This is a genomic window from Thalassotalea montiporae (assembly GCF_053485855.1).
This window is the reverse complement of record NZ_JBQRUO010000001.1, coordinates 1-230,686: the sequence shown is the minus strand read 5'-3', so window position 1 is coordinate 230,686 and position 230,686 is coordinate 1. Positions and strand designations below refer to the sequence as shown.

Annotated in this window: 197 protein-coding genes, 5 tRNA genes, 2 rRNA genes and 2 riboswitches (1 of these 206 cut by a window edge); of the genes, 67 read left to right on the top strand and 137 right to left on the bottom strand. The window is 43.5% G+C overall.

Going from position 1 to position 230,686, the window contains the following annotated elements; all coding sequences use genetic code 11:
* The 3 genes from ACSLUR_RS01020 to ACSLUR_RS01010 all read right to left on the bottom strand — a co-directional run.
* A protein-coding gene (locus ACSLUR_RS01020) for an OmpP1/FadL family transporter (RefSeq protein ID WP_448550996.1) crosses the window boundary here: on the bottom strand, nucleotides 1–547 show its 5' end (the start). It extends 746 nt beyond the left edge of the window; 547 of the gene's 1,293 nt are visible here — the first part of the coding sequence; its start codon is at nucleotides 545–547; its stop codon lies beyond the left edge, outside the window.
* Between the two features lie 506 nt (nucleotides 548–1,053).
* The gene (locus ACSLUR_RS01015; RefSeq protein WP_181901521.1) at nucleotides 1,054–1,959 is read right to left on the bottom strand and encodes a LysR family transcriptional regulator; all 906 of its coding nucleotides are present in this window, start codon (nucleotides 1,957–1,959) and stop codon (nucleotides 1,054–1,056) included.
* A gap of 275 nt (nucleotides 1,960–2,234) precedes the next feature.
* Nucleotides 2,235–3,461 carry an NADH:flavin oxidoreductase/NADH oxidase family protein gene (locus ACSLUR_RS01010; RefSeq protein WP_448550993.1) on the bottom strand — a complete coding sequence of 409 codons (1,227 nt, stop codon included), beginning with the start codon at nucleotides 3,459–3,461 and terminating at the stop codon, nucleotides 2,235–2,237.
* Between the two features lie 295 nt (nucleotides 3,462–3,756).
* Here ACSLUR_RS01010 and ACSLUR_RS01005 point away from each other — a divergent pair, with 295 nt between their 5' ends.
* The 3 genes from ACSLUR_RS01005 (at nucleotide 3,757) to ACSLUR_RS00995 (ending at nucleotide 5,784) form a co-directional block, all read left to right on the top strand.
* Nucleotides 3,757–4,218 (top strand): hypothetical protein, encoded by a 462-nt coding sequence (locus ACSLUR_RS01005; RefSeq protein ID WP_115998947.1) that lies wholly within the window; start codon nucleotides 3,757–3,759, stop codon nucleotides 4,216–4,218.
* A 48-nt stretch (nucleotides 4,219–4,266) separates the two neighbouring features.
* A complete protein-coding gene (locus ACSLUR_RS01000) occupies nucleotides 4,267–4,653 on the top strand; it encodes a tautomerase family protein (protein WP_115998946.1) in 387 nt (128 codons plus the stop codon).
* Nucleotides 4,654–5,013: 360 nt separating this feature from the next.
* Nucleotides 5,014–5,784, top strand: coding sequence for a transporter substrate-binding domain-containing protein (locus ACSLUR_RS00995; protein WP_448550990.1), 771 nt, complete (start codon nucleotides 5,014–5,016; stop codon nucleotides 5,782–5,784).
* Between the two features lie 131 nt (nucleotides 5,785–5,915).
* Here ACSLUR_RS00995 and ACSLUR_RS00990 read toward each other — a convergent pair whose 3' ends face one another.
* The 3 genes from ACSLUR_RS00990 to ACSLUR_RS00980 are packed head-to-tail and all read right to left on the bottom strand — an operon-like array spanning nucleotide 5,916 to nucleotide 9,941.
* Complete coding sequence (locus ACSLUR_RS00990; protein ID WP_448550988.1) at nucleotides 5,916–6,818, bottom strand: bile acid:sodium symporter family protein; 903 nt, start codon at nucleotides 6,816–6,818, stop codon at nucleotides 5,916–5,918.
* A gap of 50 nt (nucleotides 6,819–6,868) precedes the next feature.
* Entirely contained in the window at nucleotides 6,869–8,488 is a 1,620-nt protein-coding gene (locus tag ACSLUR_RS00985) for a GMC oxidoreductase (RefSeq protein ID WP_448550986.1), read from the bottom strand.
* Between the two features lie 13 nt (nucleotides 8,489–8,501).
* Nucleotides 8,502–9,941, bottom strand: coding sequence for a coniferyl aldehyde dehydrogenase (locus ACSLUR_RS00980; protein ID WP_448552951.1), 1,440 nt, complete (start codon nucleotides 9,939–9,941; stop codon nucleotides 8,502–8,504).
* Between the two features lie 303 nt (nucleotides 9,942–10,244).
* On the opposite strand from ACSLUR_RS00980, the gene ACSLUR_RS00975 reads away from it, so the two are divergent.
* Nucleotides 10,245–10,571: a DUF1330 domain-containing protein gene (locus ACSLUR_RS00975; protein WP_448550984.1), complete on the top strand. Its 327-nt coding sequence runs from the start codon at nucleotides 10,245–10,247 to the stop codon at nucleotides 10,569–10,571.
* 200 nt (nucleotides 10,572–10,771) lie between these two features.
* On the opposite strand, the gene ACSLUR_RS00970 is transcribed toward ACSLUR_RS00975, so the two are convergent.
* Nucleotides 10,772–12,709 carry an acyl-CoA synthetase gene (locus ACSLUR_RS00970; protein WP_448550982.1) on the bottom strand — a complete coding sequence of 646 codons (1,938 nt, stop codon included), beginning with the start codon at nucleotides 12,707–12,709 and terminating at the stop codon, nucleotides 10,772–10,774.
* A 538-nt stretch (nucleotides 12,710–13,247) separates the two neighbouring features.
* On the opposite strand from ACSLUR_RS00970, the gene ACSLUR_RS00965 reads away from it, so the two are divergent.
* Nucleotides 13,248–14,051 carry a substrate-binding periplasmic protein gene (locus ACSLUR_RS00965; RefSeq protein WP_448550980.1) on the top strand — a complete coding sequence of 268 codons (804 nt, stop codon included), beginning with the start codon at nucleotides 13,248–13,250 and terminating at the stop codon, nucleotides 14,049–14,051.
* Nucleotides 14,052–14,183: 132 nt separating this feature from the next.
* Here the strand turns inward: ACSLUR_RS00965 and ACSLUR_RS00960 are convergent, their stop codons facing one another.
* The 3 genes from ACSLUR_RS00960 to ACSLUR_RS00950 are packed head-to-tail and all read right to left on the bottom strand — an operon-like array spanning nucleotide 14,184 to nucleotide 16,441.
* Nucleotides 14,184–14,966, bottom strand: coding sequence for a TIGR04219 family outer membrane beta-barrel protein (locus ACSLUR_RS00960; protein WP_448550978.1), 783 nt, complete (start codon nucleotides 14,964–14,966; stop codon nucleotides 14,184–14,186).
* Between the two features lie 3 nt (nucleotides 14,967–14,969).
* Nucleotides 14,970–15,962, bottom strand: coding sequence for a DUF2333 family protein (locus ACSLUR_RS00955; RefSeq protein ID WP_448550976.1), 993 nt, complete (start codon nucleotides 15,960–15,962; stop codon nucleotides 14,970–14,972).
* A gap of 8 nt (nucleotides 15,963–15,970) precedes the next feature.
* The gene (locus tag ACSLUR_RS00950; protein WP_448550974.1) at nucleotides 15,971–16,441 is read right to left on the bottom strand and encodes a copper chaperone PCu(A)C; all 471 of its coding nucleotides are present in this window, start codon (nucleotides 16,439–16,441) and stop codon (nucleotides 15,971–15,973) included.
* A gap of 68 nt (nucleotides 16,442–16,509) precedes the next feature.
* Between ACSLUR_RS00950 and ACSLUR_RS00945 the strand changes: the two genes are divergently transcribed.
* On the top strand, nucleotides 16,510–17,250 hold the full coding sequence (locus ACSLUR_RS00945; protein WP_448550972.1) for an enoyl-CoA hydratase: 741 nt from the start codon (nucleotides 16,510–16,512) through the stop codon (nucleotides 17,248–17,250).
* 117 nt (nucleotides 17,251–17,367) lie between these two features.
* Here ACSLUR_RS00945 and ACSLUR_RS00940 read toward each other — a convergent pair whose 3' ends face one another.
* From ACSLUR_RS00940 to ACSLUR_RS00900, 9 genes are all read right to left on the bottom strand, one after another.
* The gene (locus ACSLUR_RS00940) at nucleotides 17,368–17,709 is read right to left on the bottom strand and encodes a hypothetical protein (protein WP_115998934.1); all 342 of its coding nucleotides are present in this window, start codon (nucleotides 17,707–17,709) and stop codon (nucleotides 17,368–17,370) included.
* Nucleotides 17,710–17,874: 165 nt separating this feature from the next.
* Nucleotides 17,875–18,087: a PspC domain-containing protein gene (locus tag ACSLUR_RS00935; protein ID WP_115998933.1), complete on the bottom strand. Its 213-nt coding sequence runs from the start codon at nucleotides 18,085–18,087 to the stop codon at nucleotides 17,875–17,877.
* A 157-nt stretch (nucleotides 18,088–18,244) separates the two neighbouring features.
* On the bottom strand, nucleotides 18,245–18,910 hold the full coding sequence (gene pspA, locus ACSLUR_RS00930; RefSeq protein ID WP_448550969.1) for a phage shock protein PspA: 666 nt from the start codon (nucleotides 18,908–18,910) through the stop codon (nucleotides 18,245–18,247).
* 11 nt (nucleotides 18,911–18,921) lie between these two features.
* Nucleotides 18,922–19,236, bottom strand: coding sequence for a hypothetical protein (locus tag ACSLUR_RS00925; RefSeq protein WP_448550967.1), 315 nt, complete (start codon nucleotides 19,234–19,236; stop codon nucleotides 18,922–18,924).
* Nucleotides 19,237–19,795: 559 nt separating this feature from the next.
* The gene (locus ACSLUR_RS00920) at nucleotides 19,796–20,641 is read right to left on the bottom strand and encodes a sulfurtransferase (protein ID WP_448550965.1); all 846 of its coding nucleotides are present in this window, start codon (nucleotides 20,639–20,641) and stop codon (nucleotides 19,796–19,798) included.
* 245 nt (nucleotides 20,642–20,886) lie between these two features.
* Nucleotides 20,887–21,051 carry a hypothetical protein gene (locus tag ACSLUR_RS00915; protein ID WP_181901522.1) on the bottom strand — a complete coding sequence of 55 codons (165 nt, stop codon included), beginning with the start codon at nucleotides 21,049–21,051 and terminating at the stop codon, nucleotides 20,887–20,889.
* Nucleotides 21,052–21,069: 18 nt separating this feature from the next.
* Complete coding sequence (locus ACSLUR_RS00910) at nucleotides 21,070–21,351, bottom strand: hypothetical protein (RefSeq protein WP_448550963.1); 282 nt, start codon at nucleotides 21,349–21,351, stop codon at nucleotides 21,070–21,072.
* 312 nt (nucleotides 21,352–21,663) lie between these two features.
* Entirely contained in the window at nucleotides 21,664–22,653 is a 990-nt protein-coding gene (gene dusA, locus ACSLUR_RS00905; protein ID WP_448552949.1) for a tRNA dihydrouridine(20/20a) synthase DusA, read from the bottom strand.
* A 139-nt stretch (nucleotides 22,654–22,792) separates the two neighbouring features.
* On the bottom strand, nucleotides 22,793–23,665 hold the full coding sequence (locus ACSLUR_RS00900) for a LysR family transcriptional regulator (protein ID WP_448550961.1): 873 nt from the start codon (nucleotides 23,663–23,665) through the stop codon (nucleotides 22,793–22,795).
* Between the two features lie 177 nt (nucleotides 23,666–23,842).
* Here ACSLUR_RS00900 and ACSLUR_RS00895 point away from each other — a divergent pair, with 177 nt between their 5' ends.
* Entirely contained in the window at nucleotides 23,843–24,217 is a 375-nt protein-coding gene (locus ACSLUR_RS00895) for a nuclear transport factor 2 family protein (protein ID WP_448550959.1), read from the top strand.
* Between the two features lie 110 nt (nucleotides 24,218–24,327).
* On the opposite strand, the gene ACSLUR_RS00890 is transcribed toward ACSLUR_RS00895, so the two are convergent.
* The 6 genes from ACSLUR_RS00890 to ACSLUR_RS00865 all read right to left on the bottom strand — a co-directional run bounded on the left by ACSLUR_RS00890 (nucleotide 24,328) and on the right by ACSLUR_RS00865 (nucleotide 38,631).
* Complete coding sequence (locus ACSLUR_RS00890) at nucleotides 24,328–26,061, bottom strand: alkaline phosphatase D family protein (RefSeq protein ID WP_448550957.1); 1,734 nt, start codon at nucleotides 26,059–26,061, stop codon at nucleotides 24,328–24,330.
* A gap of 242 nt (nucleotides 26,062–26,303) precedes the next feature.
* A complete protein-coding gene (locus ACSLUR_RS00885; protein WP_448550955.1) occupies nucleotides 26,304–34,262 on the bottom strand; it encodes a PEP-CTERM sorting domain-containing protein in 7,959 nt (2,652 codons plus the stop codon).
* A 375-nt stretch (nucleotides 34,263–34,637) separates the two neighbouring features.
* Nucleotides 34,638–35,432, bottom strand: coding sequence for a tetratricopeptide repeat protein (locus ACSLUR_RS00880; RefSeq protein ID WP_448550953.1), 795 nt, complete (start codon nucleotides 35,430–35,432; stop codon nucleotides 34,638–34,640).
* 261 nt (nucleotides 35,433–35,693) lie between these two features.
* Nucleotides 35,694–36,800: an NADH:flavin oxidoreductase gene (locus tag ACSLUR_RS00875; RefSeq protein WP_448550951.1), complete on the bottom strand. Its 1,107-nt coding sequence runs from the start codon at nucleotides 36,798–36,800 to the stop codon at nucleotides 35,694–35,696.
* 179 nt (nucleotides 36,801–36,979) lie between these two features.
* A complete protein-coding gene (locus ACSLUR_RS00870) occupies nucleotides 36,980–37,591 on the bottom strand; it encodes a TetR/AcrR family transcriptional regulator (RefSeq protein WP_448550949.1) in 612 nt (203 codons plus the stop codon).
* A gap of 89 nt (nucleotides 37,592–37,680) precedes the next feature.
* Entirely contained in the window at nucleotides 37,681–38,631 is a 951-nt protein-coding gene (locus ACSLUR_RS00865) for a LysR family transcriptional regulator (protein ID WP_448550947.1), read from the bottom strand.
* Nucleotides 38,632–38,791: 160 nt separating this feature from the next.
* Between ACSLUR_RS00865 and ACSLUR_RS00860 the strand changes: the two genes are divergently transcribed.
* Both ACSLUR_RS00860 and ACSLUR_RS00855 read left to right on the top strand, forming a co-directional pair.
* Nucleotides 38,792–39,319, top strand: coding sequence for an NADPH-dependent FMN reductase (locus tag ACSLUR_RS00860; protein ID WP_448550945.1), 528 nt, complete (start codon nucleotides 38,792–38,794; stop codon nucleotides 39,317–39,319).
* A gap of 291 nt (nucleotides 39,320–39,610) precedes the next feature.
* The gene (locus ACSLUR_RS00855) at nucleotides 39,611–40,363 is read left to right on the top strand and encodes a helix-turn-helix domain-containing protein (protein ID WP_448550943.1); all 753 of its coding nucleotides are present in this window, start codon (nucleotides 39,611–39,613) and stop codon (nucleotides 40,361–40,363) included.
* Here the strand turns inward: ACSLUR_RS00855 and ACSLUR_RS00850 are convergent.
* The gene (locus ACSLUR_RS00850) at nucleotides 40,350–40,490 is read right to left on the bottom strand and encodes a hypothetical protein (protein ID WP_448550941.1); all 141 of its coding nucleotides are present in this window, start codon (nucleotides 40,488–40,490) and stop codon (nucleotides 40,350–40,352) included. The two genes, ACSLUR_RS00855 and ACSLUR_RS00850, sit on opposite strands and share 14 nt — an antisense overlap.
* A 147-nt stretch (nucleotides 40,491–40,637) precedes the next feature.
* On the opposite strand from ACSLUR_RS00850, the gene ACSLUR_RS00845 reads away from it, so the two are divergent.
* Nucleotides 40,638–41,525 carry an EamA family transporter gene (locus tag ACSLUR_RS00845; protein WP_448550939.1) on the top strand — a complete coding sequence of 296 codons (888 nt, stop codon included), beginning with the start codon at nucleotides 40,638–40,640 and terminating at the stop codon, nucleotides 41,523–41,525.
* A gap of 37 nt (nucleotides 41,526–41,562) precedes the next feature.
* On the opposite strand, the gene ACSLUR_RS00840 is transcribed toward ACSLUR_RS00845, so the two are convergent.
* Nucleotides 41,563–42,768 carry a helix-turn-helix domain-containing protein gene (locus ACSLUR_RS00840; RefSeq protein WP_448550937.1) on the bottom strand — a complete coding sequence of 402 codons (1,206 nt, stop codon included), beginning with the start codon at nucleotides 42,766–42,768 and terminating at the stop codon, nucleotides 41,563–41,565.
* 265 nt (nucleotides 42,769–43,033) lie between these two features.
* Between ACSLUR_RS00840 and ACSLUR_RS00835 the strand changes: the two genes are divergently transcribed.
* Nucleotides 43,034–43,783 (top strand): DUF2306 domain-containing protein, encoded by a 750-nt coding sequence (locus tag ACSLUR_RS00835; protein ID WP_448550935.1) that lies wholly within the window; start codon nucleotides 43,034–43,036, stop codon nucleotides 43,781–43,783.
* Between the two features lie 9 nt (nucleotides 43,784–43,792).
* Here ACSLUR_RS00835 and ACSLUR_RS00830 read toward each other — a convergent pair whose 3' ends face one another.
* Nucleotides 43,793–44,683, bottom strand: a complete 891-nt coding sequence (locus tag ACSLUR_RS00830; protein ID WP_448550932.1) for an SDR family NAD(P)-dependent oxidoreductase — start codon at nucleotides 44,681–44,683, stop codon at nucleotides 43,793–43,795.
* Nucleotides 44,684–44,998: 315 nt separating this feature from the next.
* Between ACSLUR_RS00830 and ACSLUR_RS00825 the strand changes: the two genes are divergently transcribed.
* Nucleotides 44,999–46,783: an RluA family pseudouridine synthase gene (locus ACSLUR_RS00825; RefSeq protein ID WP_448550930.1), complete on the top strand. Its 1,785-nt coding sequence runs from the start codon at nucleotides 44,999–45,001 to the stop codon at nucleotides 46,781–46,783.
* Between the two features lie 100 nt (nucleotides 46,784–46,883).
* The gene (locus tag ACSLUR_RS00820) at nucleotides 46,884–47,426 is read left to right on the top strand and encodes a hypothetical protein (RefSeq protein ID WP_448550928.1); all 543 of its coding nucleotides are present in this window, start codon (nucleotides 46,884–46,886) and stop codon (nucleotides 47,424–47,426) included.
* Nucleotides 47,427–47,443: 17 nt separating this feature from the next.
* Here ACSLUR_RS00820 and ACSLUR_RS00815 read toward each other — a convergent pair whose 3' ends face one another.
* Nucleotides 47,444–48,742 carry an acyltransferase family protein gene (locus ACSLUR_RS00815; RefSeq protein ID WP_448550926.1) on the bottom strand — a complete coding sequence of 433 codons (1,299 nt, stop codon included), beginning with the start codon at nucleotides 48,740–48,742 and terminating at the stop codon, nucleotides 47,444–47,446.
* A gap of 168 nt (nucleotides 48,743–48,910) precedes the next feature.
* On the opposite strand from ACSLUR_RS00815, the gene ACSLUR_RS00810 reads away from it, so the two are divergent.
* The gene (locus ACSLUR_RS00810; RefSeq protein WP_448550924.1) at nucleotides 48,911–49,777 is read left to right on the top strand and encodes a LytR/AlgR family response regulator transcription factor; all 867 of its coding nucleotides are present in this window, start codon (nucleotides 48,911–48,913) and stop codon (nucleotides 49,775–49,777) included.
* 91 nt (nucleotides 49,778–49,868) lie between these two features.
* Here ACSLUR_RS00810 and ACSLUR_RS00805 read toward each other — a convergent pair whose 3' ends face one another.
* Both ACSLUR_RS00805 and ftrA read right to left on the bottom strand, forming a co-directional pair.
* Nucleotides 49,869–50,879, bottom strand: coding sequence for a S41 family peptidase (locus ACSLUR_RS00805; protein WP_448550922.1), 1,011 nt, complete (start codon nucleotides 50,877–50,879; stop codon nucleotides 49,869–49,871).
* Nucleotides 50,880–50,960: 81 nt separating this feature from the next.
* The gene (gene ftrA, locus ACSLUR_RS00800) at nucleotides 50,961–52,013 is read right to left on the bottom strand and encodes a transcriptional regulator FtrA (RefSeq protein ID WP_448550920.1); all 1,053 of its coding nucleotides are present in this window, start codon (nucleotides 52,011–52,013) and stop codon (nucleotides 50,961–50,963) included.
* 165 nt (nucleotides 52,014–52,178) lie between these two features.
* On the opposite strand from ftrA, the gene ACSLUR_RS00795 reads away from it, so the two are divergent.
* Nucleotides 52,179–52,574, top strand: a complete 396-nt coding sequence (locus tag ACSLUR_RS00795; RefSeq protein WP_448550918.1) for a rhodanese-like domain-containing protein — start codon at nucleotides 52,179–52,181, stop codon at nucleotides 52,572–52,574.
* A 99-nt stretch (nucleotides 52,575–52,673) separates the two neighbouring features.
* Here the strand turns inward: ACSLUR_RS00795 and ACSLUR_RS00790 are convergent, their stop codons facing one another.
* Nucleotides 52,674–53,174, bottom strand: a complete 501-nt coding sequence (locus tag ACSLUR_RS00790) for a lactoylglutathione lyase family protein (RefSeq protein ID WP_448550917.1) — start codon at nucleotides 53,172–53,174, stop codon at nucleotides 52,674–52,676.
* A 159-nt stretch (nucleotides 53,175–53,333) separates the two neighbouring features.
* Between ACSLUR_RS00790 and ACSLUR_RS00785 the strand changes: the two genes are divergently transcribed.
* Nucleotides 53,334–54,215, top strand: a complete 882-nt coding sequence (locus tag ACSLUR_RS00785; RefSeq protein WP_448550916.1) for a LysR family transcriptional regulator — start codon at nucleotides 53,334–53,336, stop codon at nucleotides 54,213–54,215.
* A gap of 30 nt (nucleotides 54,216–54,245) precedes the next feature.
* On the opposite strand, the gene ACSLUR_RS00780 is transcribed toward ACSLUR_RS00785, so the two are convergent.
* Nucleotides 54,246–55,061: a metalloregulator ArsR/SmtB family transcription factor gene (locus ACSLUR_RS00780; RefSeq protein WP_448550914.1), complete on the bottom strand. Its 816-nt coding sequence runs from the start codon at nucleotides 55,059–55,061 to the stop codon at nucleotides 54,246–54,248.
* 380 nt (nucleotides 55,062–55,441) lie between these two features.
* Between ACSLUR_RS00780 and ACSLUR_RS00775 the strand changes: the two genes are divergently transcribed.
* Complete coding sequence (locus ACSLUR_RS00775; RefSeq protein WP_448550912.1) at nucleotides 55,442–57,247, top strand: bifunctional lysophospholipid acyltransferase family protein/GNAT family N-acetyltransferase; 1,806 nt, start codon at nucleotides 55,442–55,444, stop codon at nucleotides 57,245–57,247.
* Between the two features lie 92 nt (nucleotides 57,248–57,339).
* On the opposite strand, the gene ACSLUR_RS00770 is transcribed toward ACSLUR_RS00775, so the two are convergent.
* Nucleotides 57,340–58,110: an NRDE family protein gene (locus ACSLUR_RS00770; protein WP_448550910.1), complete on the bottom strand. Its 771-nt coding sequence runs from the start codon at nucleotides 58,108–58,110 to the stop codon at nucleotides 57,340–57,342.
* A 12-nt stretch (nucleotides 58,111–58,122) separates the two neighbouring features.
* Entirely contained in the window at nucleotides 58,123–58,635 is a 513-nt protein-coding gene (locus ACSLUR_RS00765; RefSeq protein ID WP_181901524.1) for a DinB family protein, read from the bottom strand.
* Between the two features lie 327 nt (nucleotides 58,636–58,962).
* Here ACSLUR_RS00765 and ACSLUR_RS00760 point away from each other — a divergent pair, with 327 nt between their 5' ends.
* Nucleotides 58,963–59,829, top strand: a complete 867-nt coding sequence (locus tag ACSLUR_RS00760; RefSeq protein ID WP_448550908.1) for an alpha/beta hydrolase family protein — start codon at nucleotides 58,963–58,965, stop codon at nucleotides 59,827–59,829.
* A 70-nt stretch (nucleotides 59,830–59,899) separates the two neighbouring features.
* Here ACSLUR_RS00760 and ACSLUR_RS00755 read toward each other — a convergent pair whose 3' ends face one another.
* Nucleotides 59,900–60,205 carry a hypothetical protein gene (locus tag ACSLUR_RS00755; RefSeq protein WP_448550906.1) on the bottom strand — a complete coding sequence of 102 codons (306 nt, stop codon included), beginning with the start codon at nucleotides 60,203–60,205 and terminating at the stop codon, nucleotides 59,900–59,902.
* A 558-nt stretch (nucleotides 60,206–60,763) separates the two neighbouring features.
* Between ACSLUR_RS00755 and ACSLUR_RS00750 the strand changes: the two genes are divergently transcribed.
* The 6 genes from ACSLUR_RS00750 (at nucleotide 60,764) to ACSLUR_RS00725 (ending at nucleotide 68,872) form a co-directional block, all read left to right on the top strand.
* Nucleotides 60,764–63,076 (top strand): S8 family serine peptidase, encoded by a 2,313-nt coding sequence (locus ACSLUR_RS00750; protein ID WP_448550903.1) that lies wholly within the window; start codon nucleotides 60,764–60,766, stop codon nucleotides 63,074–63,076.
* A gap of 13 nt (nucleotides 63,077–63,089) precedes the next feature.
* Complete coding sequence (locus tag ACSLUR_RS00745) at nucleotides 63,090–63,623, top strand: serine protease external chaperone (protein WP_448550901.1); 534 nt, start codon at nucleotides 63,090–63,092, stop codon at nucleotides 63,621–63,623.
* 422 nt (nucleotides 63,624–64,045) lie between these two features.
* Nucleotides 64,046–64,921 (top strand): YncE family protein, encoded by an 876-nt coding sequence (locus tag ACSLUR_RS00740; protein WP_448550899.1) that lies wholly within the window; start codon nucleotides 64,046–64,048, stop codon nucleotides 64,919–64,921.
* 447 nt (nucleotides 64,922–65,368) lie between these two features.
* Complete coding sequence (locus ACSLUR_RS00735) at nucleotides 65,369–65,920, top strand: GbsR/MarR family transcriptional regulator (protein ID WP_115998896.1); 552 nt, start codon at nucleotides 65,369–65,371, stop codon at nucleotides 65,918–65,920.
* Between the two features lie 502 nt (nucleotides 65,921–66,422).
* The gene (locus ACSLUR_RS00730; protein ID WP_448552947.1) at nucleotides 66,423–67,802 is read left to right on the top strand and encodes a cytochrome ubiquinol oxidase subunit I; all 1,380 of its coding nucleotides are present in this window, start codon (nucleotides 66,423–66,425) and stop codon (nucleotides 67,800–67,802) included.
* A gap of 44 nt (nucleotides 67,803–67,846) precedes the next feature.
* A complete protein-coding gene (locus ACSLUR_RS00725) occupies nucleotides 67,847–68,872 on the top strand; it encodes a cytochrome d ubiquinol oxidase subunit II (protein WP_448550896.1) in 1,026 nt (341 codons plus the stop codon).
* A gap of 93 nt (nucleotides 68,873–68,965) precedes the next feature.
* On the opposite strand, the gene ACSLUR_RS00720 is transcribed toward ACSLUR_RS00725, so the two are convergent.
* The 6 genes from ACSLUR_RS00720 to ACSLUR_RS00695 form a co-directional block, all read right to left on the bottom strand.
* On the bottom strand, nucleotides 68,966–70,822 hold the full coding sequence (locus ACSLUR_RS00720) for a TonB-dependent receptor domain-containing protein (RefSeq protein WP_448550894.1): 1,857 nt from the start codon (nucleotides 70,820–70,822) through the stop codon (nucleotides 68,966–68,968).
* A gap of 63 nt (nucleotides 70,823–70,885) precedes the next feature.
* Nucleotides 70,886–71,039, bottom strand: a riboswitch (cobalamin riboswitch).
* Between the two features lie 66 nt (nucleotides 71,040–71,105).
* Nucleotides 71,106–72,020, bottom strand: a complete 915-nt coding sequence (locus tag ACSLUR_RS00715; RefSeq protein WP_448550892.1) for a cobalamin-binding protein — start codon at nucleotides 72,018–72,020, stop codon at nucleotides 71,106–71,108.
* A 21-nt stretch (nucleotides 72,021–72,041) separates the two neighbouring features.
* Nucleotides 72,042–72,647, bottom strand: a complete 606-nt coding sequence (gene cobO, locus ACSLUR_RS00710) for a cob(I)yrinic acid a,c-diamide adenosyltransferase (RefSeq protein WP_448552945.1) — start codon at nucleotides 72,645–72,647, stop codon at nucleotides 72,042–72,044.
* 1 nt (nucleotide 72,648) lies between these two features.
* On the bottom strand, nucleotides 72,649–74,187 hold the full coding sequence (locus ACSLUR_RS00705) for a cobyric acid synthase (RefSeq protein WP_448552943.1): 1,539 nt from the start codon (nucleotides 74,185–74,187) through the stop codon (nucleotides 72,649–72,651).
* A gap of 52 nt (nucleotides 74,188–74,239) precedes the next feature.
* On the bottom strand, nucleotides 74,240–75,352 hold the full coding sequence (locus ACSLUR_RS00700) for a FecCD family ABC transporter permease (RefSeq protein WP_448550890.1): 1,113 nt from the start codon (nucleotides 75,350–75,352) through the stop codon (nucleotides 74,240–74,242).
* Complete coding sequence (locus tag ACSLUR_RS00695) at nucleotides 75,345–76,214, bottom strand: ABC transporter ATP-binding protein (protein ID WP_448550888.1); 870 nt, start codon at nucleotides 76,212–76,214, stop codon at nucleotides 75,345–75,347. The genes ACSLUR_RS00700 and ACSLUR_RS00695 overlap by 8 nt, the downstream gene beginning before the upstream one ends.
* Nucleotides 76,215–76,334: 120 nt before the next feature.
* Nucleotides 76,335–76,575, bottom strand: a riboswitch (cobalamin riboswitch).
* Between the two features lie 166 nt (nucleotides 76,576–76,741).
* Here ACSLUR_RS00695 and ACSLUR_RS00690 point away from each other — a divergent pair.
* Nucleotides 76,742–78,145: a sensor domain-containing diguanylate cyclase gene (locus tag ACSLUR_RS00690; protein WP_448550886.1), complete on the top strand. Its 1,404-nt coding sequence runs from the start codon at nucleotides 76,742–76,744 to the stop codon at nucleotides 78,143–78,145.
* Between the two features lie 92 nt (nucleotides 78,146–78,237).
* Here ACSLUR_RS00690 and ACSLUR_RS00685 read toward each other — a convergent pair whose 3' ends face one another.
* Nucleotides 78,238–79,332 (bottom strand): hypothetical protein, encoded by a 1,095-nt coding sequence (locus tag ACSLUR_RS00685; RefSeq protein WP_448550883.1) that lies wholly within the window; start codon nucleotides 79,330–79,332, stop codon nucleotides 78,238–78,240.
* Nucleotides 79,333–79,560: 228 nt separating this feature from the next.
* Between ACSLUR_RS00685 and ACSLUR_RS00680 the strand changes: the two genes are divergently transcribed.
* Nucleotides 79,561–81,591, top strand: a complete 2,031-nt coding sequence (locus ACSLUR_RS00680; RefSeq protein ID WP_448550881.1) for a DNA topoisomerase III — start codon at nucleotides 79,561–79,563, stop codon at nucleotides 81,589–81,591.
* Between the two features lie 43 nt (nucleotides 81,592–81,634).
* Here the strand turns inward: ACSLUR_RS00680 and ACSLUR_RS00675 are convergent, their stop codons facing one another.
* The 4 genes from ACSLUR_RS00675 to ACSLUR_RS00660 form a co-directional block, all read right to left on the bottom strand.
* The gene (locus ACSLUR_RS00675; RefSeq protein WP_448550879.1) at nucleotides 81,635–82,426 is read right to left on the bottom strand and encodes a hypothetical protein; all 792 of its coding nucleotides are present in this window, start codon (nucleotides 82,424–82,426) and stop codon (nucleotides 81,635–81,637) included.
* Between the two features lie 351 nt (nucleotides 82,427–82,777).
* Nucleotides 82,778–83,428, bottom strand: a complete 651-nt coding sequence (locus ACSLUR_RS00670; RefSeq protein WP_448550877.1) for a PEP-CTERM sorting domain-containing protein — start codon at nucleotides 83,426–83,428, stop codon at nucleotides 82,778–82,780.
* 15 nt (nucleotides 83,429–83,443) lie between these two features.
* Nucleotides 83,444–84,193 carry a PEP-CTERM sorting domain-containing protein gene (locus ACSLUR_RS00665; RefSeq protein WP_448550875.1) on the bottom strand — a complete coding sequence of 250 codons (750 nt, stop codon included), beginning with the start codon at nucleotides 84,191–84,193 and terminating at the stop codon, nucleotides 83,444–83,446.
* Nucleotides 84,194–84,457: 264 nt separating this feature from the next.
* Entirely contained in the window at nucleotides 84,458–86,140 is a 1,683-nt protein-coding gene (locus ACSLUR_RS00660) for a sulfatase-like hydrolase/transferase (RefSeq protein WP_448550873.1), read from the bottom strand.
* Nucleotides 86,141–86,365: 225 nt separating this feature from the next.
* On the opposite strand from ACSLUR_RS00660, the gene ACSLUR_RS00655 reads away from it, so the two are divergent.
* Together ACSLUR_RS00655 and ACSLUR_RS00650 are read left to right on the top strand one after the other, a co-directional pair.
* The gene (locus ACSLUR_RS00655; RefSeq protein ID WP_448550871.1) at nucleotides 86,366–86,767 is read left to right on the top strand and encodes a hypothetical protein; all 402 of its coding nucleotides are present in this window, start codon (nucleotides 86,366–86,368) and stop codon (nucleotides 86,765–86,767) included.
* 72 nt (nucleotides 86,768–86,839) lie between these two features.
* Nucleotides 86,840–87,397, top strand: a complete 558-nt coding sequence (locus ACSLUR_RS00650) for a hypothetical protein (protein ID WP_448550868.1) — start codon at nucleotides 86,840–86,842, stop codon at nucleotides 87,395–87,397.
* Between the two features lie 58 nt (nucleotides 87,398–87,455).
* On the opposite strand, the gene ACSLUR_RS00645 is transcribed toward ACSLUR_RS00650, so the two are convergent.
* A complete protein-coding gene (locus tag ACSLUR_RS00645) occupies nucleotides 87,456–89,600 on the bottom strand; it encodes a tetratricopeptide repeat protein (protein ID WP_448550866.1) in 2,145 nt (714 codons plus the stop codon).
* Nucleotides 89,600–90,271 (bottom strand): response regulator transcription factor, encoded by a 672-nt coding sequence (locus ACSLUR_RS00640; protein ID WP_448550864.1) that lies wholly within the window; start codon nucleotides 90,269–90,271, stop codon nucleotides 89,600–89,602. Before ACSLUR_RS00640 ends, ACSLUR_RS00645 begins: the two co-directional genes overlap by 1 nt.
* Before the next feature lie 747 nt (nucleotides 90,272–91,018).
* On the opposite strand from ACSLUR_RS00640, the gene ACSLUR_RS00635 reads away from it, so the two are divergent.
* A complete protein-coding gene (locus ACSLUR_RS00635; RefSeq protein ID WP_448550862.1) occupies nucleotides 91,019–92,035 on the top strand; it encodes an aldo/keto reductase in 1,017 nt (338 codons plus the stop codon).
* Nucleotides 92,036–92,047: 12 nt separating this feature from the next.
* The gene (locus ACSLUR_RS00630) at nucleotides 92,048–92,656 is read left to right on the top strand and encodes a DUF6064 family protein (protein ID WP_448550860.1); all 609 of its coding nucleotides are present in this window, start codon (nucleotides 92,048–92,050) and stop codon (nucleotides 92,654–92,656) included.
* A gap of 92 nt (nucleotides 92,657–92,748) precedes the next feature.
* Here the strand turns inward: ACSLUR_RS00630 and ACSLUR_RS00625 are convergent, their stop codons facing one another.
* From ACSLUR_RS00625 to ACSLUR_RS00615, 3 genes are all read right to left on the bottom strand, one after another.
* A complete protein-coding gene (locus ACSLUR_RS00625; RefSeq protein ID WP_448550858.1) occupies nucleotides 92,749–95,139 on the bottom strand; it encodes a TonB-dependent receptor in 2,391 nt (796 codons plus the stop codon).
* Between the two features lie 532 nt (nucleotides 95,140–95,671).
* The gene (locus ACSLUR_RS00620) at nucleotides 95,672–97,360 is read right to left on the bottom strand and encodes a solute:sodium symporter family transporter (RefSeq protein ID WP_448552941.1); all 1,689 of its coding nucleotides are present in this window, start codon (nucleotides 97,358–97,360) and stop codon (nucleotides 95,672–95,674) included.
* A 51-nt stretch (nucleotides 97,361–97,411) separates the two neighbouring features.
* Nucleotides 97,412–99,643: a glycoside hydrolase family 31 protein gene (locus ACSLUR_RS00615; protein WP_448550856.1), complete on the bottom strand. Its 2,232-nt coding sequence runs from the start codon at nucleotides 99,641–99,643 to the stop codon at nucleotides 97,412–97,414.
* A 424-nt stretch (nucleotides 99,644–100,067) separates the two neighbouring features.
* Here ACSLUR_RS00615 and ACSLUR_RS00610 point away from each other — a divergent pair, with 424 nt between their 5' ends.
* The 4 genes from ACSLUR_RS00610 (at nucleotide 100,068) to ACSLUR_RS00595 (ending at nucleotide 104,391) form a co-directional block, all read left to right on the top strand.
* The gene (locus tag ACSLUR_RS00610) at nucleotides 100,068–100,817 is read left to right on the top strand and encodes a GntR family transcriptional regulator (RefSeq protein ID WP_448550854.1); all 750 of its coding nucleotides are present in this window, start codon (nucleotides 100,068–100,070) and stop codon (nucleotides 100,815–100,817) included.
* Between the two features lie 549 nt (nucleotides 100,818–101,366).
* Nucleotides 101,367–102,326: an aldo/keto reductase gene (locus ACSLUR_RS00605; RefSeq protein ID WP_448550851.1), complete on the top strand. Its 960-nt coding sequence runs from the start codon at nucleotides 101,367–101,369 to the stop codon at nucleotides 102,324–102,326.
* 54 nt (nucleotides 102,327–102,380) lie between these two features.
* Complete coding sequence (locus ACSLUR_RS00600; RefSeq protein WP_448552939.1) at nucleotides 102,381–103,376, top strand: TauD/TfdA family dioxygenase; 996 nt, start codon at nucleotides 102,381–102,383, stop codon at nucleotides 103,374–103,376.
* A 22-nt stretch (nucleotides 103,377–103,398) separates the two neighbouring features.
* Nucleotides 103,399–104,391 carry a YeiH family protein gene (locus ACSLUR_RS00595; RefSeq protein WP_448550849.1) on the top strand — a complete coding sequence of 331 codons (993 nt, stop codon included), beginning with the start codon at nucleotides 103,399–103,401 and terminating at the stop codon, nucleotides 104,389–104,391.
* 14 nt (nucleotides 104,392–104,405) lie between these two features.
* Here ACSLUR_RS00595 and ACSLUR_RS00590 read toward each other — a convergent pair whose 3' ends face one another.
* From ACSLUR_RS00590 to ACSLUR_RS00575, 4 genes are all read right to left on the bottom strand, one after another.
* Nucleotides 104,406–104,696: a DUF2845 domain-containing protein gene (locus ACSLUR_RS00590; protein ID WP_448550847.1), complete on the bottom strand. Its 291-nt coding sequence runs from the start codon at nucleotides 104,694–104,696 to the stop codon at nucleotides 104,406–104,408.
* Between the two features lie 295 nt (nucleotides 104,697–104,991).
* Nucleotides 104,992–106,155, bottom strand: coding sequence for an acetyl-CoA C-acyltransferase FadA (gene fadA / locus ACSLUR_RS00585; protein WP_115998871.1), 1,164 nt, complete (start codon nucleotides 106,153–106,155; stop codon nucleotides 104,992–104,994).
* Between the two features lie 15 nt (nucleotides 106,156–106,170).
* Nucleotides 106,171–108,336 carry a fatty acid oxidation complex subunit alpha FadB gene (gene fadB / locus ACSLUR_RS00580; protein WP_448550845.1) on the bottom strand — a complete coding sequence of 722 codons (2,166 nt, stop codon included), beginning with the start codon at nucleotides 108,334–108,336 and terminating at the stop codon, nucleotides 106,171–106,173.
* Between the two features lie 421 nt (nucleotides 108,337–108,757).
* Entirely contained in the window at nucleotides 108,758–110,716 is a 1,959-nt protein-coding gene (locus ACSLUR_RS00575; protein WP_448550842.1) for a methyl-accepting chemotaxis protein, read from the bottom strand.
* Nucleotides 110,717–111,241: 525 nt separating this feature from the next.
* Between ACSLUR_RS00575 and ACSLUR_RS00570 the strand changes: the two genes are divergently transcribed.
* The 5 genes from ACSLUR_RS00570 to ACSLUR_RS00550 all read left to right on the top strand — a co-directional run bounded on the left by ACSLUR_RS00570 (nucleotide 111,242) and on the right by ACSLUR_RS00550 (nucleotide 116,084).
* A complete protein-coding gene (locus ACSLUR_RS00570; protein ID WP_448550840.1) occupies nucleotides 111,242–112,435 on the top strand; it encodes an MFS transporter in 1,194 nt (397 codons plus the stop codon).
* Between the two features lie 153 nt (nucleotides 112,436–112,588).
* Complete coding sequence (locus ACSLUR_RS00565) at nucleotides 112,589–113,725, top strand: porin (RefSeq protein ID WP_116015393.1); 1,137 nt, start codon at nucleotides 112,589–112,591, stop codon at nucleotides 113,723–113,725.
* A 9-nt stretch (nucleotides 113,726–113,734) separates the two neighbouring features.
* Complete coding sequence (locus ACSLUR_RS00560; RefSeq protein ID WP_116015395.1) at nucleotides 113,735–114,151, top strand: substrate-binding domain-containing protein; 417 nt, start codon at nucleotides 113,735–113,737, stop codon at nucleotides 114,149–114,151.
* A gap of 370 nt (nucleotides 114,152–114,521) precedes the next feature.
* Complete coding sequence (locus ACSLUR_RS00555) at nucleotides 114,522–115,658, top strand: porin (protein ID WP_448550837.1); 1,137 nt, start codon at nucleotides 114,522–114,524, stop codon at nucleotides 115,656–115,658.
* 9 nt (nucleotides 115,659–115,667) lie between these two features.
* The gene (locus tag ACSLUR_RS00550) at nucleotides 115,668–116,084 is read left to right on the top strand and encodes a substrate-binding domain-containing protein (RefSeq protein WP_448550835.1); all 417 of its coding nucleotides are present in this window, start codon (nucleotides 115,668–115,670) and stop codon (nucleotides 116,082–116,084) included.
* Nucleotides 116,085–116,251: 167 nt separating this feature from the next.
* Here ACSLUR_RS00550 and ACSLUR_RS00545 read toward each other — a convergent pair whose 3' ends face one another.
* The gene (locus tag ACSLUR_RS00545; RefSeq protein ID WP_448550833.1) at nucleotides 116,252–118,477 is read right to left on the bottom strand and encodes a bifunctional diguanylate cyclase/phosphodiesterase; all 2,226 of its coding nucleotides are present in this window, start codon (nucleotides 118,475–118,477) and stop codon (nucleotides 116,252–116,254) included.
* A gap of 289 nt (nucleotides 118,478–118,766) precedes the next feature.
* Here ACSLUR_RS00545 and ACSLUR_RS00540 point away from each other — a divergent pair, with 289 nt between their 5' ends.
* Nucleotides 118,767–119,678: a TIGR03899 family protein gene (locus tag ACSLUR_RS00540; protein WP_448550831.1), complete on the top strand. Its 912-nt coding sequence runs from the start codon at nucleotides 118,767–118,769 to the stop codon at nucleotides 119,676–119,678.
* A gap of 13 nt (nucleotides 119,679–119,691) precedes the next feature.
* Here ACSLUR_RS00540 and ACSLUR_RS00535 read toward each other — a convergent pair whose 3' ends face one another.
* Both ACSLUR_RS00535 and ACSLUR_RS00530 read right to left on the bottom strand, forming a co-directional pair.
* A complete protein-coding gene (locus tag ACSLUR_RS00535) occupies nucleotides 119,692–120,501 on the bottom strand; it encodes a sterol desaturase family protein (RefSeq protein ID WP_448550829.1) in 810 nt (269 codons plus the stop codon).
* 18 nt (nucleotides 120,502–120,519) lie between these two features.
* Nucleotides 120,520–120,957 carry an SRPBCC family protein gene (locus ACSLUR_RS00530; protein WP_448550827.1) on the bottom strand — a complete coding sequence of 146 codons (438 nt, stop codon included), beginning with the start codon at nucleotides 120,955–120,957 and terminating at the stop codon, nucleotides 120,520–120,522.
* Nucleotides 120,958–121,162: 205 nt separating this feature from the next.
* Here ACSLUR_RS00530 and ACSLUR_RS00525 point away from each other — a divergent pair, with 205 nt between their 5' ends.
* Nucleotides 121,163–122,317 carry an AraC family transcriptional regulator gene (locus ACSLUR_RS00525; RefSeq protein ID WP_448550825.1) on the top strand — a complete coding sequence of 385 codons (1,155 nt, stop codon included), beginning with the start codon at nucleotides 121,163–121,165 and terminating at the stop codon, nucleotides 122,315–122,317.
* Nucleotides 122,318–122,398: 81 nt separating this feature from the next.
* Here ACSLUR_RS00525 and ACSLUR_RS00520 read toward each other — a convergent pair whose 3' ends face one another.
* The 6 genes from ACSLUR_RS00520 to ACSLUR_RS00495 all read right to left on the bottom strand — a co-directional run bounded on the left by ACSLUR_RS00520 (nucleotide 122,399) and on the right by ACSLUR_RS00495 (nucleotide 130,485).
* Nucleotides 122,399–123,187: a phosphoadenylyl-sulfate reductase gene (locus ACSLUR_RS00520; protein WP_448550823.1), complete on the bottom strand. Its 789-nt coding sequence runs from the start codon at nucleotides 123,185–123,187 to the stop codon at nucleotides 122,399–122,401.
* Nucleotides 123,180–124,946 carry an assimilatory sulfite reductase (NADPH) hemoprotein subunit gene (gene cysI, locus ACSLUR_RS00515; RefSeq protein WP_448550821.1) on the bottom strand — a complete coding sequence of 589 codons (1,767 nt, stop codon included), beginning with the start codon at nucleotides 124,944–124,946 and terminating at the stop codon, nucleotides 123,180–123,182. The genes ACSLUR_RS00520 and cysI overlap by 8 nt, the downstream gene beginning before the upstream one ends.
* Nucleotides 124,946–126,790: an assimilatory sulfite reductase (NADPH) flavoprotein subunit gene (locus tag ACSLUR_RS00510; RefSeq protein WP_448550819.1), complete on the bottom strand. Its 1,845-nt coding sequence runs from the start codon at nucleotides 126,788–126,790 to the stop codon at nucleotides 124,946–124,948. Before ACSLUR_RS00510 ends, cysI begins: the two co-directional genes overlap by 1 nt.
* Nucleotides 126,791–127,063: 273 nt before the next feature.
* On the bottom strand, nucleotides 127,064–128,245 hold the full coding sequence (locus tag ACSLUR_RS00505; RefSeq protein WP_448550817.1) for a hypothetical protein: 1,182 nt from the start codon (nucleotides 128,243–128,245) through the stop codon (nucleotides 127,064–127,066).
* Complete coding sequence (locus ACSLUR_RS00500) at nucleotides 128,245–129,465, bottom strand: DUF3644 domain-containing protein (RefSeq protein ID WP_448550815.1); 1,221 nt, start codon at nucleotides 129,463–129,465, stop codon at nucleotides 128,245–128,247. Before ACSLUR_RS00500 ends, ACSLUR_RS00505 begins: the two co-directional genes overlap by 1 nt.
* Nucleotides 129,466–129,489: 24 nt before the next feature.
* A complete protein-coding gene (locus ACSLUR_RS00495; protein WP_448550813.1) occupies nucleotides 129,490–130,485 on the bottom strand; it encodes a nuclease-related domain-containing protein in 996 nt (331 codons plus the stop codon).
* A gap of 271 nt (nucleotides 130,486–130,756) precedes the next feature.
* On the opposite strand from ACSLUR_RS00495, the gene ACSLUR_RS00490 reads away from it, so the two are divergent.
* From ACSLUR_RS00490 to ACSLUR_RS00475, 4 genes are all read left to right on the top strand, one after another.
* Nucleotides 130,757–131,695, top strand: a complete 939-nt coding sequence (locus tag ACSLUR_RS00490; RefSeq protein ID WP_116006562.1) for an SPFH domain-containing protein — start codon at nucleotides 130,757–130,759, stop codon at nucleotides 131,693–131,695.
* 19 nt (nucleotides 131,696–131,714) lie between these two features.
* Nucleotides 131,715–132,167 carry an NfeD family protein gene (locus ACSLUR_RS00485; protein ID WP_448550810.1) on the top strand — a complete coding sequence of 151 codons (453 nt, stop codon included), beginning with the start codon at nucleotides 131,715–131,717 and terminating at the stop codon, nucleotides 132,165–132,167.
* Nucleotides 132,168–132,221: 54 nt separating this feature from the next.
* On the top strand, nucleotides 132,222–133,382 hold the full coding sequence (locus ACSLUR_RS00480; RefSeq protein WP_448550808.1) for a hypothetical protein: 1,161 nt from the start codon (nucleotides 132,222–132,224) through the stop codon (nucleotides 133,380–133,382).
* A gap of 223 nt (nucleotides 133,383–133,605) precedes the next feature.
* Entirely contained in the window at nucleotides 133,606–135,669 is a 2,064-nt protein-coding gene (locus ACSLUR_RS00475) for a spermidine synthase (RefSeq protein ID WP_448550806.1), read from the top strand.
* A 194-nt stretch (nucleotides 135,670–135,863) separates the two neighbouring features.
* On the opposite strand, the gene ACSLUR_RS00470 is transcribed toward ACSLUR_RS00475, so the two are convergent.
* The 7 genes from ACSLUR_RS00470 to mpl form a co-directional block, all read right to left on the bottom strand.
* Nucleotides 135,864–136,949: a 2Fe-2S iron-sulfur cluster-binding protein gene (locus ACSLUR_RS00470; RefSeq protein ID WP_448550804.1), complete on the bottom strand. Its 1,086-nt coding sequence runs from the start codon at nucleotides 136,947–136,949 to the stop codon at nucleotides 135,864–135,866.
* Between the two features lie 32 nt (nucleotides 136,950–136,981).
* On the bottom strand, nucleotides 136,982–138,022 hold the full coding sequence (locus tag ACSLUR_RS00465) for an MBL fold metallo-hydrolase (protein ID WP_448550802.1): 1,041 nt from the start codon (nucleotides 138,020–138,022) through the stop codon (nucleotides 136,982–136,984).
* A complete protein-coding gene (locus tag ACSLUR_RS00460) occupies nucleotides 138,022–138,450 on the bottom strand; it encodes a PaaI family thioesterase (RefSeq protein WP_448550800.1) in 429 nt (142 codons plus the stop codon). The genes ACSLUR_RS00465 and ACSLUR_RS00460 overlap by 1 nt, the downstream gene beginning before the upstream one ends.
* Before the next feature lie 47 nt (nucleotides 138,451–138,497).
* A complete protein-coding gene (locus tag ACSLUR_RS00455) occupies nucleotides 138,498–140,534 on the bottom strand; it encodes an alkaline phosphatase D family protein (protein WP_448550798.1) in 2,037 nt (678 codons plus the stop codon).
* A 482-nt stretch (nucleotides 140,535–141,016) separates the two neighbouring features.
* Nucleotides 141,017–144,199, bottom strand: coding sequence for an amidohydrolase family protein (locus tag ACSLUR_RS00450; RefSeq protein WP_448552937.1), 3,183 nt, complete (start codon nucleotides 144,197–144,199; stop codon nucleotides 141,017–141,019).
* Between the two features lie 266 nt (nucleotides 144,200–144,465).
* A complete protein-coding gene (locus ACSLUR_RS00445) occupies nucleotides 144,466–145,119 on the bottom strand; it encodes a flavin prenyltransferase UbiX (protein ID WP_448550796.1) in 654 nt (217 codons plus the stop codon).
* On the bottom strand, nucleotides 145,119–146,588 hold the full coding sequence (gene mpl / locus ACSLUR_RS00440) for a UDP-N-acetylmuramate:L-alanyl-gamma-D-glutamyl-meso-diaminopimelate ligase (RefSeq protein ID WP_448550794.1): 1,470 nt from the start codon (nucleotides 146,586–146,588) through the stop codon (nucleotides 145,119–145,121). Before mpl ends, ACSLUR_RS00445 begins: the two co-directional genes overlap by 1 nt.
* A 247-nt stretch (nucleotides 146,589–146,835) precedes the next feature.
* On the opposite strand from mpl, the gene ACSLUR_RS00435 reads away from it, so the two are divergent.
* Both ACSLUR_RS00435 and ybaK read left to right on the top strand, forming a co-directional pair.
* Complete coding sequence (locus tag ACSLUR_RS00435) at nucleotides 146,836–148,791, top strand: MOSC N-terminal beta barrel domain-containing protein (RefSeq protein WP_448550792.1); 1,956 nt, start codon at nucleotides 146,836–146,838, stop codon at nucleotides 148,789–148,791.
* A gap of 42 nt (nucleotides 148,792–148,833) precedes the next feature.
* The gene (ybaK, locus tag ACSLUR_RS00430; RefSeq protein ID WP_448550790.1) at nucleotides 148,834–149,301 is read left to right on the top strand and encodes a Cys-tRNA(Pro) deacylase; all 468 of its coding nucleotides are present in this window, start codon (nucleotides 148,834–148,836) and stop codon (nucleotides 149,299–149,301) included.
* A 7-nt stretch (nucleotides 149,302–149,308) separates the two neighbouring features.
* On the opposite strand, the gene ACSLUR_RS00425 is transcribed toward ybaK, so the two are convergent.
* Both ACSLUR_RS00425 and ACSLUR_RS00420 read right to left on the bottom strand, forming a co-directional pair.
* Nucleotides 149,309–149,845, bottom strand: a complete 537-nt coding sequence (locus tag ACSLUR_RS00425) for a response regulator transcription factor (RefSeq protein ID WP_448550788.1) — start codon at nucleotides 149,843–149,845, stop codon at nucleotides 149,309–149,311.
* 82 nt (nucleotides 149,846–149,927) lie between these two features.
* Entirely contained in the window at nucleotides 149,928–151,124 is a 1,197-nt protein-coding gene (locus ACSLUR_RS00420) for a sensor histidine kinase (RefSeq protein WP_448550786.1), read from the bottom strand.
* Between the two features lie 371 nt (nucleotides 151,125–151,495).
* On the opposite strand from ACSLUR_RS00420, the gene ACSLUR_RS00415 reads away from it, so the two are divergent.
* From ACSLUR_RS00415 to ACSLUR_RS00365, 11 genes are all read left to right on the top strand, one after another.
* On the top strand, nucleotides 151,496–152,230 hold the full coding sequence (locus ACSLUR_RS00415) for a 5-oxoprolinase subunit PxpA (protein ID WP_448550784.1): 735 nt from the start codon (nucleotides 151,496–151,498) through the stop codon (nucleotides 152,228–152,230).
* A gap of 58 nt (nucleotides 152,231–152,288) precedes the next feature.
* Entirely contained in the window at nucleotides 152,289–154,196 is a 1,908-nt protein-coding gene (locus tag ACSLUR_RS00410) for a 5-oxoprolinase subunit B/C family protein (RefSeq protein ID WP_448550782.1), read from the top strand.
* 352 nt (nucleotides 154,197–154,548) lie between these two features.
* Entirely contained in the window at nucleotides 154,549–156,792 is a 2,244-nt protein-coding gene (locus ACSLUR_RS00405; protein ID WP_448550779.1) for a TonB-dependent receptor, read from the top strand.
* 340 nt (nucleotides 156,793–157,132) lie between these two features.
* Nucleotides 157,133–157,723, top strand: a complete 591-nt coding sequence (locus tag ACSLUR_RS00400; protein WP_448550777.1) for an anthranilate synthase component II — start codon at nucleotides 157,133–157,135, stop codon at nucleotides 157,721–157,723.
* Nucleotides 157,724–157,816: 93 nt separating this feature from the next.
* On the top strand, nucleotides 157,817–158,962 hold the full coding sequence (locus ACSLUR_RS00395) for an HDOD domain-containing protein (protein WP_448550775.1): 1,146 nt from the start codon (nucleotides 157,817–157,819) through the stop codon (nucleotides 158,960–158,962).
* Between the two features lie 457 nt (nucleotides 158,963–159,419).
* Nucleotides 159,420–160,634 (top strand): aspartate aminotransferase family protein, encoded by a 1,215-nt coding sequence (locus ACSLUR_RS00390; RefSeq protein ID WP_448550773.1) that lies wholly within the window; start codon nucleotides 159,420–159,422, stop codon nucleotides 160,632–160,634.
* A 183-nt stretch (nucleotides 160,635–160,817) separates the two neighbouring features.
* The gene (astA, locus tag ACSLUR_RS00385; RefSeq protein ID WP_116015447.1) at nucleotides 160,818–161,834 is read left to right on the top strand and encodes an arginine N-succinyltransferase; all 1,017 of its coding nucleotides are present in this window, start codon (nucleotides 160,818–160,820) and stop codon (nucleotides 161,832–161,834) included.
* A gap of 74 nt (nucleotides 161,835–161,908) precedes the next feature.
* Complete coding sequence (astD, locus tag ACSLUR_RS00380) at nucleotides 161,909–163,378, top strand: succinylglutamate-semialdehyde dehydrogenase (RefSeq protein WP_448550771.1); 1,470 nt, start codon at nucleotides 161,909–161,911, stop codon at nucleotides 163,376–163,378.
* Between the two features lie 357 nt (nucleotides 163,379–163,735).
* On the top strand, nucleotides 163,736–164,536 hold the full coding sequence (locus ACSLUR_RS00375; RefSeq protein WP_115998836.1) for a DUF1338 domain-containing protein: 801 nt from the start codon (nucleotides 163,736–163,738) through the stop codon (nucleotides 164,534–164,536).
* Between the two features lie 354 nt (nucleotides 164,537–164,890).
* The gene (locus tag ACSLUR_RS00370) at nucleotides 164,891–165,238 is read left to right on the top strand and encodes a DUF3802 family protein (protein WP_115998835.1); all 348 of its coding nucleotides are present in this window, start codon (nucleotides 164,891–164,893) and stop codon (nucleotides 165,236–165,238) included.
* Between the two features lie 69 nt (nucleotides 165,239–165,307).
* Entirely contained in the window at nucleotides 165,308–165,712 is a 405-nt protein-coding gene (locus ACSLUR_RS00365) for an OsmC family protein (RefSeq protein ID WP_115998834.1), read from the top strand.
* A gap of 85 nt (nucleotides 165,713–165,797) precedes the next feature.
* Here the strand turns inward: ACSLUR_RS00365 and ACSLUR_RS00360 are convergent, their stop codons facing one another.
* On the bottom strand, nucleotides 165,798–167,051 hold the full coding sequence (locus ACSLUR_RS00360) for a hypothetical protein (RefSeq protein ID WP_448550768.1): 1,254 nt from the start codon (nucleotides 167,049–167,051) through the stop codon (nucleotides 165,798–165,800).
* Nucleotides 167,052–167,951: a phosphoribulokinase gene (locus ACSLUR_RS00355; RefSeq protein ID WP_115998832.1), complete on the bottom strand. Its 900-nt coding sequence runs from the start codon at nucleotides 167,949–167,951 to the stop codon at nucleotides 167,052–167,054.
* Between the two features lie 240 nt (nucleotides 167,952–168,191).
* On the opposite strand from ACSLUR_RS00355, the gene ACSLUR_RS00350 reads away from it, so the two are divergent.
* Together ACSLUR_RS00350 and ACSLUR_RS00345 are read left to right on the top strand one after the other, a co-directional pair.
* Nucleotides 168,192–169,091: a cytochrome-c peroxidase gene (locus tag ACSLUR_RS00350; RefSeq protein ID WP_448550766.1), complete on the top strand. Its 900-nt coding sequence runs from the start codon at nucleotides 168,192–168,194 to the stop codon at nucleotides 169,089–169,091.
* A gap of 6 nt (nucleotides 169,092–169,097) precedes the next feature.
* On the top strand, nucleotides 169,098–171,530 hold the full coding sequence (locus tag ACSLUR_RS00345) for a response regulator (RefSeq protein ID WP_448550764.1): 2,433 nt from the start codon (nucleotides 169,098–169,100) through the stop codon (nucleotides 171,528–171,530).
* A gap of 287 nt (nucleotides 171,531–171,817) precedes the next feature.
* Here the strand turns inward: ACSLUR_RS00345 and rplQ are convergent, their stop codons facing one another.
* The 18 genes from rplQ to ACSLUR_RS00255 all read right to left on the bottom strand — a co-directional run bounded on the left by rplQ (nucleotide 171,818) and on the right by ACSLUR_RS00255 (nucleotide 180,832).
* Entirely contained in the window at nucleotides 171,818–172,222 is a 405-nt protein-coding gene (gene rplQ, locus ACSLUR_RS00340; RefSeq protein ID WP_115998829.1) for a 50S ribosomal protein L17, read from the bottom strand.
* Between the two features lie 38 nt (nucleotides 172,223–172,260).
* Nucleotides 172,261–173,250, bottom strand: a complete 990-nt coding sequence (locus ACSLUR_RS00335; RefSeq protein WP_115998828.1) for a DNA-directed RNA polymerase subunit alpha — start codon at nucleotides 173,248–173,250, stop codon at nucleotides 172,261–172,263.
* Nucleotides 173,251–173,274: 24 nt separating this feature from the next.
* On the bottom strand, nucleotides 173,275–173,895 hold the full coding sequence (gene rpsD / locus ACSLUR_RS00330; RefSeq protein ID WP_115998827.1) for a 30S ribosomal protein S4: 621 nt from the start codon (nucleotides 173,893–173,895) through the stop codon (nucleotides 173,275–173,277).
* Nucleotides 173,896–173,917: 22 nt separating this feature from the next.
* Entirely contained in the window at nucleotides 173,918–174,307 is a 390-nt protein-coding gene (rpsK, locus tag ACSLUR_RS00325; RefSeq protein WP_076420861.1) for a 30S ribosomal protein S11, read from the bottom strand.
* Between the two features lie 14 nt (nucleotides 174,308–174,321).
* Nucleotides 174,322–174,678 carry a 30S ribosomal protein S13 gene (rpsM, locus tag ACSLUR_RS00320; RefSeq protein WP_115998826.1) on the bottom strand — a complete coding sequence of 119 codons (357 nt, stop codon included), beginning with the start codon at nucleotides 174,676–174,678 and terminating at the stop codon, nucleotides 174,322–174,324.
* Nucleotides 174,679–174,828: 150 nt separating this feature from the next.
* Nucleotides 174,829–174,945, bottom strand: coding sequence for a 50S ribosomal protein L36 (rpmJ, locus tag ACSLUR_RS00315; protein WP_074496180.1), 117 nt, complete (start codon nucleotides 174,943–174,945; stop codon nucleotides 174,829–174,831).
* A 19-nt stretch (nucleotides 174,946–174,964) separates the two neighbouring features.
* Complete coding sequence (gene secY, locus ACSLUR_RS00310; protein ID WP_115998825.1) at nucleotides 174,965–176,287, bottom strand: preprotein translocase subunit SecY; 1,323 nt, start codon at nucleotides 176,285–176,287, stop codon at nucleotides 174,965–174,967.
* Nucleotides 176,288–176,295: 8 nt separating this feature from the next.
* Entirely contained in the window at nucleotides 176,296–176,730 is a 435-nt protein-coding gene (gene rplO, locus ACSLUR_RS00305; RefSeq protein ID WP_115998824.1) for a 50S ribosomal protein L15, read from the bottom strand.
* A gap of 2 nt (nucleotides 176,731–176,732) precedes the next feature.
* Nucleotides 176,733–176,912 carry a 50S ribosomal protein L30 gene (rpmD, locus tag ACSLUR_RS00300; protein ID WP_115998823.1) on the bottom strand — a complete coding sequence of 60 codons (180 nt, stop codon included), beginning with the start codon at nucleotides 176,910–176,912 and terminating at the stop codon, nucleotides 176,733–176,735.
* Between the two features lie 6 nt (nucleotides 176,913–176,918).
* Nucleotides 176,919–177,425, bottom strand: coding sequence for a 30S ribosomal protein S5 (gene rpsE / locus ACSLUR_RS00295; protein WP_115998822.1), 507 nt, complete (start codon nucleotides 177,423–177,425; stop codon nucleotides 176,919–176,921).
* A 9-nt stretch (nucleotides 177,426–177,434) separates the two neighbouring features.
* The gene (rplR, locus tag ACSLUR_RS00290) at nucleotides 177,435–177,788 is read right to left on the bottom strand and encodes a 50S ribosomal protein L18 (RefSeq protein WP_115998821.1); all 354 of its coding nucleotides are present in this window, start codon (nucleotides 177,786–177,788) and stop codon (nucleotides 177,435–177,437) included.
* Between the two features lie 9 nt (nucleotides 177,789–177,797).
* Nucleotides 177,798–178,331: a 50S ribosomal protein L6 gene (gene rplF, locus ACSLUR_RS00285; protein ID WP_116006532.1), complete on the bottom strand. Its 534-nt coding sequence runs from the start codon at nucleotides 178,329–178,331 to the stop codon at nucleotides 177,798–177,800.
* Between the two features lie 11 nt (nucleotides 178,332–178,342).
* Complete coding sequence (gene rpsH / locus ACSLUR_RS00280; RefSeq protein WP_448552935.1) at nucleotides 178,343–178,735, bottom strand: 30S ribosomal protein S8; 393 nt, start codon at nucleotides 178,733–178,735, stop codon at nucleotides 178,343–178,345.
* Nucleotides 178,736–178,748: 13 nt separating this feature from the next.
* On the bottom strand, nucleotides 178,749–179,054 hold the full coding sequence (gene rpsN / locus ACSLUR_RS00275; protein WP_115998819.1) for a 30S ribosomal protein S14: 306 nt from the start codon (nucleotides 179,052–179,054) through the stop codon (nucleotides 178,749–178,751).
* An 11-nt stretch (nucleotides 179,055–179,065) separates the two neighbouring features.
* Entirely contained in the window at nucleotides 179,066–179,605 is a 540-nt protein-coding gene (rplE, locus tag ACSLUR_RS00270) for a 50S ribosomal protein L5 (protein ID WP_115998818.1), read from the bottom strand.
* Nucleotides 179,606–179,619: 14 nt separating this feature from the next.
* Nucleotides 179,620–179,934 carry a 50S ribosomal protein L24 gene (gene rplX, locus ACSLUR_RS00265; protein WP_115998817.1) on the bottom strand — a complete coding sequence of 105 codons (315 nt, stop codon included), beginning with the start codon at nucleotides 179,932–179,934 and terminating at the stop codon, nucleotides 179,620–179,622.
* Nucleotides 179,935–179,946: 12 nt separating this feature from the next.
* The gene (rplN, locus tag ACSLUR_RS00260; protein ID WP_115998816.1) at nucleotides 179,947–180,315 is read right to left on the bottom strand and encodes a 50S ribosomal protein L14; all 369 of its coding nucleotides are present in this window, start codon (nucleotides 180,313–180,315) and stop codon (nucleotides 179,947–179,949) included.
* A 256-nt stretch (nucleotides 180,316–180,571) separates the two neighbouring features.
* Nucleotides 180,572–180,832: a hypothetical protein gene (locus tag ACSLUR_RS00255; RefSeq protein WP_448550753.1), complete on the bottom strand. Its 261-nt coding sequence runs from the start codon at nucleotides 180,830–180,832 to the stop codon at nucleotides 180,572–180,574.
* A 158-nt stretch (nucleotides 180,833–180,990) separates the two neighbouring features.
* Here ACSLUR_RS00255 and ACSLUR_RS00250 point away from each other — a divergent pair, with 158 nt between their 5' ends.
* Complete coding sequence (locus tag ACSLUR_RS00250; RefSeq protein ID WP_448550751.1) at nucleotides 180,991–183,174, top strand: OsmC domain/YcaO domain-containing protein; 2,184 nt, start codon at nucleotides 180,991–180,993, stop codon at nucleotides 183,172–183,174.
* 65 nt (nucleotides 183,175–183,239) lie between these two features.
* Here ACSLUR_RS00250 and ACSLUR_RS00245 read toward each other — a convergent pair whose 3' ends face one another.
* Complete coding sequence (locus ACSLUR_RS00245; protein ID WP_448550749.1) at nucleotides 183,240–184,010, bottom strand: DUF2145 domain-containing protein; 771 nt, start codon at nucleotides 184,008–184,010, stop codon at nucleotides 183,240–183,242.
* Nucleotides 184,011–184,091: 81 nt separating this feature from the next.
* Entirely contained in the window at nucleotides 184,092–184,472 is a 381-nt protein-coding gene (locus ACSLUR_RS00240; protein ID WP_448550747.1) for a hypothetical protein, read from the bottom strand.
* Nucleotides 184,473–184,608: 136 nt separating this feature from the next.
* Here ACSLUR_RS00240 and ACSLUR_RS00235 point away from each other — a divergent pair, with 136 nt between their 5' ends.
* Nucleotides 184,609–185,367: a helix-turn-helix domain-containing protein gene (locus ACSLUR_RS00235; RefSeq protein WP_448550745.1), complete on the top strand. Its 759-nt coding sequence runs from the start codon at nucleotides 184,609–184,611 to the stop codon at nucleotides 185,365–185,367.
* Nucleotides 185,368–185,557: 190 nt separating this feature from the next.
* Nucleotides 185,558–186,001, top strand: a complete 444-nt coding sequence (gene yiaA / locus ACSLUR_RS00230) for an inner membrane protein YiaA (protein WP_448550743.1) — start codon at nucleotides 185,558–185,560, stop codon at nucleotides 185,999–186,001.
* A gap of 132 nt (nucleotides 186,002–186,133) precedes the next feature.
* Here the strand turns inward: yiaA and ACSLUR_RS00225 are convergent, their stop codons facing one another.
* The 13 genes from ACSLUR_RS00225 to ACSLUR_RS00165 form a co-directional block, all read right to left on the bottom strand.
* On the bottom strand, nucleotides 186,134–187,264 hold the full coding sequence (locus tag ACSLUR_RS00225) for an ABC transporter substrate-binding protein (protein WP_448550741.1): 1,131 nt from the start codon (nucleotides 187,262–187,264) through the stop codon (nucleotides 186,134–186,136).
* Between the two features lie 333 nt (nucleotides 187,265–187,597).
* Entirely contained in the window at nucleotides 187,598–187,846 is a 249-nt protein-coding gene (gene rpsQ / locus ACSLUR_RS00220; protein WP_115998809.1) for a 30S ribosomal protein S17, read from the bottom strand.
* On the bottom strand, nucleotides 187,846–188,037 hold the full coding sequence (rpmC, locus tag ACSLUR_RS00215; protein WP_115998808.1) for a 50S ribosomal protein L29: 192 nt from the start codon (nucleotides 188,035–188,037) through the stop codon (nucleotides 187,846–187,848). Before rpmC ends, rpsQ begins: the two co-directional genes overlap by 1 nt.
* Nucleotides 188,037–188,450: a 50S ribosomal protein L16 gene (rplP, locus tag ACSLUR_RS00210; RefSeq protein ID WP_115998807.1), complete on the bottom strand. Its 414-nt coding sequence runs from the start codon at nucleotides 188,448–188,450 to the stop codon at nucleotides 188,037–188,039. The genes rpmC and rplP overlap by 1 nt, the downstream gene beginning before the upstream one ends.
* 10 nt (nucleotides 188,451–188,460) lie before the next feature.
* Complete coding sequence (rpsC, locus tag ACSLUR_RS00205) at nucleotides 188,461–189,153, bottom strand: 30S ribosomal protein S3 (RefSeq protein WP_115998806.1); 693 nt, start codon at nucleotides 189,151–189,153, stop codon at nucleotides 188,461–188,463.
* Between the two features lie 11 nt (nucleotides 189,154–189,164).
* Nucleotides 189,165–189,497, bottom strand: coding sequence for a 50S ribosomal protein L22 (rplV, locus tag ACSLUR_RS00200; RefSeq protein WP_115998805.1), 333 nt, complete (start codon nucleotides 189,495–189,497; stop codon nucleotides 189,165–189,167).
* An 11-nt stretch (nucleotides 189,498–189,508) separates the two neighbouring features.
* A complete protein-coding gene (gene rpsS / locus ACSLUR_RS00195) occupies nucleotides 189,509–189,787 on the bottom strand; it encodes a 30S ribosomal protein S19 (protein ID WP_115998804.1) in 279 nt (92 codons plus the stop codon).
* Nucleotides 189,788–189,818: 31 nt separating this feature from the next.
* Nucleotides 189,819–190,643, bottom strand: coding sequence for a 50S ribosomal protein L2 (gene rplB, locus ACSLUR_RS00190; protein ID WP_115998803.1), 825 nt, complete (start codon nucleotides 190,641–190,643; stop codon nucleotides 189,819–189,821).
* Nucleotides 190,644–190,654: 11 nt separating this feature from the next.
* Nucleotides 190,655–190,957 (bottom strand): 50S ribosomal protein L23, encoded by a 303-nt coding sequence (gene rplW / locus ACSLUR_RS00185; protein ID WP_115998802.1) that lies wholly within the window; start codon nucleotides 190,955–190,957, stop codon nucleotides 190,655–190,657.
* Nucleotides 190,954–191,559 carry a 50S ribosomal protein L4 gene (gene rplD, locus ACSLUR_RS00180; protein ID WP_115998801.1) on the bottom strand — a complete coding sequence of 202 codons (606 nt, stop codon included), beginning with the start codon at nucleotides 191,557–191,559 and terminating at the stop codon, nucleotides 190,954–190,956. The genes rplW and rplD overlap by 4 nt, the downstream gene beginning before the upstream one ends.
* Nucleotides 191,560–191,577: 18 nt before the next feature.
* Nucleotides 191,578–192,216, bottom strand: coding sequence for a 50S ribosomal protein L3 (gene rplC / locus ACSLUR_RS00175; protein WP_115998800.1), 639 nt, complete (start codon nucleotides 192,214–192,216; stop codon nucleotides 191,578–191,580).
* Nucleotides 192,217–192,230: 14 nt separating this feature from the next.
* Nucleotides 192,231–192,542 (bottom strand): 30S ribosomal protein S10, encoded by a 312-nt coding sequence (rpsJ, locus tag ACSLUR_RS00170; protein WP_115998799.1) that lies wholly within the window; start codon nucleotides 192,540–192,542, stop codon nucleotides 192,231–192,233.
* Between the two features lie 261 nt (nucleotides 192,543–192,803).
* Nucleotides 192,804–194,762: a RecQ family ATP-dependent DNA helicase gene (locus ACSLUR_RS00165; protein WP_448550734.1), complete on the bottom strand. Its 1,959-nt coding sequence runs from the start codon at nucleotides 194,760–194,762 to the stop codon at nucleotides 192,804–192,806.
* 434 nt (nucleotides 194,763–195,196) lie between these two features.
* Between ACSLUR_RS00165 and fusA (ACSLUR_RS00160) the strand changes: the two genes are divergently transcribed.
* The 3 genes from fusA (ACSLUR_RS00160) to ACSLUR_RS00150 all read left to right on the top strand — a co-directional run bounded on the left by fusA (ACSLUR_RS00160) (nucleotide 195,197) and on the right by ACSLUR_RS00150 (nucleotide 199,547).
* Complete coding sequence (gene fusA, locus ACSLUR_RS00160) at nucleotides 195,197–197,281, top strand: elongation factor G (RefSeq protein ID WP_115998797.1); 2,085 nt, start codon at nucleotides 195,197–195,199, stop codon at nucleotides 197,279–197,281.
* 496 nt (nucleotides 197,282–197,777) lie between these two features.
* Nucleotides 197,778–198,974: an erythromycin esterase family protein gene (locus ACSLUR_RS00155; RefSeq protein WP_448550732.1), complete on the top strand. Its 1,197-nt coding sequence runs from the start codon at nucleotides 197,778–197,780 to the stop codon at nucleotides 198,972–198,974.
* Nucleotides 198,975–199,070: 96 nt separating this feature from the next.
* The gene (locus tag ACSLUR_RS00150; protein WP_115998796.1) at nucleotides 199,071–199,547 is read left to right on the top strand and encodes a Crp/Fnr family transcriptional regulator; all 477 of its coding nucleotides are present in this window, start codon (nucleotides 199,071–199,073) and stop codon (nucleotides 199,545–199,547) included.
* An 18-nt stretch (nucleotides 199,548–199,565) separates the two neighbouring features.
* Here the strand turns inward: ACSLUR_RS00150 and ACSLUR_RS00145 are convergent, their stop codons facing one another.
* From ACSLUR_RS00145 to ACSLUR_RS00080, 14 genes are all read right to left on the bottom strand, one after another.
* Nucleotides 199,566–200,582: an energy transducer TonB gene (locus tag ACSLUR_RS00145; RefSeq protein ID WP_448550729.1), complete on the bottom strand. Its 1,017-nt coding sequence runs from the start codon at nucleotides 200,580–200,582 to the stop codon at nucleotides 199,566–199,568.
* Between the two features lie 583 nt (nucleotides 200,583–201,165).
* Nucleotides 201,166–202,350 (bottom strand): elongation factor Tu, encoded by a 1,185-nt coding sequence (tuf, locus tag ACSLUR_RS00140; RefSeq protein WP_115998782.1) that lies wholly within the window; start codon nucleotides 202,348–202,350, stop codon nucleotides 201,166–201,168.
* A 171-nt stretch (nucleotides 202,351–202,521) separates the two neighbouring features.
* Nucleotides 202,522–204,618, bottom strand: coding sequence for an elongation factor G (gene fusA / locus ACSLUR_RS00135; protein ID WP_448550727.1), 2,097 nt, complete (start codon nucleotides 204,616–204,618; stop codon nucleotides 202,522–202,524).
* A 199-nt stretch (nucleotides 204,619–204,817) separates the two neighbouring features.
* Entirely contained in the window at nucleotides 204,818–205,291 is a 474-nt protein-coding gene (rpsG, locus tag ACSLUR_RS00130) for a 30S ribosomal protein S7 (protein WP_115998793.1), read from the bottom strand.
* A gap of 84 nt (nucleotides 205,292–205,375) precedes the next feature.
* Nucleotides 205,376–205,750: a 30S ribosomal protein S12 gene (rpsL, locus tag ACSLUR_RS00125; protein ID WP_074499547.1), complete on the bottom strand. Its 375-nt coding sequence runs from the start codon at nucleotides 205,748–205,750 to the stop codon at nucleotides 205,376–205,378.
* 414 nt (nucleotides 205,751–206,164) lie between these two features.
* Nucleotides 206,165–210,400, bottom strand: coding sequence for a DNA-directed RNA polymerase subunit beta' (rpoC, locus tag ACSLUR_RS00120; RefSeq protein WP_115998792.1), 4,236 nt, complete (start codon nucleotides 210,398–210,400; stop codon nucleotides 206,165–206,167).
* A gap of 102 nt (nucleotides 210,401–210,502) precedes the next feature.
* A complete protein-coding gene (gene rpoB, locus ACSLUR_RS00115; protein ID WP_448550724.1) occupies nucleotides 210,503–214,531 on the bottom strand; it encodes a DNA-directed RNA polymerase subunit beta in 4,029 nt (1,342 codons plus the stop codon).
* A gap of 334 nt (nucleotides 214,532–214,865) precedes the next feature.
* Complete coding sequence (gene rplL, locus ACSLUR_RS00110) at nucleotides 214,866–215,234, bottom strand: 50S ribosomal protein L7/L12 (RefSeq protein WP_448550722.1); 369 nt, start codon at nucleotides 215,232–215,234, stop codon at nucleotides 214,866–214,868.
* An 84-nt stretch (nucleotides 215,235–215,318) separates the two neighbouring features.
* Entirely contained in the window at nucleotides 215,319–215,813 is a 495-nt protein-coding gene (rplJ, locus tag ACSLUR_RS00105) for a 50S ribosomal protein L10 (protein ID WP_115998789.1), read from the bottom strand.
* Nucleotides 215,814–216,167: 354 nt separating this feature from the next.
* Complete coding sequence (rplA, locus tag ACSLUR_RS00100; RefSeq protein ID WP_115998788.1) at nucleotides 216,168–216,863, bottom strand: 50S ribosomal protein L1; 696 nt, start codon at nucleotides 216,861–216,863, stop codon at nucleotides 216,168–216,170.
* Nucleotides 216,864–216,867: 4 nt separating this feature from the next.
* Nucleotides 216,868–217,296: a 50S ribosomal protein L11 gene (rplK, locus tag ACSLUR_RS00095; protein ID WP_115998787.1), complete on the bottom strand. Its 429-nt coding sequence runs from the start codon at nucleotides 217,294–217,296 to the stop codon at nucleotides 216,868–216,870.
* Between the two features lie 208 nt (nucleotides 217,297–217,504).
* The gene (gene nusG, locus ACSLUR_RS00090; protein ID WP_115998786.1) at nucleotides 217,505–218,083 is read right to left on the bottom strand and encodes a transcription termination/antitermination protein NusG; all 579 of its coding nucleotides are present in this window, start codon (nucleotides 218,081–218,083) and stop codon (nucleotides 217,505–217,507) included.
* Nucleotides 218,084–218,086: 3 nt separating this feature from the next.
* Nucleotides 218,087–218,467: a preprotein translocase subunit SecE gene (gene secE / locus ACSLUR_RS00085; RefSeq protein WP_115998785.1), complete on the bottom strand. Its 381-nt coding sequence runs from the start codon at nucleotides 218,465–218,467 to the stop codon at nucleotides 218,087–218,089.
* Nucleotides 218,468–218,551: 84 nt separating this feature from the next.
* A tRNA-Trp gene (locus ACSLUR_RS00080) sits at nucleotides 218,552–218,628 on the bottom strand.
* A gap of 267 nt (nucleotides 218,629–218,895) precedes the next feature.
* Here ACSLUR_RS00080 and ACSLUR_RS00075 point away from each other — a divergent pair.
* Complete coding sequence (locus ACSLUR_RS00075; RefSeq protein WP_448550717.1) at nucleotides 218,896–219,519, top strand: YrbL family protein; 624 nt, start codon at nucleotides 218,896–218,898, stop codon at nucleotides 219,517–219,519.
* Nucleotides 219,520–219,593: 74 nt separating this feature from the next.
* On the opposite strand, the gene ACSLUR_RS00070 is transcribed toward ACSLUR_RS00075, so the two are convergent.
* From ACSLUR_RS00070 to ACSLUR_RS00005, 14 genes are all read right to left on the bottom strand, one after another.
* Entirely contained in the window at nucleotides 219,594–220,562 is a 969-nt protein-coding gene (locus ACSLUR_RS00070) for a prolyl hydroxylase family protein (protein WP_448550715.1), read from the bottom strand.
* A 690-nt stretch (nucleotides 220,563–221,252) separates the two neighbouring features.
* The gene (gene tuf, locus ACSLUR_RS00065; RefSeq protein ID WP_115998782.1) at nucleotides 221,253–222,437 is read right to left on the bottom strand and encodes an elongation factor Tu; all 1,185 of its coding nucleotides are present in this window, start codon (nucleotides 222,435–222,437) and stop codon (nucleotides 221,253–221,255) included.
* Between the two features lie 73 nt (nucleotides 222,438–222,510).
* A tRNA-Thr gene (locus ACSLUR_RS00060) sits at nucleotides 222,511–222,586 on the bottom strand.
* 19 nt (nucleotides 222,587–222,605) lie between these two features.
* Nucleotides 222,606–222,680 (bottom strand) — tRNA-Gly (locus tag ACSLUR_RS00055).
* Between the two features lie 30 nt (nucleotides 222,681–222,710).
* A tRNA-Tyr gene (locus ACSLUR_RS00050) sits at nucleotides 222,711–222,795 on the bottom strand.
* Nucleotides 222,796–222,837: 42 nt separating this feature from the next.
* Nucleotides 222,838–222,913, bottom strand: a tRNA-Thr gene (locus ACSLUR_RS00045).
* Nucleotides 222,914–223,086: 173 nt separating this feature from the next.
* Nucleotides 223,087–223,866, bottom strand: coding sequence for a type III pantothenate kinase (locus ACSLUR_RS00040; RefSeq protein ID WP_448550713.1), 780 nt, complete (start codon nucleotides 223,864–223,866; stop codon nucleotides 223,087–223,089).
* On the bottom strand, nucleotides 223,856–224,854 hold the full coding sequence (gene birA, locus ACSLUR_RS00035; protein WP_448550711.1) for a bifunctional biotin--[acetyl-CoA-carboxylase] ligase/biotin operon repressor BirA: 999 nt from the start codon (nucleotides 224,852–224,854) through the stop codon (nucleotides 223,856–223,858). The genes ACSLUR_RS00040 and birA overlap by 11 nt, the downstream gene beginning before the upstream one ends.
* Nucleotides 224,854–225,879, bottom strand: coding sequence for a UDP-N-acetylmuramate dehydrogenase (gene murB / locus ACSLUR_RS00030; RefSeq protein ID WP_448550709.1), 1,026 nt, complete (start codon nucleotides 225,877–225,879; stop codon nucleotides 224,854–224,856). Before murB ends, birA begins: the two co-directional genes overlap by 1 nt.
* A gap of 101 nt (nucleotides 225,880–225,980) precedes the next feature.
* The gene (locus tag ACSLUR_RS00025; RefSeq protein WP_448550707.1) at nucleotides 225,981–228,143 is read right to left on the bottom strand and encodes a GumC family protein; all 2,163 of its coding nucleotides are present in this window, start codon (nucleotides 228,141–228,143) and stop codon (nucleotides 225,981–225,983) included.
* Complete coding sequence (locus ACSLUR_RS00020; RefSeq protein WP_116002254.1) at nucleotides 228,140–228,622, bottom strand: polysaccharide biosynthesis/export family protein; 483 nt, start codon at nucleotides 228,620–228,622, stop codon at nucleotides 228,140–228,142. The genes ACSLUR_RS00025 and ACSLUR_RS00020 overlap by 4 nt, the downstream gene beginning before the upstream one ends.
* A 50-nt stretch (nucleotides 228,623–228,672) precedes the next feature.
* A complete protein-coding gene (locus tag ACSLUR_RS00015; protein WP_448550704.1) occupies nucleotides 228,673–229,869 on the bottom strand; it encodes an outer membrane beta-barrel protein in 1,197 nt (398 codons plus the stop codon).
* Nucleotides 229,870–230,254: 385 nt separating this feature from the next.
* Nucleotides 230,255–230,369, bottom strand: a 5S ribosomal RNA gene (gene rrf, locus ACSLUR_RS00010).
* A gap of 107 nt (nucleotides 230,370–230,476) precedes the next feature.
* A 23S ribosomal RNA gene (locus tag ACSLUR_RS00005) occupies nucleotides 230,477–230,686 on the bottom strand; the annotation flags it as partial.

Here is a 230,686-nt window from a genome sequence, read left to right as displayed (position 1 = left end):
CTGTAACACCTAAGCCTAAGCTTAACTCTTCTGACACTTGATAAGCGATAGTTGGGTTGATGCCTAAGCTCGTGATTTCAGCTCTGTCACCGAAGTGTAACGCGTTGAAATCTGAATCAAAGTCAGTTGATAAACCGAAGTTAGCAAATACACCTAAACCCGCAGACCATTTGTCGTTTAGTGGCTGAACGTAGAAAAATGCAGGAACCACTGCACTTGGGCTAACGTCATCATGTGATGCGTCGTGAGTCACTGTACCCGCGGCAGTACCTACAGTTACTGTGCCGTCAATATCAATACCTGGGTCAATGTAGCTAGCAAAGGCACTTAATTGAGCCTTGTCGAATTCAGTAATCGCGGCAGCGTTTGAGTATAACACTGTCGCATTTTCAGCAAGTGCTGCTTGACCAGCGAATGCACGGCCTAAGCCGTTAGCACTGTGCTCGTGCAGGTAGAAACCTGCTGCTGTTGCAGAAGTAGATAATAAAACGGCTCCAACTTGTAAGCCCGCTGCAATAAGATTTAATTTAAAAGATTTGGTTTTCATTTATTTAATAATAACTCTTTCGTGTTTTCTAATGGTTGCGTAAACCTATAGGCGGCAACCTCATTGAAAAGCAAAGTACTCGTTAGAGTCGCAAACAGTCCATTCACACGCTAGATAACTAGCGGCTCACCTTGCTTAACGATTGATTTAGCGAAATGCTTGAAAAGAAGAGATATGTGTACTGCAAGCCAGAAAAATCCTAGCTTTCACTGAGAGAAAAAGTATGCGATACAACTAAAAAACTTCAACATACGACGCCAAAAAGCGGAGCATTCTACCCCAGCTTCACTGAGTAATGAAGCCATACCAGTTGGGTATTGGGTAAATTCTGATAAAGATGGCGAAGAAAAGACCGATCCTTGCCATAAATTCCACGCGGGGATGCTATGCGAAATTCATGACTCTGAATAATAAATTTATTTCACAACAGCTATAAAATTTTTTGATAAGTATGGAGTGAACTAGCCAAGCAAAACTCACTCGGCTAGAGCGTTTACAGGCAACAGCTAGCTGTCATCACCACCTTCGGCTAACATATATTGCGAGAATAATTCGACCACTTCTTTCACGACAGGAATTAATAAATTCTCTGGTTTTAATAGGCAGCGACATTGCCAAAAGACTTCTGTTTGAAAGTCGAGTTTCACTAACTCACCGCTAGCAAACTCTTTATGGAATAAGGTCTCTGGGCCAGCCGTGACGTAATCAGAATTAGCGACTATGGTTTTAGCCATGTTGTAATTGTCGCAAATGATCATCGGATCTAGCGGACGACCACGCAGTAGATCCGTCACTTGGCTGCCTAGGCTTTTCGGGATATTTGGCGTGATGGATTTGTATTTCATCAGCACTTCTAGGCTGACATTCTTCTCTTTCGCGAGCTCATGATCTTTGCGAACAGCAGCAACTAGCTTGTCGTAATTCATAAACGGCGTAATGAATTCGTTCGGTACATCGTTTGCAGCAAACGGCCCAATCGCAATATCAATTTGGCTTTTCTTTAACGCGTCGAGTAAACCTTCAGACGACATGGTGACGACTGAGATCTTAAATTTATAGTCTTGTTCGGCAAAGTCTAATAGTGCTTTAGGTAAAATATCTTGTTCAATGATTGGGCCAACACCAACGCGCACGGTGCCGCCGACTAAATTGGCCATTAGTTCCAGCTGACGCTCGATAATATCAAGCTGACTTTTCAGCTCATCGCCCTTTCTTAACAGTAGGCGAGCCGTTTCTGTTGGGATCATGCCAGCGCTGTCGCGGAAGAACAATTCCATATTAATTTTTTGCTCTAGGCGGCTAACTTTTTTGCTTAACGTGGGTTGTGAAACACTCAATAATTCAGCAGCTTTATTGATACTACCAACCTCACTGATCACCTTGATCATGTGGATATCTGAAATATCGATCACATCAAATGCCTGTTGTATATAATTTTTTGTGCCCGCTAGCATAGTATGTGGTTAATAGAATGTATAGGAATAACGTATATAAGCTTGCGCTATAGCGAGTAATGTTTGCGCTACATCAATGGCGAGTGATCACTAGGTTGGAGCAGGTAAACTGCCGAAAATTTAAAAAATTAAATGTTGTAAATAGCAAAATGGGCAAAAGGTTTAATACCTTTTGCCCATTTTCTGACTGCTTTTTTAAAGGTTTAGTAGGCGCTTTATTCGCTTTATTCCTACTAAGCGCGAACGCGCTTAACGGTTTGACCACGTTTCCAGAAGTTAAACAATACCGCGATCACTGACCAAATTCCGCGTACTTTGGTCTTTGGACTTTTGCCATCGCCCATACGGCGAATGTTATCGGTGTACCAGCTAATTTCCATAATCGCCATTTGATCAATTTTCTTGATACCCGTGGTGATTGGCTGAACCGTTGAAACAAAACCTTGGCCGTTAAGTACTTTGTTGGCTAAATCAGGGTCAACTGCTAATGGGCGTGCAATACCTACTACGTCAACCGCACCAGAATTAACCGCTTCTTCCATAGCTGTCTGGCTTCTGAAACCACCCGTTACCATAATTGGCGCAGAAACGTTTTCTTTTAATTGCTCAGCAAACTCTAAGAAGTAAGCTTCACGCTTTTTCGTGCTCTCTTTCAGGTTACCTTTACGGTTTACTGGGTTCTCCCAGCTACCACCTGAAATTTCAATCATGTCGATACCAAGCTCATCTAAGCATTTACATACTTCAATTGACTCTTCTTGCGTAAAACCACCTTTTTGGAAGTCTGAAGAGTTTAGTTTGATACCAACAGCAAAGTTTTGACCTAGCTTAGCGCGAATGGCTTTGTACACTTCAGTAACGAAACGCATTCTGTTTTCTAAGCTACCGCCCCACTTATCTTCACGTTTGTTGTGATTTGGTGATAAGAATTGGCTAATAAGGTAACCGTGTGCACCGTGTAGCTGAACACCATCGAAACCAGCTTTTTCTAAAATGCTCGCTGTGTTAGCAAAACGCTCGATAATATCTAAGATTTCTTCTTCTGTTAGCTCACGCGGTGGGAAGAACATATCGCTAGCTAGTGGCACAGCAGATGGTGCTACAGGGTGACCGTTTAAGAATTTAGGTGATTGCTTACCTGGGTGGTTTAGCTGTGCCCAAATTTGGCCGCCTTTTGATTTTGCACCACGAGCCCAAAGCTCTAATAAATGCATGTCTCGCTCATCTTCAACAGCAACCGCTAATGGTTCGTTAGCATGGCGCTTATCAACCATAACGTTACCAGTTACTAATAAACCTGAACCACCTTCTGCCCAAGTACGGTATAAGACTTCAAACTGTCTTACTACTCGGCCATCGCCAGTTGCCATGGCTTCATTCATTGCAGACTTACAAATTCGGTTTTTAAGAACAGAACCTGAACGTAGTTTAAGCTCTTCTGATAGTGGAGTGTTTGACATCTTAAATCCATCTTATCTTGGGGTTTAACGTGCCACGATAGTACTTAATAAAATTTAGTCAAGGTAATGAACTTATTTTTGCTACGTTATGAAAATTTTGAATGGCTAAGTTTTTCATTATTTTTGGAGTTATTTTTAGAGTTATTACTCTATGAAATATCCATATATCAAAAGCTTATATTCGATAAATTATTAAGGGTGAGTAAATTTTTTCACTGTTCGAAATTAAGCTTCCTTACCTATGATGTAATCAAACAGTAATTTAGACATTGATTTGTTTTAGGTGGATTTGTAAATGAAAACGGTTCGAGTAATTTGCTCAATACAAGAAGGTTCACTTGGCTATAACAATATTAAGCAGCTTGAGGCAGTAATCTCGAGTACTTATAAAGCCCATTTTGGTGCTGACTATCGCCTAGTATTTGCTTGGTTAGACTTGCCTTATCGTCAATCATACATAGCAGGTAAGCTGTCTTGTGCATCAACCGTACAGTTACCAGTAGAAGATGGTATGCCAGCTGACAAACGTCATCCATTTATGAGCGAGATTTGCGCGAAGTGGCAACATATTACTGGCTGTAGCAAGAATGAAATCATCCTAGTATCGCCAGACATGTCAGAGTACGAACGAATGCACGAAGCCTTTGATGCACGTGTTGATGAAAAGGTACGTAAGAAAACTAAGCTGAAAATGATGTTGCGCTTAATTGTTGGTTATTTCAAAAAAGGTTATCTGACCACTAGCACAGACCTTTAATCCATCTACAATTTTAATAGTAATACTAAATATTTGAGGGATAACACTATGCCACTTTATACCGTGTCAACGAAAAACCCGCTACCGGAAGCGACTAGAGAAAAGCTAGCCGTGTTAATTATGGATGTTCATTGTGGTATTACCGGTGCGCCAGAAACCTTTGTGAATGTAACATTTGCACACAACGCTGTTTTACAGCCGCGCGCGACCGTTAACGTCTTAGGTGCTGTACGAAAAGGTCGAACGCCGGACATGAACGATACGCTATCAGCAGATATGACACAGCGCATTGCTAATTTACTTGAATTAACGCCTTATGAAATTGATCTTTCATTGCACGAAGTACCTGCCCAATGGGTAATGGAAGGTGGTGAAATTTTACCAGAGCCAGGTGAAGAAGCACTTTGTGAGTGGCTGCAAAAAGAGCACGCTTAGCCACAACTAACACTTCTCTAATTTATTATGTTTAGCCGTTAATTTAGAACGAAGCAGCGCATAATACTAAGATTTTCCAGCTTTGCTTTATGGCAATGCTGTGATACTTTGTGCAATATTAGTACAGCTGGAAAACACTATTTTTTAAACATTAGTACCTGTATTGAAAAGCTTTTTGTTTCAATCCTAATGTTGTTATTAGAAATTTCTGCTCATTAGCCTGCCTTGATCAAAGTAAGGCGACAAATTGCAGCTATAATTTCTCTCATACAAATTATTTAAGAATAAATAGCCAACGGAATTAGGCAGTTAACCCGTAATTTTCAAGCTATTTAGCCTTTAACATGTTGTAGGAGTAGAATGAAACGAGCTGTTTATCCCCTAATTCTTGCAATAGGCTTATTTACTTCATATTGCCAAGCCGAAACGCCTATCACATTTGCTGGTGTGCTCGCTGAGAAGATTCAGCAACACGACAAACAAGGTTATTTGGATAAGATTTATCAAGAGATTGCTAGACGCACGAGCCTAACAATAAATTATGACGTTATGCCGATGGCGAGAACCATGAGTTTGTTCGATCATAAAAAGGTTGACTGTATACTGCCCGGCTCTTCTAACCGTTATTTTGATCGAACCAAACAACACGATATTGTGCGTTCGCAGGCCATATCTGCCTTACTGCTATTCAAATTTACTTTTGAGCGCAATCAGGCGCTGTTAGCAGCTCAAGACTTGGCTGATGTTAATATTGGCTATGTACGCAATATTAAGATGTTTAACGCACTGAACATGCCGCCATTTGATAACGCAACCCATATTGTTGCCAGCCATCACAGACACCTATTTGATATGCTGCATTTTGGTCGCACTGAGCTTATTGTCGGCTGGTATCCGGTCGTAAATATGCTAGCAACAGCACGTAATAGCGAGCGCGTAAGCTTTGACGCAGATCATGTGTTATCGACCGACTACTTAGTCGTTTCTTGTCATCGCAGCGACAAAACCGAAGCCTTTATCGAGACCATCAATAAAGCCATCAATAGTATGTGGCAAGACGGTACTATGGTTGCAATGCACCCTGACGATACGCGCCATTTAAAAGCCTTATTCCCGCCACCAGCAATGTAAATTGAGTTTATAAGCTATCACTTAGGGTGAGAATTAGGATAAGGAATTCAATAGAAAAACGGCGTTACTTTTAGCAAGTAACGCCGTTTTTTATTGAATATTTGTGATTAGATATTCTCGTATTTATTTGGCTATTTCGAGGCCACCGCACTTGCACCAGTAACACTATTTTCTTCACCCCAGTTTCTAAAAATGAAGATAAACGGCAAGGCAACAAAGTACATGGTAATCGAGTAAACCGCTGCTGGCAGCGCCAACTCAGTAATCGCTAAATCTGCATCGTTAATGGTCGCAGCAATAGCAATGGCTAACGGGCCATTTTGAATACTCGTTTCAATGCCTAAGGTTTTGCTTTCTTTCTTGTTCAGCGCAAACAGTCGGCTGACAACGATACCAATTACCATCATGATAAATGGCAGGAACAATAGGCCTCCGCCAATCACCGCGAAACTATCAACTAAACGCTCAAACGAGTTAGCAATCGCTAAGACAACAATAATCACCCAAAGCACGATGGCGGTTTTCTCTAAGCCCCCTTGAATCGCATTGGCAATGTTTTCTTTATAGTGACGAATTAGCACGCCCAGTAGCACTGGGGTTGTGGTGATAAGAAAGGTGACAAACGCTAAATCAAATAGTGAGAAAGTCACCGCTTCTTCACCTAGAAAGTGCTTCATCGACATGGCAACAAGCACAGGCACAGTCATAAACGCCAAGACGCTGACCACAGCGGTTAGCGAAACCGACAAAGCAACATCGGCTTTTGATAACTTAGAAATAATGTTACTCGTCACACCGCCTGGGCAAAAGCTTAATAGCATTAAGCCCGCCGCAAACACGGGTGGGAAGTCAAACAAGTACGCGGTGCCAAACGCCAGTATGGGTAAGAGCACCACTTGGCTAAGCATGGCGACAAAGAAAACATAGGGTCGCTCGATAACGCGCTTAAAATCTTTAACTTCAAGGCCAATGCCAAGCGAAAACATAATAATCCCTTGGGCAACAAGTAATGCAAAGGTAATTGCTGATTCCATAGTAATTTACTTCTTTTTATATTAATTAATGATCAGCGCCTGCTGGTGGGCTAAGCGCTATCTTTTTTTTCTGAGTTTTTATCAGGAACATGGCTCATTGCCCACTCACTTAACGCCGTGATGCTAAGTGATGGATTGACACCAGGGTTTGCAGAAATCGCCGAGCCGTCACAAACGTACATATTGTGGTAGCCAAACACTTCTGCCTTGTCATTGATAACACCTTCATCTGCACTTGCCGCCATCACAGAGCCACCCAGAATATGGGCTGTCGATGGTGTGCCAAAAACCGCTTCAGTAATACCGGTGCTGGATTTACCATCAACAATCTTTTCTATCTTTTCAGTGATAGCTGTTGATTCTTTGATGTAACGCGATGGCGCTGGGCCTTGACCTAAGTTACTGGTGAGTCGTCCACCTAGGCCACGCTTTAACGACAAGGTGCTGTCCAAGTGTTGCATAAACAACAAGATAATTGACTTCTTGCTCCAGTCTTTGGTGAATAAGACTTTCAAGTTTTCTTTCGGCTCAGTCATCATCAACTTAACAAAAGAGGCGGCACGACTTAAAATGGTTCGCCCAACAACATTTGGGGCGTGCAAGAATTTAACTACGGTTGATTGCGCGTTGTAATTAATCGGCTCTAAATGACTGTGATCATCCGTATGTAACACCGAACCAATCGACACCCCTTGGGCAAAGTTAATATCTTCTTTGAACGAGGTTACTGTGCTGATCGTCTCGTTATTGGTACGAATATCGTCACCGACTTTATCAGACAAGCCAGCCAGTGAGCCTTTTTCTTTCAGTTTTAATAGCAACGGCACGGTACCAAGCACGCCGCCAGAGAAAATTACACCTTTGGCGCGTACCACATGATTTTTCTTAAAACTATAGGGTTTTGAGCTCTTAAACGAGACAAAATAGCCCTCACTACCATCTTTCTTACCCGCAGGGTATATATCATGCACTTCTTGCTCGGCAACAATCTCAGCACCTAACTTTTGCGCAAGGTAAAGGTAGTTTTTGTCGAGCGTATTTTTGGCATTAAACCGACAGCCGGTAAAGCAGCTTCCGCATTCTATACAGCCTCTGCGCTCTGGCCCTTCGCCATCAAAATAAGGATCTTTGACGAAAGAACCATGATCTTTTTTGTCGGAAAAGAATATGGCAACACGCGATGGGTGAAACTCATCTTCTTTGCCTAAGTCTTGGGCGAGTTCTTTGATCACTAAATCAGCTTGCGTGAAGTTGGGGTTGTCTTGTGCGCCCAACATACGCAGTGCTTCTTTGTAATAAGGTTTAAGTACTTCTTCCCAATTTTGTAAATTTGCCCAAGAGCCAGTATTAAAAAACGCTTTTTTCGGGGTCGGTAGTGTCGCGCCATAGGTATGAGAACCACCCCCAACGCCAACACCAGAGTAAACGGTGATATGCTTGAGCACGGTCATTTTCATAATGCCGCGCAAGCCTAATAGTGGCATCCACAGCCAGCGTTTTAAATCCCAAGCGCTATGGGCGTAGGTGCTATCTTTGTACCAGCGACCTTTTTCAATCACTAGAACCTTGTAGCCTTTTTGACTCAACCTTAGAGCACTAACTGAGCCACCAAAGCCACTGCCGACGATTACGTAATCGTAATCCGTCGCCTTTGTTGTATGCTTTTTCATGTATCGCTCCTGACTAACGAGTTAAGTGTTTAAATTTAAACCATAACATTTTCGTAAGTAATTTGTGGACAGGGTTGTTCCACGGTGGAGCAATAAATTTAATGCTGTCGAAGCGGCCTTTGGTTACCACAGTTTTAGCTTTACTGAAATTCACAAAGCCTTCTTTACCGTGATAATGACCCATACCAGATGGGCCAATACCACCAAATGGCGCATCGTCTGCCATCACATGGCTCAGGGTGTCATTTAAACAAACGCCACCAGAATGAGTGCGCGCGAGAATTTTCGCCGCACGTTCTTTATCCCAATCAAAATAGTAAAGCGCTAGCGGACGAGCACGATCGTTAACATAGGTAATGGCTTCTTCTATATCGTCGTACGCTTTGATCGGTAAAATTGGTCCGAAGATCTCTTCCTGCTCAACCAACATAGACTCATTGGTATTAAGTACCAAGGTCATTGGCATTTTGCGGGTATCTTCGAAGGTCTCATCTTCAGGGTTAATCGTGATTAACTCAGCGCCTTTTTCTTTCGCATCATCTAAATAAGATTTTAAGCGTACCAGCTGGCGGTCACTAATAATGGCGGTGTAATCATCGTTAGCGCGAATACTTGGGTAGGCCTTGCTCATTGCTTTCACAAACGCTTGTGCGAAGGCGTTAACCTTGTGTCTCGGAACAAAAATATAATCCGGTGATACACAAATTTGACCAGCATTCATCCCCTTACCAAACGCGATACGCTGTGCCGCTTCTTCAATAGGGAATGAATCGTGGATAATGGTCGGAGACTTACCACCTAGTTCAAGTGTGACTGGTGTTAGATGCTCAGCCGCAGCGCGCATCACGATTTTGCCAACCGATGTTGCACCAGTGAACACAAGATGATCAAAAGGTAGCTTGGTAAAAGCTGAGCTTACATCAACCTCACCAGTAAATACCGCTACTTGGTCTTTGCTAAATACTGACTCAAGCATACGTTGCACTAAATCGGCAGTGCGCGGCGCAAACTCTGACATTTTAATCATCGCGCGGTTACCAGCAGCGAGTGCCGAGACAAGTGGCGATAAACCAAGGAATACAGGGAAATTCCACGGGACAACAATGCCCACCACACCAACTGGTTGGTAAAGCACTTCAACCTTAGCTGGCTGCAAGGTTAATGGCGTTTTTCTTTTACTTGGCTTCATCCAGCGCTTAACGCGCCCTTTGCTGTATTCAATCGCATCAAGTAAAGGAAAGATCTCGGCAAGTAAAGTTTCTGCCTCTGGTCGATTGCTAAAATCCATGCTAATGGCTGATACAATTTCATCAGTGTGCTCAATTAACACAGACTTTAATTTATTTAGGTTATCGATACGCTCTTGCGCACTAGGCATTGGCTGGTGAAGAAAAGAGGCTTTTTGCGCCACTAACTGCTCTTCTAAATAACCAAATTCAGTGTTGGTATTAATGTTTTCAACAGTCCCCATAGTTCCCCCTGTTATAATTTTGTATTTAGTGGGCGCATTCTGTTCTTGTTTTTATTATTAAATACGCACTAACGATAAAGTTGTACGCGTTTAGACTATTAAAAAGTGCATAGTGTGAATAATTATTTGATTGTCTAAGGGTTGTTAATATTTTGCATAGCATTAAATACAAGGCTTGCATAAAAAACCATCAAGCTGCACTCTAAGCAAGTAATTACGGGCTTAGATTAAATAACAACTAACTAAGAAAACTGACTAACAATAAGTACAAAGAGGGAATTAACCATGGCGGTATATGCACTAAACCTATTTGATTTAGCTGATAATGACGAATACCTCAAATATGCAAGGCGCTCGGCAGCAGAAGTAGAAAAGCACGGTGGTAAAGTATTAGCACTGGGCAAATATGACAGTGCATTGGTCGGCGACATGGAGCCTAGAACCGTGATGATTTTAGTAGAATGGGAGTCGAAAGGTGCCTTTGATCATTATTGCAATGATCCTGACTTAGCCGATTTGCACCCGCACCGAGAGCAAGGCACTAAAAACTACATTTGGCACTTGTTTGATAAGCTCGATGGCTTAAAGCCACTATTTTACCCACAAGCCTAATTACTATTGAACTAGCACCAATTGAACTAACACCAATTGGATTGAGGCAGCCATAAAAAAAAGCCCAACTGATTTCAGTTGGGCTTAACTCTGTAATCTATCGTGTAACGCTAAGCTAAACTAATTCAAGCTAGGCTAAACTAAATCACGCCAAACTACATATTGCCGCTTGGCGTAACAGGCGGTATTAGTTACCGGTACTAGTTACACGATGATTTGAAGGTGTATTCACCAAGTTTCTTAACAAACGCAGCTTTCGCTTCACCATCACACTCACCTAACTCGATACTCGCTAAAATACCGTGTTTAGGATCTTGCGCAACTGAAACACTTGCCTGAGTTTGCGGAAGCATCTCACTTGCCAGTGCATTAATACACTTGTCAATTTCTTGCATTTCCAGCTGAGGCTTAAATACTTTACCTACCGCAGTCACTGGTAATTGTTCAACGATGTGAATTGCTTTAGGAATCGCCGCTCGCTCGGAAATCTCAGCAGCAGCAAAGCTCAGCAGTTCCTCTGGATCGAGACTGCTTGGATCTTCCACCTGAACATAACAAACAGGTACTTCACCTGCGTGTAAGTCAGGCTTACCAACTGCAGCGGCTAAGTTAATCGCAGGGTGCTTACACATTGCTTCTTCGATCAATTTCGGCTCAATATTGTGACCCGCACGAACAATAAGCTCTTTCTTACGACCTGTTAGCCAGAAGTAACCTTCTTCATCTTGGCGCGCTAAATCACCGGTGTTTAACCAACGATTGCCGTCTTCATCATAAAGCCATAAACCTTTATTTTGGTGCTCAAGTTGATAACCCAAAAATACGTTCGGGCCGCGAACAGCTAACACACCAATTTCGTCGGTATCGCAGTAACGCGTGATTTTGTCACCATCAATGTTTACCGCTTTCATTTGCTGGTAAGGTAGACGAAGACCAATTGAACCCACTTTTTGCTCACCGTGGAATGGGTTCAAACTACTAACACAAGTACCTTCGGTTAAGCCGTAACCTTCCAAAATTTTAATACCTGTGGTTTCTTGGAAAGACTTGAAGGTTTCAACAGGCATTGGCGCTGCGCCACAAATACCGAACTTCAACGACGATAAATCTTTACCTTCAATTGGGAAGTTCATCAAGGCAGAGTAAACCGTTGGTACTGCACTAAAGGTTGTTACTTTGTGATGTTCAACGATGTCCCAGAAATTTGGAATAACATTCGGTTCGCGGTAACCTTGCGGGGTTGCAATGACCACAGTACCACCCACGGTAAATGGTAACAAACCAGTTACCAAGGCGCCATTTACGTGGAATAAAGGTAAACCACCAAGTACGACCATTTCCTCGTTAAGCATCTGCGAGTTAGATTGCTGAACCGCTTTTACATTGCTTAATTCATTAACATGGGTACGACGCGCAATTTTAGGTAGCCCTGTAGTACCACCTGTACAGTAAAGCGATGAAATAGTTTCATCAGTGTATTCGCGAGTAAAGTTTAACGCTTCACCATTTTGCTCAGCGATTGCCGCAGTAAAGTTATGGTACGTTTTACCGTCTGGTAGGTTGATTCCGCCGCGCATTTGCGCTTGCATTGCTTGTGCAGGTTCCGCCATTGGCCCCGTCACGTGGTGTGCGATATCAATACCAATGACATGTTCAGTATGAACAAGCTCAGGCAATAGCTGTTCTAGCTTAGGCCACAATTCAATTTGGTGCATTGGGTTCATGGTAACCACAGCTTTCGCTTGCACTGAGTTAATTAAATCACCAATTTGCTTAGGCTCAAGCAGCGGGTTAATGGCTAAAATTTGGCATCTTGCTTCACCACCCCAAATCACATAATGCGCTTCTGGCGTATTCGGTAAAAAGAACGCAACTACGTCATTTTCAGTCAGACCAATTGAATCAAAGAAGTTGGCAGATTGGGTAATTTTACTGAGTAGTGTTTGGTAAGAAATATCGTGGGCATTGTTGTAGGCATCACCCTGTAAAAAGAACGAAATGGCCGTTTTTTCAGGACGCTGAGCGGCACTGTGTTTAATCGCGTCATAAGTGTTATTAAATTCACTATGACTCGCCCCCGGATTTGCTTGCTCTAACGACTCGACATCATTTAGTGTCTTTATATTTATAATAGTCATTTCTATATTACTTCCTTAAGCGGTAAAAACTTATCACGAGCTTTCATAATTAGAAAAGGTAACACCGGACAGTAATTGAGGAGCCAGCGAGTAGTAAGTGAAAATACTTTGTAGGCTATACCAAAAAATCGAATAAGCGTTACTGTCCTTAGCCTGTAGCCGATCCTAACAGCTCTTCTATACTAGGGGGTGAAAGTAGAAAAGGTCAACCACTTCGTCAACTTGCTGTTCATATAACCAACATAACCATTATTCATCTATTGCCTAATAGACAAAACCAAAGTCTACGACTTCAAGATCAACTAACTGTGTCTTACACCAATTCAACTATGTGGCTGTGTTAATCACGACCACAGGCTATAACTTAAGGCTATTAAGGTATTCACTAACAGACTGTATTAATATGTAACCGCTGGTTCTAAAAAACATCAAAACAGTGTAATTTTTGTTCAGCATACGTTAGGATGCGCTCCCCTGACAACATGAGTGCCCGAACCGTACTCTTTTTCATCAACATTAGACGTAAAAGGTGTTTTGATTGAATTTGGTAAGATTATTTTTTGCTTTGCTGCTGTGTATTATGGTGTTGCCAACAACACAAGCTGAGCCATGCCAATCAATCACGGTTAGTGCCCATGAAAACTACCCTCCTTTCCATTGGTATTATGATGGTCAGTTCTATGGCGTTACCATAGATATCACAAAGCAACTACTAGAGCGTTATCAGGTCGATTATCAAGTTAGCTCACCCGTACCATGGAAGCGCTTGTTGGAAATGGCAAAACATGGTCGAACTGATTTACTGTTAGGGCTAAAAGATACCCCGGCGCGCCGTGAATTTTTGAACTTTACTAGCGCACCTGTACTAAATAATCCCGTTGCCGTATTTGTTAAAAAAGGTGAAGAGTTTTCATTTACCAACTGGCGCAGCCTGATTGGAAAAGTCGGTAATATCAACTTAGGCGATAGCCATGGTGAGGCCTTTGATAGTTTTGCCAGTCAGTACCTTAATATTCAGCAAGTAAAAGGATTAGCGCAGAATTTTCAGATGGTATTGCGTGGCCGTGCCGACTATTTTGTTACCGGCTATTACCCTGGTATATCATACCTTTCCAACAGCGGTTTAAAGGATGAAATCGTCGCCCTAACGCCATTTGCCGTTGACGGCTATATACATTTTGGTTTTGTGAAAGACTCAGGTTGCGACAAGCTACTAGCTCGTTTTAACCAAGACTTAGGCAGCCTAGTAAAAACCGAGACAATTGCTCAGCTATTTGAAAAGAATTTAATGCTCTGGCAGGCGCAATTAAACGGTGAACGACAGCGGCTAGAGCTACACTAGCTCATTGAAACGCTGCAATTAAAAGTCACTTGCCCAAATAGCTGAATAGCTGTCATTCAGACACAAAAAAAGCCTTACTGAGTAAGGCTTTTTAGCTTGTTAACTAAGTGACGTTATCGGTTAGTCAATAGACTAGAAGTGAACGGTCACTCCTGCGAACACCCCATCAAACTCTAGATCTGAATAAAGGTCGTCTAAATCATCAAGCTCTAATTTGACTGAACGATAGCCTGCTTGCAAGTTAACATCGATAGCGATGTTATCCACCACAGCGTAGTTCACACCTAACTGGTAGTCGTACAAGGTATGGTCATCAATCGATAAGAAGTTGCCATTGGCAAATAAGCTTAGGCCAGTAAACATTAAACCAACTTCCGTCGATGCATACAGCATAGGTACAATTTCAGAGGTATTGATTTTGCCCTCGACGGTATTGCTTACTGGATTACCACTTGAATCATTGCTGGTCACTTGCGAGCTAAGCGTAACATCGCCATCAAAATCGCGCGCGGTTAAACCGAAGTCAAAGCTGAATAAACCATTGTCGAACAATTCATAATAAAGCGTGTAGTCGATGTAACTTACATCAAAACTAGCGGCAACTTGAGCACCAGCAGCAAAATTTTGATCGTCAAATTCTAACGGCTCAGTGATTTGTGTTGAACCTGTTGTATCAAGTGTCGTACTGGCAATTCGTACATTAGGGATCAAAGGGATCGGGTGCTCTACCGCAATAAAGTAACTGCCCTGTTGCTCGTCACCTAAATTGAAATCTCGCTGCTGGCCACTTTCACCAAAAATACCTTCAGCCTCGTTGTCCCATATTTGAGCACCGATATAAAGGCCGACGACATCAGCATGCGCAGCTGTCGACATTAAGCTTGCTAATCCAGCGGCGATTAGTGTTTTTCTCATGATTTACCCTTGACTCAATAATTCATTTAAATCGATTAACGCAGCGTTTGCGCGTGAAATATAGTTCGCCATCACTAGCGAGTGATTTGCTAAGAAACCAAAACCATCACCATTTAAGATCATTGGGCTCCAAACGCTTTGTTGGCTTGCTTCTAGCTCACGAATAATTTGCTGTAGGCTGACTTTCGCGTTTTTCTTCTCAAGCACGTCGTTAAAATCTATCTCAACCGCTTTTAAGAAATGTAATAACGCCCAGCAAGCACCGCGCGCTTCGTAAAATTCGTTATCGATTTGCCACCAACTGGTTTTAATCGCAATGTTTGGTGCTGAGTAAGTAGATTGTTGTGCCACGCTGTCGCCAGCTAAATCAGTGTTCACTACTTCACGACCAACACTGGCACTTAGGCGCTGCGAGTAACTACCTAAACGTTTTTCTACCTCACTTAACCACGCACGCAGGTTGTCAGCACGCGCATAAAATTGTGCGGTTTGCGTAGCAGGATCTGCCAATGCTGAGCGGTAAGCGTATAGTTCGGCAACCGCTTTGCTGTATTCACTTTCAGCTGATGGCACTGCCCAGCTAGTGTGGTCGATATTCAGCTGTGGCTGAGCATTTTTAAGGTGCTGATTTTCCAATGACTGTGATTGCGAGCGACTTAGCTCTTGTCGCATAACAAGGGCCATATCGCGCACCATTTCCAATACGCCAAACTCCCATGATGGAATGTTATCCAGAAATACCGATGGCGGCAGAACGTCATTACTTAAATAACCACCGGGTTTGTCCAACAAGGTTTCTGTCACATTAATTAATGCTGTCGTTGTAGTGTAGCCAATAACTGGCGCAACATTTTCTGCGCTTGCATCTTTAGTGACACGCTCTTTGATATCAAAGCTATCTGGCTCGAAGCTCCAAAACACGCCGATTAAATAAAATAGAAAAAAGACACCAGCAACAGTGCCCAATACGGTTTTGGTGGAGATATTTACGTTCATAGTACCCTCTAGTGGTGATGGTGTTTTGCTTGTTTTTTCATTGTTTTAATACTGCGCACAGGCAAGTTCACATCAAGGCTCGTATTATTATCAAACACTAATGTGACAGCAATTTGTTGGCCTGCAACTAACGGCTGTTCTAGGTCAAACATCATTAGATGCAGCCCCATCGGTTGTAATTTAACTTGCGCATTAGCATCAATCTCAACAAAGGCTACCTGCCCCATTTTCATCATGCCGTCATGCATTGTATGTTCGTGAATCTCGATGAGAGGAATATCATCGCTTTTAGCGGCAACGAGTTTTATTGCCTGCCCGCCTTGGTTGGTGATCGTCATATAAGCTGAGGTAACTGAATTTCCGGGAATCACTTCACGTACGTAAGCATCTTCAACCACAATTTCAGCGCTTTTCGCAACACTGTGAAAGCTGGCTGTGAACAGCGTTACTGCGGTAATAAGTTGAACAAAAAATTTCATCTTAGCTATACATCCTTTGATATAACGATTAGTGTTTTGTGACGCTATTGTAACTAAGCCAATTTAAAATGGATAACTTAATTCTCGCCGAGCAAGCTCAAGGTGTGTTAACTATCACCTTGAATAATTTAGATAAAAAAAATGCGTTGACGACGTCAATGTACAACACCTTAAGTGATTATGTGAATCAAGCCAATAGCGATAATGATATTCGCTGTTTATTAATACAAGGTAATGAGCATTGCTTTTGCGCAGGCAACGATTTAAATGACTTTCTCGCCTGCCCGCCAGACCAAGAGCCAGACGCATTCGATTTTGTTCGTGCTATCGCCAGTTTTGAAAAACCCATTGTAATGGCAGTAGCGGGCCCCGCCATTGGTGTTGCCTGTACCCTGTTACTGCACGCAGACCTAGTTATCGCCGCAGACAATGCCAAATTTGCAATGCCTTTTGCCAAGCTAGGATTGTCTCCTGAAGCAGGCTCTAGCATGTTACTCACGCAGCTTGTTGGTCATGCAAAAGCATTCGAGTTAATGGTATTAGGTGACACCTTTGACGCTGACACCGCACTTTCTTTGCAACTCATTAATAAGAAGGTCAGCCAAGCAGAGTTGCTTTCTAGCGCAAACCACTATGCACAACATATCGCTAGTTTGCCTAATGATGCAGTGATGAGCGCTCGAAGATTGCTCAAACAAGCGAACCAATCATTACTTAAAGAAACACTTGAGCGCGAATTTCCAACTTTTGCTCGATTAATGCAAACCGATGACTGCAAAACAATTCTCAACGGCTTCTTAAAAAAATAGTTCTTACTTTGCATTAAAGCGGCTTAATAAGCCGCTTGATTTGTTTGTGTTTGACTTGAATTTACTTGAGCAGACTTAAAAGCTTCAATTACCTGCGAATCAGTGAGCATCTGTAGGTTAGTTCACTGGTGCCTTCTTTGGCTCCCTTAGTACTAACCACAAAATAAAGGCAACGACTAATACCGGCCAAAACACGCCAATCGCCGCTAACCCCAATGCACCAACAACAAGTAAACCAACAAATAAGATCGAGCCAAATACCGTCAACACGATTGCCATGGCAACAATTACTAAGACAACCGCAACTAAAGCAGCAAAGCTGATCGCTTTTAACGGTTCAATGAGTTCATCACCCATATAAACATCGACATCAAACAAATCGAGAATACTGATGCCCAACACGTAAGTTAAAAATAAAGTGGCAAGAATAGCGAGTAATAACGATTTGAAAAATGACATGATGGTTTCCTTATATCCCCTTGCGCTCTGGTGTAAATGGCCTTTTGGCTATGTGTTTTTTTAACTATGCATTTATTAAGCTCAACGTCCTTGTTTAGCGAGTTTTCTAGTGCGTATTAGCTTAACCTTTTAATATTCCCTTATTCATAAGCTATTTAAACTAGCTTATGCTCTGGTCGGCAGTAACATTGCAGCCACTAAGTAAGCAACGCCCGTTGCCACAGGAAAAGTGAGTAGTGCTAGAATGGCTGCAACGCGAATACCCCAGCGCGGCCATTGATAATAGCGGGCAATGCCTGCACAAACCCCTGACACTTTTTTATGAAGAACATCCTTCGTTAGCTGCTTTCGGGTTAAATAACTTGGCTTGTAACTCATGGTCTTTCTCACTTATTAATAAACTTGCGATAACGGTATTTACGGGTGATGTTGATGATCAGGCCAGCAATAGCAAAAGCGATAACTGGCATTAAACACATCAATATAAACATCAAGTCAACGTCCATGTTCCCGTATCCTTTTCACTTGATTTAGTTCAAGCGGCATTACTCACTTTTTGCTTCAATGTCGCGAGTTCTTGGTCAATGTTATCGTCATTTTCTAGAGCTCTAAATTGACTGTCCAAATCTTGATTTTGGGTCATGTCGTAGGCTTCTACTTCAGCTTCTACACGCTCAATTTTTTGTTGATAGCGCTCAAATCGGTTAATCGCTTCGTCAATATTGTATTGCGTTGACTTTTCACGCACTTTTAATCGAACTTCAGCTGACTCTTGGCGTAACAACAAAGCTTCTTGGCGGCGCTTAGCCTCTGCAAGCTTGGTTTGTAATCGTTGACCATCTTCTTGCACACTGGCTAAGAACTCTTCCAACTTGTCGGCTTCTTCGTGCAAAGTCACCATTTGCTGTTTCACTTTGTGCTTCTCAGCTAAGGCACTTTTGGCAAGATCATCGCGGCCTTTGCTAATCGCTAGCTCTGCTTTTTCTTGCCAGCTTGCTGCGCTCTTTTCCAATGATGCCACCTGGCGGTTAATGGTTTTCTGCTCAGCAATATGTTTCGCCGCAGTAGATCTCACCTCAACCAAGGTCTCTTCCATTTCTTGAATGATCAAACGGATCATTTTCTCAGGCTGTTCGGCCTTGTCTAACATACTGTTAATGTTGGCATTAATGATGTCTGTAAATCGTGTAAACATTCCCATGAGGTAATCTCCTATTCTTCTTCACTAGATTCTGTTTTTGGCTCACTGTCAGCTTCATCAGTTGCGTCTGCAACCTCCGCTTCATCGGTTGACCAAGTAAAGCTTTCATCAATTGAAAACTCAGCGATACTTTCAGCAATTGAGTCAGCGATAGACGCTTGTAACTGCTCTCCTAAACTAGCAACCACTTGCTTTCCTTGTGCTACAACAAACTGAGTAATGGCTTGTTCAGTTGATACTTCAGCGGCTTGTGCTGTATTTGCGGTTACCGCCAGTAAAGACATCGACATTACTGAACCAACTAAAATTGTTTTAAACTTGTTCATCTCACTTTCCTTTTTAAGCTAATTTAATCAGCAGCCCATGCTGCGTTTGTATTAGTTATTACAAGTGATATGCCAACCCTTAAAAATTTTTTATCCAATTGATTATTAAGGTTTTTATTCGATCGCTACAGAAAGCACCACAACCAAGACATAATATGTCATACGATATTTTAGTTTATTTAACCACCAGCTTGGTGAAATTCACCATCACCAAAAAGTAACAACCCCAAAGTAACCACCAAAACAGATTATTCCGCCGCTTTTGCTGGGTGCCCTTATTTTTAAAAAGCGAATTCGTTATCGGCGCGTGTGATACGTATAACAGTGTGATAGCTATAACAACGCAGTTAGTAGAAGCTAATTCAACACTTGGAATGAGCGATTAACTCTTGATGAAGTTTTAGCGCAAAGGCGCATGCAACAGTTAATTGGGCAAGAATTGAAGCGGTTACGCGTTGGATGATGTGAAACTTAAGTTCCGTTAAAAACAGCACTGTACTTTGCCCAGCATTAAATGGGCTTTATCCTGTTGTTTTCTTTTGGCTCTAACATAAACCGATTAACCCAGTGTAACCGGCAGCTCCGTTAATGAGCCCCATTCTGCCCAAGAACCATCATAAACAGCAATATCGTGATAGCCAGCGAGCGTTGCAGCTAACGCCAAAATGCAGGCAGTAATGCCCGAACCACACGTTGTTACCATAGGTAAATTATCTGGGTTTAACGCTTTGAATTCCCTTGCTAGCTCTTCTGGTGACAATAGCAATCCACCGCGCATCAACTGAGCATAGGGCAGCGAAACCGCCCCTGGCATATGACCGCTTCGAACACCTGCTCTAGGTTCTGGAGCTTGTCCCAAAAAGCGAGCACTCGCTCTCGCATCAAGTATCACATGGCTTTTATCCACCAAGTAGGTCGCTACCTGTTGATAATTAACATACATCGATGCATGAAAGCAGCTTGTAAACACACCTTTGGCGATGCCATTTTTATTCGCTTTTTCACTGGGCAAACCCGCAGCTAACCATGCCGGCAAGCCACCATCAAGCACACTCACATTTTCATGTCCCATCGACGTTAACATCCACCATGCACGTGCGGCAGAGAATAACCCTAAATCATCATAAACAACGATATGCTCATCACCATTTATTCCAAGCTGGCGAATCGCCGCCTCAATTGCTTGTGGAGAAGGTAAGGTATGCGGAAAGCTCGCTGAAAGGTCACAAAAGTCTTGCTCAATATCCATACGTTTAGCGTTGGGAATGATGGTGTTAGGCCAGCAATTTTGAGGTCTTTCTTGCGCCACGACAGGCGGCATACTGGCATCAAGAATAAGCAGATTTTGTTGGGTTAATTTTGATTTTAATTGGTGAACACTGATCAATGGCGTGTTGCTATGCATGATAAACAGAAGATAGGAAAATACTGACTTCAAATTAGTCGAATTATTCCAAAGTGTACAGGCGAATGTGCTGTAATAACGTGTCTAAGCTGGTTAGAAATTAACTAATGAGTTTTATAGAGGGTTTGCCAAGGAGGCGATGAACGATAGCAAATGGAAAAATGTGAGCTAATGACATTAAGCAAAATCAATATAAAAAGCGCTAAATAAGGTAGGCTGCCAATAGATAACAAACATACCTTATTCTAGCTGACTTCAGATTTTGCCAAGTCTGACCGAAACAAACTGCGTTCGGTATCAAACTTTTGCTCAAATGTGCGTTGTTCAAATAGTCTTACAACTAATGATGTCATCAAGGCTGCAATGGCTGGTGCCATCATGATTGCAAACAGTGTAGCTAAACTAAACATAGGCAATTACCTGCGTGACTATTCAGCGAATTTAGCGTTGCTAGCTGTTGTGCTTGGCACTTTGCCCTGCTCAGCCTTTGCCAGCATGCTGTCGTTTAATTCAACTACAGGTAATTGCATTGCTCGTAGCGTAAACTGAATGTCTTGGTTTACTTGCTTAGCTACCGTTTCACTGACTTGTGCATTTTGTTGCTTAATCAGCTCAGCAGCTAGTTGCTCGGCGTTGTTGTTCTCGGTCGCAAATGCGCTCGCACCAAATAATAAACTGACGGCTGCTAAGGTAGTGGTTAGTGATTTCATGTTCGGCTCCAATATATCCATTTGTTTAAGTAAAAAGTTAACTAACGACTGCGTTATTAGTTAAGTTGCATTTACCTTTACAAAGGTTGTGCCAGACAATGAAAAAAATATTATATCATTGTAAATTAAGGAAATTTAATTTTAAACTTAGTTACAAGCTAAGGTGGACTCATTAACATTTGCTATGTAGGTTAGTAAAATTCACCAATTATTAGTGCAAAATTTAGCTAATTTAACAATTCACAATAAACTCGAGATTCGGTGAGCTTTGAGCCACTTTCGCCTTAGCTAAATGGCTCTCATTAATCTTTTTTAAGAAGCAATGCCGACCGCATCTTCATTAACGAGATCGAATGCGCGACGTAATACTTCACCCGTTTCGCCAGCTAACATCGCATTTTCACTTAAATAGCGACGAAATTGCTTAGCGCCCGGCAAACCGTTGCATAGCCCTAGCATATGACGAGTCACGTGTGAGGCTTTAGCCTTATTGCCGCCAGCAACATGTTTATCAATATACAAGGCCATTTTCTCAATGACCTCTGCCCGTGACACTATTGGTTTATCTTGACCGTAAATCACTTGGTCTGCCTGAGCCAGCAGGTAAGGGTTTTGATAAATTTCACGACCAATCATCACACCATCAATATGATTTAAATGCTCAAGTGATTCATCAAAGGTTTTAATACCACCGTTAATCGAAATTTCTAAGTGATTAAAGTCTTGCTTAATTTGGTAAACACGACTGTAGTCAAGCGGTGGAATATCGCGATTTTGTTTTGGACTAAGGCCAGATAGCCAAGCTTTGCGGGCATGAATAATAAAGTGATTACAGCCTGAGGTTTCAATTGTCGAAATAAATTCGTGTAGGAACTCATAACTGTCTTGATCGTCAATACCGATGCGAGATTTTACCGTGATCGGAATATCGGCAGCGTCTTTCATCTGCTTAACGCATTCAGCGACTAACGCTGGCTCTGCCATTAAACATGCACCGAAGCGACCGTTTTGTACGCGATCAGACGGACAGCCAACATTAATATTAATTTCGTCATAGCCCAAAGCGGCTGCACGTTTAGCACACTCAGCCATTGCTTGTGGGTCACTGCCACCTAATTGCAATACCACAGGATGCTCTTCTTCATTAAAGCCAAGGTAATCACCTTTACCAAAGATAATGGCTCCCGTGGTCACCATTTCTGTGTAAAGTACAGTGTTGGCGGAGAGTAAACGATAGAAATAACGACAGTGGCGATCTGTCCAATCCAACATAGGTGCTACAGAAAGTTTATGAGAAATCATCAAGTTAATTGCGAGCCTTTTTAGTCAAAACAAACACCGGCACCATACCCGCGCCGATGCGGTTGCTTATTATACGTAATTCAGACCTAGCAAATAAACCCGTGATTTAAGATTTAGCTTTCGCTAGCCCTTAGTAGCCTTATACTGTGTAACAGTTGGTAAGCTGTTGCTCTATCGCTTTAATGCAGGCTTTGATACCAGCTGGTAAATAGCGGTCATAGGTATGCAAGGCATAAACCGGATTTGCTTCAAGCTGCAAGTGTGGAAAAACTTTCTGTAACTGAGAGGCTGATTGGTAAAAATGAAAATCGGGGATTAACCCTATGCCTGTTCCCTGTTTGAGCAGGGTAAGGCAGGTATAAAAAGAATTTGCACGACAATGAGCAGTCGCTTCAAAGCATACTGTTTTACCATTTTCATCGATAAAACGATGCTCAATTTGCTGACCTTGCCAATGATTTGCAATGTACTTTGCTTGCGATGCATCACTTTTACGTAGCAGTTCTGTGCTACCACAAAGCACATCGCGAAACTGGCCAATTCTTCGCTGCTTAATGTTGCTCGCTGAAGAGCCACCAACTCTAATCGCGATATCAATGTTCTCAGCCAACAAATCAACTGGGGTATCACAACTAATCAACTCTGGTTCCAATAACGGATGCTTGCGAATTAGCTCGCCAATTGCTGGCGCTATGATGATATCCATTAACGCATTGGGGGCGGTGATCCTGATTTTTCCTTGGGGAGAAATTAATGATTCCTGCGCTTGCTGCCAAGCGTGCTCAGTTAGCTTGTTGATTTCTTGACAGGAGTGATAAAAAGCGCGCCCCGCATCAGTTAATGTATGCTTACGTGTTGTCCGTTTGATCAAGAGAACACCTAAGTCGTTTTCTAACGCGCTAAGGTGCTGGCTAACCACTGATTTCGACAGCTGCAGTAAAGCCGCTGCTTCGGTGATAGATCCCGATTCAACTATTTGTGCAAATATCGACATATGCCGTAATTTATTCACTTGTTAGCAACCTCTCACGCATTTTGCTATCCCCTTAACTGCAACCTTTCTGTACTTTACTATTTATTATTGTTTCATTTTTTCAAACTAACAATTCTATTAACCTTGTTTTTCATAACAATTGATACCTTTATGATATCCCCAACTGATTCAACCCAAGAACAACGGGGAAATACGATGACAAATGAAGAAACATTAACATTGTGCAAAGCTGGTATTAGCGCTTGGCAAACAGCATTTAACAACCAAAACGCTGCTGGCTGTGCGGCGCAATACACGCAAGATTGCGTAATGGAAGCTAAGCCGATTGGCACTTTTACAGGGCGTGAAGCGATCCAAGAGTGCTGGCAAAATATCATTGATCAAGGTTTTGCTGAGGTTGTTTACTCAAATGTAAAATGGGAAGTAGCTGAAGATGGTGGCTATATTCTGACTTCAAGCTGGCAAATGAATAAAGCATATGGCGTAGTGCATCGCGAGCATTGGGTAGTTGAAAGCGATGGAAAAGCGAGATTAAAAAGTGATTCGTTTGAAATTCAAGGAGAGCGCTAATCAAGGTTAGCGTTAGTAACGTTGTCTTGAATAATCCCCTGATTATTCACCATCAAACAAAAATGCCAGTCAACGACTGGCATTTCATCGATAACCGTAACGCTAAATAGCTAGCTTTGAATAACGTTAGCGCCCGCAGCCACAGTTAAGGTATTGCTGCGCGCCTCAAGTGTCTGATAATTCGTGCTGGCTACCGTATCTAAATGTACCCACTGCGCCGTTGCCGCTTGTTCAGTAAATGTGACTACCATATAGCCGCGGTTCGCGATATTAGTATATTGCAAATCATTGACTAGAACTTGCAGCGCTTGCTCTGCCTGCGGTACAAAGCTTTCTGGCACGCTCAAAAAGGTCTCTAAACCTGGTGAGCTAACACCTGCGGTGGCGAATTCAACCCCAACATTGCTTCCTGATTGGTCAGTTAGGTTGTTGGCCCATGCATTGTGGGTGTCTCCAGCTAGTACTACTAAGTTGTGATTTAGGGATTTTGCGGTCCCTAAAACGACTTCACGCTCAACCGCATAGCCATCCCACGCATCTAGGTTGTACGGAATTTCAATCGCAACACGCGCGCGCTCTTGCTCTGTTACCGTCGGATCGCCAGCGGCTATACGCCCTTTAATTTGTGCCAGTTCGCCAAAGGTTTGTAATAATGCGGGTGATGGATTGGCAAAGCCTGCTAATAGTTCAGCAGGAACATTCATGCGTCCCATCAATATCTGCTGACCTAGCACCTGCCAAGTTGCAGAAGACGCCACTAACCCCGATTGCAACCAGCCAATTTGCTCAGCCCCCAGCAAGCTTCGATTCGCGCTCATTGCCGTAGTAAAACCAATCGCATCTAACTGCCCCGTTGTTGGGTCAATAAAATTTTGATAAGCAAGCTGTTCATCGCGAGCAAGCAAACGTGTATCTAACATATGTAAGTTAACTAAATCGCCAAACTGGAAGCTACGGAAAATACGCTCGTAGTCACTGGTCGCGATAGGGCGAATAGGTAACCACTCAAAATAGGCCTGCAAACCTGCTGCTTTGCGTACTTGGTAATCGCCCTCCCCTTCATTGTGATTTTCTGCCCCATCACGCCATGCATCGTTAGTAACCTCGTGATCATCCCAAACCGTGATAAAAGGTACTTGCTGGTGTAATTGCTGCAAGCTCGTATCGCTACGATAAAGCGCGTAACGCTTGCGATAATCTTCTAAGGTAATACATTCGGTATTATTGTCGGCAGGTAATGAACGACCAATCGCCTCTGCATTTTCTGTGGCAAAACCACCATCGCCATATTCATAAATGTAATCACCCAAATGTACGACGGCATCTAAGTCATCAAGCTGTGCAGCGCTGTGGTAGGCATTGAATTGACCTGCTGGATAGTTTGCGCAAGAAAATACCGCTAATTTAACTTGTGCTACTGAGCCCACTGGTAAGGTTTTCGTCATACCAACAGGAGAGAAAGTTTCACCAGAAACAAAGCGGTAATAGTACCTTGTATTGGCGGCTAGTTGTTGAAGATCGATTTTTACGGTGAAGTCAGAGCCAGCTTCTGCTTCGGTTGTACCGTTGTGAACTAAGTCATTAAACTCTGCATCAGTGGCTACTTGCCAGCTAACACTTACGCTATCGACTGCTGATAAAGGCGTTACGCGCGTCCAAATAATAACGGCGTTATCTAGTGGGTCACCTGAAGCAACACCGTGGTTGAAAGCTACTGGTATGATCGGTGAGACAGGCACCTCATCGTCGTCATCCGAACACCCCATTAACCCTGTAGAAATTACTGCTGTACCAAAGCCTGCCATTGACGCTTTGATAAACGCGCGACGCGTAAATTTACTCATTGCTTCCCTCATAATTACTGCTAATTTTTATCGTTATTATTTGCCTGATGGTGTCGTTTAATGTGAAAAAACCAACTCATGGCAATGTTAACTTCTTGTTAACGAAACCATACTAGGTAAATATGACGGGAAAGTGAAGCTGAATAATTCAACAATTTGAGCCTATAGATAGGCCAACAGTTTAAACGAATAAGCTGCTCATTTAATTAGAGAAACGGCTTTGCAATCAATTAAACAAAGCGTTACTGAAAAGTGCTTAAACTTGAATTTTTGTCAGGTGTCGAACGGCTGAAGATAAACCATAGCAGGCAATAAGATCTGCCGGCTCGTCTTTTGTGCGCTAAAACAACACCGGCAAGCAAGAACAAAAACAGAACACTAGGCTCGGGCACATCCGTTGGCAGTTGTGCCAATGTCAGCGCTAGACGCCAACCATTCACATCGTTTACCCACTGGCCTGCCCAGCCAGAGACTAAGTTGACATCAAATTCGCTAAGATTGATTAGCTCGCCAGCATCGTCCAGTACATCGCCGCTAATATTAAGGAAGTCCAGTGTTTGCCCAAGTACATCAGGTAACTCAAGACCGCCCAGAAATTGAAAGTCAATATCCAGCGCGCTCAGCAGGGTTAAATTACCCAGAATATTAATGGTGTCGTGAATCAAGCCGCCATTGCCATCGACGCTGAGCTCCACCGTCAAATCAACATTGTCCCAAACCGTGTCACCGTCAAATGTCATCAATCCAGGGCTATTACCTGCATTTATTTGTGCATTAGCGAGTAGTGTTTGGCCAATAAAGCTACCTGATCCTGAGAGCGTAGTATCTGTCAGCGCTAAAATATCGTCGGTACTCACACGAACCACGCCGTTGTTGATCAACATACCTGATAAGGTATTGCTACTGGCAAAGTCAATCGTAGCGCCTTGCTGGTTATTCAGAGTGCCCGCGACATTATCAATACTGCCGCCATTGTTAACTGTTAGTTGCCCGACATTGGATAGAGTGTGCTGATTGATCAATTTGCCTGCAACGGTCAGTTGGCTGGAATTAGCAAGTTGGCTACTCGTCGCAAAATCGCCTGCAATCGCATATTGATCAAACTCGCCAGCGGTAATCAACTGCTCAAAGCTTACATTTAATGCTATCACTCCTTGATTGTTATTAGACATTGACAAGGAGTTAATCACGGCACCTGTACCTGAATATTGATTTTCTATTAAGGCACTATCTTGGTCATTAAATTCGAGTAACAATCCTTGTTGCTGTGTGTAAGTTGCTGCGAGGTTGCTCAGGGCAACAGTTGGGCTATAAAGCAATAGATTATCCTCTCCAGCACTGTCGCGGATGGTATGTTGCCCTTCGCGGCCAAGCTCAACAACGTACCTATCGTTGCCTTCACCGCCGTAAAGTATGTTGCGACCACCGCCACCATTTAATGTATCGATACCTGATAATCCCTCAAAAATATTATCTTGATCATTACCTGTTAGCCGATCATTAAATGCAGAGCCTCTGATATTTTCAATATCCGTCAATAAATCTGAGCGACCGCCTGCATTGCCAAAGCTGACCTCATTCTCATTTAATGTGACGCTAGCTGCGCTGGTCGCATCAACGTAGTTCACCCAATCGCTGCCCTCGCCACCATCTATGATATTTATGCCCGAGCCACCATTTAAAGTATCGTTACCGCGCCCACCATAAAGCATGTCATCACCGCCTAAACCGGCTAAGTGATTATCGCTATTGTCGCCAATAAGTGTGTCATCAAATCTAGAGCCACGAATATTTTCAATAGCTATCAGCACATCATTGCTGCTAACGCCGCCACCGCCACGATTTAGCAGGTCGACATGGGTGCTCTCGTCCGAGTTCGCATAACTTACCCAGTCAACTCCCTCACCACCGTCAAGAATATTGTCGCCACTGCCGCCAATTAACACATCACTTCCTGTGCCTCCTTGCAAGTGATCATTGCCACTGCCACCACTTAACCAATCATTACCCGCCATACCTTGCAAGGTATCATTACCCGCTAAACCGCTAAGCCTGTTGGCTTGGCTATCACCAATTAAAGTATCACCTGATTGCGATCCCATAAGATTTTCAATGCTTTGATATGTATCACTTAGATGTTCTGCATGCGCTTGACTGGTTGACAGATCCGCAGTCACGCCGATGTTTGACCACGCGTAGCTGATCGTATCTTGATCACTACCGCCATCAAATTGATTATTACCTTCACCACCTTCGAGTAAATCATCGCCAGCACCACCAATTAGCGTGTCATTACCAGCCATGCCAAGTAATTGATTATTGCCTTGATCGCCAATTAAAGTGTCGTTTTGCGCTGTGCCTTTAACATTTTCAACGTTAATAACAGTGTCGACACCACTATTTTTTATAACTTGGCCGCTCGCTAAGCTAACAAATACCCCCTGATCGTTAGCAGTAGTATTACTGTTAGCACTGTTATTTACTCCTGAGTAATCGAGCCAGTCATTTCCTACGCCGCCATCCAATATATCGTTACCTGCTGTTGCTATCAGGCGATCATTGCCTGCCATGCCCATTAAGGTATTGTCTTGTTCATTGCCGACAATCTCATCGGCAAAAGCCGTTGCTTGGACGTTTTCAATGGTATTAACGTTGTAGCGAAGTGAGTTATCTATGGTGATCTCGCCAGATGTGAGATTAATAACAGCACCAGCATCACTGGTCAGTTTGAGCCAATCATTCCCTTCATCGCCCGCAGCCTTATTGATACTTTCATCGCCAGCACTTAGCTGGATGTTAATAACGTCATTTCCTTCGCCCCCATCGAGGCTATTAATGCCACTACCACTGTAAAGCTCGTCATTTCCTTTTCCCCCGACAAGATTACTGTTCAGCCCAGCACGCAGTATATCGTTATGCTCACTTCCTCGTGCGGTTTCAATACTTATCAGTTGATCAGAAAAGCCTGTTCCCATTGCTGTTTGTGCTTGCAGGTCAACCTCAACGCCGCTAGCGCTCCAGTCATAATTAGCTTCATCAATGCCTACACCGCCGTCTAACACATTCGACCCTAAACCACCGCGCAGCACATTGCTGGCGCTGTTACCGGTCAATTGATCATCAAAGGCTGAACCGACGATATTTTCAATTGAAAATAAGGTATCACTGCCATCGGCGCCAGAAGCCAAGCCGTTAGCTAAATTAACGACAACAGCACCGTCAGCATTAGCGTAGCTAGCCGTGTCCGTGCCAAGCCCACCTACCAATACATCATTACCCTGCGCACCTTGCAATACATCATTGCCAGCGCCGCCGTCTAGTCGATTATCGCCACTATCACCATGCAAGCTATCGCTGTGTTCACTGCCAACAATATTTTCAATCGCTATCAGAGTGTCATTGCCAGCGCCACCTGATGCATTACCTAACGCTAAATTCACTACGACACTTGCCTTGGCATCGGCATAACTGGCCGTATCAATGCCACTTTGGCCATTAAGCACATCGTCGCCTAGCCCCCCAGTCAGCTCATTGTCTTGTCCATCACCACTAAGCTGATCATTGAAATTCGAGCCAGTAATATTTTCAATGGCCGAGAGGGTATCATTACCTGCCCCACCTGATGATTGCCCAGTGGACAAATCAACCGTAACACCGCTGCCCGCCTCAAGGTAGCTAGCGGTATCAATACCATCACCACCATCTAAAATGTCGTTGCCGAGTCCGCCAGTGAGGGTATTGGCCAGGCTATCGCCAATAAGCTTGTCGTTATGTGCTGAACCAATAATATTTTCGATTTGTACTAAGGTGTCATTACCCGCGGCGCCGGTCGCGTTATTATTGGCTAAATCAACATCAACACCACCGATACTGTCTTGGTAGCTCGCGGTGTCATTGCCAGCACCGCCAACTAAACTGTCGTTGCCGAGACCACCAGTAAGCAGGTTATCGCCATCATCTCCCAACAACACATCGTTATGAGTTGAGCCGACAATGTTTTCAATACTGCTCAGTAAGTCAGTGCCATCTGCGCCTTGTGCAAGGTTACTAGCCAAGTCGACAACAACACTGCCTGTGGCCGAACTATAGTTGGCGGTGTCATTGCCAGTACCACCAATTAAACTGTCGTTGCCAAGACCACCAGTGAGCATGTCATCGCCATCGCCGCCAACTAGCAGGTTGTTTGCAGTATTGCCCGTTAGCTGGTCGTTGTGTTGACTACCAATGAGGTTTTCGATTGAGCTTAAAGTGTCTGTACCATCTGCGCCGCTCGCTTGCCCTGTCGATAGATTCGCGACAACACCGCCATTGGCAAACTCATAGCTGGCAGTATCATTACCCAAGCCACCTGACAACATATCGTTGCCACCACGCCCCATCAACAAATCGTTGCCATCTCTGCCCTCAAGCACGTTGTCAGCATCATTCCCCAATAAAGTGTCATTACTTTTCGAGCCGACCAGCCCTTCAATGTTTGTCAGCAAGTCGATACTGTTCGCAGTAGTGACCACACCTGTCACTAAGTCTGCACTAACTTGCCCGTCATTGTTGCTATAGCTCACGGTATCAGTGCCTGCACCGCCATCAAGCGTGTTAATGCCTGCGCCGCCAACTAAAATATCGTTACCCATTCCACCAGAGAGCACATTGTTAGTGGCATCACCAATTAAGATGTCGTTATGCGCAGAGCCAATAACATTGTCAATTTGCACTAAGGTGTCGTTGCCATCAGCGCCTGTTGCTGTATTGCTGGTTAAGTTAACCGAAACTGCGCCAGCTGCATGCTCATAGCTTGCGGTGTCAATGCCTGTGCCGCCCAGTAAAACATCATTGCCACGACCACCTTCGAGCAAATTGCTGCCTTCGCCTGCAATTAGCGTGTTGTGTTGTTCATTGCCAATCAGCGTATCGTTGTGCTGACTGCCAATAATATTCTCAATGGAAATTAACGTGTCATTGCCATCTGCGCCAGCGGCTTGCCCTGTGGTTAAATTTACATTCACGCCACCAACAGCATCGATATAGGAAGCCGTATCGTTACCGGCAAGGCCGTTGAGCACGTCATTGCCCAGATTGCCCTGCAAGATATTGTCTTGATTGTTGCCAACCAAGCTATCGTCAAAATCTGAACCTGTGATATTTTCAATGGCAATTAAGGCATCATTGCCCGCACCGCCCGAAGCAGTGCCAGCCATTAAATTCACATTCACGCTACTAACAGCATCTTGATAGTCTGCTGTATCTGTACCGCTGCCGCCGTTTATCACATCATTGCCTTGGCCGCCAGTAAGCACATTATTTTGGCTGTCACCAATCAAGATGTCATTGTGAGCAGAGCCAATCACATTCTCTATCAGCACTAAACTGTCATTACCAGCGGCCCCCGTTGCGCTAAAGCTTGATAAATTGACGCTCACACTGCCACTGGCTTGTTGGTAACTTGCCGTGTCTGTACCTGCGCCACCATTAATCACATCGTCACCTAAGCCACCAGTGAACACATTATCTTGGTTGTTGCCGATTAAAATATCGTTTTGCGCCGTGCCAATGACGTTTTCAACGTCGACCAGTAAATCAATTCCTGTCGCAGTTTGTGCCGTGCCATCAGCGAGATTGACAACCACGCTATTAGCCGTTTGGTGATAACTCACGGTATCTAAGCCATCGCCACCACTGAGAATATCGCTGCCACCACCACCGATCAGCAAATCATCACCAGCATCGCCAAATAAGCTGTTGCGACCCGCATCACCAATTAAAATATCGTTATATTGGCTACCACTGACATTTTCGATGCTAGTCAAGGAATCGCGACCATCACCGTTAGTCGCTTCGCCAATCGCTAGATTGACGAGTACGCCGCTGGTCGCGCCAACATAACTAACCGTATCATTGCCGCTACCACCAACTAATGCATTATTGCCTGCGCGACCAATCAATAAATCATTGCCACCCAGCCCTTCTAGTAGGTTGTTACCATTGTCGCCAATCAGTACATCGTCAAATTGTGAGCCCAATACCCCCTCTATCGAAACCAAGGTATCGTTACTAGTGCCTTCAGCATTGGCCTGACCCAAGAGCAGATCGACAAGCACGGCGTTACCTGACATTTGATAAGACGCTAAATCAAAGCCATCACCACCATTTAAGAGATTTTCTCCTCCTTGTCCGGCCAAGATATCATTGCCTTGCCCACCTAACAGCCGGTTATTATTCGCGTTACCAATAAGGATATCGTCGTGGCTTGAACCAATAACATTCTCAATCTGGATTAAAGTATCATTGCCATCTGCACCACTGGCAGTGCCCGCCGCTAGGTTAACAGTGACACTGTCGCTGGCATCGGCATAGCGCGCGGTGTCATTGCCTGTGCCGCCTATTAATAGGTCATCTCCCAAGTTACCTTGTAAAACATCATTACCGGCGCCGCCCAGCAGTTTATTGTTACCGCTATCACCCGTTAAGTTATCGTTAAAGTCGCTACCAACAAGGTTTTCAATTGAAATTAAGGTATCACTGCCGTCCGCGCCAAATGATTGACCAGTGCTCAGATTGACATCCATCCCGCCGCTTGCTTTAGCATAACTAGCGGTATCTTCGCCCTCGCCACCATCCAAAGTATCGCCATGACGCCCGCCCGTTAAGACATTGTTGTGTTGGTCGCCGACTAAGGTGTCAGCAAAATCAGATCCCGTAATATTTTCAATCGAAATCAGGACGTCTGGGCCATCTGCGCCACTTGCCCTACTAGTTGAAAGGTCTACCGTTACACTGGCCAAGGCATCTATATAACTGGCGGTATCAATTCCCCCACCACCATCAATTTCATCGCGCTCTAACCCGCCAATAATCGTATCGTTGCCACCCTCGCCAAACAGTCGGTTGCGAAGGTTATCGCCGTAAATCACATCATCAAAATTACTGCCAATAATATTTTCTATCGATATAAAGTCGCTAAAGTCGCCAACATCACCAACGGTAACATTGGTCAATAGATTGATGTCGACACCTACTCTTGAATACTGAAAACTTGCCGTATCTTCGCCTTCTCCCCCATCGAGTACGTCATTGCCTAAACCACCCGACAATATATCGTTTCCCTCGCCACCGAACAGCCTGTCTAGCCCCTCGCCACCATTTAACTGATCGTTGCCAATACCACCGCGCAACTCATCACGACCACTGCCGCCAGTAAGTTGATCGTTACCGCTACCACCATCGAGGAAATTATTACCCGCCAACCCATCAAGGACATCGTTACCCGCGCCGCCATTCAGCAAGTTGTTCCCCAAGTTACCGATTATGGTGTCGTTATAGATACTGCCAGTAGCTTGCTCAATGCCGGTAAAGGCAGTATCCACCTCAAAGCCTGTCGCGGTGCCGGCAAAAAGATCAATCGTCAAACCTGTCACGAGAAACGGCTCGAAGTAAGTGGCAAATGTCAGCGCATCAATCCCTTGTCCACCATCAATAACATCTTGCCCACGTGAGCCGAAAAACACATCATTACCCGCTAGCCCAAGCAGCACATTGTTGCCATTGTCACCGCCAAGTACATCATCGCCACTAGTGCCAATAACATTTTCAATCGCTACTAAGGTATCTGTAGTTGAGCCAACAATCGCTTGCTGGTTAAACAAGTTAACATTCACACTTTCAGCTGCTGACGAATAATTAACGGTATCAATTCCCTCCCCGCCATCGAGAAAATCACTGCCTGCTGAATAAGTAAATGCGTCATCGCCTGCTAAGCCATAAATTCGATTGGTTTGGCTATTACCAACCAGAGCATCGTTAAACATACTGCCGATAATATTTTCAATACTAATTAACGCATCCTGACCAAAGGCATTTTCTCCAACACCTGTCGCTAAGTTCACACTTACAGCGGCTATGTCGTTGTGATAACTCACCGTATCAATACCTTCAGCACCATTAAGCGTGTCACTCCCTAAACCACCGATTAAAATATCATTACCCCCATTGCCGTTGATTTGATCGTTTCCTGCCAAACCGTCGATAATATTGTCGGTGCTGTCGCCGCTGAGCACATCATCGCCATTGGTACCAACAATATCTGCTGGCTCAACGGTTTGCGCACGGGCGGTGTTCAAGTTAACGAGTAATAAAAGAAAGAAAAAAACTAACACTGTTAGTTTCATGGCTGGTTTAGTTACAGCGGACTCAAGGTGGTTATTCATGGCGATCCCTTTTCCCTGCTTGCTCTCCAATTTGAAATACTGGAAGCGACAATACCGCAGTCGGGTCGTATGTATTTATGGCATGGGGACTAGCTTGGTATTAGTCCCACGAAGAGGCTTTATTATTAATTGTTTCACTGTCAGGACTAATAAGACGGGTTTCAGTATAGTCTAAGTTACTGAAGTTGGTAGTTTGATACCGATTGGGTGCGAGTGTTATTAAACTAACCTCAAAACAGCAAAACTCTTCACTGAATACGCAAGTAAAGTGATCAAGGGAGGTGGTTAGGCAATCATTTATATTATAATCATCCGATTTTTAGTCGCTAAACACTAAATCAAAATGAAAAAATAAGAGAACTAAGCGAAAGCCGCCTATAACAGAAAGTCACCTAGCTCTTGCATATTACTAACTTGATAACAGCCTGCCGTATCCGCACAGGAATGACCGTTCAGCCTGCTACCTAAGCTTTTTATTGGTTTTCGGTAGCTGTTAAGTTGCACTTCAAACAATGATTCCGGTGCATAGCCTGTCACTTCTATCACTTCAACATTAGCCGTGCTAGGCCAAGTTAGTGTCTCACCGTTAGCCACTAAAGGTTGCAGGCTATAGGCTCCATCGAGCAGAGGAAATTTAGTTGAAAAATCTTCTGGATAGCGGCTCGCTAGTGCTGCCAATATTTTAGGTAAGTCCTTGTGCTTCTGCTTGTAAGCATGGGCAAGAAATTGATCTGCTTTGTCTAAATCTTTGAGGCCAAATTCATTGGACAAATATATTCGGCCCAATAAATAGTTCGCTTCTTTATAGTCAGCTTTTGCTGCCTTGGTTAACCATTGAATTGCTTTTTTATGATTCGAATAGTCTTGATTGGTTAGGTAGACTAAGCCTGCTTTGTATTGCGCAGAAGTTATCCCCTTCTTTGCAGCAAGTTCATAATATTTTAAGGCCATGACTTTATCTTGATTCACACCATAACCTTGGTAATAAAATTCACCCAGCATCGCCATTGCTTGCGCATGACCGCGCTTAGCCGCTTTTTTATATTGCTTAAAGTAGTCAATACATAGATCGGTTTGGCAGGCAGAAAGCACATTAGCATTAACCGTAAAAATGCTAGTGCTAAACAATACAATGGTCATTAGGACGACCAACAAACTATCCCTTTTCATTCCGTACTTCCGTGTAATTTGCAAAGGCTTGTTAAGCTATCAAAGTCGACTAATTCGTCGATGTTGCTTTAAACAACCAAAATAAACTGTGTACCCAAAAAAGTAAAGTTATCAGGCTTTTATCAGCCTCTTTTCATTATCAATAACCACATGATTTTGTTTATTAAAAAAAGGGTTAAGCATAGCTTAACCCTTCATTAAATTAATTCACGATTATGGCTAAACAAGTTTTGCTAAGCCAACTGGGCTAGACCAACTCCGCTAGACTAATTCTGCCAACTGGGCTTTATCAAAAGCTTTTAGGCTGTCGAATTCGCCAGCTTTCACTTTGTTTACCCAGTCTGGGTTAGAGATCAACGCACGGCCAACCGCAACTAAGTCAAATTCCTGCTTACCGATGCGATCTAATAAGTTGTCTAAGCTAACGGTTTCTGCATCTTTAAAGTTGCTGGTACCATCTTCTGGTAAGAAGTCTTGGTTTAAGCCAACACTGCCGACAGTAATAGTTGGTTTACCCGTAACTTTTTTCACCCAACCGGCAAGGTTTAAGTCGCTACCTTCAAATTCTGGCTCCCAGAAACGGCGTTGAGAACAGTGGAAAATATCAACACCGGCATCAGCTAACGGTTTTAAGAAGGCTTCAAGTGCTTCAGGTGTTTCCACTAAACGTGCGCTGTAATCTTGTTGCTTCCACTGCGACCAACGGAAGATAATGGGGTAGTCATCACCCACGGCTGCGCGCATCTTAGTGACTAATTCAATTGCAAATTTAGAGCGCGCCGCTAGGTCACCGCCGTACTCATCAGTGCGTTGGTTGGTGCCTTCCCAGAAGAATTGATCGATTAAATAGCCATGTGCGCCGTGAATTTCAACTGCGTCAAAACCAATGGCTTTGGCATCGACTGCCGCTTGTACAAAGGATTCGATCACTTCGTCAATGTCCGCTTTCGTCATTTCATGACCCGTTTGTTTACCTGGGAATGCCATGCCAGACGGACCATAACCTGGTAAATCACCACCCGGCTCTACGCCCGGCTTGCGAATGGCGCCAACATGCCATAGTTGCGGGGCAATTTTGCCACCTTCAGCATGCACAGCATCAACCACTTTTTTCCAGCCTGCCAGTGCTTCATCACCGGCAATAAACGGCACATTCGGATAACCAGAAGCTGCCTTGTGACCAACACAAGTACCTTCGGTAATAATGAGACCGACACCACCTTGAGCGCGGCGACGATAGTATTCAACCACTAAGTCATTTGGCACATTGCCAGGTGAAAAAGTACGGGTCATCGGTGCCATTACGGTGCGGTTTGCTAGGGTTAATGGTCCTAATGACACTTGTTCAAAAAGTTGTGCATTGCTCATTATGTTTGCTTCCTTTGTTTTTTACTTATATACCTGTTAGTAATACTTAGTGAAGATCATTGGTAACTTGCGAGCATCCAATGTAATTCACTATTATTCTTATGCGCCTTAAACTGCGCCATAAACCAGCCAACTAACCTCTTAACTAACCTAGAGGTAAGTTAGCAAGGTAAAATTTTTTAACCGGTTTGCTGTAAGCCAGGCTGCGTTATCGAGGTTGCACCAAGTAACGTCATAATTTGCGCCATGGTTTGTTCGAAAATATCATCGCCATGCACACGTGAATATTGCAGCGCCGCCTTGCAGGCTAAGACAACCACCATGGCTTGCCCTTTAGTCTCACCCGCAAAATTAAATTCGCCTTGTTGCCTGCCCTGCGCCAACACTTGCGTAATAAAATCCAGCTCGTGTTCGTCTAGCGCCTTTAACCCCGGCTGCATCGCCGTTGGCAAGGACGCGATATCTACTTGCAAGCTACTTAATGGACAAATTTTATTCTTACCACAGGCGTAGCGCAGGTTGGCATTAATGTAGGTATCTAGCTTTTGTTGCGCACTAATATTGGCCAGTAAAATTTTGCGAAATTCCACTTCATGCCAATCTTGAATGGCCTGACATAGCGCCACACCAAGATCTTCTTTTTTCGGAAAATGATGATGAATACTAGCCTTGGTAATGGCGAGGCGATTGGCGATATCCAAATAGCTAAAATTCTCAAAGCCATGAGTTTGAAGTAAATCCATAGCCACTGAGATAATTTGCTCTTTGCGATTTTTGGAACGTGTTTGCATAAAATTACGATAACTTACCTCAAGGTAAGTTATCAAGTATAAATTTTATTCAGCAGGTTAAATCCGTAAAAGTAAAAACAGTGAGCTATTTATGGCAGCGAGTGAACTGAGCTGCAATCCACCAGCATATCAATAAAGGCGCGCACTTTCGGCGATAAATGTTTACGTGACGGGTAGACCACATAAACATCGACATCAGCTTGTGGGTAGTCTGGAAACAATATCGCGAGTTTGCCGTCATCTAGCGCCGATTGCATGGTAAAGGCTGGCAATCGACAGACACCATGACCATCTAGCGCCATCGCTAATTCCATGTCTGAGTTGTTGCACATCATGCTGGGGTTAACATCCACCGAGAAGGTTTGCCCCTCTTTATCTAGATACTGCCAACGGGTGGGCTGTTTTAAGTTGGAGTAGCACAGGCAGCGATGATGTTTGAGTTCGTCTGGGTGCTGTGGCTCGCCGTGTTGCTGCACATAGTCGTGTGAAGCAACCGTATATGCTTTACCTGACATAATTTTTCGGCAAATTAAACTGGACTCTTCCAGTTGATGGGTGGCGCGAATCACCGCATCGAAGCCATCTTGAATCACATCCACTTTGCGATCATTGAGATCGAGTAGCAACTCTACCTGCGGATACTTGGCCATAAAGCGCGACAAAATTGGCTGCAAATAATCGTTCGATAGCGCAACTGGGCAACTAATTCTTAGTGTACCGCGTGGCACCATATCATGCTGATGCATCAAGCCTAATGCTTGCTCACCATCTTGAACAAGTTGCACGCATTGTTCGTAATAGAGTTTGCCCTCAGGCGTTAGGCCGAGCGAACGCGTAGTGCGATTAATTAATCTAACCCCAAGCCGCGCCTCCAGCTTGTTAATTTCTTTGCTGATATAAGACGTCGAATGGCCAGTTGCTTCAGCTGCAGCGGTAAAGCTGCCGCTGTTAATTAACTGGGTAAAGACCACCACACCATCAAATAATTTGGTATTTGCGGTGCTATTTAATGAAGAATTTATCGCGGCATTAGAAGTCATTAGGAAATAGTTTTTAAACTTTTACATGATTAATAATCAAATATAAACAATATAGAATGCATTTCAAGTTAGTGATTAACTCAATCGCTAACCATAAATTTATCCAGCTGCTGCTAGCGAATAGCAGCAGGTAACAGCAACAGAAAATTGAGGATTCAATATGAAAGTTTTAGCCTTTGCCGCCAGCAGCAGTACCAAGTCAATCAACAAAACCTTAGCCAACTACGCCGCATCATTAGTCACAAGTGCCGAGTTCGAGCTGCTTGATATTAACGATTACGAAATGCCGTTATTTAGCCAAGACAGAGAGGAAGAATTAGGCCAGCCACAAGCAGCAAAAGATTTCTTCGCTAAACTCGGTGAAGCAGACGCGATTATTATCTCATTTGCAGAGCACAATGGTACGTACACTGCTGCCTATAAAAACTTATTTGATTGGACTTCACGCATCGACCAAAAAGTTTTTCAAAATAAACCTGTCGTTTATTTGGCAACATCTCCAGGTCCTGGTGGTGCCGCCAGCGTGCTAGCAGCTGCAACCAATTCAGCACAGTACTTTGCTGCCGACGTAAAAGCATCGTTATCTATTCCAAGTTTTTACGATAACTTTGATATGGAAACGCAGAAGTTAACCAATGCTGAATTAGATGATCAGTTAAAAACTGCGGTAGCGCAGCTGACCGAATAGGTTGAATTGTATAAATAACGCTGTTACTTAGCCATTCGCGAAAACTGATAGCGAAAGCAGATAGCAAAAACAGAAAACCTAGAAAAACAGTAGTCGATTGGCTGCTGTTTTTTGTTTGCAATAGCCTGCTTGGCTCTGGAGTTAGTGGCTTCGGTGCTAGTGGTTTAGGTGTTAGTAGCTTCGGTATTAGTAGCAGCGTTCTAAGTAGAACATGAGGTTGTGATAAAACCCGCTAATCGTTATGGTTAACGCTATCAATTAACTACTCACATTATTAGTATTCATATTAATTTGCCTTCAGACAATACAAGTCAGCTAAGTGCCAGCAGCAACCTAGACATAGCCTTATCGATACGCTCGTATACGCGACAGCTTAGTCAGCACCACCACAATCACCATCAGTTAGTGCTGCCGCTGCATGGCAATATTGAATTAGACATCGCAAACGACAAACAAACTATTGGGCCAAAGCGTTGTGCGATTATCTATCAAGGTGAGCTACATAGTTTTGCTGCCGATGAATGTGCTCGTTTCTTAGTTGCCGATCTCACCGACTTGCCCAGCCAATATCTACCACAGCATCAGCACTATGTTAGTATTTCTGACGCTTTTTACGCCTTTATTCAGTATGTAGAAAAGCAGCTTGCTCAACCTGAATTTGATGCCGTATCCGATACGCTAACGCCGTTATTTTGGTCACTACTTGCTACGCAAACCAGCACACATGCAATCGATAAGCGACTTGCGCCAGTGCTTGATACCATGGCACAACAACTTGCCAACCCGCTGACGCTAAGCGATCTTGCCAAGCAAGCGCATTTAAGCTTGAGTCAATTTAAAGCAGTATTTCACCAACAATTTGGTACGAGCCCGCAAAAGTACTTAACGAATCTAAGAATGGAAAAAGCAAAAGCCCTGCTCAGCTATACTGATTTACCAATAAGCTTAGTAGCAGAGCAAGTGGGTTATCAAAACGCTTCTGCGTTTAGTCGGCGCTTTAAAGAAGTTTATGGCCAATCTCCTAAAGCATTTAGCAAACACTAACCTGATCGTCAGCGTCTAAATCTAAACGTTTAACATTCCAGCTTGGCAGGTGATTAAATCGGCTTTTCAGCACATTTTTATTTAGCACTTCTTGTACACTACTTAGCATATTTTGTTGTGCTAACACTTCGCTTCATTTGAACACTTAGTTACTTGCATTAACTAATCGCAATAGTTACTCGCATTAACTAATCACATTAGCAGGTTCAGGTAGTAAGCACTTATTCAAATAGTACATCGGTAAAAACAATCTAATTTCAGAGCAACTCATTTTATGGCAAGCATTTTAGGCACCTTAGCACTGTTCATGTGGTCATCTTTAGCATTACTAGCAGCTAAAACTACCAATATTCCCGCCTTTTATATTTTAAGTTGTGCTTTTTTTGTTTCATTTGGGCTGTCACTGCTATGGCGCTATCAACAAGAAAAACATTGGCTTGCTAAACCCAAATTAACCGTTAAGCAATGGCTGTTCGGCATAATAGGCTTATTTGGCTATCACTTCTGCTACTTTTTCGCGCTGCAGTTTGCACCGGTGTTAGAAGTCACGTTAATTAACTACTTATGGCCGTTATTGCTGACATTGCTTCTAGCTCAACGTGGACAGCGACTATTCGCCTTGGCAGGCGGTATCACGGCTTTTATCGGTATTGTCGTATTACTGTCTGGCGGACAAGCGACATTCACACAGCAAGACCTTGTCGGCTATTTAGTGGCATTGGGCGCTGCTATTATTTGGGCAAGTTATTCCGCTTATCTATCAAAAGGCAAGAGTAATACTGCAGACATTGGTTGGTTGTCACTCGCGGTTGCTCTGCTTGCGGCAATTTGTCACCTATTATTTGAGCCTGCCATCAATATCGAACAGCTCACTACAGTAAAGTGGCTCTACTTATTGCTGATTGGCTTAGGTCCGCTGGGCGGTTCATTTTATTTGTGGGAATATGGTCTTTCCAAAGGTAATCATCGCCTATTGGCCAGCCTGAGCTTTTTTACGCCGCTTTGCGCGTCACTGCTATTAGCGACCTTTGCAATGGCAGCCTGGTCACGCGAAATGGCGGCAGCACTGACGTTAATTTTACTAGGTGGCTTGATCACCCATATGCCATCTGTTATCGATAACTATCGTCAGAGATTAAGCATCAATAACGTTACTAGTTAGTGGTGGTTCATAAAGAAAGTTAAAAGTTAAAACTTAACTAATTAGCGGCTTCCACATGCACTGATTTTCGATATTGACTTGGAGTTTGCTGAGTCTCTTTTTTAAAGGCAGTATAGAAGGAAGATTTGGCATTAAAACCAACCGCCATGGCAATATCGACCACAGTATCATTGGATTGTTGTAAAGCCTGCTTGGCTGCATCTATGCGATACCGATTTACGTAATCGAAAAAGTTCGCACCCAGCGCTTCATTAAGGGTTTGGGAAATATAATTTGGCGAAGTATGAATATGACTGGCCAGCTTTTGCAGGGATAAGGAAGAATCTAAATATAGCTGGTCTTGCTGCATCGCCTGTTCAATTTTAGTAGCAATTGTATTTGCCTGTTCGTTACTTAGCGCCGAACGTTGGTACTTGTTTTGTTGCTGCGCATCCCTTGTCAATACTTGTTCAACGGCTATTTGGCTCGTGTAAAGCTCTTCAAAACCCGGCTTTTGGCGCAATCCCCACAGGGCAACACTCCACACCATCACTAAGGTGATCGCGCCGCTTATCAAGCCATCAAAGCGAAAAGAGAACAGCAGATTATCAATCAACAAGCTAATTGCTGTTAAACCCCAAACAACGCCAATCGCCAACAATAACCAAGTTAACCAGCGTGCTTCCTTTTCTTCGGTGCTGGCAAATAAATCCTTTAGATGGCGGCGATACTGATGTAACCGACCAACAACTTGATAAACGTAGTAGCCTGATTGAATCACCCAAGCAATGACCAGCAAAAAGGTCACAATTAAGGTGCCACCAACTAGCCATTGCATGGGTGTGGATAAGCTAGTAAGCAGGCTATCATCCCCCAAAACCAAGAGTTGATATTGGATTTCACTGGGCATTAACAGCGCAATCAATGCAACGCCGCCGCCAATGGCAAAAGGCAGAAAATGTACCTTAGAGACTTGCTTAAACTGCCATGGTGACTGCGCGGTAATGCCACATACATAGCACCAAAAACTCGGGGCAATGAGCATCAGCGCTGGTAGTGATAAGATTAAAAAACTGACTCGCCAAGGCATTGTTAAACTGGCGAGCACAGGCTGACTTAATACCACACCAACAGAGGTTAAACAGACGGCTAATGGCAAATAGGCTTGCAACTTTGTTGCCCGCAACAATAATAAATGAGCGCTAAAAACAATCACCGTAAGCGTGATAAGGTTTAGGGCGAACACTCCGGATTCTGCAACCATAAAACTCTACTTATTCCTTCAAACTATTCCTTTAAAATCAGTCACTCTGATAGTGTATTCTGTTAGTGAATTGTGAGCGTCCAATCCTACAGGCTAGTACGTTTTCTCTGTCACAAGCGCAAAAAATAAGTATTTAGCCGTTCGCGCCAACCCAGTCGGACGCCTAAACACATCGCTTTCTCGATAATCAAATTCACCCTAGCGAAATATGTCTGTTAGGTAAATAGACAGCCTAGCCGATTCACTGATAGAAAGCGGGAAAATAATGAGACAAGCATTAACAGCAAATAGGCAAGCGAGCTGCCAGAAACCAAATAGCCGTAAATCAATCAACCAAAACCCAATCGCCCAAAAAAACAAAGCGACTATTCCATTTAATTGGCCAGTCGTAAGTACGTTAGCATTAATCACAGCCATTCCCGCGATTCCGGCGATATTTATTTTGCTCATTGTTGCCATCGGAGCAGGCAACAATCAGGAGCTTGCCGCCATGATCAACAGCGCCTATTTTGATGCACCCGCAGCAGTTTATGTTCACGGTAGCTCAGGTATTTTATTTTTCTTAACCATGCCTTGGCAATTTTCACCAAGGTTACGCCAGCAATATGTTAGTTGGCATAAAGTCGCGGGGCGCATTGCCGTTATTGCGGGCTGTGTGATGGCGCTTTCGGGTATTTGGATGCACAAACAATTAACACCTACCGAGCAAGGGGCACGATACCTGATATTAATAGTTATGAGCGCTGCTATCTGTTTATGCTTTTTGATAGCGGTTTGGCATATTGTTAATCGCAATATCGCGCGGCATCAACATTGGATGGCGCGCGCTGTGGCGATTATTTTAGCAGCTGTCACACCACTATTTACTGGGCTATTAGTGATGCTAATGTTTAGTTCGTTTGACCAGCTCTACCCAACAGCCGCAGCGCTTCATCATCAATATGATCGTCTGTTGGGAATGGCGATTAACCTCGCTATTGTCGAACTTGTGTTTAGTAAAAAAACCGGCAGCTAGCTGATCTGATTAAGCCTGCTTATTGGCTTGCTTAAGTGCTTGTTTAATAGCTAAATTGCGAGCTTTATATTTTGCTTTGAGTTTAGCGCCTTTGCGATACATAGCAGGTCGTAACTTAGTACGCAGCCATGGGAATAAGTACGAGATGGTCGTCAGTAAACCGCCGCTTGCTGGTAAACAGACTTCGCGCTCTTTACCTTGTGCCACGGTCAGTGCAGCGTCAGCCACTTGTCGAGCGCTGCTCATTTCCTGTGAAAAAACAATGTCTTCTACTTGGTCGATATTCGACATAATAAAACCGGTATCAATTGGACCTGGCGACACCACGCCCACATGAATATTGAACGGCTTTAACTCGTCACCCAGTGCATAGGTAAATGAGCGTAACCCCGCTTTAGTTGCACCATAAGCCGCACCGCCTTGCAGAGGCATACGACCAGCGAGCGAGCCGATATTGACAATCGCGCCACCACCATTGGCTTTCATATGAGGGATCACTTGCCGCGAAAACACTAGCGGCGCACGTAAATTCACATCAACCATTTGCGCAATATCTTCCGGCGCAATACCAATGGCGTCGCCACGTTGGTGATAGCCTGCGTTGTTGACCAGTACATCGATACAACCAAATTCTTGCATCACACTTTCTAACAAGGGTTCAAATTGGCTCAAATCGTTAACGTCCAATGTTTGGCTCATCACCTTCACTTGAGCACTTAACTCTTGTGTGATCTCATCTAAGGCCTGCTGACCACGAGCAATTAACACCAAATTCGCGCCTTGCGTAGCGAACACGCGCGCGGCTTCAGCACCTACGCCCGCTGAGGCACCGGTGATCACCACTGTTTTACCTTTCATTGAATTGCTTGCTGCTGTTTCTTGTGCCTGTTGCATATCCATTCCCCTATCACTTTTTGTTCTTTTGCCGCAGACTATCGGCGTTATTATTCTTGTTATCGCTAGTAAGCTTATCGCTGCTTGGCTTATCGCCATTTAATATCGCAAATTGTTATCGCGAGTAGCATCATCAAATTCACATAAACTTTTTCAATAACGAGTCTAGCTGCCAGAAATTTCAATTACTTTAACAAGATAGCGAATTACTGACCACTATTTCACCAGCGTTAAGCCTGCATTAAATTAAGCTGGCTGATCTCTGCGGTAGATGCAGGTAAAATGGTGCTTTGCAGTGTTATCAATGAGCGAGCATTTCCTTTGTCTGTTAAGCCTAGCTACTTTATTCCCTTTCAATCTTCGCTCGGTACGATATCGCCGCCGAAAAAGTTCACTTATCCATTTTGCTATCAACCACATGAATTAGCGATAATAGCGGCGCAGCAACTGCAAAGCGCCCTAAGCGATATTCATCCGCTTGCCAGTGACCAAACAGGTAAAATGTACGGAGTATTGGTGGTCAGAAATCACCAAGATCAGTTAGGTTTTCTGGCTGCCTTCTCGGGTAAAGAGCTAGGTAAGGAGTCAGACAAGGAATCGGATAAAGAATCAGCTACTGAAAACTCACAATCATTCAACTTTGTGCCACCGGTTTTTGATGCCGAACGCCAAGATGAATTCTTTGTGGATAAGCAGCGAGAAGTAAACGAAATAAACGCTGAAATCGCGGCGCTTTGTAACACCAAAGTCGTCAAGATGTTGCAGCTAACCGCAGATTCCGAACAAGCCGCCGCTGATTGGCAAATTAGTCAATTACAGCAGCAACACAGAGATAATCGTCAGCAACGTAAACAACAGCGCCAGCGTATGGAAGCGCAATTAACGCAAGGCACATTATCGCCTGCGCAGGGTAAACAAGAGAGTATTGAGCTTTCACGCCAAAGTGTTAGCGATAAAAAAGCGTTGGCTGCGCTAAAAGCTTATTGGCAGCAACGCATTGAACTCGCCAATTCCACCTTACAGCTGAAGCTAGACAAAATCACCGCGTTAAAGAAAGCGCGTCGCAAGCTGTCAAACATGCTGCAAAAGCGATTATTTAAGCAATACAAGATGCTCAACAGCAAAGGCGAGTATGCGGATCTCATCAGCTTGTTTGCCGAAACTAAATCGCCAACACCACCGGCGGGCAGCGGGGATTGCGCCGCGCCAAAATTGCTGCAATACGCCTTTGAACATCAGCTAACGCCTGTGTGTATGGCAGAATTTTGGTGGGGTCAACAACCTAGCTCAGAAATTCGCAAGCACGGCCACTACTACCCCGCTTGCCAAGGTAAATGCCTGCCTATTTTAACCTTTATGCTGCAAGGGCTAGTGCTAGATGATAACCCTTTACTGGTCAACCCTGGTGCAGAAAAGCCGCTGCCTATTGTCTATCAAGACGAACATTTGGTGGTGGTCAACAAACCTGCGGGCTTGCTATCGGTGCCCGGTGTTACTATTGCCGATTCAGTGGCAACACGTATTCAAGCACAATTTCCCGATGCTACTGGTGGTTTAGTCTTACATCGCTTGGATATGGCTACTTCTGGCTTACTCGTACTCGCGTTAAACGAGCGAGCCCACAAGCATCTGCAAAAACAGTTTATTAATAAAGTGGTGCAAAAGCAGTACGTCGCATTGCTTGAAGGGAAATTAACAAACAAAGAAGTAGTTAATGGCAATTCAGTTAACAGTAAGCTAAGCAAGCAGCGAAGCAAGCAACCAAGCGGTCAAATTCACTTGCCACTGATTTTGGATATTGATGACAGACCGCGCCAGAAAGTCTGCTTTACTGATGGCAAACGAGCTGAAACGCTTTGGCAAGTGCTAGGTTATGAAGAAGATGACACTAATACCCGCACCAGAGTAAAACTGACCCCTGTCACTGGTCGAACGCACCAACTGCGGGTGCACTGCGCACACCCAGACGGATTAAATACTCCCATTGTTGGTGATAAGCTTTACGGCACAGTCGACAAGCGTTTGCACCTGCACGCCCAACACCTGAGCTTTTTGCACCCGATCTCGCAGCAGCGACTACACTTTGAGGTGGCGCCTGAGTTCTAATATCAAATTGAATGATTGGTATAAGTTACGCTGATCTTTTAGTGAGGCAAATTGGTATAAACAACTAACATGTCAGTTATACCGCATTAAACTTATTAGCATGAGCACCGTCGATATCACCGAGACCTACCCGATTTTGCAAGACAAACATATGTACGCACAATCGGGTTTATCGCTAGTGACCATTTATGATGACAACTGGTTTGTCCGTAATGACTACGATATTTTATCGCGCGGCCAACGGGACTACCTGCAAACCTTTTTCCATCAACAAGGCTTTAGGCAAAAAACGGGAAAGATAATGGTAAACGGTGAAATTGAAGTTCACTTCCCCGATCCCAAGCGAATATTAGCACTGTCTAGCTACTTTCCTGAGATGCTAACACCTGATGCTAATTACTTAATTGCTGTAACCCCAACCACCTTTGCCGAAGCCCTATTTCATCAGCAAATCGCCAATAAAACTGACTCGCTCGACAGCATCAAATCACTGATTGATAAATGCCCCTATAACATCGAGCTACTGCGTGATATTAGCTACCGCACCGCCATTGAGGACATTACCAAAGCCTCATTTGACGAACTTAAACGCTATCAGCAACAAGTGATTATTAAAAAATTTAAGCGAAAAAAGGCGCTTTAGGCTGTTTCATCACTAAGCTAAATAAGTCGCCAAATCAAAGGCAAGAGCAAACATGCAGAACAGGCGTAACCAGCCTTTTGCCATACCATTGAATACTGGCCTTGCATCTTGAGCCCAAAACACGGCCTCAGGATATCGACGCGCTTAACCAACTCAAAGCCAACAAAACAGCCTGCAATCGTAACTAAGACTAATAACGAAGATTCGACGGCAGCGCCCAAATTCAATTGAGTAAGATAAAACCCCGCCACTAAAATAATGGTTTGATGCAATATGTAAAATGGATAAACAGCATCAACACCATAGGTCAGCCAACGGCTGTTTTGACAGCGTTTTGAGATGAATACAGTTTGTGCAAAACCCAACATCATCAAAACGCCCAGTAATCGACAGCTTCCATAAAGTAGATTTCCCACCAACTGAACCCAAGTAGGAACGATGGATTCAGCTCTGGCATATAGCCAAACGTATTGATAGAAAAAAATTAATACCAAACAACATAGTCCGTATGCGAGGTAAAAGTGTTTAACGTGATCAGTAATTTTCTGCCATGCTTGTGGCTGCCAACCGAGCATATAGCCATAGAATAAAAACAATAGCCCTATCGGATACCGGCTTGGAGCCTCTGCCCACAAGTATTCAATCGCAATAACAGGTATTGCTAATATGCCAACAACAATAGCGCCATTGCCTAAAACGAATCGCCGACGCATTGATTCAAGCCAATTGCTATTAAGTAAGGGGAGCAAGCAAACCAATGCTAACGAGTAATACCAAAGAGAGCGTAAATACCACAAGTGATTCACATCAATATGAGGCCAAATACCGTGTGGATAATTGCTAAAAATTCCCTCTTTACCCGTAACAGCATCGCTAAAGAATGCCAGTAAAAACTGCCAATAGCTGAGTGCAATCTCACCTTTTGCGGTCATTTCAATATAAAGTTGCGGCGGAACAATGACCAATACACCAAATAAAAGTGGCAGGAGTAAACGATAAGTGCGCAGCATAACAAATCGCATAGGCGAGACCTTAGCAAGCACAAAGCGGATAGCAACGCCCGAGATAAGCCAAATAGCCGGCATTCGCCAAGGTTCAACCACAAGTAACAGCTTATCTAACCATACAACCGAGTACTGGCTTTTGGCATGCCAGCTCCATGCGTCAACATAGAACATGCCGATATGATGACTAATCAATAGGGCAAACAACATGATGCGTAGCCAATCAAGATCTGCTCTGCGTGGTGGACAAGTTCCGCTATCAGGAGGCGTAAAAATCAAGTGTTGTGAAATTCGATAAATCAAGCTTTGCACCTAGTCACTTACATAACAATTATTTATTGATATGATGGGCCATGGCGTATCAAAATAAATTTAAAAAGTGCTTAATAAACAATGGATAGGGCTAAGCGGTGGCTGACAGGGATAAAATTATAATAGTAATTGGCTTACTAGAAATGGCTCAAACCAAGAGTAATTATTGTGAATAAACTGGCACATTTTCAACGTTATCAATTGCGCTATGAAGTTGTCGCACTTGTTAGTTATTTTCTAATTAATGCGACCTTACTCGCCAGCAGTGTGATCATGGAAGCGAGCCGCAATAACCAGGCGTTACCCTTTGATTGGTGGGAACCATTTTCGTGGGAGTACACCAGTGCAATATCCACGCTTCTATTGTTCCCACTGATCGCCAAATTTATTGATAGGTTCCCTATCCAATGGCATAAATTTCACCTGACCGTCGCCATTTACTGGCTTGGTTCGATACTATTTTCGCTCGCTCATGTCGGCCTAATGGTTGGCTTTCGCAAGTTGATTTACCTTAGCCAAGAGCGCTACTACGATTTTGGCAATGTTTGGTATGAATTATTGTACGAATACCGAAAGGACTTATGGGCATTCTTGTTTTTCGTGGTCGGTATTCATGTCTATCGTTTTGTGCTCGCACGTTTACAAGGTGAGGCGAACCCAATTCATGAAGGCGAAGATCACCAAGAAGATAATGAGCAACAAAGAAAGAGCATTGATAGGCTGCTCGTTAAAAAGCTCGGCAAAGAATTTATTATCAAAGTGAGCGATGTTGAATGGTTAGAGTCTTCTGGAAATTATGTCAACCTGCATATTGGCGAGCGAATTTATCCATTGCGCATAACGCTCACCAAGTTAATAGAACAGCTGGCAGATAAGGGCTTTAGTCGTATCCACCGCTCTTACGCAGTAAGGCTTGATGCTATTGAATCCATCACCCCTATCAGTAGTGGTGATAGTGAAATTCGACTAAAAACAGGTAAACAACTGACTCTTTCTAGGCGCTACAAAGAAGCGTTTAAGGTAAGTTTACAATAATCAATATTGCTTATGACGGTGTTGAATTTCATTGCATACGTATAGCCAAAAGCACTCAAGCAGAGTAATAAATATAAGCCCTTACGCTAAATTAATGCGATTTACACCACTGCGCTGTTAAGCGCTGTGCCTCAACCAAGCTATCTTCAATCGCGATATCAATATCCGGCGTTACGCCAATCTGCTGCCAATTCTCGCCATTGCCATCTTGGTAGTAGGCAACTGGCAGTTCTATTTGCAGGCCAAGCGGTAAGTTGAAAGTTTTTAACCATGTGGCGACGCCCATGGTTGAGCGACCAATCAATGCGGTTTGCGGTCGTTGCTTTAATTGATAGGCAAAAAACTCACCGCTAGCTTGCATAAAAGGCGATGTCATTAAAACCACTGGGACTTGCTCGCTAAATCGCTGACCACCGATTGTTGTATTGCTTGCCAAGGCTAGCTGCTCGTTACGATTGTTATTCACTAAGCTGCCAAAGCTGTGCTCAGGTGCGAAAAAGTAACTCAGCAGATATTCAGCCGTTTTAATATCGCCATCATCTAACGCACTAAAATCGAGTATCAATGCACAGCTCTCTTGCAGGGTTTGCATTGCTTTATCAATGGCTAAAGTTGCTTGAGCACCAGAATGAAAGTTATTGAGTTTGAAATAACCAATACCATCTTGGTTTATGTTTGCCTGTTCAGCATTAATTGTTGAATTGTCTGAAACGAGCATTGAATGATTGGAAAGTATGCTTAAACCCTTTTGCTCCTGAACACTTAATGCCACATAACTATCATGGTTTGCAGAGGCTATTGTTTGACGCAGTAATTCAAGCAGCTCCTCTCGGTTTGTCGGCGCTTGATAAGACGCTTGCCAAGTTATCCCTTTAAGCGCTAAAGCCATTTTGTCCGCAGCCTCTTTATCTGGGTAGTTTTGGCTAATTACTTGGCTTAACGCTTCAACAACTGCCTGTTGTTGATACGGGGTTATTTCATGCTCAATAGCTAGTACAAAGGTCTGCCAGAACACAGCAAGCACTAACAGTAGCTTCCCTACTAAGTTAATCATTCGCTGAAACATTGGCCGACACATTGAGCGAGTCATTAGGCACTTCATTAGGTATGTCCTTGACAGTTTAACGTTAGAGGTTGGTATGGGCCGTGTAAAATTCAAGTAAGAACTCGCCGAAGACTTCTATTAACTTATTGTTTTATTTGGCTGAATACTAAAGCGTTTTCGATAGGCACTAGGTGAAATATTGAGTCGATGGCGAAAATGATGACGCAAGGTCATGGCTGTGCCTAAGCCGCTTTGCTCTGCAACAGCGTCAAGCGACAAACAGCTTTCTTCCAATAAGGTTTTTGCTAATTGAAGCCGTTGCTCAATAAGCCATTCTGCAGGTGTCGTGCCCGTTGCCGCTTTAAAGTGACGTAGTAAGCTTCGCTCGCTCATATGCATAAACGCTGCAAGTTCGGCATTGGTATGCCCCTTGATTAAGTTTGCCTGTAAATGGGTCAGTAAAGGCGTGATCGCTTGGCGCTCACTGCGCGCTAGCGGTTGTTCAATAAACTGCGCTTGGCTGCCTTCACGAACAGGTGGGATCACTAAACGTCTAGCAATAGTATTGGCGATCTGCTGACCATAATCTTGCCTAACCAAGTGTAAACATAAATCTAAACCCGCCGCACTGCCCGCCGAAGTTAGCACTGAGCCGTTATCCACATAAAGTACGTCGGTATTTACGGTAATCTTGGGGTATTGTGCTTGCAAAGTTTTGGCATACCGCCAGTGGGTCGTTGCCGTTTTGCCATCAAGCACACCTGCTGCCGCTAATACAAATACGCCTGAGCATATCGAAACCAAGCGAATACCAGCATTGTGGGCCTGTTGAATAGTGGCAATAAGCGCTTGTGGCACAGGCTGCTCTGCGCCGCACCAGCTGGGAATAATCAGCGTATCCAACTCGTGCCACTCATCGGCTTGCAAGCTAGGCTGAATTTGCGCGTGATATTGAGTATTAACGCTTTTGCCATCAAACGAAAAAGTATCAAAACGATAACCATGGTGTAACCAGTCCTCTCCCAACTCAGGGCGCGCTAAGCCAAAAACTTCTGTGACACAGCCAAACTCAAACAGACATAAGCCATCGTAAACTAAAGCGGCGATACGTTTTTGTTGGCGCTTAGTTTTAGAGCTCGCTTTGAGCATTTCGCCAGTATTGTGCAAATTAGTGATTTCGCAATCTTCCATTACTTTCAGCGCTCCAGATTTGACCCACTGTTAATCGTTTCAACACTTATTAACTTTGGCGGTATTTAATCGATTATTGGCAATTACGCCAATTTTGTCGAATAAAATTTCACCATAGAATCGTCATAACAGCGCTGAAAAAATTAAAAACAAAAGGAGATAGCAATGACCAACCCAGTTACCCAAATACCAGCGGCAAACAGCGAACAAGCCTTAGCACATTTTCAAACAATGTTTAGTTTTGAAACCGATTGTTGGGATACGCATTTTGCCCTGCAACAAGCAGAGCCAGGCTTTGTGCTATTAGACGTGCGCAATGAGGCACTGTTTCGACAAGGTCATATTAAAGGCGCAGTGCATTTGCCCTATGGCAAAATTGTCGAAGGTAAAATGCAACAATGGCCGCAAGAAACCTTGTTTGTTGTCTACTGTGCCGGCCCACATTGTAATGGCGCCGCAAAAGCAGCAGTTAGGCTCGCGCAGATAGGCAGATCCGTAAAACTTATGGCAGGCGGTATTACCGGCTGGCTTGATGAAGGGTTTGAATTGGAAGCGGGTTAATCAAAGTACAGCATTTTGTGCTTAAAAAACCAGAAAAGGCCGCGTATCAGTAACGTGGCCTTTAACTAACTTTCGATATCGTCTTAGTTAGCGATAAATTTAGTAAGCTCCTGCCGAGTAAGTTAGCTCATAGCTATGACTGTATATTTCTAAGATATTGCCGAATGGATCTTCCATATAGATCATGCGGTAAGGCTTTTCACCTGGATAGTAGTAACGTGGCTCAGTCATACGTTTTTTACCACCGGCAGCAACAATTCTTTCGACCAATTCTTCTAAATTAGGATCTTGAACACAGAAGTGGAAAACACCAGTTTTCCAGTACTCAAAGTTATTGTCAGGCGTTTCATGATTAACGAACTCGAATAACTCAACACCAATACGATCGCCAGTTGCCATATGAGCAATGCGGAACTTTTTCCAGTTGGCACCGAACACATCAGTACACATTTCACCTATTGGGCTGTCGTCTTCAACTATTTCGGTTGGTTCCATAATTAAGTACCAACCGAGTACTTCAGTGTAAAACTTAACAGCAGCTTCGACATCTGGCACTGAAATACCAATATGTGAAAACGTTCTTGGGTAAGCATTTGCCATGATCTTGTCCTCTATTAAAGTGATTCGTTGCTAGCAATTAGCTGATAGAGGCTAACTGGAAGAATCTAGCTGATAGCAATTAACTGGTAGGAAAAAGTATAGAGGCTATAATCACAGACAAAAAATTATCATTTTTGATGATATTGAGTACATTTTGTAATGATTAATCTGAACTTGCTAAGAACGTTTTGCACGCTTGTTGAGGTTGGGCATTTTACCCAGACCGCAGAGCGTTTGTTTATGACCCAATCTGGGGTTAGCCAACAGGTCAAAAAGCTGGAGCAGTCGTTAAAAACTCAGCTGATTATTCGCGAAGGAAAAAGCTTTTACCTAACCCAAAATGGCGAGCAGCTTTACCAACAAGGTCAGCAACTGTTAGCCGATGCCAATGCGCTATCAACGAGCTTTACTGAGGATAATCTTTACCAAGGTAAGGTCTCGATAATGTCGCCTGGTAGCTTGGGGCTAAAACTGTATCCTTACCTCTTGTCGATTCAACAAACACACAAAGAACTATGTGTTGATTATCAATTTTCATCAAATCGTGGCATTGAACAGACATTGAATGAGCATCAGTTAGATATTGGTTTAATGACCGCCCTGCCCGTTGGCAGTGACATTATCGCGCAACCATTAACTCAAGAGCCGATTGTGTTGGTGACGCCTAGCCAGTTTGAAGCTCCCGATTGGCAAGTCTTACAAACATTGGGCTTTATTGACCACCCAGACGCCCAACATCATGCCCAGCTATTACTGCCAGCTAACTTTAGCGAGTTTGAGCATATCAGTCAGTTTTCGATACGAGGTAAGTCCAACCAAATTAGCCTAATTTTAACGCCCGTTGCGCAGGGCTTAGGCTTTACTGTATTGCCGCTACACGCAGCATCCGCATTTAGTGAGCAGAGCGCGATTCGTATTCATCACCTTGAAAACTCTGTCTCAGAGCAGGTTTATATTTGCCACCATAGACGAGCGCAAGCGGCGAATCGCGTCGCTTTTATTAAGCGAGAGATAGACGCTTATTTAAATGCAGATAGCTAAGCAATTGAGCTGCTAAGCAGTCTGGCTGGCTTAACAGCAGAAGCTCGCTTTATCTGGTCGGTTATCCATGGTGACTAAACGGGTGAGATCAGGCTTAATCAGCTCAACATTGTTTTCCAAGGTTTGGCTAACCACCTGCTTCGCCCAGAGCGGCAATTCAGGGTTGATACGATAAAACACCCATTGACCATTTTTGCGCGTCGTCAACACACCTGCTTTTTTAAGCACAGCCAAGTTACGTGAGACTTTCGGCTGGCTTTCTTCGTCTAAAGCTTCCATTAACTCGCACACGCAAATTTCACCAAAATAGTTAGTGAGTAATAGGGTTTTTAAGCGAATATCGTCAGTTAGGCATTTGTAAAAAACGATGGGATCAAGCGCTATTTGCTGCGCTTTATCAACTTCCGGTTCTTTGTCCTGCTCGCCGTTAAGCTGCAGAAACATCTCAATACGATTAGTTAATTCGGTATAGGTTGTAGTAAACGGCTCAACGCCTTGGCGTGACTTAGGATCAGGGAAGTCCCAAGCTATTTGCTCGCCATCGGTATCAAATGAGCGGCACTCCTGCATCGCCTGATCACATAAGGTGATCACATAATCAAACGCTAGCGATTCAATATCCTCGATTGACTTTGACTGCAAATTATCAGTGCTTAAGCCAAATTTAGTTAGTGTCACCAAAGTGCGCTCGTCAACGCCGTCAGGGTGCGTACCAGCGCTAAAGACTTCAAAATAATCACCTGCTTTTGTGCGTAAAATAGCTTCCGCCATTTGCGAGCGCGCTGAATTGCCAGTGCATAAAAACAACACACGCTGCTTGGGGTTAGATGTAGTAGTTTGACTCACTTCAATTTCGCTTAGTTAACTTAACGTCCAATATATTAATTATTTCATATATAACCCCAGCTGGATATTAAAAAGCAATAGCTCAGCTGATTTAAGATCTCGATTTGATACATACCAGTTAATGCCAGAAGTTTAATCAGCTAACACTTAACGACAGCTAAAAATTAAATACCATTTAATATCAATACCTTAATTGATGACTGGCAACCGTAGCGTATTGCTTCAACATCGCTAGGCACAGTGAATAAAGGATTTATATGACTTTCATCAATAATAATTCTGATTAGTTTGAATAGTTTTGCTATAAACAAGGTTCTTCTGCACCATAGCAAGTTTTAATTGAAAGAGCATTGAGGGGCAACCTCACCCAAGCATTACGTATGTCAGCAAAGCACACTCTAGTAAACAACAATCTCAAACAAACCGACAGTCGCTACCATCTATCGATTCGCAATGTTATCGCCAATAAAGGCTGGCTTAAGCCAGTGTATTGGTTCGCCCCTTTGCTTGATCGACTTGTTGGCTTGAAGCAGCTTGATAAAATGTATCAACGCCATGAGTTTCAAGGGCTAGACAAGGCTGAATTTACAGAAAAGTTTATCGACACCTTTGAGCTTGATTTACAAGTGCCAGACGGTTCGCTGGAGCGACTTCCCAAAACAGGCCCAGCCATTGTTGTTGCTAACCATGCGTTTGGCGGAATTGAAGGCGTTGCTTTGGCGCACTTGTTAAATAAAGTAAGACCCGATGTTCAAATACTGGCAAACAGAGGGTTGTCGATATTTCCAGAACTCGCGCCTTATTTCATTTTTACAAATCCGCTAAAATCGAATGCAAAAGGCAATAGCCAATCATTAAAGGCCTGTTTGAAGCATCTTAAAAATGATGGCATGGTAGTGCTGTTCCCAGCTGGACGGGTAAGCTACCCGAAAGATAAGCACAGCCCAGTCAGCGATCACGAGTGGCATCGAATGGTCGCCATGTTGGCGAAAAAATGCCAGTGTCCAGTATTGCCAGTACATATCAGCGGACAAAATAGACCTATTTTTTATCGCCTTGGCTTAGTATATTTTCGTTTCCGTCTGCTCATGTTGATCAGAGAAATGATCCACAGCCAAGGTAAGAAAATTCCCATTACTATCGGTAAAGTAATCAACAACATGACACATAAAGCGCTTAACAATAAATCGGATCAACACATTACGGATCTCACTCGCCTGCTAACGTATTTGCAAGACCCTGAGCTTGTTCAGCATTGGCCACAACGTGTTAACCCAGAAATGCAGCCAATTGCGCCAGCAATTTCACCTGATTTACTGAATGAAGAAGTTACTCAGTTGCCACAATCACAGCAATTGGCAAGCTTTAAAACCCTAAGTACTTATTATGCTAAGCGCACGCAAGTACCCAATGTTATTGAAGAAATTAGACGTTTAAGAGAAGAAAACTTTCGTTTAGTCGACGAAGGCAGCGGCGCGCCGCAAGATGGTGATGACTTTGACGATAGCTATGTGCACCTGTTTATTTTTGATCACCAAACCAAGCAAGTGGTTGGTGCCTACCGTATGGGACAATCAGACAAGCTGCTAGCTGAGCAAGACGCTGGCGGTATTTATCTTGCCAAAATGTTTAACTTTAATAGCGAGTTTATCAATCAACAGTCACCTTGTTTAGAAATGGGTCGCTCATTTTTGATTGCTGAGCAGCAAAAAAGTTTTCATGGTTTGTTGTTACTATTCAAAGGCATCGGTGCTTTTGCCAAACAATTTCCGCAATACCGTACGCTGTACGGCACAGTATCACTGAGCACACAATATCAACCGCTCAGTGTCATGCTAATTGAACAGTTTTTAGTTAAGCCAGAATATCGCCAAGGAGTTGCTGCGAAAAAGCCGTTTCAGCATCAAGTACCTTATGAACTTAGTGAGTATTTAGCGAAATATGGTAGTGATATTGATGTATTAGATTGGCTGGTTAGCCAAATTGAACCCGATGGTAAAGGCCTTCCTGTACTGGTTAAACAATACCACCAGCTAGGAGCTAAGTTTCATTGTGTTGCCATCGACCCTAACTTTGCCAACACTCCTGGCTTGTTACTTAGTGTGCATTTGCCTGATACGCCAGAAAAGCTACTTAAGCTTTATCTCGGCAAAGACTACAAAGAATATTTAGAATACCGAAAATAGATTGGCGCGAATACTAGTAAAAAAGAAAGGATAATAAAGGCGCGCAAGCCAGTGTTGCGCGCTAGCGACTTAACAAGCTTTCACTTAAGCCGTTAAGCATATTGCAATTGCATCAGCTTCTCTAGCTTAAGCTGCGTTAGCGCATCGCGATTGTTCAGGCTTTGACAAGGGCTACCTTGATAGTAATTGAACACTTGTTCACTCTCACCTATTTGCACATGACTAAAACTCACCGTATGCGCATCTTCTCGGTGCATACAAACAGAAAAAGCGCTGCGCTGAGGCTGGTGACTCGCATGATAGGCCAGAAAATCTTCTGTGTTTTGCGGCATTAGCTCAGCAAAATGCAAATAGCGCGCAGCGCTAACCGCAATGATCTTAAAGCCAGATGAGGTTAACGGCATAGTCACAGGTAAACGGGTTAAGTGCTGACCATCCCATTGTAGTTGCTGTACTTGCCCTTGATGCTGATTTAAATGCGCCGGAAAGAAGCACACAATAAAAGGCGCAAATCGAGTCAAGGGTAAGGTTTTTACCAAGTGAGTAATATCACCGCGCTCTTCACTGGTGCCATCAACATCCTCATTAAGTTTGGCGATCAAACGTAAAATCACTTCGCCACGACTGATTGGGTTAGCAGGCTGATGAATGGCTTGCGCTTGGTAATTATTCAACAAACAAAACGTACTGCCAGCTTGTGTTAGTGCAATCCAAGTGCCACCACCTTGCGGATCGATAGGGTAAGCAGCATCTAGCGACGCATTAAAAGCCACTGGCTTAGCGATAGCGCGACTGCGCTGCTCGTCACGATTAAAGAATACTTGATAACCGCTGGGCTCAAGTTGCCAGGTTAATGTACACAACTGCCTGGCACCTTATGATTGCGCGTTATTTTGCTGACGTAAGAAGGTTGCTGTTGATGGTGCAATACCAAACTGCTCTGAAGTTTCACCACCGAAACACAGGTGAATAGCTTTCATTGTTGCATAGTGGTGAATGGCATGACTACAGGCAAACATAAGCTCGCGACCCAAGGTGCTGGTAACCGACATAACATTGTCACTGCCAATACCGACATCAGCCTGCACTTCCACCGTTTGGGTAAAAACACTATCAGGTAACGCCAACAACCATGTTTTTAGTTGCTCAAGGCGCGCTAGCGCTTCCGCTAAGTCACGTTCAATTGGGCTATTGCGTTGACGTAGCTCATAATTGACCACAGAACTTTCAAGTGCAAATTCCAAAGCAACAAAGTGATCAATGACATGGCGGATGTGACCACCAATAGCACTTAAGAAACCATCAGGAACAGATGTGTACTGTGTTTGAGTTAAACCAGAAAGAAAGTCGATACCTTGTTGTACCGTTGCCACAAAATCGCGCTGCACTACGTCAATAACCCTATTAAATATATGTTTTTTTGTAGACCCTGCTTTACAGGAATCTCTTTCATATTAGCCAAAATATTTTGTTACCAAATGTAGTTCCATAGAGTAACAACTTTAATTTAGTTCAGTATGAAGATTATTGATAGTGTTTTCATCATTCAATGCTCAAGAGCGTATTAGCTTGGGGACCTATTTGGCTGAATCACTCTCAAACTTGACTTTCTGGTACGACCAGTTAAATTCTACATTATCCAGTCAATTTAAAGAATCTAGCGCTAACATATCTATGCGTTAAAAAGCAGCTCGATATAGCTAGCATAAACGAAGATGAATCAAACTCAGATTAACGAGCAAACCATCGTTTGCTCAGACCAAGTAACCTTGGCAGCGACTCTTTTTCGGCCAAGTAACGAGCTTAAAGGGGCGGTATTAATTGGCCCAGCTACAGGTATTAAGCGACAATTCTATGCCAGCTTTGCCAGCTATCTCTGCGACAATGGTTATGGTGTATTAACCTTTGAAAACCGCGGTATAGGCGAGTCAAACCAAGGTTTACTCACCGATAACACAGTCACCTTGCAGTCTTGGGGAGAAAAAGACTTAACCGCAGCTTTCGAACATCTCAAGACACAATTTCCTGATGCTAAATACCATCTCGTTGGCCATAGCGCAGGTGGACAATTAATAGGTTTGATGCCCAACGCACACCAACTAAGTTCAGTTTTTAACTTTGCCTGCTCGTCTGGCTGTTTGGCAAACATGAGCTTGATCAATAAGTTCAAAGCTCACTTTTTTATGAACTTCTTTATTCCTTTGAATAACTTGTTGTTTGGCCACACAAAGTCACAACTTGTCGGCATGGGTGAGCCGTTACCTAAACAGGTAGCTAAACAATGGCGACACTGGTGTAACGGCAGTGGCTACGTCAAAATGGCGTTTGGGCGCACCGTTCATCAGCACTGGTATGATGAACTAGCCATGCCCTCGATGTGGGTTAATGCGGTGGATGATTACATTGCCATTAATGAAAACGTTGCTGACATGATCTCTGTGTTTAGCCAAATGCCTGCGCAAACACTCACGTTAGATCCTAAAGATCACGATCTTTCTGAAATTGGTCATATGAAGTTTTTCAGTCGCCAATCGCAAAAACTTTGGCCACTAGCAACCGATTGGCTTAGTAAACACGAGTAACTTTCGAACTACCAATGAACGTGAGATAGCGGAAACTAAAACCACTATCTCGAATGGTCAGTAGCAAGCACTATCGACCTCTTTTTAACGCCAAAATTTGCTGACCTGACGCATCATAAACAAACACTTGTCGCTGTTCTTTTTTAATACTGATCGCGACGAAGATGCCCCGTGAAGCATCGTATATTTCTCCAAGCCATAAGTTATCTTGCTGGCTCGCTTTTGTGATCTTTCGGATCACCAACTGACCTTCATTTTGAGGATGCGTTTGGTGCGATTTAACCTTACCAATGCCTTTATCGAGATCAAATTCAATGAGTGCCGGTTTATCTGCATGCTGCCAAATGCCAGCGATAGAGGAGCTTGCATGAGACATTCTTGGTAGAACAAAGAAAACTATTAAACAATATAACGTCAGACGTGACATATAAACTTTAAGAAACCTAATAACGCGATAGTGATGCAACATATGTAAGTAATCTGCTATGACATTTCAACGTATTTATTTTGAACCTTACAGTTTCCTTTAGTCATTTTTAAATAGTCGGTGCTTTAGATGCTCGCATTAGCGCTCAATCGCACTATCTGCTAGGCCAAACCAATCTCTCTAATTAGTTCGCCCCTAACCATAGTGAATCATTGACCTAAATTAAACTTCGTGACCTCAGGTGGATAAATACAGAGGGGCAATGCCAATGTCCTTTTCCTAGCTAAAATAAGACGATTACATTTCATTTACACTTTTATTACAAAATAAAAACATAAACTCTTTGATTTGGCTGTTTCTTGTGATAGAAAAACCGACCCAGTGTAAAAAATTACGACACAACTATAACGTATTTCTTATTTACTGGCATAAAAAACACATGGCTTATTGTGTTAAAGGTTAAAAAAATAAATGTAGTTAGGATAACTACTTACAATGGAAATATGCATGAATAAAAAGATGTTTAAACTGACAGCAGTTAATGCGGCTGTTTTACTCTCCCTAGCTGGTTGCGGTAGCGACAACAATCCTCCCAATGTAGAAGTCAATAATCCACCAAGTGCTCAGAAAGTTACCGTAACTGACGCCAAGCAGTGGATACCTGTTTCAGGTACTTTAGATGCCCGCGACCCAGACGGCGATGCTTTAACAATCTCTTTCTTAGAAAACGGTAATACAATTCGCGCCGTTGATGGGGTTTATACATTTAGCCACGGCCAACTAACACTAAATGGGCTAGATTTCGAGTATACATCGCTATCTGGTCAAGATGCCGTTATTACCTACACTGCGACAGCACAGAATATTGTAGCGTCATCTACAGTTGAATTTGTCAATGTCAGCAATGATCCATTGGCATACCAACAATGGCACTTGCGCAACACCGGACAAAAAGCTTATGCGCTTAGCGATGCTATGTACGAAGGCTTAGTACAATTATACGTAGAGCAAGGTCGTGGTACTGAAGCAGAGGCGCGTGAACGTTACGACAATATATTTGAAGAGCAGAATGCTACCGCTGTGATCGCTGGTGAAGATATGAATGTTGCCAATGCCTATGCGCAAGGTGTTACAGGTGCTGGCGTAACTGCTGTTGTTGTTGACTCAGGTATGGAAATTCGTCACGAAGACTTAGTTGATAACGTATTACCAAACCGCTCAATCAACTTAGATGCTACAACAGTTGACCGCACTGATCCTACTAGCCAAGCCAATAGTGGTGACCACGGTACCAGTGTAGCAGGCTTAATTGCGGCGAAAGGTTGGAATGGCTTAGGTGGCCGTGGTGTTGCTCCTGACACAGGCCTAATCGGCATGAACTACTTAGGTGGTGATAAGATTCCTCAACGCGACCTACTTGCTCACGGTTTCCCTGGTAGCGGTATTTCTGCAAGTGAAGAAATTTCAGCATTTAACCGTAGTTATGGTATTACCTTCCCAACCTTTATTGGTTATTCATTGGTTGATGAAGCAATTGAAGCGTATCCAAACTTAGCACTGCGCAACGGTAAAGGTGCGCTAAACGTTAAATCTAACGGCAACTCTTTTGAAGATGGTCGTGGCGAAGGTTCATTTTGTGCCGACAATGGTGCGCAAACGCTTGGTTTACCTTGCTACAATGCGGCGTTTGAGCCAAGCCAAGCCAATATTCACTACTTAAGCGTAGCTGCAGTAAATGCCAACGGCTTACACACAAGCTATTCGCAATCAGGTGCTAATACTATGGTCGCAGCACCAGCAGGTGAATTTGGTCGCTACGATCCAGCGATGGTTACCACTGACCAAATGACCTGTATCAATGGTTACTCAGGTTTCAACGGCGGTACTATTGCCGCGTGGAGTAATTTCTTTGGCGAAGCATTTGCGGCTAGCCAGCTGGCGTTTAACTACCCAGGTCATCCAGAAAATGCGACCTGTAACTACACTTCAACCTTCAATGGTACTTCTTCAGCAGCACCAAATGCATCTGGTGTTATTTCATTAATTCTGTCTGCGAATCCAGCATTAACATGGCGCGATGTTCGCCACATTTTAGCGTCTACCAGCACTATGAACGATCCTCAAAATGAAGCGGTCGAAATCGCTATTGGCGAAGGCTCATTCATGGCGCACGATGCTTGGATTGAGAATGCAGCAGGTTTCAATTTCAACAACCTATATGGTTTTGGTCGTGTTGATGCCGGTAAAGCCGTTGAAATGGCGAAAAACTATGCTGAAAACTTAGGCGACTACGTTACAACAGATTGGGTTGGAGCTAACGATTTATCAACAGATATCCCTGATAACAATGCCACTGGTATTGTGCAAGAGATAGAGATGATCGAGGACATTACCATCGAAGGTATGCAGTTCTCTTTTGACATTAGTAACGAAGAGATGGGTTTCGGATACCTACTAGAGGATGGCACTCCAGTGCAAACTTCTGCTGGTAACGATATTGCCATTGAAGTTATTTCACCTGCAGGAACACGCAGCGTATTATTATCTTCTAAGCAAGCTATCTTCTACCCTGCTTTCTCTTTTGATGTAGGTTTCCAACCTGGTTACGTGCTTAAAGACGCAGTATTCTTGTCAAATGCTTTCTATGGTGAAAATGCCAAAGGTACATGGAAAATCAGAGTGCTAGATACAGGAAATACTAACTTCGCGTTATCTGGCGGTACTGACAACAACCTTGAAGTTGCGGCTATTGTTAACAACAATGTAGATAGTAAGCTTGAAGCCGTATCGGTTAGAGCATTCGGACATGCAGCGCAATAAGAAGGACAATATAATGAAATTAAATAAGTTAATTATGCTAGGTGCTGTCGCTTTAGTGTCTAACGCTGCACAAGCAAACATTTCAATTGAAGATCAATTATCACAGTCGGTTTCGAAAACAGCGACGCTAACACAGCAAACAAAAGCAGAATTTGGCGCGTACAAAGTTGAGCCGGCGTTACAGCTAATACCTGCATCAATTGCAGATACCAAAAATGTTGTTGCCGCCAAAGGTGCTATGTCTGTTGTCACTGGCAACAGCAGCGATATTGTCAGTAAAGGTTCAGTGGTCAGAAATACATTGACCAATGAATTAACAACACTGACAGGTAATATTATTGTGTTGTTAGCAAAAGACGCTGACGCCTCTGCAGTAGCTGCCCAAGCAGGTATGAGAGTGGTCTCAGTATTTCCAGGTACCGACCTAGTCGTATTTGGCGCAATACCAGGTAATGACTTAGTTGATGCATTTAACAGCTTAAATGAGTCTTCACTTGCTTTATCTAGCAAGGTAGAAGTAACCGACACATTGTTCACTGCGCAATAATCGTTACATAAATTTAAGTGCTCACATTACCCGTGAGCAATAACCAACAAAGCCCTGTCGACTGATAGGGCTTTTTTATTCCTGCTTTTCTATATCTAGATTTAAAAATCTCTCTTACAACATCACGCAGTTTTTCCAGCTATAGCTGTTATTCATTTCCTATATTAAACTTTTCATAGCTTAAGTGCTTTTCTTGGTACTTTGATCTGCTTAGCACTGTGATCTGTTTTGTTTTGATCATATAAGTTCAGGTGCCTCAATAAAGTATCTTCGTCTATTAAAATAACAACAGGCAAAAAATAATGCGTCTCTTTATTTTATCTCTAATTTATATACTAACTTCGTTTACTCCTGCTCTTGCCGATACCAAGCCATCGATGCTTACCGGCACTTTGGTCGTCGTTAACAAAAGAGGCGATGACATGAGCTTTATCGATCTAGCGAGTCGACAAATAGTCGCAGCTAGAGCCACAGGCAAAGGTCCGCATGAAGTGGCGGTAACAAAAGATGGTAAATGGGCAGTAGTCACAGATTATGTCGGTGGCAATAGCTTGTCGGTGTTTGATATCGCAAACGCCCAAAAAGTCAGAACAATAGATTTAAGCGACTATCCAAGGCCGCACGGCATTTTATTTCTTGCTGATCAACGACGTGTTGCAGTATCAGCAGAAGCCGCGGATGCTGTGGTCATTGCCGATATTTTTAGTGGCAAAATCACACATGCCCTCAGCACTGAGCAAAAAGGCTCGCACATGGTGGCACTAAACGGCGCAACCGATAAGGTTTACACCACCAATATGCAATCCAATACGGTCTCTGAGTTATCCATTCCCGACGGTAAACTACTTAGACAAATCCCCATGCCAAAAACACCAGAAGCAATCACCATTAATGCCAGTGGCAGTGAGCTTTGGGTGGGTAGTAACCAAGACGGATTGGTTACCATCTTTGACACTAAAACAGGTAAACAAATCAAACAATGGAAAGACTACACCTTTCCTTACCGCGTTTTATTAAGCCAAGATGAGAAATATGCCGTCATCCCAGATTTTCGCCAAAATACACTCGATATTATTGAAGTTGAGAGTAAAACACGGGTCAAGCGAGTACAGTTTCCAGAAAAAACCACACCAAACGGCGTAATTTTCGCCCCAGATCAGCGAACTTTGTTTATGTCTGCATATGACAAAAATAAAGTATACGTAATTCAAGTACCCAGCGGTAAGGTGTTGTTCGAATTGCCAACGGGTGATGGCCCTGACGGTATTGGCTACTCACCATATACACTTAGCCGCTAACCCCCCCTCCCAGAAAGGTAGCCAAATATTGAGGTATCGATATAAGGAGGCGCTAAAGCAAAGTGAGCTACGGTAAGGGTATAACTAAATACGTTTTGTGTTTAAGCTAACCTAAATAGACCAATCACATTTAAGTTTACTGATATAAGTAAACTTAGACATAAAAAAAGGCTCAGCCATAAAGCTGAGCCTAAAAACGCCCCGTCGGGGTGGCTGGTGTAGACTTCCAGCACACCCGATAAGTCCATCTTAATCCTTTTGATAAAACATTTTATTGACTTATATCAAATTACCTTTACAATTTTCAGAAATTACTGAAAATTCAGAAACTGATAAACACTGAAAAATGTTGGCAGCATAGATACGGGCAACTGTAACCCAGTTATGCAAAAGGATTCCAATAAATAGTGTTGCATGGTTAATCAGATAACTGCGGAGTAGCGGCTAATGAAAGTGTCATCAATGACTCAATCGTTAATTCTTCACTTTGGTGAAATGGGCTCGAAATGGGGGTTAAATCGCACCCTAGGTCAAATGTATGCCCTGATTGTGTTGACCGAAGCACCACTTAATGCCGACCAAATTAGTGAGTGCCTACAAATCTCACGCTCCAATGTTTCTATGGGTTTAAAAGAGCTTAAATCGTGGAACTTGATCAAGTTACAGCATATTCCCGGTGATAGAAAAGAGTATTTCTCTGCACCTAGCGATGTTTGGGAAATTGCTCGCACTTTAGTGGTTGAACGCCGTAAACGCGAGCTTGACCCAACTTTATCTATGATGCGCGATGCCTTGTTGCAAGAGCCTGGTAACGACGCCGATCGCTATGTACAAAAACGTGTGCAGGAAATGCATGATCTGATGGAAATGGTCACCCTTTGGTCAAATGAGTTGCAGGGCATGTCATCAGACAAACTGGCCGCACTGCTTAAACTCGGCGAAGGTATCGGCAAACTCATTGATATGAAAGACAAGCTATTACCCAATAAAAAAGCTTAAGCGCGTAATGGGCAAACAATGGCTAAGTAGATAAAGCATCAAAGACTAGCGCACAAGCGACTAACACCAAAAGCGTTTGCTTAAAACACAGGCTCAAAACATAAGCTAAGAAGCGCAAACAAACTAATTCCGATAAAGATCATCTCCCCCTTTTTCCCAGTTTAGACAGGGTTATGATCCTTATCACAGCAAAGCTGCCCGTAATGTTCAGCGTTGCGAACAACCAAGCTGAGTATGCAGGCCTGTATTGTAGGCTGATGAGCAAACAAAGTCGGGCTGTGTGCCGCTAATGTGTTTTGGCATGCCTAATTTGCATAGCTAATTCGCATAGCTAGTTCGCATAGCCAAGATACTTCATGCTCATACCTTATTAGGTGTTGGCTCGGTCAAGTTGAAAAGAATTCGTTTAGCTAATGCGCCCAAGGAGGTGCTTATGTTTGCTTTTAATCCACTTGCCTATATCAATCTGGCCTTTATCGATTTGGCTGCTGAAACTGGCCTGATGTTGTCGCGAATTCAATTTGCCGCCAACATCAGTTTTCATATCTTATTTCCAACCATCAATATCGCTCTGTGTTGGATTCTCGTTTTCTTCAAATGGCGCTACAACCGCACCCAAGATGATGCTTGGCTGCGCGTATATCGGTTTTGGGTGAGGATCTTTGCACTAACATTCGCCATTGGCGTGGTCAGCGGCATTACCATGTCTTTTCAATTTGGCACTAACTGGCCCGGTTATATGGAAAAAGTCGGCAATATCGCTGGCCCTTTATTGGGCTATGAAGTAATGACCGCCTTCTTTTTGGAAGCCTCCTTCTTGTCGATCATGCTCTTTGGCATGGACAGAGTCTCGAATCGCGTACACACCATAGCAACTGTGCTAGTCGCTGTTGGCACTAGCCTATCGGCCTTCTGGATTTTAGTGCTCAATTCTTGGATGCAGACGCCCGCAGGTTTTGAAATGATCGACGGCGTAGCCCATGTAACCAGCTGGTATGAAGTGGTATTTAACCCTTCTATGCCTTATCGCCTTGCCCATATGCTACTAGCTTCGGCACTGACCGCAGCCTTTTTGATTGCTGGTATTTCCGCTTATCGCTTGATTAAAGGGGATCAAAAATCGTCAGTAAAATATGCACTTAACTTTTCTGTGCTGCTGGCTGCCGTATTGATGCCACTGCAAGCTTTTGTTGGTGATTTACATGGCTTGAATACCTTTGAACACCAGCCAGCGAAAGTCGCTGCGATGGAAGGGGTATGGCAAACTGAACGCGGTGCCCCGCTACTGTTATTTGCCGTGCCAGATGAAGTTGCGCGCACTAATCATTTTGAAGTCGCCATTCCAAATTTAGCTAGCCTGATTCTAACGCATGAAATTGACGGTGAAATTCGTGGCCTAGATGAATTTAAAGGTGAACATCCTCCCGTCGCCCCAGTGTTTTACAGCTTTCGTTTAATGATTGGCATCGGGCTATTAATGTTAGCCATCGCTTGGCTCGCTACTTATCAGTTTGTTTATAAAAAACGCTACCCAACATGGCTACTAAAAACCACCGTGGCCATGACCTTTTCTGGCTGGTTAGCAACACTTGCTGGCTGGTATGTCACAGAAATTGGCCGCCAACCTTATCTAGTGTCAGGTGTACTGACCACTAAAGAAGCTGCCACAGGCATTGCCCCAGAAAATATCGCCTTATCGCTGATCTTGTATTTGCTGGTTTATGGTTTCTTATTAATTGCTTATATCAAGACCTTGTTTGTGATGGCAGATCGCGCCGTTAAGCTTGAAGCGACAAACCCTAAATTGGCAGATATGCAGCAAGCAGATAGCCCTAGCGAAGCTTTAAATGAAAAACTAAGCACGCCAGCAAGTGCCCAATAATTCACCATACGATTTAGTATCAAAAAGTTGTAAAGGAGTTTGTGATGGAGTTTGTTACAGAAAGCTCAACAGTAAACTGGTTACCTATGGTGTTTATTGCACTCATGGGCTTGTCGTTTCTGGTGTACGCCATTTTAGATGGCTATGACTTAGGCGTCGGCGTATTGCTACCCACCGACAAAGCGGCCGCCAATCAAGCAGCACGCGACAAAATGATCTATTCAATTGGCCCGTTTTGGGATGCCAATGAAACTTGGTTAGTGTTAGCCATTGGCTTAATGCTGATCGCATTTCCCAAAGCCCATTCGATTGTGCTGCAAGCTTTGTATTTACCCACGGCACTTATGCTGTTTGGCTTAATTTTACGCGGTGTATCTTTTGATTTTCGCACCAAAGCGCCGAGTAAAGACAAGCATAAATGGGATTTGGCGTTTAAAGCCGGATCGTTAATCGCCACCCTGTGCCAAGGTTATATGCTGGGCCGCTATGTAACCGCGTTTGATGCTAGTACTGCGGCAACCTTATTCGCCCTGCTCTCTGCGATTTGTGTCACCGCAGGTTACTGTTATGTTGGCGCAGCTTGGTTGGTAATGAAAACCGAAGGTGAATTGCAAAAACGTTCGGCAAAATGGGCGATTTGGTCGAACCGTTTTATGGCAGTAGGGATAGTCGCAGTTTGTATAGCCAACCTATCTATTGATCCGGTTATCGCCGACAAATGGTTGGGCTTTCCGCAAGTGTTTATCTTGATCCCATTGGTTATGCTGTTTGGCTTTATGTTTGTCACCGTTGAGCTTTACTTACGCAAAGTGCCGATGGCAGATGATTTTGGCTGTTGGTACCCGTTTGTTTGCGCCATCATTATTTTCACTTTGTGTTTTTGTGGCTTAGCCTATAGCTTCTATCCGTATATCGTGCCAAACCAACTGACGATTTTTGAAGCAGCCAGTGCCCCTGCTTCACTCTTAGTGATTTTCTGGGGCGCGGTGATTGTATTGCCTGTGATTATTGGCTACACGATTTTTGCGTATAAGGTGTTTTGGGGTAAAACCAGTCAGTTAAATTACTAGTTGTTACTACTAAGTAGGCAATTTCTAGAAATAAAAAAGTGAGGGCTAGCCCTCACTTTTTAGTGTCGAAATACCTTATCGGTAGTTAACTCGCTACATTGCGTAATTAATACCAATATACGCAGCGCGATCTTGCGTGTTGTAGTTAACGGCAGTTTCGTAGTTTTCGTTGAATGCGTTAGTAATACGCGATTCAACTGAAAGGTTTGCCGTTACAGGGTAGCTTGCCGTTAAATTAACTAGGTGGTAGCTGTCTAGTTTGACACGACCAACACCAAACACATTGTCTTCACGCTCACCGCGATATTGGTATTCCACATAAAGCGATAAATCACCAATGTTAGTGTCGAACTGGTAGCTAAATTGATCTTTAGCACGACGAATTAACTGCTCGCCCGTCGCCTTGTCTTCCGCATCTACATAACCCGCATTAATCTGGTGGTTACCACCAAAACCTTGGTACTTCGCGGTAAACTCGATACCTGACATTTCCGCTTCATTCACATTGGTAGGCTGGAAGAAGAAATTTGCATCCGGTAGCCAAACAATCAGGTTATCGACATCTGTTTGATACAGGTTAAACGCCATATCAACGTTGGCGTAGTTCGTTTCGAACACTAACTCAATCGTATCTGAAGTTTCCGATTGCAGATCTGGGTTACCAGAAGAGAATTGGCTCGCAGGAAAGTATAAATCATTAAAGCTTGGCGCTTTAAAGCCACTGCCTGCATTTAGCGCAATGCGTGTATCTTCATTGATTTGATAGCCAATGCCTGCGTTGTAAGTGGTTTCTGAGTCAACATTTTCAACATCGTCATGGCGAACCGCCGCTTCAACCGTTAAGTCGTTTTTACTGTACAAGCTATGAGCGTAAAACGCTGTCACATCGCGTTCATCTTCGGCAAAATCAGTCGTACTGTTGAGTTGCTCGTTGTAGTAATCAAAGCCTAAGTTAAACTGTAAAAATGGGAAAACTTGCGCGTGGTTTACCAGTGAAAACTGATCACGGCGTGTTTCAAATACTGTGGTGAAAGCATCAGTACCATCAAGGTAATTTTCCGAGTAATCACGATTTTGACCAATAGACAATGTAGTGTGGTTTTGCACATGACCAATAACTTTGCTGTAAGTACCACGTACTAACCAAGCGTGGTTGCGAGTTTCTGCTTCGTTGGCACCACCAAATGCATTGTCGTATTCATTATCACCTTGATCGGCTCGCGCTAACCAATCAATTGCTAATTGGCTGTTAACTTGCTGCTGACCTTTAATCGCTACCGAGTCATACTCGTAGCCATCGTTGTCATCTTCAGCAGTTTTTAACACGTCAAAGCCATCGCTTTTCTCACGGTTCAAAGTAATGCTAGTATGGCCCTTACCGTCTGGATGTGCGATGCCTGCACCTGCTTTGTACTGGCGATAATCATCAGCACCCACTGTAACACCAGCAATATATTCACTGCCTTCAAGCTGGCGCGTGAAAATTTGAATCACGCCACCAATGGCATCAGAACCCCAAATAGCAGCACGAGGCCCTTTCACTACTTCAATACGGTCAATCAGTTCAGGTGCAATAATTTGCGTGTTGGTTGAACCCAAGCTAGCAGAGCTGACACGAATGCCATCAATCAGCACTAACGTTTGGTTCGAGTTTGTGCCACGCAAGAACAGCGATGAATTTTGACCACGACCACCTTGGTTAGTGATATCAATACCCGGAATGGTATCAAGCACATCATCAAGTGATTTTGGCTGAATTCGGGCGATATCTTCACGCGTGATCACAACTACGCTAGCAAGCGCGGTATCGATATTGACTGGCGAGCGACTGCCCGTCACGGTAATAACTTCTTCATCAGCAACAGAAGGAGTTTGGGCGTAAACGTTGGCATTTACTGTGATGGCAGCGCCGATAGCCACTGCTAATTTGGATAAGTGTTTTATGTTCATATGTCCTCAATTATTGATGCCCACCGCATCAAGTACTGCATTAGTGACTTTATTAAGTCTTTATTAAATTAAAGCTATTTAGGTAATCGGGCTTTATGACTCACAACTAACGTTTAGCTATGAATTGTGGCCATATTACCGTTGCGGGGGCAGCGCTGAACTCTCATCAGCTTCCCCTAAATAACCCTGCTATGTCGCCAAATAACGTTGGCTAAACGGCGTTAACTTTTCTAGTGTTAACGCGAAATTTCTTTATCAGCAATGTACTTGCTAGATGTTGATGTTATTCACGAAAGCTATCGAGTTGCTGACACATATCAGCCAAGCCAACCAGCATATTGCTACTAAAGCGATGCATCACATCGCCATTGGTATGAATAATTTGCTGCTTTTTCACCGCAGGAATTTGCGGCCAATTTTGCCAGCCTGCATCCGGCTGCTTGTTGCCTTCACCGCTGCTGGCATCTGGGATAACAATCACATCAGGCATTGCAACCAAGACATTTTCAACACTAACTTGCGGCGTTTTGGTTGGTGCATTAGCAAAGACATTATTGGCATTGCAGCTAGTCACCAACTGATTTATCCAACTGTCTTGATTAATGGTCATTAAAGGCGTTGACCATAGCTGATAGAACACCGACAGCGCTTGCTTGTCTTGATATTGCGCTTCGATGTTGGTCAGCTGCGTCATAAACTGATCCGCTTTTTGCTGAGCTAATGCTTCTTGCCCAGTAAGCTTGCCAAGCATCACCAACTCTTTGGCAACATCAGCCAGTGCTTTTGGCTCACTAAGCTGCACGTTTAAACCTAGCTCTTGCATTTTGGCTAAGTCTTGCGCCTGATTACCACCCTGCCAAAACAAGATTAAGTCGGGCTGATAGCTAAGTAACCTTTCGATACTAATCCCCGCGTGACCGCCAATACGCGGAATTGCCTTGGCCGCTTCTGGGTGGTTGGCATAGTCAACTGTTGCAACAATGCGATCGCCGGCGCCAATTTCATAGAGCATTTCTACAATATGCGGCGCAAGCGCAACAATACGCTGGGCGGGTTTAGGCGCAGACGTGGTTTCTAAACTAGCGGCATCCAGTACTTTTTCTGCTGCTATTTCTAATGCCATTGCTTGTTCGGCAACCAAGCCATTCAGCAGTACAAAGAGCAGAAAAAAGTAGCGAGTAATTGAGCTTTTCGACAAAATCATAACTTAGTACATAGCTTAGTAATCAAAGCCAACTTGGGCTTTTATACCGGCATCGAATGCATGTTTGACGTTTTTCACTTCACTAACGGTATCAGCCAGTTCCAGTAATTTGCGATGGGCGGCGCGTCCAGTAACAACTACAAACTGATGCTTAGGGCGATTGGCTAAACAGTCAATCACTTCATCAACTGGCAAATAATCATAGCTCAGCATATAGGTCAGCTCATCAAGCAAAACAATGTCGAGCTCAGGGTTAGCAAGCATTTCTTTAGCCCCTTGCCACGCGGTTTTCGCTGCCGCAATATCGGCTTCGCGATTTTGCGTTTCCCACGTAAAGCCGGTTGCCATCACGACAAACGGTACGTCAAACTTTTCTAACAACTTACGCTCACCACAGTCCCAAGTTCCTTTGATAAACTGCACCACACCCGCTTTTAGGCCATGACCCACAGCGCGTGTTACTGTGCCAAAGCCAGCCGTGGTTTTACCTTTACCATTGCCGGTGATGACCTGCAAAATACCGCGTTCTTCTTGTGCTGCCGAAATACGTTCATCAACTTTTTCTTTCAGTCGTTGTTGGCGTTTTTGGTGGTTATCCGAACGATTTGTCGATTTATCCATGTCACTCATTGCCATGACGATAAAACTCCCGTGTTATGTCTAATAATCTGTCGATATCTAAGTGTTGTTCACACACTGCGGCCAAGCGTTCAAGCTCTTGCTCGCGGTGCTGATCTAAATCCAAAGCAGGTACTGCCGATTGTGGCTTAACCCAGTGCAAAATTGCTTGGGTTGGCGCAGGTTTATCAAATAAACCGTGTAAGTAGGTGCCGATCACTTGCCCATCGCTTGAGATAAAGCCATCGTTAATTAATTGCCCTTGCTGGTTGCGATAACGGGCAAAGGGTTGTGCCATCGCGCTTCCTTGGCTAATACCACAATGGATTTCATAGCCTTGAATGACGATAGATTCTGCTGCCAATTTATTCTCAAGCAATTCACTCTCAAGTAATAGCTCAGCAGCCACTTGCACAAGTGCCTTTTCTTCGGTGAGTTCGGTAGCAAAATCAGCAAGACCTAGGGTGGTTTGCTCAGCAACACTTGATTCAATACCACGAGGATCGCAAATTTTATGGCCCAGCATTTGTAAACCGCCACAAATTCCCAGCACTTTTCCGCCGTAGCGCAAGTGCTGCTTGATTTGCTTTGCCCACCCTTGCGCGGCTAAAAACTGGTAATCACCAATCACGTTTTTCGAGCCGGGTAAAATAATCAAATCACAGGCAGGAATCCCCTGTCCGACCCGCACATAATGAAGATTAACCGACGGATTTAACCGCAGGCTATCAAAGTCGGTATGATTGGAAATATGCGGCACCAGCAATACTGCAATGTTAATCTGTTCAATTTTAGCGTCGTTAACATTGGCAAGTGCTAACGCATCTTCGGCGTCTAGTGCCAAGTCATGCAGGTAAGGTAAAACGCCAAGTACTGGCTGGCCGGTTTCTTGTTCAAGCCAATCAAGCCCAGATTGCAGCAAACTAATATCGCCGCGAAAGCGATTAATCACAAAGCCTTTAACCCTTGCTTGTTCCGTTGGCGACAGCAAAGCTAGTGTTCCCACTAAATGAGCAAATACACCGCCTTTGTCGATATCGGCAATAATAATTACTGGGCAATCGACTGCTTCGGCAAAGCCCATATTGGCTATATCACCAGCCCGTAAGTTGATTTCGGCAGGGCTGCCCGCCCCTTCCACCAACAAATATTGGAATTGCTCACTCAGTCGTTGATAAGAATCGAGCACAGCATCCATCGCGACTTTTTTATAGTCTTGGTAAGCTGCCGCTTCCATATTATTAATCGCTTTGCCGTGCACTATTACTTGCGCACCAGTATCGGAATTTGGTTTCAGCAAAATCGGATTAAAGTCCACTTGCGCAGGCACTTTTGCGGCTATTGCTTGTAGTGCTTGAGCACGGCCAATTTCGCCGACTCCATCACTTTCTCCGATTGCCACAACCGCGCTATTAAGTGCCATATTTTGTGGCTTAAACGGTGCGATATTAAGTTGACGATTTGCCAAAGCGCGGCACAAACCTGCAACGAGCGTACTTTTACCCGCATCAGAGGTGGTGCCTTGTACCATCAGGGTTTGCATGGACAGGGGTTGCATTGTTGCTGTTGTTCTTTCAGTCATTCTTGCGCCCTACTTACTGACTTTGGCGGCGATAGCGCACCACCATTAACGATAAGAAAAAGCCACTACCAAGTAGCCCAGTGATAATACCGAGCGGTAATTCTTGGTGAGATAACAATGTGCGGGCAATCACATCGACCCAGACCATAAACACGCCACCGAGTAAACAAACGGCAATTGGGTGAATCACTTGCGCTTGTGAAACAAATAGCCGAACAATGTGTGGGATCATTAAGCCTACAAAGCCAATACCACCGCATACGGCGACTAAACTTGCGGTTAACAAAGAACTTAACAGCAGCATAACCAAGCGGAACTTTGCGACATTCACGCCCAAAGTAATCGCACTTTCATCTCCTAACAGTAAGGCCGAAAGCTGACGACGAAACAGTAATACCGCCACTAACGTAGTTAACAATAAAGCCAAGGGCAAAATAAGTTGTAACCACTGGGCGCGAGCAAAGCTGCCCATGGTCCAGAAGATCACCGCACTAATCGCCTGTGGATCGCTAAAATATAAGGTCACGCTAGTGATGGCGCTAAATAGGAACGACAAAGCGACACCCGCTAACAGCATAGACTCGACCTGCCGACCAATCGCCGAACCTGCAACTGCTAGCAGAACCGCAATGGCAATCAGCGCGCCAATAAAAGCGGCAAACGATAAGCTTAATTGATTCACTAGCGGCGATAGCCAACTCTCGCTTTGGCCAAGAGCTGTGCCAAGTGCGGTGCCGGCAAAGGTCATAAAAAGCACGACACCTACGGTTGCCCCTGACGATATACCAAACAGATAGGGATCAGCGAGTGGGTTGCGGGTCACGGTTTGCAGCATAAGTCCCGCTAGTGCGAGGCCGCCACCGGCAATAAAGGCCAATAAAGTACGCGGCATACGCAGCTGCCAAATAATTTGCTCGGCTAAGGCAGCGCTTGTTGCGACGCCTTGCTCAGCGGGCTCAGTGGGCATAACAGGCTCAGCAGCTCGAAGATCGCCAATAACAGCATAAAACGCTTGCTTAAGGCTAATCTCCGCCGCGCCAAAAGACAGGGCTGACACCAGCGAAAACAATGACAAACTCAATAACCCGACAAACCAAAGTGTTGAGCTGTTGGTACGACTACTCATGTGCAGCGCCTTGTTCTACCGAGCTTGCTAATTTATTTTCTGAGCGATAGTGATAAGTAATTAACGGGCTGCCATGCTCGGGGTGCGGCTGCAATTGGGCATTCACGCCAAACACTTCGGCGAGTAACGATCGGGTGAGTACCTGACTAGGCGCGCCATCGGCCACTAATTTGCCATTGCTAAGTACCAGTAACCGATCGCACATGGCGCTGGCTAAATTCAAATCGTGGAAAGAAGCAAGTACCGTAATACCAAGCGATTTCGCTAAGTTAATAATTTGAATTTGGTATTTAACATCAAGGTGGCTAGTGGGTTCATCCATGATTAGCAAGCTAGGTTGTTGCACCATAGCACGGGCAATTAAAACGCGCTGTTTCTCACCGCCAGATAGAGAATCAAAACTCTGCTTTGCTTTATCAAGCATCGCCACTTGCGTTAGGGCTTGTTGCACTTGGAATTGTTCATTGCGGCTAGTGCGATGCCAAATTGAGGTGCGCGGTAATAAACCTAACTCCACCACATCAGTAACCGAGAGGTTAAAAAAACTTGGTGATTCTTGTAGTACCACAGCCACTTGTTGCGCGTAGGCTTGTTGGCTGTATGTTTCGAGCGGTTGGCCTTGATACTGTACTTGCCCAGTCGTAGGGCTGTGATAGCGGTACAAGCAGCGCAATAAGCTAGATTTACCCGCGCCATTGGGGCCAAGTAAGCCAACAAACTCACCTTGTTTTAGGTGAAAATTGATCTCGCTTAAAATAACTTTGCGACCAGTTTGCCAACCCAGATCAGTGACCGCGAGCTGTTGCCCACTTAAACTAGGATCTGAAGTTTTAGTCGTGTTTGCTTGTGCTGCTTGCTGCATCGCCTTAGCCAGTAACAACAAGCTACCATTACGATAGCCGCCAAATGTCGGCGCAGTTGCACAGCAAAGCCCGGCCAATAAGACCGAAAAGACAATGCCCGAGTAACCCGCTCGACTTGTTAATATGAAGTGGTAAATACCGGTATCCTGACTAACAGCATCTCGACCTACACCTTCCCAAGTTTGTTCGCTAGCTCATCGCATTAGCACTTCAACACTCAGTGGTTTACCAATTCTAGCCGCTCAAAATGAACGACGTTTTGGCAAATAGGCTGCTCTGTTTACAGTTGCGGGTACAGTTGAGGATTTTCACCCCATTCCCAAGCACTTACCTTGAGCGGCAATTATCAAGGCTGGCGCTAAAAAAGCAAGCATAACTGGCGATAACTTATACCGTGGGCGCATTTAGGCGAGGCGAACCGACTTTGATGCTGGTTCGATATCGATTAATTACAATTTATCATTGGTTAAGTGTTAGGCAATTCGTTAAAATCCGCGCAATTTTTTGTTAATAGCTTGTTACCTCGATGCCCAGAAGTGAAAATTATTTAAAAAAGGAACTGTATTCTCTAATAAAAGAAGATGCGAAGATTTTTGAATTTTTACAGTCTGGCGCCACAGATGGCATGTGGTATTGGGATCTAGAGCAACCCGAAAATGAATGGATGAGCGATCGATTTTGGACTGAACTTGGCTATGATCCGACTAAAAAATCGCATCTCGCTTCAGAGTGGCAAGATATTATCAACCAAGATGATCTGCAGCTAGCATTAGAGAACTTTCAAAAGCACTGCGACGATCCAAACCATCCTTACGATCAAGAGGTGCGTTATCGTCACAAAGATGGCTCCACCGTTTGGATTCGCTGTCGCGGCATCGTTATTCGCAATAGCGACAACCAACCCTATCGCATGCTTGGTGTCCACAGCAATATCACCGCACTAAAAGAGAGTGAAGCACTCTACCGAACAAGCCTTAAGAAAATCGATCATGCCTATACGTCAGTTAAATTGGCACTGGAAGAAAGTGAGCGACTATTTGAAATGGCACCAGACGCAAACTTAAAGCTGGATGTCCGTGGCAATATTATTAAAGCTAACCAGCAAGCAGAAGAGTTATTTGCCTGCCCTCGCAACAAACTAGAGCAGCTAAGTGTTTTTAGTTTAGTGCCACTTGCTAAACTAGAAAAATACCAACAAGCGTTCAGAAAATATTTCGATCCTTGCTATACCGGAGACAGCCTATTTAAAAAATCACTGGCCATTCTCGATTACGCTGGTCGCCCACTAACTATTGAGGTAACGCTTAACCTAATTCCGACAAGAGCAGGGAAAATCGCACTTGCGACCATACGTGATATTTCGGAAAAAGAAGCCCTAATTCAATCGCTGCAACACCAACTTGAAGAAAACCAAAAGCTACACGCTTTGGCCTTATCCGACCCTTTAACCAAAATTTTCAATAAGCGTCACTTTAACAATATGATGCTAGAAGAGCACAATAAAGCGGTTCGTCATCAGCAACGTTTATCCTTGATCCTCTTCGACATTGACTACTTTAAAGCAGTGAATGACAACTATGGTCACGATGTTGGCGACAAAGTGTTAATGCAACTAACCCAGTTAATTAAACAATTTGTACGTGAAGAAGACACCTTTGCCCGAATTGGCGGTGAAGAATTTGCCATTATTACGCCATTTACCAACACAGATGCAGCGTTAACTATCGCCGAACGTATTGTCGAAGAGTGCGCTAAGCACCCGTTTGTGATTAACGACCAACAACAAATAAACATCACGGTTAGTGTTGGTACCGCTTCCCTTTCCAGCACAGATAAAACTTGGTCACCATTATTTGAACGTGCTGACAAAGCGCTATATCAAGCAAAACGTTTGGGCCGCGACCAAGTTCAAGTTAGCGCGCTTTTTTAAGCTAAGGTTTTACATTAGAGTTTTTAAGTGAGTACTTTAGTCGCAATACTCGCGCAGCCACGCACGTTGTTAATGCGTTAGCATCTTATGGGTTAGCTCGCAGTTGCTAAGCGTATTGGCGCAGCCAAAGCTTCAGACAATTGCTGTTTTAGTTGTTCTGGCTTATCGACAGCAAGCCAAAGCTTGTTAACTGGCTCTGGCATTTGTCCCATCATTGCCATATAAGTTTGTGGCTCGCTAAACACCAGCTCAATATTGGCAGCTTTGCCTTTCTCCTTACCTTTATATGTGTCAGTGCCTGTGGCCTTCGCTTTACCAAGCAGTAATTGCTCTTTATTGTCTGCTTGCTGAAAATCACCTAAATTGACCTCTGCAATCGCTTTAACGTCAATCACAATAAAACTCCAAAAGGCAGCATTAACCACTAGTTTGTCTCCTAATAGGTAAACAGAGTAATGCCTTGCGATACGATGATTTGCCGTACTAAAAATAACGCTATAGAAGAAAAAACTGGCAACAATAATCGCCACAAGCTCGCTCCAGCCTGCCAATAACCAATAACAGCTTGTGCCAAGCACTACACAGCCTGTGAGCAATGACAACCAATGCCAACGCTGAGTGGAATTTACCTGTAACTGCGCCAGCGCCTTTGCGTGGTTACGCGAGAATTTTGGAATAGCGTAATACCAACTAGCCGGCTCCCATGCAAATGGCACAGCTAGGGTTAATTTCTTATCATCATTTTGGTACTGATTAAACGCATGAACGCGCGGATCGCCACTTAGCTTTCTGGCCTGCCATAGGCCTTTTACTATGGTCACCATTAAATACAATTCGATAATCAGCAAAACACCGATAATTGGATAGCGCAAATACGTAATAAACTCGAAATATTCAGCAATGTTGCTAGGAAAGCTGTAGCGAGCGCATAACGCGCTTAATGAAAAGATCAGTAACATTTTCCAAGGCTTTTGCTGACCGGCCTTAATCACCCAAAACCAATACAACACAGGTAAGAAAATAAAGTAGCCAAATACCGCCAACAGCAGCGGCGACATGGCAACTAGGTTTTCAACCGTCAGTGTAGAGCTGACCACCAACTGCTCTGGCAATAACTGAAAGCCTGCGGTAAATACCACTAGGGCGGTCAATAAGAATTGCAGTCTTTTTTTAACAGGGGTGCGCATCGCTTCATCCTTGAATAATTTTTATAAGTGTTCCTTATCAGTCGCAGGGCATAAAAATTTATTACACCATTGCCTTTAATTTATTGCGCCCCTAATTTATTCCGCAAGTACCTATAGCTTATTGATTACCGATAACTATTCTTGCTACCACCTTAGCAACTGGATATTTAACCAGTATCAAGTTACACTCGCTTTATCACTCTATTAGCACTTGTTTAACTCCACTTGATGAAGCTGTATATCGCCGAAAAACCTAGCCTAGGACGAGCCATCGCTGATGTGCTCCCCAAACCGCATAAGAAACAGCAAGGTTATATTCAAGTAGGCAACGGCGATATTGTCACTTGGTGTATTGGCCATATTTTGGAACAAGCTGAGCCTGAAGCTTATGGTGAGCACTATAAGAAATGGCAACTTGAACATCTGCCGATAATTCCAGAGAGTTGGCAATTAAAACCTAAGTACAAAACCAAAAGTCAATTAACCGTGATCCGTAATTGGCTGAAAAAAGCGGATGAAGTTATTCACGCAGGCGATCCTGACAGGGAAGGCCAGCTATTAGTCGATGAAGTGCTTAATTATTTAAAGCTCAATAAAACGAAAACCTCAGCGGTAAAGCGTCTATTAATTAGCGACTTAAACCCAGCCGCAGTGAAAAAAGCCCTTAGCCAATTGAAATCTAATCAAGCTTTTATGCCGCTATCGGTTTCAGCGTTGGCACGCAGCCGCGCCGATTGGCTTTATGGCATTAACCTGACCCGAGCACTGACGATTCAAGGGGGCAAGGCGGGCTATCAAGGGGTATTGTCGGTCGGCAGAGTACAAACCCCCGTGTTGGGCTTAGTGGTCAATCGCGATCGCGAAATTACCAACTTTGTTAGTAAGCCTTTTTATGAAGTGGAAGCCGAATTATCACTCAACCAGAGCACGCTTAACCAGAACACAGATAGCCAAGCCACATCTGCGCCAAACATCATGGCCAAATGGCAACCGAGTGAAGCCTGCCAGCCTTATCAAGATGAAGACGGACGGGTTGTGGTAAAAGCGCTGGCAGAAAATGTGGTGAGCCGCATTCACCAGCAAGCAGCGCAAGTCACTGAGCTGATAAAGCAAGACAAACAACAAAACGCACCACTGCCGTATAACTTGTCTGCCCTGCAAATTGATGCGGCTAAGCGCTATGCAATGAATGCTAAATTAGTGCTAGACGTTTGTCAGGCACTGTATGAAAAACACAAGCTGATCACTTACCCAAGATCAGATTGCCGTTATTTACCTACCGAGCATTTTAGCCAAGCACCGCAAATACTTGCCGTGCTCAAAGACAGCCAACTGCCGCTGGCAAAGCAGTTAAGCGATGCCGATCCCAAGCGTAAAAGCCGTGCTTGGCAAGACAGTAAAGTAGGCGCTCATCACGCGATTATCCCTACCACCAAATCGCCAGCTAAGCTTAATTTAAACAATTTTGAGAAAAATATTTATCAACTGATTTGCCGCCAATATGCTGCACAGTTTTTTCCTGCTTATTGCTATCAGCAGATTAAAGCGAGTTTTTCAATTGCCGGCGGGTTATTTACCGCTAGCACTAACATAGTGTCACAACTGGGTTGGAAATCGCTCTTTACTCCCTCCCAAAATAGCAAAGGAGGAAGCACGAAAGCAGAGCAAGCTAAATCTACCAGTAACAAAGCAGATGACGGTGAACAGCAAAATAACAACCCTGCCCTCGCAACCTTAACCCAAGGGCAAACCTTATTTTGCCAACAAGGGCATTTACGAGAGAAGCAAACCGAGCCACCGAAGCATTTTACCGATGCATCTTTGCTTGCCGCCATGACGGGGATTGCCCGCTTTGTCACCGACAAATCGCTTAAAGCCATTTTAAAAGAAACCGACGGTCTAGGCACAGAAGCGACCCGCGCAGGAATTATTGACTTGCTATTTAAACGGGGCTTTTTACAGCGCCAAGGTAAACAAATTCATGCAACCGATGCAGGAAAAGGCTTAATTGATGCCTTACCTAACGATTGTACTCAGCCAGATATAACCGCACGCTGGGAGTTATCACTTAACCAGATTGCCGATAAAGCCTGTAGCTATGGGCAATTTATGCAGCCTATAGAAGGTTCATTGCACGGCTTAATTAATTTGCTTAGCCAGAAATTGCCCAACTCATTACAAGGGTTGAAAAGTCCACAAAAGCCAGCGTATAAAAAGCGCAGAAAAACATCACATCGCAAACGAAAATCAATTGTTTAAACATTTTTTACAGCGAATGCATATTTGCTGGCGAATACATTTTTTAATGGCGGACGCCATGTTTACGTCGAATAAATAGCCCTACCAGCGCCAATGCAAACAAACTCATCATATTTGGTGTCGGGATCGTTGCTACTTCTCGAACTAACCAGGTACCGACAGTGGCATTAGCAAATTGCGCAGTATTGGTCGCATTAAATGAGAGAATATCGGTAACGTTATCGCTGATCTGAAAACTAGTTTGCCCATCCAAAACAAAAGGCGATCTATACCTGCCACGATTACCTACAGCAGTATTTGTAAATCCGCGCGTTTCACCTATGTTGGGTAAATTGGGGTTTACATCATTAATAGTGGCACCGCTGTCTTGAGATGCCTCATGCACAGTGTCACCAAAGGCAAGAATAAACTGCTCTGTGAGATCACTTGAACCATTTCCTATCGTTACTTGCTCATTGCCCAATAAAGTCAGGCCGAAAAACGTTCCAAACAAGCTGGTAAGATCTGAGCTGGCCACTGTTGACCAACCACTACTTAAATCTGGCGTAAGACTATGCACGTCATTTAGCGCGCCACTATTTGTGGTGACTAGGCTAGTAGAATTGTTTAATCGTCCATCGTCATTCAAGTCGGCGACAAGGCTGTTGTAGGAAATACCATTGGTAACAGACAGATCTAACCACTCCCAAACACTGCCATCACCTCGGTATTCAATCACGGTTAAGCCATTGTCTTCAAAATTATTGTCAACGCCTATCATCGCCGCTTGCGAGTTAGCTGATAGACCAGCGAGAAAAATCGTACCGACCAATGTTACTGACTTCAAAAAATTCATAAAAATTCCTTATTTACTAACCACATAAAATAACTACACCAAATAACTGCATCCAATAATCAGATCAAAGCGCCTAATCACTACCGCTTTTTGGCTAGCTGCCCTATCGACTAGACCTGCAATCAATAGAAAGGCATGTGACTAGCTATGCAAGGATTCAGCGTAGACCTAATCCGACAAATACAGGCTAACAACAAAATATGGAGGGAAAATGGAGATAAACTCACTGATTTAATTTAAAAAAATGGTTTCGAGAAGAAATGTTTATAAGAGGATATGGCTGTACCTTAACGGCGCAGCCATTGGCTTAGCTCTGGCCTAAAGGCTTAGGCTTAGACTTAGTAACTAGGCCTATTGATGAACAGAGTTTACTTTCCATAACCTTATTGCCACTAAACCCAATGCCAAAATTGCAATAGAACTAGGCTCTGGTACTGGTGTTGATATCGCACTAATCACTTGGATACTATCAATATTTAAGCCATTAACTGAACGATCAAAAATAGAGGCATTACGATGACCTGTGCGAACAAATAATTGATCAAAGCCGCCCCCTTCAAAGCCCAGCACGCCTTGCTCTTTTTTGCCAATGTTGAGCGCCCCTTCGAATACGACTTGACCGTCATTCCAAAGGCTGTAATGCACCGCCTGATTGTTTAAGTTAGGACCTAGAAAAAGAAACTCTAAGGCAGTAAATTCAGCGCCGCTCGCCATGGTAATTTCGGTATAGCCATAGTCTCCACCATTGGGAAGCCAAGAGCGCTCGCCTTCTATGCTTGAGCTCAAGATAATATCATTTCCCGCTTGCGCGAAAATTTGGCGCACTTGAATACCATCTTCTACGTAATAGTTTTTGCCGTTTTTAAAGGTATTACTAAAGCCTTCGAAGCCGTTAAAATGCGTAAGATTTGACTCATCAATAAAGTCAGTGGTGTTAACCATTAGCCCAGCATTGACAGCAAATGCCAATATATAGAGGCATAAAAAAAATAACTTGGTCATACGCTTACCCTCAGCTTATGACAAGGGTTTTGAACGACGCTTACAAACCAAAGCAATCAACCCAAATGCAACTAGTACAATTGGCGCTGGCTCAGGCACTGCGGTTGATTCTGTCGAGCGAACAAGTGCGACACCGAGGCCATTTCGAACAACACTATTAGGACGGTTGTCAAAAAACAAACTGCTACTGCCTGGGTTATAAGGAGACGGAATAGGATCAGGGGTTGGGATATACCAGTCGTCATAAACAGCTGCCCAGCCAAATATATTGTTACTTTCATCACCAAACAAAGCGCCTGAATATTGCCACCCACCTCGATTAAAAGTATCACCAAACAGCGAAACCAGAATTAACTCTCTGTCATCGGCACTCTCCACACTGCCATCGGCAGGTGATGTATATGATTCAGATTTTCCGTCTTGCCAATCAAATTCGCCATAACTAAGGTCAAACGCATTAAATAGATCAGCCATCTGTGCACCAGACGCCAATTGCCAACCATCACTAGCATATGCCGCTAGAGCATCATCAATAGACATGCGTCGAGTTTCAGACCATTGCAGCCATTCAAGGTTGTTACCAGAGTCAGTGACAATATTAGTGTCACTATCAAGCGAATAGTCGCTGATAAGCCCAGCATAACTGGTTAACGAAACTAGACTAAAAGCAATGCTAATTATTAAAGCTGAGCCTAGCTTAAATGAGCCTTGCTTAAGTGCGTTACCTTTCTTGTTTACGACCTTTTGAGATGTATTAGATGCCATCGCCGTTTCCTTGCAAAAAGTTGTTACTAAAACCGATAACGTAAAATTAACAACAAAATATGGAGGAAAAGTGGATAGCTTTTGGGTGTATGTTAAATTTTTGGGGAAACAGTGCCATGTATAAGTCAGGCAGGATAAAGGTCATGTAAGCCAAAAGACACAAAGTCTAAGGCCACATAAACCAAATGTGATATAAGGCAACCAAGAGCAAGCCGTCAGGTTTTGCTCTTGTCAGATAAATCAAGCAAACAGCAGTTACCTAATTTACTCACCGCGAATGCGTTCAGCTTCGGCATTTAACTCCGCCACAATACTCGACAAAGCGGCATTATTGATAAGATCTTCAGCTTCATCGATGTCTTGGCTTATCTGGTATAAGGCTTGTGGCTGACCATCTAAAGCAAGCAGTTTGTAATCTTGATTTCTTACTGCCCAGCCCGTTGTGTTATCGCGAATAAATTCCGTGTAGTTAAATTGGCGCAGTGGCTGCTCAGCGCTGCTCAGTAAAGCGTAAAAGCTATAACTATTGTTGATTTGAGTAGGCGCGCTCTGCTCGCTCGCCGCGCCAACAAACTGGCTAATAGTGGCAAAAATATCAGTGCTATTAATGAGCGCATCTTCTCGCTGATTTTCGCGTTCTACGCCAAAACCAGCCGCTAGCATCGGCACCCTTACCCCACCTTCGTATAGCGAATTTTTACTGTGACTGCTGCTAAAAACACGGGTATCAATCACGCCGCCTGGCGTACCGTTATCCCCTAAATAAATAATTAACGTGTTGTCTCGCTCGTCCTCTGGTAACGACGCCAATAGCCGCCCAATTTCACTGTCCATCGCTTCAATAGCGGCCAAATAATATTCCCGTCTGTTGCTTTGGATATCAGATGCTGTGCCAGTTAAATGCGAGCGCGAGTGCAGTTCAGCTGGTGGTAAATGAAACGGCGAATGCGGTGCCACGTATGCGAGCCATAAAAACCAGGGACGTTCTTGCTGGTTTTGCTCTGCCAGCCAGTCAACCGCAAGATCGGTAATTCCTGAGGTGTGATAATCAGAGCGTTCACTGGTTTGCCCCATTTCGGTTAATTGCCATTGGTAGTAATCATCAATTGTACCGGCGATAGTACCAGCATAGTAATCAACACCGCTGTCAGTGGGGTGGCTTAAATCAGGATTTGCGCCGCCCAAATGCCACTTACCAATCACTGCCGTTTGATAATCGCTGTCGATGCTTTTTATTTGTCTTTGCAGGGTATTAGTATTGGCATCCATTACCGCAGGAACAAAATCAACACCGCTGTTAATGCCGTGCAGCCCAGTAATTATGGTTGCTCGCGTTGTGGTGCAGGCAGGGGTAGCCCAGACATTGTCGAATACTAATCCTTGAGCAGCCAAGGCATCCAAATTAGGGGTTACGGGTAAGTCTATCGAGAGGTTGTATTGCGCAGAAGCATCAAGCCCTTGGTCATCAGCAATGATCAATAAAATATTAGGTTTACCAGCACTGTTTTCATCTGGAATGGGCGCAATAACAGTATCACTTTCGGCGCTGGTAACGGTTTCTTGAAAATTGTCACCATCGGTATATTGGAGCTGCACAGATAAACTGGCGCCGATATCCTGCTCGGTTATTTGATAACTAGTTGACGTTGCGCCAGCGATCGCTTGATGGCTGTTATCGGCAAAGCGACGCCATTGATAGCTGAACTGACCCAGCCCATTTGCATCCGCCAGGTCTTGGCTAAAACTCAAGGTTTGCCCAACAACTGCCTCGCCAACTAGCGTGATGCTGCCAGTTGGCGCACTGTTTGTTGGTGCAGGGTTAGTGGGTGCCGAACTGTCAGGAACTACGGGTGTTGGCTCGTTGGTGTTATTCGACTCTCCACCATCGCCACCGCCACACGCAACGAGTAACAGGAAAACGCAACTAAACGTAAAGACACGAGACATGAAAACTCCTCATACAGGCTGCGATTGCAAGGTTATGTTTTTGTACTTCAACTATGACATAACATTATGGAAAAAGAATGGAGAAGGAAAGGAAGTTCACTGCAAACTCACCAGTAACTAGTTAGTAACTAATTAAAGATTTTATGACGTTCTATTATTGCTTTATTTATGCTATTCAATAGCATACTGTTGATTAATTTACAAAAAGTGCATGAAGAGGATGTTATGCCAAGACGACTAACACAAACACCACCCCATACCCATCAAACGCTAAAAAATATGAGCTATGAAAGTTTAGTGATTAGTTGGCTTATGTATGACGGTTGGCAAGTGTTCACACCCATTTTGGATAATGGACACCAAACCGATATTCTCATTTCTGATGGACCTAACTACTGGCGTATTCAAATTAAAACCGTTGAAGCGTCGGGCGAAGATCAAGTAGTTGAAAATCGATGGGAAAATAGTGATGTGGATTACGTCGTGTTTATTGCCAGAAACTCAACATGGGGATATATCGCACCTGCCTTTGAAGAAAAACGGCGCCCATTAAAACACCCAGAGCACGCTAGATTTGAGAGCAACAGCAGAACACAGTTTTTAAAGGAGTTTCATAAAATAGATTAGCCCACCCAAATCTTAAGTCATTGAAATAAGAGCATAAAAAACCAAGCCAAATATAAAAACACAATAGACTCTATGCTCTACCTGAACCCCATTTTAAGTCACTCAGATTGGACAGTTGTGCCAGTAGAACATCGACCGAGAAATCGACGGTTACGCTATTACAGTAATCAATTAAAAGCTGATGACTTACCTGTCGACATTAAAGTGTATACCTACAAAAAGGATGAAAGTTGTTACGCCATTCATTACAAAAATAAGCTGTACGGTATTGTGAATGATTTTGGGGGTTTTAAATACCTAGGCGAAAAACACAAATATGAAAAAAACAGCTCAATTTACCCTTATCGCTATTGCCTGAATTCAGCTTCTCTACGAATAGCAATAGTAAAAAAAGGCTATGAGGATGCTATTTATCTCGACAAAAAATATGTTGGATCAATGAGAGGGCTCGGTATGACTTGGAACTGCTCTGGCAAAGTTGGTCACTACTGGCGAATAAAAAAGAAAATTTATAAACGAAAGCTCAAACAGCAAAAGAACTTCGGTATTTTATTCGATTTAACCAAAATTTCATTGCCGCTTGCCGTTACGCTATTTATGTACGCTACACGTTGGTATAACAACGACTAGTAATCTAAAAATGAAAGAACATCCATCTATTTCAAACTACTAACAAAGCGTTCATCCATCAAATAACAAAGCTCACTTTCAAACCGCCAAGTTCACTTTGCTCAGCTTTAATGCTGCCACCGTGCGCTTTCACTAAGCTTTCGCAAATCGCCAAGCCCAATCCTGAGCCACCCGTTTGACGGCTGCGAGAAGACTCTACTCGATATAAACGAGCAAATATCTTGCCTAGCTTGTCTTCACTCACTGTCGGTGCTGTATCTTCAACACTAACCACGAGCCGCTGGTTTTCGATCGTTGCAGTTAGCACAATTTTGCCGGGTTTATCGGTATAAACGGTGGCGTTAGACAACAGGTTATCAATTACCTGCTTAATACGTTCGCTATCTATCGACTTACGCGTATTAGCAAGTGCCAACTGACAGCCCCATGCAAAACCGCTACTTTCCACTGTGTTTTGCCAGTCTGCTTGCCAGCGCTCAAATAAGGGGGCAAGTTCCACTTCTGTTTGGTTAAGTTCAATGGCGTTGGTATCAGCTTGGGCCAGTTGGTAGATGTCCGCAATCAATCGGTTAATTTCATTCACCTTACCTGCCAATTTGTCGTAACTGTCTTCAACATTACTCACTAGGTCGTACTGCAACGCCTGAATTTGCAATTTTAAGGCAGTTAGTGGCGTGCGCAGTTCATGGGAAACATCAGCAAATAGCTGCTGCTTTTGTTGAAGAGCTTGTTCAAATAAGTCGGCTTTTAGCACCGCTAACTTGCGTCGTTGGATAAGAAAAATTACCAGTACAATAAACACAATGCTTGATGCCAACATCATAACAACAAGGCGCTGTTTAACGGCCTCTTGCATTTCAATGGCTTGTGCTTGTTCAGCCTCTTTTTGTTCTAATTGGCTAACCTTTAATTGTTCTTCTAACAGATTTAAGTCACCTTTATAGCGCTCAGATTTTTCGCGTAGATCTTCGTTATCTAACTTCTGTTGCAGCGCAAAGCTAGTGCTTAGGTGTTGGTTTGCCTTTTGATAGTCATTTAGCGGCTGGTAAACATCCGCTAGCAGTTTATTCACCTCTAATTGTACAGGCTCCAATGACAACTCATCAGCAATCGCAAGGGCTTTGAGCAGTTGCGTTAAAGCTTGCTGGTAATTCTGTTGTTCCAAGCTATATTTTGCTTTTTCAATATCAACTGACATGATTTGATATTTTGACTGCGATTGTGCCGCACTTTTTTCCGCCAGCTCTAAGCTTTTTAATTGTTCTGTTTGATCGGCAAGATCGCGATAAATTCTCGACTGTTGCAGGTAAGCCCGTGACAGTTCTTGCGGTGCCTTAATTTTGACGAGTTGTTGAATCGCTTTTTGGTTGTTTTGTAACGCCTTTGTATGTTGTTCAAGCGCGGAATAAGCATGTGCAAGGCCCGTATAGTCGTACGCAACATTACCCAAATCACCCAATTCTAAATCGATTTCGAGCGCTTGTTGATAATAACTTGCCGCTTTTTCGGGTTCGTGAGAGTCGCGAAAAACATCCCCCAAATTATAGTAAACCGTTGCGCGATACCCTTTACTACCACCGCGCTCTACCGCTTCTCGGGCTTGCAATAAATACTTAATGCCATTAGCCAAGTCACCGTTATCTTTGTGTACTACACCAAGGCTATTTAACGTAAGTAACAGCCCTGTATCGTCTTTCATTTCTTTATATTGGGCTAGGGCAAGTTCAAAATGCTGTTTTGCTGCTAGAACTTTCCGTTGCGCCATTAGCGAATTACCCAACACATAGTAAGTATTGGCGAGTAAAGGTTGGTGAGAAGCTTTGGCAATCGCTGCTGCGCGCCGTGCATATTTCTCAACTTCGCGGTGATTATTGCGTCTTGATTCAAACGACGCTTGTGTTAGCAAGCTTTCCACTTGGTATTTAGGTGGGTAATTATCAAAACCTAGCGAGACATCGTGCAGCACAGCTTCAGCTTGCTCGAATCGCCCTGTTTTCCAATAAAGTTCCGCAATACGAATTTTCGCGCTAACACGAACACCTTGATCTTGATGTTCAAACAATGCGGTTAAACGCGCTTCGTTTTCAGCAGATGGCACTTCTGTTGCCACAATTTCATCTAACAAGTCTTGATAGTTTGATTCGAAAGCGAATACTTGTGCTGAGGTAAATAACAGCAGTAAAGCAACAATAACATTATGCATTAGCTAGTAGGCTCTTGGTTAAAACGATAGCCGGCACCATAGACCGATTGAATATGAGCAGGGTCTGCGCCATTTTGTTTAATTTTTCTTCGTAAGTTCTTGATATGGCTATCAACAGCACGGTCAGTAATATCACGATAATCGGCATAAATAAGCTCGATAATCTGATCTCGCGAAAATACGCGATTAGGCGAGTTGTAGAGCAAGGTAAATAATTTAAACTCACCTAATGTAAAATCCACCATCGCACCGTTAAAACTTACGGTAAGCTGCTCTTCATCAATTACCCAGGGCTGATAATGCACTTGCCCTTCTGTTCGGCGCAATAGCGCTTTGATTCTTAGCAGCAACTCCTGAATATCAAAAGGTTTGCACAGGTAATCATCGGCGCCAGTTTCTAAGCCGGCGAGTTTATCGCCTTGCTCAACCAAGGCGGTAAGCATAATAATTGGCACATCAAACGATTGACGAATTTCTTGCGTGCAGGTTAAGCCATCAACATTCGGCAGCATAATGTCCATAATGATTAAGTCAGGCTGATTCAATTGCACCGCGCCGATCACTTCAGCACCATCGTCAACATGGACAACGTGATAGCCTTCATTGCGCAGAAATAGCTGAATTAACTCAACAATATCGGCGTCATCTTCGACAAGCAAAATAGTTTTCATATGAAATTTAGCCCCTAGCCTTTACTATTAAAGGATAAAAATATGGAGAAAATATGGAAGCGATTGCGACAATTCCTAGTGTTCTAGTCTCTAGTCAGGTCGCTAAAAGACAATAAAACAATAACGTAAACTTGTTTTAGATTACCCCTTGGGCAACAAGAATAAAAGATTTCATATTCTGAATAAGCCAATAAAATATGGATTGGAAAGGGATAAATGATTTGCGATGAATCAGCACATTCCAAGGGCTAAAAAGGGCTGATAATTCCACTAAAACTCACTAGAAAAGCAGTTATAAAAAGCACTACTTTGCAAGTAAAGCACGAATCGATTAGCTTGTGTTTACTAGGGCGTGTTGATCTTTCGAGATTGAATTTTGTTCAATCTAAACGCTTTCTGATCGCGGCGCTCGCTTTGTCGCATAGTCGTTCTATGTAAAAATCGAGCAACAATGAGCAGGAAGCGTTTAGTTGAACCCGCAGGGCAGCGTCTGTTTGAATTTTTTACTTTGTTGGCACTTATTTATGGAGAATGACTACACTGCACAAGTGCCGCCTTGTATAAAACCCAAACAGGCTGCTGCAAAAACAACCCTGAAAGATCAACACGCCCTAAATATGAATACCTAGTTTTACCGTGAAAATATTGCCAATTGTCGCATCCCCGTCTATCTGCTTAATCAGCACTCGATAAAACGTCTATGCTCAATAGAGTGAGCAAATAGCGAAGCAGATATTCGGGTGAATTATGGCAATCAAAGATAAACAACTGACCAGACGCGCGCTGTTAACCACATTAGCGAAGCTTGGTATTGGCGTTGGTTTATTACCCTTATCAACCGCCTCGCAGCGGCACAACCAATCGCTTAACCCCAACAACCTTAACCCCAACACCATAGCTTACCAGTTAAAAGCGGCAAAATTTCTTAAAAAAACGATCCCTAGCACAGGGCAGACGATTCATCCGATTGGCATGGGCACATGGATTACCTTTAATGTTGGCAAGGATACGGCACTGCGCAACGAGCGCACTAAAGTGCTCGATACTTTCTTTCAGCTTGGCGGCGAAGTGGTCGACTCATCACCAATGTATGGCTCTGCTGAAGAAGTGCTAGGTTATGGATTAACAAAACTCAAAGCTAACAGCGGTAACTATCCATCATCGCTATTTGCCGCTACGAAAACATGGACAAGTTCGAAAAGTGAGGGTAAACAACAATTTAAAGACTCGAAAGAATTGTGGCAGCAAGCACACTTTGCACTACTGCAAATTCATAACTTAGTGGCGTGGCAACAACACTTGCCAATGCTGCGCGAGCTTAAACAGCAAGGATTGATAAAATACATTGGCGTAACTACCTCACACGGCCGACGGCATAGTGAATTAGCCAAAATTATGGCAACTGAGCCGATTGATTTTGTCCAACTCACTTACAATATTCTCGATCGCGAAGTTGAGCAGGAATTACTGCCACTTGCACAAGATAAAGGGATTGCCGTTATCGCAAATCGACCATTTCAAGGTGGGCGTTTAATGCAACGATTTGAACGAGAGCCACTGCCAGCATGGGCAACTGAATTAGGTTGTGATAATTGGCCACAATATTTTCTGCGCTTTGTGATCAGCCACCCTGCACTCACTTGCGCCATTCCAGCTACGTCAAAAGTTGACCATATGCAGGAAAACATGAGCGCTGCCAATATTATGCCATTACCAAATGCACAGCAGCGCCAGCAAATGGTAACTTATCTCAACACCTTATAACGATGAAGCCTAGTGTTTGCCGATTTACTCAGCCAATTATTTAGTTATTCACTTCATGACTTTTTGCTGTTTTCGCCAGAAGTGTATTGGCGGTTAGTCACCAACTACCTCAACGCACATCAACTGATCGGTGCCGATGTTGCGATCGCCACCAGCATCGCGGTTTATCTGCTCGTAAAGCATCGCTATCCAAGGTTAGTGTTGTGTTTTATTGCCTTACTCTGGCTTTGGTTGGGCTGGCAGTTCTACCTGACTCACTATCAAACCATTAACCACCACGCCAGCTACCTCGGTTTGATCTGTTTTTTACAGGTTGCTTTATTAGTAGCGCTGGCCATAAAAGAAAATTACTTTCAAAATAAAGCCGCTAACGCAAAAAAAATAACCGTTGGTTTGATTATCAGTACTATGCTGACCATGCCAATTTTAGCTGTTAGCAGCGGCTTGCCTTGGTCGGCAGGTATGGCGGGGCTAATGCCAATTCCTACCGTGATTTTAAGCCTTTTTTTCACCAGCCAACTTGCCTCAAGATGGCGTTACCTATTGTACCCACTGCCTGTATTGATTGCTGTTGTCGAGCTACTGACATTGGACTTACTCACTTGGCAGCTTATTACCTAAACTGTTAAATAGATTTAAAATCGAACTTGGTTTGAAAAGAAAAAACACCGCCGAAGCGATGTTTTTGCTAGGTAAATACCTTGATAGTTCGTTTAGAAGTTTGCTCTAAACTGGACACCAAAATGGCGATCCGCATCACGCGGTACTTGATAACGGAAGCTATCACCACTGTAGGTAGTAAAGAAGCTTTCATCCGTTAAGTTTTTACCAATAAAGGTAACGCGGTACGCATCGTCATTAAACGACAAGGCAACACTTGCATTCAAAATGCCGTAGTCAGGTAATAATACGGCAGGATTAAACTCTCCATTATTGTTTGGCAAAGTCGCAAACTGCTCATCAGTATAGATGTATGACGCATTGAGCAATACTTCCATACTATCCATTTCCCAGACATAATCAGCGGTTAGGTTGTATTTCAAGTCAGGTGAAAATGGCACATCCAAGCCAGAACGATCGGTACAGGCTGCGCCATCAGGACAGAAAAACTCATCAATTTCGGCATCGACACTCGCTAAACCACCAGACAAGCTAAGTTGGTCAGTTGCCTGCCATAGAAAATCAATTTCAAAACCTTGAGTGCTCACATCGCCCGCGTTAGTCAAACGGGTAATCGTCACCCCTGATGAGTTATCAAAGTTATTGGCTTGAAAGCCCTCAATGTCAGTACTGAAAATCGCAGCATTAACCATTAAGTTGCCCATTGCGTACTTGTAACCAAGCTCATACGAATCAGAAACTTCATCGCCAATGGCTGCGGTATCTTTTTCTGCCATATTGTAGAAGACATTAAAGCCAGGGCCTTTGTAGCCTTGCGCATAGGTTGCGTACACCATGCCCATGTCGCCAAGGTCATACTGTGCACCTAACTTAACCGAAGTATTGGTTTCTGTGGTTTTACCATCAAAATTAGTGTTTTCACTGGCCGGACGAACACCAACACCGCGGCGGCCATATACGTCGTTACTGATGCGGTTGTGCATAAACTCCACTTCATCATCGGTATAACGCAATCCAAACAACAAGCGGAAATCTTCACTGACATGATAACGGCCATCACCAAACACCGCCCAGTTGTTAAACTCGGTGCGCATAAAGGCAGTGGCGCTAACAATATCATTAGCGTTACAGGTAATGCCCTCTTGGCTAATAAAGTCGGCAACATCTTGCTCACTTGGGTTCGCTACACCAAGCTCATTTTCAAGATAAAAGCCTATTTCACTGGCCAGTTGACCATTATTGTTTTGGCAGCTGGCATCACGGGTAAAATTACGCTCTGAATCTTTTTGCCAGAAGAACGCGCCAACTAACCATTCCAGTGGCTGGCCAACGGGCGACGTTAAACGAAATTCTTGTGAGAACTGATCCCAGCTTTGTGGACCAATATCGTGCAGTTGAAATGGCACGCCAAAGACAGGCTCAGTTGATTCACCAGCGATAGAGGTAAAGTCACCTTCTCGAAATTCGGTGTTTTCCCATTCGCGATACGCGGTGATCGAAGTAAAGGTATAGTCGCCAAAGTCATGCTCTAATTGCATTGAAAAGGCGGTATGCTCGTCAATCGTGCGGGATTCAAAATCGTGATCTACTCGGCGTTGATCTAGGTCTAAATCGGCAACACCATTAACAATCCCGTCACTGTTAGGTGCAGCTTCTGACGCAGGGTTGCGGCCGCTTGGTAAACCTTCAATGTCGGCACAACAATCGTCGTCAGCATCCATAGTCTCGAAGATAAACAACATATTGGTGTTGTTGCTGATCTCAGCATCAACCATCAGACGCATACCTTCTTTGTCATAGCCGTTTACTTGCTCATTGTTGTAAACGTTAAATATGTTGCCATCAAATGCCGATTTAGTCGCGACTAAACTAGCATTAACATTGTCTGTTATTGCCCCTTCAATTTTTGCCTTTAAGCGATATTCGTTGTCTTGCAACAAGGTCGCTTCAACCATACCTTCAGTCTCGCCAGTTGGCCGTTTAGTGGTAATGTTAACTACACCTGCTGACGCATTTTTACCAAACAGCGTACCTTGTGGGCCACGTAAGACTTCGATGCGCTCTAAGTCGTATAAATCAGTAAATGCTTGGCCTGAACGCCCCAATACCACGCCATCAACCACCGTTGAAACGCTAGGTTCTGCCGCGACACTAAATGAAATGGTACCGATGCCGCGAACCGTGATTGCCGAATTTCGCGTTGTGGTACCTTTTCTAAAACTGACAGAAGGCACTAAGGTTTGTAGCCCTTCAAAGCCAGCGGTAAAGGTATTGTCGATTTGATCACTGCGCAATACCGAAACAGCAACCGGAATTTCCGATAGCCGCTCTACACGCTTTTGTGATGTGACCGTAATTCGTTCGATTTCACTTTCGTCATCTGCCGCTTCGGCAGCGAAAGCTTGAGTTGGTAAGGCTGTTATTGACAAGGCAGTTGCTACCGCCAAGCCTAACTTGTTTAGCTTGCTGTTGCTTAAGTTCATGTCCATCTCCCTCACTATTTTTTATTAGTGTTATATCGCTTTGCGATCGCTCTACGGCGATTTTTACGTGGGAATAACGGATGACCTCATTTGTTAACTGACAATGCCTAAACAAAGCCTGAACAAAACTTTCCGAGAACTGCTTCCTTGACGCTTGTTGTCTATTCAGTCACAAAATACGGCCATGACTAATTGAATCTTTATTAGCTGGGCTGTGGATTTCATGCTGAAATTATTGTTATTTGTTTTTCTTATTTATACTTTTACTGCCTTTTTGCAGTCTGAGTAAATGCGCATTTAGTTGTGCTGAATCCAGCTTACACCTGCTTGGATTGCACATTATTTAAACAATACTGTACTGGCTAAAATACCATAATACAATATATATCTTATATAAGACCTAAACGACTTTAGCTAACTATAGATCACAATCGCTAGTTTGCTATTTATTTCAATAAATCAGCAATGTTCGGCGGCTAGTCTTTGATAAACATGCTAACCACAGTTGAACGTTCAAGTTTATCTAACTAGCTCAGACCTTATTGATCTGCACCGCATTAACACTGCACTGGTATCTCTTCTGCCAGCGCTTAATACTCCACACGCACAGCGCAATATTTGCTAATAAAATTGCCGTACTTATGCCGTAAAACGTCGACCAAGACCCTGTCACTACGCCCAGTGGCGAGAAGAATACATAACTAATAATAATCAATGACACTAAGCTGATAGCAACTGGATGAGCGAAACGCCATGGCACTAAATCAACGGTATTTTTATGATGATAAAAGCGCTGTTCTTCCGTTGGCTGGAAGTAACCAAATAACAGCATAATGGCGGTTTCAGTGACAAATAAAATCGCATAGATGTGAATAAAGTTAATATCCACATCCAAGATAAATTTGAGCAGTGCGTATGCAAGCACATGGAAAATAATCACTACCTTGGCTGCGATGGCGGGTACGCGACGAGTAAACAAACCAACAATAACGATGGTGATCACAGGAATATTGTAAAAACCGGTAAATACCCGAATAATTTGCCATAACCCTTCTGGCGCGAACATCAGCAATGGCGCGACTACAAAAGAGAACAGCGCGATAATCACGCTGGCAATTTTGGCGACTTTAATCAGCTGCTCATCGCTGATCTTGTCTTTTTTCAGCGGCGCGTAAACATCTAAACAGAATAAGGTAGCGGCACTGTTAAGTAAGGAATTAAACGAGCTAAATACAGTGCCAAGTAATACCGCTAAGAAAAAGCCAGCGAGCGATACAGGTAACACATCTTTCACTAACCTAGGATAAGCCATATCGATGGTTTCTAGCTGACTGGTTTGATAAAGGTGAAACGCGATCACCCCAGGGATCATCATCAAAAATGGCACTAATAATTTAAAATAGCCGGAAAGCAGCACCCCTTTTTGCCCTTCTGCTAAATTCTTGGCGCCAAGTGTGCGCTGAATCACGTACTGGTTGGTACACCAATAAAACAAGTTGGCGAAAATCATGCCGGTAAATATGGTGCCAAACGGTACCGGATCTGTTGGCTGGCCAATAGCATTGAGTTTGTCGGTATGCTCAGTTAATACTGTGGTAACCCCAGCTGTAAAGCTACCACCACCCAACATCATAAATCCTAAAACGGGCACTAAAATACCAATGATTAGCAAGCCAACACCGTTGATAGTATCGGAAACCGCCACCGCTTTCAGGCCGCCAAAAATCGCGTAAACGGCGCCAACACTGCCGACCATAATAATGGTTAACACCAAAGATTGTTGATAACTCATCGACAGTAAAGTGGGAATATCAAAAAGTTTAAGCACAGCAACAGAGCCGGAATACAAGACTGACGGAATGGTGATCAAACCATAGCCAACCATAAACAGCACCACAGTCATACGGCGCACGGTATCGTCAAAACGTTGCTTTAAAAATTCAGGGAGTGTGGTAAAAGCACCAGAAAGGTAACGCGGCAAAAACACTAAAGCCATAATAATGGTGGCAATGCCAGCCGTGACTTCCCATGCCATGGCACTGAGGTTATAGCCAAATGCTGACCCATTTAAGCCAATAAGTTGCTCAGCAGATAAGTTGGTCAACAACATAGAGCCAGCAATAAAAGTGCCTGTTAAGCCTCGTCCAGCGAGAAAATAACCATCTTTGGAATCAGCAACACCTTTGGTTTTTTGGTAAGAAATCCACGCCACTAGCCCCATAAAAAACAAGCAGCTAATCAAAGTAAAAGCGATATCTTGACCAGCCACGAATTATTCTCCACCCTTAGCTATTTCGGCGTCAGGCCAATAGCGAGCGATGCTGGCAACCGATTTACCCTGTGCCTTAAGCTGTTCAGTATGCTCAACAGCATCGCCAAGTGGAATGACATCGCCCTCGCGAATAAACACTGCATAGTCATCTAACGCCAGCTTTTCTTGATAAACACGACCACCTTGATAGCGAGTTAATGTTTCATTGTCTGGATCAAAACGCAGCCAGTTGTTTGTACTAGTAACCGAGGCTTGCGTTGAGACTTGTGTTGAAGAGTGAGGCAAATAAAACTCAATATCGCCTCCTGCCTGTAAGCAAGGGACAACCAAGAGCTTGTCACCAAACATAAACTGATCTTCAAACGCCCATGCTTGTCGCTCATTTGGAAACGCAAGCACCATTGCACGCTGAATAGGTAAACCTGTTTCAGTAGCTTGCTCCATGGTTTGGTGTAGATAAGGCAGCAGCTGATAGCGCAGCTTCAATACTTTATTCGCTGCATATTCGGCTGCTTCACCATAGCTCCACGGCTCTCGCTGACCGATACCGTGCAAACGCATATGAGCAGAAAATACCGCGGATTGAATCCAACGAACATAAAGCTCAGCGTCTCTCGTATCTTTATAAAAACCGCCAACGTCGGTGGCGTAAAAAGGCGCGCCCGTTAGTCCCCACGACTGACCACCGCGCAAGCTTGCTGCCAACCCACCCCAATCGGCTTGAGGGTCGCCTCCCCATTGAGCGGGGTAGCGCTGTGATCCCGTCCACGCTGAGCGACTAAATAAAAACGCGCCATTTTCGCTAAATTTCTCAGCCGCCTCATAGACACAGCGGTTGTATAGCAAACTATAAACATTGTGTAGTGCCATGCCTGACTCACCATTGCTGGCAAGCATATTGTCGTCTTCAATTTGCTCGCCAAAGTCTGCTTTGATCATATCAATACCTAACTCAAACAAGCTTTGGTGGCTATCGCGCCAAAAGGCATACGCATCGGGGTGGGTGAAATCTAAAATGCCAGATTTGGGCAATGGAGTAAGCACTTCGCCAAAAGCGCTCATGTCCCATTCGTATTGATAAGCTTGCCCTGTGCGTCTGTCTTTTATCAGCCAACCTTTATCTGCCAATTGATGATATAGCGGATTTTCAACCGAAATTAGCGGATATTCCCAGATGCAGATTTTGAATTGCATGGCTTTAAGTTGGTCGATTATCGGTTTGGGGTCAGGGTAGCGAGTTTTATCCCACTCAAAGGCAAAGCGAGTATCAGTGTCTTGCCAGGCACGGCCATCAAGGGTGATTACATCACACGGCATTTGCTGCTGGCGAACCATTTTTGCCGTGGCTAACAGTTCATCTGCATCTTGGTAATAGGCTTTGGAAAGAATAACTCCCAAGCTCCACTGTGGCGGCATAGGTGCCTTACCCGTTAATTCGGTATAGGTCTGAATTAACTGCTCGCCATTACACCCAGTAAATATAAACAGGTCGAGCGCGCTATCTTCAACAAGCACGCCATAACTTCGCTGTGACCAAGGTGCATAGCCAACGCCATGAGTCACTGGTGATGGCGTGTGAACAAACAGCCCCCAACCGTTTGGGCTCCAAGCAAAAGGGGAGTTTTTATAAGAAATTTCTGCGTTTACGCCGAGCGCATCGTGATTAAACGAGCGAATCAGCTGGCCGCGCTTATCGAGCTTGCCCCACTTTTCACCCAAGCCATAAACAGGCTCGCTACTGCCCAACTCGAATGCCATAAACCAACCTTGCTCAATACGGGCAAGTGGCGGTAAACGATAACGACGAACAAAGTGACCATCGTTAGCAGATTGCAGAACGGTTTTGGTGTTGCGTTTTACTTGAATGGCAAAAGGTTGATGAGCGATAACTACTTCGGTATCACCAGCGCTAATAATCGATTTTTGGCCACCTTTGGTTAGCTTAACGCTATGGTTATCTTCTTGGTTGGGGTTAGCGTTTTGGTTGGGATTAGCATCTTGATTGGCGCTCAATGATAAGCTTTTTGCAACAGGGTTGGTGACCAACATTTGATAGTCATAATCAATACGTTGACCCAATTGCAGGCGAACGCCAAATTGATTTACGCTCAAATACAAGTCGCCATGATCCGTTGGGATCTCGGCATGATCATCTTGCACTCTGATGTTATCGATAACCTTAACGGCATCAATAGTGTCCCAGCTTGGCGAGTCAACACTAAAGCCTGACATTGCTTCCCCCTTGTAATACAGACCTTAGTAATGCGTTTTTTAATCGTTATGTAATGCTTATTTTGATGTTCGCTACGATGACAACTCTAAATGATTTTATAGTAAGTTTAGTGTCAGCAAAGCTAATTCTTAGGTCTTATATAAGAATATAAACTACCTTAGTTCGGTTATTTGTCAAACTTATTTTTTAATCATTTTGTTTAAGGTTTGAGCACCACTTGAGCATTGATAGCTTTTGAATAGGCGCTAATGTTTGCTCATTATTTTATGCAATTTACTTTTCTCTCTGGCTCAGTATGATAGAAAGAGTGAAATTCTTATATAAGATAAAAGAAAGCCTTAACCTGCATAGTCATTGTCTTTTGCACAGCGTTAGGTAGTGAAAATATAGAGTGTCGATTCGCTTATTTGAATAGGAATAAAGATGGCTGATACTGAATTCGGTAATAAACTTGGCACTTCTGGCTTAGCATTCTTGCCACTATATAAACAAGTGGAAAAACACGTTACTCAGTTAATTGTTGAGCAACGCTGGAAACCCGGCGATATGTTACCTAGTGAGTTTCAACTGGCTAGTGAGTTTGGGGTCAGCCAAGGCACAGTGCGCAAAGCGCTTAATACCCTAACCGATGAAAAGGTACTAACCCGCAAGCAAGGCTTAGGGACTTTTGTTGCAGAGCATACTGGCATGCCAGCACTGTACCGATTCTTCCCACTGGTCGCCGATAATCACAGCCCTGAGCTACCGATATCTGAAGTGTTATCGTTAACCATTGAGCCCGCAAATAAAACCATTGCGAAAGAGCTAGATGTAAAAGCTAAAACCAAAGTGGTTGTACTCAAGCGTCGCCGTACATTGAATGGTGAATATTGTTTGCTAGAAGATATTTATCTGCCCTATTCCGCATTTACTGGCATAGAAAACGAACCAGAAATTCCGCACACCCTTTATCACTTTTATCAAACCAACTTTAATCTGACGGTGCATAAAACAGAAGATAAAATCAAAGCGATTCTGGCCGACGAAGCTGATGCTGATTTACTCGCCATAGAACACGGCTCGCCATTGTTAATGTTTACTCGTTCAACTAAGTCGCTAAACGATCAAATAATAGAATATCGCATCACCCGCTGCCGCTCAGATCACTACCACTACTTAGTAAATTTTGACTAGGGCGTGTTGCTCTTTCGAGATTGAATTTTGTTCAATCTAAACGCTTTCTGATCGCGGCGCTCGCTTTGTAGCATAGTCGTTCTATGTAAAAATCGAGCAACAATGAGCAGGAAGCGTTTAGATGAACCCGCAGGGCAGCGTCTGTTTGAATTTTCTACTGTGTTGGCACTTATTTATGGAGAATGACTACACAGCACAAGTGCCGCCTTGTATAAAACCCAAACAGACTGCTGCAAAAACAACCCTGAAAGGTCAACACGCCCTCGCTCTTTCTTATGCAGGTAAATTTGTTCAACTCATTTACCTGCCTATTTTCCTATATCTTACAACACTAACTTAGGCTCAACGTATAACCGCTCTGTTGTTATCGGCTATCTGTTTGCTGATAGCTTGCAACCAACCGGACACTGCCACTGATGATTTTTTCATCAATTAATTGACACCTGAAATCACCAACGCTAACTTATAGTCTTATATAAGATATAACTTTAATGTTAGGCAATATCTTTAACAGCGGTAACTACTTTTCAACTTCAGAGCGAGTAAGTGATGGCAACAACGACTATGCCTCAGGTCGGCTTAGGCCTATGGAAGATTGCAAAACAAGACTGTGCACAAACCGTATACGATGCCATTAAAGCGGGTTATCGCCACCTAGACAGTGCCTGTGATTACGGCAATGAAATTGAAGTAGGCCAAGGCATTGCCAAAGCCATAGCTGACGGGCTGTGCAGCCGTGAAGAGCTTTGGATCACTTCCAAGCTATGGAATACCTACCACGCACCAGAACATGTGCAACTCGCATTAGAGAAAACCCTTAAAGATCTTGGCGTAGAATACTTAGATCTGTATTTAATCCACTTTCCTATTGCGCAAGCCTATGTGCCGATTGAAGAGCGCTATCCACCGGAATGGTTCTTCGATCCAGAGGCAGAGAACCCGAGTATGAAGCTCGCCCAAGTGCCGCTACATAAAACCTGGGCAGCGATGGAGGAACTGGTCGATAACAGTCTAGTGAAAAATATAGGCGTCTGTAATTACAACTCAGCACTCATGCATGATTTGATGACCTATGCCCGTATTAAACCCTATGCCCTGCAAATTGAATCGCACCCTTACAACACCCAAGAGCGTTTAATTGCCATGACCAAAGCCTATGGCGTAGAAGTCACAGCATTTTCACCGCTTGGGGCACTCTCGTATTTAGAATTAGATATGGCAGGTGCTGATGAATCTGTACTCACCCAGCCAGCGGTAGTTGCCGCCGCTGAGCGCTTAGGGAAAACACCTGCACAAGTGGTACTGCGCTGGAACGTGCAGCGAGGTTGCTCAATTATTCCCAAAAGTACCAAGCTTGAACGTTTAAAAGAAAATATTGCGATTTTCGACTTTGCTCTCAACGACGAAGAGATGACCGCCATTAGCGCATTGAACCTTGATAAGCGCTTTAACGATCCTGGCGATTTTTGCCAAGCAGCCTTTAATACGCTTCACCCAATTTACGACTAGGAGTGTGGCATGTCTTCAAACAGAGAGTCTTCAAATAAAGAACCTTTAAATAAGATGAAGTTAACCAGTGTCGACAAGCAGTTTTGCACAGATAAGCCTGATGTATTTCCTGCCGTAGTAGTCAATCCCGATGATTGCGCTAGTGTCGCTGAAAGTGCTGATTACATTAGGCAACATAAAGCGATAATCGAACAGCAATTGGCACAATCTGGCGCAATTTTGTTTCGTGGTTTTCCGCTCGATTCCGCAGAAGCATTCGACGAGTTCACAGCAAGCTTTGGCTACCCCAACTTTTATTACAAAGATTCGTTATCGAATGCTGTGCGCATTAATTTTACAGAGCGGGTATTTACCGCCAATGAAGCCCCCAAAGAGGTAGAAATTTACCTGCATAACGAGATGGCGCAAACGCCAATTTACCCCGATAAAATCTTTTTCTTTTGTTTAACGCCAGCTGATCACGGCGGTGCTAGCCCAATCTTACGCTGTGATTTACTGCTTGATGCTTTAGCACAAGCGAATCCAGAATTGGCAGCGACATTCGAGCAAAAAGGCGTGAAATATACCACCACTATGCCCGGTGAGAATGATCCAAATTCAGGTCAAGGACGCAGCTGGAAAAGTACACTCAGTGTTGAAACGCAAACCGAAGCAGAAGAAAAGTTAGCGCGCTTAGGTTATCGCTGGCAATGGCAACAAGACGGCAGCTTAAAAGCAACAACAGGGAGATTACCTGCGGTGCGCACCTTAGCCGATGGTCGGAAAGTGTTCTTTAATCAATTGGTCGCGGCTTATCAAGGCTGGTCAGGGGTGCGTGAACATCACCAAGATACCTTATGTTTTGGCGATGACAGTGAAATTCCCAAGGCATGGCTAGAAGAGATTATCGCAACCGCCGAGCAATACGCATTTGATGTAGAGTGGCAGGCAGGTGACGTCGCTGTGGTTGACAATAATCTGGCTATGCATGGCCGTCGCCCATATGGCGGTGAGACAAAACGGCAAGTGTTAGTTGCACTTGGCGCCGCAACAGATAATATACCAGCCTAGTTGTAAAAATCTGTGTATGTTAATGAAAATAAAGGCGCTTTTTCCCGGAAGTTTTATTGCTGTAATCACTGGCCTTGCTGCCTTATTCCTTGCTGAGCATTACAATGCCCCCGCCATGCTGTTTGCATTGCTGCTCGGTATAGCCCTGTCATTTTTACACGAAGAAACTAAATGCAAAGCAGGTATTGAATTTACCGCTTCTACTATCTTACGCATCGGTGTTGCCTTGCTGGGCTTTCGAATAGCCTTCGATGATTTAACATCGCTTGGTTGGTCAACGGCGCTGCTGCTGATTGCCGCTATCGGCTCAACTATTATTTTCGGTGTATTGCTCAGTCGTGCTATGGGGATGAGTCGACGCTTTGGCATGTTAACCGGTGGCTCAGTCGCCATATGTGGCGCCTCTGCGGCCATGGCGATTTCAGCCATACTGCCTAATGATAAAAACAAAGAACGTGATACCTTGCTGACCATTATCGGCGTCACTTCACTGTCGACCATAGCCATGATTGCCTACCCCATTATCGCCACTAGCCTAGGCTTAAACGAATACGATACCAGTATCTTTCTTGGTGGAACTATTCATGATGTAGCGCAAGTTGTTGGCGCTGGCTATTCAGTCTCAGAGCAAACGGGTGACTTATCGACGCTGGTAAAGTTAGTACGCGTTAGCTTTTTAATGCCAGTGGTGTTAATGATGCTACTTGCACTTAGCAACCAGTACCGCAGCGAGCAGCAAGTCGACCACAAACCTCATTTCCCCAGCTTCTTAATCGCCTTTGTTGTCTTTATGGTAATTAACTCACTGGTCGATTTACCGACTGTGATCACCGAAGGAGCTACCACCATTAGCCGTTTTGCCCTTGTGATTGCTATTGCCGCGATTGGCATGAAGTCCAACCTGTCAAAACTGACCAGTGTTGGTGTTAAACCTATCATTTTAATGGTCGCTGAAACAGTGTGGATAGCACTGTTTATTGTTATTTATCTGCTGTGTATGAAAATGATGAGCTAGTCGTATCAAAGCACTTATCTAGATTCTTTAATATTGATCAGCTTACCGCCACGAAAGGTGAAAATAATCAGTGGTGCGGAAGGCGAGCGTTTAAACTTATAAATCAGTTTATCGACTTTAAGCTGGTCATCGCCGCTAATCGTTTCTTGCGCTCTAGGGTCACCGCAGCGGCTGATCACTTGGTATTTATCCATGCCGTGACGAATATGACCGCCATCACAGCGAACCGAACTACGATCTCGCTCCATGGCCAATAATGGCAAACTTACAATTGTGCCAACCACCAAAGTTAATAAATACTTCACTCGTATTACCCCCTTTCCTTCACCAATAAACGACAAAGCTAGCTCAATGTGCTTTGGATCTATTGTTAGAGTAGACCAGACTAACCAATAAAAACTTAACACTAACTGAAAATAATGACTAAAAATCACGCACAAAAAAGCACTGCCTAAGCAGTGCTTTTAAAATATCTATAGCGTTTAACTATTTTACTAGCTAAATCACGATGGATAATGACGTAAATTCAAGGCGGAAGCGCGGAACGTACAAGGGTACGTGAGCACTTCCAACGCGGAAGTTACGTTATTAAACCAGTGATTAAACGCGTTCGAAAACGGTTGCTACACCTTGGCCTAAACCAACACACATAGTCGCTAAACCAATATTCACGTCTTGCGCTTCCATTAGGTTAACTAGCGTAGTTGAGATACGTGTACCTGAACAACCTAGTGGGTGACCAAGTGCAATTGCACCACCGTTTAAGTTGATCATGTCGTCCATCTTATCTTCAAGACCTAGTGCGCGAACACACGAAACCGCTTGTGCAGCGAATGCTTCGTTGAATTCTGCTAACTGAATATCTTCTAGTGATAAACCAGCGCGCTTAAGGGCTTTCTTAGTCGCTGGTACTGGACCGTAACCCATAGTTGATGGATCGCAACCTGCTGACGCAAAACCACGGATTTTAACGCGTGGTGTTAAGCCTAGCTCTTTAGCTTTATCAGCAGACATCACTAACATCGCTGATGCACCATCAGAAAGCGCTGATGAAGTACCTGCAGTTACTGTACCGTTTACAGGGTCGAATACTGGGCGTAAGCCTGCCAATGATTCAACCGTAGTTTCAGGGCGAATTACTTCATCGTGCTCGATTAGTGACAATACGCCGTTTGCGTCGTGACCTAATGTTGGGATGATTTCGTTTGCCCAACGACCTTCAACAGTTGCTTTGTGAGCAAGCTGGTGAGAGCGCGCGCCAAATGCGTCTTGCTGTTCACGTGTTACGCCGTGTTGCATACCGAGTAACTCAGCCGTTAAGCCCATGTTACCAGCAGCACGAGAGATGTACTTGCTTAACGCAGGATCGAAATCCACATCGTACATCATAGGTACGTGACCCATGTGCTCAACACCACCAACCATGTACACGTCGCCTTGACCAGCCATGATAAAGGCAGAAGCATCGTGTAATGCACTCATTGAAGAGCCACATAAACGGTTTACGGTGATAGCGCCAACTGACTTAGGAATATCCGTAAGTAGCTGAGCGTTACGAGCAATGTTGAAACCTTGCTCTTTAGTTTGCTTAACGTTACCCCAGATAATGTCTTCGATTAACGCAGGGTCTAAGTTAGGGTTGCGATCTAATAGCGCTTGCATTAGGTGCGCAGATAAGGTCTCGGCACGTACGTTACGGAAAACACCAGCCTTAGAGCGACCCATAGGGGTACGAATACAATCGACAATTACGACTTCTTTCATTTTTCTTTCCTCGGCTTAAGCTGTTTTCACGTCAGTGGTGTAGTAAGACTTGCCAGATTTAGCCATCTCACGCATACCGTCTGTTACTTGGTAAATTTCACCTAAGTGGGCGAACTTGTCCGCCATTTCGATGAATTTCTCTAGACCAACTGTTTCTAGGTAACGAATTGGACCGCCGCGGAATGGAGGGAAACCTAAACCATAGATTAAGCCCATATCTGCTTCAGCAGCCGTATCAACGATACCTTCTTCTAAACAGCGAACCACTTCGTTCACCATAGGGATCATTAGGCGTGCGATAACTTCGTCAGCGTCGAAGTCTTTCTTGTCAGCAACGTTACCAGCGAATAGCTCGTATGCTTTTTCTGCTGGAACTTTGGTTGGACGACCGCGCTTGTCTTTACCGTAGTCGTAGAAACCTTTGCCATTCTTCTGACCGTAACGATCATCACCAAATAGAATGCTTACTGGATCGTTGTCGATCTTCTGCATACGTGTTGGGAAGCCAGCAGACATAACACCTGTACAGTGATCAGCTGTGTCGATACCAACAACGTCAAGCAAGTACGCAGGACCCATAGGCCAACCGAATTGCTTCTCCATCACTTTATCAACAGCAGTGAAGTCAGCACCTTCTTTTACTAAGTGGCTGAAACCTGCAAAGTAAGGGAATAATACACGGTTTACGTAGAAACCTGGGCAGTCGTTAACCACGATAGGTGATTTACCCATTTTCGCTGCGTAAGCAACAACAGCGGCAACGGTTTCGTCAGACGTTTCTTTACCACGGATAACTTCTACTAGTGGCATTTTGTGCACTGGGTTGAAGAAGTGCATACCACAGAACTTGTCTTTGCGCTTAACGCTCTCGGCAAGTAGGTCGATAGAAATCGTTGAAGTGTTTGAAGCAAGAATTGCGTCGTCACCTGTAACGTCTTCAACTTCAGCTAATACAATGCCTTTTACTTTCGGGTTTTCAACAACGGCTTCAACGACAACGTCAACATCTTTTAAGCTTTCGTAGCTCAGCGTTGGTGTGATGTTATTTAACACGCCCGCCATTTTCTTAGCGTTCATGCGACCACGTTCAACTTGCTTAGTTAATAAGCCAGCTGCTGTGGTTAAACCTAAATCAAGTGCGCTATCAGCAATGTCTTTCATGACAATTGGCGTGCCTTTAGCCGCTGATTGGTAAGCAATACCGCCACCCATGATACCAGCGCCAAGTACCGCAGCTTTTTCAACAGGTGCACCTGCTTTCGCCGCTTTCTTCGCTTTGCCTTTGATCACTTGATCAGACATGAAAATGCCGATTTGTGATGTCGCTGCGTCAGTTTTTGCAAGCTTAGCAAAACCTTCGTTTTCAATTGCCATTGCACCAGCACGGTCTAAACCTGCCGCCGCTTCTAATGACTTAACCATTGTCATTGGTGCTGGGTAGTGCTTACCCGCTTTCGCTGCGATCATACCTTTACAAGTATTGAAGGTCATGATGGTTTCAGTTGGCGTTAGCTTTAAAGGCTCTAATTTAGCTTGGCGTTTTGCTTGCCAGTTTAACTTACCTTCAATCGCTTGTTTCACCATAGCAATGGCTGCATCGCGAAGTTGCTCAGGCGCAACAACCGCGTCAACAACACCAACGGCTAATGCTTGTTCAGCTTTGTGAGCTTTACCTGTCGACATCCACTCAACTGCGTTGTCGGCACCGATAATGCGAGGTAAACGAACAGTACCACCAAAACCAGGCATTAAGCCTAGTTTAACTTCTGGTAGGCCGATTGAAGCTGTTGTGTCTGCAACACGGTAGTCACAGGTTAAAATCATTTCACAACCGCCACCTAGTGCGAAGCCATTAACTGCTGCAACTTTTGGTAGGTCGATATCTTCAAACGAATCAAATAAGTCAGTAGCCGCTTTAACCCAAGGGATTAACTCGTCCATTGGCTTTTTGAATGTTTCTAGGAATTCTGTGATGTCAGCGCCAGCAATGAATGCTGATTTGCCAGAGGTAACAATAATACCTTTTGCTTCGCTGCAGTTTTTGATCGCGTCGACTACTGCGCGATATTCTTCAAATGTTGCCTGATCGAACTTGTTTACTGAACCTTCGGCGTCGAATTTAAATTCAACAATACCGTCAGCAAGTAACTCGGCAGAAAGGCTTTTGCCTTGAAATAACATGCCTGATCTCCTCCACCCGATTAAGGTGCTTGTTAGACTGGTTTTTGTAATTACTTATTAGAGTGTATTGACCTTTCAGGGCTACTTTAATGCCTCCTGCTTGGCCGCTCTAAACATAATTCAACCTCGAAAGGTCAACACACTCGATATAACTAAATCGTTATGAATTGTAATACTAGCCGACTGAGTTTGCCCTGAAAGAATGCGAAAAGCAACTTTTTTAAACAGGTGTTTTAATTGAGTGTTTACCTGTACACCCAAAATAACAAACCCAGATAGAATCGGCGATACAACAAACTTACACACTGACAGATTGACTTCAACTATACCAATGAATATTTGCTATATCTTGTATCAATATGGGGCGCATAATTTACTATTCAAGCGATAGCCAAACCATGCGCGCTCCAAGTAGAATCGACTAACGCAGCTTAAATTGCGCAAGTTGTTTTGAAAGGTCATCGGCGAGCTCAGACAAGCTACCAACCGCCTGCGCCGCCCGATGGGCAGATTGTAAAATGGTATCCGCGCCTTTAGAAATGTTCTCAGTGTTGCTATCGATATGGCCTAACATGCTATTTTGCTGAGTGACTGCTGCTGAAATTTGATCTGTGCCATCAACAATATTGGTCACTGATTCGGTAATATCATTAAACGAGGCGGAAACAAGCTCAGTTTGCTTAACCCCCTGCTCAGCGCGTTCAACACCTTGGGTCATGGCCTGTACCGATTGCTCTGTGCCTTGTTGTAGCTTTTCGATAATGTCTTGAATTTCACCCGTCGCATCTTGCGTTTTACCCGCTAAGTTCCTAACTTCATCAGCAACCACGGCGAAGCCTCGACCTTGTTCACCCGCACGCGCCGCCTCGATCGCTGCGTTTAATGCTAATAAGTTAGTTTGATCAGCAATCTCACGAATAACACTGACAAACTGCGCGATTTCAGAGGTATTAGTCGCCAGTGTGTTAATCACCTGTGAGGTTGAATTAACTTGCGCTGAAATCTGGCCAATCACAGCAGCCGTTTCAGCAATAATCGTTTGACCGCCATTTACGTGGTCGCTTGCTGCATGCGTGACACTGCGGGCATTATCTGTATTGTCAGCAATTAGCTGAACCGACTGCGAAAGCTCGTGTATCGCACCTATCACACCATGAGTATTGGTTTGTTGATCCGATACTTGATGCTCCATGCTATCGGTCATTTCTCGAATATTCGCGGTGTCTTGTTCAAGCTTAATAATGTCTTCTTGCACCAGTAATAAGAGCGCGTTCACTTTTTCCTGCATATGACAAAAGCTATCACTGATATCACCAAATTCATCTTTGCTGTCTATCGCTATGTGCTGAGAAAAATCACCGTCACCCATAATTTGCGCGGCGTGTTGCAATTGCTGAGCATTGCTTTTAATTGACCAGTAAATGACATACAAGAAGCCAGCAATTAGCACGACACCTAAAGACAACAAAACACCAAGCACTACTAACGAGTTCATCTGCATTGATAATGCCGCACTTAAACGCTCAGTGAGTAACTTGTTTATCTCACTTTCGGTATCCACCATAGCAGTTAGCGCTGCTTGTACTGCGCGCTCAGTATCGGCGCGTGACCATTGTATTGAATCAGGATCGATAACTTGTTGTTGCAGCGCATTTTGGAAATTATCAATATTGCTAACAATGGCTGACAGCTGCGTAGCTAAACTTTGCGCTGTCGCTTTATCAACACGCTCTAGTTGCATTTGTGATTTATCAAACTGATGTTGAATTTCATCTATACGATTATTAAGTGCTACTAAAGAGGTATAAGACTGCGCGTTAAACCCTTGGTTGTTGATAATGTTCTTCGTAAGGTAGCTAGTGCGAGCTAAATACTCATGCAATTCCGGTAGGCGCATGCGGCCTAGCTCTGAAAGGTAGAAAATGCTGGCATCGCTTTCACGGCTCAATCCCGTAATCGCGGCAATATTCTCACGCAGCGATAACGTCAACTCGTAGATTTCAGCGACATTGGCTAAGCTGGTATCACTGTCACTTAATTGATGGCTAGCCATCAGTTCTTGTAACTGATTCGCTTTAGTGCGCACTGGCATTAACAATGGCCATTCGCTAATTGCTTTAGTGAGTTGGTTAACTTGTGTTCTGGCTTGGCCTAGCTGTGCATTTGAGTAAACTAACTGCTCAATCCCTACGATTTGTTCAATCAATTGATGACCAGCAAGTTCTTGATCAAGTATATCGATTTTATTGCGCTGGCTGTCGACAATCCACAGTAACGCAGCGATTAGCGGAATAAAAAAGACCAGCGCCAGCAGAGCAAACTTGGTTTTAAAGCGTAATTTATTTGAGGCGGCACTTACCACATTGACCAGAGAACTCATAAATTTCCTAACAAGTTAGATGTTAAGGTCTTATTGACCTTTGATGGATTAATATACTTTCATTGCTGATAAAATGATTACTGTTAGCAATGTATTAATACCAATCCGCATAATAATATGGTCTACTCAGAGCTATTTCAGCGGTTCAAGTACAAGAAAAATTTTCTAGATATAGTCATTCTACATCTAGAAAATTTGCCGCCGTAATTGGGCCGCTGAAAAGCTCCCGAAGGGCTTAGCCAAAACACTTTACTGCGGTGTTGCATGCTTTTGAAATAGAATAGCTATGACGGGCAAACATGCGCCTTGTATTAAAGTGTTTTATCTCAAGCTGAGTGAACATTTATTTATGCGGATTGGTATTATATGTTTGGCAGTATAGCTGATACCTCGTCGAGTCAGTCAAGCCATTCAGAAAATTAGCATTTTTCATTAACTGTTTATTTACATAAGCAGTGCATTAGCTGTTATTTTTCGATGTTTGAAGCCGACTAGCTTATCTATTTACCATACGGTGCCCAACGCATGATGAAAGGTTTTACCCAACGTTATCACCAACCTCAAAATTTACTGCTGGCAATGGCCTTTATCATGCCGCTGGTATTTTCTGTTTGGATGGTTTTGCTCAATAACTTTGTTGTCGAAAAAGCCGCCTTTACCGGCAAAGAAATTGGTATATTGCAAAGTTTGCGAGAAGTCCCAGGGTTTCTTGCCTTTACCGCCGTTTACCTACTGCTATTTATTAAAGAGCAAAAGTTAGCGCTCTTGTCACTTGGCGTGACGGCAGTTGGAGTAGCGATTACCGGCTTTTTCCCCAGTGCGTTTGGCCTTTATATCACCACAGTGATTATGTCGGTCGGCTTTCATTATTTCGAAACGGTCAATCAATCGCTCACACTGCAATGGGTAGATAAAGACAATACCCCTCATTTTATGGGCAAGCTGTTATCTGCAAAATCCGCTGCGTCACTGGTAGCGTTTAGTAGTGTTTGGTTGTTGATGGAATATTTTACTTGGTCTTATCAAGCTACCTACGCATTATTTGGTATTGTCGCCTTGCTCATGACAATACTGTTGGCGATGAGTTTTCAGCAATTTTCTGCGCCTACCGAGCAAAGTAAAAAACTGGTACTGAAAAAGAAATACTGGTTATTTTATGCGTTAACCTTCTTTAGCGGTGCGCGTCGGCAGATCTTTGTTGTCTTTGCAGGCTTTTTAATGGTTGAAAAGTTTGGCTATTCCGTTGCCGACATTAGTGCCTTATTCTTAATTAACTACGTGTTTAATTGGTTATTCGCACCTTCTATTGGCAAAATTATTGGCAAAGTGGGTGAGCGTAAAACTCTATTGTTTGAATATGTTGGACTTATCTTACTCTTCATTTCCTACGGGCTCGTTGAAACAGGTTACTTTGCTGCCATCTTGTATGTTGTTGACCACCTACTGTTTGCCTTAGCCATTGCAATAAAAACTTACTTCCAAAAAATTGCGGAGCCGCAAGATATCGCCGCCAGTGCTGGCGTTAGCTTTTCTATTAATCATATTGCCGCAGTGGTAATCCCCGCATTGTTGGGGGTTGTTTGGTTGACCAACCCAAGTTGGGTGTTCTTCGTTGGTGCTGGTTTCGCAGCTTGTTCACTAACACTTTCGCTGCTCATACCAGATAAACCAAATCAAGGGGTAGAATGGCGGTTCAAACATCGACAAAAAGAAGCTTAATTTCACCTGTGTTATCATGCTGTCGCTTGATGCGGGTCAAATTAACTGACTAATAATTAAACTAAACTATAGTTAACTAGGTGTTGGCCGATTACCACTAAGCAAACCCAATTGGCCTGCAGCATTATTACATCACCTTAGGAATTTTGTGATATGAAAAAAACACTACTTGCTCTCTCGCTTGGCATGGCGTTACCGCTTACCGCCGTGCATGCAGAAATTAGCTTTAACGGCTTTGCCAACATTGTTGCCGGCAAAGCGTCTAGCGGCGATACCCAATGGGGTTATGATGATGACGTTGACTTCAAACAAGATTCATTATTCGCTATTCAAGCATCAACCGATCTTGCTGAGGGGCTAAGTGCAACGGTGCAGATCATCTCGCGTGGCGAAGATGATTGGGATACAGAATTTGAATGGGCCTACCTTGCCTACGATGTAAATGATCAAACTCGTATTTTACTGGGTCGCCAACGTGCGCCTATGTATATGTTCTCTGATTACCTCGATGTGTCATATGCTTACCCTTGGATCACGCCACCAGAAGGTGTTTATGATTTAGAACTTTCGACCTATGACGGCCTAAGTGCTAGCTATAACTTTACCTTGGGTGAGTTCGACAGTACTGCCCAATTATTTCTAGGTTCAGAAACCAACGAAATTGAGATTCTTGGTACAGAAGTTGAATCAGAATTTGACAAGATCTACGGTGGTAGTTTAACCCTAAACCGTGATTGGTTAACCGTTCGTGCGGCTTACTTAACAACCGATTTAAGCTTACCAGCACCGGGAGCTGATCAGCTTATCGCGGCATGGCAAACCATCCCCGGCTTTGAAACCATCGGCGACGAAGCAACCATTGACGAAGAACAAGCCAAATTTGCCGAAGTAGGTTTCCAAATTGACTACAACAATTGGTTGTTGATTGGTGAATATACCCATATTGACTATGAGCAAATGCCATTAGATACAGAAGAGTCAATGTTTATCACCGCGGGCTATCGTTTTGACACTGTTTTAGTTCACTTAACTTATGGCCAAGACGAAAACGAAGTTAACGGTAACGTAAACAGATTACCATTTGGTGTTAGCCCTGAACTGGACGGCTTATCAGCGGTTACCGAGCAAACATTCCGTTTCCGTGAGCAAGACTCGTCATATTACACCCTTGGTGCTCGTTGGGATTTTCATGACTCAGCGGCTCTGAAAATTGAATACAGCCGTCGAGATAACGATCTCATTAACCAAGACACTAATTTAGTTCGCACTGCCCTAGTTACCGTTTTTTAAGGAAGATTTATGAAGTTGTTAAAGTCCTTAACCCTTTGTTTATGCGTCTCTGTTAGCAGTTTAGCCGCTGCTGAAACCGCTATTATTGTTAACCCCGCCAATGCCAATGCCATTTCTGACAATGACATTTCACGCGCCTTTTTAGGTAAGTTAAAGAAGTTTTCAGATGGTCAAAGCATTGAAGCGGTCAACACCAAAGCCAACAGTGATACACGTGTAGCATTTGAGAAAATGGTATTGAAAAAATCACCTGCGCAAGTTAAAGCTTATTGGTCTAAACGTTTATTCACCGGTAAAGGTAAGCCATTACAAGAGCTGGCTTCAGACGCTGAAGTACTGAACTTTGTTGCTTCAACCCCCAATGCGATTGGTTATGTTGATGCCAGTGTAGTAAACGACACGATTAAGGTTATCAAAACCTTATAACAAGCAAGTATTAAACGATTGTAAAGCCGACAATATTGTCGGCTTTTTATTGTCTTTTATTCAGCATTTTTACTTCTACTACTCCTTTGGCTTTTGTTCATATTGAACGAGATACATCTCTCACTATTCAGAACCAAAATATCCCCCCAATTTCAATTGTTACAGTTTGTTGAAATAACAGAAAAACTTTGACCTAGGTCAATAAAAATACTATCTTGCGCGCGTCATAACGCAGTTGTGACGGGTGATTAACATTGTGACAACAATTGATCCTGCTTAATACAACAATAATTTCACGTCAAACTAGCCCAATCAGGCTAGGCAAGAGCAATTTCACATAAATCCAGACACTAACGAAGTAAGGTAACTCATGAGAAAAGCATTACTGAGCTGTGCCATATGTGCAGCATTACCCTTGGCTTCTGCGCAAGCAGAAATCACCTTCAATGGATTTGCAAACATTGTTGCTGGACAAGCATCTAGCGGCGATACCCAATGGGGCTATGACGATGATGTCGATTTTAAACAAGACTCATTGTTCGCGCTTCAAGCGTCTACGGATTTAGGCGAAGGTTTAAGTGCAACGGCACAAATTATTTCTCGCGGCGAAAACGATTGGGAAGCGGAATTTGAGTGGGCCTACATTGCCTACGATATCAACGATAACACACGTGTATTAGCAGGTCGTCAACGCGCTCCTCTTTACATGTATTCAGACTATTTAGATGTCTCTTATGCGTACCCTTGGATCACACCACCGGAAGGCGTGTACAACCTTGAGCTATCAAAATTTGATGGTGTCAGCCTAAGCCATAACTTTACGCTTGGCGAATTTGACACAACAGCCCAAGTGTTCTTCGGCTCAGATAATGACGACATCAATGTTCAAGGTATTGATGTTAATTCAAGCTTCGACGAAATTTTCGGCGGTACATTTACCTTAAACCGTGACTGGCTAACACTACGCACCGCTTACTTAACCACAGACTTATCTATTCCAATTCCAGTATTTGATGAGTTGGCAGCAGCTTGGAATAACATCGAAGGTTTTGGCGGTGTTGCCGAAGCTTTAGTTATCAACGAAGACAAAGCTAAATTCTTCGAATTCGGCGCTGTTATTGATTACAACAACTACCTATTAGTCGCTGAAGTAACGCGCATTAACTACGACAACATGCCACTAGACACAGAAGAATCAATGTTTGTCACAGCAGGTTACCGCTTTGATGATGTGTTAGTGCACTTAACCTATGGCGTTGATGAAAACACCATCAATGATATTGGTGACACGTTACCAGTTGGCTTATCACCTGAGCTTGACCAATTAATTGGCTTTACTCGCCAAGGTTTAGAGTTCCGTAATGAAGACTCGTCATACTACACCTTAGGCGCACGCTGGGATTTCCACCCTTCTGCATCATTCAAAGTTGAATTTAGCAAGCGCGACGACGATTTAATCAATCAAGACACAAGCTTAGTTCGCACCGCCCTAGTTACCGTTTTTTAAGGAAAAGTCATGAAGTTATTACGACCTTTAACCCTTGCCGTAGCACTTGCTACCAGCATGGTAGCCTCAGCTGAAGTTGCGGTTATCGTTAACCCAGCCAATGCAAATAGCATCTCTGATAATGATATTTCTCGTGCATTCTTAGGCAAGTTGAAAACATTCGCTGACGGCCAATCAATCAAAGCGGTGAACAGCAAAGCAAATAGCGCTGCACGTGTTGAGTTTGAAAAACTGGTATTGAAGAAATCAGCGGCACAAGTAAAAGCCTATTGGTCTAAGCGCTTGTTCACTGGTAAAGGTAAGCCATTACAAGAACTAGGCACAGATGCTGATGTACTTAGCTTTGTTGCCTCAACGCCTAATGCAATTGGTTACGTTGACGCAGCAAACGTAAACGACACTGTGAAAGTGGTAAAAAGCTTTTAAGCTTAAAGCTGACTAAAAACAGGCGATCAAAAAGAGCTACCTAAGGTAGCTCTTTTTATTTGTCTGTTCACTGTCTGAAGAAATCATCGTGTGAAAAAATAATTGTATGAAAAAACGGGCGCTTTACATTAGCGCCCGTTTTCAATCATTTAACTAAAATCGCTTGCTTAGACTTGCTTGCTTAAGAACGCCAAGAAATCTTCTGCGGACATTGGTTTAGCGTAGTAGAAACCTTGCACTTCATCACAGCCTTGTGCCACTAAATGCGCTTCTTGTTCCGCATTTTCAATACCTTCGGCAATCACTTTCAAGTCAAGTTGCTTGCCTAGGTTAATAATGGTGTCAGCCAGTAATGAGTCGCCGTCTTCCGTCACATCATTGATAAATGAACGATCCACTTTAAGACGATCGATTGGTAGCTTTTGCAAATAGCTCAGTGATGAATAGCCAGTACCAAAGTCATCAAGTGCTATGCTGATCCCTTCTGATTTTAGCTTTTGCAACGCATCGATAATCAGCTGCGGGTCATCCATCAAAATATTTTCAGTGATTTCCAGCTCAAGTTTAGCCGCTTCTACATGGTGAGTACGCGTAGCTTCAATCACCTTGCTGACAAAGTCATCTTGCCTAAACTGCGGAATAGACACATTGATAGAAATACCAACATCATTAAAGCCATGAGCTTCAATGGCTTTAATATGTTTACAGGCCTGGTGCACAACCCAGTCGCCGATGTCTAAAATCAAACCTGAGTATTCAGCTAACGGAATAAACACCGCTGGCGAAATAAAGTTGCCATCGCTAGTACGCCAGCGCAACAAAGCTTCTGCGCCAATCACTTTACCTGTTTCTAGATCTAGTTGAGGCTGATACCAAAGTGCCAAACGATTTTCAGAAAAATCGGTACGTAATTGACGGATCATACCCAAACGCCATAGCGTTTGGTCTTCCATTTCTTGCTGATAGTACTGAATATTCTTTTCGCGGTTTTTCTTGGCAAGGTTTAGCGCGATATTAATTTGGTTTAATACCTTAACACCGCCCTGACCTGCATCGCGCTTGCGACATAAACCAATACAAACATTGATAGGTAAAGTTTGCTCACCGGCTTCAAATGGGTGACTGAAGATATCAGCCAATAGTTGAGGCGTAAGTAGCTCCTCTGAGCCTACTAAACCAAACACATCAGCACCAACGCGAGCCACCGACAATGACTTATCCGTGCTATGCAATCTAAGCGCAACAGCACGTAATAGCTGATTACCAATATCTTGGCCTAGACCATCGTTGATATCACTAAAGTGATTAATATCAACAAGCGCGGCTACCGTATTCTGCGACTGATCTGCTGAGAACTGATCGAGCATGTTCAAGAACTGCAAGCGATTTGGTAATTCAGTTAGCCAGTCTTTGTAAGCGGCATTACGCAACTTTTGGAATAAGTGAACATTTTCGTAGGCAATTGCAACGTTCGACAGGAACACTTCCGTTAACTGAAAATCAATATCTGAAATTGGGCAATCCAACTCAAGATAAATAACGGCTCGATAACCACCATGACCAAGATACAAGGCAATATGGTCGTCCGTTTTTAAGTGTTCTTTATGTTGAAAACAAGCATTGACCGCTTCCGTTAGTTGCACACAACCCACTTGCTCAATTTTGTCGTTGATTGCGCTCTTTTCCCAGCCCTCTTGCGCCAGAATATACAAGCCAAGATCATCTGCGCCATCGATAATGCCATGACCACGAGCACAAAACGTTCCTTTAACATAGCCTTTAATCAATGATTTCAGTTGGGTTAATACACCCAGGCCAAATTCATGAATGGTGTGAATTTCAAGGAGGTTTGAGGCACCGTTAATAATTCTTTCTAAGCCGGCGCGACCTTGACTTACCGCAGTAATTTGTTGGTATGAGCGAATAGCGGCATAAACGGTAGTAACTAATTTACGGCGAGTTAATTCCGTTTTAGTTTTGTAGTCGTTAATGTCGTAATCTTTGATAACACTTTCTTCAGGCGCGTAACCTGGCTGACCGGTACGAAGCACAATACGAATATCTTCGCGCTTAAGCTGCTCTCGAATATGCTTAACAACTTGTAAGCCGGCATCATCGGTTTCCATTACAACATCAAGAAGTACCAAAACAATTTCTTGGTCTTGCTCAATAATGGTTTTTGCTTCTTTACCTGAATAGGCATGAAGATATTCTAATCGGCGACCTAATACGGTGAGGTCTGACAGGGCTAATTGCGTAACAGAATGAATCTCAGGATCATCATCTACGATTAATACCTTCCATGTCTCGCCACATGTTTCATCGACAATTTGGTCGTCTTCACTGTCATCAATAAACAAGAAGTCGTCATTGGTATGTTCTGAAGCCTGCATACTGTCCTCTGCTAACCAACAATGCGTTGGCCAGGATCTGTCCTAAGAAATTATTATTGACAATAACTTGGATTACACTATCTGCGTGAAGTACATAATAAAAGTCACGTCCACAATATTCAACTAAACAATTGCTAAACTGCTCACATATGGCTGACCAGTTCTAGATTACCTGCTGACTGCTGCTGAAGTGATTAAATGTAAAACAAAATAAGCATTTGAAAGTTATATAAATCTAGCTAAGAATAAACAATAGCATAGTAATTTTAACTGAATGTGATCTTATCGCATGAATAATGAAAAAACTTCCAACACGCCAGCGGTAATCGATGCAGATGTCGACAACTCAGCCAGTGCGAGCAAAACAGTCACCACACAAGAGCAACCAAATAGCCAAAGCAAAAAAAGCAGTCAAATGAGCGCACAAGTGCAATTGCTTAATTTAGCAAAGTTATTTGCCCTCGATGGCAGTTTAAAACCTGCTGATAAGCAAATGCCAATCGAAGACAGAAGTGGTCGTCGCGTTCGCATTAGCCATTTGCGCCGCCAACAAAACATGGAAAAGATTGTTGAAAAGTCGATCCACTATTGCGCAGGCGACCAAGTCGCAGATCGCACAGACGCCGATTGGTTTGATAGCTTTATCGAACTTGCCGAACGTGTGAGCAACCCCGCTATGCAAGAGCTTTGGGCGAAAATTCTCGCCGGTGAAATTAGCCAACCTGGCTCTTTTTCCCTTAAAGCCTTACAAGCATTTAAAAATATGAGCCTGCACGAAGCGAAGTTATTTGGCAAAGCGTGCGCACTAGCGGTTAGCGACAGTAATAAAAAGAATATTCGAATTATCACGGGCTGTTACCAACAACCTGGATTATTGAATTTATTTGATAGTAAGCGCGAACAGCACGTGGGTTTAAGTCAATTTGGTTTCAATTATGGAGACGTGTTAACCCTAGCAGAGCATCACTTAGTCTTTACCCAAGAAACAGAACTAGAAACAAGTAGTTCAGGCGGTGTATTAAACCTAAAGTACAATGGCTTGCCGCTAGCAATCAAAGCAAAGAAAAAGCGCTGCGCATTAACCTGCTATAAACTCACCCCAATAGGTGCTGAATTAGCACAACTGATTGCCGATAAACCCGACAGCCAGTTTATCGAGCACCTTAAAGCACAATTGAGTCATCACTATAGTTTTGGCTAGACCTTAGTCGCCCTTACTCATGAGTTGGATAGCCAAATAATACAGCACGTTTTTGTTGCCAGCCTTTGGCTTGTTTTAATTTGCGTAGCATATGCAAGCCTTGGTCAATATTGGCTTTAATCGGATTATTGCCCGGCAGTTCTCCAACAATGCCAAATTTACATGGCACGTCGTCTTTTTCCTCGATAAACGTGCCAAACATTTTGTCCCAAATAATTAATATGCCGGCAAAATTCTTATCAATATACTCTCTGTTTGTAGAATGATGAACTCTGTGGTGCGACGGCGTGTTGAATACTTTTTCTATCCAGCCCAATTTACCCACCGCTTGCGTATGAATAAAAAATTGAAACGCTAAATTAAGGGCGACAATCGCAAACACCATAGTTGGCTCAAAGCCGACTAAAATCATGGGTAACCAAAACAGCCACATACCTGTGATTGGGTACAGCACGCTTTGACGAAATGCCGTCGAAAAATTCAGTTTGGTTGAGCTATGGTGAGCGATATGAGCAACCCAGAACCAATGAATAAAATGTGACGCACGGTGGAACCAGTAATACAGAAAATCTTGAATAATAAAGCCGATCAGTAGTGTCCAGCCGGTAAACGGGATCTCAAACAAACTAAATTGATGCAGCCAAATAAACGCTGGCATCAGTAAGAACAAAATCAGCGCATCACTTACCTGGTAGCTAGCGCCCAACGCCATATTAGAAAGGCTATCTTTGACCTCATAGAAATGGCGATACTTAAGATATTCCGCCACCATAAAGAGTAAAAAAATCGGGCTTAAGGCTATTAAAATTAATTCAACACTCATGATTAACACATTCCACACTTAGTTATATAAGGCAGCGAGCCTTTGCATTGCCTTAGCAACATCCTTGGTTAATAAATACTGCAATAAAGCCGATGGAATAAACCAAGGCGCCAGACAAACAATTTGATAGTCCACCACAGTCGTACCATGCTCGGTTTCAGATAAAACAATATCACCGCGATGATTTTTCACAGGCCAGTCACCGATAATCTTGTAGCTCACGCCGTTTTCATCTGCCGCCAATATTTCTTCGACAAAGCGAGTGCCCAGCATTTTTATTTGTCGCTGGCTACCGATACCGCCAGCCACAGCACCATTTTGCTGAGCACGCACTAGGCTAAATTTGGCATCAAAAAAACGAGACAAATTCACATGATCCAAGAGCTCAGCCAGCACTTGCTGACGACTTGCCTGAACTTGATGTTGAACACTCACTTTTACCATATTGCTTTGCACCACTATTCGTTAAGTCGGCTTATTTATTAAGCTTACTGTTGCAGAGTAAATTTTTAACGCCTCAACTACGAGACATAAATTATCGACGCTTAAATTATCAACACGTGTACTAGCATAATAAAAATTTCTATGGGAAACTTGCGCCATCACGCCAACTTTTTGTCCTAAGGCGACAACAAGGAATTGCAACTACCACCACGTCATTATGGAATTTACCAGTTCAACCCATTACTTTTTAAGCATACTGCACTTTCTTGAGCGCCAAGGAATTCCGCCCAAGCACGCGCTTGAGCAGGTTGATTTGGTAGGTTTTGACCTTAACGATAACGAACAGCGCATTGCCCTTAAGCAATACAGTGACTTGCTGGCATTTGCCGAGCAGGAGTTAGCGCATCCGTTAATTGGCTTTGAGTTAGGTAAAGATATTAAAAGTGCCGATTTTGGTTTACTTGGCTATTTGATCGAATCGGCAACCACCCTCGCTGATGCGGTTGATGTGTTATTAAAATACGATCAACTGGTCGCCAATATTGGGCAAGCAAGCTTTAGCCAGCAACACAAGCTAGCACGCATCAGTTGGCAACCGTTTGAGCCTTGCAGTCGGCAAGTAGTTTTGCGAAATTTTACTGCCTGGCTAGCTTCAACAAGGCAGATCCTTGGCCGCGAACTCAGCCCAACTCGGGTCTGTTTTCAAGACAGCTGGTCAAGTGCGGAGCAGCAATGCTTAGTGAATTGGTTTGGCTGCCCTGTCTTAGTAAATTGCGATAGCAATTCTGTTGAATTTCCAACGGCATACTTAAAACTTCGGTTTCAAAGTGCTAACCCGTCCTTGTTTACATCACTTGCCGAGCTTTCGAAGCAGCAGCTGGCACAAATCACCGCCCTTAACGATAACCAAGATACCAAACAAGGTATTAGCCAAACATTTAGCTCTCAAGTAACGTCGCTACTGGCAGAGCTGCCAAATCTAACCGACTGTTCAATCACAACAGTTGCGCAGCAGTTTGCAATATCGACAAGGCAGCTACAGCGAAAGTTAAAAGCAGAAGAGACAAGTTATGCTGAGCTCTTTGATAGAGAGCGAAAAACAAGAGCTGAAGCCTTGCTTAATCAGTTTATCGGCCAGAAGCCTATCGAAAATAAACTTTTCAAAAACAACCAGGCGGACAACCAACAAACAGCCAATAATATTCAGCCGATAGATAAGCAAAATATGAGTAAGCTGTCTATTGGTGATATTGCCGCCGAATGTGGTTTTAATGAACAAAGCTCCTTCAATAAAGCCTTCCATCGCTGGTTTAGCTGCTCACCGTCGCAATATATAAAATCCCAAGCTATACGCTCAGAAAACAAAAACTAATGCGCACAAAAAAGGCTCTTAATAAAGAGCCTTAATCAAATCTCAGTTAAACAGAGTGCGCGAGCGTTTCTGTTTACGAACTTAGATACCATCACCATCCGTATGCAAACCACATTCACGTTGCATACCATTAAAGCGCGTATCACTTTCATCCATATCCGCCGTCAATGGGCGCGTGCTATGAGTATCGCCAACCGATACATAGCCTTGGTCCCAAAGCGGGTGATACGGTAAACCGTGCTTCGTTAAATACTGATGCACATCGCGGTTTGACCAATCAATAATTGGGTGCACTTTAAAGCGACCACGCAAGGTGCTTAATACCGACAAACCCGCACGGTGATCCGATTGCTGACGACGAATACCAGAGAACCAAGTGCCTGCACCTAAGTCAGTTAAACCACGTTCAAGAGGCTCTACCTTGTTCATTTGGTTATAGCGTTTTAGCTCATCTGGGCCTTGCGCCCATTGCTCACCATATTTTGCTAACTGCCAAGCCGCACTTTCTTTAGCGCTGTACACCTGCAAATTCAGGTTGAGCTTAGTGGTTAGCTCGTCAATAAAGCGATAGGTTTCTGGGAACAAGTGGCCTGTGTCTGTCACCAACACCGGAATGTTTGGATCCACTTGCGTTAACAAGTGCAGCATTACTGCTGACTGAATACCAAAGCTTGATGACAGCACAAAGTTACCTGGCAAGTTTTCCATTGCCCACGCAACACGCTCTATTGGTGTTTGCTTTTCTAGCTGCTCGTTCCACTGGCTGAGCCAAGCGGCTGGCACAGTAGCGGGCGACAGCTCGCTAACCGGCGCACCAGCGACGGGCAATTCAGCGACAGAGGCAGCAGCTTCTGACTGAATATTAGGCATGAAAATCTCTCACACTAATGATCACTTCTTCAACAACGCCTGCGCGGATAACGAAGTCACCAAAGCGCTCTACTTGGCCTTGCTCATCTGTTTTGCGCTCAGCGACCCAACGGCCAATTAAACCGTCTAGTTCTGCCAATACCGTTTGCTCGTCAATATTGTCTTTGTAAAGCTTAGGAATACGCGTACCGCCGGTGTTACCACCTAAGTACATTTGGTATTTACCTGGGCCTTTACCCACTAAGCCAACTTCGGCCAACATGGCGCGGCCACAGCCGTTCGGACAACCCGTAACACGCAAAATAATGTGCTCGTCGGCAACATCGTGCTTAGCAAGTAAGCCTTCAACATCGTCAACTAAGCCCGGCAAGTAACGCTCTGCTTCTGCCATCGCTAATGGACAAGTAGGGAATGCCACACATGCCATTGAGTTTTGACGTTGCTCTGACGTTGATGCGTCTAATAAACCATGCTCAATGGCTAAGGTTTCGATTTGCGCTTTATCAGCTTCGGCGACACCAGCAATGATCAGGTTTTGGTTAGCGGTCATACGGAAGTCACCTTGGTGAACTTTCGCAATCTCACGTACACCGGTTTTTAATGGCTTACCTGGGTAATCTAATAAACGACCGTTTTCGATAAATAGGGTTAAGTGATGTTTGCCATCAATACCTTCCGCCCAACCGAAACGATCACCACGCTCAGTGAACTCGTACGGGCGACTTGGCGCAAATTCAACACCAGCACGTTTTTCTACTTCCGCTTTAAATACATCAACACCAACGCGATCTAGCGTGTACTTAGTTTTTGCATTCTTACGGTTAACACGGTTACCCCAATCGCGTTGTGTAGTAACCACAGCAGCGGCTACGTCTAACGTTTTCTCTAATGGCACAAAACCGAAATCATCAGCGCGGCGCGGGTAGGTTGATTTGTCACCGTGCGTCATCGCAAGGCCACCACCAACTAACACGTTAAAACCAATAAGCTTACCGTTGTCGCTGATAGCAACAAAGTTTAAGTCGTTCGCATGCACGTCAACATCGTTTTGTGGCGGAATTACAACCGTAGTTTTGAACTTACGCGGTAAGTAAGTGCTTCCTAAAATAGGCTCTTCAGTCGTTTCTACTTTTTCACCGTCTAACCAAATTTCTGCATACGCTTTAGTTTTTGGTAGTAGGTGCTCACTGATTTTAGTTGCCCACTCGTATGCTTCTTGGTGCAGTTCAGACTCAACTGGATTTGAAGTACACAGTACGTTACGGTTTACATCACCTGCGGTGGCAATTGAGTCAATACCAATGCTGTTCAGCGTTTGGTGCATTAACTTAATGTTCGGCTTTAACACACCGTGGAACTGGAATGTTTGACGCGTGGTTAAACGAATACTGCCGTAAGTGGTGCTTTCTTCTGCGAACTTGTCAATCGCTAACCATTGCTCAGGCTTGATAATACCGCCCGGCATACGCGCACGTAACATCACGTTGTGCATTGGCTCTAGCTTTTGCTTTTGGCGCTCGGCACGAATATCACGGTCATCTTGTTGGTACATACCGTGGAAGCGAATTAACTGGAAGTTATCCGCGGTAAAGCCACCGGTAATGCGGTCTTGCAGATCTTCAGCAATGGTACCGCGTAAAAAGTTACTTTCGCGCTTTAAACGTTCGTTATCAGCTAAGTTACCTTCTACCTTGATTGGGCCTTCACCTTCAAGCGGGCCTTGTGCTGGTAGTGGCTCAAATGTTTTTACATCACTCATTAGTAAACATCCTTCTGATAACGCTTGCCCTTACGCAAGGTTGTTAAATATTCTTCAGCTTGCTCAGCAGTTTTACCTGACTGCTCAGCAACAATTTTAACTAAGGCGTTGTGCACGTCTTTCGCCATACGGTTAGCGTCGCCACATACGTATAAGTGCGCGCCACGCTCTAACCATGCAAATACCTCAGCGGCATTTTCTTTCAAGCGATGTTGTACATACACTTTTTCTGCTTGGTCACGCGAGAAAGCCACATCCATCTTAGTTAACAGGCCAGATTTTAAGTAATTCTGCCATTCCACTTGGTATAGGAAGTCTTGCGTAAAGGTTTGGTCACCAAAGAACATCCAGTTATCACCGCTGGCATCGTTTGCTTCACGCTCTTGCATAAAGGCTCTAAACGGCGCAACACCTGTACCTGGGCCGATCATAATTACTGGCGTTTCTGGATTTTCTGGTAAACGGAAGTTGTCGTTGTGCTCAACAAACACACGTACTTGACCGCCCTCTTCCAAACGACGACCTAAGAAACCAGAGGCACCGCCAACACGCTCATTGTCGTTAAATGCGTAATTCACTACACCAACGGTTAAGTGTACTTCTTCATCCACTTCCGCTTGGCTTGACGCGATTGAATATAAACGCGGCGTAATTTTGCGTAAGTTGTCTGCTAACAATTGCGCTTCAATTGCTGTTGGCGCCGCTTTAATCACATCAACAACTTGGTGATTGGCAGCAAACTCACGTAATGTGTTCTTATCAACAATCTTCTCAGCCAGTTGCTCGTCGCCACTGTGCTGTACCCAGAACTCAACAAACGCGAGTGGTGTTTGAGTAATTTCAAGCTGCTCAACTAAAGCTTGCTTGATTGGTAGCGATAAGGTTTTACCTGATTTTTGTAGCTCAACAGTTTCATCACCGGTCAGTGATACCGCTGCTAATAACTCTTCAACTAAGGCTTGGTCGTTATCAAAGTAAACACCCAGTGCATCACCCACACGGTAAGTAAGCCCTGACTCACCTAAATCAATTTCGATATGGCGAACGTCTTTCGCTGAATCGCGACCGGTAATTTTCTGGCTAACTAATAGCTCAGCTGCATATGGGTTTTGTTTAGTGTAAACCGACGCAGGCGCTTCAGTACCTGGTAGTTGTACGACTGGTGCAAGACCAGCTGCTGGCGCAGTCAACTCATCTTTAAGTGATTCAACAATTGATACACGCCATGCATCGGCATCGGCATCGTAATCAACATCACAATCAACACGATCAGCAACACGTGTTGCACCTAGCTCAGCTAAGCGTAAATCGAAGTCTTTACCTGTTTGACAGAAGAACTCATAGCTAGAATCACCCAGCGCTAATACGCTGTATTTCAGGTTATCTAACTTAGGCGCTTTCTTGCTGTTTAAGAATTCGTGGAACTCAATGGCATCATCAGGTGGCTCACCCTCGCCATTGGTACTGGCGACAATTAATAGATGGGTTTCGGTTTTTAAGCCTTTCGCTTTGTAATCCGCTACATTTTTCAGAACAACTTCAATACCTGCGGCTTTGGCAGCATCAGCCACTTGAGTTGCCACGCCTTTCGCGTTACCTGTTTGCGATGCGTAAAGCACAGTTAACGTTTGGCTAACAGCAGTTTGTGTTGCCGCTGCAACCGCAGTTGCCACTGGAGACATTTCGCTTTTCGCGGCTAAGTAGCCACTTGCCCAAGCAAGTTGCAATGGCGAATAGCCTTGCGTAAGTTGTTGCAGCTGCGCTAGCTGATTAGCATCTAATGCACTAGTACCTGAAGCTGGCGCACCAGAAGTAGGATTCGAGTTTTGCTGATTAGTAAGCATGAAATACTTCGCCCATTTAAAAAGATGGGCAAAGGATAGACAAATGCGGCTTAAAAGAAAAAGAATAGAAAACGCTTTTTTATTCCAAAAGTGAATAGCGTGGAGGATAAGTTGGAATAGCTGGTGACGTTGGAGAATCTTATCGGAAATGAGAATTTTCTTTAAATTCTCATTTTTCGCTGAAATTCTCATGTCTAATGTTGATAAGGTATTTTTCTAGATTAACTTTATTTGAGTAAAAACCAGCTTCCGCTGGCTTTGAGAGCAAAGGCTTTACCTTGAGTAGAACCTCTTCGGATTATTTAACAAAAACTGACGACAAACTCCGCAAATCTCGATATTATCGAATGTTGATACATCGAATCCGATATCAAAGGACCAGCTAATTAAAGCCTCGCCTTCATCAGATAAAACATGAAAAGTTTCTATGGATTTAACCGATTCTAGCGAACACTCTGCATGCAGAACTACTTCCATTTCATCGTCATCTAATGATTCAACTTCAATTTTCGATTCAGCGATAAAACTGCTTACTTTACCTATATTTTTATCAAATTTTTCATCCGTAATTACTAATACTTTTTCATGAAGTAAGTCATAAGAAACTTTATTCATCAAACTATGACTTATTGATGCACCTGAACGACCTACATTAAACCTGCTGTCAGTAATGCGCTTTATTATAAAGCTTAACTTTTCTAATGTTTTACTAATTTGAATTTTTTCAGCAAAGTTGTCCGCTGGTATATAAACATCTCTTCCTTCTTTGGCATGAAAAAGGGGTAACCTGCCCAAGCGATATATTTCGTCAGCTAAGATTCCTGCCCCTTTTTCTTCTTGCTCTCCGACCCAATAGGTCAATTGAAGGCGCTTATAGTGCTCAAAGAGAAAAGCTTTCAACCAATTTCGTTCAGTGTACTTCTTCTTATCAAACGGTAGCTCACTTGATACAAGCAATTCCAACGCTAAGTACATATTTCGGTATGCATCATAAATGTCATCTGATGCTTGAGATAACCTGAAGTATCGAAAAGCATGATGATATTTCTGTTTTACTTTAACTGGCGGTACGACATTGCCATCTTTGTCATAAGAGGTTATCTGAATAGGGCCAATTTTCATCGGCTGCGAAATTGTTATATGGTGATATAGTTTTCTTTTCCCCTCATCATTCCACCACGATAAATATTCTTCATCAGACTTCTCTGTTATCAAAGTTGTCACAGCGTTTAGGCATAAGATATCTAATACTTCTTGTATTATTTTATACCCTTTTGAGTGGGTCTCATCTCTATTAGATGCCCCGTTAAATTCACAAAAGATAAGTTGGTGAGCGGGATCTGCCTTAATTACAGCACCTTCATATGTATACTCGATATATTTATCAGGCTTTTTTGTTAAATAAATGCATAAACCGCTATCAAAATTGCCATCAAAATCAATTAAATTGGACACTACTTTTTCTTCTTACTTAGTTGCCGCCTGCGAAACTCTTTAGCCGACTCCAACCAATTTGGCTGCTTTAAGTTATCGACAAACCACACAATAAATTTCTCTGAATAGCGGGGAATTCCATCTATTTCATATCGATATTCAGATTTCTTCTGTTTATTTACTTTATGTTTATTCAATACAGCCTGAAATGCACCACTTTTTATGAATTCAATGTTCTGTCGTTTGTTAATTTCTGCCAAAGCTTTTTTCATTCGGTACGGGTGCGTTAATTCAGGATCTTTGGTTTTAGTAATAATAATTGCACCTTCGCCTTCATCCCCAACACTTAACGAAAGATCGCTTTCATCCTCTCGCTTGACTAAAGCAAGGCGATAATCAATAGGTATAGTGAACTCTGTTGAATCAACTTCTTTAGCAGTTTTATCAAATTGATTAATAAACCTAGATACAGAGTTTGCAGTATGTTTGCCATACTGTTTTTGAATCAATGCAATCTCTGGTTTCGGTCCATCGAGCACAAGGCTCAGCATCCCAACACTCTGTCCAGATAGTGGTGCATTACCCATCTCATTCTTATATCTTGTTTGATAATTCAGTACGGTAGCTTGAAAAAGCCTTGATAATTGAGATTGCAACTCAGGAATTAACAGGTGAACGGCCTGATCTCTCAAATCAATAAGGGTTTCCAAGTTAATACGAACAGGATCTTTTTCTTGAAGTCTACGTTTTACAGCATCAGTAACAGAAATACTTCGATCATCTTCATAAAATATTTTCTCATAGCCATCGACTTTCAACACCTCCGCCTTCAGCAACAATTCCCAAGCATTAACCATCATTATCGTGAAGGCTTCAACTCTGTTTTTCATGCTTGGGCGATTATAAACTTCCAACGCTAACGTGAATGCATCCAGACTTCGACCAATCAATTTCTGGTAAAACTGTTCTTCGGGGGTCTTCTTTTTCGCTTTTGCTGACTGACTCATAACAGCCAGAAACTCTTCATTTGAAAGTGCGGCAACTCCTTCACACCTGTATTTGGTGCGAGAGCCAGCGTGAAAAACATACTTATCTAAAAGCTTTTCATTAATATATTTATTAACCGAGTTTTTGTTGTATGTTGTCTGCTCTACAATCATATCGGCAGTAAAAATAGTACCGTTTACTTCAAATTCCCGCAGAGCTTCAGCTAGCTTAAGTTGGTTGTTATTTCTTGCCATATCGCCAATTCCTTGTGGTGCAAACTAATTTTCGTTTAAGTAATCAATATGATGCTTGTTGGTCTTTCTACCTTGTTTCAACCTCACAACATCTACATGCTTTACCACTTTTATTTTCAACTTATAGTTAATGACTTCTTCATTAAACGCTTTGATATAACTCACCATTTCGTCCAAATGACCAACATTATCTGGAAGCTTTGTTTTCAGTTCTGCATTGCGGGTAAACACAACAACCGAATGGAAAAGCTCGTGCGGCAAGTCCAGCAAAGCAGAAAGCGTTTTAGTGTGTTTATAATTTTGTCTTAGCGGGTTTTGAAACTGGTGTTTTGAGCGATGAATCGTTTGCGTCCAACTAGCTTGTTTTTCACTACCAAAGATCCAGCCGCTCATGTTCTTAGTTTCAATGACAAAAATGCCAAATCGAGAAACAACAACATGGTCTACTTGCGTGGTTCCACCATCTTCAAGCGGCAAGGTGACATCATTGATGATGGTATATTCACCAGAGTCTAGGTGCTTTTCTAAGCCTTTAATTACTAAATTTTCACCGATACGACCTTTAATCTGCGGTAGTTTTTTCTTGAAGTACGCCAGCGCTAGTGAACCTAAAAAGGCCAAAAATAACATTGCTAGCAAGGGTTTAAACATCAAGCTAAACGATGATGGTGGCTCTCTAAACTTTTCAGCTGTATCAGTATCTTTAGTTGGCAGAAAGGCGCTAGCTACATGATTTTCTTTAGCAACGATATCAGCTTTAGTTATTTGGTTGGCCGAAGGTTGAGACAAGCGGACAGTCTTTTGAACAGGGTGTTGGCAGTGCTTATCAAAACTTGTTTTTGATTGCAGATATAACCCTGAATTGCTGCCAAGCCTACGCTTATAGTCAGCCACTTGCTGCTTAATAAGAATGCATTCAGCTTCAGTATATTGCTGAATCTGATATTGTTGGATTGAGGCCTGCTGAGTCGCGTATAGCGGTGCCGACATGAGTGTCAGCAACCATAAAATCCATTTCACTTACTATTCCTTAGTAACGTCCTATCACTTCCAGCCAGTATAAAGGCGTAAGAGTTTTATCTTCAAAGAAAAATTTAACTTTTCACAACCATCGATATAAGAGTGCCAGCAACAATACCTGCCTTTGTCAGCCAACAAATAAAAACTAATCGTTTCAATATCTTTACTATTCGCTTATGGTAATTATTAAATTTTCTTAGTGCGATTAGTCACCTAATATAGCGCGAGAAATACAGACGGAATTTGAATTTATTAACAAAAAGGATACTCGATGGACATCATCTTAAATTACGTATTTACCGTGCAGTTTGCCCTGCTTGTTTTTGTACTGGTAGTACTAAAAAGTGGGATTAAATTTGTACCGCAAAATCGTGCCTATGTAATTGAGCGCTTTGGTAAATACACCCGCACCTTAGAGTCAGGCCTAAACTTTTTAGTGCCTTTTATCGAACAAATCAGCGCTGATCGCTCGTTGAAAGAGCAAGCGGTCGATGTTCCCAGCCAAAGTGCCATTACTAAAGACAACATCACCCTTACTGTTGACGGTGTTTTGTATTTCCGCGTACTAGACCCACAAAAAGCGACTTACGGGGTTGATGACTACAACTTTGCTGTGACTCAGCTGGCACAAACCACCATGCGTTCTGAAATCGGTAAAATGGAGCTGGATAAAACCTTTGAAGAGCGTGACGCCATAAACGCTGCCATTGTGAATGCCATTAATGAAGCTGCGGGTACTTGGGGCGTGCAGGTATTACGTTACGAGATTAAAGACATTATGCCTCCAAATTCGGTAATGAATGCGATGGAGCAACAGATGAAAGCGGAGCGGGAGAAACGCGCTACCGTTCTTGAATCTGAAGGCTTAAAACAAGCTGAAATCAATAAAGCCGAAGGTGAAAAGCAAGCCAAAATTCTAGCCGCAGAAGCAGATAAGCGTGAACAGGTATTAAAAGCGGAAGGTGAGGCGGAAGCGATAATTAAAGTGGCAAATGCACAGGCAGAAGCGATTGAGAAAATTGGTGAAAAGGCAGCAACCCAAGAAGGTCAAAAAGCGGTTGAACTAGAGCTCGCCACAAAAGCCATTGGCGCTAAAGAAGCCATCGCCAAAGACTCAACTGTTGTTCTGCTACCTGATGGCTCAACTGAAGCGGGCTCACTCGTTGCTCAAGCAACTAGCATTCTCAATGTGATGAAGCAGAAACCTTAATCAAAGATAAGGAAATCAAATGGAACTTATTGCTAATAATGCCGGTGAGTCATTAGTGACGCTCGGCCTTTTGCTGCTTATTATTGAAGTAGCTGTACTGGGTTTTTCTACTTTTATTCTGACCTTTGTCGGCCTTGCTTTAGTGATTGCTGGTAGCTTAGTGTTGACTAGCCTTGTCCCTGTGCAATTGATGCCGATAGTGTTGACCGTCGCGATCTTTACTACGATTTTCGCGGCGATATTGTGGAAACCATTAAAGCGTTTCCAAAACCGCCAAGATACCCACAAGGTGAAAAACGACTTTATCGGTATGGAATTTGTGCTAGATAAAGAAATTGACGCAACATCTTCTACGACCCACAAATTGTCAGGTATCGACTGGCAAGTGAAATCTAAGCGAACGATTCCTGCTGGCGCTAAAGTGGTAGTTATCGACACCGAAGTCGGCGAACTCTGGGTTGAGCCTGCTTAAAGTTCACGACAATATTAGTAGAAACAATGGATAGTGACTCGAAAAGGACTTTTTATGAAATGTTTTATTGCTTTTAGCGCAGTGCTACTGCTGTGCTCTTGTGCCGCTCCGCAATCAAATAAACTTGGTGAAACAGTTAATCTTGAAAACCCAAGCGAAAATACGCCAGAAATCCCAGCGATCTTTTCTGTGCCGCCAAAAGGCACAGATTTATTAATCTCTTATGACGCGTATACCGCCTATCGCGACAAATACCAATCAGCGGCTGGTGCAAAAAGCTTTGCTCAAGCACCTAGTGGGGCATGGGGTTATGTGACCAAGCGCGACACTCAAACTATCGCCAACTCAGATGCCCTAGCGCTTTGTGAACAGCACAATAAAAAGTTTGCAAGCACCTTTCCCTGTCAGTTGGTTAATGTTGCTGGTGAGTGGGTAAATAAGGGCAATGAGGCAGAAACAATTTTAGCTAGTTTACCCAAGTTTGCGCCAACAGCGCCGATAAACTTGCGTCAGCTAGCAAATAATGATGCTGAGGATATAAATTCAGAACATTATTCGTTGGCTCTGGCAAAACGTATTTGGTTTCACCAAAACGCTGTTAGTATTGACCCTTCAATTAGCTATGTAGGTTCGTCTTTCAATGTAGGGGCTTGGGGTGTTATTGGTGATTTTTATCCACCCGCCAAAACCCTAATGCGTTATGCCACTAATCATCTCAAACAAACCTTGCTAGAAAATCCTAAAAATAAGCTTGAAGAAATGCTGGAATACAGGAGTCTCAATAACGCTTTGCATCGAGCTGATAATACATACGAGCTGTTTCTCTGGTTAGATGAAAACCACCCAGATGTCGCATCGGCTAACTTTCATCTGTTTAGAGAGGCCTTGACGGAACGACAAGCTTTCCATCTCTATAGCAAATATACAAAGCCCCAAATTGACTACGCCGACTTAGTTTCTGGTTATCTTCATTCAAATAACGCAATAGAATCAAAAGGGTTACAAGCGCAAGACAAAATAGATAAAATTCGACTGTTCCATAAAAATAGATTTATTTATGACGTATCGAGACTAGTCGCGATATTAGCTATTAATAATCGTGCTGAAGAAGCAGAGCTTATTGTTAAAAAAGCGCAACTGGAGCTACCCTCTCAAGAATTTACCAACTCCCTAATCAGAGCACTCGATGGTGAGCTGCCTAAAGCCGTTTATTAGGGCGTGCGTTAGCCACTGTTTAAAATATTAGCCAAGCCAAACGCTTGGCTTTTTTATTGTCAGTTAATATGCGAGCAAACCAACCAAGATTAAAAGCGCAGTTTTTCACGTTTACCTAACTCGCTAGCTTTTCCCAACACTAACCGAGATAATTGCGCCATTATTCTTCTGTCACTAATCCAATACCATGCTGTTTTTGCTCACCGTTTTTCTAAGCGCTTTTTTGCTATTTCAAGTGCAACCTTTTATTGCCAAGGTAATTTTACCCGCCTACGGTGGCAGCGCGACTGTATGGACAACGTGTATGCTGTTCTTCCAGTTATTGCTGCTGGCTGGCTATAGCTATGCACATGTCTTGCAGCGACTATCGTTTACGCGACAGTGGCAAACCCATGGCGCAGTATTGATTTTATCGGCATTAAGCTTACCCTTTACGACACCAGCAGCTAGCCTTGAGTTTGGCATAAATGAGCCAATCACTAATATTTTACTCACCTTAGCCGTTGCCATTGGCCTCCCCTATTTTGCCTTGTCAGCCACAGGCCCTTTAGTCCAGCGTTGGTTAACCTTTAGCGATGAAACTAAGGTGCCGTATCGCTTGTATTCGTTGTCAAATATAGGTTCATTGTTGGCGCTCCTTAGCTACCCATTTGTCTTCGAACCCGTATTCGATTTACCACAACAAACCCTTGTTTGGTCAGGCGGCTTTATTGCATTTGCTATCGCGATGATGGCATTGGCACTTAAGCTTGAAAAATCAGGGGTTAGTGGGACTAACCAAACTCAACTGGATAATCAGAATGACACCAGCGAACAGCAGAAAAATACCAGTCGTGCCGTAACTAAATACACACTTGCATTGTGGTTAGGGCTTTCTGCACTAGGGGTGATGTTACTGGTTTCTACCACCAACGCGATGACGCAGAACGTTGCACCTATGCCATTTCTGTGGGTATTGCCGCTCGCACTTTACTTGCTAACCTTTATTATCGCTTTTCACAGCCCGCGCCTATATGTGCGCTGGTACTGGCTAGCTTTTTATTTGATTTGTGCGTTAATGGCCATCATGCTGCCAGTGGTTGGCTCGCAATTTGATTTTATCTCACAAGTGCTGATGTTCAGTTTCATTTTGTTTGCCGGCTGCATGATTTGTCATGGTGAGTTGATCAAACAAGCACCGAACGCTGAGCACCTGACGCTGTTTTATTTGATTATCGCTTTAGGTGGAGTGTTGGGCAGTGCCTTAGTCTCACTAGCGGCGCCACAAGCCTTTGATCAATTCTACGAATATCCAATCACCGTTATTGCCATTGTATTCGCGCTTATGGTGAGCTTAGCAAAGGCAACACAAGGAGTAGCTGGCATTAGCACAGCATTTGGCACCATACCTCGTACTTTAGTGTTGAGCTTTTTAGGGCTTACGGTAATCGCTTTATCCGGTGTTCAACTGTCGCTAGATAAACAGCTAACACAACATCAAATTGCCAGTGAACGTAACTTCTATGGATTATTATCAGTGGTTGAAACGTCGGTGAATGGTCAAGCAGAGCGCCGCTTAATTGATGGCACAACCTCACACGGTACCCAAGCCATTGAACCGGCATTGGCACAACAACCAAAAAGCTATTATCGCGCAAATACCGGTGTGGCATTAGCACTTGAAAACTACATGCCACTAAAACGCGCTATAACGCCCATTAAAGTTGGTTTAGTAGGGCTAGGCGCAGGCACACTTGCAGCCTATGGCAAACGCGGTGAGCAATACCATTTTTACGAGTTAAACCCAGCGGTTATCGATTACGCTCAGCAGTATTTTAGTTATTTAGCCAATAGCCAAGCTGACATTAGCTTGCACCAAGGTGATGGTCGCCTATTGCTGCAACACGCGCTACAAACAAGCGGAAGTGAAAATTTTGATGTGCTAGTGCTCGATGCCTTTTCTGGTGACGCCATTCCTGCGCACTTACTTACTGTTGAGGCGATGCAGTTATACCAAGCGCACCTAGAGAAAAATGGCGTACTCGCAGTTCACATCTCTAATAGTCATTTAGATTTAACGTCGCTAATCCGAAACTTAGCTAACTCCATTGGCATGCAAGCACATTATTTTTATACCGCCCCTACCACCAGCGAACCTAATGCCGCGCAATGGGTATTAATTTCCAACAACACTGAGTTGATAAAGCGCTACCAAGTTAAAAAATACATTTCCCAATGGCCAAGCGAGCATCAAGCGGACGTGCTTTGGCGCGACGATTACAGCAATCTATTATCGGTATTGAAATAGTCTTTGTGATTGCGTTAAGTGAGTAAAATGCAGGGAAGCAAAAAGAAGAAAGCCAGGTAATGAAACACCTTATCAAATCCCGTTAGCCCCCTAATGGGTTTGATAAAATATTCAGCACTAGGCTTAATATCGCCTGGCTATAGTTATCTTAACAGTGTCCAGTCGCGCTTGACAATTACAAATATATGAAAGAGTTAGAGGCGAATTTTTACTTGAGTTGACTGGGCAATTGCTTGGCAACTAAGAATACTACCCTCTGCTTGTTCTTCGTCGCTTAAGAACAAGTTTTCAACCATTGCGACTTCACCGCTGATGAGCTGACATTGGCAACTCCCACACACCCCCTCTTCACAGCTAAACGGCGCATCGATATTCGCACGCAACATTGCATCAAGTAGCGATTCATTCGCCTCAACATTGACGGTTTGTTGCTGGCCACTGAGTTCAACACTAAGCTCAGCAGCTTGGCTAGCTGACGCTTTAGTCGTGTTATTTTTGCTGCCAGCACCAAAGCTTTCCTGCAAAATAAACTGTTTGTCGATCCCCGCTTGTTGCAATGTCTGATTAACTGTTTCCATAAAACCGTTGGGGCCACATAAGTAGTAAACCGCTTGCTTGACTTGCGCAAGCTCGCTCAACACCAATTTCACTAACGTGTTGGTCACGCGTCCCTTGTGCCATAAATGCTTACGCCCGAACCAACTAGGTTTTGAATGACAGAGCATTAAAGTGAAGCGTTCGGGAAATCGTTCAACTAATACCTGTAACTTATCAGCAAAAATCGTATTTCGCTGATTACGGTTACTGTAAATCAAATACACTTTGCTACGCGGTGTTTGTTTTGCCATTAATAGCGCCGTGACCATGCTAAAAATTGGCGTAATTCCGCTTCCTGCGGCAAAGAAAATATGGTGTTGTGGAGCGTTTAAGTCCTGCTGAGTCGTAGCGTGATTGATGGACGATTTTGGCAAATTGAATAAACCACCAGGCTTACTAACCTCCAAATATTGGCCAGCTCTAACGTTCTTCAATAGAAAATTTGAAACCGCGCCCAGTTCAACCGATTTTATCGTTAACCGTAAACCAAGGGTTTGCGGGCAGTTCGACAACGAATAACTACGGATATAGCTTTTATCGCCAAGCTTGACTCTGATATTAACGTGTTGGCCTGGTTGCCAGCTAAAACTGCCAGCTAGGTTGGTGGGTACATCAAGCAAAAACGACTTAGCGTGTTTGGTTTCCTTAATGACTTCTCTGACTTTTAGGTTAAAAAAATCCATGACAACTTACTGATTATTAGCGCATCCTGATATTACTTAATAAACCATGCCAGTGTTTTTTGCCACCAACTCGGCTCACCAAGAGGATAAATAATGACTTTATCCAATACTTTACGTTCGGCCACATCACCTAGATTGATCAGCTCGCGATTAAGCTCGTTAAGTAAACTTGGTGCAAGCGGCAGTGGCAATTCATTTGGCTGATATGTGCTGCCCATCGGGAAGTCTTTGCCCTTGGTGATCGACATTTCAATATGGGTGCCCATCAGTGCCGAAATCGGTTTTGATTGAGCAAATAAGTACAGCAAGCGAATACTGGTTTTAAAGGCTGGCCAATCGCGAATGTATAAGCGACCTGGGTAGATGGTATCGCCAGTTAACAGCCAACCGGTTTGTGGGTCGTAAATCGCGATGCTTTCGGCTTGATGCCCGGGTATCGGCATTACAATCAATCGACGGCTACCTAACTGCAAGTAGCTTTGCTGAATGGCACCTTGTTCAACATAGTTAGGGTTGTTATCCGCCACAATATCTGATGGTTTGTGAGGCTGAGTAAATTTAAAAAACGCACTGACGGCTTCAGCCTCTGGCGCGATAAAAACTACCTCTGGTTTATTGATAAATTGGCTATCACCAGCGCGATGATCGCTATGAGAATGCGAGTGGCTGACAATCAGCGGATAGCTATCTAACTGGTTCGCTTGTTTAAAATCATTCAAGATATCTTTAACGGTTTGATAAAGCGGGAAGTCTTTGGCACTTTCTGTCGCGCCAGTATCTTGCAACAAGGCTTTATTGTCACCGAGCAGTAAATAAATAAACGGCGCTTCAAAGTGCTGGCATTTGTTCTGCCGAAAAATATAGGTGCGCTCGTTAACTTTAAGAGTTTCAATCGCAGGTTGAGTGTCGTTAGCGCAGTCTTGGCTACCTGCATACCAAGGGTATTGATTAACCTTGTCTAGCCAAGCTCGTTGCTCAGCAATAATTGAATCTGCGGACGTTGCGCCAGAAGCGATGACCATAAAAAGTGCAGCTAACGTGCTGGGCAGCTTTATATTTATCAATGCTTTCATTAGTTGCTATAGCCTTTAGCATCAACAAGTCGGTTTTTGCTGCGAACAAACAGGCCATTACCACGCCCGACTTCCCTATCTTGATCATCAAAAACCACTGCTTCAACAATAAACTGTGACTTGTTAGCGTTCACCACCTTGCCAACCGCCCGCATTTTGCCTTGCGAGATTGGCCTAGTGATATAAGTGGTAAACGAGGTGGTAACCACAAACACTTCGGTTTCTAGCGAGTTAGCGGCAAAGAAAGCGGCATCATCAAGCAGTTTAAAATATACCGAACCATGGGCGCTGCCAGCAGAATGCAAGTGTTTAGGCTGCAATTCGATAACCACTTCACTAACCCCTTCGTCGATAGTCAGTGTTGGCTGATAAAACTCATTGATTGGCGCCGCCGCATACATGCTAATTAATTGTTGGTAATGCTTCATTGGTATGTTCTTTTTCTTATTAATTTTTAAGTGTTATGAGAATTGTTTTATTCGTTGCTTGAGCGAGCTGGCGACTTGAAACTCACCTGCTGACCACCTTCGATTAATAAACGTGTGGTAACTTCACTGGCATCAGCATTAAGCTCAAGCACACCAATGCCACAGCCGTTATACAAAGTTTTATCAACCGCAATGCTTGGTCTTCTAACCCTAATACGCATACGCCGCCGTTTAGTAAACCAATTAAGCGGTGAATATCGGCCATACAGGTAGTAATTTAACCGCTCAAGAGTGTGCAGTAATTTCGGCGGAAACGCATTTTTAATGCCGCTACAGGTAATTTGCACAATCGATGAGCTAGAGCGAATAAAGCGGTGGCTAACATCGTATACAAACGAGTAATGAACATCGCCAGATAGAATAATAAATTGTGGCGGAGTTTTGCGATTACGGAAGATATTGAGCATTACATTCGCGGTGCCGCGATGTGCCATCCAGTTCTCAGCATCAACCGCCAGCGGATTGCCAAAGAAGGTAAATACTCGCTGCACGGTTTCAATAAGTTTCACACCATAAATAGGCGCGGCCGAAACTAAAATTACACTCGGCTCGTGAATGAGCTGTTGCTGTAATTCCGTTAGCGACTCCCAATCCATTAACCCCGATGGTTTCCCTGCATTACTTTCACTGCGCCAACGTTGAGTGCGGGTATCGAGTACCAGCATTTTCGGGCTAGTCGGCAAATGATAATGCCACTGGTCAAATGCCAGCATAGTGTCAACCAGCTGATCATGCTGCTGTAGCCCTTGCCCCGTAAACCACGTGGCATGCTGAGCTATTAATTCACTATGACGATGGGTTTGATTACCTAGCCCTTGGCATAAATAATACGCCACTAAGGCATTGCCAATAATGCGTTTGGAAAACGGATTTCCATAGGCTGCTTCTTCCCAGCCACGGGTTAGGTTCCAATCGTCGGTAATATCGTGATCGTCGAAGATCATATACACAGGCACATGTGCCATTGCTCGTCGAACTTGGCCTAAGCCGGCGATAAAATCTTCAATCGCCTGTAATTCATCAAGATAAAGTTGATGGCTTTCAGGGGGAACATTGGCGGGCGGCTGCTTAGGAATATCCACTAATGCCCAAAGCGTTGGCGACCACGTGAGCAAATACATGGCGATCATTTCACTTAACGTGACTAGGTGGTTTTTAGCATTAACTGAACTAAAAATGGGTAACCGGCGCGCCCCGAATAAACGTCGCTTCCACCCTGTACTGGCTTTGCTGTGTGGCAGCAATTGTTCACGTTGATAATAACCAAGCGGATGATGAAAAAGCTGCTCGCTGTTATGAATACTGTGCTCTTCTTTATCGCTACTCTTAACTCTATCGTTATTCTTAACTCTGCTAAAACGACTTGCTTGGCAATGGTCACTCGCAAGCTGCCATGATTCATCAAATAAACCTAATTTATCGATCAGCTGATGAATGGCAATTAACATGGGGCCCGCCACATCATCGATATACACTTGGTCGCCACTGAGCATTAGTAGCGACGGTCGCTGCTCGGCAGAAAATTCGCTAGTTGCGAGTTGGTTATCCAGCTCGACTAAGCTGTCTTTACCTGCAAAATGCGGCTTGCGACATGAGCCATGATATAAACGGCGAATATCTGGTTTAATGGCAAAGCTTGGCTTGTGCTGATTGGCACTTCCCTCATCCTGCACTTTTGGAGCAGCATAGCAAAGCTCAGGCAGATCTTTTCCTAATGAGAAAGCGACCTCGCCATCATCTGCAATCAACTTTAAGTCGTAATGGATAAGCGCATCGGTAGGCAGCGGCTGCGCCAGCTTAATATCAATCACATTGATAAAACATTGCTGACCCAAAGGTATCTGGTGATATTGCTCTGCTGTTAACTGCTGTGAGAATAGCACTTGTGTATCCTCACCTTGATCATAAGTTAATTCGAGATGAAATCGATAAGCATCCTTAGTGGCCAACCACAAGGTAAATTGATGCTGGTGACAATCACGTAATATCGGCCCTGCTAATAATGCAGGTAAAGAATGCGGCAAGTTAATAAGTGACCTCTTTTTATCGCAACTCAAATCAACAGAGTGTAGTTTTTCTTAATGAATAATTTACTTTTAAAAACAATAGTCTGTCTAGCAGGTAAGGCAGTAACTAACAAACTATTGTGTTAACAAGTATTAATACCAATTGAATTAATGAATTGATCAATTCAGAGCGCTATCACGCTCCCAAGGGCGAGTTTAAAAGACTTATATGCTGCGTTATTGATTTTAACAAGGGAATAACCATTCTTTGCAATCAATGCCTTGCCTCTAAGCCTTTTAATTCTCGCTGAATAACTAATTCTCTATTTCAATTGGTATAATTCATTCTAGATAAGGATTGGCTTCAGCACGTAACAATCGCATAAAAAGCACACTGAAAGTACGTAAAAAACCCGAGACAAGCTCGGGTTTTTATAGATTGCCTTAACTTAAATTAAGGTTAAGGCTAACGGGTACAGATTTACTTTGGTTGCACTTTACTACTCAAAGTAGAACTTCTCACGTTTATTGTCGTAGTTACCAATTTCATTCATGGTTTCCGCATCATATAAACGGCCATTGATCATGGTATGAGAAACCCGATCACTAATGCGAATATCTTGGGTGATATCGCCATCAACAATCATTAAGTCAGCCAGTTTTCCTGCTTTTATCGAGCCTAGCTGCTTATCTAAGCCTAAGGTAATCGCTGGCGACATAGTAGCGGTGCGTAGCGCTTGCAGCGGCGACATACCACCTTGCGCCATCATCCACATTTCCCAGTGCATGGCTAAGCCTTCACGTTGACCATGACCACCTGAGTTAACCTCAACGCCAAGATCTTGCATTTCTTTAGCAACGCGCGCGACATTCATATGGTTATAGTGGTGATGCGGCGCAGTTGGACGACGCATAGAACGTGGGTCTAAAAACTCAGACGGCACATATTGGCTTAAGCGCGGATGCTTCCACACCTCAGTTTTATCGTACCAGAAGTTTTCACCCCAAATACCACCGTAAGCGACACCCATAGTAGGCGTGTACGCCATGCCTGAGGCCGACCATAATTGTTTAATATCATCGTAAACATGTTCAGTTGGTATCGAGTGCTCTAGCGTAGTGTGACCATCAACCAACATGGTTAAGTTATGCTGCAATAACGAGCCGCCTTCTGGCATTACCATCACCTCTAACTCACGCGCCGCTTGAATAAACTGCTGACGTTGGTTACGACGTGGCTGGTTATAGCTTTTCACGCTAAAGGCACCAGCTTTTTTCAAGCGCTCAACGTGGAATTTAGCATCATCTAAGCTATCAACATGCGAGGTGTAACCCGCAACGGTTGCCCCGTATAAAATCGTACCGGTTGAATACAAACGAGCGGCGACAATATCACCCGCTTTTTGCATTTCACTCGCCGCAAAGAACTCAGTGGTATCGTTTGAAGGATCGTGAATTGTCGTCACACCCAAGGCAAGGCCAGCGTAGTTCTTCCAGTTTTGCTGTGGAATAATTTCTTCCAAGCCTTGCGGGCCATGGGCATGAGCATCAATTAAGCCCGGCATAATGGACTTGCCAGTAATATCAACCACTTTTGCACCACTTGGAATCGCAACATCTGCTTGAGTGCCTACTGCTTTAATGGTGTTGCCTACAACGATAACCACACCATTGTCAATCACTTGCTCGCCTTCCATCGTCACTACTTTACCCCCTACAAAAGCAAGGGTACCGGATGGCTTATCGACTTTGTGTTTGAAACCTAAATAAGTTTGTTTAGGTTCAATTTTATTATCGGCGTCTACTTCTTTTGCTTCTTCTGACGAATCAGCAATATCAAATAAACCACTCACATTGGTTTGGTATAAATCAGCACCTAAGCTCCAGTACAGCTCGTTTGATTTTGCACCCCAGCTAATACCTTCACCAGCACGCATGGATAGCTTTTTCACAGGTAGATTGCTAGCTTTTGGCCCAGTATCAATGACATCACCACGTTCGATGTAAGGCGTTACAAACACTTTAAAGCGCTCAGCAAACGCCACGTGTTCGCCATCAGGTGACACCTTGTATTCAGTGGCAAACTTGCCTTGGTAGAGTGTGGTATCGTGTTGACCATCTAAGTCGATGCGCGCCAGCTGGGTTTTCTCGCCGTTACGCACCACGTAAACGCGATCATTGCGCTTACCAAAGTGCGGTTGTAAACCGTTTTCAGTCACTAGCTTAGACTCGCCACCTTTACTTGATACGGCGTAAATACCCGGATTTAAGCCCCAAACCGGATTAGTGATAAAACCACCTGAAAGTTTTCGATAAACCACAGTTTTACCGTCAGGTGAGAAGCTAGGCTCAACATATTTACCCGGCTCTTTGGTGATCACTTTACCTTTGCCGCCACGGCTTGACGCGACGCGAATTTGGCCTAAGTCGTTATCATCCCAAGTCACGTACACAATTTTCTTACCGTCGCGTGAGAAGCTTGGGTTGTATTCAAAATGCTCGCTTTGCTTGGTTAAACGCTTCGGCTTACCGTTTGGCAGGCTGCGCGTATAAATATGCCCCATAGCTTCAAAAACCGCGCGGCGGCCATCTGGTGAAATTTCCACATCACGCAGCATTTTTACGTCGAATTCATCTTGCTCAATGGTTTGTTCAAAGCGCACCGCGGTTTGCAGCTTTTTCTCTGTTTCCACTTTAAATGGAATAATGCTGGCTGATTTTTTCGCGATATCTAGCTTGTTAATTTTACCGTTTGCCCAGAATACAATGTGCTTGTTATCTGGTGTCCACGCCATGGTTGGGTAAACACCATGAATTGCCCAAGTTTCCTGCATATCACGCTCTAAGTCGTCATAAACCAGCGTTTGCTCACCACTTTGTAGATCGTACAAGTACAGCTTAGATTGGAAATCATCTCGGCTGATAAACGCTAGGTAACGACCATCTGGTGACGGCGTTGGGCGAATGGCGCCGCCGCGACCAGAAAGAATGACTTCAATCTCACCAGTTTCCAGCTCTAGGCGCTTAATTTTATAAATGCCTTTTTCTGAATCTTTCGAGTAGTGGAAGGTTTTGCCCGGTGTTTCATCTTGTGAGAAGTAAACGTATTTGCCGTCAGGTGAAAATGCCGGCTCGCCTAAATCTTTTTGCTGGTTTGGACGCTTGGTTAGCATCACCCCTTGGCCACCGGTTTTGTGGTAAAGCCATACTTCACCTGCGCCCAATGAACGTGCGCCAGTGTAGTGCTTACGGCCGACTAAATAGTTACCATCTGGCGACCATGCTGGGCTGTTTAATAAGCGGAAAGTCTCTGTGGTGATTGCTTTACCGCCAGAGCCATCGGCATTCATGATCCATAAATTATCGCCACCGTCTTCATCTGAGGTGTAAGCGATATGCTTGCCGTCTGGGCTAAAACGCGGCTGCATTTGCCACGCAATATCTGTCATCAATGGCGTTGCTTTACCGCCTGAGATTGGCATGGTGTAGATATCACCCAACAAATCGAAGGCAAGGGTTTTACCATCAGGGCTGATATCAATATTCATCCAAGTACCTTGATCAACACTAATTTTGGTGGAAGTGAACTGGCCTTGTGGATCATTAACTGACCACTTTTTCTCAGTGGCATTAGCTTCGTCTGCTTTTGCATCAGCAGCAAAGGTGGTTGACGAGAACGCCATACCAACGGCTAAGGCAATCGCCGAAAGTTTATTTGCGCTATACGCACTTGATTGACCCATCAAGCGGCTAGAAAATCGTTTAGACATGTTGGAGTAACCTGTTTTTATAAACGTTATTAGTTTGAAGTATGTTTTGTTTTTACAGCCACTAACTAAAGCACAGTGGCTGCAAAAAGATAAGGTTTTTGCGATAAATAGGAATATTTTTGCGGTTGTATTCTTTATTCAAAAGTAAACTAAGTTTTACTGATAGCACTGGGAATGAACTAGTGCTGATAACCCCAGCGCGGCATAATTTTTTGGTCGATACCTAAATGATCCAATATTCTGCCAACCATAAAATCCACCAAATCATTAATAGATTCCGGCTGATGGTAAAAGCCAGGGGCAGCAGGCATTACCGTTGCGCCAAGCTCAGACAGGCTCAGCATATTGCGCAGATGTATGGTAGAAAACGGCGTTTCTCTTGGCACTAAAATCAACTGGCCGCGCTCTTTAATCACCACATCGGCAGCGCGCTCAATTAAGTTATCACTCATCCCTTGACTGATTGCCGCCAGCGTACCGGTTGAGCAAGGACAAACCACCATTTGTTTGGGTGCGGCAGAGCCAGAGGCGACTGGCGAAAACCACTGTTCTTTACCAAAGGCGATTACTTGCTCAGGCTTAGCATTAAAGTGCTGGCACCAAAATGCACTTTGCGCTTCGGGTGAACCCGGCAGTTTTAAGCCGACTTCGGTATCAAATACGACTCGTGCCGCGCTCGACATTAAAACATACACTTGCTTATTGGCAGCCACTAAACATTCAATTAAACGTAATGCATAGCAAGCACCGGATGCACCAGTAATGGCAACGGTAACGGCGCTATCAAAGCCCTTATGTTGAGCTTTTGCGATGGTATTAAGTTGCTCTGTCATTAAACCTGTTTCAACCTTTCATTCGTTTTCTTTGCTGCTAGCTCTACGTTGTGTTCGTGCTTTTGGCTTAATGCTGCAAGGAGTTTGTTATGAAAACCGCCAAAGCCACCATTGCTCATCACCACCACATGATCTGCTGGCTGTGCCGCTGCCGCAACTTTTGCCACCAGCGCATCAATATCAGCCTCAGCAATACAAGTTTGCTGACACTGCTCGGCGATATCTGCCACTGACCACTGCACCTTTTCCCCTTGGAAAATATAGACTTCATCTGCTTGGGCAAGTGATTTACCCAAAGTACCTTTGTGTACACCACTTTTCATGGTGTTGGATCTTGGCTCCAGTACCGCTAGCACTCTACTCTTATTGTCATGACTGGTAACGTGAGCGCGCATAGCACTGAGTGTTTTTGCTATTGCCGTTGGGTGATGGGCAAAATCGTCATAAACCTTGATGTTATTGATAGTGCCACGCAGCTCTAAACGCCGCTTGGTATTAATATATTCCGCCAGCGCTTCAATCGCGATATGACTTGGTACCCCCGCATGGCGTGCAGCGCCAATTGCCATCAGCGCATTGTCGATGTTGAAATCGCCAATCAGTGACCATCGCACAGTACCTTGCAGCTCGCCAGCAAAGTAGACTTCAAATTCACTACCATCATCCGTTAACTTTATTGCTTGCCAACCAGCGCTTTTCTCTTTTGATTGTGCACAACTATGAGCTTGTTCAGTTGGCGTCCAGCAGCCTTGTTCAAGGGTTTCGTTAATGTAAGTTTCATTCGCTGGCGATAACACTAAGCCATTGCTTGGCACCATACGAATTAAATGATGGAATTGACGCTGAATATCACTGATATCATTAAAAATATCGGCGTGATCAAATTCCATATTGTTGATCACTAGCGTTCTTGGGCGATAGTGAACAAACTTAGAGCGCTTGTCGAAAAAGGCAGTATCGTATTCGTCAGCTTCAATCACAAAAAATGGCGCATCACCCAGGCGTGCTGACACCTCAAAATTTTGCGGCACACCGCCAATTAAATAGCCCGGTTTCATATGGGCATATTCTAAAATCCAAGTCAGCATACTGCTGGTGGTGGTTTTACCGTGCGTACCTGATACCGCTAGCACCCAACGATCTTTTAGTACATTTTCTAATAACCATTGTGGGCCCGAGGTATACGGGATATTGCGATCAAGCACATATTCCACCATAGGATTGCCGCGCGCCATCGCGTTACCAACAATTACCATATCCGGCTCATCACTCAAGTGAGCGATGTCATACCCTTGCATCAACTCGATACCTAGAGCTTCCAATTGAGTGCTCATTGGTGGGTAAACGTTGGCATCACAACCGGATACGCGAAAGCCCAGTTGCTTTGCAATGGCGGCGATACCGCCCATAAAAGTGCCGCAAATGCCAAGAATATGTACGTGCTTCATTTGTTTGTTGATAATTTTCATCTAACTGCAATTAGCCGACAATATACCTGACTGGCAAGCAATTGAATACTTCGCCCTGTTATCCGCTAATCCGCTTAGGCGAGTTCAATCTAGTATTCATAAAGAATTTCATAGATTTGTCATTGCTTTATTAACGCTAATTGACCAAGATTTATGGAAATAATAGCGCGTAGGCTTTCGGGTTCATTCTTTCGGTTTCGAATTGGCAAGCAAGCGCGCGAACAAGAAATAGGAGCAGACAAGCGCAATGGCACACTTGCAAGAGATAAGCGTTTATCCGATAAAATCAACGGCTGGCATTCAGTTATCATCCAGTTGGGTTGACCCAATTGGTTTACCTTACGACCGTCGCTTTGTAATTTGCGATCAAAATGGCCAATTTATTACCGCCCGCACCCAGCCAAAATTATGTTTAGTGCAAGCCAACTTAACACCAGACGGCTTGATGCTAACCGCGCCAGATATGCCCTTGTTAGCAGTGCGATATAGCCAGTGCCTAGACGAATACCAACATGTTACTGTCTGGGGCGATACCATTTTAGGCCAGCGCAGTCATGAAAGTGTTGACCATTGGTTTAGTCAGTTTTTAGGGCAACCTTGTCACTTATTGTTCTTCGGTGAGCAATCTAATCGTCAGGTAAAAAACACCACCAACCCGGTCGCCTTTGCCGATGGTTACCCCTTGCTATTAATCTCGCAAGCCTCGCTTGATGACTTAAACAGTCGCTTAAAGCAGCCAATTTCGATGCGCCAATTTCGCCCGAACATTGTAGTACAAGACTGTGAGCCATTTGCGGAAGATACTTGGCGTCATATCCGCATTGGTGAAGTAGAATTTGAGCTAACCAAACCCTGCACTCGCTGTGTGTTTACTACCGTAGATCCCGACACTGGCGAAAAACACGGCCAGTTAGAGCCATTAGCGACATTAAAAAGCTACCGTCAAATAGCCAAAGGTGATGTGTTATTTGGCCAAAACTTAATTCCGCTTAATCAAGGGCAAATACGTTTTGGTGATCAGGTTAGCGTGCTAGAGCGCCAATTTGTCCCGGAGTTTGTTAACGTTAAAGCGGTTAGTCTTAGCAACGCCAACAAAAAGAGTAACGTAAACAAGAAGCAAAGCACTAACCAACAAGCAGCTGATACAGCAGGTCAAGCACCAAGTGTGGAACAAGCAAGCCTTGTTTGTCAGCATATTTACGACGAAACCCATGATGTTAAAACCTTCGTGTTCAAAGCAAAAAGCGGCAACTTGCCTGAGAATTTTCAGCATTATCAAGCCGGTCAGCACTTACCGTTTAAACTGACTATCGACGGTAAAACCGTTAATGCCGTTTATACCTTGAGCTCGTCACCAACGCGCAACCAGAGCTTAACCATTACCGTTAAGCGTGTGCCTAATGGCAAAGTCTCCAACTTTTTGCACGATCACTTTAACGTTGGCGATGAAATTCTGGCCAAAGCACCGAATGGCAAGTTCCACTTAGGCAATATCAGCCAGCAACGGATTTTATTGCTCAGTGCAGGCTCTGGTATTACCCCAATGTTGTCGATGCTAAAAGCGCTAACCGACCAATGCGATAACCGTGAAGTGATATTTTTCCATAGCGCCCGCAGTGAAAAAGACTTAATTGCCCTGGATGAAATCACGGCGTTAGCCAAGCAACATGGCAACTGCAAATTACACTTTACCCTAACGCAGTCAGCTCTGCCCCAATGGCAAGACTTTCAAGGGCACCTAAGCGCTAGCATGCTGGCTGTAATTCCAGATATTGGGAGCCTTGATGCTATGGTCTGTGGCCCGCAAGGGTTTAGAGACAGTGCCAAGGACCTGCTAATGGCCGCAGGCTTGCCAGAATCGCAATTTCACTTTGAAAGCTTTGGCACACGCCCGACCGATAAAAAGCCAGCAACGGAGTCACTGCCAGCACAGGTCAATATTCGATTCGAGTCATGGGATAAAGCTGTCTTAGGTAATACCAAGGAATCCGTATTAGATCAGGGCGAAGCGGCAGGGCTAATTATGCCTTATTCTTGTCGCGGCGGTATGTGTGGTAGCTGCAAAGTAAAACTAGACAGCGGCGAAGTGCGCCAGCTCGCCACCGATGGCTTAATGCCGGGCGAGCAAGAGCAAGGCTATATTCTTGCCTGTAGCTCCGTACCAAAAACCGATATTGTCATCAGTAAAGCACCAAGAAAGTAGTTAGCAACCCATTTATAACGTAAAAAGTATAGTAATTAACATATGACCCCAGCAGTTACCTTTGCCAAACGCCAAAAACTGGCGTTTGAGCTTTTAGAATATCAACACGATGCCAATGCCAGCTCGTACGGGATGGAAGCAGTTGAAAAACTGCAACTGCCCGCACAAAGCGTATTTAAAACCTTAGTGGTGGAAACCGACCAAGGGCAGCTAGTCGTTGCCATTATCCCCGTGAGCGAGAAACTTAGCCTAAAGCTCATCGCCAAAGCAGCAAAAGCCAAAAAAGCCGTGATGGCAGATCCTGATAAAGTGCAGCGCACCACAGGTTATGTACTTGGAGGTGTTAGCCCACTTGGACAGAAAAAACGCCTACCAACCTTTATTGATAGCAGTGCTGAGCAACAAGCAAAAATCTACGTGAGTGCCGGTCGTCGTGGTTTGGAAATTGGCATAGCGCCACAAGATTTAGAGAAATCATTAAATGCAGGGTTTGGCGCGTTAATCGCGTAGAAATTTATCAAATATTTACCGGCTTTTTTGCCAGCTTACGCTGCAAGGTTCGACGATGCATATTTAGTTGCCGCGCAGTCGCCGAAACATTACCTTGGTTTTCTTGTAGCACACGTTGAATATACTCCCACTCAATGCGCTCAGGTGAGGTTAAGGTTTGCGCAGGGTTAGGCAGATTATCCAAACAAAGCTGGTCGTTCACCTGACCTAACACCGCCAATAAAGAGCTTAATTCAATCGGTTTAGGCAGATAATCATCTGCGCCTGACTTTATCGCGGTAACTGTGGTGGCAATACTGGCGTAGCCTGTTACCAAAATGATTTTACTATTCGGCAAAGCAGCCCGTACTTGAGTGATCATTGGCAATGATGACTCACTGCCTAAGTTCATATCCAAAACCACAGCATCTGGCTGCCAACGCTGGCAGGTAGGTAGTAAGGCATCAAGCTGGTCGATATGCTCGACCTCAAATCCTTTGCGCGTGAGTTGGCGTGCTAGTACTCCCGCAAAGGCAATATCATCTTCTAATAGCAATAATTTCAAACACTTGCCTTTTTCGTTACCCTGCTATGTTCATGATTGAAAAAATAAAACATCATCAGTGACCATCATCAAGGACTAATGCTCAATGGCCAAGGGCCAACGCCTGACAAGGTAAAGTCACTTGGCTACGTGAGCCGCTAGGTAAATTAAATAACTGTAATTGTCCAGCAAATCGTTCAATGGTGGCATTGGCTAACGCCAGCCCCATGCCCATACCTTGTGATTTACTGGCAACCTTGACTTGCCCTAATTGTGACAGGAGTTTGGGATCTATGCCTTGTCCTTGATCATCAATATTTATCACTACTTGCTGAGCGCTGACGCTCACATCAATGGTGATTTCATCCTGCTGATTAGCAAGGCTAGCATAGGCGGCATTTTCCAATAAGTTGGTCAGTGACATTTGCAGATTAAAGTCGGTGGATATCACATAGTTCACGCACTCAGGCGCAACATAGAGTTGATAGCGAATATCGTTGCGGCTAATCCACCAATATTGCAAAGTCTGCTCAATAAAGTCATCAATTGCGACCAGTTTCATATTGGCTGATTGATGACTACGCACTTGTTGGGCGATGGTATGCACAGTTTGGTGACAAACATGAATTTGGGCACTGAGTTCGTCCACTAACTCCTGCTCATACGCTTGATGTTCCTTGAGTTCATCAACAAGCAAGCGCGCCGTCGATAACGGTGTTGCCAAACGGTGCGTGGTATTTGCCCCCATGGTTGCCACTGATAATATTTGCTCATCTCTTAGCTGGCGTTCACGCAATTTTCGAATTTGTTTTTGCTGGCTGATAATCGCTTGGCGCTGCTGAGTAACAAACCAAGTCATCAGCAAGGTGGAGATAACAAAAGTCAGCCACATACCGGATAAATGATTGGTAAAACTTTCCGATAGGTGTTCAAAATGAGCAGCATGCCCTTGCAGCATTAAGCCGGTATATATGGCAATTGCCAAGATAGCGACCAGCCAAGCAATGCGACGCTTCATCTCCATGGCAGCAACAATTACTGGCAAATAAAGTACAAAAACGCCTGCGTTACTGGCACCGCCATGCATTTGCAGCAACACGCCGTAAAAACATAAATCGAGCACAAAAGGGAACAATGACCATAGGTGATTAATAAGGTTAGATTGGCTTTGCGCTGCTAGCTCGCGAACATCTAAATAGCGAGTCATTAACGCCAATAACAGTGCATAGCCAGCACAGATTCCCCAAACCATAGGATTAGTCGCATCGCCAAAGAAAAAAATGGCTACTAGGCAGGTCAACCAAAGTAGCCAAGGTAGAAAAAACCACGAGGTTTTTTGCGGAACTTTGTTTGGAACATAGTTCGGAACATTGTGCGGAGTGTTCCGTGAAAAAAGTGCAGAAATCACTTGTGCCTTCAACTAGGTAATCTATCAACTAAAGCCAAAGGCTAATCAAGCCATAGGCGCATTGCAAGTTTGCATACCATCACCGGCCAAGTGTTGACGGAGTGTTAGCTGTGCCAAACATAACACTGGCTAGTCGATCGCTTTATTGGCCTTATTTTAATGATCGTAGGTTGATATGAGGATGTGACAAATTGTCGCACCAGATGACGAAATGCGGTATAACCAAGACATGAACAAATCAGTAAACGCGATGTAGGCTCAGCGTGAAAAAAATTAAGCTTAACTGTGATTTAGGTGAAAGTTTCGGACAGTGGACAATGGGCCGCGACGAGGCAGTTATGCCATTAATTGACGAAGCCAACATCGCCTGCGGCTATCACGCTGGCGACCCTCTGGTCATGCAAAAAACGGTCGCCTTGGCGGTGAAACATCAAGTGAGTATTGGTGCCCACCCTAGCTATCCAGACTTACAAGGCTTTGGCCGCCGCTCAATGGCGATGACAAGTGAAGAGCTTATTGCTAACTTGCAGTATCAATTGGGGGCGTTACAAGGCATCTGCCAAGTCAATAATGCAACATTAGCATTTGTTAAACCCCATGGCGCGCTCTACAACGATATGATGCGCGATATCAGCCTATTCGCAACTATCTGCCAAGCGATTAGCCAGTTCGACCTAAACTTAGTGCTGGTGATACAAGCCTTACCTGATACGTCACAATGGCAAGCAATCGCTGAGCAATTCCAGCTCACATTACGTTTTGAAGCGTTTGCCGACCGCCATTATCAAGACAATGGCTTGTTGGTGCCACGTAGTGACGCTAATGCGGTAATTACAGATCCTGAGCAAGTTTACAAAAGAATTAGCCAGTTAGCGGCAACAGGTCAACTACTCAGTATTAATGGCAAACCGTTAACACTGCAAGTTGACACCATTTGTGTGCATTCAGACACAGACAATGCATTGGAAATCGCCAGCAAGTTAGCGAGCATTAACTAACCCACCTTGATTAGACTAATGTTAGCCAAGTATAAAATCACTTTATAGGATTGAATTAATGGATATCAGCGCAATCGAATTCGATTTTATCAGTGAAGACACTTTGCTATTGCGTTGGCCCGAACAAGTGTGTCGTCAGCAACACCGACAAATTATCAAAGCTCAGCAACATTTAATCAATGAACTAAGTCAGTTTATTACCGACACGTTAGTAAGCTTTAACTCACTGCTGATTTACTACCGCTATCCACTGCTCTCTGCTAATCAACTTCAAACACTGATCGAACAAGCATTGGCTAACCATGCAGAAGGCTGCGCCACTGCACCGGAGCATGCAAATCCATCAAGTGCCGATGATAAACCACTAGCGGGTAAGCAAATTAGTATTCCCACTTACTATGACGAGCAAGCCGGTTGGGACTTAACCGGGGTGATGCAAACCACGGGATTAAGCCAACAGGCGATAATCGCCAAACACAGTGAACCTGACTATTATTCCTACGCTCTAGGGTTTACGCCGGGCTTTGCCTATCTCGCCAGCCTAAACTCGCAACTGCAATTGCCCAGAAAAGCGATCCCTCGCAAACAAATGCCAGCAGGTGCAGTTGCCATTGCTGGTGAACAAACCGCGGTATACCCAGATGCAACTCCAGGAGGCTGGCATATTATCGGGCAATGTCCCGTATCGCTTTATCAAGTGACGGATACTGGCATCGAAAGTGTTATCAAAGTGGGAGATAGTGTGCGCTTCACACCAATTGACCGCGCTGAATTTATCGCACTTGGCGGTAAGCTAGCAAAAGAACAAGAGTCAATAGCTAGTCCATTATGCGAGGATCTCAACAACTCAATATCAAATACTTCACCACCAGGAAAGAACCTAAGCGCGAATAGCCGTCAACAGCACACGCCACTACTGCACTCGCAATTACTAGACAAGCCATTACTGACAATCAACAAAGGCGAAGCTCGCGTTAGTTTGCAAGACTCAGGGCGTAAACATTGCAGCCAGTACGGTGTTAGCCCATCTGGCGCTGCTGATGAATATGCGTTGATGACAGCCAATCAATTACTGGGTAATACCTGCTTTGAAGCGGCACTAGAAATACTGCTCGGTGATGTTGAAATCGTATTCCATCAAGTATGCGAGCTAGTGGTCGCAGCTGTTGGTGATGAACAACCTCTCATTTTAAATAATGAAGCCAAGCCAATGTGGCAAACGCTCTGCATTCAAGCAGGTGATACCTTGACTATTGCGCCATTAAAGCAAGGCAATTACGCCTATCTAAGTATCAAAGGGGGTTTTGCCACTAGCTCATGGTTTGAAAGTGCGATACCTAAGCTTAATGCACCAATCGTAAATGAATACTTTGCCAATCAGCCGTTAGCCAAAGCTGAAGCTGACCTTGCTCAACAAGTTGATTCTCAAGTGACTTCTCAGGTAGCGGTCCAACCTGTCAAAAATCTGCGTAGCTATTCAACCTTTTATCCGGCGCAAGAATTGGCATGCGAACAAGCATCACCTTTTATTGCTAGGTTTATTGCAAATAAAGCATGGCAAAGTTTATCGCATGACCAGCAAGGCGAATTGCTCAACCAAATCTTCACGATTGATATCAGCTCAAACAAAATGGGTTATCGCCTTAATGGCCATGGATTTGTGAACTCATCAACTAACAGCCAATCTGCATACCAAGCTTTGGGTGACAGCGCAGGCACAATTTCCAAACCAGTCACTTATGGTCAAATTCAGCTACCAAGCGCAGAACAATGGATTGTGTTAATGAAAGATAGGCAGACCATCGGCGGCTACCCAAGTATCGGCAGTGTGATGAAAACCGATCTGTTTCGTCTCGCCCAATTAAAGCCAAACCACCCTGTGCGTTTTCAGCCAATTTCGCTGGCGCAAGCACAAGTGCAGCTCACCGCCTTTTATCAGCGTTTTGGTAACTTGTCAGAAAACTAATTGCTTGAGCTTAGTTAACCGCCTGCTTTAACCGTTTCTGTAATCTCCCCTTCTCAAATCCGCTATTTAGTCTCCCGTTAAAAAGCGTCTTACACCGACAATTCATAGTCTAACTATTGGATTCGCTTGGTATTAAAGGAAGTTAACCAACGCTTGAGCGTCAAGCTTTACGCCCCCACATTAACATCGTATTTACATTTATTTACATTAATTTAGGTGGAATTGAGTATTATCTTTCGCGAATGATACTGATTATCATTTCGTGATAAGCACGTGACGGATTACTGCACCAGTTAGTGAACTGAATTAATCCTCACTTTCCTCCCGGATAATAAGCATTACAAGGAATATTGTGAAAACACTTAATCTCAATGCCATTTCACTAGCAATGGTCTCTCTTTTCTCAGCAACCAGCATAGCGGCAACCCAGCCTTCAGACATCGAAGTGATAGAAATTACCGCTAAACCTTTTGAAGTGCCCGTTTCATCTTTACCAGGTACCGTGCAACTAATCAGCCAAGCAGAAATTCAGGCACAAGCAGCGGTTAGTGCCGATGTTTCGTCACTACTCGCTAACTTAGTGCCCAGCTACAGCCCCGAAACACAAATGCTATCAAGTACTTATCAGGGTTTTCGTGGTCGCAAATCAATCGTCATGATCGATGGCATTGTCGTGTCTAATTCTTTGCGTGAAACCAGCCGCGTACTAGCCTCAATATCAGTTGAAAACATTGCTCGTATTGAAGTGATTCATGGCGCCAGCGCAGTATATGGCAATGGTGAATCGGCAGGTGTTATCAACTTAGTCACTCACCAAGCCAGTGATCTAAACGTTGAATTTTGGAGCCAAGTTAAGTTTGACGGTTCAATTCATGATTCAGATTCACATGGTTATCAATTTAACCAACGTATCTCTGGCACTGTCGATCAGTTCTCATATCTTGGCCAGTTGAATTGGCGTGAAAGTGGTGAAATTTTTGATGGCAATGGTAACCAAATCCCTTCCGACCCCGCAGGCAGAGGTGGTTTAGGCGAACTAAAAGATATTGATGGTCTCTTGAAATTCACTTACCAACTCAACCAAGACGCCGATTTAGCCCTCAATGCTCATTATCGTAAACTGGAAAATGAATTGAGCTTTGGCCGCAAAACTATCTTTGACAATGTTGTCGTGGTAGATCCAACCAAGCCATTTACTGGCGATGCGCCTTATAGCGAAAACCAGTATCTGCAACTTGAGTTTAATCATCAAAGATTATCCAACCACAAAGTCAATATTGAGCTTAGTGTCGCCAACAGTGAGAATACACAGGCGAACACAGTCAAAGTTGAGTCTGACAAATTCGCCTTGCGCTTCGCTGCTCAACCTCTATCGCTGCCACGCTCGCAAGATGTGTTTACTTACGGTATCGATTATCAAATAGATGAAACAACTCAGCACAGCAGTCGTGGTATTTGTGAAATATGCGATGTTGAACAAACCAACTTAGCCCCCTTTGCAGAGTACCAATTCAATTTTGACAACTTTATGGTGCAAGTCGGTGCACGTTATGAAAATTTTGACTTGGATGTTCCAAGCTATGTCGCGACAGGCCGCTACGGCGATGCCCCTTTCTTTGGTCAGCAAATTAATGGCGGTGAATTAAGCTACAACAAAACTGTATTCAATGTCGGTGCTGTTTACCGCTTCACAGAAACCGAAGTTTATGGCTCATTTTCACAAGGCTACGGCCTAGGTGATCTGCGCCGATTAAGATCAATTAACGTTAACGATGTGGATAACTACCGCCAAGCACTTCAACCCGTGGAAGCCGACAACTATGAACTTGGTTTACGTGGACAAATTAACGCTTTTAGCTTTGATTTAAGCCTTTACTACACCGATGCTGAACATGCACAAAGCTATGTTGATATTACCGACCAAGTGATTTACGCATCGCTTCAGCAAGTCGACCCAAGACTCACTTATGATTTAAGCCAAACGTTTAATCCTGATGCTATTGATGCCTTAGTGACCCGCGATGAGCGCACATATGGTGCAGAATTTAGCTACGCCTACAGTTTCACCGACTCCTTAGATATCGGTGGCACCTTAAGTCACAGCGAAGGAAAGTATCGTCATCCAACAAGCGGCTGGATTGATCTCAACCACTCGCGTTTAAGCCCGTTTAAAGCGACCCTTTACGCTAACTTAGAGCTAACCGACAAGCTAGGCGCTAATATTCAAATTAATCACATTGGTTCACGCGGTGCTGGCGAGCGAATTAATTTAGCCATCCCACAAAATGGCGCTTTTGGCACGTTTGAAGGCTACCAATACTATGGTGCAGGAGTAGAGGGCTATACAACGGTTGATCTGTCGATGTATTACAACACTGACATGGGGGATTTTAAGCTCGGCATTAAAAACCTATTTGATCGCGTTTACTTGCCAACTTATGCCCAGCAAGGAAGTGGCAGTGTTTATGGGCAAATTGATCTGCCACCAAATCCAGCACTTGATCAGATCGAAAGCTTAGTACGTGATTTTGCTTTTAGAGACAGCTATAACGCCCAAGGAACAACGTTTACCCTAAGTTACAGCGTGGCTTACTAACGCTATTTACTTCCCCAAAAGCATTATTCGCTTTGTGAGATAAGATCCCAATGATTGGTGCGCTGCTTCAGCGTACTAATCATTCATGTCGCTAAGGTTATCTTTAGGTTGCCCCACTACTTTTCTGCCAAACAGCAAAGTAGCAACGAATCGACAGCAGACTGTCTACTACCAATCCAGCACAAAATAAGGCGCTGAATAGCGCATTACAGTAAAGCCATTTATCACAAACTGAGCATTCTAATATTTATGCGAAGTATCATAGGCACTCGCATCAAACGCTGAATTACGTTTAAAATAGCGCAGCTTTTACCATTGGGCGTTATAACGAGGTTTTTCTGTGCTGTTAATGATCGACAATTATGATTCTTTTACCTTTAACCTCGTGCATTATTTTCAATCGCTCGGGCAAGAGGTAAAAGTGGTTCGTAATGACGAAGTTACTATTGCCGACATCGAAGCATTAGTCCCTCAATATTTAGTGGTTTCCCCTGGCCCTTGTGATCCCGACAAAGCGGGTATTTCACTGGCGGCTATCGCCCATTTTGCCGGAATTATCCCCATTCTGGGCGTATGTTTAGGGCATCAATGTATTGCACAACATTTTGGCGCTAAAGTTGAACGCGCACGACAAGTTATGCATGGTAAAACGAGTAATATTAGCCATTTGGGTTCAGGCTTATTTGAGGATCTCAATCAGCCGCTGGAAGTTACTCGCTACCATTCTCTGATTGTTAATCGCCAATCACTGCCTAGTGAACTGCAAGTCACAGCATGGACTACACACGCCAACGGCGAGTTTGACGAGATCATGGCGTTAGAGCATCAAACCTTACCAATTGCTAGCGTGCAATTTCATCCCGAGTCAATATTGACCGAGCAAGGCCATATACTCCTGAATAATTTCTTGGCAAAATACCGCAGAGAATGACGCGACTAACATAAATTCCTCATGAATTTATTGCCTTAGTCGATATAAAAAACAACTATAATCGCCAGTAAGCCAAAATAATAATTACTCTTCATGCAGCTTTTTGAACAACACGACACCACTTGGGTACTGTATCAGCGCTATATTAGCCTGTGTATCAAGAAAGAATTTGCCCAGCAGCAAACTGGTACCCTAGTGACTTTTAATCACCAAGACAGTGAACAAGCACATCGTCGTCGTGAGTTACTCGAAGTTGAAGAGCAAGCAAAACAAGAAAAGGCGATAAAAGAGCACGGTGAGCAACATTTTCGCAATCAAGTAATGAATAAGTTCTTCACCAAAGTTGCTGGCGAAATTAACACTGAGTTCGAACAAAAAGAAAATTTTTACCAGAGTTTTCTGGCCATTGAAGATGCCGCGCCAGCCATTCTGGAAATTCTCTCATTGCGCGCAGCCTCACTTAATCGCGTTACCCCGCTGGTTAGCAGCTTGCATTGGTTGGCTGAAGAAGCAATTAACCTAGTCAATAAACCTCAGTATCGCAAAAATGCAGACGTAAAAGTTACACAAGCCAATTTGGCCGTTAGCTATATTGGTTTAGAAAACTTAAAGTTAGTGATGCCAACCTTTATTTTAAAACACTGGTTACCGCTTAGCACAGCGCCTTACCCGCTGATGAAGCGCAAATTGTGGAACGATAGTTTATCAGTTGCCTTAGCGACTAGAGCATTAGGCGAAGCGCAAGGGGTAGATTGGTATCGCGCCTTTACTGCGGGCATGCTATCCAATGTTGGCACACTCGCTGTTACCCGCTGTTTTCTTGAAAAATTTAGTGACTCGTATAACCGAGAAATTAAAGATGCTTACGATAATCGCGATAAGCGATTGCATGACGCGCTGGTCAGTCTAGAGCAATCACCTGAGCTATTACTAGAGCAGCTGTGCACGCGCAGTTATATGGTGGGTGCAGATCTAATTGAACAAATGAAGTTTGACCGCCTGCCGATTACCGAACCATTATTCGACCTAGCTTTCGCTCGTACCACCTCGGCAATGAGTGAACTGGCACAGTTGGTAACGAAAGCAAAGGCTTACGTAATGTTTCGCACCTTAGCGAAAGATGAACTGATCAATAATGACGAAGCAAAACAATTATTGTCTGTTGCGAAAATAACGCCGGCAGATATTGCGTTGCTTAAGAAAACCGATATCAATCACCTTAAACTTAACTTCAGTTAAGCTAACGCCTAACGGCCTTAATCAACTTCTCCGATTACACTTATGGGTAAATGCTTCTCCCCAACGTTTGCTTGCTACTTCCTTTTAAAGTGAAAAGTGCTAAGTGATAATCATTCCACCCTTTATTGGTGAATTTACCATCAAGGTTTCACTCGTTTTGACGATAATTGCACAGATTTTTTTTTGATTAGTTATGAACTCAGCTCATAAGGCAATTCTAGCCAACAGCGTTTTGCCTCCCTTGAACGCCTAGGAATCACCGCCTTTAGGCGACTAAAATAGTTATGCACTCTTGATGCATAAATCCCTACAAGCCTTGAATTTACTGGCTTTGCAACCTTCTCAAACAAGACATTGATGGATTTTTCTGCCATACTGTCGGTCTTAATTTTGCCCTTTCAGCGTAAAAAGCTGAGCAAAAACTAATTAGACAAGCCCACAAGTAGAGGAGATTAAAATGTCGAACCATTTTCCTGTCGACCGCGCGTTATTTGACGATGTTATGGTGCCAAACTACTCACCATCAGCAGTAATTCCAGTACGCGGTGAAGGCTCTCGAGTTTGGGATCAAGAAGGTAAAGAATTTATCGATTTCGCTGGCGGTATCGCAGTGAACTGTTTAGGCCATTGCCACCCTGCACTTGTTGGTGCATTAAAAGAGCAAGGCGAGAAAATCTGGCACTTATCAAACGTAATGACCAACGAACCGGCACTGCGTTTAGCGAAAAAAATGGTAGACAGCACATTCGCTGAGAAAATTTACTTCGCGAACTCAGGTGCAGAATCTAACGAAGCGGCATTAAAACTTGCACGTCGTTGGGCACTAGATAACTTTGGCGCAGAAAAGTCACAAATTATCTCATTCAAACAAGGTTTCCACGGCCGTACTTTCTTCACGGTAACAGTTGGTGGTCAAGCAGCATACTCTGACGGCTTTGGTCCTAAACCAGGTGATGTAGTACACGCTGAGTACAACAACCTAGAGTCATTCAAAGAGCTAATCTCTGACAAGACTTGTGCAGTAATGATGGAGCCACTGCAAGGTGAAGGCGGTATTGTTTCACCAACACAAGAATTTGTTGAAGGTGTACGTGAGCTTTGTGACCAGCACAATGCACTATTAATTTTCGATGAAGTACAAACAGGTGTTGGCCGTACTGGTGAACTATATGCATACATGGGCTTAGGTGTAACACCTGACATTTTAACGTCAGCCAAAGCGCTAGGTGGCGGTTTCCCAATCGGCGCTATGCTAACGACAACTGAGATTGCTAAGCACCTTAAAATTGGTACCCACGGCAGCACATACGGCGGTAACCCACTAGCATGTGCAGTTGGTGAAGCAGCATTTGATACGGTTAACGACCAAGCAGTATTAGACGGCGTAAAAGCAAAAGAAAAACTTTACTTTGATGGCTTAAAAGCAATCAACGAAAAGTACAATGTTTTCCAAGAAATCCGTGGTAAAGGTTTATTATTGGGTGCCGTGCTAACTGAAGCATACCAAGGCCGTGCAAAAGACTTCTTAGTTGCTGCGATGGAAGAAGGTGTAATGACCTTAGTAGCTGGCGCTAGCATTGTTCGTTTTGCACCGTCGCTAATTATTCCTGATGCCGATATTGCTGAAGGTTTAGCACGTTTTGAAAAAGCAGTAGCAAAATTAGCTCAGTAATCAGCCGAGCTGAACTAAGCTATTAAGCTAAGCGGCTAAGCCAAGCACATAAGCCAAGTGCATAGGCTTAGGCGCTAAATCAAATAGTTAAACTTAACCAGTAAAATAAGCCAACTAAATAACGCTTGCCGATGCTTAATTTTAATAAAGCAGCAAGCGTTATTTCTCTACAGAGACAGATTTATGATTATTATACGCCCTATTCAAACTAGCGATTATGATGCTTTGCATCGCATCGCCGTCGAATCAGGACACGGTTTTACATCACTCCCTGTTAACGAAGAACTGCTCACCAATCGTATTAACCATTCGGTAAGTTCATTTGATAGTCAGGTTACTCAGCCGGGTAATGAAGGCTATTTGTTCGTCATGGAAGATACCGAAACAGGTCAAGTTGTCGGTACTAGCGGCATCGAAGCGGCAGTCGGCTTAGAAGATGCATTTTATCACTATCATTTAGGCAAAGTGGTTCACAACTCACGTGAGCTCGGCATTTACAATACCGTCGAAACCTTGTCTTTGTGTAACGACTACACAGGTGCTTCAGAAATTTGCACCTTGTTTTTAAGTGAGTCGCACCGCAAGAATAACAATGGTCGCTTCCTATCACGCTTCCGCTTCTTGTTCATGGCAGAGCACAGCGAACGCTTCTCTGACACGGTAATTGCCGAAATGCGCGGCGTGTCTGACGATGATGGCCGCTCGCCATTTTGGGCATGGTTAGAAGAACACTTCTTCTCGATGGATTTTCCAACCGCAGATTATCTAACGGGCATTGGCAAGAAAGTGTTTATTGCCGAGTTAATGCCGAAATATCCAATTTACGTCAACCTACTGAGCAAAGACGCTCAGCAAGTGATTAACAAGGTACATGACAAAACTGTTCCAGCGTTACGCTTACTGGAAGCCGAAGGTTTTGCTCGTCGTGGCTACGTTGACATCTTTGATGCTGGCCCAACGGTTGAAGCGACCAAAGGTAGCATTCGTACCGTCAACGAAAGCCGAAAGTATCAAGTGATCTTTGGCGATGTTGATGAAACTACGAACTACATTATCTGTAATACCAAGGTGAAAGATTTTCGTGCCACACAAGCGCATGCTTCGGTTAGAGAAACGGCTAATCAAGTAGTGATCAACCACGCAGTTGCTGATGCCTTAAATATCGGTGAAGGCGACTGGGTACGTATCGTCGCTAACTAAGCTTATTGCTTTAAGGTTGCTCCGCTTACGACATTGCAGAGTGATACCAATAGCAAGAACATAGAGAAATACATATGACGCAAGCAATTCAATTTATCAATGGTCAATGGCAAGCAGGCCAAGGCCATGAAGTTACCTCGCTTAACCCTGCGAAAAACGAAGTGATTTGGCAAGGTAACACAGCTACTGCAACACAAGTAGATGAAGCGATCAAAGCCGCTCGCACCGCATTTACTAGCTGGTCAATGCAAAGCTTAGAAGACCGTATCGCGGTAATTGAAGCGTACGGCAAGCAGCTAGAAGAAAACAAAGAAGCAATGGCGCGTACTATTGCTGAAGAAACTGGCAAGCCATTGTGGGAAACCCGCACAGAAGCAGCGGCAATGATGGGTAAAATTGGCCTATCATTAAAGTCTTACCACGAGCGCACAGGTACCGTTGAAAACCCAATGCCAGGCGCAAAAGCGTTTATTCGCCATAAGCCACACGGCGTTGTTGCGGTATTTGGCCCATACAACTTCCCAGGCCACTTGCCAAATGGCCACATTGTGCCAGCGCTAATCGCAGGTAACACTGTGGTATTTAAGCCAAGTGAATTAACCCCGAAAGTAGCAGAGTTCACGTTAAAACTTTGGGAAAAAGCAGGCTTACCAGCGGGTGTGATTAACCTAATACAAGGTGAATTAGAGACCGGTAAAGCGCTAGCAAGTCACCCACAAATTGACGGCCTATTCTTCACTGGCTCTTCAACCACAGGTAAATTGCTACACGAACAATTTGGTGGCCAGCCGGGTAAAATCTTAGCGTTAGAGATGGGTGGTAATAACCCGCTTATCGTTAAAGACGTTGCTGATGTTGATGGTGCAGTGCACGAGATTATTCAGTCAGCCTTTATCACCACAGGTCAACGCTGTACTTGTGCCCGTCGTTTATTCATTAAAAACGATGCTCGAGGCGATGCTATTATTGCCAAATTAGTTGAAGTGACAAAGAATATCAAAATTGGTCATTTCGATGCCGAAGAACAACCATTTATTGGTTCAATGATTTCAGCCAAAGCGGCACAAGGTTTAGTGGCAGCGCAAGCACAATTAGTTGAATTGGGCGGTAACAGCCTAGTTGAATTGAAGCACTTAGAAGCTGACACAGGTTTTGTTTCACCGGGTATTATTGACGTTACTGCGATTGATGCATTACCAGATGAAGAGCACTTTGGCCCACTATTGAAAGTGTTCCGCTACTCAGATTTTGATGCAGCGATTGTAGAAGCTAACAACACGAGCTTTGGTTTGTCAGCGGGTCTACTTGCCGACAGCAAAGACGACTACGATTACTTCTTCGCTCGCATTCGTGCCGGTATTGTGAACTGGAATAAGCAAATCACCGGCGCCAGCGGCGCGGCACCTTTCGGTGGTATTGGTGATAGCGGTAACCACCGTGCATCGGCATACTACGCAGCAGACTACTGTGCGTACCCTGTGGCCTCTGTTGAAGCTGACAAGGTGGCGATGCCTGCAACATTAAGCCCAGGATTAAGCATTTAATTGATCTTGATTAATCTTTCGTATGCCCGCTTTCTTTATCATGCCTTCTTTTAGCATGGCAATGGTATAGTAAACAGGCATACGATTGATTAAAATATCGACCATGAAGCTGACGTATCAACTACAAACTGCAGGCTTTCGCCCAGCATTTTTCAAAAGTATTGATCAAATCTAAATCACTGACGACAAGTTAGCGTTTGCTTTCGTCATGCTCAACTTTTACACCTAAGCGCTCGCTGACCTGACGCCCTCTTATTCACGTTATTTGAATTCATTTTATCAACGAATTTAATAACGGGATCTTAACCCTAACTAATGATTTATTAGCGTTTAATTCGCCTCTTATTAGGAACTGTTATGACTGCGCAAGTTACACAATTATTTAACAACATTTGGCAACACTACTTAACCGTGACTCCGTCTGCGGAAAAAATTCACCAGTTATTAGGCTCGGGCAACGATGTGATTAACGATCACGTTGCTTACCGCACTTTTAACATTGAAAAGGTTGGCTTAGACAAGCTAGCAGCTCACTTATTAGCGCTTGGTTACAAAGAGTGTGGTGAGTACAACTTTGAAGCGAAAAAGCTTTACGCTAAGCATTTTGAGCACGCTGACAGCACGCAGCCAAAAGTATTTATCAGCGAATTATTAGTTGAAGAATTCTCACCTGAAGCACAAGCGATTATCCACAAGTTAGTTGAGCAATTGCCAGAAGAAGCAGTTACTGCAGAAAACTTCTTATACTCAGGTCGTCAGTGGCAAGTAAGCCATGAAGACTACCAAACACTATTAGCAGAAAGTGAGTACGCAGCTTGGGTTGCGGCATGGGGTTACCGTGCAAACCACTTTACGGTAAGCATTAACCACCTAGAAAACCATGAAACTATCGTTTCAGTAAATGATTCACTAAAAGACGCTGGTTTTACGCTAAACAGTGTTGGTGGCGAAATTAAAGGTGACGAAACGGTGAAGCTAGAGCAGTCTTCAACCATGGCAGATCACGCTGAAGTAGCGTTCACTGATAAAACCGTTAGCATTCCTAGCTGTTTTTACGAATTTGCGAAACGCTACCCACTAGAAAATGGTGAGTTATACACAGGCTTTGTTGCGGCATCTGCGGACAAGATTTTCGCCAGCACTAACGTTGCTGCCTAGTTGCTCAACTCTCCAGTCGCTTAGCCTTAAAGCTAACCACTAGCTCAGCAATAAGCGAACGATACGCGCTGTTACTGTATTAATTTATGCAGTAGTGGCGCGACCTTTACTCCTTAAATTTCCCTCTGCTCGACCAAATTCTACGCTAATCATTTGATGCGTTTTAAAGTCAATTGGTATAACTACCAAACCACTCAAATCCTTCGATTACCTTAGCTAAACGCGTTATTTACACTGTGTTAACCAAGCGACATTTTCCTTCGATAAATTTCCTACGACGCTACCGGCAAACTTGCGTCAGACAAGCGATTAAGAGTAAAGTATCTGCCAATTTAACATTAACTTTGATGAATTATGGTTACCGATACTGAAGGTTATGTTCATATCATTGAATACCTCACTGAACACTTAAGCCTGTTTGAAAACGCCAATAACAGCAATAGCGGTGAAACCGTAATGGAAGTGATTGAGCAAGAGCTCAGCGAACAGATCATTTTGGTGTGCAGCCAAAACGAAGATTTAACCTTTAACCAACGCAATATGATTATTCGCGAGGTTGATTCTATTGTTTATGATTTAGAAGAGATTTTATCAGCCGTTGTTAACAATGCCGTCTCTGATAAACAGCGCGTATTTCTTAAAGAATTTGCGACCTTGATCAAAAACCTATTTGATACCGAAATTCACCACCTTCCTCACTAAACTCGTTAGAGGGGCAAACAGGCTCCTCAATACGAATTTAAATCTGATATAACAACGACAGAGGCAATTATGAAAGCAACCGTTACTTGGGCTGGCGAAGAACTGTTTTTAGCACAGTCTGAAAGTGGCCATTCATTGGTACTTGACGCAAATGGCGGTAAAACCGCACCAAGCCCACTTGAAAATGTTCTCCTCTCGCTTGGCAGCTGCTCATCAGTTGATGTAGTCAGTATTCTGCAAAAAGCACGTCAAAAGATCACCGACTGTCGTGTCGAAATTGACGCTACACGTGTTGATTCTGTGCCACGTTTATTCTCTGATATTCACCTACATTTTGTGATCACTGGGACAGACGTTGCCGCCAAGCATGTTGAGCGTGCTGTCAGCTTATCAGCCGACAAATACTGCTCAGTTGCACTAATGCTAAATAAAACCGTCAAGATTACTCACGACTTTGAAATTGTAGAAGCTTAGTTTTACGAAACTAATCCAAACTGAACTGGGCTGAGCTGAGCCGAGCTGGGCTAAGCCGAGTCAAACTGGGCAGAGCTTAGCTAAACTACCAGCCAAATGTATCTAGCACTTGCTGGTAATCATCATCTGACAAGAAAAGATTGGCAACCGCTAATGCCGTTGCCTTGTTCACTTGACCACCTGCTTGTGCTTTGAAGCCTAGCCCCAACCAATAGTCGTAACTGATTTTATCTGGCGCACCGCTGTATTGTGCTAACAATTGATAAAAGTAAGCGCCACAGTGGTAGAGTGCTTGATAGGCTTGCTGCTCAGCAAATTCATCCACCGGAGTTTCGGCTAACTTTCCTGCACAGCTAGTTTTCGCCTGTTGACGCTTGTGTTCAACAAAAGCTTTCGCCTCAGGGTAGAAGCTCATAAGTAACTCGCCCGCCACAAACTCAGCGTGACCTTCATGTATCCATGCGTTTTGAGCGCTGATGTGCTGTACATAGCTACCTTGATAAAGGTGCACCACTTCATGGGCGTAAAACCAGATTAGATCATAAGGGTTAGTTTGCTTTAGCTGACCGTACCAGTGCATAAAGATCTGATCGGGTAATACCCCACCTTGACGGCCATAGCGCTCACCATAGGTTTGCTCAAACGAGGCAAAAAGCATAGGTTTACGCGGCAGTTTAGGAAAGCGCTCCGCCATTGCGGTGATTGCTTTCGGCAAGAATTGATGAAGTGCAGAAGTAACCTGTTCAGGTAGGGCTTTGTCTATCACAGAGATGTAATAGCGAGTATCGTTGACTTCTGTGTTACCAACAAATACTTTTCGACCGTCATTATCATCATACCAACTAACTTTGCCATAAGCTGATTGCCCATTGAGGATAATGCGCTCGCTAGGCGGCGCAGACAGCGTTAAATACCAAGTATGCTCATTACCCCTGCACATAACCGCGCACGCAAAAAAACGCCCGCTATGCAGCAATATGGAGCCATCTGAAAATACCGCAAATGGCGCATATGACTTAGGCAGATGTGTGTAGGTTGGCGTTAATGCGAATGAAACCGAAGTAAAGCGAGTATTATCTTTTCGAAAAACAGTATCCTTACCGTTGACCTTACGCAAGGAGTAACCTTTATCTAATAGTTGCCAACGGTCAAAGCGCGAGTTATCTGGTGAATGATGGAACTGGATGCTTTGGATTGGCGTTTTACTGCGATAGGTGACCGACCACTGATTATCTTCCGATTTCTGTAAGTCAGTAATTAGGATGTTATTGGCACTCAGCGTAAAGCTAGAGGAAAGCAGTGCTATCCAAAGAACAACACGAACTGCTAACGCCAACATTTATAGATCTGACATCCAATCAAGCTGTTTGTTCGCTTCGGCTTTTTTGTCCATCAACTCTTTGATCAGCGGGGTTAGAATTAACTCCATGGCAAAGCCCATTTTTCCACCCGGCACCACCAAGGTATTAACGCGTGACATAAAAGCACCGTCAATCATCGATAGATAATACGGAAAATCAATATGGGTGGAGTCACGAAAACGGATCACCACAAAACTTTCATCTAACGACGGAATGGCTTTAGCGCTAAATGGGTTTGAAGTATCAACCGTTGGCACGCGCTGAAAGTTAACATGAGTGCGAGAAAATTGCGGTGTAATAAAGTTAATATAGTCGTCCATCGAACGAACAATGCTATGAGTTACCGCTTCACGGCTGTGGCCGCGCTTATTAGTATCGCGGATAATTTTTTGTATCCACTCTAAGTTGACAATCGGTACCATGCCGATCAGTAAATCAACATGCTGAGCAACATCGTTTTTGTCGGTTACCACACCGCCATGCAAGCCCTCGTAAAACAGTAAATCTGTTCCTTCACCTAAATCTTCCCATGGCGTAAACGTTCCTGGCATTTGGTTATAGGGCACAGCTTCGTCAAAGGTATGCAAATAACGGCGCATTTGGCCTTTACCCGTTTCACTGTAATCTTTAAAGAGCTTTTCTAGTGCATCAAAGTCATTGGCTTGATCACCAAAGTAACTAATATTGCGTCCTTCATCACGAGCTTTACGCTTTTCTAAATCCATTTCTTGGCGCGAATAACGGTGAAAGCTGTCTCCCTCAACATTGGCAGAGGTAATATCTAACGTGCGAAAAATATGCTCGAACGACTCAGTCGTTGTTGATGTACCTGCACCTGACGAACCGGTTACAGCAATGATGGGATTACGTGAAGACATTGAAAGTCACTTAATTCACTTTTGAGGCCAAGGAGTTTTGTTATACGGGCAATCAATTTTCAGGTCAAGCCATTCTAATTGTTTATTATTCAGCTAAACTAAGGAGGTATTTGAATGGCATAGAACGGATTAATGGTTAAGCGGTATTATCAGTCACTTATCGTTGGAATTGCTTTAGCTATCTCCATTCCTTTTAGTTATTTTGTTTTTTTAACAATAAGCTACGATAAAAGAGAAACTTTGCTCAACAAAACGCAGTACGACTTTGTCAATGTTGATCATGCAATTCAGCCTTTACCGACTAGCTATGTTATCGATCAGCAATGGGCCGCGTTAGGCAAAGCCTTATTTAACAGTCCACTACTCTCCAAAGACAATACAATTTCTTGCGCTTCCTGCCATATGCTGGATTTTGGTGGTGATGACGGTTTTAGTGTTTCTACTGGCGTCGGCAGTCAATCCGGTTCCCGTAACTCCCCCACTGTTCTTAATGCAGTTTTTAACTTTAAACAATTTTGGGATGGCAGAGCCAATACCCTAGCGCAACAAATTGATGGCCCTATTCACAATCCCGTTGAAATGGCGACATCTTGGCCTGAGGTGATCAGTAAACTAAGCCAAGATAGCTACTTCTCAACCGCCTTTAAAACCCTAGGCGTGAGTCATATTGAGAGTGAACATATTGTTCAAGCGCTGACTATTTTCGAGCAATCTTTGATAACCCCTAATGCCCCTATTGATCAGTACTTACTGGGTGATGAAAACGCACTGACTCCCCAGCAGCTTCGTGGTCTAGAAAAATTTACACAATTTGGCTGTAGTGCCTGCCACCAGGGTCGTAATATTGGTGGCAATCTATTTCAAAAACTAGGGCAAGTGGGTGATATCCCTGCTGAGCTAGCGGCAGACAAAGGTAAGTTTCACCTTACTAGCGATCCACTCGATTTGTATGTATTTAAAGTACCTAGCCTAAGAAATGTCGCCTTAACCGCCCCTTACTTTCACAATGGTGCGGTTAAAACCTTACCAGACGCAATACAGATAATGGCCAAAACACAGCTAGGCAGAGAGTTATCAAGCGAAGATATTAACGACTTGGTTGCCTTATTAGAAAGTTTTACCGCGCCAATGAGTCACTAGCTAGTCATGAATATTTTTAAGTACCTACCTGAAATAGTTTGCTTGGCGATATTTTGTATCGGCTCAGTTATTGGCGTAAATCTGCATCATACGAAATCTCAAGAGCGTGAATCCTTAAACTACCTTTCCAAGCTTGCGCAGCTTGTTCCTAAACACACTAATGAGGTGGTGAATACAAACTTTGCTGCTCAAAGGCACTACGACATATATGCGCAACTTCAGTTCGAAATTGATCAACTGTTAATTAAGTTGCCCGCTGATAATGATGTTAGGTTTTTAGTTAAAAGGTACAACGAACTTTCAAGTAGCTATATGCAACTCGTCACTATGCTAAAAACCTCGAGACAACTAGTTGCCAGTACCAAGTTAACTGAGCTTTCAACTCCCCAATTAAACAAGCTGAGCTTATTAACCAAACGGCTTTTCCTATTTATTATTGCCCCGAATCAAGCATTGCAATCTGAATTATTAGAACTCCTACAAACGATTGACAAAGATGTTGCCATTAAAACAGCATCTGACAATAGCTGGGCATTGTTTATGCAGCATGTTGTCTTTATTCTCGAAAACACTATTAAGTCTGATGAGCTAAAGCTCGCCATGGAAGCGCTTGATGTAAATAGCGCACTTCAAGCAGCACTAGATAAGCAAACAGTTGCGATTAAGCAAGCTGAACAAAATGCCTTTATTAGCCTTTTAGCCATGCTTATTGCCGCCCTAACACTGGTAATTACGGTGTTATTACGCTTGCAAAAAGAACTCACCCTTAAAAATGAAAAATACAAAGAAAGCGCTGAGGTTAAAAGTAAATTCTTAGCCAATATGTCGCACGAAATTAGAACGCCAATGACGGGAATTATTGGCTTAGCGGAGTTGTGTTTAAGCACACCACTGGACAGAGAGCAAAAAGACTACCTAGACAAGTTATTATTTTCAGCTAATTCATTGCTAACTGTGATTAACGACATTCTCGACTTTTCTAAGATCGAATCAGGCAAGCTGAATATTGAACATGTGACGTTTGATTTTATTGATGTATTTGACAATTTAAGTGTATTAGTTGGCCGGCCAGCGGAAGAAAAAGGTATTGAATTAATTTTTGATATCGATGAACAGATACCAGCAAAAATCATCAGTGATCCCGTTAGGATCAGCCAAATCCTACTAAACCTCACTTCCAATGCAATTAAATTTACCGACCAAGGCCATGTATTAATTTCGGTAAAACTTAGCGCTGATAACACCATAGCCTTCGAAGTAGAAGATACGGGAATTGGCTTATCGGATAAACAGCTAGCAAGTCTATTTGAGCGATTCACTCAAGCAGACAACTCGACGACTCGAAAATATGGCGGAACAGGATTAGGTTTAGCCATCAGTAAAAAGTTAGCTAAATTAATGAATGGTGATATCCATGTTATTAGCGAGCTAGGTAAGGGGTCGACCTTTACCTTAACGTTACCCGTAGAGCTAGTTAATACCAAAAATGCCGATCCCCTAGTTAGGGTAGACTCCCCAAAACGCACACCTAATAGTAACCAAGATTCCGTTCAAACGGATTCTCCTAATAAAAGCGCGCCCCCCCTTAAGGGAAGTAAACTGCTACTAGTTGAAGACAACAAAGTGACGCAACAAGTTATTGCTCAGATGTGTAAACGATTAGGGGCTAGTGTCACAATTGCCGCCACGGTAAACGATGCGATAACCAAGATACGAGAATCTTACTTCAACATTGTGCTATTGGATTGGCACTTGCCGAAGCAAAACGGCTTGAACCTAATCAACCACCTGAATAACCAGGCCGATGCTGTTGGTTGTGTCATCATTTGTAGTGCATTTAGCCCCGAGTATATTAGAGCTCAGACACAAGATAGCGGCAGTTTTAAGTATTTAGCAAAGCCTGTGACCATAGCTAGCCTAGAGCGTGCACTTACTGAGAAATGCGATGAGCATATAGCTGCGAAGCAAATAACGCCTAACCTTCCTCCGTCTATGACAATGCCGAAGAAGGAGGCAGATGATGATGCAAAGATAACTCGTAAAGCGCAGCCGGAAAACCAGCGCAAAAACACCGTTCTTTTGGTTGAAGATAATCGGATCAACCAACTGGTTGCGAAAAACTTGCTAACTGAATTTGGCGTTAATGTTGATTTAGCTGAAAATGGTGAGGATGCAATCAACGCTGTTGCCGCGACAAAGTATCCACTAGTACTGATGGACATACAAATGCCCGTAATGGATGGTATGGATGCCACTAGAGCGCTCAGAAAGAACTATGATAAGCAAACCCTACCCATTGTCGCCTTAACCGCTAACGTGACTGAGCAGGAAGTTTCACAATATTTGGCATTAGGCATGAATGCCCATCTAAGCAAGCCTTATGAAAAGGACAAAATTAAAGCCTTGCTACATGATTACCACTTAATTACGGAAGAGTAATAAACCTCGCAACCTATAGAATTAAAAGCCTATCCTCATTGCCAAAACTAGCCTTGCTAATCTCAGGCTCATACAGAGAAGTGTGAACAAGCGATTTGTTCTAGGGCTGACAATGAGGTTTGTCTATTAATTAGTTTTAGCTAGATATAAAGCAGAAATAAAGGGAATAGCTGTAAGAAGCACATTCGCAATGAAAAACTAAGGCATCTCGTTGATTGGGTTCAAATTTCAGCGATAAAAAAACGGAGCCTAAGCTCCGTTTTTTAGTCTTTCACTTAAAGCGTGGTTTATGCTTCAGTGTTAGCTTCTTCTGTTTCAGCTGCTTCTTCAACAACTGGACGATCTACTAACTCAACATAAGCCATAGGCGCTTTATCACCAGTACGGTAACCGCATTTAAGAATGCGAGTGTAACCACCTGGACGCTCTTGGTAACGAGGACCAAGTTCGCTGAATAAAAGACCTACTACTTCTTGGTCACGTGTACGAGCGAATGCTAAACGACGGTTTGCAACGCTGTCAGTTTTTGCCAATGTAATTAGTGGCTCAACTACGCGACGTAATTCTTTAGCTTTAGCAACAGTAGTTTTGATCACACCGTGCTTAACTAAAGAGCTTGCCATATTGCGGAACATCGCTTGGCGATGACTGCTATTACGGTTTAACTGGCGACCGCTTTTACGATGGCGCATAAGTTAATCCTTCTCTACTATTAGGTTACGATATCGATTTAGTCGTTATCAGCAATGCTTTCTGGTGGCCAGTTCTCTAGGCGCATACCTAAAGATAAACCACGAGACGCTAACACGTCTTTGATTTCAGTAAGTGACTTCTTACCTAAGTTAGGTGTTTTAAGAAGTTCTACTTCTGCACGCTGTACTAAATCACCGATATACTGAATTGCTTCTGCTTTTAAACAGTTCGCTGAACGAACAGTTAACTCTAAGTCATCAACAGGACGAAGAAGAATTGGGTCAAATAGAGGTTTCTCTTCTTTTTGCTCCACTTCTGTCACATCACGTAACTCAACAAACGCATCTAGCTGTTCAGCTAAAATAGTTGAAGCGCGACGGATAGCTTCTTCTGGATCCAACGTACCGTTAGTTTCCATGTCGATAATTAGCTTATCTAGATCTGTACGTTGTTCAACACGTGCAGAATCTACGTCATAAGCAATTCTTTCTACAGGACTGAATGAAGCATCAACCAATAAACGGCCAATTGCTCGCTCTTCTTCTTCGGCTTCGCGACGAGTAGAAGCTGGAACGTAACCACGACCTAACTCTACTTTGATACGCATGCTGATAGAGCCGTCACCTGTTAAGTGACAAATAACGTGCTCTGGATTTGCAATTTCTACATCACCATCATGCTGAATATCAGCAGCCGTAACAGGGCCTTCACCAGACTTTGTGATCGTTAGAACAGCTTCGTTTTTGCCTTCTAAGCGAACGGCTAGTCCTTTAAGGTTCAGCAAAATTTCGATGATGTCCTCTTGAACACCTTCTTTACTGCTGTACTCGTGTAATACGCCATCAATTTCTACTTCAGTGACAGCACAACCTGGCATTGAAGATAGTAAAATACGACGTAAAGCGTTACCTAAAGTGTGACCAAAACCACGCTCTAATGGCTCTAGTGTAACTTTAGAGCGAGTAGGGCTGATAGTTTCAACATCTACTAAACGTGGTCTTAAGAATTCGGTTACAGAACCCTGCATTGTGTCCTCTCTTAAAGTTCAGCTTTACTTCGAGTAAAGCTCGACAATCAACTGTTCATTAATTTCAGCAGACAAGTCTGAACGCTCAGGAACACGCTTGAACACGCCTTCCATTTTCTTGTTGTCTACTTCAACCCAGACTGGCTTCTCGCGTTGTTCAGCTAATTCTAAAGCAGCAACGATACGCGCTTGAGTTTTAGCTTTTTCACGGATTGAAACCACATCTTCTGCTTTAACAGTGAAAGATGGAATGTTTACAACAACACCGTTTACTACGATTGCTTTGTGGCTCACTAGCTGACGTGCTTCAGCACGTGTGCTTGCGTAACCCATGCGGTAAACTACGTTGTCTAAACGAGTTTCTAAAAGTTGTAACAAGTTTTCACCTGTGTTGCCTTTTAGACGAGCCGCTTCTTTGTAGTAGTTACGGAATTGCTTCTCTAATACACCGTAGATACGACGTACTTTTTGTTTTTCACGAAGCTGAACACCATAGTCAGATAAACGACCGCGACGCGCGCCGTGCTGACCTGGGATAGTTTCGATTTTACATTTAGTATCGATCGCGCGAACACCAGACTTAAGGAATAAGTCAGTACCTTCACGACGGCTAAGTTTTAGCTTAGGACCTAAATATCTTGCCATTTTCTTTCTCCAACTATCCTAATTAAACGCGACGTTTCTTAGGAGGACGACAACCATTATGAGGAATAGGAGTAACGTCAGTAATGTTGGTGATTTTAAAACCAGCAGCATTTAAGGCACGGATTGCAGATTCACGACCTGGACCTGGACCTTTAACGAATACTTCAATATTCTTCAAACCAAACTCTTGCGCAGCTTTACCAGCGCGATCTGCAGCTACCTGAGCAGCAAATGGAGTAGATTTACGTGAACCACGGAAACCTGAACCACCAGCAGTTGCCCAAGATAATGCATTACCTTGACGGTCTGTAAGAGTTACGATTGTGTTGTTGAAAGAAGCATGGATATGAGCCATGCCATCAGCAACTTGTTTTTTTACGCGCTTACGCGTACGAACTGGAGTTTTAGCCATGTCTAATTACCTCGCTACTTTTTAATAGGCTTACGAGGACCTTTACGGGTACGCGCATTAGTTTTAGTGCGTTGACCACGTAGAGGAAGACTGCGACGATGGCGAATACCACGGAAACAGCCAAGGTCCATCAGACGCTTGATGTTCATAGAAACTTCACGGCGTAAGTCACCTTCAACGGTGTACTTATCCACTTCTGCACGAAGCAAATCAATTTGAGCTTCGTCTAATTCGCTGATCTTAGTAGATTCTGCGATACCAGTTGCCGCCAAAATTGCTTTTGAGCGAGTTAAACCGATACCGTAAATCGCAGTAAGGGCAATTACTGCATGCTTACGATCAGGGATGTTAATGCCAGCGATACGGGCCACTAACACATCTCCTATATTTAAAAATTAATAACCACAGGTTGAAAAGCCCGTTAGGATACTCAACCTGAACCTTTTTGCAAAGCGAAGCGGCATTATACAGAAATATCTCCATAATGCCACTTCTAAAAGATTTAGCTAGCTAAGGGTAAATTAACCTTGGCGTTGCTTGTGCTTAGGGTCGGTCTTGCAAATTACACGAACAACACCTGCACGCTTAACAACTTTACAGTTGCGGCAAATCTTTTTTACGGATGCACGAACTTTCATCTTACTACTCCGTTAAACCTTATCGGCCGTAGCCTTTAAGATTAGCTTTTTTAAGCACGCTGTCATATTGATGAGACATCAAATGAGTTTGTACTTGTGCCATAAAGTCCATGATTACTACAACAATGATAAGTAGCGATGTACCACCAAAGTAGAACTGAACGTCCCACGCAATCATCATAAACTCAGGAACCAAACATATAAAAGTAATGTATAACGCACCCGCTAAGGTTAAACGCGTCATTACTTTATCGATATATTTCGAAGTCTGCTCACCAGGGCGAATACCTGGAATAAACGCACCAGACTTTTTCAGGTTATCTGCTGTTTCACGCGGGTTGAAAACCAACGCCGTGTAGAAGAAGCAGAAAAAGATTATCGCAGCAGCTAGTAGCATTACATACAGAGGCTGACCCGGAGAAATTGCCATTGACAAGTTCTGGAAGAAATCAGCTACCGCACCATCACCTTGACCAAACCAGTTAGCCAATGTTCCAGGGAACAAGATAATGCTTGAAGCGAAAATTGGTGGAATAACACCAGCCATATTCACTTTCAATGGTAAATGCGTACTTTGTGCAGCAAACACCTTACGGCCTTGTTGACGTTTCGCGTAGTTAACAACGATACGACGTTGACCACGTTCAACAAATACAACAAAGAAGGTTACTGCAAACACTATCACTGCAATTAGCAATAATACTAATAAGTGCAATTCACCTTGACGCGCCATCTCTGCTGTTTGACCAACAGCGGATGGCATACCAGCAACAATACCAGCGAAAATTAAAATCGAGATACCATTACCAATACCACGTTCGGTAATTTGTTCACCTAACCACATTAAGAACATGGTGCCGGTAACCAAAGAAACGACCGCAGTGAAGTAGAAGCCCATACCTTCGTTAATCACGAGGCCAGGCATCATAGCCGGTAAACCACGAGCAATCGCGATTGACTGAACTGTTGCTAATACTAAAGTACCGTAGCGAGTGTACTGGCTGATCTTACGACGTCCAGCTTCACCTTCTTTTTTCAGTTCAGCCATTGCTGGGTGAACTACAGTTAATAACTGCATGATAATCGAAGCTGAAATGTACGGCATAATACCGAGTGCCAGTACAGAGGCACGCTCAAGTGCACCACCAGAGAACATGTTAAACATTTCTACGATGGTGCCCTTTTGTTGTTCAAACAACTGAGCTAATACAGCGGCGTCAATACCAGGGATTGGCACAAATGATCCAAGTCTGAACACGATAAGTGCAAGTACCACGAACCATAATCTTTGCTTAAGCTCGGTTAGTCCACCTTGAGCTTTATCCGTACCTGGTTTAGCCATAGTCTGTATTATTCCTCGATTTTACCGCCAGCAGCTTCAATGGCTGCACGTGCGCCTTTAGTAACACCAATACCACGAATTGTTACAGGCTTAGTGATCTCGCCAGAAAGCATGATCTTAACTGTTTCAATGTTACGCGTGATAAGGTTAGCGTCTTTTAACGTGTGAATGTCAACAACATCGCCTTCGATTTTGTTCAACTCGTGTAAACGAACTTCAGCGTGAACTAAAGACTTACGAGAAGTGAAACCGAACTTAGGTAAACGTTGTTTTAAAGGCATTTGACCGCCTTCGAAACCAGGACGTACGCCACCGCCAGAACGAGACTTCTGACCTTTGTGACCGCGACCACCTGTTTTACCTAAACCAGAACCGATACCGCGACCTACACGTTTCTTGGCTGATTTAGCGCCTGGTGCAGGAGATAATGTATTTAAACGCATAATTAGTCCTCCACCTTAATCATGTAATGTACTTGATTAATCATACCGCGTACAGAAGGAGTATCTTCTAACTCTACTGTGTGGTTGATACGACGTAAACCAAGGCCACGTAATGTCGCACGGTGCTTAGGTAAGCGACCGATTGAACTTTTAACTTGAGTTACTTTAACTGTTTTAGCCATGCTTGATTACCCCAAGATGTCAGCAACGTTTTTACCACGCTTAGCAGCTACAGACTCAGGCGACTTCATGTTCGCTAGAGCACCGATAGTTGCGCGTACAACGTTGATTGGGTTAGTAGAACCGTACGCTTTAGATAGTACGTTCTGAACGCCAGCAACTTCTAGTACTGCACGCATCGCACCACCGGCGATGATACCTGTACCTTCAGAAGCAGGTTGCATGTAAACTTTAGAACCTGAGTGACGACCCTTAACTGGGTGCTGAAGAGTAGTACCCTTCAAGTCAACAGTTACTAAGTTACGACGAGCCTTTTCCATTGCTTTTTGGATTGCAGCAGGAACTTCACGTGCCTTACCGTAACCAAAACCAACGCGGCCATTACCGTCACCAACTACAGTTAATGCTGTGAAACTGAAAATACGACCACCTTTAACCACTTTTGATACGCGGTTAACAGCGATTAGCTTTTCAGCCATATCTGTTTGTTGTTGTGTGTTTTCTACATTAGCCATGATCAACTCCTAGAACTGAAGGCCAGCTTCACGAGCTGCTTCTGCTAACGCTTTTACGCGACCGTGGTAACGGAAACCAGAGCGGTCAAATGCTACAGACTCAATGCCTTTAGCTTTTGCGCGTTCTGCGATTGCTTTACCTACAGCAGTTGCTGCAGCGATGTTACCAGTTTTTTCAACTTGTGCTTTCACTTCTTTGTCTAGAGTAGATGCAGAAGCAACTACTTCAGAACCAGTTGGAGCGATAAGTTGTGCGTAAATGTGACGAGGAGTACGGAATACGACTAAACGATTCGCACCCAACTCGCTGATTTTTGCACGTGCACGTTTTGCACGGCGTAAACGAGATGTTTTCTTATCCATCGTATTACCCTACTTCTTCTTAGCTTCTTTACGGCGAACGTGTTCGTCATCGTAACGGATACCTTTACCTTTGTAAGGCTCTGGCTCACGGTATGAACGAATGTTTGCAGCAACTTGACCAACCAACTGCTTGTCTGCACCAGTAAGTACAACTTCAGTTTGGCTAGGAGTTTCACACTTGATTCCTTCAGGAATAGCGTGATCAACTGGGTGAGAGAAACCTAAAGAAAGGTTTAACACTTTACCAGCAGCTTTTGCACGGTAACCAACACCATTAAGAATTAATTTCTTAGTGAAGCCTTTGCTTACGCCTTCCACCATGTTGTTGATGTTAGCGCGCGCTGTACCAGCTTGCATCCACGCAGCTTTGCTTTCTTCAGCAACAGTTGTAGTAAGAGTGTCGCCTTCTTGAGCAACATTTACTAAGCTGTTGATAGTGCGAGAAAGTTCGCCTTGTGGACCTTTAACAGTAATGTCTTGACCTGATAACGTAACAGTAACGCCAGCAGGAATTGACACAGGTGCTTTTGCAACACGAGACATATTCTTGCTCCTTACGCTACGAAACCGATGATCTCGCCACCTAGGCCCGCATTGCGAGCAGCGCGATCAGTCATTAAACCTTTAGAAGTAGAAACAATAGCAATACCTAAGCCTGCTAATACTTGTGGTAATTCGTCACGACCTTTGTATACACGTAGACCTGGACGAGAAACACGTTTGATTGTTTCGATTACTTCTTTACCTTCGAAGTATTTCAGCTCAACAGTTAGCTCAGGCTTAACGTCGCCCGCTACTGCGAAATCTGAAATGTAACCTTCTTCTTTAAGCAAGTTAGCAATAGCTACTTTTAGCTTTGAAGAAGGCATAGTTACTGCAGTTTTAGTTGCAGCTTGACCGTTGCGGATGCGTGTAAACATGTCCGCGATAGGATCAGTCATCATAATTGCTTTCTCCTTATTACCAACTAGCTTTCTTAAGACCAGGTACTTCACCGCGCATCATGTGCTCACGCAACTTGATACGGCTTAAACCGAACTTACGTAGGTAACCGTGTGGACGGCCAGTTACGTTACAACGGTTACGTTGACGTGAAGAACTTGAATCACGTGGTAAAGATTGAAGTTTTAATACTGCATCCCAACGCTCTTCTTCAGAAGAGTTTACGTTTGAGATAATTTCTTTAAGTGCACGGCGCTTTTCTGCGTACTTAGCGACTAATTTAGTGCGCTTAGCTTCGCGTGCTTTCATAGATGATTTAGCCATAACTCTACACCTTATTTCTTGAACGGGAAGTTAAAGGCAGTCAGCAAAGCACGACCTTCCTCGTCAGATGCCGCAGTAGTAGTGATAGTAATATCCATACCACGGATCTTATCGACTTTATCGTAGTCGATTTCAGGGAAAATGATTTGCTCACGCACGCCCATGCTGTAGTTACCACGGCCATCGAACGATTTCGGGTTCAAGCCACGGAAGTCACGGATACGAGGAACTGAAATAGAGATTAAACGCTCTAAGAATTCCCACATGCGCTCACCGCGCAGAGTTACTTTTGCGCCAATAGGGTAGCCTTCACGAATTTTGAAGCCAGCAACTGATTTGCGTGCTTTCGTGATTAAAGGCTTTTGACCTGAGATTGCAGTAAGATCATTTGTGGCGTTTTCTAATACTTTTTTATCAGTAATAGCTTCACCAACACCCATGTTTAGGGTGATCTTTTCAATCCGAGGGACTTGCATGACACTTTTGTATTCGAACTTCTTTTGAAGCTCAGCTACAACTGTATCTTTGTAAAAATCATGCAGTTTCGCCATCGTTTACTCCAATATTAAACTAATTCGTTATTAGACTTGAAGAAACGAACTTTTTTGCCGTCTTCAATTCTAAAACCAACACGATCCGCTTTGCCCGTCGCAGGGTTAACGATCGCTACGTTTGAAACGTGGATTGGTGCTTCTTTTTCAATGATGCCACCAGCTTGCTGTAACTGAGGTACAGGCTTCTGGTGCTTCTTAACTAAGTTAACGCCTTCCACAAATACTTTGCTGTCTTCAACAAGAACTTTGGTAACTTTACCAGTTTTGCCCTTGTCTTTACCTGCAAGTACAATTACTTCATCATCACGACGAATCTTAGATGCCATTATCGTGACTCCTTATAGTACTTCTGGTGCTAGTGACACGATTTTCATGAACTTTTCAGTTCTTAGTTCACGTGTTACTGGCCCGAAAATACGAGTACCAATTGGCTGTAAGTTAGCATTTAACATTACTGCCGAGTTGCCGTCGAAACGAATGGTAGAACCATCTGAACGACGTACGCCCTTTTTAGTGCGCACCACTACCGCGTTTAAAACATCACCTTTTTTAACTTTGCCGCGAGGAATTGCTTCCTTCACTGCAACTTTGATGATATCGCCAATGCGTGCGTAGCGACGGTGCGAGCCACCAAGGACCTTTATACACTGTACACGCTTTGCGCCACTGTTATCAGCAACATCAAGCTGTGATTGCATTTGGATCATTTATATGTGCTCCGCTGTTAATAAATTCAAGGCCAGAAATTTGACCCGTCACTGCCTTTAAAACCCAACCGGAATTCGGCGGGCGCGAGATTATAACACCACCCATTTTAAAATGGTACTTTATTTGAACAATTAAATTAATTGGCGAAATTAAAGACTGAAAATGGATAATTAACTACCGCTAGCTATGCCATTTTACATTGATGAGTTAACAGACAACTGTATCAATTGGTTACCCAAAAGCTATTTTTATTGGCTAGGTTTTAATCATACTTAACAAGAACTTCTTTGCCGCAGAGCCTTCAATCTCTAATTCGTGTTCCGTCACTATTTGCTTTTTTTCGGGGGTTTGCTCCAGAGACAGCGCATTGAGGCGATTTTTAATGGCTAATACTTTGTCTTTCTTGCTGTCACCTGCTGAGAATTCCGCAACATTTTTCAGTATGGATTGCGAGGTATCTACTTGCTCAGGCTTCTTGCTAGTTTCATTGTTTGCAAGCCCTACTACTATTGTCATCTTTACTATTTACAAAGTAACAATTTTTCCAAGACTATTAGGCTAAAAACACCGATAATTACAGGAATACTTATTATCGCTTGAACGCAGTCTGTTAGCTGCTCAGCAAAGCAGTAACTTTATCGACGTAAGTTACTCGCGTGTTATTAGGATCCTCTATGGAAATCAAGGTTAACTTTCTTGACAACCTTCGCTTAGAAGCGAAGTTTGATGACTTTACCGTTATCGCTGACCAACCCATCCGCTATAAAGGTGATGGTTCAGCACCTAGCCCATTTGATTACTTTTTAGCATCTTCCGCATTGTGTGCAGCTTACTTTATTAAGGTGTACTGTAAGGCCAGAGATATCTCTACCGATAACATTCGCCTATCACAAAACAATATTGTCGATCCTGAAGATCGCTACAATCAAATTTTCCAGATTAACGTTGAGCTGCCAGACGATATTTCGGAAAAAGACAAGAAGGGAATTCTACGTTCAATTGAACGTTGTACCGTTAAAAAAGTGGTCCAAACCGGCCCAGAGTTTAAAATTGAAACCGTCGATAACCTAGACGCCGACAACCAAGCCATGATCATGGTATCGCCGGACGAAGCTGCTTCCACTTACATTCTGGGTAAAGACTTACCACTAGAAAAGACCATCGAGAACATGACAGGCATTCTCGAAAACTTGGGCATGAAAATTGAAGTCACCTCATGGCGTAATATTGTTCCTAATGTGTGGTCACTGAATATTCGCGATGCCGCCTCCCCCATGTGCTTTACTAATGGTAAAGGGGCAACCAAAGAAAGTGCGTTATGTTCCGCACTTGGCGAATTTATTGAACGCCTAAACTGCAACTTCTTTTACAATGACCAGTTCTTCGGTGAGGAAATGGCGAACGCAGATTTTGTTCACTACCCAAATGAGAAGTGGTTCCAGCTAACCGAAGATGACAGCTTACCGACTGGCCTTTTGGACGACTATACACTGGAAATTTACAACCCAGATGATGAATTATGTGGCTCGCATTTAATTGATACTAACTCAGGTAATATTGAGCGTGGTATTGTTGCCCTCCCCTATCAGCGTCATTCAGACGGTGAAACCGTATATTTCCCATCGAACCTAATTGAGAACTTATTCCTCAGTAACGGTATGAGCGCCGGCAACAACATTTTCGAAGCACAAGTACAGTGTTTATCAGAAATTTTTGAACGCGCCGTTAAACGTCAGATCATTGAACAAGAAATTGTACTACCTGATGTCCCGCTAGCAGTATTGGAAAAATACCCAGGCATTCTTGCGGGTATTCAAGGGTTAGAAGAGCAAGGTTTCCCTGTCGTTGTTAAAGATGCGTCGCTTGGCGGCCAATTCCCAGTAATGTGTGTCACGCTTATGAACCCAAGAACGGGGGGCGTATTTGCATCATTCGGTGCACACCCTAGTTTTGAAGTCGCATTAGAGCGCAGTTTAACCGAGTTACTCCAAGGCAGAAGCTTTGAAGGCTTAAACGATGTACCAAAACCAACGTTCAATAGTATGGCGGTACAAGAGCCTGAAAACTTTGTTGAACACTTTATAGATTCAACCGGTGTCATTTCATGGCGCTTCTTTAGTAGCAAGGAAGATTACGAGTTTGTGGAGTGGGATTTCTCTGGCACAAATGAAGAAGAAAACCAGCAGTTACTCGCCATTTTGGAGTCACTTGGTAAAGAGGTGTATATCGCTACTTATGATGATTTAGGCGCTACGGCATGTCGTATTTTAGTACCTGATTATTCGGAAGTTTATCCAGTCGAAGATTTGATTTGGGACAATACCAACAAAGCCCTACACTACCGTGAAGATATTCTTAACCTTCATCGCTTATCAGAAGACGAGCTAATCGATTTAGTAGAGCGCTTAGAAGAAAGTCAGTTGGATAACTACATTGATATTCGCACGCTAATTGGCATTGAGTTTGACGAGAATACGGTATGGGGACAACTCACCATTATCGAACTTAAAATTTTGATCTACTTAGCGGTTGGTGGCTTAGAGCAAGCTTTTGAACTCATTGGCGACTTCCTTCAATACAACGACAATACCGTTGAACGCACTATGTTCTTCCGCGCAGTACACAACACACTGGAAGTTGCATTAAATGAAGCGCTTGAATTCGAACATTACCAAACAGCATTCAATCGTATGTATGGTGAAGATCGTATGAGCGAAGTGATCGGACTTATTAATGGTACTGATAACTTCCATGGCTTGACTGAAACCAGCATGGCACTAGAAGGAATTGAGCCGCACCTACGTTTGATTGAAAGCTATAAGAAGTTGCATCAAGCAAGGGCGAAAAAAGCCTCATAGCGTTTAGTATTTGGAAGTAGCGCTACTGCTTTTTTAGTAGCGCTTTTTCTTCTAGCTATACGGCTTTACCCTCTGAAGATATGGGTATCACCTGCCAGTTCATATTTTTCTAGATATCGCCCAATAGAGCCAAACGACGTTGTTTTTACTTTTCCTTTGTGATCCCGAGTCGTTACACCATCGGCAAACAAACCACCCAAAGCTAATTTAAAGCCACTGACCCTAACCCGCTGAGGTTCAAAATATTCACGCGCGTTCGCTTTTAACTGGCGCTTGTCAGTCGTTTGATAAATCGCTGCATTAATAATATCAAGTGTATGCTCGGTACAATTTTGATACTGACTGTTAAACGGATTTGCGATTAACGAATATTTAGGATTATGTAGTAACTGATTCTTACCACTGGTAATAACTTCAATAATCTTGGTTTGCAGCTCAGGTGTAGGAATTATAATGCCAGCTTTTAGGTCGTAAGCACCCCAGAAAAAATCAACAGGGTAATCTGTTACCAATGCGCTTTTTCCTCCATCTTCAGAGTCTTGATAAAGGTTGTGAATCGCATAGCCATTGACCCTATCACCATGACCTAAAGTGATTTGAGAGTACACGGCAATTGCTGTATGAGTAAACTCAATGCCTTTTGGTAGTTTTGATTGTGGCTGCCCAACTCTAGCAATAATAAAGGCTCTAGCACCTTGTTTGGCAGCATACTTTTCAACGTTTTTGGCAAACTTAGCGATTTGCTCAGGTTTAAATCTCGCTTCGGCGACTTGGTTGCTGCCAGCAAACGCGTTAAACGCTACGAAAGTTAACACGACTAAAAATAAGTTTTTCATATCTGCTTCCTGCTACTCATAAATAATTGGCGACTATCTTTCACTATGGTTTCGTTAGTTACACTCTACTAAACAAAGGCGTTATTGCTTTTTCATTACTTCAGCGGGAGAACGATCAACGGTGATCGTGAGTTCTGTAACTTCTAACTCAACAGGGTGATGATGTTTAACGCTACGAGCACTGCTAGTTGCCGCATCTGACATTCCCTCTGCCAGCTCAACACTCGCAACGCCCGCGCTCACCGCAACACTCCCCCCTACGAGTAATGGCACAGCAACTACCGCACTTGCAACTTGAGCACTGCCAGCCGCGCCATGAGAAAGGGCTAAAGCAGAGTGTTTGCTTGCTTTACTACCATGATTAGTTGATGGCTCTGCGAAAGCCGCAGAAGAAGTAAACATAGCGCTAATTAAAAGAGCGCAAGTAGCGAATTTAGGCATTGAATCGATAAATGTGTTCATCAGTTTTTCCTTAACAGTTGAATTGCTATATAACTTAGTCAGAGGCGAGCGACCTGTAAATCAAGCTGTTTGATGTATTACTTAAAACAACTTAAAGTATTAAATTCTTATACTTCAGCGTGATATGGGACAAGGAATGAGCCAGATAAAACAGGTAACGGATACACTTAAGCTGCTACTCAAGCAGCACAGTATTACCTATCGTCATATAGCTGACGTGTTAGATATGAGCGAGGCAAATATCAAACGCGTATTTGCAAATCACAGTTTTTCGCTCGAACGGCTAGAGCAAATTTGCAATATCATCAACCTAACCCTGTCAGACCTTTTCGCTCTCTCAGCAAAGCAACAACAAGAAAAAATCACAGAGCTCACCCTTGAACAAGAACAAGAACTTATCGACAACCCCAAACTCCTCTTAATGGCTGTACTAGTGAGAGACTACTGGAAGTTTGAGGAAATTATTGAGCACTATGATATCGAACTGCATGAAGCCATTCGGTTAATGATAAAGTTGGACAAAATCAAACTGATTCAGCTATTACCTAATAACAACTACAAGCTGCTTATCGCTCAAGATTTTCGTTGGATTAGTAACGGGCCGTTAGAAAGATTTATGGAAAAAGAAGTGCTTAATCGCTTTATGGCCAGCAAGTTTGATAGTGAAGACAGCTTTCGCTTTTATCTGCGAGGACGATATTCGCAAACGTCGATTGATATTATTCAACGGAAACTAAACCAATTAACCAAAGAAGCTGCCGAACTCAATATCGAAGACAGTAACCTGCCACTCAACAAGCGTAAACATATGGGGATGCTCTTCGCCATGCGCCCATGGGAGCCATCGCTATTTGAACAGTTCAGGAAGCCAAACTCAAACCATAGCATGCCATAATCGCTATACCTTAGCATTTAGCAATGCCCGAGCAGTTCATAAAGGGACTAAGTCTAGCTTATTGCTACTTGCAGTCTTATCAGCCTAGCCTTTGGAAATGCAGATTTACTTTTGTTCACTGGCAACCAATACTCATTGCCGTCAACACACATGGTTTTAGCCAATTAAGAATAAATATGGAGAAAAGAACATGAACGGAAAACCCACCAAAGCATTTGTTTTAGTATCTATCGCAATGTTAATTTCAGGTATAGCAAGTTTTTGTATCGGCTTACTAAACGCTCAAATGGAACTTAATGAAAAAGGCTACTACTTCGCTATTCTTGTTTTTGGCCTGTTTTCCTTTGTCTCGCTACAAAAAACGGTGAGAGATAAATTAGAAGGTCAAACCATTTCAAAACCCTATGTGCTGATGTGCTGGGTAGCGGCAGCGGCCGCAATTGCTATGCTAACTATAGGTTTAATAAATGCTGACTTATTGCTAAGTGAAAAAGGCTTTTATGCCATGGCTTATTTCCTCAGTGGATTCGCTGCGATAACTGTACAGAAAAATGTTAGGGATAATATTGCTGTTTCATCACACGTAGCGACAGTAATTGAACAACAAGAGTCCGCAGAAGAACAATCGATATAGCCTACTGCAAATACTGACATTGCTTTGTTGCGCGGTATACATCTCAGCAACGAGGCGATTTTAATCTGACAAAACTAGCAAGGCATAATAAAACCTTGCTAGTGAGCTTCACAGATAAACTCGCTATTTTATTCAAACGCAGTTACTTTTGAGCAAAGCCTTATCAGTTGACGGGTTTGAAGGTAAAGGTAGATAAGTTTGTGAGATAAATGTTTCTAGACTAAAAAGAGCAGTTTCGGGATGCCTTTGAGAAAAGCGCGAGAAGTCTATTTTATGTAGACTATCGTCAACAAGGTTTTTCAAAAAGCGACTCATATTCCCTTCTAAACTCGATTGAAAAATGTCGATAACAACATTCATCTCGCAGGGTTTTATATCTTGTTGCTGATAATCAGCCAGCATGGCAAGTGCTTTAGCACCCAAAACGACATGCCCCCCTAATGAAACGTCGAGCGCAGAATTTAGGTTGGTTTCATCCCAGTTCATTCCTCCTACCGTTACAGGATAAGATAGGTTCGCGTCTTGAACTGCTTCCAATGCTCCAAGTGCCATAGGGTCATTAGCCGACCAAATTATATCGACACGGGCGCGTTGAAGAATGCCCTTTACCTTTATATATGCTTCGGCTTTTGACCAATTTGCCACAGGATAATCTATTAACCTGACCTGCTTATGCGCTGATAAGACCTGCTGTAGACCCTGTGCTCTTTCAATAGCCGCGGCAGAAGCAAAGTCTCCTATCAACGCAAGCAAGTTAATAGAGCCTGAGTTTTTATCATGCAAAGAAATCAACTCACTCAATAAGTATTCACCTGCTTTCCTGTTGTCCGGCACAACACTGCCAATGAGAGATTTTTGCTCTGATTCAGATAAGCTCTCACGTTCTTTATCGTTAAACCCATTTAATAGCGCAAAAACGGGAATTTCATGTTCAGCGAATAGTTTAAGTTGCGCGAGCCCGCTGCCCTTTTCATTAACGATAATGGCGTAATCAGGATTGTGCTCCAATGCTTCATTCGCTAATGCCTTCATTTGAATATGATTTCTGTTAGCAAAAAGAGTAATTAATTCAACATTCAAATCATCGGCAGCAGCTTGCATGATTTTACTGACATTCGACCAAAAGTGTCCGGTTGCATCTCCTTGAGCATGGCCTGGGTTGATGAATACAACTTTAAAATCTTTTGCAAGATCTTGCGCTGCAGCTACAGGGCTACAAAGTAAGAAGGATATAATTAAGATCCAGAGGGTGTACCTTTTCATGACAAGAATCGTTTGTAGATCAACCAGTAACACGTTTGCTAATTGTTAACTATAGACTATCTATTGGCTTCTGCTTGTTGCAATTACAAGCCCCATCGAGAGCGCTACATTAGCCACTATGTCTAAACCCCATTAACATATTAAAAGCGCTTCAATAGTCACATATGTGAGGCTTATCTCTTCTTTAGTTTTTTTATTTTCGACACAGGCAATTGACGCTCGAGGCTTCTAACTCAGTTTACAGCTATCAAAATGCCTAAAAAACAAAAAGGCTCCGCTGAATTAACAGCAGAGCCTTTTTAGTATAACTAAAGTGATTTAGTAGTTAAGCGATTAAGCTTTCTCTACTACGTCAACCAAAGTCCAAGACTTAGTCTTAGAGATTGGTGCACATTCACGAATAGTTACTACGTCGCCCGCGTTACATACGTTAGCTTCATCGTGTGCTTTCAACTTAGTTGAACGCGTAATGAATTTACCGTAGATAGGGTGTTTTACACGACGCTCAATCAATACTGTGATCGACTTGTCCATCTTGTCGCTAACTACGCGACCTTGTAATGTACGGATTTTATCAGTCATTACGCACCTGCCTTCTCAGTGATGATGGTTTTAACGCGTGCAATGTTGCGACGCACTGTACGTAGCATGTGTGTTTGAGCTAACTGGCCAGTACTTGCTTGCATACGTAAGTTAAATTGCTCACGTAGTAAGTTAAGTAGTTCAGCATTAAGCTCTTCAATGCTTTTTTCTTTAAGTTCGTTAGCTTTCATTACATCACCGTTCTAGTTACGAAGGTTGTTTTGAACGGAAGTTTAGCTGCTGCAAGCTCAAAAGCTTCGCGTGCTAATTCCTCTGGAACACCTTCCATTTCATAAAGAACACGACCAGGTAGAATTTGACATACCCAGTATTCTACAGAACCTTTACCTTTACCCATACGAACCTCAAGAGGCTTCTTGGTAATTGGCTTGTCTGGGAATACACGGATCCAGATTTTACCTTGACGCTTAACGTGACGTGTCATTGCACGACGAGCTGCTTCGATTTGACGAGCTGTCATACGACCACGCTCAACAGATTTCAAACCGTAAGTACCGAAGCTAACTGTGCTACCAGTGTGTGCAAGACCACGGTTACGCAGTTTCATTTGCTTACGGAATTTAGTACGTTTTGGTTGTAACATTACTTAACTCCTACTTGCTCTTGCGGTTGTTGCGCTTCTTAGGCTTAGCTGGTGCTTCAACCTGTGCAGGCATACCACCGATAACTTCACCTTTGAAGATCCACACTTTGATACCGATAGTACCGTAAGTAGTTTCACCACGTGCAGTTGCGTAATCGATATCAGCACGTAAAGTGTGTAATGGTACACGGCCTTCACGGTACCACTCTGAACGAGCGATGTCCGCGCCGCCTAAACGACCACTAACTTCAACTTTGATACCTTTAGCACCTAAACGCATAGCGTTTTGTACGGCACGCTTCATCGCGCGACGGAACATAACACGACGCTCTAGTTGGCTAGCAATGCTGTCAGCAACTAGTTGTGCATCCATCTCTGGCTTACGTACTTCAGCAATGTTGATTTGCGCAGGTACACCAGCGATTTTAGATACGTGTAAACGTAACTTTTCTACGTCTTCACCTTTCTTACCGATAACAACACCCGGACGAGCCGTGTGAATTGTTACGCGGATAGACTTAGCTGGACGCTCGATTACGATTTTTGATAACGAAGCACGCTTTAACTTTTCAGTTAAGTATTGACGTACTAAGTGATCGCCATGAATGTTATCTGCAAACTCTTTAGTGCTTGCAAACCATGTAGACGCGAAAGGCTTGGTGATACCTAAGCGAATACCGGTAGGATGTACTTTTTGACCCATACTAATATCTCCTAGCTATCAGCAACAATCACAGTAATGTGACTAGTACGCTTAAGGATACGATCCGCGCGACCTTTCGCACGTGGCTTGATACGTTTCATCGTAGGACCATCGTCAACCATAATAGTTTTAACGAATAATTCATCGATGTCTGCACCTTCGTTGTGCTCTGCATTAGCGATCGCTGAGTTTAGAACTTTCTTAACTAAAACAGCAGCTGATTTGTTGCTGTATTCTAAGATTTCTAACGCTTTTTCAACGTGAAGACCACGGATTTGGTCTACCACTAAACGTGCTTTTTGCGCAGAACCGCGGGCAAATTTATGTTTAGCAATTGCTTCCATTTAACTTCCCCTTACTTCTTCTTCGCTTTCTTGTCCGCAGCGTGACCGCGGTAAGTGCGAGTTGGTGCAAATTCACCTAATTTGTGACCGATCATTTCATCAGTTACAAATACAGGTACGTGTTGACGGCCATTATGGACAGCAATGGTCAATCCGATCATGTTAGGGATGATCATTGAACGACGAGACCAAGTCTTAATAGGTTTCTTGTTCCCGCTTTCCAGAGCTTTCTCTACCTTCGTCAACAAGTGTAGGTCAATAAATGGACCTTTCTTGAGAGAACGTGGCATGGTATTTCCTCTTATTTAATAACTAGTACTATTACTTAGTACGACGACGTACGATGAACTTATCAGTACGCTTGTTCTTACGAGTCTTGTAACCCTTAGTAGGTACACCCCAAGGTGATACTGGGTGACGACCACCTGAAGTACGACCTTCACCACCACCGTGCGGGTGATCAACCGGGTTCATCGCCACACCACGTACGGTAGGACGAACACCACGCCAGCGCGAAGCACCAGCTTTACCAAGAGAACGTAACATGTGTTCTGCGTTACCGATTTCACCTAAAGTTGCACGACATTCCGCTTCAACTTTACGCATTTCGCCTGAACGAAGACGTAGAGTTACGTAAGCGCCGTCTTTAGCAACTAATTGTGCATAAGTACCAGCAGCACGCGCGATTTGAGCACCTTTACCAGGCTTCAATTCGATTGCGTGGATTACACTACCTAGCGGCATGTTGCGAAGTGGCAACGTGTTACCTGCTTTGATAGGTGCATCTACACCAGACTGGATTGAATCGCCAGCTTGAACACCTTTAGGTGCTAAGATGTAACGACGCTCACCGTCTGCGTATAATACTAAAGCGATGTTTGCGCTGCGGTTTGGATCATATTCCAAACGCTCAACTTTTGCAGGGATACCGTCTTTAGTACGCTTAAAGTCAATTACGCGATAGTGATGCTTGTGACCACCACCAACGTGACGAACTGTAATACGACCAGTATTGTTACGACCGCCAGACTTAGAGTTTTTCTCTAAAAGTGGTGCGTAAGGCTTACCTTTGTACAAGTCCGGGTTAACCACTTTAACGACGTGGCGACGACCCGGAGAAGTTGGTTTACATTTAACTACAGCCATTTGTACTTCTCCTATGCTTCTGCGCCAACGAAGTCGATGTCGCTACCTTCAGCAAGAGTAACGTACGCTTTTTTCCAGTCGCTACGACGACCAAAACGAGCACCTGTACGCTTTGTTTTACCCTTAACATTTAGAGTACGAACACCATCAACTTTTACTTCGAAAAGTTGCTCAACAGCGGCTTTGATTTCAGCTTTTGTAGCAGTAGTAGCAACTTTGAAAACAACCGTGTTGTTTGCTTCAGCAGCCATTGTTGCTTTTTCAGAAATGTTTGGTGCCAATAGCACTTTCAACAAACGTTCTTCGCTTATCATGCTAACATCTCCTCAATTTGCTTAACCGCACCAGCAGTCATTAATACTTTTTCGAAACCAACTAAAGAAACTGGGTCGATGCCTTGAACGTCACGAACGTCAACTTTGTATAAGTTGCGAGCAGATAAGAATAAGTTCTCGTCTACTTCTGGTGTAACGATTAATACATCTTTAAGTTCTAAACCTTTAAGCTTAGCAACTAATTCTTTAGTTTTAGGTGTATCTACTGCGAAGTCGTTAACAACCACTAAACGGTCTTGACGAACTAACTCAGAAAGGATGCTTTGGATCGCACCACGATACATCTTACGGTTTACTTTTTGGCTGTGGTCTTGAGGACGTGCAGCGAAAGTTACGCCACCAGTTCTCCAGATTGGACCACGAGTTGTACCAGCACGTGCACGGCCAGTACCTTTTTGACGCCATGGCTTTTTACCACCGCCGCTAACTTCAGAACGGTTCTTTTGCTTAACAGTACCTTGACGAGCACCTGCTGCGTAAGCAACAACTACTTGGTGTACTAAAGCTTCGTTGAATTCACGACCGAACGTTGCTTCTGAAACTTCAACAGCGCCTGACGCGTCTTTTAATGCTAATTCCATCAAAATTCTCCTCAGACGTTAGGCTTTAACAGCTGGCTTGATGATTACGTCAGCGTTTACGTGACCCGGAACTGCACCTTTAATAAGAAGCAAGTTACGTTCAGCATCTACGCGAACTAACTCAAGGTTTTGCGTAGTAACTTTCGCAGCACCCATGTGACCAGACATTTTTTTGCCTTTAAATACGCGACCTGGTGTTTGACATTGACCGATTGAACCGTTTGAACGGTGAGACAATGAGTTACCGTGTGACATATCTTGAGTACGGAAATTCCAACGCTTGATACCGCCTTGGAAACCTTTACCCTTTGAAGTGCCTGTCACGTCTACTAATTTAGTATCGTTGAATAGCTCAACAGTGATTTCGCTACCAGTTGCTAATTCTGCACCTTCGCCTTCCGCTAAACGGAATTCCCATAAACCACGACCTGCTTCGATACCTGCTTTCGCAAAGTGACCAGCTGCTGGCTTGTTTACACGGTTAGCTTTTTTAGCACCAGTAGTAACTTGAATCGCTGAGTAACCATCGTTGTCTACAGTTTTTACCTGAGCAACACGGTTAGCTTCAACTTCTAGGACAGTTACTGGAGTTGAAACGCCATCTTCAGAGAAGATGCGAGTCATACCAACTTTACGTCCAACTAGACCTATAGTCATGTTAAAACCCCCTATTAACCCAAGCTAATTTGAACGTCGACACCAGCTGCTAAGTCTAAACGCATTAATGCATCAACAGTCTTTTCAGTTGGTTCTACGATATCAATTAAACGCTTGTGAGTACGAATTTCGTACTGGTCACGCGCATCTTTGTTAACGTGTGGAGAAATCAAAACAGTGAAACGCTCTTTGCGCGTTGGTAATGGAATAGGACCACGAACCTGTGCACCAGTGCGTTTAGCAGTGTCAACGATCTCTGCTGTAGATTGATCAATCAAACGATGATCGAACGCTTTCAAACGAATGCGAATTCTTTGATTTGACATTTATCAAATCCCCTAATAAAAGAACGAACAAAGTACAGCCCATCGCCTTCATAGTGATTGAAGGGGGGTGTACCGATTATTTCATTCGACTCCCAATCGGAGTCGCTGTATAGCAAGAATTACTTGGCTTTGGCCGAAACCAGAAACTAAGTAATCTTTACATCTCACGAAGGCAATCGCCAACGTGGACGCGCATTATACTTAAACTGCTTAAAAGTGCAACACTTAATTTGAATGCCAGTTTCCGGTGGGCGAATAAAATTACGTACTAAGTAAATGATTCAGTTTTTGTTTAACCTCGGCATAAGGCAACTGCTGACATAAGCCAAAACCACTGAGAGATTTCACTTTATGGCGACCGAAGATGGGCACTGTCATGCCAGCAAGGAATCGACTCATGGTGGTGATTGAAATTGGTTGGTCGATTTTAGGGGATAAATGCGCTACCAATTCATCAGCAGCAGCTTTAATTACGTTATCTTCTGGCCACACGGTTTGTGTAGATAGGGTAAGGTTTGCCACCTGACCTCGACAGACACTGCAATGGCCACACTGTTCAGGTGCTTGGTTATCATCAAAGTAATTGGCGAGTTGCGCGGTTAAACAACCAGAAGAGTTGAAAAAAGCCACTAACCGACTTAAACGCTCAATCTCTTTACTTTCATTACTGGCAAAGTAATCAGCTAAGTACTCAGCTAACTCTTCATTATTAAGCGCCTGCTGATTAACCCGATAAACATCGGTTACCTGCTTGGTTTCGATTACAATCAGCCCTTTATCGGCTAAGTATTCCAGTGCAGTTAAAATACGTTTGCGATCACTACCGCTATGGTGGCTGATGGCATCAAAATCAGGCTGATACCAAACTTTTTTACCCGCGGAATAATCGAAAACGGTTTGTAAAAACTGTTGTCGCTCGCCCTCAAACATGGCAATAATATCTTGCGCGGTGCTAACAAACTTAAACTTAACTTCCGCAAAATAGCTATAACTTGCCTGCAGAGCCCCCGCCAGCTCAAGTTGCACTAATAAGGTTTTTAGTGGCAACTGTTTAATATTACTGGCAGTCGATAAGCGATGTAATTGTAAAGACCAATTACCATGTTCCTGCTCTTGGCGAATATCATTAAGTACATGCTCGATACCTGTTTGCTCTGGCGTATCGCCATATACGAAATTCTCTAATACGGTTAAGCCATCAAGATTCGCTAACACAATGCAATTGCTAGGCTGACCATCTCGCCCCGCACGACCAATTTCTTGGCTATAGTTTTCAATCGACTTGGGCAGGTCGTAATGAATCACAAAGCGAATGTCACTTTTATCTACCCCCATACCAAAAGCAATGGTGGCCACAACCACATGAACTTCCCCTGCCATAAACCGTTGCTGAATATCACTGCGCACTTCATTATCTAACCCCGCATGGTAAGCTTTGGCATTTACCCCTTGCTGAACTAAAAAACTCGCTACCTGCTCAGCAGACTGCTGTAAGGTGACATAAATTACACCACATGGGTTTTGCCCGCTAAATTGCTGTTGTTGATCTGCCACTACGTTTAATAACTGCGCCTGCTTTTGCTCTTCTACACAAGCAAGTACAGATAAATCTAAGTTTTGACGATAAAAGCCCGTTTGCACGATATGCTCAGGTGCGATAGCAAAGCGCTCTGCCATATCTTGTTTCACTTGTTTAGTCGCGGTTGCCGTCAACAGCAGCGTTAACGGAATATTCAACTCTTTGGCGTACGTAGGAAGTTTGAGGTAGTCCGGTCGAAAGTTATGCCCCCATTCCGACACACAATGCGCTTCATCAACGACAAGCATAGAAATAGGTAAACGATTAATCAGTTGCCGAAAGCGTTCATTCTTGAAGCGCTCAACGGATACCATCAGTATTTTAATTTCGCCATTATTAAGCCCCTGCACTACACCTTGATGTTCTTCATAGCTGAGCGTTGAATCGATACTGGCAGCATTAATACCTTTATTGCGTAAAAATGCTAATTGGTCTTTCATTAAGGCTAATAAAGGTGAGACTACTAAGGTTAGGTTTGGTAAATGCAGCGCCGCTAATTGATAGCATAAGGACTTACCCGAGCCGGTTGGAAATATCGCCAGTGAAGAATTGCCAGCCAAAAGTTGCTGAACGACTTGCTCTTGCCCTACCCTAAACTGGTCAAAGCCGAAATATTGTTGTAGTGACGGGATTAAATTCATCACAAGTTCCCTTTGCTATTGTTATGTTCAATTTTGTGGCTGTGCTTAAGTGCACCATGCTTATTTTGATTAGTTAATACCTGTGCCATTGAGCTTTATCATTGTGGATACCGTTAGAGTGCATTGGTAAATGATCATCCGATCAACCATACCTATATTCACTATAGGCAAGTATTCTAGCGTTAGTACTGAGCCACAGTGTTCTCCGTTTTACCCAGCCCATAGCATTCATAGTTAGCTGATTACTAAGCATTAGCTGAAACGTGGTTAGCACTTATTTACCTGCAAGAATCCGCTAAATTGACACAGTTCAGTGACGAAACGATTAATTTCAACTTTTTCTATGTTGGTTTTCGTTAAGTTCTGGTATACTCGCGCGGTTTTTAATCACTAACCCCTAATTGATTTTAATTAGGTACAAGCAGAGCAAGAAAATGGCAGATTTATCAAAATACAGAAATATTGGTATTTTCGCTCACGTTGATGCTGGTAAAACCACAACAACTGAACGAATTTTGAAACTTACAGGTATGATCCACAAGATCGGTGAAGTTCACGATGGTGAATCTACTACTGACTTCATGGAGCAAGAAGCTGAGCGTGGTATTACTATCCAGTCTGCTGCTGTAACTTGTGAGTGGAAAAAGCACCGTTTTAACGTAATCGACACCCCGGGTCACGTTGACTTCACAGTTGAAGTTTACCGTTCTCTTAAAGTTCTTGATGGTGGTATTGGTGTATTCTGTGGTTCTGGTGGTGTTGAGCCGCAATCAGAAACTAACTGGCGTTACGCGAACGAGTCAAAAGTTGCTCGTTTGATCTTCGTTAACAAGTTAGACCGTTTAGGTGCAAACTTCTTCCGCGTTAAAGACCAAGTGAAAAACGTACTTGGCGCTAACCCACTAGTTATGACTTTACCAATTGGTGAAGAAGACAACTTCGTTGGTGTTGTTGACGTATTATCTCAAAAAGCTTACGTATGGGATGACTCAGGTCAACCAGAAAACTACGAAGTTCAAGACATTCCAGCAGACATGGTAGACCAAGCTGCTGAATACCGTGAAATGTTAATCGAAACTGCACTAGAAGCAGACGATGACCTATTAATGGAATACATGGAAGGTGTTGAGCCGACTGAAGAGCAAATCAAAGCTTGTATCCGTAAAGGTACTAACGAACTATTGTTCTTCCCTACATACTGTGGTTCTGCATTCAAGAACAAAGGTATGCAGCTTCTTCTTGACGCTGTTGTTGACTACTTACCGTCTCCAACTGAAGTACCACCACAGCCACTAACTGACGAAGAAGGTGAGCCTACTGGTGAATTCGCACTAGTTGACGCTGAAGAGCCGTTCCGTGCGTTAGCATTCAAAATTATGGATGACCGTTTCGGTGCACTTACGTTCGTACGTATTTACTCTGGTCGTCTTAAGAAAGGTGACACAGTTCTTAACTCGTTCACGGGTAAGACTGAGCGTATCGGCCGTATGGTAGAGATGCAAGCTGAAGACCGTACTGAGCTTACTGAAGCACAAGCGGGTGACATTCTTGCAATCGTAGGTATGAAGAACGTTCAAACTGGTCACACATTATGTGACGTGAAACAACCTTGTACACTTGAAGCTATGGTATTCCCAGAGCCAGTAATCTCAATCGCTGTTTCTCCAAAAGAGAAAGGTGGTGCTGAGAAGATGGGTATCGCGATCGGTAAGATGGTTGCTGAAGATCCAACGTTCCAAGTTGAAACTGACGAAGATTCAGGTGAAACCATCCTTAAAGGTATGGGTGAACTTCACTTAGACATCAAAGTAGACATCCTTAAGCGTACTTACGGTGTTGAACTAGAAGTTGGTAAGCCACAAGTAGCGTACCGTGAAACGATCACGCAAGCGATTGAAGATTCTTACACGCATAAGAAACAATCTGGTGGTTCTGGTCAGTTCGGTAAGATCGACTACCGCATCAAGCCAGGCGAGCCAAACACTGGCTTCAAGTTCACTTCAACAGTTGTTGGTGGTAACGTTCCTAAAGAATTCTTCCCAGCGATCGAAAAAGGTTTCGCAAGCATGATGGAAGAAGGTCCAGTTGCTGGCTTCCCTGTACTTGACGTTGAAGTTGAATTATACGACGGTGGCTACCACGCAGTTGACTCGTCAGCAGTAGCTTTCGAAATCGCAGCAAAAGGTGCATTCCGTCAATCAATGCCTAAAGCTGGTGCTCAATTATTAGAGCCAGTGATGAAAGTTGACGTGTTCACGCCAGAAGACAACGTTGGTGACGTAATCGGTGACCTTAACCGTCGTCGTGGTATGATCAAAGACCAAGAAGCTGGTACTACTGGCGTTCGCATCAAAGCAGACGTTCCATTATCAGAAATGTTTGGTTACATCGGTCACTTACGTACAATCACTTCAGGTCGCGGTCAATTCTCAATGGAATTCAGCCACTACTCAGCTGCTCCAAACAACGTAGCAGAAGAAGTTATTGCTGAAGTTAAAGCACGTAAAGAAGCTAAGTAATTTAGTTTTTAAAGTGTTGCAAAAAGCCTCGCTAATGCGGGGCTTTTTTATATCTGTTTACTGTTCAAAGGCAATTGAAATTCCACCAGTTCACATAAGCCCACGCTGCTCCAAACATTGTAGCAGAAGAAGTTATTGCTAAAGTTAAAGCAGTAGATACAAGAAAAAATGCTAAGCAATCTCACGATTGAATTAGTTTTCTAAACTAGCTTGTGAGGCCGTGTCTCTTCTTACTGAAAGGCGAGGCTTTTTTATGCCCACAACTCATAACAGCTAGAGTTTGACATCTACTGTAAAACTAAACTGTTCACTTCTCCCTATAATAAAACAAATAGAGTTTTCTACTATTTTTAGCTTATTGATTTTATTAATTAAACATAATAAGTTACGGCATTATCAAGCTATTTAAAGAAGTTAAAGAGAACGATTGGAACGTCTAAATTTCTTTACTTATTGAAGGTCTAGCCGCACCTAACAACTGTTGGTGGTAGCTTGCATGAATAGCTCTCTATTAAATAATTTAGGCAAAGGATATGCTATGAGGTCTCAAGTTCTTCTATTACTCACTTTCCTGTTTTATTTCATTTCTGAACCAACATTCTCGACAGTTCTCGACAATCAATACAGTCAACTAGATCAAGCAATATCAAAAATCTGTGACAAGAAGTTAGTCTTACTTGGTGAAGATGCAAACCATGGAAGCGGTGAGACTATAAGGTTAAAAGCTGAACTAGTTAAACATTTAATCGAAAAGTGCGGATTCTCAGGCGTCTTTTTTGAAAGCCCAGTTTATGAATTTATACACTATGCCGAGTCAGTTAAGCAGAACAATGCATCTAATACGCAGGTAACTCAGTCCATTGGAGGCCTTTGGTCACGCGCTAACATGATGCATTCATTTTCATTATTCCTTCACAATAAAGCGAAAAGTGGAAAAATTAAATTAGCAGGTATTGACGCACAATTCGGAGCAAATCAGCCGTACTCTCAAAAACAGTTGCCTAAAAGACTTTCAAGTTATCTCGAACACTCCAAAGCCAATACGTGCGAGGATGAGCTTTATCGATATCTAAATTGGCAATACGATGAAAAAACGCCATTTGATAAAAATACAAAAAACCGAATTATTTCATGTGTTTCGGATATACGCATAAAGATAGGTGAGATTTCAGTAGTGAATAGCCAAAGTAGTTACGATCTGTTTATGGCTAATAACTTTATTAAGTTTCTACAGTTCAGCTCTGGTAATTACTTTAATTTACGAGATGAGCAAATGGCCAAAAATGTTTTGTGGCAGATAAACCAACTACCAGACAATAGTAAAGTAGTTGTATGGGGAGCTACAGTTCACATGGCTAAAACTTTAACACCTATTTACACACAAAAAGTTCCTATGGCTGCTCATTTGAAACAGGTTTTCAAAGATACTATGGAGAGTGTCGGCTTTACTGCACTAAGCGGGAAGTTTGGTCGCTCCCTCGACAAACTTAAAGAACTAAAACCGGCACCATTAGCAAGGTGGGCTTTAGAAGGTAACACGTACACAATTCGATACATTGATCACCATAACCTAGCGACTTTGGGGGAAATAGAAGCTCAGCCAATTCAATATAATGAAATTCATAGAGCTGACTGGTCAAAAATACTAGACAGCCTAATTGTAATTCGAAATGAAAAACCATTAGCCTATTAGTAACTGTAACTAAATATGAGAGATAAAGCACAGCGCATTGACTAATCTATTTAGCTCGGCAAAATAAGCCTCTAACGGACGTAATGATTTAACGCTATGTTACCGCTTAATAAAATTTCCAAACTAAAACTACTTGAGATTATTGGCCGCATAAATTTCTTTAAAGGGTTTACCATAGCGCAGCGCGAGTTACTGCTGCAAAAAAGTAAAGTCTATAACTGTAAGCCAAATCAATTTGTGCAATCTGAGTTAGACCACAATAGTCATTTTTATATTGTGCTATCCGGTGAAGTAGAAATACTTAAACAAGGAGGCTCTCAAGCGCTTGGTGTTATCAAAGCAGGTCAGTTTATAGGTGAAGGTAGCTTTATTAAGAAAAGGCCTAAAAGTGCTACTGCTAAAGCCTTAAACGAGGTCATTGTGCTTTGTATGGATCAAGACACCTTGCATGGCCTGCCACATGCTTTGAAGGACAAATTTAAAGATGCTGTTATTGAGGGAATGGCAGAGCGAATAGTATACCTAAGCGGACAAATCCAAGATTTTCATCACAAGTACTCCCCTGAAAGCTGATCGCACTTAGCGATCACCCTAATCCAATATCTCGCCTAACTTAATATGCACAGCCCCGCTTTCAACTATAGTTAGCTCGGTGTCTTCCGTTGCACGGACGAGCAAGCGACAATCAATTGCTGTTGAAGGAATTAATAGCATTTCTGTTATGGAAACATTTTCGACATGGTTTTTACAGCGAAGTTGGGCTTCCACATTATCACTAGCGGTTTCTAGTTGAACTTTTCGCCTAGTGATAGCGTGATAAACAGGAAGTTCTTGACTGATAGAATAACGCTTGGTTATTTCCTTGCGCTGCTCGATACTCTGCTGCACGCTATCATAATAAGACTGGTAAACCTGAGCTGATATCTCTATTCCTGATAAGGTTTTAAAGGAGTTAGCTACTTCCAGTGCAAGCCTATAATCTTGCTTGTAAAGTGCATAATCGAATAAGTTTTTTGTTGCCATGTAAGCCGAGTGATTATCTAAAAAGTCTTTTAGCATCCAAGCATCAAACACGTGCTCGCCATAGCTAAGCCAATCCTTTGTCTGTGCATAAACAAAACTACTTATAAATGCGTAAAATGCCTGTTCAGTTAAATTCTTCGTTGCTTGCTTTACATTGATCAGCTCATGTTCTGCCTTAACGGCATTGTCTTTGACTAATGACTTAGTTTTCTCATATGACTGAGCAAAGCGAGGTGATATACCATCGTTAGAGCCACTACTTAGCGCTTTATCATAACGCCATAGTAGTCTTTTCTCACTATTGATAGGCTTATCAGAAATTCTCGCTGGCTGATAAGTTAGGTTTTTAAGCCATTGCTTTGCCACCCCCGAAATATCTCTAAAGTCGCTTTTGTCTAAAACAACTATGTCAGTTGCTTTGCCTTCTTTATTGATAACAAAACTGATGTAAGCATACGATTCAACCCGAGACGCAAAGCTATCTTCACGATACTTTTTATTGGCATTATCCAATAACTTGGCAGGGATAAAGACTTGCGAGGAGCAAGCAAAAGAAAAGAACAATAAACAAAGAATATAGCGCATTAATCATCATCCATGAGTAAGAGGTGCGACAAGTAAAACAATAACTTACTTTACAGGTATCCTAACACCAGATAAAAACTAGCTAAAATCAGTTTTTATTCTTCAAGCCTAGGTGATTGAGCCAATATTGGTATTATTCCAACACTAGAACCTGCGTTTTTCAAGATTACGCCCTAATAATTGGCGTACACCTTTACAACCCCAAACGCAAAAGGCTGCTCTTACGACCTTTACCGTTTTGTATTCTAGAATCTATCGAGATTAGTTGATGCTTCTCTTAGGTATAGCGATACAACACCGGCAACTAGCATCAGCACCTTATTTCAGCTGCTTTAAATAGCACCACAACTTTACTAAACCCCAAACACAAAAAAGGCCGCTCGCGCGACCTTCTTCGTTGTCTATTCTAGAATCTATCGATATTGGTTGATGCATGTCTCAGGTGCAGCGATACAACGCCAGCACCTAGCATCAGCGCATTATTTCAGCCGCTTTCAATAGCACCACAACTTTACTAAACCCTAAACGCAAAAAAGGCCGCTTTCGCGACCTTCTTCGTTGTGTATTCTAGAATCTATCGATATTAGTCGATGATTTTAGATACAACACCAGCACCTACTGTGCGGCCACCTTCACGGATAGCGAAGCGTAAACCTTCGTCCATCGCGATTGGGTTGATTAGCTCAACAACAAACTTAAGGTTGTCGCCAGGCATTACCATTTCTACACCTTCTGGAAGCTCTACAGCACCAGTGATGTCAGTTGTACGGAAGTAGAACTGTGGACGGTAGCCTTTGAAGAATGGCGTGTGACGGCCACCTTCGTCTTTAGTAAGAACGTATACTTCAGACTCGAACTTAGTGTGTGGAGTGATTGAACCAGGCTTAGCTAGTACTTGACCACGTTGTACTTCGTCACGCTTAGTACCACGAAGAAGAACACCACAGTTCTCACCCGCACGACCTTCGTCAAGAAGCTTACGGAACATTTCAACACCAGTACAAGTAGTTGTCGTAGTTTCTTTGATACCTACGATTTCTACGTCGTCACCTACTGTGATGATACCACGCTCAACACGACCTGTTACTACAGTACCACGACCTTGGATTGAGAACACGTCTTCGATTGGTAAGATGAAGTCACCGTCGATTGCACGCTCTGGCTCTGGAATGTATGTGTCTAACTGGTTAGCAAGCTCAAGAATTTTCTCTTCCCATTGTGCTTCACCGTTAAGTGCGCCTAATGCAGAACCTTGGATTACTGGTAAGTCGTCACCTGGGAAGTCGTATTCTGAAAGAAGTTCACGAACTTCCATCTCTACAAGCTCAAGTAGCTCTTCGTCGTCTACCATGTCACACTTGTTTAAGAATACGATGATGTAAGGTACACCTACTTGGCGAGAAAGAAGGATGTGCTCACGTGTTTGTGGCATAGGACCGTCAGTAGCAGCACATACTAAGATTGCGCCGTCCATTTGAGCAGCACCAGTGATCATGTTTTTAACATAATCGGCGTGACCTGGACAGTCTACGTGTGCGTAGTGACGTGTTTCTGTATCGTACTCGATGTGAGAAGTATTGATTGTAATACCACGCTCACGCTCTTCTGGAGCGTTATCGATTTGAGCGAAATCACGAACTTCACCACCGTGAGTTTTTGTTAATACTGCAGAGATAGCAGCTGTTAAAGTAGTTTTACCGTGGTCAACGTGGCCGATAGTACCAACGTTTACGTGCGGTTTCGAACGTTCAAATTTTTCTTTAGCCATTTTACATGTACCTTAAAGATTACCAATTAAATTTAATTTTTAGCACTTAGCGACTGTTGACCACTGAGCAGCAAGGCACTGATTGTAGAGAATGCGAATTCTCTTGTCAAAGCAATGCCAGTGCCTTGTGCACCACCACTAAAGTGCGAGAAAGTTCACCTTTAAAAAAGGCTAGCCCCCTCGGGATTCAATAACTGAGTCAGCTACTGCTTTTGGAGCCTCTGCATACTTAGAAAACTCCATAGAATAAGAGGCGCGACCTTGAGTTGCACTACGTAAATCAGTTGCGTAGCCAAACATCTCTGCCAATGGCACTAGCGCGTTAACGAGCTTCATACCAGCAGGGCCTTCGTCCATCCCATCGATCATGCCGCGACGACGGTTTAAATCGCCTACCACATCACCCATGTTCTCTTCTGGCGTTGTCACTTCTACTTTCATCATTGGCTCTAGTAGTGCTGGGTTAGCTTCCATCGCACCTTTTTTAAAGCCCATTGACGCAGCGATTTTAAACGCCATTTCATTAGAGTCAACGTCATGGAAAGAACCATCGTATAACGTGACTTTAACACCAAGCAGCGGGTAGCCGGCTAATACGCCAGATTCCATCTGCTCTTTACAACCTTTTTCAACCGCTGGGATGTATTCTTTTGGAACCACACCACCAACAATTTCATTAACGAATTCGAAACCATCGCCTTCGATAGGTTCCATTTTCAACCAAACATGACCGAATTGACCACGACCACCTGATTGACGAACAAATTTACCTTCCGCTTCAACTGTTGAACGAATGCTTTCACGGTAAGCAACCTGTGGCTTACCAACGTTACAGTCAACTTTAAATTCACGCATCATGCGGTCGACAATGATATCTAAGTGTAGCTCACCCATACCAGAAATGATGGTTTGGCCTGACTCTTCATCTGTCTCTACGCGGAATGATGGATCTTCTGCCGCCAGCTTACCTAAAGCGATACCCATTTTCTCTTGGTCAGCTTTAGTTTTTGGCTCTACGGCAACTGAGATCACCGGCTCTGGGAATTCCATACGCTCTAGCGTGATAATATTGTTGTTATCACAAAGCGTGTCACCGGTAGTGACATCTTTTAAGCCGATCGCCGCCGCGATATCACCAGCGCGAACTTCTTTAATTTCTTGGCGATCGTTTGAGTGCATTTGCACGATACGACCAAAGCGCTCTTTCTTGCCTTTCACTGGGTTGTATACACTGTCGCCAGTTTGAACAACACCTGAGTAAGTACGGAAGAAAGTTAACGTACCCACAAATGGGTCAGTGGCAATCTTAAATGCCAATGCGGCAAATGGCGCATTGTCATCAGCTTCGCGAACACCTTCAGACTCGTCTTCGTTGATACCTTTAATGGCTTCAACTTCAGTTGGTGCTGGTAAGTACTCAATTACGGCATCAAGCACCGCTTGCACGCCTTTGTTCTTAAAGGCAGAGCCACAAGCACATAATACAATTTCGTTAGCAAGTGTACGTTGGCGAAGACCGGCTTTGATTTCTTCTTCTGACAGATCACCTTCTTCTAGGTATTTTTCCATCAAGTCATCATTGGCTTCAGCCGCTTCTGATACTAGGTTTTCACGCCATTCTTCGGCAAGCTCAACCATATCCGCTGGAATGTCTTCGTAAGTGAAGGTCATGCCTTGATCGGCTTCATTCCAGTTAATGGCTTTCATTTTCACTAAGTCAACAACACCAGTGAAATCTTCCTCGCTACCAATCGCTAACTGCATAGGTACAGCATTAGCACCTAAGCGGTTCTTAATTTGGTCAACAACGTTAAGGAAGTTTGCGCCCATACGGTCCATCTTGTTGACGAATACCATACGTGGTACAGAGTATTTTTCCATTTGGCGCCAAACCGTTTCGGTTTGTGGTTGTACACCTGAAGAGGCACATAGTACTAGTACTGCACCATCAAGCACACGTAATGAACGCTCTACTTCGATAGTGAAATCAACGTGACCCGGAGTATCAATGATGTTTACGCGGTGATCTTCAAATTGCGCGTCCATACCTTTCCAGAAACAAGTTGTTGCCGCCGAAGTAATAGTAATACCACGCTCTTGCTCTTGTTCCATCCAGTCCATGGTTGCGGCACCATCGTGCACTTCACCGATTTTGTGAGATAGACCCGTGTAGAAAAGTACACGTTCTGTTGTTGTTGTTTTACCTGCGTCAACGTGAGCACAAATACCGATATTACGGTAACGCTCAATAGGTGTTGTACGAGCCACTTATGTATCCTCTGTGCTAGGGCAACATTTATACGACTAATGATTATCGTTAACTTGTTGCCTTAAACTAACTTTAAAAAGTACTCAATGCAGATAAACACTTTTGAAAATTAGTCGTTGGTAAAGACGTCAATACCTTCCCTATGGGGAGTATAGAAAAGCGTAGTGACAATAAGATGTCACTACGCTTGCCTTTATATTACCAACGGTAATGTGCGAACGCTTTGTTCGCTTCGGCCATACGGTGAACGTCTTCACGTTTCTTAACCGCTGAACCTTTGTTCTCAGCTGCATCTAACATTTCGTTAGCTAGACGCTGAGCCATTGATTTTTCACCACGTTTACGAGCTGCTTCAACTAACCAACGCATGGCTAGTGCGTTACGACGTACTGGACGAACTTCAACTGGAACTTGGTAAGTAGAACCACCAACACGACGAGACTTAACTTCAACCGCTGGGCGGATGTTTTCTAGCGCTTCTTCGAAAAGGTCTAGATGTTCTTTCTCGTTGTTTTTTTCCGCTAAGATGTCTAGTGCACCATAAACGATTTTTTCTGCAACAGCTTTTTTACCATCAACCATAAGGATGTTGATGAATTTTGCTAATAATTCGTTACCGAACTTCGGGTCTGGCAATATTTTACGTTGCCCTACGACGCGTCTTCTTGGCATTTTAAATTCTCCGATATAGCTTCAGGATATTCCCAAAACAATTAAAAATTAAAAGTTAGTTTGGCCTTACTTGACGGAGAACCGTTAAGATTTAGGGCGCTTAGCACCGTACTTAGAACGGCCTTGTCTACGATCGTTAACACCTGAACAGTCAAGTGCGCCACGAACAGTGTGATAGCGAACACCAGGTAAGTCTTTAACACGACCACCACGGATTAAGATAACGCTATGCTCTTGTAAGTTGTGACCTTCACCACCGATGTAAGAAGTAACTTCGTAACCGTTAGTTAAACGTACACGAGCTACTTTACGTAGTGCTGAGTTAGGTTTTTTAGGTGTAGTAGTATATACACGAGTACATACACCACGACGCTGTGGACAAGCTTGTAACGCAGGTACGTTACTTTTTTGTACTTGTCTGACACGTGGTTTACGTACCAATTGGTTAATAGTTGCCATTATAGCTCCTGATTAAGTTAAAACATGTGCGAACATCAGTAGTACCTACCAACTTCACACCCTCTTAAACGTGTAAAAATCAAACCTTTTAAAAACTACGCAACTAGGCACAGATTAAAAGGTCGCAGAATTCTAATGGTCAAGCTTTGAACTGTCAAGCAAAAAGCGATTAAGGATCCTTTTTGAGGATATTTAAGGATCTTTGGGGAAACGAATGGTGAATTAAGGATGATAGACGGTGCTTGAATTAGTTACGACTTAGGCAATATCGAGCATTTATTTATTCAGACGAGAAAGCCCATTTGAAATACTTGTAATACTTAAATTACCAAGCTGTGGTGCAAAAGAGATATTCACATATAAAAAAGGCCGCTCAGTTGAGCGGCCTTTTCAGTCATCATTCAGTGCTATGGCTTATAACACTGGATCGTTTTGATCGTTTGACTCAGCGTCTAAGTCAGCATTTAGTGCGTCGCTTAGTGCTTGCGCTGCTTCGTCAGCTGATACTGTTACTTCTTCTTCCATCGCCGCGTTGCGCTTGCGCATACGGTCTTGGTGGTAAGCGTAACCTGTACCTGCTGGGATTAAGCGACCAACGATAACGTTCTCTTTTAGACCACGTAAGCCGTCTTTCTTACCTGCTACAGCAGCTTCAGTAAGTACACGCGTTGTCTCTTGGAACGATGCCGCCGAGATAAATGATTCAGTGGCAAGTGATGCTTTGGTAATACCCATCATTTGCATCTCGTATTCAGCTGGTTGCTTACCTGCGGCTTCAAGTTCACGGTTTGCGATGTTCACGCGTGCCACTTCTACTTGTTCACCTTTCAGGAATTCTGAATCACCACCGTCAACGATTTCACACTTACGAATCATCTGACGAACGATAACTTCGATGTGCTTATCATTGATTTTTACACCTTGTAGACGATAAACGTCTTGAACTTCGTTCACGATGTAGTTCGCAACATCTGCTACGCCACGTAGACGTAAGATATCGTGCGGCGACTCTGGACCATCGGCAATAACTTCACCTTTTTGTACAGATTCACCTTCGAACACGTTAAGTTGACGCCACTTAGGAATCATCTCTTCGTATACTGTACCGTCAGGTTGCGTGATCAATAGACGACGCTTACCTTTAGTTTCTTTACCGAAACCAATGATACCAGTCTTCTCAGCAAGAATTGCAGGCTCTTTCGGCTTACGCGCTTCGAATAAGTCAGCAACACGCGGTAGACCACCGGTAATATCACGAGTCTTCGAAGACTCTTGTGGAATACGTGCTAATGCGTCACCGATACCAACCTCTGCACCATCTTCTAGGTTAACGATTGCGTTACCTGGTAAGAAGTATTGTGCTGGAATATCAGTACCCGCGATCATCACATCGTTACCCGCTGCATCAACTAGCTTAACCATTGGGCGCATTTCTTTACCCGCAGAGCTACGTTGGTTTGGATCAGTAACAACAGTGCTAGATAGACCCGTTAACTCGTCCGTTTGACGCGTCATTGTTAAACCTTCGATTAGGTCAACAAATTTGATCTTACCTGCTACCTCAGTGATGATTGGATGCGTATGTGGATCCCAGTTTGCTACTGTTTCACCTGCTTCAATCGCTTCACCGTCTTTCTTCGCTAGTACTGCACCGTAAGGCACTTTATAACGCTCTTTCTCACGACCTAACTCGTCAATAACTGTCAGCTCAGAAGAACGTGAAGTAATAACTACGTGACCTTCAGAGTTGTTAACGAACTTAGCATTTTGCAGTTTAAGCGTACCAGTGTTCTTCACTTGTACTGAGTTTTCTGCCGACGCTCGTGATGCCGCACCACCGATGTGGAAGGTACGCATGGTTAGCTGTGTACCTGGCTCACCGATTGACTGTGCAGCCACAACACCAACCGCTTCACCTTGGTTGATCATATGACCACGTGCTAGGTCACGACCGTAACAGTGGGCACAAATACCAAAGTCAGTCGCACACGTAATAATTGAGCGTACTTTAACTTGGTCAACTGAGTGCTCTTCTAACACGTCACATAATTTTTCATCAATTAGTGTGTTACGTGGTAGTAATACATCTTCAGTACCTGGAATTAATACGTCTTCACAAACAACACGACCTAGTACACGCTCACGTAATGGTTCAACAACGTCACCACCTTCGATTAGCGGTGTCATGGTTAGACCTTCGTGTGTGCCACAGTCATGCTCAGTTACAACTAAATCTTGTGCAACATCTACTAGACGACGGGTTAAGTAACCAGAGTTCGCTGTCTTAAGTGCGGTATCGGCAAGACCTTTACGAGCACCGTGAGTTGAGATGAAGTACTGAAGTACGTTTAGACCTTCACGGAAGTTCGCAGTGATTGGCGTTTCGATGATTGAACCATCTGGTTTTGCCATTAGACCACGCATACCCGCTAGCTGACGGATCTGAGCAGCACTACCACGAGCACCCGAGTCAGCCATCATGAAGATTGAGTTGAATGAGTCTTGCTCTTCCATCTCACCGTCACGGTTTTCAACGCTTTCTTTCGATAAGTTGTCCATCATTGCTTTCGAAACTTTCTCGTTAGCTGATGACCAGATATCGATTACTTTGTTGTATTTCTCACCCGCAGTTACAAGACCTTGGTCGAACTGCTCTTGGATTTCAGCAACTTCTTCTTCCGCACCGTCGATGATAGTGTACTTCTCATCTGGGATAACCATGTCGTCGATACCAACAGACGCACCCGCGATCATCGCGTAATGGAAACCTGTGTACATGATGTGGTCAGCAAAGATAACTGTCTCTTTCAGACCTAGGTTACGGTATGCATGGTTAATTAAGCGCGAAATTGGCTTTTTACCTAAAGGCTGGTCAATTAACTCGAACGGTAAACCTTCAGGACAGATTTGCCATAAAATAGTACGACCAACAGTTGTGTCTTTTAACGTAGTTTGGGCAACTAACTCACCCGCTTCGTTACGAACGTGCTCAGTGATACGCACTTTGACGCGAGCGTGAAGCTCAGCAACACCTGTACGGTACGCTTTTTCTGCTTCCGCAGCAGACGCGAATACCATACCTTCACCTAAACCGTTAACACGGTCACGCGTTAGGTAGTAAAGACCTAATACAACGTCCTGTGAAGGAACGATGATTGGGTCACCATTCGCTGGTGATAATACATTGTTCGTAGACATCATTAACGCACGCGCTTCTAATTGCGCTTCTAACGTTAACGGTACGTGAACCGCCATTTGGTCACCATCGAAGTCAGCGTTGTATGCCGCACAAACTAATGGGTGTAAATGGATTGCCTTACCTTCGATAAGTACTGGTTCAAACGCTTGGATACCAAGTCTGTGAAGTGTTGGTGCACGGTTAAGCATTACTGGATGTTCACGAATAACTTCGTCTAGTACATCCCATACTTCTGCGCCTTCGCGCTCTACTAATTTCTTAGCCGCTTTAATCGTTGTTGCTAAACCACGTGCTTCTAACTTGCCGTAGATAAATGGCTTGAATAACTCAAGTGCCATTTTCTTCGGAAGACCACATTGGTGTAAACGTAACGTTGGACCTACAGTGATTACAGAACGACCTGAGTAGTCAACACGCTTACCAAGAAGGTTTTGACGGAAACGACCTTGCTTACCTTTGATCATGTCAGCAAGTGATTTCAATGGACGCTTGTTGGAGCCTGTGATTGCACGACCACGACGACCGTTATCTAATAACGCATCAACAGACTCTTGCAGCATACGCTTCTCGTTACGTACGATGATGTCTGGTGCTACTAGGTCAAGAAGACGCTTCAAACGGTTGTTACGGTTGATCACACGACGGTAAAGGTCGTTCAAATCAGACGTTGCAAAACGGCCGCCATCTAGTGGTACTAGTGGGCGTAAATCTGGCGGAAGAATTGGAAGAACAGACATGATCATCCACTCTGGCTTGTTGCCAGACTGAGCGAATGCTTCCATTAACTTCAAGCGCTTAGTGATTTTCTTACGCTTAGTTTCTGAACCGATCTCAGGTAACTCTTCACGCATTTGTGAAATTTCACCTTCTAAATCGATTTGTTGAAGAAGCGCTAATACCGCTTCAGCACCCATTTTCGCGTCGAACTCGTCACCGTGCTCTTCTAATGCGTCTAGGTACTCTTCTTCTGTTAAGATTTGGCTCTTTTCAAGCGTTGTCATACCAGGTTCTGTTACAACGTATGATTCGAAGTAAAGAACACGCTCGATGTCACGTAATGTCATGTCTAAAAGAAGACCGATACGTGATGGTAATGATTTTAAGAACCAGATATGCGCTACTGGGCTTGCTAGTTCGATATGACCCATACGCTCACGACGAACTTTTGTTAATGTAACTTCAACGCCACATTTTTCACAAATTACACCGCGGTGCTTAAGGCGCTTGTACTTACCACAAAGACATTCGTAATCTTTTACTGGGCCGAAAATACGGGCACAGAATAAACCGTCACGCTCTGGCTTGAACGTACGGTAGTTAATTGTTTCAGGCTTTTTTACTTCACCGAATGACCAAGAACGGATCAAGTCTGGTGATGCCAATCCGATGCGAATACCATCGAATTCTTCAGTTTGATTTTGTTGCTTAAGAAACTTAAGTAAATCTTTCACACTCTATCTCCTGTCGGAGTTAACCTTTTTAGAGGGGAGTGACTCCCCTCCTCGTATGCAGACTGCAATGGTTATTTCAGTCCGCTAGTAGCGCTTGGCCAGTTATTCTGCGTCCAACTCAATGTTGATACCTAAAGAGCGGATCTCTTTAAGTAGTACATTGAACGATTCAGGCATACCTGGTTCCATACGGTGATCGCCGTCAACAAGGTTTTTGTACATCTTAGTACGACCGTTAACGTCATCCGATTTAACCGTAAGCATTTCTTGTAGCGTGTAGGCAGCACCGTATGCTTCAAGTGCCCATACCTCCATCTCACCGAAACGCTGACCACCGAACTGAGCTTTACCACCTAGTGGTTGCTGAGTTACTAGTGAGTAAGAACCAGTAGAACGGGCGTGCATCTTGTCATCCACTAAGTGGTTTAGTTTCAGCATGTACATGTAACCTACGGTTACAGGACGCTCAAACTTACGACCAGTACGACCGTCAGTTAGCGTGAATTGGCCGCTTTCTGGCATGTCTGCTAACTTGAATAAGTCTTTAATTTCGCGCTCGCTCGCACCATCGAATACTGGTGTTGCGATTGGTAAACCTTCACGAAGGTTTTGCGCTAGACGCATGACTTCATCATCAGAGAAGTTGTCGATATCTACGTCTTGGCGAGATTCACCTAAGTTGTACACTTCTTTTAAGAAGCTACGTAGTTTCTCAACTTTTTGTTGCGCCTTGATCATGCGATCAATCTTTTCACCAATACCGCGTGCCGCCATACCTAAGTGAGTTTCTAGGATCTGACCGATGTTCATACGCGATGGTACACCTAGTGGGTTAAGCACGATATCAACTGGTACACCGTTCTCGTCGTATGGCATATCTTCTACCGGTACAACGTTTGAGATAACACCCTTGTTACCGTGACGACCCGCCATCTTATCTCCTGGCTGGATGCGACGTTTAACGGCTAAGTAAACCTTAACAATCTTAAGTACGCCCGGCGCTAGGTCATCACCTTGAGTGATTTTACGGCGCTTAGTTTCGTACTTCTTGTCGAATTCCGCTTTGATGGTTTCGTGTTGCTCAGCGATTTGCTCAAGCTCAGATTGCTGACCTTCGTCGCTAAGGTTTTGTACTAACCACTTGTCACGAGACATGCCGTTAAGCTCAGACTCGTTCATGCCAGCAGCTAGTAATAGCTTCTTAGCACGTGCGTAGATGCCGTCTTCTAAAATAGAGAACTCGTCACCTAAGTCTTTCTTAACTTCTTTCAGCTGCATTTCTTCAATTTCTAATGCACGCTTGTCTTTTTCTACACCGTCACGAGTGAAGATTTGTACGTCGATGATAGTACCTGATACTGAGTTAGGTACACGTAAAGAGCTGTCTTTAACGTCAGCTGCTTTCTCACCAAAAATCGCACGTAGAAGTTTTTCTTCTGGCGTTAATTGCGTTTCACCTTTAGGGGTTACTTTACCTACTAAGATGTCGCCGCCTTTTACTTCCGCACCAATGTAAACAACACCAGACTCGTCTAGCTTGCTTAATGCTGATTCACCAACGTTTGGAATATCAGAAGTAATTTCTTCAGAGCCAAGCTTAGTATCACGAGCGATACAGCTTAATTCTTGAATGTGAATTGTCGTGAAACGGTCTTCTTGCGCAACGCGCTCAGAAAGCAACATCGAATCCTCGAAGTTGTAACCATTCCAAGGCATGAATGCCAAACGCATGTTTTGACCAAGTGCTAATTCACCCATGTCTGTTGACGGGCCATCAGCTAACACGTCACCACGTACTACTGGGTCGCCCATATGAACATTAGGACGTTGGTTAATACAGGTGTTTTGGTTAGAACGTGTGTACTTAGTTAAGTTGTAGATGTCGATTCCCGCTTCACCTGGGATCATTTCATCTTCGTTAACTTTTACAACGATACGAGAAGCGTCAACGTAATCGATAACACCACCACGTTTAGCAACGGCTGTTACACCAGAGTCAACCGCTACGATCTTCTCCATACCCGTACCAACTAGTGGCTTGTCCACTTTTAAGGTAGGTACAGCTTGACGTTGCATGTTCGAGCCCATCAAGGCACGGTTAGCATCATCGTGCTCTAGGAATGGAATAAGCGATGCAGCAACAGAAACGATTTGCTGTGGCGATACGTCCATGTACTGAACAGTATCTTTCGACATTAGCGTGAATTCGTTTTTGTGGCGACACGGTACTAAGTCACTGGTTAAACGACCTTCTTCATCACGCTCAGCATTTGCCTGTGCGATTACATAGTTACCTTCTTCAATCGCTGATAGGTAATCTACTTCATCAGTTACTACGCCATCGACAATCTTACGGTATGGTGTTTCTAGGAAACCATAATCGTTAGTGCGCGCGTAACATGATAATGAGTTAATTAGACCGATGTTTGGACCTTCCGGCGTTTCGATAGGACAAACACGACCGTAGTGCGTTGGATGAACGTCACGTACTTCGAAGCCTGCACGCTCACGTGTTAAACCACCTGGGCCTAATGCAGAAATACGACGCTTGTGCGTAACTTCTGATAACGGGTTATTTTGGTCCATGAACTGTGAAAGTTGTGATGAACCGAAGAATTCTTTAACCGCAGCAGAAATAGGCTTAGCGTTGATTAAGTCTTGTGGCATTACCGCGTCTAAATCACCTAGTGATAAACGCTCACGTACTGCACGCTCAACACGTACTAGACCAACACGGAATTGGTTCTCTGCCATTTCACCTACTGAACGGATACGACGGTTACCTAAGTGATCGATATCATCCACTTCACCTTTACCATCGCGAATCGCGATTAAGGTTTTCATTACACGGATAATGTCGTCGTTTGATAACGTGCCTTCACCAGTCGACTCTTCTAGACCAACACGACGGTTGAACTTCATACGACCAACAGTTGATAAGTCGTAACGCTCTAATGAGAAGAATAAGTTTGCGAATAGGCCTTCAGCCGCATCTTTTGTTGGTGGCTCACCAGGACGCATCATGCGGTAGATTTCAACTAACGCTTCTAAACGGTTAGTTGTGCTATCAATACGCACAGTATCTGACATGTACGAACCCACATCGAATTCATTCATGTAAAGTGTATTAAGTTGCTTGTGGCCTGCTTGGCTAAGCGCTGCTAATAGCTCTAGCGTGATCTCAGCATTTGCTTCTGCGATCACTTCGCCAGTTGACTCGTCAACATAGCCTTGTGATAACACTTTACCAACAATGTATTCTGCTGGTACTTCAAGCTCAGTGACATTTTCTTTGCTTAAGGTACGGATGTGACGCGCAGTAATGCGACGACCTTGTTCAACAAGTACATCACCGTTTGGTAATTTCACGTCAAATGTTGCAGTTTCACCACGTAAACGCTCAGGCACAAGTTCCATGATTAACTTGTCGCCTTTGATTTCGTAAGACGTTGTGTCGTAGAACATCGCTAGAATTTCTTCTGTCGAGTATTCTAATGCACGTAAAATAATCGATGCAGGTAACTTACGACGACGGTCAATACGAACGAATAAGTTGTCTTTCGGATCGAACTCAAAGTCTAACCAAGAACCACGGTAAGGGATTACACGTGCGTTGTATAACACTTTACCTGAAGAGTGAGTTTTACCTTTATCGTGATCGAAGAATACACCAGGTGAACGGTGTAACTGAGACACGATTACACGCTCTGTACCATTAATAACGAACGTACCGTTCTCTGTCATTAATGGGATTTCGCCCATGTAAACTTCTTGCTCTTTGATATCTTTTACGGTGCCAGCTGGTGCTTCTTTATCGTAAATTACCAAACGTAATTTTACGCGTAGCGGCGCTGAGTAAGTAACACCACGGATTTGACATTCTTTAACGTCAAATAATGGCTCACCTAAACGGTAGCTAACGTATTGTAATTCTGAACTACCAGAATATGCTTTGATCGGGAAAATTGAACGAAATGCGGCTTCTAAGCCGGTTTCGCCAGTAGGGTCAATATCAATGAACTTACGGAAAGATTCGAGTTGGATGGACAACAGGAATGGATAATCCATAACCTGTGCACTTTTACCAAAGTCCTTTCTAATTCGTTTCTTTTCAGAGTAGGAGTATCCCATGGGGTTCCTCAGCTAGCTGGGTTGTACCGAATCCACTTTAACTTTGTCGACAAAAGCTAAAGCGGGCTTTTTGCTATGACATTAAATGCCAAGTTGATTAGGCACTTGCCTGAGGTTTATGGCAAATACTCAATCAACTTGGCTTAAGTCTAAATTTTTAGTTGTAGTGTAGGTTATAAATTAAGCTAACCTACAATACTGCACTGTTTCGCTTAGAAAAAAAACCTTTGTGATAAGGCTTTTCAAATTTTAGCGTTATTTAGCGCAAAAAGGCCGGTGACGTTTAAATCACCAGCCATTGCCTGATTAGGCAGCTAATCTGTCAGATGACAGATTACTTGATAACAACAGTAGCGCCTGCTTCTTCAAGTTCAGCTTTAAGAGCTTCAGCTTCTGCCTTCTCAACACCTTCTTTAAGAGCTTTAGGAGCTGATTCAACAACTTCTTTCGCTTCTTTAAGGCCAAGACCTGTAGCACCACGAACAGCTTTGATTACAGCAACTTTGTTGCCACCGAAGCTTTCTAGGATTACGTCGAATTCAGTTTGCTCAGCAGCAGCAGCGCCTGCATCACCACCAGCAGCAACAACAGCAGCTGCAGCAGTTACGCCGAACTTCTCTTCCATTGCTTCTACTAATTCAACAACTTCCATTACTGACATTTCAGCAATAGCGTTTAGGATATCGTCTTTAGAAATAGACATAATTCAATTTCCTACAAATAAAACAGTTTAAAACTGTTTGATAAATAACTATTAAAACAAAAACCGCGTATGTGTAATGTAAAATTACGCAGCTTCTGACTCTTTCTGATCGCGAACTGCTGCAATTGTACGAACAAGTTTGCCTGCAGATGCTTCTTTCATTGCGCTCATTAACTTAGCGATAGCTTCGTCGTATGTAGGTAACTTAGCTAACATAGCTACGTCTACTACATCACCTTCGTACGCTGCAGTTTTTAATTCAAAGATTTCGTTTTCTTTGGCGAAATCAGAGAAAATACGTGCAGCAGCACCTGGGTGCTCGCTAGAGAATGCGATTAGTGAAGGACCAACGAATGAATCTTTCAAACACTCGAATGGAGTACCTTCTACTGCGCGACGTGCTAGGGTGTTACGAACAACTTTCATCCATACACCGTTTTCACGTGCTTGCTTACGCAATGCAGTAATCGCTTCAACTGTTACACCGCGAGAATCGGCAACAACAGCTGACTGAGCGCCAGCGGCAGCTTCTTGAACTTCAGCAACAATTGCTTTTTTGTCATCAAGATTGATAGCCATTGGCTTTACTCCTGGTTCACCGGTTAAACCGGTAATTCATATCCCCTAAACCAATTAGTCATGCTATTACACAGACCAATCCGTCTAGGCCATTACGGCGAGGACCAGAAATTTAAGGAAATTTCACGGTAATCACCATCTACGCAGGCATTAATTAAGAATACGTAAGCCAGTTTAATACTCAGTATTTAACCGTTTTACTACTCACCTACGGTCTTTGACGGGACTGTTTGATTTAACCGACTCAACCCGTTTAAACGAGTTAATTTGGATAAGTCGCCCAGCTCCTACCAAAATAAAGGGGCAAAATTATAGTTCAATAATTCACCCCTGTAAAGTTTCTACTCGAGAAGATTAGAAGTTTAGTGAACCTTGTTCAACTGAAACGCCAGCACCCATAGTAGTAGATACTGAAATCTTCTTGATGAATTGACCTTTAGCGTTTGCTGGCTTAGCTTTCTTAAGCGCTTCCAACAATGCTTCTAAGTTCTCTTGTAACTTAGCATCTTCGAAATCAACCTTACCGATAGTTGTATGGATGATGCCGTTTTTGTCGTTACGGTAACGGATTTGACCAGCTTTTGCGTTGTTAACCGCAGCAACTACGTCAGGAGTTACAGTACCAACTTTCGGGTTAGGCATAAGGCCACGTGGACCTAAGATTTGACCTAACTGGCCAACTACGCGCATTGCATCAGGAGTTGCAATTACTACGTCGAAGTCCATTTGACCTGCTTTAACTTGCTCAGCAAGGTCTTCCATACCAACTACGTCAGCACCAGCTTCTTTCGCTTTGTCTGCGTTTGCACCTTGAGTGAAAACAGCAACGCGAACAGAACGACCAGTACCGTGTGGTAATACTGTAGCACCACGAACGTTTTGGTCTGACTTACGAGCATCGATGCCAAGGTTTACAGCAACGTCTACACTTTCGTTGAACTTAGCAGTAGCAAGTTCTTTAAGAAGAGTGATAGCTTCGTTGATTTCGTAATCTTTTAATACGTCTACTTTTTCACGGATAAGACGAGCGCGCTTTGATAATTTAGCCATTCGATTAACCCTCTACCACTAAGCCCATTGCACGAGCAGAACCCGCGATAGTACGTACAGCTGCGTCCATGTCGCCTGCTGTAAGATCTGGTTCTTTCATCTTAACGATTTCTTCAAGTTGAGCACGTGTAACAGTACCCACTTTTTCAGTGTTAGGACGACCTGAACCTGACTTGATACCAGCAGCTTTCTTAAGTAAGTAAGATGCAGGTGGAGTCTTAGTTTCGAACGTGAAAGAACGGTCATTGTATACAGTAATTACTACTGGAACTGGAGCGCCTTTGTCTAAAGAATCTGTTTTTGCGTTGAACGCTTTACAGAATTCCATGATGTTCACACCGTGTTGACCAAGAGCTGGACCAACTGGTGGTGACGGGTTAGCTGCACCAGCAGCTACTTGTAGCTTGATTAAAGCTTGGACTTTTTTAGCCATCTTTAAAAATACCTTTGTTATGGGTGGTTATCGCTAGTTCTTTCGAACACAACACATAGGAAATGTGTTAGCTCCCCGGTTAATAAATTCGCGTTTTTAGAACAAATTTTCATTCGCTCAAATAAAAACGGCAGCGGATTATAAATTAATCAACGCTGCCGTTTCAAGATCTTTTTCTATGCTTATCGCAAAGAGCTATAAAATATGATTATTCGCTCTTCTCAACTTGGCCGAATTCCAAATCAACTGGTGTTGAACGACCAAAGATAAGTACCGATACCTTGATGCGGTTCTTCTCGTAGTCAAGCTCTTCAACCACACCGTTAAAGTCAGCAAATGGACCATCGATAACACGAACCACTTCACCCACTTCAAACAATGTTTTCGGCTTAGGTGCATCTGTTTCTTCAAGACGCTGTAAAATGCGATCTGCTTCTTTTTTGGTGATTGGCATTGGGCGATCTGAAGTACCGCCGATAAAACCCAGTACACGTGGTACAGATTTCACTAAGTGCCACGCTTCTTCATCCATCGCCATTTCAACTAGAACATAGCCAGGGAAGAATTTACGTGCTGACTTACGCTTTTGACCAGCGCGCATTTCCACAACTTCTTCGGTAGGTACTAATACTTGACCGAATTTATCTTCTAAGCCGTGAATTTCAATGTGCTCTAAAAGTGTTTTTTGAACACGCGCTTCATAGCCTGAAAACGCTTGTACAACATACCAACGTAGTTTTGGTTTGTTTTCGCCAGTTACGCTTTCAGTTAACGTTTCTTCAGACATTCTCTATACCTGTAAACCAGTGATGAAACCTACTACCCAGAACAATACTGAGTCTAGACCCCATAACAATAATGACATAATAAGGGTAGCAACTAATACGATGCCTGTTGTTTGCACGGCTTCTTGACGTGTTGGCCAAACAACTTTGCGTACTTCCGTACGAGACTCTTTGGCAAAGGCAACAAAAGTGCGACCTTTTTCGGTTTGCATGGCAACTAGACCGGCAACAATAATCGCTGCAACAACGCCAATTGCGCGGAACAGAACTGACTGCTCAGCAAAGTAAAAGTTACCGACAACGGCACCACCTAATAGCAGGAAGATTACGCCCCACTTTACTCCATCAAGAGAACCAGTTTCTTGGTTTTCTGCACTTGCATTCATAAATTCGACCTGTATTTTCCGTCTAGCTAGACAAACCAACCTTTGCAAAAGCAAAGGCTACAGTACAACCGTTGTACTTAAATTTGGCAGGGGTAGAGAGATTCGAACTCCCAACCGTCGGTTTTGGAGACCGCTGTTCTACCAATTGGAACTATACCCCTTCGTCTTTTAACGAACCTCATCTAGAAGTTCTCAACCAAAATTTGGTTACACTTGTCGGGTGATTCTTAGTTTGTTTGGGAAAAATTAAGACTAACACGAGAAGTGAAGCGACATTATACTGAGTCAAGTATTTTACTCAAGTGATATTTGCCCAATGCCAATGCTTAATTTGAGAATAAAATATCGCTTCAATAACATCGAGATCTTGATAATCCGTTAATTGCCCACACTTTCAAGACCATAATGACTAATTCTATTGATATACCGTGCTCATATTAGATAACACCTTATATTTCGCTCAAGGTACCACTCGAAAGTGCTATTTGCATCCTCGCAACCCTGATCTATGTGTGAAAATTCCATTGCAAAATCAACTAAAAAGGCAACGAGGAATATTGCGCAGTATTGAACGTGAAAATACTTACTACAAAAAATTAATCAAAAATAACATCTCATGGTCGCATTTATGCCAGTACCACGGTGATGTTCAAACCAATTTAGGCACAGGTAGTATTTACCAAGTGATTCGTGATACCGATGGTGAAATTGCAAGTAACTTAGAACACTACCTACAGCAGAAAAACTTTATTTACCGCTATCAAAATCAGCTAATAATCGCACTAAGAGCATTATTCGCTTACATGGTAGACAACAGAATAGTGACAACATCACTATTGCCCCGAAACATTGTGCTTACCGGAGCGCCAGACAACTTTAAATTAACCATAATCGACGACATAGGTAACTCGGAATGGGTTAAAGTTTCAGAACTAACAACCGCATTAACCATAAGAAAAATCAGACGTAAATGGCATAAAATGCTCACTAATATGCAAGCAAAATACGAAGGCCTTACTGAATCCCTAATTGATGATGTTTTAAATACCTAATCGTAAGAAAATAACGAAAGCTAAATTGTATTTACGCTCTACATTCACTAATCGGAAAACAAGGTTAGCACTTGCTAGCCATCTAGCAAGCAATTGCGAAGCCAAAAAGGTTTATCTCTAAACCAAAGCGTCATCACCCATTTTTCACCCGACTCAACAGGAGCACCGCGATGAATGCTTTGTACCGCTCGTTCACCGTTATCATCAACATTACTAAAAGCAATGATTTGTCCTGTTATGGGTGATAACGACAGTTGAGGAACTTTAAACTCAGTTTGACCGCCAGCGAAATCTTCATTCATGTTTAATATGCCCGTTGTTACACGTTGGCCAAACTGGGTAATTTGCTGCTGGATGTTATTGTTATGAGGGTAAATATGATCATAATGCCAATGATAATATTGGCCCGGTAAATAACGTAAGATAACTGGCGGCTCGGCATAACGAATGTCTGTACCAACCATGTTCGCAGTTAGGCGCTCCATGATCGCTAACTCAAGCGATACATTAGGTAATGGTGTATAAAAATTACTGTTATTGCGAATAGACGCATCTTTGCTACCAGCGCCCTGAGCACCAAATAAAGTAACATCTTTTAACTGTGGCGTGACTTGCTGACGAACATTGTTAAACAAACTCTCAGGGAGCTTTGATATCGCAGTAGCCGCAATATTATCGTGACAGCTCTTTTCCCCCTGCCAGTTCACAATTGCGCTGACATAGCCCAGCGTTCGATAAAGTATATTAAGGTCTATTGATTCAGTTGATACTGAGTTGTCGAGTAATACATCGTCTACAGATTTTGGGTCAACAGATTCAGGAGCATTATCACCAAACAAACTAGCAAGCTGCTCAAGGGAGATCAGCTGCCACTTAAGTGCGAATGCACAAGCCAACACTTGCTCTTCAAATAATGCAGGACTTCTAACGGTATGAACAAACCATTCTAAGGAAAATTGCTGATCGCGATTGGCGATAGCGAGCACGGTTTTCTTTTGCAAGTAACCGGCATTCTTTTCTTCTAAACATTCTAATAAGCGCATAGCTGGCAAGCTTAAAGGAATTTCAGCAAGATAAACACCTAAAGATGATACTTAGATGATTAAGCTCAAGCTGTCGCTACCACCATATTCTCAAACCGACAAAGTCATATCACCTCTGCCAAATATTGTCGGCACAACTTTACCACACTCCCAAACGCAAAGAAGGTCGCTTTCGCGACCTTCTTAGTTGTGTATTCTAGAATCTATCGATATTAGTCGATGCGTCTCTTAGATATAGCGATACAACACCGGCACCTAGCATCAGCGTATTATTTCAGCCGCTTTAAATAGCACCACAATTTACTAAACCCTAAACGTAAAAAAGGCCGCTATCGCGACCTTCTCAACGTGTATTCTAGCATCTATCGATATTAGTCGATGCGTCTCTTAGGTGTAGCGATACAACGCCAGCACCTAGCATCAGCGTATTATTTCAGCCGCTTTCAATAGCACCACAATTTACTAAACCCTAAACGCAAAAAAGGCCGCTCTCACGACTTTCTCAACGTGTATTCTAGCATCTATCGAGTTTAGTCGATGCGTCTCTTAGGTGTAGCGATACAACGCCAGCACCTAGCATCAGCGTATTATTTCAGCCGCTTTAAATAGCACCACAATTTACTAAACCCCAAACGCAAAAAAGGCCGCTTTCGCGACCTTCTTCGTTGTGTATTCTAGAATCTATCGATATTAGTCGATGATTTTAGATACAACACCAGCACCTACTGTGCGGCCACCTTCACGGATAGCGAAGCGTAAACCTTCGTCCATCGCGATTGGGTTGATTAGCTCAACAACAAACTTAAGGTTGTCGCCAGGCATTACCATTTCTACACCTTCTGGAAGCTCTACAGCACCAGTGATGTCAGTTGTACGGAAGTAGAACTGTGGACGGTAGCCTTTGAAGAATGGCGTGTGACGGCCACCTTCGTCTTTAGTAAGAACGTATACTTCAGACTCGAACTTAGTGTGTGGAGTGATTGAACCAGGCTTAGCTAGTACTTGACCACGTTGTACTTCGTCACGCTTAGTACCACGAAGAAGAACACCACAGTTCTCACCCGCACGACCTTCGTCTAGAAGCTTACGGAACATTTCAACACCAGTACAAGTAGTTGTTGTAGTTTCTTTGATACCTACGATTTCTACGTCGTCACCTACTGTGATGATACCACGCTCAACACGACCTGTTACTACAGTACCACGACCTTGGATTGAGAATACGTCTTCGATTGGTAAGATGAAGTCACCGTCGATTGCACGCTCTGGCTCTGGAATGTAAGTGTCTAACTGGTTAGCAAGCTCAAGGATTTTCTCTTCCCATTGTGCTTCACCGTTAAGTGCGCCTAATGCAGAACCTTGGATTACTGGTAAGTCGTCACCTGGGAAGTCGTATTCTGAAAGAAGTTCACGAACTTCCATCTCTACAAGCTCAAGTAACTCTTCGTCGTCTACCATGTCACACTTGTTTAAGAATACGATGATGTAAGGTACACCTACTTGGCGAGAAAGAAGGATGTGCTCACGTGTTTGTGGCATAGGACCATCAGTCGCAGCACATACTAAGATTGCGCCGTCCATTTGTGCAGCACCAGTGATCATGTTTTTAACATAATCGGCGTGACCTGGACAGTCTACGTGTGCATAGTGACGTGTTTCTGTATCGTACTCGATGTGAGAAGTATTGATTGTAATACCACGCTCACGCTCTTCTGGAGCGTTATCGATTTGAGCGAAATCACGAACTTCACCACCGTGAGTTTTTGTTAATACTGCAGAGATAGCAGCTGTTAAAGTAGTTTTACCGTGGTCAACGTGTCCGATAGTACCAACGTTTACGTGCGGTTTCGAACGTTCAAATTTTTCTTTAGCCACTTTTAAATACCTCAAGGTAAATTAAGTTATAAATGAATTTAAAAGATAGCGAGGGAATAGAGGATCTAAGAACTGGTGCTAATAGGCAGATTCGAACTGCCGACCTCACCCTTACCAAGGGTGCGCTCTACCAACTGAGCTATATCAGCACACACATACTTACAAAGATGGAGCGGGTGGCGGGAATCGAACCCGCTTCATTAGCTTGGAAGGCTAAGGTAATAGCCAGTATACGACACCCGCTTACTATAACCAGACTATCTCTGCAAAAAATGGTGGAGGGAGGTGGATTCGAACCACCGAAGGCGGAGCCGTCAGATTTACAGTCTGATCCCTTTGGCCACTCGGGAACCCCTCCAATAATCTTTTACTTTCTTCTTGCTGGCAAGAAGAAAATTAATGGTGCCGACTGCCGGAGTCGAACTGGCGACCTACTGATTACAAGTCAGTTGCTCTACCAACTGAGCTAAGTCGGCACTACATTAAGTGGTGCGCATTCTAGTGTAATGTTTTTGTGCTTGCAATAGCTGTTTTTAAAAAACTTACGATTTTGGTTTGTTTGCTGCTTTTTTACGCGAAAGCTCTTACTAATAAACATCTAGCTACACTAAACCAGCGATAACAGTGTAAAGTTTAATCGCTTTGCCTGTTATTCACTATCTGTTAAATAGCAACTTAAACCTTCAAAGACTAACAAAGGCAGGTAGCTAGTCGGAATATGCTGTGCTGCTAACATTTCAGCTAATCGCCGACCATTACCACCTGTCATAATGACTTGTTCAATGACAGCATCTTGCTGCTCAGCAAGCAGGATTGCCTGTTGAATCAATCCCAATGTTGATGCCCATGCTGCTTGCGCCAAATTGTCATTGGTATTTTGGCCAAACGCTAGCTTTTCAGTATTTAATTGTTCACCTTGTACATTCGCAGTATTAGCTTGAATACTGGTAAACAAAGTCTCGATACCTGCCAGAATCCAGCCCCCTTGGTGCTGCCCTGCCTTATCTAAGTAATCAATAGTGGTTGCTGTACCAGCATCAGCAATAATGCAATTTTGATTAGGAAAGCGTTTATGGGCGCCAAGTACTGCTAGCCAGCGATCTACACCCAGTTGCCGATGATTGTCATAACCATTAACGACACCAAAAGCTTGTACTGGTGAAGTAACTTGCAAACAAGGAATACGATTTTGCTCTGCCCACCGAGTTAACAGGCTTGAGAAGCCTTCCTGAGCCACACTGGCAAAGACGATTTGCTTTACATCAAGCCAATGTTGGCTAAACCACTGCGCTGATAAGCCTTGATTATCGCAGTAACTTACAGGTTGCAATTCTCCATTAATGACAAAGCAGTACTTGGTACGGGTATTACCGATATCAATTAGAAGCTGCTGAGCATTAGCCTGCTTAGCAATAGATTTATGACTCAAAGCTATTGCCTCGCAAACTCACTTCACCACCATACACAGGTTTTACTTGGCCATTTTGTTCAAACAACAGTGCCCCTTGAGCATTCACACCACGGCAAATACCCTGTTGCTCTTTATCACCTGTGATCAAACGCACAGGCTGATTTAAAAATAAATCCTGTCGATGCCAGTCAGCCAACATAGCATCTATGCCTTGCGTCTCTTGTTGAGCCAATCGTTGGTTTAACGCAACAATTATGGCAACCGCTAATTGGTTTCGGTCGATTTGCGATTCAGTTGATTGAGGTAAATGACGCTGCAGATCTGTCCAAGGCTGGTTAATTTCATTTGCGGCTTGCTCTGGCATATTGAGATTTAAGCCAATGCCTATCACGCTATGACAAGCACCACTCGCCTGCCCTTCTAGATCAATTAAAATACCAGCGAGTTTCACACCATCTAGATAAACATCATTTGGCCACTTTAATTGCACTTGGACATCGTAAAGCGTGCTAATTGCGTCACTAATAGCAAGCGCAGTGAGTAAACTTAGGCCCATAGCAGACGACATACCATCCGCTAAATAACGATAGTAAGACAGGTATAAGTGTGAGCCAAACGGTGAAATCCATTGACGACCACGACGACCACGCCCCTGACTTTGGTATTCGGCAATACAAACCTGCCCGGGCTCTACTTGGTTGGGTAACTTACGCAGCAAATAATCATTGGTCGAGTCTATAAGGGTATGAACTTCTACACTATTGGTTGCTGAAAGCTGCCCAAGCGCATCGCTAATTGATACCTTATCCAATAAGACGAGTGGTTTCGCTAACTGATAACCTTTGCCACGCACTTTAAAAATATCTAACCCCATTTGTTGCAGCACAGTCACTTGCTTAGAAATAGCCGCGCGTGAGACGCTAAGCTCATCGGCAATGTCTTGACCAGAGACAAATTTACCGCTGGCAAGTGCTTTGATTAGTTTTTCTCGAACAGATTTAGACATTAGCTGACACTATCAGTAAGTGAACACTCACCGCCTTTACCGATCAGTCTAACTTCAGGCTCTAGTTGCACAGCAAATTTTGCGAAGACTTTAGCAATCACCAGTTGCGCTAGCTGCGCTATATCTTCACCTGATGCTTGACCAAAATTAACGAGTACCAAAGCTTGTTTTTCATGTACCCCTGCATCACCTGCTCGGTAACCTTTTAAGCCAACCTTTTCTATCAGCCAGCCAGCCGCGAGCTTTACTCGATGATTAGGCTGCGGATAAAAAGGCATACCAGGGTAATCTTGCCGTAACTGTTCAAAATGCTCGGTATCAACTATGGGATTCTTAAAGAAGCTACCGGTGTTTGGTAATTCAATAGGGTTAGGCAGCTTGCTATTTCGAATGTCAATTACCTTAGCCATAACCGTCTTAGCGTCGACATTTTCAGGTAATGTATTTAATCCGGCGTAAGAGAGCACTGGTTGCCAGTTTTTCGGTAATGCTAGCGTGACTGACGCTATAATACCCTTTCCTTTAAGCGCATGTTTGAAAACACTGTCTCGGTAACCAAATAGGCACTCGGCTGCCGATAGTGTTTGAAGCTGTTTCGTTGCAAAATCAAACCAAGTTACACTATGGCAGAAATTAGCTAACTCAACCCCATAAGCACCAATATTTTGTACAGGTGCTGCACCGATACTGCCAGGAATAAGCGCTAAGTTTTCTAACCCTGGCATACCTTGGATTACTGTGTATTCGACCAACTCATGCCAGTTTTCACCCGCACCAATGTTTAGCACAAACTTGTCTTGCTGCTCAGTCACCTCAATACCTTTTAGCATTGGTTTTAACAGGGTTGGCGTGTTTGATTCGACAAATAAAGTATTACTGCCCTCGCCCAAAATATAAAAGGGTTCATCAGGGATAGTCAATTCAGCTAGCTCAGCCAGCGAGCTAATTTCGATTAATTTAGAGCAATGGCTATCTATTGCCATACTGTTGAGGTGCCGGACACTGCCAGCAAGCAGGTTTTGCATAAAGTGAAAGCTTCGTAATGTCGTGTTTTGAACCGATTTTGATGCCTATCCAAACTAGTGTGCGAAATACTATGCAAGCTCGGTTAAATATTAAGAACAGGTTATGCCTGTTTACGTACCGGTAATTTTATTATGTTAGCACGCTCATTGTAATACTTATTCTGATAGCGGGAAGTGTCTATGCTCTCACTTTGGTTGATCACTATCCCCTCAATGGGTGCTTTCACTTGGTTAAGCATTCTTAACCCAGAAGTAATTTGTTCTCGTTTAGTTTTAGTACCATGCACCACATAAAGCACACTTTCCACCAAACGAGAGATAATCACCGCATCGCTCACTGCATTAACCGGTGGTGTCTCGATAATAATGCGATCGTAGAAATTACCAAACACTTTGATCAGCATATCAAAGCGCTTCATCGATAAAAATGCTAATGGGTTAGCAGGTGAGATACCTGAGGTTAGAATATCTAATTTGGCATGTTTGTCTCTGACAATACACTCATTTATCTGGTGCGTTTTCGCCAATAAGTTTGATAAGCCGGGGCGGAACGGATCTAAGTTAAGGTTTTTAGCTACCGTTGGGTGACGCATGTCCGCTTCTATCAGTAACACTTTTTCCATTTCGCTGTAAGAACGCGCAAGATGTAATGCCACGGTGGACTTCCCTTCATTCGGCACAGAAGATGTAACGGCAATCACCTTAGGTGGTTTTTTCTCGCTGTTAAACAATAACGAGGTGCGCAAAGTACGAACCGCCTCGACAAAGCGGTTGTCAGTAATGTACTTATCCTCACCTTTAGTTGTGCGTTGCTTAAACCGAGGCAGTACAGCCAACACAGGTGCTTCATTAAAGCTTTCAAGCTTGCGCCTAGAATTTAGGGTATCAACCAATAACTCTCTCATCACAATGTAAATAGAAATAGCAATAAACGAGAGCACAAAGCTGATCGCGACAAATAACGACTTGCGTGGTGAGAATGGTGACTTTGGAATAATGGCTTTATCCAGAAAACGCACGTAAAACGTTGCTGTGTAGTTGCCCATTGCGTCTGTTTCTTTTAAACGCACAAGGTAACTACTATACAATTCTTTATTCGTTTCTACTTCACGCTGGAGTTGAGAGAATTGATTTTTTAGTCGGCTCAAACGAAGAAAGTCAGACTTGGCTTTCGCTAAACGCTGCTTAGTCGCCTTAACCTTTTCAATAGTCGTTAGATAATCTTTTTCTATTGACTGTACTCGTGTATTAATCTGCTCACGAATTCTTAATTGTAGTGTTGTTAATTCGGTATCTACCGCAATGCGTTTAGGATGCTTAGGACCATAGCGGCGCGACAACTCAGACAATTTTCGACTAACACGCTCTTCATTGCTTTTGAGCTGCAAGTAGGTGCTATTAGTATTAATCTCTTTAAGACCAGCTAGCTTTTCTGGTTCATTGATATGCTTTTCAATGAATAGGTGCGTCACCTTCAAATCATCAAGTGCTTTCTCAGCCGCTATACTCTCCGCGGTTAAGGCGCCAATTTCATCACTTACTAGGCCTGAAATACCATTAACATCGACCAAACCTTCTGCTTCTATAAAGTTCTGTAAAGCAAGCTCAGAAGATTCTAGCTTTTTCCCTAGCTCTTCAAGTTGGTCAACAAGCCATTGCGAGGTATTTTCTTTAGTCGAGCTGTGTATCTCGTCTTGATACTCTAAATATGTTTGGCCGACCTGATTCGCCACCTGCATGGACAGCTCGGGGTAATAGGACTTGAAGGTTATTTTCACTAACTCTGTCGATGCGATTGGGCTAATTGTCAGTTGCGTTCGAAAACGATCAACCACATCAGGCAGGGCTGGTATAGGTAACTTGCTAATATCTTGCTTAAGAAATGGCAGCTTCTCATTAAATTTATTCACCCTAAATTCGGGGTGCTGCATTAAGTTGAGTTCTGAGACAACACGTTCCGCAAACTTTCGAGAACGCAGTATTTCATATTGAGTCTTAATGAGCTCGTCAGACGCATTAGTACTATTAAAGGCTTCGTTAATGGATAACGTATTCGCAGCTAAACTACTACCTATTTGTAAAATAGCACTGCTTTGATATTTAGGCTTTAATATACTGGCGTAAAAAGCAACAATCAGTGTGATTAATAAGGTAAGCGACAGTATTTGCCAACGGCGATTCCAAAGTGGACTTAGCAACTCTTTAAGCGATACGTCATCATCACTAAAAGCATATGTTTGGGCAGTACTGTCTATATTGCTCAAAAGAAACTCTGCTCTATTTTAATGATATCATCAGGCAACACTATGGTCGCGATATCAGCGGTTATTGTTATTGTTTTTCCGTCAACTTCTCGCGTAATCTGCCATGCAGATTTTGATGCTCTAGCACTTAAGCCTCCAGCAAGTGCCAACGCTTTATCCAATCTTAAATCGTCTTGATATGCATACCCACCAGGGCGCTTAACTTCTCCGTGAATAAAGAAGGGGCGATATTCAACTATCGATACTGATACCTGCGGGTGAATTAAGTAATCCCCCTTTAAGCCGTCCGTTATTCTTTTTTCGAGCGCTTCAGGCGTTATACCCAACACGTTAATATCATCCAAAAATGGAAATGATACAAGCCCAGATTTATTCACCTTAACCTCAGTACGCAGGTCAGGCTCATCATATACGGTAATAAGAATTTTATCTCCGGCTCCTAACTCATAATTAAATGAGCTAGCAACCGCAGTATACATAAAAACCGTACTCAACAACAAAATCAGTATATTTTTTAGTCGCATAAGTATTAAAGATCGTATTTCAAACTTACACCGAATTGTTGACGATCGTAATCAAAAGGAGAAAAGTCGCTATTACTTTCTATATATTGATATCGACCAACTATTGTAAAACTTGAATTGAGTTGATAGCTCACACTTGAACTAAGCTGTAGCTCTTTATCTAATCTGCTTGCGTCGCGTAGCAAAGTATCTTTACGCTCAAATTGAACTAACGTATTAAATTGCCAACGCTCATTAAATAAGTAGGTTAAGCTAGCTTGGTATGTGTCAGTTATCTTTGCTTCACTTTCTTGCTCGTTTTCTACCTCTGACTTCCTAGCTGTTATTAAAGATAAACGAAAACGCTCAGTCGGCCTCCAGTGATAACTACCTTGCCAAGCAAAATCCTGTTCTTTTCTATCAAGGTTCTCAAAATCTACGGCTTGGTAGCCAAGCAAAATAGCTAAGCTACTAGCTTGGTTTGGTGTCCATTTTACGCCTAGTAAAGCTCTAGCCTCAGTTCTATCTGAAGCTCTACTATTATCATAAGCAAAGTCATTGAAGCCTAAATCAAAGGCCAAATACGATTTACCAGTGATAAGGTAGTCAAGATCTAGTTGAGTAAATAGTCGCTGATAATCATAAATATTAGTCACAGCTCTTCTCGTTGAATATTCACTTTGCTCTGAGCCAATAGTCGCGTTCAAACGACTAATGCTATTTAGATTACCAATTTGATAGCCAAGATTAACTAACGTATTTTCTTTACTATCCCCTTTGCTGAAAGTATTTGCTATACCTCTCGAAAGACCTGTTCCTCGATATTCATAACGCTTATCAAACGATGAGGAAATAAACAGTCGATGTGCTGGCATCAGGCGATAAAAATATTTGCCTAGCAATGCCACGTCAGTGTGATCGTCTTCGTCAAAATTATCAAAAACCTTGGCATCGATATTGGCATAGCTTTGCAGCAAATGGTTATCATCATGAAATTGAGCAAAACCATGGGCACTTAACGCATATGCTGTCGTCGATTGCTTATCTTGTTTTTGATTAAGGAAGTTATCGATATGATCAGTTTCAAGCTCAAGCTCGATATCTAATTGATTACCCTCTACGAAGGGAAAGTTAAAATTAGAATCTGTGCGTTTGACGCTCTCTGCAGAAGCAGGAAAAGAAGCTAGTAAAGATATAGCTAAAAATGAATATAAGTACTGCATAATTTATTTTTTATTTTCATTATGCGTTAATGGCTTGTTAAATGAAATGCTTTTCTAATCCGTATTTAGCTCCTCCTAGTCAATTATACTTATGTACCAATTACTCTGTTTACTCTTTGCTCAGAGGCTAAATATCTAAGTTCGCTGTGCTCTTAGCTAAAAGGCCCAAAACGGCATGGATAAGCTGGCCTATAGTAGACAAGAGATCTCAATATCTGTCATTTCGGTCTTTTCTAATTCATGAGAACATACTTTATATAGATGTTCGAAGAGTGCTGTGGTGGAGCTAAAAGGTTAATATCACTGAGCGATGCTGCAGTGAAATTTTAAAGACTATAGATGCAAAAAACCCGCAGCGTTAGCTACGGGTTTCTCTTAATTAAGTGCCTAGCGATGACCTACTCTCACATGGGACCTCCCACACTACCATCGGCGCAGTTGCATTTCACTTCTGAGTTCGGCATGGGGTCAGGTGGTTCTACAACGCTATTGTCGCTAGGCGAAAAAAGTTACAATTTGGAAATCAATATATATCGTTATTCAGCATACTGAGTACGTGACTCATATTTTATGACTTGTCAGTCTTACAAAACCATTTGGGTGTTGTATGGTTAAGCCTCACGGGCAATTAGTATCAGTTAGCTCAAGGCCTCACAACCCTTACACACCTGACCTATCAACGTCGTAGTCTCCAACGACCCTTTAGGGACCTTAAAGGCCCAGTGAGAACTCATCTCAAAGCCTGCTTCCCGCTTAGATGCTTTCAGCGGTTATCAGTTCCGAACGTAGCTACCCGGCAATGCTTCTGGCGAAACAA

What these genes read in the sequence shown, in the direction of transcription:
- ACSLUR_RS01010 (WP_448550993.1), bottom strand. Translation starts at nt 3,461, where the DNA reads ATGTCAAACACTCCACTATCAGAAGAGCTTAAACTACGTTCAGGTTCT.
- ACSLUR_RS01005 (WP_115998947.1), top strand. Translation starts at nt 3,757, where the DNA reads ATGAAAACGGTTCGAGTAATTTGCTCAATACAAGAAGGTTCACTTGGC.
- ACSLUR_RS01000 (WP_115998946.1), top strand. Translation starts at nt 4,267, where the DNA reads ATGCCACTTTATACCGTGTCAACGAAAAACCCGCTACCGGAAGCGACT.
- ACSLUR_RS00995 (WP_448550990.1), top strand. Translation starts at nt 5,014, where the DNA reads ATGAAACGAGCTGTTTATCCCCTAATTCTTGCAATAGGCTTATTTACT.
- ACSLUR_RS00990 (WP_448550988.1), bottom strand. Translation starts at nt 6,818, where the DNA reads ATGGAATCAGCAATTACCTTTGCATTACTTGTTGCCCAAGGGATTATT.
- ACSLUR_RS00985 (WP_448550986.1), bottom strand. Translation starts at nt 8,488, where the DNA reads ATGAAAAAGCATACAACAAAGGCGACGGATTACGATTACGTAATCGTC.
- ACSLUR_RS00975 (WP_448550984.1), top strand. Translation starts at nt 10,245, where the DNA reads ATGGCGGTATATGCACTAAACCTATTTGATTTAGCTGATAATGACGAA.
- ACSLUR_RS00970 (WP_448550982.1), bottom strand. Translation starts at nt 12,709, where the DNA reads ATGACTATTATAAATATAAAGACACTAAATGATGTCGAGTCGTTAGAG.
- ACSLUR_RS00960 (WP_448550978.1), bottom strand. Translation starts at nt 14,966, where the DNA reads ATGAGAAAAACACTAATCGCCGCTGGATTAGCAAGCTTAATGTCGACA.
- ACSLUR_RS00955 (WP_448550976.1), bottom strand. Translation starts at nt 15,962, where the DNA reads ATGAACGTAAATATCTCCACCAAAACCGTATTGGGCACTGTTGCTGGT.
- ACSLUR_RS00950 (WP_448550974.1), bottom strand. Translation starts at nt 16,441, where the DNA reads ATGAAATTTTTTGTTCAACTTATTACCGCAGTAACGCTGTTCACAGCC.
- ACSLUR_RS00945 (WP_448550972.1), top strand. Translation starts at nt 16,510, where the DNA reads ATGGATAACTTAATTCTCGCCGAGCAAGCTCAAGGTGTGTTAACTATC.
- ACSLUR_RS00940 (WP_115998934.1), bottom strand. Translation starts at nt 17,709, where the DNA reads ATGTCATTTTTCAAATCGTTATTACTCGCTATTCTTGCCACTTTATTT.
- ACSLUR_RS00935 (WP_115998933.1), bottom strand. Translation starts at nt 18,087, where the DNA reads ATGAGTTACAAGCCAAGTTATTTAACCCGAAAGCAGCTAACGAAGGAT.
- pspA (WP_448550969.1), bottom strand. Translation starts at nt 18,910, where the DNA reads ATGGGAATGTTTACACGATTTACAGACATCATTAATGCCAACATTAAC.
- ACSLUR_RS00925 (WP_448550967.1), bottom strand. Translation starts at nt 19,236, where the DNA reads ATGAACAAGTTTAAAACAATTTTAGTTGGTTCAGTAATGTCGATGTCT.
- ACSLUR_RS00920 (WP_448550965.1), bottom strand. Translation starts at nt 20,641, where the DNA reads ATGCATAGCAACACGCCATTGATCAGTGTTCACCAATTAAAATCAAAA.
- ACSLUR_RS00915 (WP_181901522.1), bottom strand. Translation starts at nt 21,051, where the DNA reads ATGTTTAGTTTAGCTACACTGTTTGCAATCATGATGGCACCAGCCATT.
- ACSLUR_RS00910 (WP_448550963.1), bottom strand. Translation starts at nt 21,351, where the DNA reads ATGAAATCACTAACCACTACCTTAGCAGCCGTCAGTTTATTATTTGGT.
- dusA (WP_448552949.1), bottom strand. Translation starts at nt 22,653, where the DNA reads ATGATTTCTCATAAACTTTCTGTAGCACCTATGTTGGATTGGACAGAT.
- ACSLUR_RS00895 (WP_448550959.1), top strand. Translation starts at nt 23,843, where the DNA reads ATGACAAATGAAGAAACATTAACATTGTGCAAAGCTGGTATTAGCGCT.
- ACSLUR_RS00890 (WP_448550957.1), bottom strand. Translation starts at nt 26,061, where the DNA reads ATGAGTAAATTTACGCGTCGCGCGTTTATCAAAGCGTCAATGGCAGGC.
- ACSLUR_RS00885 (WP_448550955.1), bottom strand. Translation starts at nt 34,262, where the DNA reads ATGAATAACCACCTTGAGTCCGCTGTAACTAAACCAGCCATGAAACTA.
- ACSLUR_RS00880 (WP_448550953.1), bottom strand. Translation starts at nt 35,432, where the DNA reads ATGAAAAGGGATAGTTTGTTGGTCGTCCTAATGACCATTGTATTGTTT.
- ACSLUR_RS00875 (WP_448550951.1), bottom strand. Translation starts at nt 36,800, where the DNA reads ATGAGCAATGCACAACTTTTTGAACAAGTGTCATTAGGACCATTAACC.
- ACSLUR_RS00870 (WP_448550949.1), bottom strand. Translation starts at nt 37,591, where the DNA reads ATGCAAACACGTTCCAAAAATCGCAAAGAGCAAATTATCTCAGTGGCT.
- ACSLUR_RS00865 (WP_448550947.1), bottom strand. Translation starts at nt 38,631, where the DNA reads ATGACTTCTAATGCCGCGATAAATTCTTCATTAAATAGCACCGCAAAT.
- ACSLUR_RS00860 (WP_448550945.1), top strand. Translation starts at nt 38,792, where the DNA reads ATGAAAGTTTTAGCCTTTGCCGCCAGCAGCAGTACCAAGTCAATCAAC.
- ACSLUR_RS00845 (WP_448550939.1), top strand. Translation starts at nt 40,638, where the DNA reads ATGGCAAGCATTTTAGGCACCTTAGCACTGTTCATGTGGTCATCTTTA.
- ACSLUR_RS00840 (WP_448550937.1), bottom strand. Translation starts at nt 42,768, where the DNA reads ATGGTTGCAGAATCCGGAGTGTTCGCCCTAAACCTTATCACGCTTACG.
- ACSLUR_RS00835 (WP_448550935.1), top strand. Translation starts at nt 43,034, where the DNA reads ATGAGACAAGCATTAACAGCAAATAGGCAAGCGAGCTGCCAGAAACCA.
- ACSLUR_RS00830 (WP_448550932.1), bottom strand. Translation starts at nt 44,683, where the DNA reads ATGGATATGCAACAGGCACAAGAAACAGCAGCAAGCAATTCAATGAAA.
- ACSLUR_RS00820 (WP_448550928.1), top strand. Translation starts at nt 46,884, where the DNA reads ATGAGCACCGTCGATATCACCGAGACCTACCCGATTTTGCAAGACAAA.
- ACSLUR_RS00805 (WP_448550922.1), bottom strand. Translation starts at nt 50,879, where the DNA reads ATGAAGTGCCTAATGACTCGCTCAATGTGTCGGCCAATGTTTCAGCGA.
- ftrA (WP_448550920.1), bottom strand. Translation starts at nt 52,013, where the DNA reads ATGGAAGATTGCGAAATCACTAATTTGCACAATACTGGCGAAATGCTC.
- ACSLUR_RS00795 (WP_448550918.1), top strand. Translation starts at nt 52,179, where the DNA reads ATGACCAACCCAGTTACCCAAATACCAGCGGCAAACAGCGAACAAGCC.
- ACSLUR_RS00790 (WP_448550917.1), bottom strand. Translation starts at nt 53,174, where the DNA reads ATGGCAAATGCTTACCCAAGAACGTTTTCACATATTGGTATTTCAGTG.
- ACSLUR_RS00785 (WP_448550916.1), top strand. Translation starts at nt 53,334, where the DNA reads ATGATTAATCTGAACTTGCTAAGAACGTTTTGCACGCTTGTTGAGGTT.
- ACSLUR_RS00775 (WP_448550912.1), top strand. Translation starts at nt 55,442, where the DNA reads ATGTCAGCAAAGCACACTCTAGTAAACAACAATCTCAAACAAACCGAC.
- ACSLUR_RS00760 (WP_448550908.1), top strand. Translation starts at nt 58,963, where the DNA reads ATGAATCAAACTCAGATTAACGAGCAAACCATCGTTTGCTCAGACCAA.
- ACSLUR_RS00755 (WP_448550906.1), bottom strand. Translation starts at nt 60,205, where the DNA reads ATGTCTCATGCAAGCTCCTCTATCGCTGGCATTTGGCAGCATGCAGAT.
- ACSLUR_RS00750 (WP_448550903.1), top strand. Translation starts at nt 60,764, where the DNA reads ATGAATAAAAAGATGTTTAAACTGACAGCAGTTAATGCGGCTGTTTTA.
- ACSLUR_RS00745 (WP_448550901.1), top strand. Translation starts at nt 63,090, where the DNA reads ATGAAATTAAATAAGTTAATTATGCTAGGTGCTGTCGCTTTAGTGTCT.
- ACSLUR_RS00740 (WP_448550899.1), top strand. Translation starts at nt 64,046, where the DNA reads ATGAGCTTTATCGATCTAGCGAGTCGACAAATAGTCGCAGCTAGAGCC.
- ACSLUR_RS00735 (WP_115998896.1), top strand. Translation starts at nt 65,369, where the DNA reads ATGAAAGTGTCATCAATGACTCAATCGTTAATTCTTCACTTTGGTGAA.
- ACSLUR_RS00730 (WP_448552947.1), top strand. Translation starts at nt 66,423, where the DNA reads ATGTTGTCGCGAATTCAATTTGCCGCCAACATCAGTTTTCATATCTTA.
- ACSLUR_RS00725 (WP_448550896.1), top strand. Translation starts at nt 67,847, where the DNA reads ATGGAGTTTGTTACAGAAAGCTCAACAGTAAACTGGTTACCTATGGTG.
- ACSLUR_RS00720 (WP_448550894.1), bottom strand. Translation starts at nt 70,822, where the DNA reads ATGAACATAAAACACTTATCCAAATTAGCAGTGGCTATCGGCGCTGCC.
- cobO (WP_448552945.1), bottom strand. Translation starts at nt 72,647, where the DNA reads ATGGATAAATCGACAAATCGTTCGGATAACCACCAAAAACGCCAACAA.
- ACSLUR_RS00705 (WP_448552943.1), bottom strand. Translation starts at nt 74,187, where the DNA reads ATGCAAACCCTGATGGTACAAGGCACCACCTCTGATGCGGGTAAAAGT.
- ACSLUR_RS00700 (WP_448550890.1), bottom strand. Translation starts at nt 75,352, where the DNA reads ATGAGTAGTCGTACCAACAGCTCAACACTTTGGTTTGTCGGGTTATTG.
- ACSLUR_RS00695 (WP_448550888.1), bottom strand. Translation starts at nt 76,214, where the DNA reads ATGCAGCAAGCAGCACAAGCAAACACGACTAAAACTTCAGATCCTAGT.
- ACSLUR_RS00690 (WP_448550886.1), top strand. Translation starts at nt 76,742, where the DNA reads ATGCCCAGAAGTGAAAATTATTTAAAAAAGGAACTGTATTCTCTAATA.
- ACSLUR_RS00685 (WP_448550883.1), bottom strand. Translation starts at nt 79,332, where the DNA reads ATGCGCACCCCTGTTAAAAAAAGACTGCAATTCTTATTGACCGCCCTA.
- ACSLUR_RS00680 (WP_448550881.1), top strand. Translation starts at nt 79,561, where the DNA reads ATGAAGCTGTATATCGCCGAAAAACCTAGCCTAGGACGAGCCATCGCT.
- ACSLUR_RS00675 (WP_448550879.1), bottom strand. Translation starts at nt 82,426, where the DNA reads ATGAATTTTTTGAAGTCAGTAACATTGGTCGGTACGATTTTTCTCGCT.
- ACSLUR_RS00670 (WP_448550877.1), bottom strand. Translation starts at nt 83,428, where the DNA reads ATGACCAAGTTATTTTTTTTATGCCTCTATATATTGGCATTTGCTGTC.
- ACSLUR_RS00665 (WP_448550875.1), bottom strand. Translation starts at nt 84,193, where the DNA reads ATGGCATCTAATACATCTCAAAAGGTCGTAAACAAGAAAGGTAACGCA.
- ACSLUR_RS00660 (WP_448550873.1), bottom strand. Translation starts at nt 86,140, where the DNA reads ATGTCTCGTGTCTTTACGTTTAGTTGCGTTTTCCTGTTACTCGTTGCG.
- ACSLUR_RS00655 (WP_448550871.1), top strand. Translation starts at nt 86,366, where the DNA reads ATGCCAAGACGACTAACACAAACACCACCCCATACCCATCAAACGCTA.
- ACSLUR_RS00650 (WP_448550868.1), top strand. Translation starts at nt 86,840, where the DNA reads ATGCTCTACCTGAACCCCATTTTAAGTCACTCAGATTGGACAGTTGTG.
- ACSLUR_RS00645 (WP_448550866.1), bottom strand. Translation starts at nt 89,600, where the DNA reads ATGCATAATGTTATTGTTGCTTTACTGCTGTTATTTACCTCAGCACAA.
- ACSLUR_RS00640 (WP_448550864.1), bottom strand. Translation starts at nt 90,271, where the DNA reads ATGAAAACTATTTTGCTTGTCGAAGATGACGCCGATATTGTTGAGTTA.
- ACSLUR_RS00635 (WP_448550862.1), top strand. Translation starts at nt 91,019, where the DNA reads ATGGCAATCAAAGATAAACAACTGACCAGACGCGCGCTGTTAACCACA.
- ACSLUR_RS00625 (WP_448550858.1), bottom strand. Translation starts at nt 95,139, where the DNA reads ATGAACTTAAGCAACAGCAAGCTAAACAAGTTAGGCTTGGCGGTAGCA.
- ACSLUR_RS00620 (WP_448552941.1), bottom strand. Translation starts at nt 97,360, where the DNA reads ATGGGGCTAGTGGCGTGGATTTCTTACCAAAAAACCAAAGGTGTTGCT.
- ACSLUR_RS00615 (WP_448550856.1), bottom strand. Translation starts at nt 99,643, where the DNA reads ATGTCAGGCTTTAGTGTTGACTCGCCAAGCTGGGACACTATTGATGCC.
- ACSLUR_RS00610 (WP_448550854.1), top strand. Translation starts at nt 100,068, where the DNA reads ATGGCTGATACTGAATTCGGTAATAAACTTGGCACTTCTGGCTTAGCA.
- ACSLUR_RS00605 (WP_448550851.1), top strand. Translation starts at nt 101,367, where the DNA reads ATGGCAACAACGACTATGCCTCAGGTCGGCTTAGGCCTATGGAAGATT.
- ACSLUR_RS00600 (WP_448552939.1), top strand. Translation starts at nt 102,381, where the DNA reads ATGAAGTTAACCAGTGTCGACAAGCAGTTTTGCACAGATAAGCCTGAT.
- ACSLUR_RS00595 (WP_448550849.1), top strand. Translation starts at nt 103,399, where the DNA reads ATGAAAATAAAGGCGCTTTTTCCCGGAAGTTTTATTGCTGTAATCACT.
- fadA (WP_115998871.1), bottom strand. Translation starts at nt 106,155, where the DNA reads ATGAAAGAAGTCGTAATTGTCGATTGTATTCGTACCCCTATGGGTCGC.
- fadB (WP_448550845.1), bottom strand. Translation starts at nt 108,336, where the DNA reads ATGTTATTTCAAGGCAAAAGCCTTTCTGCCGAGTTACTTGCTGACGGT.
- ACSLUR_RS00575 (WP_448550842.1), bottom strand. Translation starts at nt 110,716, where the DNA reads ATGAGTTCTCTGGTCAATGTGGTAAGTGCCGCCTCAAATAAATTACGC.
- ACSLUR_RS00570 (WP_448550840.1), top strand. Translation starts at nt 111,242, where the DNA reads ATGATGAAAGGTTTTACCCAACGTTATCACCAACCTCAAAATTTACTG.
- ACSLUR_RS00565 (WP_116015393.1), top strand. Translation starts at nt 112,589, where the DNA reads ATGAAAAAAACACTACTTGCTCTCTCGCTTGGCATGGCGTTACCGCTT.
- ACSLUR_RS00560 (WP_116015395.1), top strand. Translation starts at nt 113,735, where the DNA reads ATGAAGTTGTTAAAGTCCTTAACCCTTTGTTTATGCGTCTCTGTTAGC.
- ACSLUR_RS00555 (WP_448550837.1), top strand. Translation starts at nt 114,522, where the DNA reads ATGAGAAAAGCATTACTGAGCTGTGCCATATGTGCAGCATTACCCTTG.
- ACSLUR_RS00550 (WP_448550835.1), top strand. Translation starts at nt 115,668, where the DNA reads ATGAAGTTATTACGACCTTTAACCCTTGCCGTAGCACTTGCTACCAGC.
- ACSLUR_RS00545 (WP_448550833.1), bottom strand. Translation starts at nt 118,477, where the DNA reads ATGCAGGCTTCAGAACATACCAATGACGACTTCTTGTTTATTGATGAC.
- ACSLUR_RS00540 (WP_448550831.1), top strand. Translation starts at nt 118,767, where the DNA reads ATGAATAATGAAAAAACTTCCAACACGCCAGCGGTAATCGATGCAGAT.
- ACSLUR_RS00535 (WP_448550829.1), bottom strand. Translation starts at nt 120,501, where the DNA reads ATGAGTGTTGAATTAATTTTAATAGCCTTAAGCCCGATTTTTTTACTC.
- ACSLUR_RS00525 (WP_448550825.1), top strand. Translation starts at nt 121,163, where the DNA reads ATGGAATTTACCAGTTCAACCCATTACTTTTTAAGCATACTGCACTTT.
- ACSLUR_RS00520 (WP_448550823.1), bottom strand. Translation starts at nt 123,187, where the DNA reads ATGCCTAATATTCAGTCAGAAGCTGCTGCCTCTGTCGCTGAATTGCCC.
- cysI (WP_448550821.1), bottom strand. Translation starts at nt 124,946, where the DNA reads ATGAGTGATGTAAAAACATTTGAGCCACTACCAGCACAAGGCCCGCTT.
- ACSLUR_RS00510 (WP_448550819.1), bottom strand. Translation starts at nt 126,790, where the DNA reads ATGCTTACTAATCAGCAAAACTCGAATCCTACTTCTGGTGCGCCAGCT.
- ACSLUR_RS00500 (WP_448550815.1), bottom strand. Translation starts at nt 129,465, where the DNA reads ATGGCAAGAAATAACAACCAACTTAAGCTAGCTGAAGCTCTGCGGGAA.
- ACSLUR_RS00490 (WP_116006562.1), top strand. Translation starts at nt 130,757, where the DNA reads ATGGACATCATCTTAAATTACGTATTTACCGTGCAGTTTGCCCTGCTT.
- ACSLUR_RS00485 (WP_448550810.1), top strand. Translation starts at nt 131,715, where the DNA reads ATGGAACTTATTGCTAATAATGCCGGTGAGTCATTAGTGACGCTCGGC.
- ACSLUR_RS00480 (WP_448550808.1), top strand. Translation starts at nt 132,222, where the DNA reads ATGAAATGTTTTATTGCTTTTAGCGCAGTGCTACTGCTGTGCTCTTGT.
- ACSLUR_RS00470 (WP_448550804.1), bottom strand. Translation starts at nt 136,949, where the DNA reads ATGGATTTTTTTAACCTAAAAGTCAGAGAAGTCATTAAGGAAACCAAA.
- ACSLUR_RS00465 (WP_448550802.1), bottom strand. Translation starts at nt 138,022, where the DNA reads ATGAAAGCATTGATAAATATAAAGCTGCCCAGCACGTTAGCTGCACTT.
- ACSLUR_RS00460 (WP_448550800.1), bottom strand. Translation starts at nt 138,450, where the DNA reads ATGAAGCATTACCAACAATTAATTAGCATGTATGCGGCGGCGCCAATC.
- ACSLUR_RS00450 (WP_448552937.1), bottom strand. Translation starts at nt 144,199, where the DNA reads ATGGCGTTCTCGTCAACCACCTTTGCTGCTGATGCAAAAGCAGACGAA.
- ACSLUR_RS00445 (WP_448550796.1), bottom strand. Translation starts at nt 145,119, where the DNA reads ATGACAGAGCAACTTAATACCATCGCAAAAGCTCAACATAAGGGCTTT.
- mpl (WP_448550794.1), bottom strand. Translation starts at nt 146,588, where the DNA reads ATGAAAATTATCAACAAACAAATGAAGCACGTACATATTCTTGGCATT.
- ACSLUR_RS00435 (WP_448550792.1), top strand. Translation starts at nt 146,836, where the DNA reads ATGGCACACTTGCAAGAGATAAGCGTTTATCCGATAAAATCAACGGCT.
- ybaK (WP_448550790.1), top strand. Translation starts at nt 148,834, where the DNA reads ATGACCCCAGCAGTTACCTTTGCCAAACGCCAAAAACTGGCGTTTGAG.
- ACSLUR_RS00410 (WP_448550782.1), top strand. Translation starts at nt 152,289, where the DNA reads ATGGATATCAGCGCAATCGAATTCGATTTTATCAGTGAAGACACTTTG.
- ACSLUR_RS00395 (WP_448550775.1), top strand. Translation starts at nt 157,817, where the DNA reads ATGCAGCTTTTTGAACAACACGACACCACTTGGGTACTGTATCAGCGC.
- ACSLUR_RS00390 (WP_448550773.1), top strand. Translation starts at nt 159,420, where the DNA reads ATGTCGAACCATTTTCCTGTCGACCGCGCGTTATTTGACGATGTTATG.
- astA (WP_116015447.1), top strand. Translation starts at nt 160,818, where the DNA reads ATGATTATTATACGCCCTATTCAAACTAGCGATTATGATGCTTTGCAT.
- astD (WP_448550771.1), top strand. Translation starts at nt 161,909, where the DNA reads ATGACGCAAGCAATTCAATTTATCAATGGTCAATGGCAAGCAGGCCAA.
- ACSLUR_RS00375 (WP_115998836.1), top strand. Translation starts at nt 163,736, where the DNA reads ATGACTGCGCAAGTTACACAATTATTTAACAACATTTGGCAACACTAC.
- ACSLUR_RS00370 (WP_115998835.1), top strand. Translation starts at nt 164,891, where the DNA reads ATGGTTACCGATACTGAAGGTTATGTTCATATCATTGAATACCTCACT.
- ACSLUR_RS00365 (WP_115998834.1), top strand. Translation starts at nt 165,308, where the DNA reads ATGAAAGCAACCGTTACTTGGGCTGGCGAAGAACTGTTTTTAGCACAG.
- ACSLUR_RS00360 (WP_448550768.1), bottom strand. Translation starts at nt 167,051, where the DNA reads ATGTTGGCGTTAGCAGTTCGTGTTGTTCTTTGGATAGCACTGCTTTCC.
- ACSLUR_RS00355 (WP_115998832.1), bottom strand. Translation starts at nt 167,951, where the DNA reads ATGTCTTCACGTAATCCCATCATTGCTGTAACCGGTTCGTCAGGTGCA.
- ACSLUR_RS00345 (WP_448550764.1), top strand. Translation starts at nt 169,098, where the DNA reads ATGAATATTTTTAAGTACCTACCTGAAATAGTTTGCTTGGCGATATTT.
- rplQ (WP_115998829.1), bottom strand. Translation starts at nt 172,222, where the DNA reads ATGCGCCATCGTAAAAGCGGTCGCCAGTTAAACCGTAATAGCAGTCAT.
- ACSLUR_RS00335 (WP_115998828.1), bottom strand. Translation starts at nt 173,250, where the DNA reads ATGCAGGGTTCTGTAACCGAATTCTTAAGACCACGTTTAGTAGATGTT.
- rpsD (WP_115998827.1), bottom strand. Translation starts at nt 173,895, where the DNA reads ATGGCAAGATATTTAGGTCCTAAGCTAAAACTTAGCCGTCGTGAAGGT.
- rpsK (WP_076420861.1), bottom strand. Translation starts at nt 174,307, where the DNA reads ATGGCTAAAACTCCAGTTCGTACGCGTAAGCGCGTAAAAAAACAAGTT.
- rpmJ (WP_074496180.1), bottom strand. Translation starts at nt 174,945, where the DNA reads ATGAAAGTTCGTGCATCCGTAAAAAAGATTTGCCGCAACTGTAAAGTT.
- secY (WP_115998825.1), bottom strand. Translation starts at nt 176,287, where the DNA reads ATGGCTAAACCAGGTACGGATAAAGCTCAAGGTGGACTAACCGAGCTT.
- rplO (WP_115998824.1), bottom strand. Translation starts at nt 176,730, where the DNA reads ATGCGTTTAAATACATTATCTCCTGCACCAGGCGCTAAATCAGCCAAG.
- rpmD (WP_115998823.1), bottom strand. Translation starts at nt 176,912, where the DNA reads ATGGCTAAAACAGTTAAAGTAACTCAAGTTAAAAGTTCAATCGGTCGC.
- rpsE (WP_115998822.1), bottom strand. Translation starts at nt 177,425, where the DNA reads ATGGCTAATGTAGAAAACACACAACAACAAACAGATATGGCTGAAAAG.
- rplR (WP_115998821.1), bottom strand. Translation starts at nt 177,788, where the DNA reads ATGGATAAGAAAACATCTCGTTTACGCCGTGCAAAACGTGCACGTGCA.
- rplF (WP_116006532.1), bottom strand. Translation starts at nt 178,331, where the DNA reads ATGTCTCGTGTTGCAAAAGCACCTGTGTCAATTCCTGCTGGCGTTACT.
- rpsN (WP_115998819.1), bottom strand. Translation starts at nt 179,054, where the DNA reads ATGGCTAAATCATCTATGAAAGCACGCGAAGCTAAGCGCACTAAATTA.
- rplE (WP_115998818.1), bottom strand. Translation starts at nt 179,605, where the DNA reads ATGGCGAAACTGCATGATTTTTACAAAGATACAGTTGTAGCTGAGCTT.
- rplX (WP_115998817.1), bottom strand. Translation starts at nt 179,934, where the DNA reads ATGGCATCTAAGATTCGTCGTGATGATGAAGTAATTGTACTTGCAGGT.
- rplN (WP_115998816.1), bottom strand. Translation starts at nt 180,315, where the DNA reads ATGATCCAAATGCAATCACAGCTTGATGTTGCTGATAACAGTGGCGCA.
- ACSLUR_RS00255 (WP_448550753.1), bottom strand. Translation starts at nt 180,832, where the DNA reads ATGACAATAGTAGTAGGGCTTGCAAACAATGAAACTAGCAAGAAGCCT.
- ACSLUR_RS00250 (WP_448550751.1), top strand. Translation starts at nt 180,991, where the DNA reads ATGGAAATCAAGGTTAACTTTCTTGACAACCTTCGCTTAGAAGCGAAG.
- ACSLUR_RS00245 (WP_448550749.1), bottom strand. Translation starts at nt 184,010, where the DNA reads ATGAAAAACTTATTTTTAGTCGTGTTAACTTTCGTAGCGTTTAACGCG.
- ACSLUR_RS00240 (WP_448550747.1), bottom strand. Translation starts at nt 184,472, where the DNA reads ATGAACACATTTATCGATTCAATGCCTAAATTCGCTACTTGCGCTCTT.
- ACSLUR_RS00235 (WP_448550745.1), top strand. Translation starts at nt 184,609, where the DNA reads ATGAGCCAGATAAAACAGGTAACGGATACACTTAAGCTGCTACTCAAG.
- yiaA (WP_448550743.1), top strand. Translation starts at nt 185,558, where the DNA reads ATGAACGGAAAACCCACCAAAGCATTTGTTTTAGTATCTATCGCAATG.
- ACSLUR_RS00225 (WP_448550741.1), bottom strand. Translation starts at nt 187,264, where the DNA reads ATGAAAAGGTACACCCTCTGGATCTTAATTATATCCTTCTTACTTTGT.
- rpsQ (WP_115998809.1), bottom strand. Translation starts at nt 187,846, where the DNA reads ATGACTGATAAAATCCGTACATTACAAGGTCGCGTAGTTAGCGACAAG.
- rpmC (WP_115998808.1), bottom strand. Translation starts at nt 188,037, where the DNA reads ATGAAAGCTAACGAACTTAAAGAAAAAAGCATTGAAGAGCTTAATGCT.
- rplP (WP_115998807.1), bottom strand. Translation starts at nt 188,450, where the DNA reads ATGTTACAACCAAAACGTACTAAATTCCGTAAGCAAATGAAACTGCGT.
- rpsC (WP_115998806.1), bottom strand. Translation starts at nt 189,153, where the DNA reads ATGGGTCAAAAAGTACATCCTACCGGTATTCGCTTAGGTATCACCAAG.
- rplV (WP_115998805.1), bottom strand. Translation starts at nt 189,497, where the DNA reads ATGGAAGCAATTGCTAAACATAAATTTGCCCGCGGTTCTGCGCAAAAA.
- rpsS (WP_115998804.1), bottom strand. Translation starts at nt 189,787, where the DNA reads ATGCCACGTTCTCTCAAGAAAGGTCCATTTATTGACCTACACTTGTTG.
- rplB (WP_115998803.1), bottom strand. Translation starts at nt 190,643, where the DNA reads ATGGCTGTAGTTAAATGTAAACCAACTTCTCCGGGTCGTCGCCACGTC.
- rplW (WP_115998802.1), bottom strand. Translation starts at nt 190,957, where the DNA reads ATGATAAGCGAAGAACGTTTGTTGAAAGTGCTATTGGCACCAAACATT.
- rplD (WP_115998801.1), bottom strand. Translation starts at nt 191,559, where the DNA reads ATGGAATTAGCATTAAAAGACGCGTCAGGCGCTGTTGAAGTTTCAGAA.
- rplC (WP_115998800.1), bottom strand. Translation starts at nt 192,216, where the DNA reads ATGACTATAGGTCTAGTTGGACGTAAAGTTGGTATGACTCGCATCTTC.
- rpsJ (WP_115998799.1), bottom strand. Translation starts at nt 192,542, where the DNA reads ATGTCAAATCAAAGAATTCGCATTCGTTTGAAAGCGTTCGATCATCGT.
- ACSLUR_RS00165 (WP_448550734.1), bottom strand. Translation starts at nt 194,762, where the DNA reads ATGAATTTAATCCCGTCACTACAACAATATTTCGGCTTTGACCAGTTT.
- fusA (WP_115998797.1), top strand. Translation starts at nt 195,197, where the DNA reads ATGGCAGATTTATCAAAATACAGAAATATTGGTATTTTCGCTCACGTT.
- ACSLUR_RS00155 (WP_448550732.1), top strand. Translation starts at nt 197,778, where the DNA reads ATGAATAGCTCTCTATTAAATAATTTAGGCAAAGGATATGCTATGAGG.
- ACSLUR_RS00150 (WP_115998796.1), top strand. Translation starts at nt 199,071, where the DNA reads ATGTTACCGCTTAATAAAATTTCCAAACTAAAACTACTTGAGATTATT.
- ACSLUR_RS00145 (WP_448550729.1), bottom strand. Translation starts at nt 200,582, where the DNA reads ATGCGCTATATTCTTTGTTTATTGTTCTTTTCTTTTGCTTGCTCCTCG.
- tuf (WP_115998782.1), bottom strand. Translation starts at nt 202,350, where the DNA reads ATGGCTAAAGAAAAATTTGAACGTTCGAAACCGCACGTAAACGTTGGT.
- rpsG (WP_115998793.1), bottom strand. Translation starts at nt 205,291, where the DNA reads ATGCCAAGAAGACGCGTCGTAGGGCAACGTAAAATATTGCCAGACCCG.
- rpsL (WP_074499547.1), bottom strand. Translation starts at nt 205,750, where the DNA reads ATGGCAACTATTAACCAATTGGTACGTAAACCACGTGTCAGACAAGTA.
- rpoB (WP_448550724.1), bottom strand. Translation starts at nt 214,531, where the DNA reads ATGGGATACTCCTACTCTGAAAAGAAACGAATTAGAAAGGACTTTGGT.
- rplL (WP_448550722.1), bottom strand. Translation starts at nt 215,234, where the DNA reads ATGTCTATTTCTAAAGACGATATCCTAAACGCTATTGCTGAAATGTCA.
- rplJ (WP_115998789.1), bottom strand. Translation starts at nt 215,813, where the DNA reads ATGGCTATCAATCTTGATGACAAAAAAGCAATTGTTGCTGAAGTTCAA.
- rplA (WP_115998788.1), bottom strand. Translation starts at nt 216,863, where the DNA reads ATGGCTAAATTATCAAAGCGCGCTCGTCTTATCCGTGAAAAAGTAGAC.
- rplK (WP_115998787.1), bottom strand. Translation starts at nt 217,296, where the DNA reads ATGGCTAAAAAAGTCCAAGCTTTAATCAAGCTACAAGTAGCTGCTGGT.
- nusG (WP_115998786.1), bottom strand. Translation starts at nt 218,083, where the DNA reads ATGTCTGAAGAAACGTTAACTGAAAGCGTAACTGGCGAAAACAAACCA.
- secE (WP_115998785.1), bottom strand. Translation starts at nt 218,467, where the DNA reads ATGAATGCAAGTGCAGAAAACCAAGAAACTGGTTCTCTTGATGGAGTA.
- ACSLUR_RS00070 (WP_448550715.1), bottom strand. Translation starts at nt 220,562, where the DNA reads ATGCGCTTATTAGAATGTTTAGAAGAAAAGAATGCCGGTTACTTGCAA.
- birA (WP_448550711.1), bottom strand. Translation starts at nt 224,854, where the DNA reads ATGTCTAAATCTGTTCGAGAAAAACTAATCAAAGCACTTGCCAGCGGT.
- murB (WP_448550709.1), bottom strand. Translation starts at nt 225,879, where the DNA reads ATGCAAAACCTGCTTGCTGGCAGTGTCCGGCACCTCAACAGTATGGCA.
- ACSLUR_RS00020 (WP_116002254.1), bottom strand. Translation starts at nt 228,622, where the DNA reads ATGTATACTGCGGTTGCTAGCTCATTTAATTATGAGTTAGGAGCCGGA.
- ACSLUR_RS00015 (WP_448550704.1), bottom strand. Translation starts at nt 229,869, where the DNA reads ATGCAGTACTTATATTCATTTTTAGCTATATCTTTACTAGCTTCTTTT.